Source organism: Bacteroides sp. D1, from assembly GCF_000157095.2.
GTDB classification, from domain to species: Bacteria; Bacteroidota; Bacteroidia; order Bacteroidales; family Bacteroidaceae; genus Bacteroides; species Bacteroides xylanisolvens.
Map to the genome: position 1 here is coordinate 184,967 of NZ_JH114343.1, position 192,064 is coordinate 377,030.

The following is a 192,064-nucleotide window of genomic DNA, read 5'->3' on the forward strand; positions in this document are numbered from 1 at the left end:
ATTAATGTCTGCTTACTTTAATATTGCGGTTTTTCCTTATATTCATAAGGATTGGCATGGATGTCTTTATTGGCAGCCTTTATGATTTATACCTATTGAAAACTGTTCGTTAAATCATTTACGTTCAATTTTGTATTTGGTAGCAAGTTCCAAGTTTGGGATAGTTTGGTCAGGCTTTAGGTAAAGAGTCTCTACATATTCTCCATTAAATTTGAAAGTATGCAATACCGGACATTGAGTCAGGTCAATACGTTCGACATAATCGCTACCTGGACGTTGTACTTTCATGTTGATTGCTTGGAGGTTGTCACTGATAAACACTAAATCTTCACAACCGGAACCGAAATATCTGGCGGATAATAAATCAAATGAAGTGATCGGATTATCTCCAAAATTGAATTCTTTTATATAAATAGTGGCAGTATTTGTAATTGTCAGTGACGTTACTTTATGCAACTTGGATATGTCTACTTTTTCTAAATCACTGCTACCTTTTATCTGTATGGTAGTCAGGTTGGGGAAATATTCCAATCCGTTGAGGTCATTTACCGTTTTTGTACAGGCAAATTCGGTTGCCTTCATTCCGTCTTCTGTAATGATGTATTCATTGCCGGCTAATCTCACCAGCCATCCGTTTGTTTCGGCATATTCTGCGATAACCCAGTTTGAAATAGATGCAACTGGTGTATTCGGATCTGCTTGGATGATACTGATTTCTGCATTTTTCAAACTGTTTTCCACACGGACAGAACCGACTCTTGCATTTGAAGCAGCCAAAAGTTTGTAGGATAATGTGCTGGTTGTTATACCTCTGTCATCTGTTTGCTGCTTGGAAATCGTTTGATTGGTAATCCATTCTGCGCCGCTTACAACTGAAGGCGTATACTCAAGATTGCTTTCTACCGTGAAGGAAATAGTTTGTTCCGATAAATCATATTTCTGCGATGTCTCTGACGGGGTGATTGTAAAGTAAGGTACACAGGCTTGTGTGATATTTACTACTATCGGTTCGTCAAGAAGCGGACTTTCCAAAGTAACGTCGGCTGAACGAATTTTGTATGTTTCGTTTTCGGCAACGGAGAACAATAGTGTTGTTTTACCGATAAATTCGCTTTGTTTTTCTAATGTCAGCCACTCCTTGCTGTCATCGCTGTAAGTAATGGTAAGATCGGAAACATTACTTTCAAACTTGATAGACACATCACTTTTCTTTCGGGGCAAATCGATTTTTTGTTCGGTTAGTAAGTCTACAGCATATACTGGGGAACATTCCACTTGTAGGGGGACTACTGTAGAACCAACGAAGAATTTGAAAGTTGCAGTGCGGATTTCATCCAACGAGTTGGGATCAATGGTGAATGTAACTTCGTCTCCACTTTTTCCTGATGTAGCTGATGGGTGTGCCCAGTCGTATGTGCCTGCTAATCTCCAGTCGTCCGAACTTGTGACGGTTACGGCAACTTCGCCTCCTAAACCGTTTATTTTTATTTCATTTGTTGATAATGAAAGCGAGTCATTCATTTCATTTACCGGTTCGTCGCTATCAGAGCAACCCCACAGAAAGAGGGTTGCTGACAATACTATCGATATTCTTTTTAATAGATTCATTTTATGTATTTTATTTAAGCGTTAAAAGAGTAATATATTAGCGTGCCGTACGAACAGTACTGTTTTTGGGATAATAATAACTTGGACGTATAAGGCTCTCATCATACAATCCTAAGCAAACATTTTCGCAATATTTTAGCTGGTCTTTTTTCTCTTCGTCCGAAATGTATTTAGGAGGAGTGGGAGAGAAAAACATATAGTAACCATATCCTTTATTCTTTTTGGAACGTGCAGTGCTGGTACTTGTATCTCCTCTATCCCGAAAGAGCTCAATAGACATACCTGCACATTGTTTCAATGTCATGCCTATGCCCGGATCTTCTGATCTTCCATAATCTGCTACGGAATAGTCGCAATATTGTCCGGGTTCTACTCCATCGATAATTTTTAGTTCATCGGCATATAAACTTCCCAAACTATATAATGATACAATCTTTTCCGGCATAGCTTTCTTACATTCATACATTAAGCGGGAACCAGCTTCTACAGACTGTTCCGCCAGCCAAGGATTGGAAAGCACCGGATCATTCGAATATTCATCGTCAAAAGCTACACCGTCCAAGTTATATCCACGACAATAAGCGGCTATTTCACGGGCAAACTCTTTGGCTCCCATTTCAGAAAGTTGGGCTACGCCTGCTTGATCATGATTTCCCAGGATGCTGATGATAACCCTCATGCCAGCTTTGCGGAGTGGTTGGAGATACTCATCATTGTGGTCGAGTAGGAATTGTACATTATCGTTGTTAGATATATATACTCGTTGTTTTTTTGCATCCCAGTTTATATTGGCTGCAAAAAGAACTACGTCATCAAAGAAATATTTGCCACTGGCTGTTTTGAATTCTAATGCATTAAGAGGATTTGCATCATTCACTTCAAAGTAAATTACAGTTTTTACAGCATCTTCTCCTTTGTCATGATTGGCTTTATGACGACAATCCTGTACTAACAATACCATATGTTTGGACATTTCGGAAAATGAGATACTTTTGGTCGGTGAAGTTGCAGACAATGGGACGATGTACGTTTTATCTTCTTCCATGCCTTCAAAAGCAGTAAGTGTTACTTTCAGACCGGGAATTGTCGTGTCATCCGGTGCGAGCAGATAAGCACCGTTGTTGGTGATTGTTACATTTTCTGCAGGAAACATTTCGAAATCCGTATTGTGAATGGCATTGTAGGTGGTTACATAGGATTCGTCTACGGTAATCGTTACATCTACTCCCGTTTTCGGTTGTTTAGAAAGACGGAATACAATATCAGTTGATTGTTCGTCATTGCGCAGTTCCACTATTGAGTTATTCTTGTTAGTGGCTGCATCAAGCAACATGCCGTTGATTTGTGTGGCAGAAAGATAAGCGCTTTCATCTGCTGTAAATTCAAGTTCTTCATCACAGGATGTAAAAAGCCCTGCGGTAAATACTGCCAATGGCAAAAAAGCATATTTAATGTGGTTTATCATATTCATATTCTGTTAAAAGATTATTTGTAAAGAGGTAACAGGTTATTTTTCGGGTAAGGTAACGAATTCCCATTTTGGAAGATTCTCGATGGTCAAGTTATACCCGCTTGCGCTGTGGTCTTTCACTGTTTGTCCTTCGCCTTCATCAAATTTCCAGTATGCTATCAAGCCTTCCGAGGCAGGATCTGCTGTATAGAAATGATTGACAGCTTGAATTTCTTCGGCTGTAAGAGCACGGTTCCAAATACGCACTTCGGCTACTGAACCGTTGAAGAAACGTTGTTCATTGTAAGAATATCCAATCCAGAAACAGCGTGCTTGTCCACCGCTTTCGTCCGAATGTTTGGTTCCTAAGCTGACTGTCTTCAATCTTGAGAAATTTTTTGAGGCTTTTTCTATTCCGTCAATATATATCTTTGCCTCTCCTTCCTTGAAGGTGACAGCCACGTGATACCATTTGTTGCCGTCAAACTGTAGGTCGGAATTGGTAAGATTGCCGTTAGAGGTAGCGAGTTGAAGCTGGTTGGAAGGTACGCCTGCATCGCCGATACGAAGTAGATACTTGCCTTCGATACCCATCAGTGTGCTTATCTCATTTTTGAGCTGAGAGGCTTTAAAGAGTAGCTCCAGTGTATTTTCTTTCATATTATTGAATCTTGCATCATTGTTGAAGTCCGGATAGGCACGATTTTCGTTTAGGTTGCACACTACGTTGATAAGTGAGGCTCCATGAAACACATAGTAATAATTCTTAGCGCTTTGCAGTACTTCGATTCCTTCGGCAGACTGGATGGTGACAGGCAATACATAAGTAAGGTCTGCGTCCAGTTCTCCTGTATTGATAAATTGAATAGGTAGTATGTTGCTGGAAACAGCACCGGCTTTAATGGTCACTTTGTTCTCTTCCATTACATAATGTGTTTCGGGAAGTAGTATGGCTGCGTCGTCGTAATATGCACTCCGGTAGGTATCCAGTAATTCCGGTGCCGGTGCCATTGTTACTTTGATATCATGTGCTTCCGGTTTGGCTATTTCCACCGAAAGTCCTTTTACTATATTGGTGTCTCCTGCCTTGAACAGGATTTCCTGAGTGAAGGCTGTTGTGGAAAGGAAAAGTTTATTGTCGTAATGCTGTTCGTCTTCATTACTCTGACATCCGGTCAAGGTGATGGAGAAAGCGATGAACATCATCATTATTAATTTATTCAGTTTCATAACTTGTTTTTTATTTAGCGGTTGGACTAAGGATATTAATTGCTTCTCTGACGTTGGGGTATATTTTTGCGGGATTGAAATAATCCTGCTCTACTCCATCCACAGAGATTCCGGCTTTTATATAATCGGGTACTTCTTGCAGCGTCCATTCGGCAGCGGCAACGATGGCAGATCTCCCATCCACCACACCATATTGGTCACCCATGTTGCTGAGATATGGAGTGGTTACTCCTATAATAAAGCGGTCGGTCGGTACGCCTTTGGCGGATGCCATCAGTACGAGATAAGACATTTCGTAGAAATTTTTGGCACTGTGGGCGTTGACAATGATATACTTGCTTTCTACCAATATCTCTTTACCGATGACGTTCTGCGGACTTCCTTTGAAGACAATCTCTTTTCCTGCATGGGCGGCTTTCCATTCTGTCAATAAGTTGAAGAATGCGCCTTGGCGTGCTGTTTCGGCAGCTGTCTTTTCTTCATCCTGTAACAGGGAGTTGAGGTCGAAGCCGGTGAAGTTAATCACTATACCGTCTGTTCCCAGTGCATTGATGGCATCCAATTGCCGGGCTGTTTCTTCTTTACAGTATTCGATGAAACGCCGTGCGTTGACAATAGCCGGATCTTCATCTGGTGTTTCATTTTCGCTCTCTAGTTCGTTTTCCTTCTCTGAAGTTTCTGTGTTGGAGGCATCTTCCGCCTCTTTTTCAAGAATGGCTTGCCATGCACTTTCAATGGCGTCAAAGTTGATCAGCCCTAATACTTTTGTTCCTTTTTTGCGGACTTCATCCATTTCGGTGATATGCATCTCGTTCACGTCGAAGATGTTGTTTAGGCAGATATAATCTATACTGTCAGGCAGTGCCGTGAGATGTTGGCTCTGATTAGCAGGAGCAGTGCTAAGATTATTCATGGAAACAATGACAATAGCATGCTCACTAGACTTGAAGTCGTTGAGTGACTTCAAGTATTGGGTATATAGTGCTGGATTCTGCTCTTGGATGGAAGGGTAACGAAGAGTGATACTTTCCGGTTCAGTCCAATCCGAACAGGCAGCCAGCATCATCAGGCATGCGATGAGTGCAGGAAGAGTATGTTTGAATATCTTTTTCATATAACTACGGTCATTACTGTCCCGTAAAAGTGGATAAATAGTTCTTTGAAATAATTGAAATATAGTCTATTAGATACTACTTTTTAGGCGCGACGATTTGAAATCATACCTTTGAGTTCAATTAAGGTGACCTCAAATGAACCAAGATAAATATGTTTTCGCTCAGTTAGTAGAATTCTTGAACAATGATAAGTTCAGAAGACTTGTAGACAAGTATGATGGCAATCGTTATGTGAAACATTTCACTTGCTGGAGTCAGTTACTTGCAATGATGTTCGGTCAACTCAGTAATCGTGAAAGTCTTCGTGACTTGATTGTAGCTTTGGAAGCACATCAAGGAAAGCGTTATCATTTGGGATTGGGTCGTGAGCCCATTGCCAAAACTACGCTTGCATCTGCCAATCAGAATCGGGATTACAGAATCTTCGAAGATTTTGCTTTCTATATGATGAAGGAAGCATGTGAAAAACGATCGACTCACATCTTGGATATTCCAGGAAGGAAGTATGCGTTTGATTCCACTACGATTCCTTTATGTTTGGCTACATTCCCTTGGGCGAAGTTCCGTAAGAAAAAAGGTGGAGTTAAGGCTCATGTCCTTTATGACATAGAAGCACAACTTCCAGCCTTTTATACAGTAACTACAGCATCCAGGCATGATTCAACAGAAATGTCCGCAATTAATTATGAGCCAAATGCTTATTATATATTTGATAGAGCGTATGACTCGTTTAAAGAACTTTATCGGATTCATCTTACAGGTTCTTTCTTTGTAGTCAGAGCGAAGTCTAATCTGAAATGCAAGTTCTGTAAATGGAAGCGTAGAATGCCGAAGAATATCCTTTCAGATGCGGAAGTGAAACTGATAGGGTACACTTCTGAAAAGAAGTATCCTGAATCATTCAGAGTCATCCGTTTCTATGATAAAGAGGATGATCGTGAATTCACATTCCTGACGAATGCCAAACACATATCTGCACTTGATATTGCCAATCTTTATAAGAAAAGATGGTTCGTGGAACTTTTCTTCAAATGGCTGAAACAACACCTTAAGATAAAAAGGTTCTGGGGTACTACCGAGAATGCGGTTCGAATACAGATTAGTGTTGCTATCATCACCTATTGTTTAGTAGCTATTGTACAATATGATATGCAACTGAATCGTTCAACTTATGAGGTCTTGCAGATTCTTAGCATCTCATTAACAGATAAAACGCCTTTACAAGAGCTGTTTAATAAGACTAATTTCAATGATGTCAAAGAACAATTTAATCCCCTTATTCCGGGATTATTTGATTAATTAATAACTCGTCCCGATTTTAACGGGACACTAGTGACTGTATTTTTTAATTTAATAATTAAGTATTATGAAAAACTAAATACAGTATTAAAACAGGTTATCTATTACTGGCTATTGGAAGCTACTGTTTAGTTTAGTTCATTAGAGCACCGGAATGAATCTATTTTTAAAGGTGGGGCTGCTCTGAACCGAATCTCTAGGATTTCAGGTTGGCCAAAAGAATCTGATGATTGAAAAAGAGAGAGTTCTGCTGGTTTATATCAAATAGGGACGAAGCGTATAGGCATAAAAAAAGGAGCAACGCCTTGCTCCAACCTTTGTTAACCTTAAATCTAATACTATGAAAAACACATTGCAAAGATACGGACTCTTGGGAAATTAGCAAATTATCCAAGAAAAATAGCATGTTTTATAACACGTTTTAATAGTTTTTCCCTACTTGTTAAGAAATCAGTCCTCCTTATTTCAAGGTATGTAACATTAATTTTGAAAATTGAATCGGAGCATACCGTTGATTCTCTGCCGAAAAACCGTTATCTTTGCAAGGATAATCACATTATGCACTCAATAAAGAAGAAAAGGAGACACCCGTGAACGAAGAAGAGATCGTCCTCACCCCGATGATGAAACAGTTTCTGGATTTGAAGGCAAAACATCCGGATGCAGTGATGCTGTTTCGTTGCGGTGACTTTTATGAAACATATTCTACGGATGCCATCGTTGCAGCCGAAATTTTAGGGATCACACTGACAAAACGTGCCAATGGGAAAGGAAAAACTATTGAGATGGCAGGTTTTCCTCATCATGCCCTTGATACCTATCTTCCGAAACTGGTTCGCGCTGGAAAACGTGTCGCTATCTGCGACCAGCTCGAAGACCCCAAAATGACGAAGAAGCTGGTGAAGCGTGGTATTACCGAATTGGTTACTCCCGGTGTTTCTATCAATGATAATGTTCTGAACTATAAAGAGAATAACTTCCTGGCTGCCGTTCATTTCGGAAAGGCTTCCTGTGGAGTTGCTTTTCTCGATATTTCTACCGGTGAATTCCTTACCGCAGAAGGACCTTTTGATTATATAGATAAGCTGTTGAATAACTTTGCCCCTAAAGAGATTCTTTTTGAACGTGGCAAACGCCTGATGTTTGAAGGTAATTTCGGTAACAAGTTCTTCACATTCGAGCTGGACGACTGGGTATTTACAGAAACGACTGCCCGTGAGAAACTGCTGAAACACTTTGAAACGAAGAATCTGAAAGGTTTCGGAGTGGAGCACTTGAAAAACGGTATCATTGCTTCCGGTGCTATCCTGCAGTATTTGACGATGACGCAGCATACGCAGATTGGTCACATCACTTCATTGGCACGTATTGAAGAAGATAAATACGTCCGTCTGGATAAGTTCACGGTGCGTAGCCTTGAGTTGATTGGTAATATGAATGATGGCGGAAGTAGCCTGCTCAATGTGATCGACAGAACGATCAGCCCAATGGGAGCTCGTCTGTTGAAACGCTGGATGGTTTTTCCCTTAAAGGATGAGAAACCGATCAATGAACGCTTGAATGTAGTGGAATATTTCTTCCGCCAACCTGATTTTAAGGAACTGATTGAAGAACAGTTGCATTTAATAGGAGATTTGGAACGTATTATTTCCAAAGTGGCTGTAGGACGTGTGTCGCCTCGTGAAGTCGTTCAGTTGAAAGTTGCCTTGCAAGCAATTGAGCCGATAAAACAGGCATGTATGGAAGCTGATAATGCGAGCTTGAATCGCATTGGCGAACAGTTGAATCTTTGTATTTCTATTCGTGACCGGATTGCCAAAGAGATTAAAAATGATCCTCCTTTACTGATAAATAAAGGTGGAGTGATTCAGGACGGTGTGAACGCAGACTTGGATGAATTGCGGCAAATCTCCTATTCAGGAAAAGATTATCTGCTAAAGATACAACAGCGGGAGAGCGAAGAGACGGGTATTCCGAGCTTGAAAGTAGCTTATAATAATGTATTCGGTTATTATATCGAAGTCCGTAATGTGCATAAGGATAAGGTTCCACCCGAATGGATTCGCAAACAGACGTTGGTCAACGCAGAGCGTTATATCACGCAGGAACTGAAAGAATACGAAGAGAAGATTTTGGGAGCGGAGGATAAGATTCTGGTTCTGGAAACGCAGCTATATACAGACTTAGTACAGGCATTGATGGAATTTATTCCACAGATACAGATTAATGCGAATCAGATTGCACGTTTGGACTGTCTGTTGTCATTTGCCAATGTGGCTCGTGAGAATCGTTATATCCGTCCGATTATTGAAGATAATGACGTATTGGATATTCGTCAGGGACGTCACCCAGTAATAGAAAAACAACTTCCGATAGGTGAGAAGTATATTGCCAATGATGTAATGCTGGACAGCGATACACAGCAGATTATTATTATTACAGGTCCGAACATGGCCGGTAAGTCGGCACTCTTGCGTCAGACGGCGTTGATTACGCTATTGGCTCAAATCGGCTCGTTTGTTCCTGCGGAAAGTGCGCATATCGGTTTAGTTGATAAGATATTTACCCGTGTAGGAGCGAGCGATAATATATCAGTCGGTGAATCTACATTTATGGTAGAGATGAATGAAGCGGCTGATATCCTGAATAATGTTTCTTCCCGGAGTCTGGTATTATTTGACGAATTGGGTCGTGGTACTTCTACTTATGATGGTATTTCCATTGCCTGGGCAATTGTAGAGTATATCCATGAACATCCGAAAGCAAAAGCACGTACATTATTTGCTACGCATTATCATGAATTGAATGAGATGGAGAAATCTTTCAAGCGCATCAAGAATTATAATGTATCGGTGAAAGAAGTTGATAATAAAGTAATCTTCCTTCGTAAACTGGAACGTGGCGGTAGTGAACACTCTTTCGGTATTCATGTGGCAAAGATGGCCGGTATGCCGAAAAGCATTGTGAAACGTGCAAATGAGATATTGAAACAGCTTGAATCTGATAATCGCCAACAGGGCATAGCAGGTAAACCGTTGGCAGAAGTGAGCGAGAATCGTGGAGGTATGCAGTTAAGCTTCTTCCAGTTGGACGATCCGATTCTCTGTCAGATTCGTGATGAGATATTGAATCTTGATGTGAATAATCTTACTCCTATTGAAGCGCTGAATAAACTGAATGATATAAAGAAGATAGTCAGGGGGAAATAAGCTGAAAATGTATATAATGTCTTAGGATATGTTTTCGATTGTTGTCCTGACATTAGGGAAATGGCATTTGTTTTATTGATAAAAAAGAGGGATTAGTGATGTTTGAACCGCTAATCCCTCTTTTTTTGATTTAGGCTATTTTATTTTTCTTCTTGTCATAGAAGAACATGAAATAGACGCCTATTATGATAAACGGAACGCTTAACCATTGTCCCATATTGAACATCATGCTGTTTTCAAAATCTTCCTGATTTTCTTTTAGGAATTCGATGAAAAAGCGGAAGGTGAAGATGTAAGTCAGGCAGAGCCCGAAGAAGAAGCCACGGTGCAGTTTCTTGCTGTAATTCTTATACAGGTAAATCATGATGAAGAACAGGATAAGATAAGCAATGGCTTCGTAGAGCTGTCCCGGATGACGGGGGAGCATATCTACACGTTCGAAAACGAATGCCCAGGGCACATCAGACGGTTTGCCGATGATTTCGGAGTTCATCAGGTTGGCAAGGCGGATGAAGCAGGCGGTGATTGGAGTAGCTACGGCAATCATATCCAGCACGTCCATATAATGGAGCTTCGTCTTGCGGCAATACAGCCAAAGGGCGATTATCAGTCCTAATGTACCGCCGTGGCTGGCAAGTCCTTCATATCCGGTAAATTTCCAGTTTCCGTCCGGCATGAACTTGATAGGAAGAATCATTTCCCAAAAATGAGACAGGTAGTATCCCGGGTCATAGAACAGGCAGTGTCCTAGGCGGGCACCGATTAGAATACCAAAGAAACAGTAAAAGAAAAGAGGGTCAAACTTCTTTTCCTCTATCTTTTTATCCCGGTACTGGTAGTGAACAACCACATAAGCAAAGAATATTCCTACTGCCCACAGTAATCCGTAATAACGGATAGAAATGCCGAACAGGTTGAATAGTTCGGGATTCGGGTTCCAGTTGATGGATAATAGCATGGTATTCATTCTATATTGGATTAATGTTAATGATTAGATTCTTTGAATTTCTCCGCAACCATCCGGTAGGTCGGTATATCTATTCCCTGTTCTTCGGCTGCTGCAATCATGTCGAAGAGCAATCCTTGTATTTCCGAGTCGTGTCCGCGTGCCAGGTCTTTTTGCATAGAAGCGGTACTTTCGGGATCGAGCTTGTCAATCACTTTCAGGTTGTAGCTGACTGGGTCTTCGGGAAATTCGACGCCCAGTTTCTTTCCTAAGGCAGCGCTTTCCGTAGAAAGTCCGATAAATGTATCCCGTATCTTTCCCGGTTTCTGCACTTCTCCCATCGGAACGTCGTAGTAAGCACCCGTCACAGCCATTGCGGAGATAAACGACCATTTGATAAACGTATCCCGGTTGATGTCCGGTGAGAGGTCTACCTTTATGCCTGCTTCCTGCAAGTCTTGTTGGATAGCTTCCAGTAATCCGGGTTTTACAACTGTGCCGCGATGAGCGCCGTATACCAACCGGAATATCTTTCCCATTTGGGTGATTTCTCCGGTGCCGGATACGAAGCCTACGATATAGATGCAGCCGTCGAGAACGGTGACTTCCGGAACTAACTTCTGTATGCGCGGCCCTGTGCCATATACATTCAGAATAGGGATGACAACCGTGTCTTTGTGTGCTGCTCTTTTTATCAGTTCTACGATAGAATCGACCGAATAACCTTTTACGCATACAAATATCACATCTGCTTTTCCATTGAATTCTTCAGCGGTAGTAGCCGGAATCCGGAGCGTATGTTCGCCCTTCAAATCCGATTTCAGTTTCAAACCGTTCGTTTGAATCGACTGCAAATGAGCTCCACGGGCAATACAGGTTACATCTTTGCCTGCCAGCGACAAGAATCCTGCGATACTGCCGCCTACACCTCCCGTTCCTGCAATGAGATATTTCATATTGTTAGCGAATTAGTAATTAATAAGTCGTCGGTGGTAACCGATAATCACACGTTGAAACGGAAATGCATGATGTCGCCATCCTGCACCACATATTCTTTTCCTTCCACACCCAGTTTTCCGGCTTCTTTCACAGCTGCTTCCGAGCCGTATTTGATATAATCATCGTATTTGATAACTTCGGCACGGATAAAGCCTTTTTCAAAATCGGTGTGGATCACTCCGGCACATTGAGGAGCTTTCCATCCTTTTTCGTATGTCCAGGCACGTACTTCTTGTACACCGGCAGTGAAATATGTTTCGAGATTCAGGAGTTTATAAGCAGATTTGATAAGACGTGCTACGCCCGATTCTTCCAAGCCTACTTCGGCAAGGAACATTTGACGGTCTTCGTACGTTTCCAGTTCGGCGATGTCCGCTTCTGTTTTGGCTGCGACAATCAGGATTTGAGCATTCTCGTCTTTTACGGCTTCGCGTACCATATCTACGTATTTATTTCCGTTTACTGCGCTTGCTTCATCAACATTGCAAACATACATTACCGGTTTGCTGGTCAATAAGAACAGTTCGTGAGCTATCTTTTGTTCGTCTTTTGTTTCAAAAGTCACTGTACGTGCAGATTTTCCCTGTTCCAGTGCGTCTTTATATTGAACGAGTACATCGTAAGCTAACTTTGCAGCTTTGTCTCCGCCCGTCTGTGCTTGTTTCTGTACTTTCTGGATACGGCTTTCGATGGTTTCCAGGTCTTTCAATTGAAGTTCGTAGTCAATGATTTCTTTGTCGCGGATGGGATTTACGCTTCCGTCTACGTGTGTCACATTGTCGTCATCGAAGCAACGGAGTACGTGGATAATTGCGTCTGTTTCACGGATATTGGCAAGGAACTTGTTTCCTAGTCCTTCACCTTTGCTTGCGCCTTTCACCAGTCCGGCGATATCTACGATTTCTACAGTTGTAGGAACAATTCGTTGGGGGTGCACCAATTCAGCGAGTGCGTTCAGACGTTCGTCAGGAACAGTGATTACACCTACATTGGGTTCAATTGTACAAAAAGGGAAATTTGCCGCCTGTGCTTTCGCATTCGACAAACAGTTGAAAAGTGTCGACTTACCCACGTTCGGTAGTCCTACAATACCACATTGCAATGCCATTTATCTATTTCGTTTTTATTTAGTTATCGATAATCTGACTGCAAAGATAGGCATTTTTAGATTATATACATTGGTTGGAAAACAAATACTTCTTTCTTATATCTATTTAATGAGTGAGGGATGCCGTTTTCAGGCATCCCTATAAATGTAAAGTAAACTTTAGAACGTCATAGGTACGCCTACCATGACACCAAGTGTCTTATCTTCTGCAGGAATTAGCGAGGACATCACATATTGGCTGGAATTGTTGTACAAAGCCGGCCAGCTTTTAATGAAGAATTTGTGTTTTTTAAAGTAACCATCTAAAATAGGTGACAGACATTTGTCGAACTCTTCGTGATTAGGATTGCTTGTATCGAACGGTGTATAATCTCCAAAAGTGATAGAACCATCTGAATTCTTCTGATAGTTGAATGTATAATAGAATCCGTAAGTATCGGCTCCTAATGAACCGTTTTGATATATTTTATAACCAATCTCCACTATACTTCCGTCTGTGTACATGTGTATGGCAACATACACAATATAGAATTGAGTTTGAGTGAATGCAAATAAATTCGAAACAGCAGCTTTATGTTTATCAAAATATTCGGATGACCATTGATTTTGTATATCGTTGTACACTACCATTGTCTGATGAATTGCTCCTGGAGGTGCATTGAATAGAGGAACAATTGGTGTAGTACCTCCTTTAATTTCAAGTATATCATTGCCTACTTGTGTAGTGTATCCGGTGGATGTCTTGTTGAACTGATAAATTTCGTAACCATTAAGGATTAACGGGTTCATCATTACGATATTTCCGTTCAGGTCTATTTTAGAACCTTCTATTTGTAGGGTCGGATTTCCATTGTTAGCGGATAAGAAACCTGTTTTTCTACCATTAGATACAAAATCATACGCTTGTCCTTTATAACTGAAAGTGAAGTATTTTTTTTGATAGATAGGAGCCTGATCCTGATTTTCCATTAAGGCGCCATTTTTGATGGCCTCTCTTTCCTCATTGGTAGCTTTAGTCAGTGTAGCTTCCATTTTGTTTTTTCTTCCTTTTAGGAGAAACTGATCGTTTTTGTAGGATATAATCTCGTATTCGTAGTCTGCTCCTAATCCGGTTCCTGCTTGTCCTGCACCATTCATCAGCTGGTTGGGATCTGCAAAGATAGATAAGAAAGAGTACGTATCAAATGATATAGTTGGTCCTTGTAGTGGCTTGAGTATATAGCTACTTTCAAACGGACTTGCTTTCAAGTCGCGGTAATATTCTACATAATCGAACATCATAGATACTCGATTGTCTGCAGTGAATTGCATCCATAAGGTGTGAATACCTCCTAATTGGGTATTTATTTCTGCAATCCATCCATCGGGAGCTCCTGTGAGTATATCAGTATATTCCTGCATTTTAGTTTGAATCCGTTTATCCGGGTTTTCCATATAAATGTCGGTTTCATTATTGCAAGATGAAAATATACTGCACAATGCTACACAGGTTAGAAGATAATATGTATAAACTATTTTCATAATTATTTATTCTGGAGTGTTTTCATTTACAATTTGATTAATAGCATCTTGTACTAAAGATACTAATCCTTTATTTCCCATTGCGTCGTCATAAAACTGTACGTTCCATACATTTTTAAAGTAATTGATCACAATTTCTTCTTTAGCCAGTAATCTGGTTAAAGCCGTTTGTGCCTGATTGGCAAGGGCTATACGCTGTGCTGTTTCTTCTGCTGTTTCTCCCTCTGAAGGAGGAGACGTTGTTAAACTTTTGAGCAAATTAATTCGATAGTCACGCCATTCTTTTCCATACACCATAATTAATGATGCCACTTCAACGAAATCTTCATCAACTCCCGACATTGCGTATGCGGAATAGAATCCGGCAAGTAATGCGCTTACTTCCGTTTCAGAAGTCCATCCTGTCGGATTATAATCTCCGGCGGATATATCTTTGAAACTGGAATCATACATTTTGGTTTGATGGAGAATATGAGCGAATTCGTGTTCAATGGTATGCATGATAGAACGTATCCAGTCTGCATCACTCGGATTGTAGCTATTACCATCAAATAGTGTAATTTTACGAGCGCCTTCAGCCTGTCCTAATACTTGACTGCCATCTGCATTATATTCCGGGCTACCTACCAAAATGATTTTCTTAGGTGTCATTTCTCTAAGAAATTTATCTCCTGCCAATTGTTTATAAGGCTCAAACCACACTCGTTGAATCATATCCATAGAAGGTTTTACGAAGCGTTCCATAATGGGGACTAGTTGGGCGGTAGTGTTCAGTTCATAACTGTTCCATTTATATTTCACTTCGATATTGTAAGCTTGGGTATAGTTTTCATATAACCATTTATCCAGTTCATTTTTTTGCTCGTCATTTCCACCCAATCCATAAATCTCTTGGTCAAGATTGAGTTTGTCCTCATTACAGGCAGTGAAAATAACAGTACTAATGCAGAATAGTAGCATGAAATATGCTTGTATCCATTTGGCAATGTGATTTGTTGTTTTCATTTTATTCCCATATATTATTTACGTTATTTCTTGGATTAAGTTTTATTCCCGAAATAGTTGCCATTTCCGGAATTTGTAGTACCCTTCGGTCGTCGTCCGGCATTAAGCTGGACTTGCTGCCGTTAGCCTGGGTATGGGTGACGGGGATATTCCAGCGTACAATATCATACCATCTAAGTCCTTCATTATAAAACTCTATACTTCTGAAATCAAGTATTGCAAGTAGGATACCTTTTTTCAAATCACTCCAAGAGTCTGTCTGATTGTACTTATTGATGAAGTGATCAGTATTATTAAGTTTGGTTTTATAGAAATTGAGTATCTTATCGCGTGTAATACATAATTCTTTAGAATCATAATATCTGCTTGATGCCGGGCTTCTTGCTATAACAAAACGTTGGCTGGCATATAAATTTAGATCAGCGATAGCTTTGTCATATTGGTTAAGCATTAGGTGGGCTTCTGCACGGTTTAATAACACTTCTTCCATTCTCAAAACAGGAATATTGGCATACGGCAAAAAGTTGGATGCGTCTAAAGATTCTTGTTTAGTAAATTGGGTAAATTTAGGTATGAAGTAGAAATTGGATGTACCGTAATAGGGAATAGCCCACATACCATTTGTAACATTATCTGCATTGATTGTCTTGCCAATGTCAGTAGAAGATAAACCATATCTTGAATAGAAGGGTAATTCTCCCCAGGCGATTGAAGACAATGCTTCTGTAATCAATAAATTGGCATTGGTGGAAGAACTGCAGAAATACGAACGCATTTCAATATATCCACTTGCATCCATGTAAGTTGTTGCAAAAGGATGAAAGTTGTTGCTTACAAACGAAAATGCAGGATCATCTTTTGAGATATATTGTTGCGGTGTACCATCTTGATTTTTAAGAGGTTCTCCTTTACTATCCGTCAATGTTTCAAATTGTGACGGTATGGAAATGAGTTGATTGGCATATTCAAGTACCTTATCATATTGTTTCATTAATAGATAAAGACGGGTACCAAAGGCGGCAGCTGATTTCTTATTGAAATGATATTTGGGAGCTGTATAAATGCTTCCATCCGTCATAAGAGGATAGCTGTCCTCAAAATCTTGTGTGATTTTTCTATAAGTGTCTGCCACTGTCTCCCGGTCATATTGTTCTACTGGCTGTGTTTCTGGTTTCTCTACATAAGGAATACCCGGATATAACGATGCAGTCGATTCGTCATATTGTTGGGCAAAGAGTGAAGCAAGACAAAAATGTGAGAAGGCTCTGGTCATGAGTGCTTCTCCCTTTTGATTGATTGTGCTTGAAGGTGTTCCTAACTCGTCGATAGAAACAAGCGCTTGGTTAGATACTGCAATAGCTGCATAGCATCCTGTCCAGAAGTTTTCGAAGGAATCATTTCCATTTTCTATCACGTCTTTCCATAAAAAATTTTCACCCATAAAGTTGAATAATGCTCCTGGTTGCGCACCAGAGTAAACACTTCCGAAGTCGGTTATGTAATCACAACGGGTATTGACAATAGCCGCATAAGAAACTTTAGGATACGCATTTACTAGTAATGCGGATACTTTATCCGGAGAATCTATTTGAGTACGTTCGTCGGGTACTTTGTCCAGAAAGTCAGAGCAACTGGTACAAAAGGACATGATTCCAATATATAAGTATATTTTAATTCTCTTCATTGTATAAGGATGATTTAGAAACTGACATCTAATGAAAAAATAACTTGTTTTTGTATCGGTTGGGCTACGCCACCGGTATTGACAAATTCAGGGTCTTGTCCATTCAATTTTTTATCAGAGTATAGTAACCATAAGTTTTTGCCGGTTACTCGTAAACGAATATCAGAGAACAACTTCCATGATTTAAAAAGCTTCTGTGGAATGGTATATCCTACAGATAATGATTTAAGACGGATGAAATCTCCTTTTGCTACCCGTATATCTGAATAATTGTATGCTGAATAAGGATAAGTACTGCTCAAATCTGATATCAGATCTTTATCAGCTATTGCAGGGATATTAGTATGTTTCTCATCTCCTCTGAATTCCCATCTGTTAAAGAACTCTTTGGGGGTTGCTTGAGAATCATTATAACTGCTGTTAAATACAGGATTCAACCGGATTACATTTCCGGCTTGGAAAGTGAAGAAAATATCTAATGAGATACCTTTCCAAGTAAAGGAATTGTTAAACCCTCCTGTATATTTGGGATCTGTCGGTCCTTCGTATTTTAAGTAATCTGTTGAAGTACTTTGGAAATTGATATCACTGGTGATAGTACCATTCTCATCATAGAACATCGGTACACCATTTTCCGGATTCAGACCGGCAAATGGTATAGAGAAAAGCCCGTTCACCGGATACCCGTTTTTATTTCCTCCTGTGATTCCTACCAACGTGTTGATTTGTGGTTGTTGCATTGAATTCTTGATTTCATTTTTGGAATATCCCATAGTGAAAGAACTTGACCACATGAAATCTTTTGTTACAATAGGTTTTCCTGACAATGTTATATCGAAACCGGAGGCGCTTAAGTCGGCACTGTTGGCCCATTTATATCTTTCTCCTCCAATTCCGGAGACTTTTATTACACTTAACAAGTCGAAACTGTTTCGGATAAAATAGTCAAAAGAAAAGTCGAGCCTTCCTTTAAGGAAAGTGGCATCAAAACCAAAATTAGATTGATAACTCTTTTCCCATGTCAAATCAGAATTACCTAATGTGTAAATTTCAATGCCTGATTCGATGTCCGTACTTGGTCGCGTAGTATTGGAATTTATAAAAATGGGTGTTGCATTTGATAATGGAGGCATACTGGCTGTTAATCCAACGCCGGCACGTAGCGCTAATGCATCCAGCCAGACAAAATCTTTCATAAACGCTTCATTACCTATATTCCATTTCCCACTGATATTCCAGGTAGGCAGCCAGCGGGCTGAACTGGAATTTGCCATTGTGTTGGAGCCGTCATACCGTACTGTTCCGGAAATGGAATATCGTCTGTCATAGGTGTAATCAACATTTGCATAAAAAGCGGCAAAACGATCGTATGTCAAAGCTCTTGAATAATAATCAAAATTTTGCTCGATCATTTGTTTCATTATAAGATAGTTCATACTAACAGTGCCTCCCATGTCATATTGGAATCCGTAGCCGGTGTTGCTGTTCGTTTGTCTATCGGAATATTTGATTTGTTGTCCTAATAATGCGTTGAACTCATGTTTCTCATTCCATATTTTGCTGAAACTAACAGAGTTTCTTATATCATAATTTAATAATAAGTTTTCGGCAGTATTATAGAATCCCCCTTTAGGGAGAACAACAATCGGTTCGGCTGACGGATCACTAGGGTCCTTGTAGAGGTAGGGATTGTTTTCTCGAATGGTAGAATTGCCAGCTGCACGATAAGCATTTGCCATATTAGAATTTTCGTGTATTTCATGCTCTTGCTTTGAACGTACATAGCGGATAGCTCCGGTAAAATTGTATTTCAATCCTTTAATAATTTGCCAGTTAAATTCGGCTTGAGCTTTTAAATCTATCACATTCAATTTAATATAGTTATTATCGAGTTCTTCTAAAATATTGAATGGGGCAAAGTTGAGTGTATAATATTCCCGTTCTCCATTTGGGTCGTATGCTCGTAATGCACGGCTTGTGTTTAATGCATAATTGAACGGATTTATATCAAAATTACGTGAGGAAATACCACTTACAACGTCACTGGAACGACTTAATGAACCGGGAGCGTTCTGCATTCTGACAGAACCTACCGTTTGAAAACTAAATCCGATTTTGTCATTTAGCTGGTAGTCATTTCGGAAGTTCATTGTGATTCGATTCACTTTGTCGGCAACAGTCCATCCCGGATCGTTCAAAAAGCCTAATGAAATGTAGGATTTCGACTTTTGTGAACCACTTGATACACTTAATGTATGTTCATTCATTATGGAATTGGTAAATAGCATATCAAACCAATCTGTATTAGCTGCTGCGTGTTCCATTAAAAAGTTGTGACGGGCTGCATATGTATTCTCTAAAAGGTATTGTTGCTTTGATTCATCCCATGTGTTGATTCTATTATACATGATTCCATAAATACCGGAAGACTGGTTATTTACAATGTCCGAAGTTAATAAGCCTTTTCGTTCCATTTCTGCATACACAGACATTTGATCGGCTGAATTCATAATATTGAATTCAGAATAACGTGGTTTGGTCCGTACTGTGTAGTTTCCGCTATAATGAATACGTGGTTTTCCTTCTTTTCCTCTTTTAGTCGTAATTACAACTACTCCATTCATAGCTCTGGCTCCATATAATGCTGTTGCGGCAGCATCTTTTAATACGTCAATTGTTTCGATATCGTTAGTATTGATACCTGCTACGGAGGAGCCTAACAGGGTGGTAGGGTCACCGCTTGCTAGTTGGTCGTTGGATACATTTACCACATCTTCTAATACGATTCCATCTACTACCCACAAAGGTTTGTTTTCTCCATTGATAGACGTGGCACCACGTACACGTATTTTGGGGGCACTACCAAAGGTACTCGATACATTCTGAATAGATACTCCGGCTGCTTTGCCTTCCAGCATACGGCTTATGTCTGTTTCACCGGGCAAATTAATATCATCAGCTTTGATTTTAACGGAAGAGCCGGTAAAGGTTGTTTTTTTAAGATTCTGAAACCCGGTGACTACTACCGCATCCAATAAAACAGAAGATTCTGATAATAATATCGTTACTTTCTTTTGTGTTCCAATGTTAACCTCTTTAGTCTCGTATCCCATAAAACTGACGATAAGGATATCGTTATTATTGACCTTCAAGGTAAAATTACCATTATTGTCCGTAGTTGTTCCGCTCTTGACGTTCTTTATAGTAACACTGGCAAATGGGATAGGTTCTTGGTTAGTAGCATCTAGCACCTTACCAGTAATACTATGTTGTGCACTGGCCCTTGTAAGGCCAATGCACAATATGATAAATAATAGAATAATGTGTTTATTCATGTACCTGTTTTCTTTGGTGATTTATTCTTTTACACAACGTACGCTATAACCTAAGTATCTGCCGTCTGCATTGTTAGGCATGATGGGATAGAATGGTCCGTCATATTCGTCTACTAATGCTGCAGAGAATATATGATAACTATAGGCATTATTAGGATTGTCCGGATAACTGCCCAGCCAACCATTTTGTGCAGTTTTGTATTCAAACAAACTTCCTCCCGGATATTGACCGGTAATGGCATTTAAATGTCCGCCAAACGGGTAAAATATTTTTATGGAGCTATTAGGGCAAAGATAAATACCATTGTCAACATCTTCTCCGTTTATTTCACCATAAGTGTTCATCTTATAAGGCACTCTCCAGCCTGCCGGACATGGATCGTATAGTGTTTTGGTTTTTTCATCACTCTTTTTGTACCATAGTTCAGTACTACCGCTGCCTTCAATTAACCAATCTTTATAAGTAAAATGGTCTGCATCTCCCAAGAAATAGGTATCCGGGTTTTTCACAGCTGTTTCTTTAGATACGGGACCTTTTGCTGTTTTGATATGAATGGAGTAAACGTCTCCCCCTAAAGAGCTGGTTCCTAACTTAGTGATTTGGCTCCAATCAGTCATTATCGGATCCTTTCGACCGCATTGATAATACATACCGATCGTTTTCGCACCGTCAGTTGGTGTTGCACTTAGTGCGCCTAAGTTGCGATCCATCATTGCCTGTGTGGATCCATCTTTCGTTTGATTGTTATCAATTCCCCCAAAACGGTAGATAGCTCCTCCTGTAACATCTGCTTTTCCTGGGTTTTGAGAAATTGCAGGAATTATTCCATTAATATCTCCTCCCGGATTATAATCTGTAATCCAAATGTGCCAGCTCCATAATGGTTTAGCGTCTTGAGCAGGTTCTCCTGCTGTTGCGTCGTAGATTCCTATTAATACATTACCTTCGTTTCCTGTAGGTTTGATTCCTATATAATCATTGGCGGAGCTTCCTTGTTGGGTGGTGAATCTCAGTAATTCCTTAGAACTATCTTTTGTTATGATACGGGCAACCCATTTAGTTACTTTTCCTTGGTTGTTTCCGTCATTCAACATATGATCTGTTTTGAAGCCGCCTTCTTCTGTTCCCCAAAATGCATTTACTCGTTTCACAGGAACCAGTAGCTCATGTTCTGAATTTGGATTCAGTATATAGCAGTTAGCTTCAGCTGCAATGCCTTCTAATGGAATCTTTTCAATAGTGATGCGTTTATCACTGGCATCTGCCAGATTAAGATTAATATTGTAATTATATGCATTATTTCTTGTTACATTGAAATCTTTTTCATTTTCTCCAATGAACATTTTGAAAGTTGCTATTTCTTTATTGCCTTCACTCATTCTTTCACCAACAATTTCAATGAAAGTCGCTAGTTTATCTGTTACCTTGTCTTTGTCTGTTGTGATACTAGAATTTGTTCCCATCAGGTTCTCAGCTATGTAATGGGTATAATTTTCTTCACCGATAGTACATGGGATTTCACTATAGTCTGCAATATTACTTTGAGATATTGTTCCCTTACTAAAGTAATACATTTTATATATATTCTTTAATGCTATGGAAGTTAACTGGAAATCAGAAGAGGTATTATTGATAGTGAATTTTACTTCAGCTGCAATTCGTTCTAATGTGATAGCATCTAATGTCTGATTTTCTTTGGTAATAGAAACTACTTGCTCTCCTACTAGCGGAATTGCGTTAGATGAATTGACTGGTAATGTATAAATAGTATTCTTTAGTGCTTCATAGGTTTGTTTTCCTAATTGGAAAACAATGCTTTTATCTACATTAGCAATTACTACCAGTTTCATATTAGCCCCTGCTACTAATTCTACTGTTTCTGCAGAGTTGATACTGAATCGTAGTTCTTTTATAACTGCAACATTTTTACCTTGTTGATCGAATTCTAATAACCAAAAGTTTTCAATAGAAGTTCTGTTATCATTTATATTGGTTTCCATTGCGTTGATAGGAGCAATATTTAATGATACATTTACATTTGTTTTTTCTCCTTCCGGAATAATAGAGGTGTTTTCGTCGTCTTTTGAACAAGAACTGAAAATTGCGCTTATGATAAGATATGCGCTAAGCCAAATTAGGTTCTTCATAATTCTAGTTTTAAATAATTAATATTGATTTTTTGCTATATCACATTTTATATTATATATTAATAGTTTAATCAAGATGTTATTATAGAATCTGATTTTGCTTACGTTTGATATTGCAAAGTTATGGAATATGATTTATGAATACAAAAAAAGCATTGGACAATAGATATTATATAAATCGCTAATAATTAATGTGTTAATGTAAATAGGTATAGATTACCATTGGACAAATGGCAATTAAATCCTTTTATTATGAATAGATGTTAATGTAAGAAGGAATATTTCAGAATCTTTGAATAAAATCATCTAAAGAGATGTTTTTATCTGTAATGTTTAGTTTTTCTTGTTTGATTCTAAGTTTTCTTTTGCTAATTGCAGCTTTACTTCTGCAGTAGATATTGGCAAGGGTATTTAAATCTAATTGTATTTTTATTAAACAGCAGAACTGAATTTCATTTTTGTCGAGTAGTGGATATTCTTTCTTTAGTCTTACTGTAAATTGATCAAAAGTAGCATTAATATCTTTTTCCAGATTAGCAAAATCCTCATTAGAAAGTTTGATAACGAGATCGTTTGCTTTATTATTTAGAGATGGAATGTTGATAGCCACTAATCTGCGTAAAAAGTCTGCTTGTAGTGAAGATAGTTTTTCTTCTTTTTGAAGATTTTCTATAGCTTGCTGTTGTAGTTTATCTTTGGCTTGAGATATTTCTCTTTCTTGTTTTCGTATACGTTCACTCTTCTTTTTGTAGGTTATGAAGTAGCATAATCCTGTAATTAGTAACGCGAAAGCTGCAATTGCACTTATTTTATATACAAGAGAACTAATTTCTTCCATCTTTTTAGATAGTTCTTTGTTGTTTTTCTGCAGTTTTTCGTTTTGAAATAGATTCTGCATTCTAATAATTGCCACGCTTTGGTTTTGATCTTCTATCGAATCTCTTAATAGTTCATAGGTTTTGATAAATTCTAACGCTTTAAGAATGTTCCCTTTTTTTTCATAAATTTCTCCCAGATAGCTATAACTGAGTGCTTTTGCATATATATATTGGTTTTTACTACTTAGGGTAAAATAATGGATAGCAGAATCATATTGTTGTATATCTTGAAAGATTACTCCTTTGATAATGTAATTGTTATATCGGTCAATTGAATCCTTTTCACATGCAATGGCCTCATTGCAGATTTTTAGTGCGGAAATATAATCTTTTTTATTTATATATGCATAACATATATCGTTTAAAGCAGAAGAGGTGGCTTTGGGATGTACTTTTTGAGCAATAGGGAATGCCTTTTCGAAAAAATAAAGTGCGCTATCGATTTGCTCTTTGGTAGAATAAGCATGTCCCAGATCTGCCAATGCATAATAAATAGACAGACTATCTTTAGAAATCTGTGCATAATTATATCCTCTCCATGCCTCTGTTAACTTATAATCAAATAATCCTTGTTTAGAGTAGATGTCGCACAAGTCATGGGAAATTTTGAATGCTAGATTGTAGTCATTTGCTTTTTCCGCAAAATCTCTTGCTTTTAATAAGTATTGAGCAGCTTCTTCTATGTTTCTTATTTCTTTACTGATAAGTGCAGTATAAAAATATGTTCTTGCTGTTAGTATCGGGTCAGATGTGTCTTTGGAAAAATAATCAAAAGCTTTAAAAACAAATGAGTCCGGAACTAAACTTTGAGCATTGTTATATTTTGCTTGAGCTACTAATAGGCACCATTTTGCATAATCCTTTGGGGACATATTTTCAGGATGCTGGATAGCTTTCAAATATGTCAGGGAACTATCAGGATAAAAATTTATTAGTTGGTCAGCCTTTGATAGATTGGGATGCGGATTGCAAGAAGTAAATATACTAATTACTCCCATAATAATTGTGATAAGTGTATCTTTCCTCATTCCCATTTATCAAGACTTAACAGACCTTACAAAAGTATGAGTAAAAATATAATTCTACAAGACTTTAAAGTGAATTTTATCTTGCAGCAGAAAGTAGGGCAGCTTTTACTAGTTATTTAGTATTTTGCCTGATATTTCTTATAAAAAATCAAGAATAAAGTAAATCCAATTAGAGCAAATGGTACACCCGCCAGAGCCGGATAACGGTATCCACCACTAACAGCCAGTCCGCCTGCATAAGCACCGATGGCATTTCCGAGATTGAATGCAACCTGCACGCAGGCTGCTCCCAGCATTTCTCCTCCCTTTGATACGCGGATAATTAATATCTGCTCCGGACTGGATACTGCGAACAGTCCTGCCGTACAAAGACACATCAACAGGGCTGCTGCCCATTTATAGGGAGAAAGGAAGAAAATGAGCAATAACATAATACAGATAAGTGCTTGTGCGGCAGTCCCTACTTTTCCGGGGGTGTAGCGGTCGGAGAGACGTCCGCTAATCAGGTTTCCCATCACCATACCGAAGCCGGCAAGGATCATTAAAGGCGTAATGCTTTCTGCGGAGAAGCCGGACACATTGGTAAGCATCGGATTGATGTAGCTATACCAGCAGAATACACCGCCATTACCTAGTGCCGTAGCACCGAGAATCAGCCACGGAGCCGGAGTTCTAAGAAAGCGGAATTGTCCTTTAAAGCCGGTATCCTTTAAGCCTTCTACATGCGGAACCCATCGCCAGATGTAATATAGGATAACAATTCCCCAGATACCGACCAGCAGGAAAGTGGCACGCCAGGAAAGCATGGTACTTAGGGAAGTGCCCAAAGGTACACCAAACAGGTTGGCAATGGTCATTCCTGCAATCATGATGGAGACGGCTTCCGAACCTTTACCCTTGTCGGCTAGTTTCTCTGCAACAATAGAGCCTACTCCGAAGTATGCACCATGAGGCAAGCCGGAGATAAAACGGGCAGCGAGCAACACCCAGTAATTGGGAGCCATAGCCGCACAGATATTACCTATCATAATTAAGGTAACTAATACTAACAGAATATGTTTTAGCGGATATTTGCGAGCCAGTGTCAATACAGGTGCACCGACACAGACGCCTAATGCATAAGCAGAAATGAAATGCCCTGCGGTAGGAATACTAATACCTAAATCTTTTGCCACATCGGGCAAAATTCCCATCATTACAAATTCGGCAATACCTAATCCCAGTGTGCCGAACGCCAATGCAATAAGACTCTTCTTCATACAAAACTTTACCTTAATACCTGTTACCTTTTTACCTTACTATTATTTGCCGCTTATTTGTTTTGGCTGCAAAGGTAAAACAAAATCTTTCAGGGTGAGTTCGATGAGATGGATTTTGATTTAAATCAAATTAGACAATGTTGGTGTAAGCTGATGACGGGAGATTTATGTAGTATATGTAAATTGTAGCCATTTACTTTCTTTCCAATTCTTGCAAATATTTGAAGAATTTGCAAGAATTAGCAAGAAAAGAATGTGATATTGAGAAATGTGTACTTGCTAAGTAATATCATTAATAGACTTATTGTTTCCTTATCCATTCAATGATATCTTTCAATACTTCCGGATTGATTGTTTCTTCCAACTGCCCGTATTCGGCCAATGTTCCTTTTTTGCAAGTCTGAAACAGATGATTTAAGTTCGGATAGGCTTTGACTGTTACATTTTTGTTTCCATTTCCGGTGATTCTTTCCTGAATGGCAGCAAGATTCATGGCGGCGTCCACTTGAATATCCTTTTCTCCGTTCAGAGCCAGAACCGGACATTTTAGTTTCTTCAAATCCTGGGCAGGGTCGTATCTCATAAAATGAAGATACCACGGAGAAGTCATCGAACTGATTTGTGCGGATAGTTGCTGGATGGTATTCAGGTCTTTCAATTGTTCGGGCGACATTGTTTTTGTAACGTCTGCATACAGTTCTTTCTGCAACTCCTCGGGAGTTTTGTCTGTTTGTTGCAGTATGGCATATCTGTTCCGTATAGAAGGCTTCATCCCTTGCCAGACGGCATCCGGCATTCCCTGGGATTTAGAGATTAACTCAACCTGCTTCAGCATCAGACTGTCACCTCTCACGCCGGCTCCTGCCAATGAAACGACAAATGCAATGGAGGGGTCTTTGGCAGCGACGATGAATGCAATGATTCCGCCTGCGCTATGTCCGATAATTCCGATCTTCTTTGCATTTATTTCTTTTCTGCTGCGCAGGTAATTCACCATTGCTTCCGTATCTGTGGCAAAATCCTCATTTGTAGCTGTTGCGTGAGTACCTTGTGAAGCGGCAGTACCCCTGTCATCACATCTAAGCACGGCAATTCCGTTTCGGGTCAGATAATCGGCGATGACAAAGAAAGGTTTGTGTCCCATGATTTCTTCATCCCGGTTCTGCGCACCGCTTCCCGTCACCATTACTACTGCCGGAAATTTAGTTCCTTTTTCGGGAAGGGTCAATGTTCCGGCAAGGTTAATTCCATCCCGTTCATTCCTCACGGTGACTTCTTCACTTCTGTAAGGGAAAGGCGGTTGAGGCTCCTGCGGACGTTTGGGGCGGCTGGCTTCTCCCTTTTTCAAATTCAACGGAAGGGGCATCCCTTGCGTAAATGTTCCGTTGATTGTGTTATCACTGTTCAGCTTTCCTTTGTACGAAGCATGAATCACAGGTATCTGGATAATTAAAGTAGAATCATTGAAAGAAGTAGTCTGTGTCTTGATACCGTTGGCTCCCTGGTCGGGACTGTCTAGTGTGGTCACATAAGCGCCTTGTTCCGTTTGACTGATGTGGAATACAATAGTCAGCGAACTGGTGGGAAGGGAAAGTTTTCCGTGCCAGGCTCCCGAAATATCTTGGGCGGATAAGGAAGAGGATAAAGCCAGTCCTGCCAGTAAGAAGACGAGAGCTCTCATTTTTGTTTTAAATACTGCTGTTTTCATTTTATAGTGATGATGATTGGGGAATTAGAGTTCAGTCTTTACATAATATTCGAAATACTTACATTCGTGTACGGCCTCCTTGAAGAACTGTGTGTCGCTATATGATTTTTTCAATTGGCGGAAATAGCTGTCCACTTTCTTCTCGTCATCCGACCTGCTGAAATCAGGATTAAGGATATTGTTCCAGTTACTCCACCAGTTTTGGGCATAAAGATCCATTGTACAGGAAGAGGCCATGAACAGTGCGCGTGCTTTATATTCGCGGTCGGTGAAGTAGGTGGCAGCTTGTTCATACAGAGCGAGGGCGTTCTCCATATTATCGACTATCATATATTCCTGGGTGAAGTCTCTGTAATTATACTCTTTGCTGTAATCAGGAATGGAGTTTGGGCCTGTTGTGCCGTATGAGACGTATGCAGACCAATAGTAGGAGTTGTCTGTGAAGTATGCAGGAATATTTCTGTAATAACCGGTAGGAGATATGTTATAATAATAGTTGGCCAGCATATAGGCAGCCCGTGCGCCTTTTTCCGTCATCATCTGGCTTTCCTTTTCCAGTTGCATCAAGGCGGCGGTCAATGTAGCCTTATTGTGTTCTTTGTTCAGATAGAGATACTGTTCGTACATTACGTCCGTTAGTTGCGAAGCGGCAGGAACGCTGAATAGTCTTTTGAATCCATTGCTGAATATCAACGGGGAGATTTCCGAATAGCCGTTGAAGTCATCCGAGGAGATACCCGTAGGGATATATTTCTCTGTTTCATAATCGTATTTATAGTGAGTGAGGCTATAGGATTCCGGAACTTTGGCAAACCATTTGGCTGCTTCTGCAAAGTTATTCATGCGTAGGTAATAAGTTCCTTTCAGTTCGTAAAGCTGGGTCAATAGCGTCTGGTCATTCTCTTTCCCGGCATTTGCCAGAAGCGAATTGATAATATCCGGGTCCGGATTCTGCCGCAGGTTCTCTATGCGGTTGTGGGTAAGGAATGCTTTGCCGTAGTCTTTCTGCATTTTATAAAGATGACCGACAATTTCGTTGATAAAGTCCTCATCGGCATGGCTTGTTTGCAGGTATTGTCGGATGGCTTGTTCTTCATCTTCACCGATAATTTTGAGTTGTGCCAGGTAAAGACTGAATTGGGTACGGCTTTTTTGTTTCAGCAATTCGGGCTTCGTGGTCTGGAGGGAGTCGATGAATGTGGCTGCCTGTCGGTAATCTTTGCAGAGGAAAGACATATGTGCATGGTAGAGAGCCCAAAAGTCTTTGTCGCCCACTTTGGGGTGATTCATTACCGCTTTGATTATCTGCTGTGCACGCTCATATTCTGCAAGTACTTTTCCGGAAGGTTGCATGAATGAACTTGTGTCGTCGGTGGCATCCGAATGACTGTAGCGCGTCAGAATATCCCTTTCCATCTTGTTGATATAGCGGATGGCGAGCAGCTTGATATAGGGTGATTCAGGATATATATTCAGGATATTTTCCACTTCTTCCAGTTCATTGGAGAACGTATTATAACCCCGGAGTGCATACATGGCTGCTTTCTCCCGATTGTCTTTACACCAGGACATTGCTTCGTTCCAGTCTATTTCGTTTTGTATTTTGAAGCTGGTATAGGCTGTTTTTTTCCTGTTATCCGAATGGTCGAACACACGGGAGTAGAGGTAGTTGGCATTTGCCAGTTTACCTATGTTATAGAGGGCACCGGCTGTCTGTTCGAGGGCGGCGTAGTAGATGTAATGTTCCTGTTTGAGAGGTTTCACGTATAGGTTGTACATTCGGATAGCTTCGTTGTTTTTATTTCGCATATAGTGTGCCAGGCGTACGAGTTGGTAGCCGTACCTTAATTTCAGTTCATCGTATGGGCAGTTCCGGTAGAGTTCCAGTCCTTTGTCTTTGTAGTGGGTGTATGTTTCTTCAGAGGGGGAGGAGGTGCGTTTCATTTCCCACCAGTCGCCGTTATTCGATAGTTGGGCGTATGGCTCCAGTTCTTTCGCATATTGCAGGTAGGTAAGGGTATGCTTTCCTGCATCTGTCTTGTTCAGGGCGGTGACGTATGGGGAAGAAGGTTGCTTCAACGACTGGTAGGAAGCGGTGTAAAGCAATGCTTTGAACTGCTCTTCATTCATGTCCTGAAGGGTTTTGTTCTTCTTGAAAAATGTCATCCATGCGTTTATATTTTCGTCGGGCTGCTGTTGTTTCCCGTCCGGGTTCATGTCTTCTCCGTAGAATGCATCATCCGTCGTCAGGAGGAAAGGTTGCAGGCCTTTGTTCTCGAGAAGAAGCTGGTCGAAAAGGTTATAGTAGTTCATATAATCGTAAAAATCGCCTCCGCATCCGTTGACGTAGGAGTGGAAGGAGAGTACGGTTATGGCAAGTGTGGCGATAAAGCGTTTCAGATGTTTCATGAGAAAGTGTTTATGATGTTGATTAATTGTTCGGTAGAATATTGCTTGATAATCTCTTTGTCCAGGTGGTAGAAAATGATTTCCCTGTTTTCCTTTCGTAGTTTTTTGCGCAGGAGTTTGGCCGCTTCGAGCAGTGTTTCCGGGCTGACTTCTTCTACTTTAAGTTCGTAGTCTTTATTCACCCATACTCCGTTTATATAGTGTGATTGGAGTATGCAGTAAATACCGTCTTTCGTTGGTTGGTAATAGTCGGGACGTGCGTCGATGGTAGCTTTGCGGACTCCGTTTATCAGTTTAATCTGTCCGAACGGATTTCTCACGATTCCCCAGCTGTAGAGCGGCAGTGCGATGTCCAGATGCAGCGGATAGGAACCGATCTTTTCGATGTATGAAGCAGCGTCTTTATTGTTTAATATGGTATTTTCATTCTCGAAATCCGTAGGTTCGGATGAAGCGTAGTACATCAGTGTTCCCTTATCGACGGGAGGTATTCCGGTTTTGTCTTTGAACTTGATCTGATGGAGGCGGATGGTGCAGCTTATCGGGACTCCTTTCCTTAGCTTGCGGATGTGGTTCAGGAAGTTGAAATAGTTTTCTTTTGTCTTTTCCGTCCAGTCGCAGTCGAACTGATATTCGGTCGGGAGCTTGTTGAAATGCAAACGGTATAAGGTGTCTATCCGGTCGGCACAGTTGCGGGCAAGCTTCTCTATATCAGCGGCAGTGCATTGCCGGATTGCCTTGTTGGTGATAAATATAACGGGGACTATCTTTTGCTGAAAGCCGGGATTATCCAAAGAAAACGAAGGCGAATAGTCTGCCGTAGGGAATGCCCCGTTTCCTTTGTTGTCTACATCAAACATCCGGGCGTATATTTTTGGGGCTCCGAGTGTATTCAGGTAGGCAGTATCCGCATCTTGTACGCTTAATTTGCTTTTCCATATATAAAATGCGGGAGTATTGGTATGTTCATTGGTGCATCCGGACAGGCAGATGAGTAAAATAGCCAGTTGTAGTAGTCGAGTCTGCATATATTATCGGGTATCTTGGCTCATTAAATTGTATTCCGCAAGAGAGGTAACCAAGATATTGCGAACAAAGTTATGAAAAAAAATGCTTTTGCAATCGAAATATGGAAGTAATTTGTCTACTGTTTGTAAACTCACATAAGGCTCTTGATTGATATATATGCTACATCCGATTCATAAGAATAGTTGCAGGATGGACATTTCTCCCCATTATTAAACATTTGTTCTACATAAATAAATAAGTGGTGGCTAAATTTGCATCGTTATTAACTACATAATATTATGAAAAAGATAATCTATCTAGTTCCTACGTTGTCTTTAGTAGGTTGTACCTCACAGCACGTAGAAGAAAAGCCGAATGTGATTGTGATTCTTGCCGATGATCTGGGATTTGGTGATGTCAGCGCTTACGGCTCTACTACGATTCATACTCCGAATATCGACAGTCTGGCTCATGGCGGAGTTTGTTTCATGAACGGATATGCCACTTCGGCAACTTCCACTCCCAGCCGTTACGCTTTGATGACTGGAATGTATCCGTGGAAAAATAAAGATGCAAAAATCCTGCCGGGAGATGCTCCTCTTATCATTAATGAAAATCAGTTTACCTTGCCGAAGATGATGCAGCAATGCGGTTATGTGACCGGAGCTATCGGAAAGTGGCACTTGGGGATGGGAGAGGGCAATGTCAACTGGAACGAAACCGTCAAACCGGGTGCCAAAGAAATTGGTTTCGACTATTCTTGCCTGATTGCAGCAACCAACGACCGTGTCCCGACGGTTTACGTGGAAAACGGCGATGTAGTAGGACTCGATCCGGCCGATCCCATCGAAGTGAGTTACGAGCATAATTTTGAAGGCGAACCGACTGCCATTTCTCATCCGGAGATGTTGAAAATGCAGTGGGCACACGGACACAATAACTCTATAGTAAACGGAATTCCCCGTATCGGATATATGAAAGGCGGTCAGAAAGCCCGTTGGAAAGACGAGGATATGGCCGACTATTTTGTAGATAAGGTAAAGAACTTTGTGACTGAACACAAAAATACTCCTTTCTTCTTGTATTATGGCTTGCACGAACCTCACGTACCTCGTGCTCCCCACCAGCGCTTTGTGGGCAAAACAACGATGGGGCCTCGTGGCGATGCCATCGTTGAGGCAGACTGGTGTGTCGGCGAACTGCTTGCCCACTTGAAGAAAGAAGGATTGTTGGAAAAGACACTGATTATCTTCTCCAGTGATAACGGGCCGGTTCTGAATGACGGTTACAAAGACGGAGCTCCCGAATTGGCAGGCGATCACCTTCCTGCAGGAGGTCTGCGCGGAGGTAAATATAGTTTGTTCGACGGTGGTACGCATATTCCTTTGTTTGTTTATTGGAAAGGAAAGATTCAGCCGGTTGTGTCCGATGCACTGGTTTGCCAGGTAGATATTCTTGCTTCTCTGGGGTCGATGATACATGCCGATTTGCCGGAAGGTTTGGATAGTCGGAACTATCTGGATGCTTTCTTCGGAAAAGAGCAGACTGCCCGCAAGGATGTAGTGTTGGAAGCGCAGGGACGTATGGCTTATCGTTCAGGCGACTGGATTATGATGCCTCCTTATAAAGGTTCCGAACGAAACCTGACCGGAAATGAATTAGGCAACTTGGGTGAATACGGTTTATTCAATGTAAAAGCCGACCGAACTCAATACCAGAATATGGCGGCACAACAGCCCGAACTTCTGGACTCCCTGAAGCAGAATTTCTTTGCTGAAGTGGACGGTTATTATCGTAGTGAAGTAGAAGAAGAGCCATTAAAATAAGGTCAAATGTTTATTCTGAACATAAATCCCGTTGATAAAACAATCGTTCTATTCTACCGGAGTTTATTTCTCTACTTTTGTTCTGTTCGATGTCGGACAATTAACCTTGAAGTATGTATATGAAAATGAAAGCTTTTTTAATGTTTGTATTGCTGTTCTTATGTTCGATGGGAACAAAGGCGCAGGATTTGGGGGCGAACTATAATGAAAATATAGATTACCCGATTACGGAAATAGAGATGTTGAAGCAGTCGAAAGTGACTTGGGTGAGAGGATTTGTCAATATCCCCAATCTGTTTCTTCAGAATGAAAACGGGAAGATTGTTGGTGTGAAAGAAAATGCCATCAGGACACATATTCCTACATTGAAATTTATTCAGGCCAAGAAAGCCTTGGGCGACCGTGTGAAATTTATATTGAGCCTGAAAATACCTTTTGAATTATATACCGACACGGTTCCCAAAGTAGGAACTAAGGAGATGGAGTACATATTTCAGGCAACTGAAGTATTACTGAAAACCTATGATATGGCGAAGAATATTGAAATACTTGTCATGGGTAACGAACCGGAATGGGAGAATGCATTGGATACCGATCTCTGTCATGCGGACGGTGAGGATTATCGGGCATTTCTGAATGAGTTTGCCAATCGGCTGACTGCCTGGAAACAGGCTAATGGATGGACATTTGATATTTATGCCGGAGCATTGAACCGTGTATCCGAATTGCCGAAGAGCGAAACGGTACCTGCGGTAGTCTCTGTGGTTAATAACAATCCTAATGTTGTAGGGCTCGACTTACACGTTCACGCATTGAAAATCAACCAGGCGGAAGATGATTTCCGTATTATCCGCGATAAATATGGTGTAACAAAGAAACTGATTTGCACGGAATTCTCTATGGTACGTGCTTTAAATCCTCATGTAGCCGACGCACTGGGAGAATGGGGAACCAAGCATGGTTATACGGCCGGGATGAAAATTTACGAATACCTTAATCTGATAGCTGAAAAAGCTAATGCCGGTACACCGGTCAGTGCAACCGAGTTCAAGAGCCTTTTTGAGAGTTATTCCTGGTATCCGAAGAATTGGTATAAAACTTTTTATGAGGTGTTCAAGAAATATGATACGTATGCCATTACCGGACGTTTTAGTGTGGTTCCCGGTGGAGCGAGAGCTGTTTACGATGCGAAGACTGAAATGTGGGAACTTGGAGGAATTTATTTTTCCCGTTATTTAGGACTGGATGCAGACGGATTCTACAATCCCAATCCATTGCTGTATCCCGATTTCATCGCTGCCCGGGATGGATTGGCAGTTTCCAGCCTTGTCGGAGGGCAACGGGAATTGTTCATTCGTTGGGGGAATGGAGCCGATAAAACAGGTATATTGTCAGTAACAGATGAAAATGGAACAGAGGTAGTACGTCGGTCGCTTGATTCGGAGAATGACTATACATTGGTTGAAAATCTTGTTCCCGGAACTGCCTACCATGTAGCATTGCTGAAATCGGATGATGCCGTGTTGTGGAAGGATGATGTTAAGACCAAGTCTGTAACAGGAAAGTTTCCTTTGTTGAAATATCAACAAGTGGATGAATATATGTTAGTACAACTATTAAATTTGCCGGCTGATGTCTCATCTTATAAAGTAAAGCTGGATGGACAGGAAATCAATATAGTGAATAAGAACCTGAACGGACAAATACTTACCGCCGAAGTGACTTATAAGGATGGATCGGTAGAAATATTGTCGACAACTGTTAGAAAGTAATTATCTTAAATTTATTCGCTTATGAAAGTAATATATGTAGTGTTGGTATGTTTGTTGGCTTTCACCTCTTGTGCGGAGACGGAATATGCCGAAAACGGGGTTGATAAGAAGAATATAACAGGATATACCGAAGTTGGGTTTTATAGTTTGGATGGAATTTGTACTTTTACAGAGCAGGAACAACTTCAGGCTGCAATTAATCCTAAACGGTTGACTTATCGCCTGCAAAATTCGGATCAAAGCAAATACATTCATGTGAAGTTTGACGGGAAGCCCACGGCTGTCGGTCAAAAGATAAAGGCTGAATTCTCATTCCAAGGAGTTTCTTTCCTCAAAGAAGGGATGGAGATGGAGGTAGTTCGTATAGACGGAGATAAAGTTTGGTTGTCAGGAGATAACGTCGGTATGGTAATCCCTGTTTTTAATAATTAAAAGAAAGATATTATGAAAAGATACATTCCTGTTGTAGCGTCATTAATGGCGTTTTCGTTGATAGCATGTGGTGAAGTCATGGATCTGACACAGCCGGAAAAGGCTGAAGTTACCTATTCCAATATTACCTTGTCGCTTTATCAGACAGGCAAATATGATTTATATCTGGATGAGCCGGAATACCAATATAACATTATGGTGGAGAAAAGCCATTGCGAAAAAGAAGCAAAGGCGGAATTGGCTGTTGTCGATGCCAAAGAGTTTGGTGAAGAATATCACCTCTTACCTGTGGAATATTATGATCTGGATGGAAGTAATTTTAATTTTAAGGGGGACGATGTCCTGCGTATGGTAAATTTGCGCTTCCATGATTTAGGTACGCTTGACGGATCAAAGAAATACGTTCTCGGTTTGAAACTGGTTTCCGACGATCTTGCAGTCAATCAAGAGAAAAGTACAATGACTTTCTTCCTGCAACAGAAACAGGGAGAAATCGACAACCCTTATACCGTGGCGACAACGAGCGACTTGATAACTCTCGGAGAGAAACTCAAAGATGGTAAGACGATCTATGCCAAGATAGAGAATGATATTGATTTGCAAGGTGTAGACTGGCAACCGATAGAGACTTCGGTTTCCAAACAACTTGTATTGGATGGAGGCGGACATACGATTCGTAATCTGAAAGTAAATACTTCCTCTTCTGTTAATCAGGGATTCTTTGGATTGTTGGTTGGTAAGTGTTCCAATATAAACTTTGAAAATGCGCAGATTACAGCCAATACAAAGATGGCAGGCATCCTTGCCGGACAGGTGGGAGCTGCTACTTCTCCGGGTATCGTGGAGAATGTTCGGGTATCCGGTACGATTTCTTTAACTTCGGGAACGGGAGCGGCTGCCTGGGATAACGGTCAGGCTGGTGGTATCTGTGCAAGACTTCATGGTGCAGATAGTAAAATTCATCAGTGTACATCGGCAACGGATATTACTGCCGTATGGTGCGCCGGCGGTATTTGTGGGGAAACGAGAGGCGGAGCAACGATCTCTCAATGCTCTTCCACTGGGGATATTGTGACTGAATCATGTGTAGGAGGCATCGTTGGACGTATGTTATATTCTATCGTTACGCAGTGTTATTCTTCAGGTCTCGCACAAGCTTTCCCGATGAAAGTGGCGAATCCTGCGGGTGGTATTGCCGGATTTGTAGATCCTAGTCCGACAGCTGTGATCTCTTATTGTTATTCCGATTGCGAGGTTTCCGCTCAAAACCAGGTAGGCGGTATTATGGGATTTGCTAACAAGGCGACAGGAATCACCGTAACACATTGTGTGGCTTGGAACCAGAAATTATTCTCTAACGGTGCACCCAAGTCGGGAAGAATTTGCGGACGCTTTAACAAGAATGAGGCTAATAATTGCTATGCGAATCCGAATATGGAATGTCGTTTTTCTGCCAATACGCCTGCTATCGTAGATGAACAAATACCCAACTACGCAGCACAAAACTTTGGTGCCGACCGTTACAATGGTCTTTCTACGATGAGCACCCCGATAGATGCTGCCAAGGCTCTTTCCTGGGATAAATCAATATGGAATCTCACAGGGGATAAACCCGGTTTGGTTTGGATGATAGATTGAAATTTTGTAGATGAGATAAAGATCAGATATAGAATAAAATAGGTATGAAGAAACATAAAATGACAAAAAGACTTATTCTCGCATTAGGAATCATTTGTTTGTCTGTCACCGGGGTGCGGGCTGATTCGGTTAATGAGAAGGAGATCACTTATGCCGATCCTACAATTTATGTGGAAAACGGCAAGTATTACCTCACCGGCACACGCAATCAGGAACCGCAGGGCTTTGCTATCCTCGAATCGACCGATCTGGAGCATTGGACAGTGCCTGATGGCAGTTCCCTGCAACTGATTCTGCGGAAAGGAGATCGAACGTATGGTGAAAAAGGCTTCTGGGCACCTCAATACTTTAAGGATAAAAGAACTTATTATTTCACTTATACCGCTAATGAGCAAACAGTAATTGCTTCCTCAAAATCGGTATTCGGCCCTTTTCGTCAGAAGGAAGTCAAGCCGATAGACGCTTCTGCTAAGAATATAGACTCTTTCCTATTTAAGGATGATGATGGGAAATACTACCTATATCATGTCCGCTTTAATAAAGGAAATTACCTTTGGGTAGCCGAGTTTGACATAAAGAAAGGAAGTATCAAACCGGAAACATTGAAACAATGTATGGACTGTACGGAGCCTTGGGAAAAGACTCCGAACTATAAGTCTGCACCGGTGATGGAAGGACCGACTGTTATGAAGTGGGACGGGGTATATTACCTCTTCTATTCTGCCAATCATTTTATGAATATCGACTATTCGGTAGGTTATGCCACTGCTTCTTCCCCTTTCGGTCCGTGGAAAAAGCATCCGAACAGTCCGATCATTCATCGCAGCCTCGTAGGAGAAAACGGATCAGGACATGGAGATGTATTTAAAGGTCTGGATGGAAAATATTACTATGTTTACCACGTTCATCGTTCGGATTCCACCGTGTCCCCTCGTAAAACACGTATTGTTCCGCTCATCCTGAAGAAAGGAAACGATGGCATATACAACATCACCGTAGACAAAGAGCACGTCATAAAGCCAATGTGGAAATGATTTGTTCAGAAATGTAGTAGAGAAATCTATTTTGCACATTTGTACGGGTTTTGAGGATAATCTTCCTTTTCATTTGAAGATTTTCCCGCTTAATTTGTGTCTTGAGATAAAGAATTTGTTAACAGTTAAAAATAATGTTTATGAAAAGGAACAGACTTTATTTTTCTTTCTTCTATCTTTGTTGCTTTTTGCTTTGTGCGCTGGACGTGCAGGCACAACAAATCTATTGGAAGGGACAAGTGAAGGATGCAGTATCCGGTGAACCGATGATTGGAGTCAGTGTTCGCGTGAAAGGTACGGGAAGCGGTACGATTACTGATTTTGACGGTAATTTTACTGTGAAGGCATCGAAAGGAGACATACTTGTCATTTCTTATGTGGGTTATAAAACTCTGGAACTGGATTTAAAGAATAAAACGACTTTAGGCGTAATCTCTTTGGGAGAAGATACGGAGACACTGGAGGAAGTGGTAGTGGTTGGATACGGCGTACAGAAAAAGGTATCCAGTGTCGGTTCCATTGCCACGGCAAAAGGAGATGATTTATTAAAGATAGGTAGTGTGAACTCCGTTTCCGAAGCTTTGCAAGGGCAGATGCCGGGCGTGGTTGCCATCAATTCCACCTCAAAGCCGGGAGCTGATAAGGCTTCTTTATTGATTCGTGGTAAGTCTACCTGGGGAGAAGCGGATCCACTGGTATTGGTGGACGGTATCGAACGTGACTTCAACGATGTAGATGTGAATGAAATCGAATCTATTTCCGTACTGAAAGATGCTTCGGCAACTGCGGTTTACGGTGTGAAAGGTGCGAATGGGGTGATCCTGCTGACTACCAAACGCGGACTCGAACAGAAACCGGAAATATCATTCACAGCTAACTTTGGTTTTAAACAACCTTCTGCCGCTCCTGAATGGTCTGACTATGTGACCTCTATGAAACAGTATAACAGAGCACAGGCCAATGATGGTAATTGGGGAGCAATGGTTCCCGAATCTACCATTGCCGCATGGGAGAATGCGTATGCTACCGGAAATTACGGCCCGTATAATGATGTCTTTCCTGAAGTGGACTGGTGGAAAGAACTGGTAAAGAATGTAGGTTATGAACAGGCTTATAATCTTAATGTACGCGGTGGTACGAAGAAAATGAGTTATTTCGTTTCTTTGGGTTATTTGCATGACGGAGATATTTTTAATACCACCAAACAAGAGGATTTCGATCCTTCTTTCTCCTACCGTCGTTATAACTGGCGTAGTAATTTCGACTTCAATATAACAAGTACCACCAAACTGTCGTTCAATGTGGCCGGTAAGATGGGGTATCAGAACCAACCGTCTTATTATGAGAATGTTGATTCTCCGGATGAGCGCTTTTTTAAAACGTTTTTCACGGCTCCAAGTAATGAATTTCCGATTAAATATAGCAATGGAATATGGGGGGACGGGTTAAGTTCCGATCAGAATATAGCCTGTCTGATGAACGAAGGAGGTAGTCGTAATATCAAACAGCATCAAGGTTTCTACGATGTAATCTTGAATCAGAAACTAGACTTTATTACAAAGGGGCTATCATTGAAAGCATCGTTGTCTTATACTACTTCTTCATCATGGACTACCCAGATCATGCCGGGTAAGGTTTTGGGTAAAGACGATTTGGTTGCCCAGCGTACGCATATTCGTATTAATCGTGTGTATGATTACACGAATCCTATTTATAATGCTGACGGAACAATTACTTATAATTATACCGAGAAACGCTATCCGGATGAAAATGCTCCCGGAGATTTACCTGTTGGTGGTGTTTATGACGGATTCAAGGCTTACGGACGTAAACTTTATTACGAATTAGCATTGAATTATAGTCGTCAATTTGGCGATCACGATGTAAGTGCCTTATTTGTGTTTAACCGTAAGATGAACGAATCGACCAATACTACTAATTCGGGTGTGATGAACTTCCCGGCTTACGAAGAAGACTGGGTAGGCCGTGTCACTTACAACTTCAAAGAGCGTTATCTTGCTGAATTTAACGGTGCCTACACTGGTTCGGAAAAATTTGCTCCGGGACGCCGTTTCGGTTTCTTCCCGTCCGCTTCTATCGGTTGGCGTATCAGTGAAGAACCATGGGTGAAGAAATTGACCAAAGGTGTACTGACCAACCTGAAAGTGCGTTATTCGTATGGAGTAGTTGGTAATGATAAAGGTGCTACACGTTTTAACTATATTCAGAAGTTTGAGCAACTATCTGCCAATGCACAGTTTGGTAAATATCAGACCAGTAACTGGGGACCTTTGTACAAAGAAGGAAAACTGGCCGACCCCGACGCTACTTGGGAAGAATCTATCAAGCAGAATATCGGTATCGAAATAGGTTTGTGGGGTAAACTAAACTTTACTGTGGATTTGTTCGACGAAAAGCGTAATAACATTCTGATGACACGTAATACGATTCCGTCATGGGCTGATAGTGGTATTGCTTTCCCGCAGGTAAATCTGGGTAAGACTAAAAATCACGGTCTTGAACTGGATATTGCTTGGAACGACCGTATCGGAAAGTTTAATTATTACGCGAAGTTTAATTTTGCAACCAGTGAGAATCGTATTGTCTTTATTGATGATCCGAAAAATCAGAGCGAATATCTGAAACAAGCCGGAAAATCAATCGGATACGTGAATAAATATCTGGCAACGGGAAACTTCCAGTCGTTGGATGATATTTATAACTCGGCACAGTCCACTATTGCCAATGGTGCACACAACACATTGATTCCGGGAGACTTGTACTACATCGATTATAATGGAGACGGTATGATTGATGCTAAGGATATGGTTCCGATGAAAAACCTGAACTATCCGACCACTACCCTCGGATTTACATTGGGAGGTTCTTACAAAGGAATCGGATTCAATATGTTGTGGTACAGTGCTATGGATGTTTATAAAGAAGCAATACCATCTTACTTATGGGATTTCCCGGAAGGTAATATCAAGGCTCAACCGAATACATTGAATACATGGACAGCCGATGCTCCGATTCAAAGCGGTCCGGTTCGCCCCAGTATTCATGTTCAGAGAAGTTATAATTCGGTGGCCAGTACATACACATATACCAACCATGCTTATCTTCGTTTGAAGAACCTGGAAGTGAATTATCAGATTCCGAAACGTTGGTTGCAGCCTTTACGTCTGACAAAACTGCAAGTATATGTCAACGGCAGCAATCTGCTGACGTTCTCGAAAGGTGATTCCCGCCGTGACCCCGAACATTCGGGACAGAATGTTTATCCGATGGTGAGACGTTATAACATTGGTTTTAGATTAGGATTATGAGACACTTTAAATTTACTGATATGAGAAGACATAAGTTGAATTGGATATGGATCATTCTATTGGGGCTGTTTATAGGAAGCTGTGAGGACTATCTGGACCGCTCTCCCGATGACGGACTTTCCGAAGATGATGTTTATAAAGATTATAGCAGTTTGTTAGGGTTCATGGACCGCATCTTTCAAAATGATGATATATTAATCTTTACACATGGTATCAACTCTTATTCGAATGCATACGTAACAGTAGGTAATTTATCGGACGAATATGCATCTGTTCGCGATAATGATCCGTCGAAGTTTGTCAATGCAGGTAACTGGCTGGAGAATGCCGGTACACGTTTCGAAATAGGAAGTAAAAGTGATGGGAAGAATTTCAAAAGTGCTATTTCTCGTGCTTATACCGGACTTCGTATCGTGAACCGTGTAATTAGCGGAGTAGATCAAGTGAAATCCATCACAGACGACCAAAGGAGAAAACTGTTGGGACAGGCTCATTTCCTGCGTGCCTACTTCTATTTTGAGATTATCAAACGATATGGCGGAATGCCCATCTTTGACCAGCTTTGGGGAGCATCGGACGACTTTGACTTTCCTCGTAAAACTTATCAGGAATCCAATGCTTGGATGCAGACTGACTTGGATAAAGCCATTGAATATTTACCTATAAGCTGGCCTGACGAGGAACATGGACGGCCTGACAGAGTAAGCGCCATGGCATTAAAAGCGATGACACAGCTGTATGCTGCCAGCCCTTTGATGCAGAATGACCTGAATTCTATTGAAAACAAAGGATATGGAAAAGAGATGGCTGCCGAAGCTGCCCGTAGTGCGCAAAAGGCGATCAATGCTATTGAAAGTCACGAATATTATCGCCTGATGAATCATGACGAATATCGTAGTATTCAATTAATGCCTAATTCCAATCAATTCGCACAACCGGAATATTTATGGTTCCTGCGTTGGCATCATGGCAACTGGTCTGCTTTCGTCAGAGCGCAGTGGCTGACACAACCATACGATAATAAAACCGGTGCCGAAGGTACTCCTTATAATGCTCCGACACAAAATGCGGTAGATATGTACGAACGTAAGGGAGCCGACGGCAACTACTATCCGATCACTGATCCGCGTTCCGGTTATGATGCGGTAAAGACTACCAATCCTTACTCGGATAGAGACCCTCGCTTCACTAATAATATCCTCGTGCCCGGTGAGCAATGGGGAAAGAATTTACAGGGTGTTCCTTATTATCTGACTACTTATTCGGGCGGTTACTCCGAGAACTTCATTTCTACCAATCAGTTTACGAGAGGCTCTCAACAGACCGGATATATGTGTAAGAAGTTCATTTGGCCGGAAGCAAGTGTGCCTTTGTTTGGCGAAGCTGGTTTCCAATTATATCGTTTGGTGGCTGTGTACATTCGTGTTTCGCAAGTTTATCTGGATATGGCAGAGGCTTCATACGAGGCGACAGGTGATCCGGATGCAGTCGTTACGGGTTGTACGATGTCGGCCCGTCAGGCTTTGAATAAAATCCGTGTAAGAGCCGGAATCGGCGAACTACCGGATGGAGTGGATTTTAGAGAAGCTTATCGTCGGGAACGTGGTGTGGAATTGATGTTCGAAGGACACCGCTGGTATGATATCCGCCGTTGGATGATTGCTGAAGACCTGTTTAAGGGTGAATATCCGATCATGGGTGTCAAAGCAACCCCGATCAATCATTCTTATACGGCCGACCAGTTGAAAGTGGAAAAAGCCTGCACTTATAAGTTGACCGACTTTACTTACGAGTATGTTCCGGTGAGGACAGCCGTGCGGACGTTTAACAAGCGTAATTATTGGTATCCGCTACCGATGGATGAAGTGGCGGCTTTGGATAATCTTCAACAGAACCCCGGATGGTGATACCTAAAATAAAGAAAAGTATATGAGAAACAAGATTAGATATATAAGACTGATAGGGCTCATATTTGTCCTTATCGTTGGCTCTAGCCTGACTTTCGCACAGAATAAATCAAAGAGAAAGTCGGCGAAGAAGCCTTTGGTGGAAGTAGTTTCTATTGTTACCGACGAGAAAGGTAGCCCGTTGAAGAATGTTTCTATCATTTGTGGAGAAGGCGCAGTCGTTCTATATACAGATGCAAAGGGACGTTTTCAGACGAAGGTCGAGAATGACGCAACCGTCATGGTGGAGGCTTTGGGATATGAAGATAAAGTGTATAAGCTGACAGGCAGCAATATCGTTCCTGAAAAGATTGTCCTGAAGAAAGAGCCTCTGTTCCTGACCGAAGAATCGTTGGTGAATAGAGCCGATGGTGGCAAGACGTATAAAGGGAATGAAGTAGGCGCAACGAGCGTACTGGAGAACGGACAGTTCGGAACGTTCCCTGATTTGACGCTGACTAATATGCTGCAAGGTAAAATGTTAGGTCTGCAAGTTCGCTCCACAGTCAGCGGATTGGGTAATAATACGCCTGATTTATTTATCCGTGGCCAGCATGGCATGTCGGAGAATACAGCTATTGTTATCATCGATGGTGTGGAACGTCCGGCAGCGGATTTGATTCCTGAAGAAATCGAACGTATCGAGTTGCTGAAAGATGCCACTGCCAAGATTCTTTATGGGGCGCGTGCTGCGAATGGCGTACTTTGGGTGACTACCCGCAGAGGAAAGGCCAACCGCCGCATTTATAACGCAACCGCCGAAGCAGGTGTGGTACAGATGACGCGTACTCCTGATTTTCTGAATTCTTATCAGTATGCTAATCTGTACAATGAAGCGCGTGCAAATGACGGATTGACTCCTTACTATAATCAGAAACAACTGGAAGGATATAAAAACTCCAAAGGAGCCAATGACCTATTGTATCCGAACGTCGATTTGTACGATCAGTTATTGAACAAAAATGCCAACTATCGGAAAGTATCGTTCGATATGACGGGAGGTACCGACAGAGTGCGTTATGCCCTGATTGCCGGATATGTAGGAGGTAGCGGATTTGAAGACGTTACCTATACTCCGCAACTGCACCGTCTGACTCTTCGCGGAAACCTCGACTTCAATGTAACGGATTTCCTGACTATATCCGCAGACGTTGCCGGACGTATGGAAATGCGTAAATGGGGGCAATTGGACTGTGGTCAGGTATTTACGGCCCTGTCTACGCATCGTCCGAATGAATACCCGCTGACTATGTCACCGGAAGAAACCGGACTAGCCAGCTCGGACGGAATTCCTTTGTTTGGCGCAAGTCTGCTGCGTCCGATGAATGCATACGCGGAAACAATGTACGGAGGATATACGGATGAGCGTTATACACGCAGCCAGACCAATATCGGTTTGAAATTCGATCTTGATATGCTGACAAAAGGGTTGAAAGCCGGTGCTTTCCTTTCTTTCGACAACTATGATTACCTGCAACTCTCTTTGAGCAAAGTCTATCCGACGTATGCCATCAAAACATATCGTAACTTTGCCGGTGAGGAACAGATCATGTACACCCAGATGAAGAAAACAGATGTAGCCACTTCACAGAGTCGGAAGTCGACTACCTTGCAACAGACATTGGGTTGGAATGCTTTTGCCGGTTATGAGAATACATTCAACCAAAAACACGATGTATCAGCACGCCTGACTTATATGTACTCGAAAACAACGAATCAGGGAGTGACCCAGGACATCATCAATGCAAACTACGCATTGCGTCTGAACTATATGTATGACCGCCGTTATGCTGTGGAAGCGGATATGGCATTGATGGGAAGCAACCGTTTCAAACCGGGAAATAAATACTTCTTCTCGACTGCGGGTGGCCTTGCCTGGATTCTAAGCAATGAAGATTTCCTGAAAGACAATGAATACGTGAACTTCCTGAAACTGAAAACCAGCGCCGGTATCCTGGGATATGACAGAAGCACTGAACATTTATTGTATGAACGTGCCTGGTCGCAAGACGGCAGTTTCCGGTTCGGAACAACGAACAACGGTGCTACGGCTTACTATTCCACTTTTGTCCGTGCGGGCAATCCGAACCTGAAATGGGAAAAGGCAGCAGAATGGAACATCGGTGTGGAAGGCCTGTTCCTGAATAATCGCTTATATACCGAAATAAACTATTTCCGTGAGAAACATACGGACATCATTGGTTCTGTTGATGCCTCTTACGGGGATTATACTGGCAACTTTACCTACCAGGATAACATGGGCTCCGTCTTGAATCATGGTATAGAAGGAATGTTCACCTGGAGCGACCGTATCAACGACTGGTCTTATTCGGTAGGAGCTAATTTCGTATGGTCTAAGAATAAAGTATTGAAATGGAACCAAGTGAAACATGGTGAAGAATACCGTTATACAGTGGGGCGTTCTACCGATGCTATGATGGGACTGGTTGCCGAAGGATTATTTGGCAAAGATGTAGCCATCAACGGACATGCCCCCCAGACGTTTGCCGATTATCAGGAAGGCGACATCGCCTACAAAGACCTGAACGGCGATAAGATCATTGACGGTCGTGACGTAAAGGAACTCGGAAACTCATTCCCACGTACTACATTGGGCATCGATTTCAATGTAAGTTACAAAGGCTGGGGATTGTATCTTCAGGGATATTCCGAACTGGGCGTTCACACTTGGGCAACAAATGCTTATTATTGGAACAATGGAGAAGGTAAATACTCTAAACTGGCATTAGATCGTTATCATCCAGCAAATAATCCGACCGGAAGTTATCCGCGCCTGACAACCACTGCCGGTGAGAACAATTTCCGCAATTCTTCTTTCTGGTTGAAGAATACAAGCTTCTTCCGTATGAAGAATGTTGAATTGAGCTACACGTTCAATCAGTTCTCCCCAAGTTCGGTAGTGAAGAAGATGAAGGTTTTCGCTCGTGGTGCAAACTTGTTTGTTCTTTCTTCCGTGAAAGATTTGGATCCTGAATTGCTGAATGCCGGTGTGACAAACTACCCGGTGACACGTACTTTTACAGGCGGAGTCTCTTTTGTATTTTAATTTTGAACAATTAATAGATGGCAATATGAAACATATATTAGGAAGTTGCGTTTTAGCAGGTCTGTTTTTCTTTTGTGCTTGTGACGACACATTGGATACAAAGGTGACGTGGCAGATCGGAGACTCTGATACCTGGAGAGTGCCGGAACTTGCTCAAGGCGTACTATATAAAGCTTATAATGGCATAGCCAACCGTCCGGATTGTTTTGAAGATAACTTTCTGGATTGTGCTACCGATAATGCAGTGACTAATCTGCGCAACTCTTCTGTCTATAAATTAAATATGGGTGGGATGACAGCGTTTAACAACCCGATCGGAAACTGGAGTAATGCGTACAACATGTTGAACTATGTAAACTCTTTCCTCGAAAACGGCTTGACCGACCAGGTGCAGTACAACCGTACCGACCCGGAAGTGGACAAGCAAATCAAGCTGCGTCTGGAAGGTGAATCGTATTTCCTGCGTGCATGGTGGCATTTTGAGCTATTGAAGATGTACGGCGGAAAGGCGAGGAATGGAAAAGCGTTGGGTATTCCGTTGGCAGATCATTTTATTTCGCAGGATGAGGCCGCGCAAAATGGTGAATTTCTTCGTCCTACTTATCAGGCAACAGTCGATTTTATCGTCAACGATTTGAATAATGCCATCGAGTTATTGCCGAACGTGTATCAGGGAGATGACTTGGAGTTTGGTAATACACAAATCGGTCGTGCCACGAAAGCGGCGGCAGCTGTTCTGAAAAGTCGTGCGCTTTTATATAGCGCAAGCCCTGCCATGCAGGATGATGACGTGACGAAGATCACCGGCATGGGACAATTCGAAATACTGAACCCTACGGTTTACCAGGCAAAATGGGAAGCGGTAGCCAAAGAGATCAATAAGATTTTGGGCATGGAAGGTTTCGGAACTTATGTTCCTGTTACGGCTTCTTCCATTGCCGATGTTCAGACGGAAAGTTCCGATTATGCTTTCCGCAGATATTTTAATAATAACCTGTTGGAAGGTTTCCATTTCCCGCCGTTCTACTACGGAAGTGCCCGTGCCACTCCTTCTCATAATCTGGTAAAGGCTTTTTATGCGAAGAATGGCTATCCGGCAACCGATGTCCGTTCCGGTGTCGATCTGTCTGATCCTGATTTCGATCTGACGCAGCTTTATGCCGTGCTGGACAATCGCTTTGCACTGAATGTCTACTATCATAGTGCTACATTTGGCGATTCCGGTCAGCCGTTGGATATGTCCGAGGGTGGAAAAGATTCTCCTTCGTTTAGTGAGAATGCTACACGTACGGGTTATTATCTGGCTAAATTCGTTTCCAAGAAATCGGCTATGCTGAATCCGATTCAGACCTTAAACTCGGTTCATTACAATCCTTTGTTACGAAAATCGGAAGTTCTTCTTAACTTTGCCGAAGCAGCCAATGAGGCTTGGGGCAACCCGACGGTGAAAGCCGAAGGATGCCTGTATTCTGCATACGAAATATTGAAAACAATCCGTTCGCAAGCCGGGGGTATCAACTTTGATCTTTATCTGGATGAAATGGCTCAAAGTAAAGACTCGTTCAGAAAGCTGATTCAGAACGAACGTCGCTTGGAATTTACTTTCGAGAATCATCGTTATTTTGATATGCGTCGTTGGGTATTACCGTTGAACGAAGAGGTGGAGGGTGTTGCCGTTACCCGCAATGAAGATGGCACATTCAGCTTCAAAGTACAGAAAGTGGAACAACGGAAATATGAAGTGAAAAACTATTTCATGCCATTACCGTATGCAGAGCTGGAAAAGAATAAGAATCTAATGAATAATCAGGGTTGGGAATAACGTGCTGTTGATATAAATACTTATTTACAATGAAAAGACTAAATATATTATGGATAGGGCTGATAAGCGTTCTGATGACTGCTTGTTATGACGATTATGAAAAGGACTACGATAAGAGTTCTGTGTACTTTGCTTCGCAAAAACCTTTGCGGACACTGGTAGCCGACACAGATATGTCGATAAAGGTAGGAGTGGCCATTGGCGGCAAAAGAGAAGTGCATACCGATGATTGGGCTACATTCGAGATCGATCCGTCTTTACTGGAGGGTACGGGCTTGACACTGATGCCGGAAAACTATTATCAGTTGGCTAATCCGAACAAGATGACAATTAGCAATCCGAATCTGGCAATAGCAGATGTGAAAGTGACTTTCTCCGATGCTTTCTATAATGACGATGCCGCTTTGGATAAGCATTATGCCATCCCTTTCCGGCTGGTCGATCATAATCAGGATGAAGTAAGTACCGACGTGAACGGTCAGTTGAAGGATTACAGCATTGTAGTTGTCAAGTTCGTCAGCCAGTATCATGGGACATACTTTGTGAAAGGGAAAGTTACTAACTTATCCACCCAGCAGGTGACTGAATACAATAACAAGGATTTGAGTCAGAATATGACCCGCGACTTTGTTTCGTTAGGTAGAAACAAATTACGCAGACCGGGTTTCGGAAACACATTGGAAAATAATGAGTCGGTAAATCTGACAGTCAATCCGGACGGAAGCGTTACTATCGAAGCCGGAGGAAGTGTTGCTATCATAGATGCGTCCGCCTCATTAGATCCTGCAGCCGAATCGTTGGAATTTGTAGGAAAGCAGCCAAAGTTTACGCTTTCTTATAAGTACACGAAAGGTGGCGTCACTTATCAGGTTGACGAGGAACTGATTCGTCGTCAGAATCCGGAAGCTGATTTACGCTTCCAGGAATGGTAGAATAGGTATTAGTCGATTATAGGTGTCTATCTGTCGCCGGTAATTAGCTGAATCAACGATGTTGCAGGCTGATTACCGGTGATGTTTTTTAGACATTCTGTTAGGTTTATATCGCTTAAATTAGCTTACGATCTACTTTAGAATAGATTTTCCTTTTTCTGTTATCATCCAATAACCTATCTTTTTCGAGCCTTTTCGAATAATGCAGCCATTCACTTTTAAGTTGCGAAATGCTCTCTTGATCGTAGCACTGGAAACAGATAAAGATATGGCTAGATTATCATATGTTGACTGATTATCTTTTACTATCAATTTTAATATGTCTTTTTCTAATGATGATAGTTTTAAAGGGTCATTTAAAGGGTCATTTAAAGGGTCATCATTCTTGGATTTCAATACTTCTATCACGCGATCGGTCATCTGAATGATATTTCCATCCACTACATCTTGAAACATCAGGTCGGCTTCATCACGACCAAACCTCCCAATACGAAATTGCACACTGGTGAAAAACTTTGCAGGATTTTTGCCGAATAGAAGTAAAGCAGCATTGCGCAACTTACCTTCCCCACCGATAAGATTCAGATTAGAGAGTACTTTTTCCGTAGTTTCATTCAATGAATCTACAGGCATACGTCCGGCATCGACGGCTTTACGCAAAAAGAAATCAATAGCTTGGCGGTCGATGTCATCCAATGTAGCTCTTTCGTTTTCAATATCATCCCACGAATGCCCCATTTTGCGAAGCAAAAACTGTTGCAAGGCTGCACCTTTCAACTCCTGTTTGGTAGAACCGCTACGATAATGATATATACCGTGATAAGCGATAGGCAAATTACACGGTTGCACGGCAATCTCGATGTAGTCTTTATCCTCTTTATGCAAAAGATTTACATCAGCTACAATGTCCAGGTAGTTAACAATCTTATTAGGAATGTCTTCCATCAGTCGTTTGGTGTCTGCTACACCAACCACTTGTTGGTTATCGTCTATACCGATATAGATACGTCCACCTTGTGCATTTGCAAAACCACAAATCCACTTTAGATATTCGTCTCTCCACGATTCCTTATATTCAATATTCTGACTTTCACTCATAATTACTACAAAGTTACGTATTCTTTTTCAAACTTTGTAGAGTATAAGGAGATTTACAAGTGCCAGTTCCGGCGAATTACTTCAATTGCTTGAGAAACTCTGTCGGAGTGATATTAAATTCCTTTTTGAAACATTTTGTAAAGTAATTCGGGTCTGATATACCGACAGCGAATGAGGCTTCGGAAACATTCATGCCGTTCAGTAAATGGGTTTTGGCTTCCTTCATCTTGATGGTCCGTATAAACTGTGTGATGGAGCATCCCGTGAGTGATTTCAGTTTCATGTGCAGCAGACTACGGCTGATGCGGAGATGGGCTGTGATTTCAGTTACTCCAAAATCTTCCTTGGTGAGGTTCGCCATAATCAGTTCTACCAGTTCTTTCATAAATACCTCATCCCGTGGATTGTTGGTGATTTGCTTGATGTTCAGTTCTTCCGCCTGTTTGAAGTGCTCGATATTCTGTTTCCGGCTCTTTTGGATATTCTGTACCAGCAACTCCAGGTTCTTGGCGTTGAAAGGTTTAGTGATATAGGCGTCCGCTCCCCGCAGATAGCCTTCTGTATGGTCGTTCTCATCTGTTTTGGCAGTCAGGAGGATAACGGGGATATGGCTGGTCGTTACATCTTGCTTGACGCGTTCCGTGAATTCCAGTCCGTCCATCACCGGCATCATTAAGTCCGATATAATCAGATTCGGCAGTTGTCTGGCTATCTTCTTGCAGGCTTCCGCTCCGTTGTAGGCACGTATGATGTCATATTTCTCACCGAATATACTGGCGAGGTAATCATTCATCTCTTTATTATCCTCCACAATCATGATAGATTCTCTGCCGGAGTCTTTCTCTTTGTTGGTCAGCTTTTCGGGGATGAGTTCGATTGTCTCTTTGATTCGCTGGTTGTATTTTTGTATTTCTTCTGTCGTGATGTTTTCGGAAGAGCGTTCGTCGGGTGCGTAGGCATCCTCCGATACGTTCAGGGTGACGATAAAGTCCGAACCTTTGTTGACCTCGCTCTCTACCCGTATTTCTCCTTTATGCATGTGGATGAGCGAACGGGTGAGCGAAAGTCCCAAGCCGAATCCCTCGCGGTGGTCGCGTTTTTCGACCTGGTAGTAGCTCTCGAATATTTGTTCCTGAACGTCTTTGGGAATTCCTCTGCCGCTGTCCTTGACGGAGATTTGAACCATGGTTTCTTTCTCCTCTTTAATCAGTTTGGCACTCAATCTGACGTATCCGCCGGGTTGTGTGTATTTAAATGCGTTCGAGAGCAAATTATAAAGAATCCGTTCCAGTTTGGAAGGCGAGAACCAGACTTCCTCTTTGGTATCTTCCAGACTGACGATAAAGTCGATTTCCCGTTCTCCGGCTACGATGTCGAAGATATGGGAGAGTTCCTCCAGAAAGTGCATGATATCTCCTTTACGGACGCTGATATGCATCTGTTTCATTTCGATTTTACTGAATGTCAATAGTTCGTTAATCAGATAATTCATCCGGTTGGCGTTGCGGTAGATAACTTCCAGTTTCTCCTTGTCGTTGTTACTAATCTGCGGCTGCTGGATCAATCGTTGTAGAGGTGATAAAATCAGGGTTAATGGTGTTTTCAGATCATGGGAGATGTATGTGAAGAAATTTATTTTCTGTTGATTCATGTTCTCCATGTTGACACGCTGTTCATGTTCCGTTTTCAGTCGCATGAGCAGGATAATACGCGTTTTGGTATATCGGTAGGCGGCGTAGATGATTAATAAGGAGAGCAATGCATATACAAAATACGCTCCCGGCGATAGCCACCAGGGTGGGAGGATTCTGATGGCAAGGTCCTTTTGTCCCGTTTCGTCCCAGTGAATACCGTCTTTGCTGGCTTTGATCTTTAAAATATACCTTCCTGAAGGCAGGTTTGAAAAGCGTACCTGATGCTGGTTGCCCACAAACTGCCAGTCCTTGTCGATACCTTCCATTTTCATGGCATATTGAGTGTTGTAGGTATATTGATAATTCAGTCCGGAATATTCGAGACGCAGGGATTGGGCCTGGTCGTGTGTCAGGGTAATCTCTGTCAGTTCGGAGATGGAGGAAGGAATGGACGCTTTCTCGTTGTTGGGCGACATATATTCGCTGTTGCTCCATATAGCAGTCAGGGCAATGTTGAAATGAGGATTGACGGAGCGTACCTGTTCCGGATAAAAAGAAATCATGCCGTTGATGGTTCCGAAATACAGCTCTCCGTCGGGCTTCTTACAGGCGGAGGAGTAGTTGAACTGGTTAATCGGCAGTCCGTCGGCTGTGGTATAACGGTCGATATTTTCCATCTGTGGATTGATGCAGCAGAGCCCGCTTCCGGTTCCTACCCAGATGTTGTTCATTTCATCTTCTATGATGCCTTTAATGGCATTCGAGCCCAGCTGCTCTTTGCTGTAAGAAGCGATGATGCTTCCGTTGCGGTCTGATACATAAAGCCCGTTGTTGTCTGTCCCTATCCATATCCGTTGGTGTGAATCGGGGTAGATATAGGTTACATAGAGATCGGTGTGCGGCAAGATAGGGAGTGAGGTAACTTTCAGCGTACGGGTATTTATCTGGAACATACTGCCTTTCCGGGTTCCTGCCCAAAGTATGCTGTCATTGAATTGTACCAGGTTGAAAATACGGAGCGGTGAAATCTTTTCCGGACGGGCATTGGCTTTTTTCTTGTCGATCAGGAATAAGCCTGAAGGCCCTCCGTACCAAACGTGGTCGTTCTTGTCTTCGATGATGCAGAAGCCGGACGAAACCTCTTCCGACAATAGATTATAGTCTACCGTACGGTTTAAATGCGGTATATAGTGAAGAGCTCCTTTCAGGAACAGTCCGAGCCATAGGCTGTTATCTTTGTCGAGCCATAGAGAGTGTATGTTCTTGGCGTAGATTTGCATCTGTTTGTGAAGCCGTTCGGCGCGGGTAATCTCTTTTTTACTGTTCAGGTAATTCAATCCGCCATCCTCCGTAGCGATGTACAATCCGTTGTCCGGCGCATTGATAATCTGGCGGACTGCTTTTCCGCTCAAATGATTGAAACTGCCTCCGTATGGATATATCCGGAACTGGTCGGAGCCGAATATATAATAGTTGACCCCTCCGAAATAGGTTCCCACCCACATGTTGTGGGCCTTATCCTGATAAAGACTGTAAATGGGCGAATCGTTCAGGGCACTTAAATCCCGTTCGGATTGTTCGTAGTGTGCAATCGGTTGGTAGAGTTTGTTGAACACGAAGATGCCATACTCCGTTCCTACCCATATATTCCCGGTATGGTCGGTTGACGCACACCGGAAATCTTTTACTTCCAGATCTTTGGAGAGATTGCACAGAGTATTGCTTTGTATGTGGTAAACGAAGAAATCATTATTGGTATTGAATAAAAGCTGGTTGGACGAGATCAACACGGCATTGTTACATTGCTGTGCAAAAGGCTGGATTAGGGTAGGGAGCGAAACGAACTGTTTCTTCTCCAGACTGTATCGCATCAGTCCTTTGTTGGTGTCAATCCATAGGGTTTTATCTCCGTCTTCTGCAAAATATCTCACATGCGGTTTCTCTTCATTGAGAAGGAAAGGAACGAACAGGCTGTCCTGTTCATTGTAGTGGTAGAGTCCGTTACTACAGGCCGCCAAGAGCATCCCGTCACTGGTGTTCAGGAAACAAACATCATCTTTGGTATTTCCTTTAATCCGGTAACGGGTAAAATCTTCCGTCCGGTAGTCGTAGCTGCAGATACCCTGATCGGTGGAGATCCATAGAACGTTGCGGAGTGAATCGTTATACAGACGGGTGATAAAGTCGTGGCAGAGCGAGGTGCTGTCGGCCTCATTGTGTGCAAACAGGTTAATATTATAACCGTCGAAGCGGCACAAGCCGTTGCGTGTGCCGAACCAGATGAATCCGTGATTGTCTTGGGTAATCGCATTGATAGTATTATGCGGGAGTCCTTCGGCTATGCTTAGTTGTTTGAAGCGTATATTATTATATTGTATCTGTCCTGTCGACAGGCTGGCGTTTAAGAGCACGAGACTAAAGGAGAGGACGATTTTAAGGGCAGTGGTTCTCATGGCTTTACGGATTTAATTTCATGACCAAAGATTACGTTTTTTTTTGTTTGGAACAGTCGTAGAATTGTTCAAACGGACAGCACTCATGTTCAGTTTGCTGTCCGGCAGCTGATTTTTATACATGATTGCAGGTATTAAGCATTATTTTTCTGTTTTTCTTGGATAGAAAAGACCACATTTGCAATGTGAAACTCTAAAAACACAATGCTATGAATCATCCGACATTAAAATCCCTTACGTTGGGTATCGGTCTGTTCTTCACATTACCTCTGGTATATGCGAATAGTTCTTTTCCGTCTTCATCCGATGGAACATTGTACATCAATAAATCGAAAACCCGCAAAGTGGCTCCCGTAAAGTACGGTTTCCATTATGAGGAAATAGGAATGATGGGTGAGGGCGCCCTGCACGCCGAACTGATACGTAACCGTTCGTTTGAAGAAGCAACACCGCCTGCCGGATTATCAGTAAAGAACGGGTTGTATGAAAATGTTCCGGCTCCCCGTGTTAAAGAGAAGAAAGTGTTTCAGGCCGATCCGTTGATTGGATGGACGACTTATCCGTTATCTTATGCACCTGTGTTTGTCAGTCGTACGGAAACAGATCCGATGAGTGAGGAAAACAAGTATTCGATGCTGGTGAATGTTACGGAAGATATTGCGAATCACCCGGATGCTCTGATTCTCAACCGTGGATATTATGGAATGAATCTGAAAACAGATACGTCTTATCGCCTTTCCCTGTTTCTGAAAAGCAGGAATTATTCCGCCCCGTTGCGTGTATTTCTAGTTGACGAACTGGGACAGCAGGTGAGCAATGTGATCGAAGTGAATATAGAGAATCGGGACTGGACAAAATATACGGGCGAACTGAAACCGGAAAAGAACGTCCAGCGCGGAATGCTTGCTATTCAGCCTATGTCGAAAGGACAATTTCAGATAGATGTCGTTTCCCTGTTTCCCTCTGATACCTGGAATGAGGGGAAATCCGTATTCCGTAAAGATATTGTTCAAAATCTGAAAGAGTTTGCTCCCAGTTTCATTCGTTTTCCGGGCGGATGCATCGTACACGGAGTCAATGAAGAAACGATGTATCACTGGAAGAAGACGCTCGGACCGATCGAAAACCGTCCGGGACAGTGGAGTAAATGGGCGCCTTATTACCGTACGGACGGAATCGGTTATCATGAGTTTTATGAATTGTGCGAATATGTGGGGGCCGATGCGATGTATGTCATGCCTACGGGCATGATTTGCAGCGGTTGGGTAAAGCAAAGTCCGCAATGGAACTTCAGGCATATTGACGTCGATTTGGATGCGTATATTCAGGATGCGTTGGATGCCATAGAGTATGCTATTGGCGATACGACTACGAAGTGGGGAGCCGAACGTGCAAAGAACGGTCATCCCGCCCCTTTCCCATTAAAATATATCGAGATTGGAAATGAAGATTTCGGACCTGTATATTGGGAACGTTATGAAAAGATCTATCAGGCATTGTCCACTAAATATCCCGATTTGATTTATATCGCTAATAGCGTTATCCGGGTAGTGGGGAGGGAGAATGACGACAAACGGAAAGATATTCCCAATTTTGTCAACCCGAAGAATGTCAAAGTGTTCGATGAACATTATTATAACTCGATTGAATGGGCTTGCGAACAGCATTATCGCTTTGATAATTACAAACGGGGTGTTGCCGATTTATTTATCGGCGAATTGGGAATCAGCGGAAAATATCCTTATAACTTGCTGGCTACCGGGGCAATCCGTATGTCAATAGAGCGTAACGGCGATTTGAATCCTCTGTTTGCCGAACGTCCGGTGATGAGGCATTGGGATTTCCTGGAACACCGTATTTTCCTGCCGATGTTGATTAACGGAGTGGACAGTAGCGTAAAGACTTCTTTCTTCTATCTGGCGAAGATGTTCAGGGATCACACGTTTGATGTGTGCCTGGATGCAGCGATTAAAGATATGGAAGGTATGCAGAATATCTTTGTAACAATGGGATATGATACGGGCAGTAAGCAATATATCCTGAAACTGATAAACCTGCAGGATAAGAAAGTCACTTTGCAGCCGGAAGTCTCCGGTTTCAAACGTCCGGTCAAGGCTCATAAGACAAGCCTGGTACTGGTTCCGGGAAAAGAAAACACACCGGCTACTCCGAATGAAGTCAAACCAGTGGAGACTGAAGTCGGACTAGACCTGAACAAACCGCTCGAACTGGAGGCCGCTTCTATGACTGTGTACCGTTTTAAATAGGAGAACCATAAGATTCAATAAGCAGATATGAGAGATTTAAACAAAAGAATATGAGGTTTACATAAATAGGAAATTAAAAGAAGCAAAAATGAAAAATACACTCTTTTGTATTACAGGACTTGCCATACAGGGGTTGGCTATGTCAGCCGCGGCACAAACCGACAAACCGAATATTGTGGTCATTATGACCGACCAGCAACGTGCCGACTTGTGCGGCAGGGAGGGTTTTCCTTTGGAAGTGACTCCTTATGTAGACCAACTAGCGCAGGAGAATGTATGGTTCAACAAGGCATATACTGTGATGCCGGCCAGTTCTCCGGCCCGTTGTTCCATGTTCACCGGACGTTTCCCTTCTGCCACTCACGTACGTACGAACCACAATATTCCCGACATCTTCTATCAACAGGATTTGGTAGGAGTATTGAAAGAAAACGGATATCAGACAGCATTGGTGGGCAAGAATCATGCTTACCTGAAACCTGCCGACTTGGACTTTTGGTCTGAATACGGACACTGGGGAAAGAACAAAAAGGCGACTCCCGCCGAGAAAGAAACTGCCCGTTTCCTGAATCAGCAAGCCAGAGGCCAATGGCTGGAACCCTCTCCAATCTTCCTGGAAGAGCAGCATCCCACCAAAATCGTGAACGAAGCACTGGCATGGATTGAGAAACAGAAAGAAAATCCTTTCTTCGTATGGGTATCCTTTCCGGAACCCCACAACCCTTATCAGGTATGCGAACCCTATTACTCCATGTTCTCGCCCGACAAACTTCCCGTATTGAAGACATCACGCAAGGACTTGGCAAAGAAAGGAGAGAAATACCGTATTCTGGCAGAACTGGAAGATGCATCCTGCCCCAACTTGGAACAGGACCTGCCCCGAATCCGTGCCAACTATATCGGAATGATCCGGTTGATAGACGATCAGATCAAAAGATTGATCGAATCATTGAAAGCCAGCGGACAATATGAAAATACCATCTTTGTTGTACTCTCCGACCACGGTGATTATTGGGGAGAATACGGATTAATCCGTAAAGGAGCCGGACTTTCCGAAAGCCTGGCACGTATTCCGATGGTATGGGCGGGCTATCAGATCAAGAATCAGCCTGCACCTATGGATGGCCACGTGTCGATAGCCGACCTTTTCCCTACATTCTGCTCTGCCATCGGTGCCGAAATACCGGCAGGCGTTCAGGGACGTAGCTTGTGGCCGATGTTGACCGGGAAGGCTTATCCCAAAGAAGAATTCTCCAGCATGGTGGTTCAACAAGGCTTCGGTGGAGCTGACGTCGGACTGGACGCTTCCCTGACTTTCGAACAGGAAGGAGCATTGACTCCCGGCAAAATAGCCCACTTTGACGAACTGAACACCTGGACACAAAGTGGCACTTCACGCATGATAAGAAAGGATGACTGGAAACTGGTAATGAATCATTATGGAAACGGTGAACTTTATAACTTGAAGAAAGACCCTTCGGAAGTTCATAATCTGTTTGGTGAGAAGAAATATAGCGAAATTCAAACGGAACTTCTGACCCGGTTGCTGGCATGGGAATTACGTTTGCAGGACCCACTACCTCTTCCGCAAAGACGCTATCATTTTAAACAGAATCCATTTAACTATCTTAAATAGGAAGAATACGTAAACATAAAACAGGAATATATGAAATTGATTGGACGATTAGGATTGATCTTGCTTACAGGATTTATTTCCATCTGTACAGCATCAGCGCAGTTATATGGAACGGCAAATACAAACGCTCCGGAGCTACGTGTTCCGAAATTCGTAAAGCCGGCATTTGATTATTGGATGAGGGACACTTGGGCTACGCTGGGTCCCGACGGTTATTATTATATCACAGGAACGACCTCTACCCCCGACCGTTACTTTCCGGGACAGAGACATTGCTGGGACTGGAACGACGGTTTGTACCTGTGGCGTTCCAAAGATATGAAGTCTTGGGAAGCCAGAGGACAAATATGGTCGATGGAAAAAGACGGAACCTGGCAAAAGAAGCCGAAAGTATATAAAGCAGGAGAGAAATATCAGAAGAAATCTATCAACGGTGATCCGATGGACAACCGCTTTCATGCAGTGTGGGCTCCGGAAATGCATTATATCAAAAGCGCGAAGAACTGGTTTATTGTTGCCTGCATGAATGAGTCGGCAGGTGGGAGAGGTTCTTTCATTTTGCGGAGCAAGACCGGAAAGCCGGAAGGCCCGTACGAGAATATCGAAGGAAATAAAGACAAAGCCATCTTCCCGAACATCGACGGAAGCTTGTTCGAAGATACGGACGGCACTGTCTACTTTGTCGGGCACAACCATTATATCGCCCGTATGAAACCGGATATGAGCGGATTTGCCGAGGAACTGAAAACATTGAAAGAGAAAAAATATAATCCGGAACCATATATTGAAGGAGCGTTTATCTTCAAATATGATAACAAATATCACCTCGTACAGGCTATATGGTCGCACCGTACGTCGGAGGGAGATACCTATATTGAGAAAAAGGGAGTAACCTCACCGAAGACACGTTATAGTTACGACTGCATCATCTCGACAGCCGATAATGTGTATGGTCCCTATAGCGAACGCTACAATGCCATCACGGGAGGAGGACACAACAATCTTTTCCAGGATAAGGATGGAAACTGGTGGGCTACCATGTTCTTCAATCCGCGTGGGGCACAGGCGGCGGAGTATAAAGTGACGTGCCGTCCCGGATTAATTCCGATGATCTATGAGAATGGTAAATTCAAACCCAACTTTAATTATAATACCAAATGAAAACTTCTTTATTGATAGCAGGCAGCCTGGCTCTGGTCCCGATGACGTATGCACAGGACAAACCGAATATTATTATCATACTGGCAGACGATTTGGGCTTCTCCGATCTCGGCTGCTTCGGTGGTGAGATTCATACACCGGTACTGGATAAACTGGCAAAGAATGGCATCCGTATGACGCAGATGTATAACAGTGCACGCAGTTGTCCGTCGCGTGCCAACCTGTTGACGGGACTTTATCCGCATCAGACGGGATTGGGACACATGGACGGCAGTCATCCTGCCTGGCCGAAAGGATATTCCGGTTTCCGTTCCAATTCGGACAACGTCACGATTGCAGAAGTCCTGAAAGATGCCGGATATTTTACGGCTATGTCAGGAAAGTGGCATCTGGGGAATAAGTCGAATCCTATTCTTCGTGGGTTTCAAGAGTATTACGGTTTATTGGGCGGATTCAATTCTTTCTGGAATCCGGAAGTATATACCCGTTTGCCGAAAGACCGTACCCCCAGACACTATGAAGAAGGAACTTTCTATGCAACGAATGTGATAACGGATTATGCGATTGACTTTATCGACCAGGCACATCAGGAAAAGAAACCGCTGTTCCTGTATCTGGCTTATAATGCTCCCCATTTTCCTTTGCACGCACCGAAAGAAGTGACCGATAAATATATGTCTCTCTATATGCAGGGATGGGACAAGATTCGTGACGCACGTTGGAAACGGATTGTTGACCTGAAACTGATGCAAGGCAAACCGGAACTTAGCCCGCGCGGCGTGGTTCCCGAAAGTCTGTTTGAAGATGAAACGCATCCGTTACCGGCATGGGACTCATTGACGAAAGATCAGCAGACCGACTTGGCACGTCGTATGTCCATTTTTGCAGCGATGGTGGATGTGATGGACGCGAATATCGGCCGGGTAGTGGATGAGTTGAAAAAGAACGGTGAGTTGGACAATACATTTATCATGTTTATGTCCGATAACGGAGCTTGTGCCGAATGGCACGAATTTGGTTTTGACAAACAGACCGGAGTCGAATATCATACGCATACGGGAGCCGAACTCGACCAGATGGGCTTACCCGGAACTTATCATCATTACGGCACAGGCTGGGCGAATGTTTGTTGCACACCGTTCACGCTGTATAAACATTATGCTCACGAAGGAGGTATCTCAACCCCATGTATCATTTCCTGGGGGAATCAGGTGAAGAACAAAGGCGGACTGGATCATCAGCCTGCACAATTCTCCGATATCATGTCTACCTGTGTGGAACTGGCAGGAGCCACTTATCCGAAAGAATATCAGGGAAGAGCGATTCTGCCTACGGCAGGTAAATCCATCTTCCCGATTGTGAAAGGGAAGAAGATGCCCGAAAGGTATATTTATGCAGAGCATGAAGGCAATCGCATGGTGCGTAAAGGTGACTGGAAGCTGGTTTCCGCCAACTTCAAAGGAGATGAATGGGAATTGTACAACATCAAGGAAGACCGTACCGAACAGCACAACCTGATCGGTAAATATCCTGAAATGGCAAAAGAATTGGAAACAGCCTATTTCGAATGGGCGGACAAGAGTGATGTTTTGTATTTCCAGAAAATGTGGAATACCTACAATAAGAATCGACGGAAAGATTTTAAAGAATATAAAACCCGCTAATGCTTATGGATAAGAGAATCTTACTAACTCTGGCTTTAGGAGCCATGTCGCAGGTGTTTACCCATGCATGGGAGCCTAAAGGAGATAAAATTAAAACAGTATGGGCTGAACAGGTGACGCCGGAAAATGTGTGGCAAAGTTATCCTAGACCACAGTTGCAACGGGCAGAATGGATCAATCTGAACGGATTGTGGAAGTATGCCGTAACGGATCAGAACACGCCTCGGAAGAATGTTTCCTTTGAAGGGGAAATCTTGGTCCCGTTTGCGATTGAATCATCTCTGTCCGGAGTGCAGAAAACATTTCTTCCTACGGATAAATTATGGTATCAACGTGAGTTCACCTTAGATCCTTCCTGGAAGAACAAATCTACTATCCTGCATTTCGGAGCAGTGGATTATGAATGTCAAGTATGGGTGAATAACCGGTTGGTCGGTACGCATAAAGGAGGAAATAACCCGTTCTCGTTTGATATTACTAAATACCTGAAGAAGAGTGGTCCTCAAAGCATTGAAGTAGCCGTCACCGACCCGACGGACACGGAGTCTATCTCCCGAGGAAAACAGCAACTTAACCAGGAAGGTATCTGGTACACGCCTGTATCGGGCATTTGGCAAACTGTGTGGCTGGAAGCGGTGAATAAAACCTATATTCGTCAGGTACTTCCTTCCACTGATATTGAGAGAAAATCCGTGAAGCTGGCTTTCGATATAATCGGAGCCAAAGGCAATGAAGAAGTGAAAATAGAAGTGTTGGATGATGGCAAAGTAATCAAGACGGTGGAACAGAAGTTGACTAATGCGATAGAAATAGACGTTCCGAACGCTGTCTTATGGTCTCCCGAATCTCCGAAACTGTATCATTTGAATATTGTCTTATCCAATGGAGGACGTGTTTTAGACCGGGTAAAGAGTTACTTTGCCTTGAGAAAAGTAGATGTCCGTAAAGATGAGTGCGGATATAACCGTATTTGCCTGAATAACCAACCCATCTTCCAATACGGTCCGCTCGATCAAGGCTGGTGGCCCGATGGATTGTTGACTCCTCCTTCCGAGGAAGCGATGTTGTGGGACATGGTGCAGTTGAAGAAGATGGGATTCAATATGATCCGTAAACATATCAAAGTAGAACCGGAGCAATATTATTATTACGCTGATTCTCTGGGATTGATGATGTGGCAAGACATGGTTTCCGGTTTTGCTACGTCAAGGAAGAAGGAGGAACACGTCAATCCGTTGGCTACTACTGATTGGAACGCTCCCGAAGAACACACCCGCCAATGGCAAAAAGAAATGTTCGAGATGATTGACCGTCTCCGTTTCTATCCCTGTATCACTACCTGGGTGGTTTTCAATGAAGGATGGGGACAGCATAACACGGTGGAAATCGTAAATAAAGTGATAAAATACGACGATACACGCCTGATAAACGGAGTGACCGGCTGGACGGACAGAGGCGTAGGCGATATGTACGACGTACATAATTATCCTGTCACTTCCATGATCCTGCCGGAGAACAACGGCAACCGCATTTCCGTACTGGGAGAATTTGGTGGCTATGGCTGGGCGATCAAAGAGCATATCTGGAATCCGAATATGAGGAACTGGGGGTATAAGAATATAGACGGAGCAATGGCTCTGATTGATAGTTACGGCCGTCTGGTATATGATTTGGAAACGCTGATTGCCCAAGGGTTGAGTGCGGCTGTTTATACACAAACCACAGATGTGGAGGGAGAAGTAAACGGCCTGATTACTTACGACCGGAAAGTAACTAAAATACCGGAAGGCTTGTTACACCTGATGCACAACCGTTTGTATGAAATCACCCCTGCGAAAGCTGTTACTTTGATTGCAGACAGTCAGAACGGAAGCAAGAATACCCGCCTTGTCAGTCTGAACGGTCAGGAGCTGAAAATGACTTCTTTGCCTTTCGACTGTCCCCCTCGTTCTACGGTAGTATCAGAAGCTACTTTTAAGGTGGATAAGGATTTCAGTCATCTGTCTTTATGGCTGAATGTTGCCGGAGAAGCAAAAGTATGGCTGAATGGAGTGGAAGTCTTTGCGCAGGAGGCAAAGCAGACCAGGCAATATAATCAATACAATATCAGCGATTACAGCCGTTACTTGCGAAAAGGAAGTAATTTGTTGAAAATTGAAGTGAAAGATAGCAAGAAGATGAGATTCGATTATGGGTTGAGGGCTTATTAATCAGATTCATATTCTACTTTGTGAGTTTCTTGCTATAAAGTTGAAAGGCAAGTGAATATCTGCAATATCAAGTTAATGTATGAGCCCCATAGCGATGTCACTATAGGGCTCATTAACTATCATTTTTCCGGCTCACTCGTATGGGCACATTTTTTTATAACAAACTTTCTTATTGAAATTTCTTATTTTCTTCGAGGAGCTCTTGGCTACATTGCTCCGGTGCCAGAGGGGTAAAGAGTTCTATCAGGTTTTCTTCGGGATCGCGCAGGTATAGGGTACGCATCCCCCAATCGGGCATATCCGTAGGTTCGGTGATAAACGTCACGCCTTTTGCTTTTAGATCGGCAAAAGTTTCGTCGAGGTTATCTACACTGAATGAAACCATTAATTTCTCACGCATCGCAACGGGCTGTTGCTTATCTGCATTGCCTACCGCAGGTGCCATCCAGTCGGATACAAAAAGGGTGAAGCCTTCTATCCCGTCAGCTACTTTAAAATTGGCATATCCGCTATTTTCATCTCCCCAGGATGGCTCTAATCCGAGTTGTTCGGTGTAGAACTTGAAGCATTTGGCGAAGTCTTTCACTAATAATCTTACGTTGCTGAATCTCATGGTTTACTGATTAATAGTTTGTAATTTGTTTCTTATATCAAAATGCAAATATAATCATTCTATTGGATAGCGTTTCAAAAAACTGTATTTACCTCATTAGTGCATAGAAACGAGTTAAACGGTGCGCTAATGAATGGGTCCAGGGTGAGGGGTGGTGAGGGTAGATTTATAACCTTTTATTTTATTATTTTCTATACTATCTCCTTTTTTATCCTCAAAAAAAAATACGAAAGTTATAAATCTACCCTCACCACCCCTCACCCTGGACCCATATCTTATAATAAAAAGATAACGGGGAATCTTAAAAACTCAATCATCTTTTTCAGATTTACCACAACGTTTCCAGAATACTCCATTATTTTATTCAAAACCGTACAGAGAATGAGCCAAACCCGTACGTAAATGAACTATTTCACCACAGAGGACAGTTAGAAGATCCATACTGAACAGATGAGATTATCTGAAATCCAGAATAAAGAATTACAGGATAAAATTGCTGTGATAAATAAGAATTCTGAAGAATAGATCAAAGCAATGCAGAAACAATATGAGACTACTAACAGGTAGCTGAAGATTTTCATATCGGCTCAAAAGAGTCCTATACACTGTAATTATTGGCTCATTTTGAGCCGATATATTAATAATATTATGTATTTTTGAGCCGATATAATCAATTAAATAGCAATGGAAGAAGAAATTCAACAATATCTTCGTTTTCATCCTCTATCTTCTAGGTCAGAATTAATGGAGGGAGTGAATACTAAAGTAAGTGTCGCCACATTCAAGCGTTTATTAGCTGCCATGATTTCCGCTGGAAGTATTGAAGTCATAGGGCAAGGACCTGCCACCTGTTATAAACTAACACCACAAACGTTTGTTACAAGTTATTTCGACTTAGAATCATACTTTCGGAAAGAAGTTGATGAGCGTGAAATTCAACAAGCTTTCAATTTCAGCCTTATTCCTGATATATTGCCTAATGTTGACCCTTTCACGATGGATGAACGGAAACATTTAACGGCTCTTCAAGAAACGTTTAGAAGAAATGTATTAGAAATGACAGACGGAGAGTACCGGAAAGAAATGGAAAGGTTAGGTGTGGATCTTAGTTGGAAGTCTTCTCAAATTGAAGGGAACACATATAATCTTCTTGAAACGGAAAGACTTTTGCTGGAAAAAGAAGAAGCAAAAGGTAAAACTAAAGAAGAAGCCATTATGCTACTAAATCACAAGGAAGCTCTTGATTTTATTTTAGATAATCCTGATTATCTTCAGTATTTATCAATAAGAAAGATTGAAGACATTCATAGTATCCTTATTAAAGAACTGGGAGTTGAGCGTCATATTCGTTCTCGGCGTGTTGGTATTACGGGTACGAATTATCGTCCACTTGATAATGAATATCAAATAAGAGAAGCTATGGAAGACACTTGTCAATTAATCAATAATAAGGAGAGTATCTTTGATAAAGCTTTCCTAGCTTTAGTTCTGTTATCTTACATTCAGCCATTTGCTGATGGTAATAAACGTACTGCCCGTATAACAAGTAATGCAATACTTATAGCCAACGGTTATTGTCCTTTATCATTTCGTTCAGTTGATTCTATCGACTATAAGAAAGCTATGTTAGTTTTCTATGAACAAAATAATATATATCCATTTAAGAAAATATTTATAGAACAGTTTGAATTTGCTGTGAATACATACTTTTGAATTTATCTGTATATTGATGGTTGTTCCAACGATGACATTATTATAAATATAATAATTATGTTCATAATAAATTTGTAATGCTTCCTGTTTTAATAAACATTGGTTTTCCGTCTGCAATAATTTTCTCCTGAAAGCCGGAAGTTTCTGAAAGACTTTTATCTTTGCAACTATAATACATACGGCACTATGAAAAAAGTGATTCTGATTTTTGTGACAATCGTCCTTTCCGGTCTGCTTTATGCAAAAGATAATAAGAGTACCGATGCGTTACTTCGTGAGATTGATGGTATCATTAAAAACCGTCAGACCTATGGAGCGGAAAAGGAGGCGCGTATCGCTGACCTGAAGAAATTGTTGGCGGAGGCTACTTCCGATGAACAACGATATGGTTTTTGCGGACGTCTTTTCGATGAATACCGGGCTTATAATCTGGATTCGTCTTTTGTCTATGCTCAACGGAAAGAGGAACTGGCGCATCGCATGGATAAACTGGATTATCTGGATGATGCTGCCATGAATATGGCGGAAGTGATGGGAACTACCGGAATGTATAAAGAAGCGTTGGAACTATTGGGGCAGATTGATAAGAAAACGTTGCCCGATTATCTCTATGGTTACTATTATCATCTGTATCGCACTATTTACGGATTGATGGGAGATTATGCCGTTACGGAGAAAGTCAAGAAAGAGTATTATCGAATGACGGATCTGTATCGTGACTCTCTGCTGCAGGTCAACGCTTCCGACTCTTTGGGGCACGTATTGGTGATGGCGGATAAGTGTATCGTACATGCTCAATACGATGAAGCCATCCGTATGCTGATGGAATATTACAACAAACCTTCTTTGGATGACCATTCAAAAGCAATGCTTACTTATACTCTCTCCGAAGGTTACCGGTTGAAAGGCGACAAACAAGGGCAAAAACATTACCTGGCCCTTTCGGCTATTGCCGACCTGAAATCGGCAGTAAAGGAATATGTATCTTTGCGCAAACTCGCTTCCCTTGTCTACGATGAAGGGGATATTGACCGTGCCTACAATTACCTGAAATGCTCCTTAGAGGATGCCACTCTTTGTAATGCCCGCCTTCGTACGTTAGAAATCTCGCAAGTCTTTCCTATCATTGACCAGGCTTACCAATTGAAAACCAAACGGCAGCAGCAGGAGATGAAAGTATCATTGATTTGTATCAGTTTGCTTTCCGTATTTTTGTTGGTTGCCATTTTCTTCGTTTACAAGCAGATGAAAAAGGTTGCTGCCGCACGTCGCGAAGTGGTCGATACCAATACGTTGTTGCAAGAACTGAACGAAGAACTTCACGACTCTAATTCGCAACTGAAAGAGATGAACCATACGCTTTCGGAAGCCAACTATATCAAGGAGGAATATATCGGCCGATATATGGACCAATGCTCCACTTATCTCGACAAGATGGATTTATACCGTCGTTCCCTGAATAAAATTGCCGCTGCCGGAAGAGTGGAAGAACTATATAAAGCCATTAAATCTTCTCAATTCCTTGACGAAGAACTGAAAGAGTTTTATGCAAACTTCGACATGACTTTCCTGCAACTCTTCCCCAATTTTGTGGAGGAATTTAATGCGCTGCTCACAGAACCCATGCAACCCAAACCGGGAGAACTGTTGAACACCGAACTCCGTATCTTTGCCCTTATCCGGCTGGGGATTACGGACAGTACCAAGATAGCGCAATTCCTCCGTTATTCCGTGACTACCATTTATAATTACCGGACCCGTGTCCGTAACAAAGCTTTGGGAGAAAGAGATGAATTTGAGACTAAAGTAATGCAAATAGGGAAGGTGGAAGAATAAGAAAACCACTACTTTTTTAGTCTGACTTCTATTTTATAACGTTCTTATATTTAGTGGTTTATGCTGTGAGACACTGTATAAATCACTATATTTTTGCTATCTGCTTTAAGAAGCAGTATGAAATGTGGATACTTTTGTTTCACGGTCATTTCAGCAATGACACAGAGAACGAAAACAAAAGTAACCCTAATATTAACTTTAAATTAATGTACATGAAACAGAGTATGAAGTCGAAAGGCTTTGAACGCCGCCTCTTATTAATAATGTGGGGCTTGTTCCTATCTCTTAGTGCATTCGCACAACAGATTTCAATAAAAGGACATGTAGTAGATGCCACGGGTGAACCGGTGATCGGTGCCAGTGTGGTGGAAGGACGTACAACGAATGGTACGATAACCGATGTAGACGGTAATTTCTCATTAAGCGTTCCGGCTAACAGCACGCTGACTATCTCTTTTGTCGGCTATAAAACGCAGACTGTTCCGGTGAACGGGAAAAACTCGTTGAAAGTAACCTTGCAGGAAGATACGGAAGTATTGGACGAAGTTGTTGTAGTAGGTTACGGAACGATGAAAAAGAGCGATTTGACTGGTGCCGTATCTTCTGTCGGAGTGAAGGACATCAAAGACTCTCCGGTAGCTAATATCGGTCAGGCAATGCAGGGAAAAGTATCCGGCGTGCAGATAATCGATGCCGGTAAGCCGGGTGATAATGTCACCATTAAAATCCGTGGTTTGGGTACGATCAATAACAGTAACCCGCTGATTGTCATTGACGGAATTCCTACCGACTTGGGATTGTCTTCCTTGAATATGGCTGATGTGGAACGGGTAGACGTATTGAAAGATGCTTCGGCAACAGCTATCTATGGTTCGCGTGGTGCCAACGGTGTGGTGATGATTACCAGCAAACGTGGTGCCGAAGGTGCCGGAAAAGTAACGGTAAACGCAAACTGGGCTATTCAGAACGCTACTAAAGTGCCCGATATGCTGAATGCTGCGCAATATGCCGCTTTGAGCAATGATATGCTGTCTAATAATGATGATAATACAAACCCTTATTGGGCAGACCCTTCTTTATTGGGAACAGGAACGAACTGGCTGGATGAGATGCTACGTACGGGAGTGAAACAAAGCTATTCGGTTAGCTATTCCGGTGGTACGGAAAAGGCACATTACTATGTATCCGGCGGTTTCCTCGACCAGTCCGGTATCGTGGAAAGCGTTAATTACCGTCGTTTCAACTTTCAGGCAAATAGTGATGCCCAGGTCAATAAATGGTTGAAGTTCACTACTAACCTGACATTCAGTACGGACGTGAAAGAAGGAGGAAGCTATAGCATCGGAGATGCGATGAAAGCACTTCCCATCCAGCCGGTGAAGAATGAAGACGGTAGCTGGAGCGGTCCCGGACAGGAAGCGCAATGGTATGGAAGTGTCCGCAATCCGATCGGTACGTTGTACATGATGACGAACGAGACGAAAGGATATAACTTTCTGGCAAATATCACCGGAGAGATTGCCTTTACCAAATGGTTGAAGTTGAAAAGCACCTTCGGTTATGACGCCAAATTCTGGTTTGTAGACAACTTTACTCCGGCTTACGACTGGAAACCGAATCCGGTAGAAGAATCTTCCCGCTATAAGAGTGACAACAAATCATTTACCTACCTGTGGGATAATTATTTTGTATTCGACCATACTTTCGCCCAAAAACATCGTGTAGGGGTGATGGCAGGTTCTTCCGCCCAGTGGAACAACTATGATTACCTGAATGCTCAAAAGAATATCTTCATGTTTGATAATATCCATGAGATGGACAACGGCGAGAAGATGTACAGCATCGGTGGCAGCCAGAGCGACTGGGCACTGCTCTCTCTGATGGCACGTCTCAACTATTCTTACGAAGATAAATACCTGCTTACAGCCACTGTGCGCCGTGACGGTTCCTCCCGCTTCGGTAAGAACAACCGTTGGGGAACATTCCCTTCCGTTTCTCTGGCATGGCGTATTTCGCAGGAAGAATGGTTCCCGAAAGACAACTCTCCGGTGAATGACCTCAAACTGCGTATCGGATACGGTGTGACCGGTAATCAGGAAATTGGTAACTACGGCTTTGTGGCTTCCTATAATACGGGAGTCTATCCTTTCGGCAACAACAACTCCACCGCTTTGGTATCTACCACCCTTTCCAATCCGAATATTCATTGGGAAGAGGTACGCCAAACCAACTTCGGTGTGGATATGAGCCTGTTCAATTCACGTGTCAACCTTTCGCTGGATGCCTACATCAAGAAGACGGCAGACATGTTGGTGAAAGCTTCCATCCCTATCACCTCCGGTTTTGAAGATACTACTGAAACCTTTACCAATGCCGGCAAGATGCGCAACAAAGGGGTGGAAATGACCCTGCGCACCATCAACCTGAAAGGTCTTTTCTCTTGGGAATCTGCTTTAACGGCTACCTATAACAAGAATGAAATTCTGGATCTGAACAGCGAAACTCCGATGTTTATCAATCAGATGGGTAACTCATACGTGACTATGCTTAGAGCCGGTTATCCGATCAATGTATTCTACGGATACGTGACCGACGGACTTTTCCAAAACTGGGAGGAAGTAAACCGCCACGCCACCCAACCGGGAGCAGCTCCGGGGGATATCCGTTTCCGGGATTTGAATAACGATGGAGTCATCAACGATGAAGACCGTACCGTTATCGGTAACCCGAATCCGAACTGGTTCTTCTCTTTAAGCAATAATTTCTCTTATAAGGGATGGGAACTCTCCGTTTTCCTGCAAGGCGTATCGGGAAACAAGATTTATAACGCCAACAATGTTGACAACGAAGGAATGGCAGCCGCTTACAACCAAACCACAGCCGTATTGAACCGCTGGACGGGTGAAGGTACCAGCAACTCTATGCCCCGCGCCATTTGGGGAGACCCGAACCAGAACTGCCGTGTATCCGACAGGTTTGTGGAAAACGGTTCCTATCTCCGTCTGAAGAACATCACGCTTTCGTATACACTGCCTAAAAAGTGGATGCAAAAGATTCAACTGGAAAATGCCCGCATCTCTTTCTCTTGCGAGAATGTGGCAACTATCACCGGATATTCCGGCTTCGACCCGGAAGTGGATATTAATGGCATCGACAGCAGCCGTTACCCGATTTCACGTACTTTCAGTATGGGCTTGAACTTTAACTTTTAAATCAGGAGAAAGAATATGAAAAAGATAATAACTTTGGTATTTATGTCTGCCGTGCTGGCATTGACATCGTGCAACGATTTCTTGGATAAATATCCCAAATATGGCGTCGATCCCGAATCGGAAGTGACGAATGAGATTGCTGTGGCACTGACTACTGCCTGCTACAAGACTCTTCAGTCATCTAATATGTATAACCAGCGTATTTGGAGCCTCGACATCATCGCAGGCAACAGTGAAGTAGGAGCCGGAGGAGGTACTGACGGTTTGGAGACTGTTCAGGCTTCCAATTTCATTGCCCAGAGCGATAACGGCTTTGCCTTGTATGTATGGCGTTCTCCGTGGGTTGGGATCGGACGTTGCAACATCGTGCTTTCCAATTTGCCTTCAGCATCTGTCTCCGATGAGATAAAGACCCGTTGCATGGGTGAGGCTTATTTCCTGCGTGCACATTATTATTATATTCTGGTTCGTTTGTACGGAGGGGTGCCTTTGCGCTTGGAGCCGTTTGAACCGGGAGAATCTGCGGATATTGCCCGTAATACGGTAGATGAGGTATATGCTCAAATTCTTTCCGACTGCAAAAATGCAGTGAATATGCTTCCTCCGAAAAGCAGTTATGGAGATGCTGACAGGGGACGTGCCTGCAAAGAGGCTGCAATGGCGATGCTGGCGGATATTTACCTGACACTGGCTCCCAACCATCGCGACTATTATAATGAAGTAGTGACCTTGTGCAATAACATTGCTGCAATGGGATATGATCTGACTCAATGCAATTATGCCGATAACTTTAATGCGACGATCAATAATGGTGCGGAATCTCTCTTCGAAGTGCAATACTCCGGTAGTACGGAATATGACTTTTGGGGCGGCGATAATCAAGCATCCTGGTTGTCTACTTTCATGGGACCACGTAATTCGGGTATGGTAGCCGGTGCTTATGGATGGAATCTGCCTACGGAAGAGTTTGTCAAGCAATACGAAGACGGTGATTTGCGGAAAGATATCACTGTGTTGTATCAGGGTTGTCCTGCTTTTGATGGTATGGAATACAAACGTTCCTGGTCCAATACGGGTTATAACGTACGTAAGTTCCTTGTGTCGAAAACCGTCTCTCCGGAGTATAATACCAACCCCAACAACTTTGTAGTATACCGTTATGCGGATGTCTTACTGAAGAAAGCGGAAGCTTTGAATGAGCAGGGACATCCGGATCAGGCTGCCGAACCATTGAATATCGTTCGTAAGCGTGCCGGACTGACAGAGCTGCCGACTACTCTGACGCAGACCGAAATGAGAGAAAAGATTATTCACGAACGTCGGATGGAACTTGCTTTTGAGGGACATCGCTGGTTCGATATGATCCGGGTTGATAATGGAAATTATGCATTGACATTCCTGAAATCTATCGGTAAGAATAATGTGACCAAAGAACGTCTCCTGTTGCCTATTCCGCAGACGGAGATGGACTCCAATCACCTGATGACTCAAAATCCCGGTTATTAATCCGTTTTATAATCATTCATTTAGACAAATAATATGATGAAGAAATATATATATCAGTTGTTATGCTCTCTTTTCATCGGTGGAACGATGGTTGCTTGTACCGAGGATTATATGGAGACAGATAAAGGACATGATACCCTCACCCTTTCGGTGAATCAGCAGGAGTTGGTGTTGAACGAAAAGAACCATAGTCAGGAGGCGCTGGCGCTTTCATGGACTACCGGAACGAATTATGGAAGCGGTAACCGTATCTCTTATACGCTGGAACTGGCGAAAGCCGGAACGGACTTTGCGAATCCTTATTCGGTAGATTTGGGTACGGGAACGTATCAATGGACTAAGAAAGTGGAAGAACTTAACCAATTTCTGCATACGCAGTTCGGTATCGGTTATGCCGTGAAAGCGGAGTTGGAAGCACGTATCACAGCGGTTGTTGCCGGAATGGAAGATCAGAAACAGATTGCGACGGCTGCCTTTACGGTGACTACTTACCAGCCGGTTACTACGACGCTTTACCTGATTGGTGATGCTACTCCGAACGGATGGAGCGCCGATAACGCAACGGCAATGGAACGTACGGATAACGGACAATTTACATGGACAGGAAAGCTGAATACCGGATCGTTTAAATTTATAACGACCTTAGGAGAATTCCTGCCGTCGTACAACCGTGATGCTACTGCCGAAGAAGGATTCAAACTGACCTACCGTACATCGGGTGACCAACCGGACGAACAGTTCACAATCAGTAAAGAAGCAACTTATATCGTAAAAGCAAACCTGCTCGACCTGACATTGACACTTACCGAAACGGAAGATATTGGCTGGAGATATGAGGAGTTTTTCATTGTCGGTTCGTTTACGGGTAACAATGGTTGGGGATTTGAAGCACTGTCTAAAGATGCTGTCCAAATGGATCTGTTCCATTATGGAGCCGTGATTCCCTGGAAGGCGGACGGAGAATTTAAATTCGCTTCTGTGACAGATTTCGGTCAGGCGGATGCTTTCTTCCATCCTACCATGGCTAATGCTCCGTACACTTCGACATCCGTAGTGCTTGGAGGTGACGATAATAAATGGCAGATGAAGGAAGCCGAATGTGGCAAGCCTTATAAAGTATGGTTCTATACAGGTAAAGGAAAAGAAAAGATGCTGATGCGTCCGTTCACTCCTTACGAAGGGCTGTATCTGGTGGGTGAGGCAACTCCGAACGGATGGGATTTAGGCAATGCTACTCCGATGACTAAGAGTGCCGACAGTCCTTATATCTTTACCTGGAGCGGCACGCTGAAGGCAGGTGAGATGAAGATATCCTGCGATAAGCAGTCAGACTGGAACGGGGATTGGTTTATGGCGGATAAGAGCAACAAGGCTCCGACGGGGGAAGTAGAGACGGCATTGTTCGTTGCTAAGTCGGATGCGGAGTTGAACAGTATGTATCCGGATACAGATTTGGGTAGTTTGGATTATAAATGGAATATTCAGGAAGCCGGTTCTTATCGGATTACGATTGACCAGTTGAAAGAGACGATTTCGATTGTGAAACAATAAAACAAGAATTCAAGATGAAGAAAATAATATATTTGGTGGCTGCTTTCCTGTGTATGGCTTGCAGTGACGATCATGGGTCGAACCAAGAGAATGGAGGAGCTTCGGGCAGTGTCACCGAAGTGACTCCGGTAACATCGGATTTAAGTGTGGACCTGTCTACGGATAAGGCTTTCTATAAACCGGGGGAGAAAGTGGTATTTACAGCAGAAGATGCGTTGCCTGCCGGAACTAAAGTTCGTTATCGTCTTTTAGGGGAGGTTGTCGGAGAAGAGTCGGTAAATGGTACCAGTTGGACATGGCAACCGCCTACTACTGATTTCAAAGGATATATGGCGGAACTGTACCGTCAGGAGAATGGTACAGATGTGATTCTCGGTACGATTGCGGTAGATGTATCCAGTGATCCGGCACGTTTTCCCCGTTATGGTTTTGTCGCTGATTTCAGTCGGGAGAAGACGGCTGAAAAGACGCAGGAAGAGATGGCGTATCTGAATCGTCATCACATCAATTGGGTACAGTTTCAGGACTGGCATAATAAACATCACTGGCCGTTGGGCGGTACACGTACGCAGTTGGACGAAGTATATATGGACATCGCTAACCGGGAGGTTTATACAAGTTCTGTGAAGAATTACATTGAAGCGCAGCATCGTTTCGGTATGAAGTCTATGTTTTACAATCTTTGTTTTGGGGCGTTGAAGGATGCCGCTGCGGACGGGGTGAAGGAGGAATGGTATTTGTTTAAGGATGCTTCTCACACTATTAAAGATAGTCATGATCTGCCGGGCGGATGGAAAAGTAATATTTATCTGGTAGATCCTTCTAATAAGGAATGGCAGAAATATTTGAACGAGAGGAATGATGATGTATATGCGAACTTTGCCTTCGACGGCTATCAGATAGACCAGTTGGGACGACGCAGCACGCTTTACAATTACAACGGTATTCCGGTCAATCTGCGTGAGGGATATGCTTCTTTTATTGAAGCGACGAAGCAGGCTCATCCGGACAAGAGTTTGGTGATGAATGCGGTCAGCCGTTACGGTGCCCGTCAGATAGGGGAGACAGGTAAAGTTGATTTCTTCTATAATGAGGTGTGGGCAGATGAGGCTGATTTTACCAATCTGAAAGCCATTCTTTATGAAAATGGAGTATATGGCAATTATCAGTTGAATACGGTTTTTGCAGCTTATATGAATTATAATAAAGCGGATAACCGGGGAGAATTTAATACGCCGGGTATCTTATTGACAGATGCTGTCATGTTTGCTTTGGGTGGTTCGCACCTTGAGTTGGGAGGCGATCACATGTTGTGCAAAGAGTACTTTCCGAATGAGAACCTGACAATGAGCGAAGAACTGAAAACAGCGATGGTTCGTTATTATGATTTCCTGACTTCTTATCAGAATCTGCTTCGTGACGGTGGTACGGAAAATAGTGTTTCCATGAATTGTACCAATGGCGAAATGAGATTGAATAGTTGGCCTCCTCAACAGGGATCGGTTACTACTTATGCCAAGCAGGTAGGTGGCAAGCAAGTGATACATCTTCTTAATTTCTCGCAAGCGAACAGTCTTAGTTGGAGAGATGTGGACGGTACGATGCCGGAACCGGCTTTGATTACAAAAGCGGCTTTGCAAATGAATCTGTCGGCAAAGGTGAATAAGCTGTGGGTAGCGTCGCCGGATGTACACGGAGGAGCTTTGCAGGAATTGGCCTTTACACAGGAGAACGGAGTTGTCTCTTTCACATTGCCTTCCCTGAAATATTGGACGATGATTGTGACTGAATAAAGCGGCTGCTACAGAATAACTAAAATGATAGGTATGATGATTAGATATAGATTATGGGTGTGGGTGTTGTGTCTGATGTTTCCAACATGGGTTTGGGCGGAAAATGAGATACGTACATGCACTTCTTTTACACAGCAGGGACGTCAGGTGACTTTTCACTTGGCGGACAGTGCCGCCTTGCAATTGCAACTTTGCAGCTCTTCCGTCGTGAAAATCTGGTTCTCACCCGATGGGCAATTGCAACGAAGAAATGCTTCGTTTGCAGTGATTAATGAAGAACTGGAAGAGGTAGGAACTATTCATGTGGATGAACAGGCGGCCTGTTACGAGATATTTACTCCGAAGTTGCGTATCCGGGTGAATAAATCTCCGATGAGTCTTCAGATATTCGATAAATATCAGAAACTTCTGTTTAGTGATTATGCCGATAAAGGCCATGTCAGTGAAGGAACGAAGAAGGTGGAATATAAAGTGCTTCGTCGTGACGAGCACTTCTTCGGACTTGGTGAGAAAGCGGGAAAGATGGATCGTCGTGGCGAGTCTTATAAGATGTGGAATAGTGACAAACCTTGTTATAGTGTGGTAGAAGATCCTCTTTACAAGAGTATTCCTTTCTTTATGAGCAATTATCGGTATGGTATTTTTCTTGATAACACCTATAAGACAGAATTCAAATTCGGAACGGAAAGCCGTGATTATTACAGTTTTGAAGCGCCGAACGGGGAAATGGTATATTACTTTATCTTCGGTAAAGACTATAAAGAAATCATCAGCCAATATGTCGGACTGACCGGAAAACCTATCATGCCGCCGAAATGGGCGTTGGGTTTTGCCCAATGCCGCGGTCTGTTGACAAGTGAAAAGTTAAGCCGTGAAATAGCCGAAGGCTACCGGAAACGGGGAATCCCTTGTGATATTATCTATCAGGATATCGGCTGGACAGAATACTTGCAGGATTTCGAATGGCGCAAAGGAAACTATGAAAACCCCAAAAAGATGCTTTCGGATTTGAAGGAGATGGGTTTTAAGGTAGTCGTATCTCAAGACCCGGTAATTGCACAAGCCAATAAAAAACAATGGGAAGAAGCTGACCGCTTAGGCTATTTTGTAAAGGACAATACGAACGGCAAAAGCTACGATATGCCCTGGCCGTGGGGTGGGAACTGCGGAGTGGTGGACTTCACCCTGCCTGCCGTAGCCGACTGGTGGGGGGCTTATCAGCAGAAACCTATTGATGATGGTATCTCCGGCTTCTGGACAGATATGGGCGAACCTGCCTGGAGTAACGAAGAGCAGACGGAACGCCTGGTGATGAAGCACCATTTGGGTATGCACGATGAAATCCATAACGTCTATGGCCTGACCTGGGACAAAGTGGTGAAGGAGCAATTTGAAAAGAGGAATCCGGACCGTCGTGTTTTTCAAATGACTCGTGCTGCTTATGCCGGATTGCAACGTTATACGTTCGGCTGGACGGGTGATAGCGGAAACGGAGACGACGTATTGCAAGGTTGGGGACAATTAGCCAATCAGATTCCTGTAATGCTTTCCGCAGGTTTGGGATTAATCCCATTTTCTTCCTGTGATATTACCGGTTACTGTGGGGATATTGAGGATTATCCGGCTATGGCGGAACTCTATACCCGTTGGATTCAATTCGGTGCATTCAATCCTTTGAGCCGTATTCATCATGAGGGAGATAATCCGGTGGAACCATGGCTTTTCGGACCGGAAGCGGAAAAGAACGCGAAAGCAGCTATCGAACTGAAATATCGTTTGTTACCGTATATCTACACTTACGCCCGCGAAGCGTATGATACAGGATTGCCTATCATGCGGCCTCTATTTCTGGAATATCCAATGGATATGGAAACTTTTTCTACGGATGCCCAATTCATGTTCGGCCGTGAATTACTGGTAGCCCCTGTGGTGAAGAAAGGTGCCCGCACAAAGAACGTGTATCTTCCCGAAGGTACATGGATAGACTACAACAACAAGCAGACAGTCTACACCGGAGAGCAATGGACTACCGTTGACGCTCCCTTGTCCTCTGTTCCTATATTTGTGAAGCAAGGTTCCATCATCCCCACCATGCCGGTGATGAACTACACCCATGAGAAACCGGTATATCCACTTACTTTTGAAATCTTCCCCGCACAGGAAGGTGCACAGGCTGCCTTTACTCTCTACGAAGATGAAGGAGAAGACTTAGGGTACCAGCGTGATGAATTTGTCAAAACACCGATTATTTGCAGCACTCTGGCAAATGGATATAAACTGACCGTCTCTGCCCGTGAAGGAAAAGGATACACTGTCCCCGGTCCGAGAAATCTGTTGTTCCGTATTTATTCTGCGAAAGCCCCGAAAGAGGTAACTGTCAAAGGAAAGAAGATAAAGAAAACTAAACCGGAACGTTTGGAAGAAAATCTGGAGAATGACACGGAATCTGTGGTGTGGAGTTGGGATAAAGAAACAGGTGTCTGTAGTGTGAGAATACCTGATAAAGGTGTTGATGAACAGTTGATGATTACTTTTAAATAAACAGGGAGCTGTTGGCAAGCTAATATTCAGAGTTTTTCTTTCGTTTTATATGGATAATGTGTAGATTCGCACGAAACTCATATCAGAAATGTGTAAGTTATCACATTTCTGATATCAAAAGTGTGATTCATTATGAGAAGCTTTTCCAACCCGCTTACCTGATTCGCTATTCAATGCTGAATTTGAAACAAGATGGTAATTTGATTAATATCCCCCTGTTTTTGGCGGATAAGACAAAAGAACTATTGAAGGATAAAAGTTGAAAGAGCCTTCTGAAGGAATCAATAACCTTCTTAAAAAAGGAATATTTAATCATTGGAAGAAGGACGTGAATTGCAGTTTGGTAAAGAAAAGCAGGAAAATGTCCTGCATTTGTAATTACACGATTCTCTATTTCTGCTGTTTCGAAAATATGCCAATCAAGCTGCGATAGATTTTTGATTATTTTTGTTATTTGGAGAACAGATGCCCGAATAACTAATCATTTTATTGTTTTTTCCTGTCCGATATATTATGGTAAACTAGAGAAAAAAATGTTTCTTAATAGTCCATTTTTATCTTCTTCACCGGGGAACGATAGCTTCCTCGGTGAGGAACAAGTCGATGCACACCGAGGAACACTTCGTTGGTTTTAAAGCAATGAGCGGTTTCTGAATAGAGAAAGATGCATATCCTGTTTGCTTTTATGCAATATTAGGCATCTTTTTGTATGCTCATGCATTTATTTATGCAGTTTATTTTCCGGTTCGTTATTTTCTAATTGGCCATTTCCTTGTATAATATTAAAAATAGAACATTGAAAGTATATATTATCAAGTCGATAAGCAGTTGTTTATTTAAATAAAATAAATTCCTATTACCCTTTTCAAGAAAGTATAATGATTAAGTAATATAGTATTAAAATATTGATTGACAATTGCCTATGTTTGCAACGTTATTTTAAATGGAAATCTAATACACAATAAAGTTGTTATGAGAAAATCAACAAGGATAATTTATTTAAAGATGGTTGCACTAGCTATGGTCACTACATTTTCCACTCTGAATGGTAACATATCTGCCAATACACTTCAGAAAGAACTCCATTCGGGATGGAGGTTTAAACAAGCTCGTCTTTCTAACTGGTATCCTGCTACAGTCCCGGGAGTAGTACACACTGACTTGATTGATAATAAAATCATTGAAGATCCTTTTTATCGCTTAAATGAAAGAGGTGTACAGTGGGTTGATAAGGAAGACTGGATTTATGAAACAACCTTCGATGTAGCACCCGAATTGATGGATAAAAACAATATACGGCTTTATTTTAAAGGGCTTGATACTTATGCGGATGTCTATTTGAATGGAGAAAAGATATTGGAGGCAGACAATATGTTTCGTGAATGGAAACTTCCCGTAAAAGATAAACTGAAAGCAAAGGATAATAAATTAAGGATATATTTCCATTCTCCTATTAAACGGGATATGCCTAAATGGGATGCGCTGCCTTTTCACTATGAGGCAATCAACGACCAGTCGGAGAATGGAGGAGTATTCAATAGAAAGGTTAGTGTTTTTGCCCGTAAGGCAGGCTATCATTATGGTTGGGACTGGGGACCTCGCCTGGTAACTTCTGGTATCTGGAGACCTGTTTTATTAGAAGCATGGGATGATTTGCGGATAGAAAATGTGTTTATCCGGCAAAAAGAGGTTTCTTATAAACATGCCGACATTAGTAATATTGTAGAAATACTAGCCGATAAAGATATTGAGAAGGCTGAAGTTACGGTCAGAGACAATAAGACTGGAAAGATTTATGGTGCTACTGCTACCTGCCTGACAAAAGGATTGAATAAGATTGCTGTAAACTTCTTTATAAAGAATCCTAATTTGTGGTGGAGCAATGGACTTGGAAAAGCCAATCTATATGAATTCCGGACCGAAGTAAAAACAAACGAGCAAAATAAGGACTGTCTTATAACTTCTACAGGAATACGTTCATTAAAAGTTATACGTAAGGAGGATAAAGAGGGAAGATCATTCTATTTTCAACTTAATGGAATACCTGTATTTTCCAAAGGGGCTAATTATATCCCTTGTGATAATTTTCTGCCTCGTGTGACGAAGGAACTGTATGAGAAAACGATCCTGGATGCTGTCAATGCTAATATGAATACTTTGCGTGTGTGGGGTGGAGGGACTTATGAAGATGATTATTTCTACGAATTATGCGATAAATATGGTATTCTTGTGTGGCAGGATTTTATGTTTGCCTGCAGCGTATATCCCTCCGAAGGTGAATTGCTGGAAAATATTCGTCAGGAAGCGATTGATAATGTTCGCCGTTTGCGCAATCACCCTTCTCTTGCTTTATGGTGTGGTAATAATGAATGCCTGGAAGCTTGGTTTGGTTGGAATTGGAAAGAAAACTATGCGAAGCAGAATCCGGAGTATGCCCGGATTATCTGGCAGCAGTATGAAGATCTGTTTCATAAAATGCTACCGGAAGTGGTGACAGAAAATAGCCCTGAAACATTTTATTGGCCTTCGTCGCCCTTCAGTCGTTATGACGGAGTTTCCGAGAATAATAAAGGGGATACGCATTATTGGGCTGTATGGCATGCAAAAAAGCCGATCTCCGAATATAATAAGGTGCGTAGTCGTTTCTTTAGTGAATATGGTTTTCAATCTTTTCCCGAATTTGAGTCGGTCAAAATGTATGCTCCGTACCCTGAAGACTGGGAAATAACTTCCGAGGTAATGATGTCTCATCAACGGGGAGGTGAGTTCGCGAACAAACTGATTGAAGACTATTTGCTGAACGAATATCGCAAACCTAAAGATTTCGAATCATTTCTGTATATGAACCTTGTACTGCAAGGGGATGCTATTAAGACGGCTATTGAAGCACATCGCAGGGATATGCCTTACTGTATGGGGACATTATTTTGGCAACATAATGATTGCTGGCCGGTTGCTTCGTGGTCGAGCCGTGATTACTACGGACGTTGGAAAGCGCAACATTATTTTGCCAAGGCAGCTTTTCGGGACGTGCTTGTATCTCCCATAGTTAATAATGACAGGCTTGATGTATATATTGTATCTGATAGATTAAGGAAAACGAGCGCTATACTGGAACTGGAAGTCTGTGACATGGAAGGAAAGCTTGTTAATTCAATCAGAAGATCGGTAACTATTCCTGCTAATGAAAGTAAAGTCGTTATGTCCCACAGATTGAATTCATTTATAAAATCACAACCGGAAAATCAGCTTGTTATCTCCGCAACCCTTACCGATCAACAAGGAACGATTTACACAAATAATTATTTCTTGACGAAGCAAAAGGAGATGTTATATCCGCAAGTGAATATATCATATCAATTAAAGTCACTGCCTGACGGATATGAATTGACTTTAAAAGCAGACCGTTTTGCAAGAGCTGTATACTTGTCTCTTGATGGAATTGATAATTTCTTTGAAGATAATTATTTCGATTTGATGCCGGGAAAAGATAAGATAGTGAAAGTTCGTACCGATATTTCATATACGGACTTTTCCCGACAGCTAAAAATCAAATCGTTGGTCGATGGATATTAAATAAATGCACTTAATATTTAATCAACATCTGTTGCAGGATTGTACGGTATTCGCTAGGTGTGTTTCCTTTCTTCTTTTTGAATATCCGAATAAAGTTCGATAGATTATTAAATCCGCACGAGTAGCAGATTTCTGCTACCGTGTGTGATGTTTCAGTCAGCATCTGGCAAGCACGGGCCACACGGAGGTTGTTGATATAGTCAATAAAGGTGCAATTTGTTTTCTTTCTGAAGAAATGGCTGAAAGCGGATTCTGACATATTTACCAGAGCTGCTACATCTCCCAGTTTGATAGGTTCTTCAAAATTCTTCTCTATATAGTCGCAGACTTTTGCAATGCGTCTACTTTTTGAGGTACGTATCGTGTCTTTTGTGTCATAGAGATTACTGACTAAAATATGTCTGTCGGCAGTGGAGAGATCATACAAGATAGAGAGAAACTCTAAAACGGTGTGGAAGCCTTGCATCCGGGTAAGCTGGAGAATTTTCTCTTTCATTGCCAGCATGGTGTTTTCAGAAAAGCTAATTCCTTTCTGTGAGTCGAGTAACAGTTGTTTAATCGGGCTGAATAGTCGTTTCTCCAATATTGGAAAATTGAGCAATTTGTCCGAGAACTGAATTGTCACCACATGATTGCCTTCTACAATCTCCCCTTTCCAGGCATGCGGAAGATTGGGGCCAGTCATTACCAAATCCAGATTGTCAAACTTTTCGACTGAATCGCCTACAATTCTTTCTCCATACGTATTCATCACAAGATTAATTTCATAGTCGGAGTGATAATGTACCGGATAATCAAATTTTGCATTGGGATGATTTAAAACGATGAATAAATCATCAGAAGAAATGGGAGTAATTTCCTTTTGAATGTCTTTCATAAGAACTGTATTTAACTTGATACAAATGTACGAATAATAATAATACAAAAACAGGCTATTCAAAAAAGTATAATTATTAAGCAATATAATATCAAAAAACTATCATTATATGCCTTACATTTGCAAAGTGAATCATACTTAATAACTAATTGAATGCTATGGAATCATTTTCTATCGGAACTATTGATATTATAATCGTAGTCGTATATTTGCTATTTATTATATGGTGGGGTGTAAAGAACGGAAAGAGTTCGGATGCTCAATCGTATTTTCTTGCCGGACGTTCCATGCCCTGGTGGGTTGTAGGGTTGTCTCTGTTTGCCGCCAGTATATCCAGTACTACGCTTATCGGGCAATCGGGTGATGCTTATGATACGGGGCTTGCCGTTTTCAATTATAACCTGACCGGTATTGTAGTTATGGTGTTTTTTGCTGTTTTCCTTCTACCTTTATATATAAGGTCGAAGGTTTTTACGATTCCGGAGTTTCTGGAGAAGAGATTTGATAAACGTTCCCGTTACTACTTTTCCGCTATTTGTATTATCGGAAATATTTTTCTGGATGCTGCCGGTGCGCTTTATGCAGCCGCATTAATTATCAAACTGGTATTACCTGAAGCTGATCTTCAGATGATTATTATAGTCTTTGCTATTATTGCAGCTTCATATACAATTCCGGGAGGACTTTCTTCTGCCATTAACGCGGAACTGATACAGGCGGTAGTTTTGATTTTGGGTTCGGTTTTGCTTACCTATTTCTGTTTTCAGCAGGGAGGAAGTTATTTCTATCATTTGTTTGAAAACGATGATATATTGGTGAAGCTGATTCGCCCGTTGTCCGATAATGCCACTCCTTGGTTGGGGCTGATCGTGGGGATGCCCATATTGGGTATTTACTTCTGGGCTAATAATCAGACTTTAGTACAACGTGTTTTGAGTGCCAGAACTATTGATGAAGGTCGGAGAGGTGTTATATTCACAGGTTTTCTCACGATGAGCACATTGTTTATTATCGCTATTCCCGGATTGATTGCCCGTGATTTATTTCCAGGTTTGGATAAACCCGATATGGTATATCCTAATATGGTGATGCAATTAATGCCTATGGGTTTGCTGGGTATTATGCTGGCTGCTCTGTTGTCTGCATTGACTTCTACGATTAGTGCTATCTTGAATTCTACTTCTACTTTGTTTACGATGGACTTTTATGCGAAGTTTAATAAACATGCTGATACAAAAAAGCTGGTATTGGTTGGTAAAATCGCTTCTTGTGTGATTATTCTGTTAGCTGCATTATGGGCGCCTCAAATTGGTAAATTCGGATCTCTTCTAAAATATTATCAGGAAATGCTTTCTTATATTTCTCCTCCTATCGTAGCGGCTTTCCTTCTTGGAATTTTTAATAAGAGAGTGAATGGTGGCGGAGCTTTTATGGGATTGATTCTCGGTCTGGTAGTAGCGGTTCTTTTACTTTTCTTTAAAAATACGGTTTTTGGTGATTTGCACTTTTTGTTGATGGTTCCTTTCTTATTGATATTCAGTATAATGGTGATTTATGTAAGCAGTTTCTTTTATGCGGCTCCGGGTAAAGATAAGCTTACTGACACCACCTTTTCTTTTAGCGATCTGAAAGAAGAATATGTAACCTTGAAAACAGTAGTCTGGTATAAGAACTATCAGGTATGGGCAGGGGTGTTACTTGCGTTAAGCGTATTGATTTGGATTATTTTTCAATAAAATAAATAGAATATATGAAATTAAAGAAATTTGAAGGAAACCCGATTCTTTCTCCGTCGGAAAAGAATGATTGGGAATCTTTGGTGACTTGTAATCCTGGCGTGTTCTATGATAACGGCATGTTTTATATGTTATATCGTGCTGCAGGTAATGATAGAGAACATGTTATCCGCTTGGGATTGGCTACGAGCAGGGATGGGTTTTATTTTGAAAGACACTCGGATCGGCCGGCTTTTTCTCCGAGTGTCGATGGGCCTGATTCCGGATGTGTGGAAGATCCTCGTATTGTGAAGTTTGATGGTGAGTATTATATTACTTATGCCTATCGGCCGGTACCACCCGGGCAGTATTGGAAGTTTGGGCATGATGAAGTTTTACTTCCTGAATGTGGTAAGTATGCTCCTGCAGCTATTGCTAAGAATTTAGGTAATACTGGGCTGGCTGTTACTACAGATTTTTGCCATTTTCGCCGTTTGGGACGTCTGACTTCGCCGGTGCTTGATGATCGCGATGTGATTCTTTTTCCCGAGAAGGTAAACGGACAATTTGTTATGTTACATCGCCCCAAGCAGTATATTGGCGAAAAATTTGGTGTAGAATACCCTTCTATCTGGATAAAGTTTTCGGATGATTTATTAGATTGGGAGGGTAAGGAAAGCCATCTTCTTCTGACAGGACGTGAAAATACTTGGGAGGAAAAGATTGGTGGAAGTACTCCTCCCTTGAAAACGGACAAGGGTTGGTTGATGCTCTATCATGGTGTGGAGCATGGCGGAAAAGGGTATTATAGGGTGGGGGCTTTATTGCTCGACTTGGATAACCCTCTGAAAATACTAGCCAAAACGCATGAATCAATTCTCGAACCGGAAGAGGACTTCGAGATAAACGGGTATTATAACGGTTGTGTATTCCCTACGGGAAATGTGATTGTGGATGATACGCTCTTTGTGTATTATGGTAGTGCGGATAAGTATGTCTGCGTGGCTACCTGCTCTGTAAATGAACTGCTCTCTTACTTGTTGACCGACTGCAAGGTGTAATTAACTGAATCTCCTTTATCTTTTAGTCTTTTAATGTGATGTGTATACACTGTTTATGTGTACATTGGGGAGGTTGCTATGCGAAAAATAGATAATCATAGATTAAATCGTTCAAAAAAGTATAATAATAGAGTAAATAGTGCGAATGAAAATGAAAGGTTATAGTCTATATTTGTATTATCAAATTATCAGTAAAGAATTCAACGCTTAAATTTTATATTATGATGAATAAACAGAAAAAACGGCTTGGTAGCATGTCACTCTGCAAAGTTGTGTTGATATGCCTTTTTTTGTCCGTATTTTCTACCGCATGGGCTGCGGTAGAGCAAACATCTTCCAAGATTACTGTGACTGGAGTGGTTAAAGATGTACAAGGTGAGCCTCTGATAGGAGCTACTATTAAAATTAAAGGTTCGGCTGTAGGAACAGTCAGTGATTTTGATGGGAATTACTCTCTGGCCAATGTGCCGGTGAATGGGGTTTTAGAGTTTTCTTATGTAGGTATGAATAGTATAGAAATATCGGTTTCCGGAAAAAAGGTGGTAAATGCGGTACTTAGTGATGCTACTCAATTACTTGATCAGGTGGTGGTCATTGGGTACGGGTCGGTGAAAAAGAGTGATTTGACGGGATCGGTTGCGACGGTAAAGCCGGAGGCATTAAGTGATATACCGGCTAATTCTGTTGAAGGATTGTTGCAGGGGCGTGCGGCTGGTGTACAAGTAATCAATTCGTCACAGGATCCGGGAGCCGGATCAACGGTTCGTATTCGTGGTAATAGTTCGCTGCGCGGATCCAATTCACCTTTGATTGTGGTAGATGGTTTTCCATTGGGAGATGCCGGTGATTTGAAACAGATTAATACCGATGATATTGTTTCAATGGAAGTATTAAAAGATGCTTCTGCTTCTGCAATTTATGGTTCCAGAGGTGCTAATGGAGTTATAATTGTAACCACTCGAAGGGCGAAAGAAGGAACTACGACGGTATCTGTCAAACAGCAGCTCACTTTCTCCGAATTTTCTTCCAAACTGGATTTGTGGAGAGACCCGGTGATGATGGCAATGTTGAACAATGAGGGACGTGTGAATGGTGGATTACAGCCGCTCTATATCGGTGCAAATAATTCTGCCGGTGTTTATTACCCGTCTATTGAGGAGCTTCAGACTACTTGGACAACCAATACCCGTTGGGATGAATTAGTGTTTAGAGATGCGCCTGTGTCTAATAATACAACAGTTTCTGTCTCCAGTGCTAACGAGAAGACGAGTTTTAACTTGAGTGCTAATTATTATACGGACCAGGGAATGTATATTGATGATGATTATAGTAAAGGGGGGTATAATCTGAATGTCAGTCATAAGATATATAAGAACTTTACGATTCGTGCATCCAATATTCTATATCTTGGCAACCGTAATAACAATGGCGGAATGGCGTATTGGAGAAATCCGATTTATCCTGTGTATAATGAAGACGGAACTTATTATCAGACTACTGCTCAAGATTATAGTCATCCTATCGCTATTCGCGAGCATAAAAAGGATAAAACCAAAATGCTGGATGTTATCTCATCCGGGGCTTTTGAATGGCAAGTGATACCGCAACTTCGTCTCACAAGCCAGTTGAATTATAAATATGGAAAATCTACCAACGACCAGTATCTGCCACAGAAATACACCCAAGTCGGTACGGAGAATCGTGGTAGGGGAGTCATTGGTAACACAGAGAATCAAAATTTTGTTTCCGAAACATTTGCCAATTACTTTCAAATGTTCGGCAAACATGAAGTGGGCGCCATGGTAGGTCATTCTTACGAGTGGTATCAATATCGTGATTCGTATCTGACTGCTAATGGTTTTGTGAATGAAGCATTGGGAAATGAGAATATGGGAGCCGGAGAGAAAGCGAACAATATTATTTCCAACGGGTTCTCGAAAAGTAAACTGGTTTCCGGAATGGCCCGTCTGAATTACACTTATGATAATAAGTATTTGCTTACTGCCACTTTTCGTGCCGACGGTTCTTCTAAATTCGGTAAGAATAACAAGTGGGGGTATTTCCCTTCCGGAGCTATCAGCTGGAAAGCTCACGAAGAGAAGTTTATAAAGAAACTAAATACATTTGATGAATTGAAGTTTCGTTTAAGTTACGGTATTTCGGGAAATCAGGGAATCAGTCCTTATCAGACTCTTAGCCGTTATGGAACGACTAAATATTACCATCAGGGACAATGGCTGACTGCTATCGGTCCCGGGTATGAGTCAGGGCAGTCCGGGCAAGACGGAATCTGGAAAATTTGGAGTGGAATTCCTAATCCGGATCTGAAATGGGAGACAACTGCGCAATGGGACTTTGGTATTGATATGGCTTTCTTTAACAGAAGACTTCGCGTCACTTTGGATATTTACAATAAAGAGACGTCTGATCTGTTGAGAGAAAGAAACCTAGCCCTTTCTTCCGGTTATGACCGCATGTGGGTGAATGATGGTAAGATTCGCAACCGGGGATTTGAAGTAACGATTGACGGAGTTATGGTAGATAAAAAAGATTGGAGCTTGAATGGAACTTTTATATTCTCTATGAACCGTAACAAGGTGCTTGATTTGGGAAGTAGTGTCGAATCAGGTTTATTGAAAGATGCCCGTACGGGAATGGAATATGAAGTTGTCGGTAACTTGAGTGAACAGTATCGCTCTTATACTAATATACTTGCTATTGGCCAACCGATCAATGTCTTTTATGGATATAAATGTGATGGAATTATTCAGACTTTGCCGGAAGGACTTAACGCAGGATTGTCGGGAGAAGATGCTATGCCGGGAGAATTCAAATATGTCAATACGTATGATGGGGACGGGACACAAGGTGTTGTGAATGAAAACGATAAATGTATTATCGGTGATCCTAATCCTGATTTTACGGCAAGTCTGAATCTTTCTTTCCGTTGGAAGAAACTGGATGCGAGTATTTTCCTGAATGGTGTGTTTGGGAATGATGTGTTGAACACCAAGACTTTTGGTGATCCGCATAATGCCGCACTCCGTTGGACACCTGACAACCCGACTAACAAATATCCCAGTCTGCGTGACGGACGTCAGACTCGCTTTTCTGACTATTGGATAGAAGACGGCTCTTTTGTGAGAATTCAGAATCTGACAGTAGGGTATACCTTTGATTTGCCTAAACAGAAAGTGTTTGCCTCGAAAATACGCCTATATATGAATGCTTCCAATTTATATACATTTACCAAGTTCGACGGGTATGATCCGGAAGTCGGGCAAAACGGAATTTATTCCGGTGGGTATCCTCGCTTGAGGAAATGGACAGTAGGTCTTGATATAACATTCTAAATTAAATGATATGAAAAAGAATATATACACTTTCATTTTAATAAGCTGTATCCTGGGCTTTTCCGGTTGCAGTCTTGATGAAGAGCCTTACGGATTCTATTCCGAAGATAACTTCTATAAAACAGAGGGGGATGCAATGGCAGCTATTCATTACGCTTATGCTACTCTTACCTATATCGAGTATTCACGTGCTCTTTATTTCATCGGTGATATGCCTACTGAAATTATGACTACTAAAGGAGATGCCTCCGTTGATAATCGTGCCTTGAATCTGTGGAGAATTGATAACTTTGATACCAATGCTACTTTGGTCAATTTCTTTAAATACTCATTCATCGCTATTAATCGGGCGAATGCTGTCATTAAGAAGATGCCGGGTACGGATATTGATTCCAAGCTAAAGGATCAGTATTTGGGTGAAGCTTATTTTTTACGTGCATACAATTACTTCTGTCTTTCACGTAACTTCGGTTTGGTACCGATGCATTATGGAGTAGTGGAGACACTGTCGCAAACGGGTACTCCTTTGGCAAATAATATGGATGAGATTTATGATTTGATGATTGACGATTGTAAAAAAGCGGAAGAATTGTTGCCTGTATACGCTGCCCCCATAATGGGACGTATCGATAGAGTCGGTGCACAGGCTTTGTTAGCTAAAATCTATTTATATGCAGCTTCTGCCAAAGCAAATAATGTGCCTTTATACAAGGAAATGGCGAAAGATGTCAATTCTCTCTATCAAGATGCTATGACTTATGCCGGAAGAGCATTAGGATTGGATCCGGATTATCCGCAGAATACGTATGGTTTTGAAAGTGATTTGCTCAAGATTTATGATGTAGAGAACTTTGCCGGTAAAGAAAATATTTTCTTGATGTCTATGGATAGAACGGGAGAGGCAGAAGGACAATATTCTAAGATATCCAAAATGTTCCTTCCTTATATTGAGGGTGCTACTATCTGGATCAAGCAAGGAGACAAGGATGAATATATAAAATCTCATGACGGTTGGGGAGAATATCGTACGGAAATGAATTTCTATAATGAGTTTGATGGAAACGATTTGCGTAAGAAAGATCTCATTGTGGACAAGGTGTATAATGAAGATGGAACGGTAAAAGCGGAATGGAAACCGGATGGCGGTGATTTTGAGTACCCCTTCTGCCGAAAATACATCGATCCCAAATTTGATGGGGATAAGACTAGTACACGCCCCTTTCTCATTCGTTTTACTGACATTGCTATGGTGTATGCCGAAGCTGCCGGCCCGACTACCAAAGCTTATGAACTGATAAACTTTATCAGACATAGGGCAGGATTGGGGGATTTGACTCCAGGATTGCCGATAGATGAATTCCGGGAGAAAGTATATGAAGAACGTAAGTTTGAAATGGCTTTTGAAGGAGATCGTATGTACGATATTCGTCGTTGGGGCAGGATTGGAGAAATCAAAGAAGTGAAGGATGCCGGACTAAATGAAAGTCAATATTCTTTCTATCCGTTGCCGCAAACCGAGATTAATCTTAATCCAAGTTTAAGAGAATAATAAAAAATCGTGAGCTATGAATAAACTATTAAAATACACACTGTTTATCCTTTGTATGGGGGTAATGCAATCTTGTGTGAAAGACATGCAGGATGATTTGAATGATGGAGGATGGAATAACGAGAGGTCTGTAACGAGTCTTAAATTCAAGAACCAGGTGGGACAGGCTGAAATTGAACGCATTGATGATACAACCGGGGAAGTTACCGTAACCCTTAATGTGGGGGCTATTCCTGATTTGTCGAAAGTTGAAATAGAATCTATCGAATTGTCGTATCAAGCCACAGCTTCTGCAGGTAAAGGCAGTACATTGGATTTTAGTAATCCGGAGCGAAAATCGGTTCTTACTGTAACTTCCGCAACTGGAAAAACACGTGAATATATGATCTATGTGAATGAATTCCGTGAAAGTCTGGAAGGTACATGGTCGATTAATAATTTGATTATTTATGGTGGTACAGGTCCGGAATGGGGTGGCGGAAGAGTTTATCCGTTTATGGACAAATCATGGTGCTGGTATGATGAATATTCCCCGGAAAAAGAGTATGACAATACACTGACCTTTATTATGGAGAATATCACAGATGATGGAAACACATCCGGGAAATGTATAAATGCTGCCGGGCCTGACGGGAAATATGCAGATTTTATATTTAAAGGTTCTTCTAATCCGGCAGATAAGACGGATATTGATCTGAAGAAGTATTATCGGAAAATCCCAGTAGGAGAGAGCCGTTGGATTCGTAATTACAGTTTAGGTACCATTACTTTTATTGATTCGGACGGAAATGAATCGACTGCCGTACTCGAAAATCCGGGAACTTATACATTATTCCAGGGGGGAGGTTATACCAATACGGTAACTTTGCCGAATAATGCTTTCTCTTTCCAAATCAATGGTGTGGATGAGTGGACTTATATTTATACTGATTATGATGTGTTTGCTAAACAGGCACGTAAGTTCTTTGTACTCGTGACAAAAAATGAGGATTAACTAATGGATGATAAAATATGAAGAAATACTTCTTTATTTTTATAGTTGCCTTTTTTGCATCCTGTTCTCCGGTAGAACAGGATGTAATAATCACCATAGATACGGAAACGGTGCTAAATGATTGCTATATAGGTAATGGGGCGCAATGGGATCCTTATCAACTGGATTATGGCAAAGGTAAACTAACTATTTCGGAAGCCGATTGGGAGAAACTGTATGACAGACTTGATTTTATGCGTCCGCAGTTTATTCGTATCATGATTAATACTTCTTCGTTTGTTGACCAGGGGAGATTGGTGCCGGAACGGGGGATGGAAGTATTATCCAAAATGTTAGACTACTGCCAGAGTCGTAATGTGACTGTCATGTTCGGAGATTGGGGATGGAGTGTCATTCGTGCCCGCGAAGCAGAGATTGACAGTCAAAGTCTTCGTCACGCAGCTGCCTTGGTTGATTATCTGGTTCATAATAAAGGATATTCTTGTATCCGCTATTACAATCTGGTGAATGAGCCGAATGGTTATTGGGCTGCCACTAATAAGAGTTTTCCTCTTTGGGCATCATCTGTCCGGCAGTTTTATCAATATATGAAAGAATTTGACCTGATCGGAGAAGTTGGTATCGTCGGTCCGGATATTGCCATCTGGGATAAAGCGGAGACAGGATGGATGGATAGCTGTGCAGTGCAGTTGAACGAACAAATAGAACTTTACGATATCCATACTTATCCGTCTAAAGTCACCGTTAATTCTGGAGAATATGCAGATATTATTGCTGCCTATAAAGAGAAGATTCCTGAAGGAAAGAAAATCGTGATGGGAGAAATTGGTTTTAAATTTGTGGAAAAGGCTGATTCTTTGTATCAGAAGGAGAATATTCGTAGAGCAGGGAGTAAAGTTAACGCCTCGTTGGAAGATTCGCAGATGTTTGTTTATGATTATATGTATGGAACAGATATGGCAGATGCTCTTATTCAAACTGTCAATACTGGTTTTTCAGGTTCCATTGCCTGGATGCTGGATGATGCCATGCACTCTAATGAAGCACCTGACAAACTGAAGATTTGGGGATTCTGGAATATATTCGGTGAAGAATGTTTCGGAGCAGAAGAGGAAAACGTCCGTCCGTGGTATTATGCCTGGTCGTTACTGACCAGGTATATGCCTGCCGGAACTGCGGTTTATAGAACAGACACCACCGGAGAGCCTTTCGTAAAGGCTGCCGTATCAGGAAAAGATGGGAAATATATGATTGCTTTGGTGAATGTTTCTGATAGTCCGAAAACGGTAAAACTAAAAAGTAATGTTCTTTCTTCTCTGTCAGGTTGTAAAAAGTTCATCTATTCGGACGGTACGTTGAAACAGAAAGGAGATTGTCTCCTTTTGCCGAATGATGAGAACTTGATTCTTCACCTTGAGAAAGGAGAAACAGTGACTATGCCGGCAGAATCACTGATAGTGTATACTAATTACGATTATTAAAAACAGAATGATGAATTTAAAAACAATAATAGGAACTTTTGTGGTGGGGATGTTGCTTGTTTCATGTACGCACTCTGACAACCGGCTGACAGTGAATGTATCTCAAGAGGTTGTTACTTCCGGTTACATAGGAAATGGTGTGGAGTGGGATCCTTACGATGAAGCCGAGTCATGGGGAGCCTCCGTTTCTGACGAAGACTGGCAGAAACTGTTTAAACGCCTTGACTTTATGCGTATGGGCTATGTGCGTTGTATGATTAACAGTCCTTTTCGTTATTATGATCCGCAGACGGGAAAGTATGATAAAACACGTAATATAGCGTCACTTTCCCGCTTGTTGCAGTATTGTACGGATCATAATATTGTGGTGATGTATGGTGAATATAATCCCCCTACTTGGGCTATGAAGGATGAACAATGTTGGGTGGATATGTCTGTCGATTACCTGAATTATCTGGTCAATGATCTTGGCTTTTCCTGTATCAAATATTTTGTGATCTTTAATGAACCTGATGGGAATTGGGCTTCAACTGACGGTGACTACGACCTGTGGAAATCCATGTTACTCCGTTTTGCGGATAAGATGAAAGAATATCCCGGACTAGACGGCAAAGTGAAGTTTGCCGGCCCTGATGCAGTCGTTGATTACAAGAATCCGTCTTCTCCATTTGACGCGGCAGGCTGGGTGAAACAGGCGGCCACCGACTTGGATTCGCACATCGGTATTTACGATATTCATGCCTATCCCGGACAACATGAAGTACGTTCTGGGCAATATGCGGAGATTCTGGCTCGCTATAAGGAATTTATTCCTGCTGGTAAAAAGATTGTGTTGGGAGAGGCCGGTTACAAATATTGGCGTGAAGCAGATTCGTTGTTAATGAAAGAGTATAACCGGCGTGTCGAAGGTCATCCGTTTACTAAAGGTACAGATTCTAATATGTTGGTATACGACTATTTTTATGGTCTTGATATGCCATTGCTCTGTATGGAGGTAATGAATGGAGGATATTCGGGAATAGCTGCCTGGATGTTGGATGACGCAATGCACAGTAGCGGTGATTCTGGTAAGACGGAAGATATTAAGTTGTGGGGAATGTGGAATATCTTAGGAGAAGAAGTCTTCGATGACCCTTCGCAGGAAGAAATCCGTCCGTGGTATTACACTTGGTCATTGATGTGCCGTTATTTTCCGACTGGTTCTAATATCCTTAAAACAACGCTTGATCGCACGAAAGGTGTTTATGCGGCTGCTGGAGAATATCAAGGAAAATATGTTTTTGCTGCCGTTAATATAGGAGACGAGGATCGATCTTTGGATATTTCTTTGCCTGCTGCTCTCGAGAATGTTTCTTTATATGTATATGAAGAAGGGAATAGGCAAACTAACAATGAAGGACACCCCGTTCCTGTCCAGACAGGATTAACTGTTGATGGAACTTATCAGACTATCCTCAAGGCTCAAAGTTTTATTTTATTAACGAATATAGATTAAAAGACAGATAATTATGAAAAAGCAAATCAATATACTTTTGGTCGGATTAGCATCCGTCTTTATGAGTTGTAGCGATGTGGAAGAGGTATCGGCGCTTTATCCGGAATATGAAGAAGTGAAAGAACTCTCCATTGTAGATAAAAATGCGACTTCCGAGACTAAAGCCTTGTATTCGAATCTTTGGGCTATTCAGTCAAAAGGTTTCATGTTCGGACATCATGATGATCTTTGGTATGGTCGTAAATGGTATAATGAGGAAGGACGCTCCGACACTCATGATGTTTGTGGTGACTATCCGGCAGTTTTCAGTTTTGATGTTGCTGAAATAATGGATGATCGTTATCAGAACCCGGAAAATGAAATCCGTAAAAGAGTCGCTTTAGAGGCTTATGAGCGTGGCGAGGTACTTATTGCATGTGCACATCTGAATAATCCGTTGACCGGAGGTGATTCATGGGATAATTCCAGTAATGAGGTTGTGAAGGAGATTCTTAAAGAGGGAAGTCCTACACATCTTAAATTTAAAACTTGGCTGGATCGTTTGGCGAATTTTGCACTGAATTTGAAAGGTAAGAATGGTGAATTGGTTCCGGTCATTTTCCGCCCTTATCATGAGCATACCCAAACATGGTCGTGGTGGGGGAGTTCATGTACGACTAGTGATGAATTTACTTCCTTTTGGAAATTTACAGTCAATTATTTGCGGGACACAAAAAATGTGCATAACCTTATTTATGCGATTTCCCCGCAAATAGATTCTGTGCAGGGACGTGAGAACTTTCTATTTAGATGGCCCGGTAATGACTATGTAGATTTTTTAGGAATGGATTCTTATCATGGTTTGAGTCCGGTTGTGCTGACTACCAATATGAATACCTTGTCTCGTCTGTCAAAAGAACTGAAAAAACCGTGTGGGGTTACAGAAACCGGAGTAGAGGGTATTCAACGTGATGGTGTTCCGGAGAAAAACTATTGGACACAGCAAATCCTTACCCCTGTTACAGGACAGTTTGTCAGCATGATTGTGATGTGGAGAAACAAATATGATCCTAGTGAAAGTGAGTCGCATTTCTACTCTGTTTTTAAAGGGCATGCCTCTGAAAAGAGTTTTATAAAGATGTATGAAAGTCCGGTTTCGCTTTTCTCTGCCGATTTGCCGGATATGTATACAATGGCTGAAGGAATGAATGTGAAATGATAAACGCGGGTGTTATCGCTTTTTATATAAGAATTAGTCTTATGTATACAGAAGACTAGTTTTCTAGCTGAATAACTTTATTCGTCTGACAACTGTATACTTTTTGTCTGACAGTTGTTAGACGAAAGTTCAACAGTCGTCAGACGAATAATTTTTTGCATGAACAGAATTAGCTGTATGTAGAAGGACTATTTCTTATTAGAATTTCGTAATATTGCATTTTATAAGAAACATGGATGCCATTTGGTTGTATGCTGCTTATTGGGAAAGAATACTAAAAAATACTGAAATAAATAAGATCATGAAAAAGATTTGCCTTCTTCTCTTTTTGCTTTGTGCTTGCATTGCTCAAGCACAAAATGCTTATCGCACAGACAAAGATATATCTTATGTCTCTGGTTCCGAAACAGACACCTATCGTCGGGAACGTTGTAAACTGGATATTTATTATCCTGAAAACAAGAAGGATTTCTCAACTATCGTCTGGTTTCATGGAGGTGGTATGGAAGGTGGAAATAAATTTATTCCCAAAGAATTGAGAGAACAAGGGTTTGCAGTAGTGGCGGTGAATTACCGTTTGAGTCCGAAAGCAAAGAATCCGGCTTACATCGAAGATGCGGCTGAAGCTGTGGCATGGGTTTTCAAGAATATTGAAAAGTATGGTGGTCGTAGGGATCATATTTTTGTTTCCGGTCATTCTGCGGGAGGTTATCTTTCGTTGATTCTGGCAATGGATAAGAAATACATGGCAGCATACGGAGCAGATGCCGATAGTGTAGCTGCTTATCTTCCGGTGAGTGGTCAGACGGTGACACATTTCACTATTCGTAAGGAACGCGGTTTACCTGACGGTATTCCGGTGGTTGATGAGTATGCTCCGGTAAATAAGGCCCGCAAGGAAACTGCTCCTCTCGTGTTGATTACGGGGGACAAGCATCTGGAGATGGCGGCAAGGTATGAAGAAAATGCGTTGTTGGAAGCTGTCTTGAAAAGTATAGGTAACAAGAAGGTGACTTTGTATGAAATGCAAGGATTCGATCATGGTCAGGTGCTCGGCCCGGCATGTTATCTGATTGCAGATTATGTGAAGAGATTCAAATAATATAGTTATAAATAAGAATAGATTGGAAGATGAAAACACGCAGTGATGCTTTTCAGTTTGAGAAAGAATTGGATTGGGAGAAACCGGCTCCGGGAATCCGCCGCCAGATAATGGGGTATGACGGGCAACTGATGATGGTGAAAGTGGAATTTGAGAAAGGTGCCGTCGGTTCTATGCATCAACATTATCATAGCCAGGCTACTTATGTTGCAAGCGGCAAGTTTGAATTGACTATTGGCGATCGGAAAGAAATTCTTTCTACAGGTGACGGTTATTATGTGGAACCTGACCAGCCTCATGGATGTGTTTGTCTGGAAGCAGGTGTATTGATTGATACATTCAGCCCTATGAGAGCTGATTTCTTAATATAATATCTGGCAGGAAGTCAGATATATGTGGTATGAATTTACCACATATATGGTATTTACCCTGAACAGAATCCGCACTATCTTTGTCATATATTAAAACAAGAGGAATTTAAAACAGATATATATGGAAAAGATAGCAAGAAAATTGACGGATTTGGTAGGTAATACTCCGTTATTGGAACTTAGTAACTATAATACAAGTAACGACCTGAAAGCTCGTCTGATTGTAAAGATTGAATCTTTCAATCCGGCAGGAAGCGTGAAGGACCGCATAGCATTGGCTATGATTGAGGATGCAGAAACGAAAGGAATTTTGCATCCCGGAGCAACTATCATTGAACCGACCAGCGGGAATACCGGTGTGGGATTGGCTTTTGTTTCGGCAGCTAAAGGCTATAAACTGATTCTGACGATGCCCGATACCATGAGTATCGAACGGCGTAATCTTCTGAAAGCTTTAGGGGCGGAATTAGTATTGACTCCTGGTGCGGATGGTATGAAGGGAGCCATTGCCAAAGCTGAAGAACTGAAGGCGGTCACTCCGGGAGCTGTCATCTTGCAACAATTTGAGAATCCTGCTAACCCCGCCATGCATTTACGAACTACTGGTCTGGAAATATGGAGAGATACCGAGGGGAAAGTCGATATCTTTGTGGCCGGAGTAGGTACTGGCGGGACGGTTAGCGGTGTAGGTGAAGCGCTGAAGATGCGTGATCCGAGTATAAAGATCGTGGCAGTAGAACCTTCTGATTCTCCGGTACTATCGGGAGGAAAACCAGGTCCGCATAAGATTCAGGGAATCGGTGCAGGGTTTGTTCCTAAAACGTACAAGGCTTCTATCGTAGATGAGATTATTCAGGTGCAGAATGACGATGCCATTCGTACGAGTCGTGAATTAGCCAAACAGGAAGGTTTGTTGGTAGGCATATCTTCAGGAGCGGCTGTATATGCTGCTACGGAACTGGCGAAGCGACCGGAAAATGCCGGGAAAATGATTGTTGCATTATTACCCGATACAGGCGAACGTTATTTATCTACCATTTTGTATGCTTTTGAGGAATATCCTTTGTAATAATGCCGCTTTCCTCCAGATAAAAACAACCGCTCCTTTGGACTCAAACGATTGTCTTTTTGTTGTAGACATACGGTCGTTTGGAGCAAGAGGAGCGGTTGTTTAAGTTTGGTTGAACAGCCGTTTGAGGCTGTTCAGCCGGTTAGATGATAATTTGAGTTCACCACAAAGTAACGCAGTGTCTCATAGAGTTATTGTCGGGAGTGTATGCATTAATAATGCGCATTTATTTATAAATACCTACTTATAAATGCCTACTTATAAGTAATAGTCAATACTTGATTTCCGCATTGCATACGGAAATCTCCTTGTTCCAGTACCCATTGCCCGTCGGAATTGACAAAAGCCAAGTCGCTGCCTTTGATGGATAGAGTGACAGTTTGGGTTTCGCCCGGTTGCAGTTCCACCTTTTTGAAGGCTCGTAACCGGCGGTTTTCGGGAGTAAGCGAAGCCACAAGATCACTGCTGAATAGCATGACAACTTCTTTTCCGGTATATTTACCGGTATTGGTTACATCTATGGAAAAGTGCAAATCATCTCCTGTGGTAAACGAAGATTTGTCCGTTTGGAAGTTGCTGTATTCGAAAGTGGTGTAGCTCAATCCGTATCCGAAAGGCCATTGAACGGAGACTACTGCATTGTAGTCGTAAGCTCCTTCCATTTTGTCCATCTCTTCACTCACCCGATAATCGTAGGTAGTCAGTGCTGCTTCGTGTCGCGGATATGTGTAAGGCATCTTGGCACTGGGGTTCACGTCTCCTGCCAGAATGTTCGCTAATGCATCACCACCATAGTTTCCGGGTAATAGAATGTCAATAACAGCATCAGCTAATGGCTCCAGGTCGTTGATAATGCGGGGACGACCCTCATTAAGTATCAGGATGATCGGTTTTCCCGTAGCGGCAAGTGCCTTTACCAGTTTGCTTTGGTTGGCAGAGATGGCAAGCTCGGAAAGATTACCGGGTGTTTCGCAATATGAATTTTCACCGATGCAGGCGATAATAATATCCACGTTGCGGGCAGCGGCCACAGCTTTCTCAATTTCCGGTTCATTTTCTTCCATGTAAGCACCTTCGGGTTTGTAGGTTACGCCCTGTTCCAGACGGACATGATCGGCTCCGAATTTGTTGCAGATTGCTTCGTAAATGGTGTTATATTTGTCGGCAAATCTATCGGTCAGATGTCCTTGCCATGAATAGCTCCAACCACCGTTCAAGCAACGCATAGAGTTGGCGTTCGGACCGGTTACCAGTAGCTTTTTCCCTTGAGGAAGCGGAAGAATATTATCTTTATTTTTTAGCAATACTTCCGATTCTTCGGCTGCATGAAGTGCGATAAGCGCATGCTCCTTGCTGCCGAAGAGAGGATAATCTTTCAATAAAGTGTTCGGATGATCGAACAGACCCAAACGGAATTTAAGTCTAAGCACCCGGCGGACGGCATCGTCAATACGGCTCATGGGTATTTTCTTCTCTTGCACTAACTCTTTTAGTAGTGTACAATAATTGAGATCATACGGTTCCATAGCCATGTCTATACCTGCATTGATTGCCATTTCGATGGCTTCTTTTTTGTCCGCCGCCACATGTTCGCGGGTATAAAGATTGTTGATGTCCGCCCAGTCGGTGATTAACATTCCGTCCCATCCCAAGTCTTCTTTCAGCCATTGTGTAAGGAGTTCGCGGTCGGCGTGTACAGGCTTTCCGTTGATGGAACCACTGTTGACCATTATAGTCAGTGCACCAGCTTCCACACAAGCCTTGAACGGTGCAAAACATTTCTCACGTAGTTCGGAAACCGATATATAAGCCGGTGTGCGGTCTTTACCGGTACGTGGCATGCTGTATCCCATGTAATGTTTCACGGAGGTGGCGATTCGGTCGGCGGGAATATGGTTAGGATCATCTCCTTGGAAGCCTCGGACAGCAGTGCTGCCCATAATGGCATTGACTAAACAGTCTTCTCCATAATTTTCCCATACACGCGGCCAACGGGGATCACGTGCCATATCGACGGTGGGAGAGTATGTCCAGGGACAATTGCTAGCCCTTGTCTCATAAGCTGTTACACGTGCCGCTTCGTATGTCAAATCCGGATTGAAGGCAGCACCCATATTGATATTTTGAGGAAAGAGCGTGCCGCCCAATGTATAGGTAGTACCATGATTCTGATCCAGGCCGTAGATACATGGAATACCAATCTCCGTCATCGACAGTTCTTGTATTCGACCGATAATCTCGTTCCACTTTTCAGGGTTTTGTGCTACCGGGCCGGGAGCATTGAGAAACGAACCTACCTTGTATTCAGCAATCGCTTTGTGGAGTTTTGCCTCGTCCAATTGGAATTCTCCATTTATCGTCTCTCCTAATACATCAATAGCAAGCTCGGTCATTTGCCCTATCTTGGCGTCAAGATCCATTTTTGATAGAAGCTCTTCCACTTGTTGTTCTATTTTTGCGTCTTCAGGAATGGCAGTGGGAACTGCCTGTTTGGAACAGGCAGTCATTGCGATAGATGCGGTCATTAATATAATATTTCTTAGTTTCATTATGATTTGTTTTTAAGTAGCATCGTTTATGTAATCTGTCATTCAGATGGATTTAACCCGAAGAATGACAGATACTTATGGTATGAATGATTTTTAAACTTACTTAGGAACATTATTTCACGGTTACCAAATCTACATAATAGCCATGTCCTACACAGATGAATCCGTTTTCAGCTTGAATCATATTCAGCATGTCTTGGGTCAGTGTCAGTGCGTATTCACCGTTTTCCGAGAAGTTTATCGGGTCTGTGAAGTACGACCAATTGCCGGTAGCAAGTCGCATCTGATGATATTCGGCAGTAGGTTCTATGGAGTAGACAACTTTTAGTGTCGATCCGGCTGTAATACCGGTAAACGCATCCATCGGAATCAAATTAAAAGTTCTGTTGGGATCACCTTCCGGCATATCCCATGAAACGTAATGATGTCCTGACCAAAGCGTTATTTCAGTAGATATAATAACAGTCTGCTCGGTAGTCGTAGCATTATCGTTTAAGAACTGCACAGCCTCTCCGCTACGGGTTTTGCCTGTCAGCGTATAGCTTCCATCAGACAAATCCGGACAAGTCAGCGTAACTTCCGTAGAAGATTGATTGCTGAATTGAGACACCGTCTGTCCGCCGATAGTTAGAGAAGCGATGTTTTCAAGATTGATACCGGAAATGGTCCAGTCCACGTTGGCAGTAGCCCGGTTAGCCCCCGAAATGACAAGAGAAGCATTGGTCACTTTCACCATGTCGGCTCCATATTCATTGCCGGCGGCATCTTGCAGAACGATACGGTAATCGCCTTCGCTTACGCCTGTCGGAACGATGTATTCCAGATAGTTCTCGTCTTCCGATTCAACATAAGTAGGATCGGTGATTGTGTTTCCTCCCAAGAGGATGGCTGTTACGTTCTGTAAATTACTGCCATATAAACGGGCAGTCTTACCGGGAGATACAATTCTCTCAAAGGCTACTTCTTTAGATTGAGGGTCATCAGCCAACGGATTGACCACCACTAATCCTTCACGGGAAGTCTTCTTCCCTTTCACAGTTTCTACTTCTATTTTCAAATTATACGTACCGGCTTTCAGACTACGGTTGATTTCTTTGTCGGAGTCGGTACCCGATTCCACTTCCTGCCCATCAATGAACCAGGTTACTGTGGTGTAATCTTTCGGAGTCACGGTCAGCGCGATGGATAAGTTCGCATCCCGGCTGATGTTGGCGAATGTAGCCAATTGGCCGTTCGTTCTGTCAGGGAATACCGGGGCAAGGATATGCGGATCATCATTTTCCGTCACCGTAGCGAACGGCTCTTCCTCGGTGCATGCAGTAAATGTGGAGCCTACAGCGAGTAGGGCAAATAGTGCAATATATATCTTTTTCATAATGGATGATTGTTTAATAGTTAGTTTTCAGTATCCCACCACAGAAGGCTGTGCCAATTATCTGTTCCTCCCATGCGCTCGATGGCTTCATTGTAGCTTTTCTTATTATAGGAAGATTCCAATACAGGATAGCAGAGACGTACCGGAATTTCCGTTCCACCGGTGAGATATTGTCCGAACCCATATTCTGCCGGTGATTTCAACTTCGGATAACCGGAACGACGCACGTTTGCCCAACATTCGGCAGGATTGGTGAAGTGAAGAATCCAGGCCTGTGTATTGATAGCTTCAAGTTTCTGATTGTCCGTATGTCCGAACGTCCCTCTACCTTGAATGAATGCATCAAACTCTGCATCAGTAGTAGCCGTGCAACCGTAGTTGTCTGTCAGGAAATCCATAGCTGCACGCACTCCTTGCTTGTAAAGATCTTCTGCCGACACACTGCCGACATTCCATTTTTTCACAGTAGCTTCTGCCATCAGGAACTTCACTTCTGCAGAGGTCATCACTACGCCCGGATTGTCGCTTTTTAGGAAATTATTGGCAAGTTTGGGTTCCACTTCACGAGCCATGGTTGCTGTAACAGAAGGGTTGTTAACGGCTAATTCCTTACAAATATCGCTGTCGTATCCTGTAGGCCATGGCTCCCACGAGTAGGCACCCGGGTTGCGCGGACTGAAATCAATCCCTTTTTCAATCATCTCCTGGGTGATGTCGACACGATTGTCGGGACTGGTGGCACTCATCAGCCCGTCATAATAACAACGGGAAATTTTGAATGTACGAGGGTCACCGGATTGGCGTAGCTGATTAAAGAAAGTGGAGCAGAGGTAACTTGGATTATTAGCGGGGTCGTTGCCGAACAATAACTGTGACAATGAATTTCCGCGATAATCAGAGTAAGCTTCTTGTCCGAAACTAAATGCGATTGTCATGTATTTGATGAGCGCATCGCTTGAGGCGTCCGTTATCACACCCCCATTGGCAGCTAAAGCATTTTCAAATTCCGTTTGTGCCTTTGTAGGATTGACATTGGAGATTCGCATGGCAAAACGTAGGCGAAGCGAGTTTGCCAGTTGTTGCCATTTAGTTACATCACCGGCATAGATGAGGTCACCTGTCACTTTATCTTTGGTCGGATCGATTTTATTGACGGCATCTTCCAGCTCCAGAAAGAAAGCGTTGTAAATATCTTCCTGTTTGTCATACTTCGGATTGAACTTTCCTTCGAGGAATCCCAGGCCGGCTTCACTGAAAGGAGCGTCTCCGTAAGTGTCGGTGATGATAGACATAAGATAAACCCGATAAATGCGGAGCACAGAGTTGATGTTCACTTTCTCTGCATCTTCGGCTGTGCGATATTGAGCATCAATGATATTCTTCAGGGATTGAGTGTAGAACGATGTCCAGATACGGCTCATTTCATTATTGTCTAGCGTATGGCGTCCGCCGTAGTTGGTGGTGTTCCAACATCCCATCAGTTGTTGGGTGAATGCATAATGGTAGTTACGGTAGATTTCCATCATACTAAGGTCTCCGTACGTTTGCAGTTGGGCAGTGGTGAGCTGCGCATTCGGGTCGATGGTAGCGGCCTTGGAAGGGTCGGTATTCATGTTTTCCATGTATTCATCGCTGCAAGAAGCGAAAAACAGGGCACATGCCATCGTGATGATTGTGATGTATTTAGATTGTCTCATGATATATCTTTTTAGAATTTCACATTTACATTAAAACCATAGCTTCTGCGTGAAGGCAACGAACCGTATTCAAGTCCCATACCGGTGGTATTGTTGTAGTTGGAATCCGGGTCGATATTCGGGATATTCTTCCATACGATGAACGGATTGCGGGCAACGAACGAAACGGTCAGTCCGCTTATTACATTCTTCAGCCAGGATTTGGGTACATTGTAACTCAACGTTAGCTCACGGCATTTCACGTATGAGTTGTCGTAAATAAACATAGAAGGTGCATTACGGCAAACGCTCATCCAGTAGTCTTCCGGATTGATGTAGATGTCGTTGGGGCGATACGTTCCATCACCGTTGTCGATGACACCCGGAGCAACGAATCCGCCTGTCGGCTTCCAGTTATCGGCTCCTTTCGCAATGCCGGCTGCCAATCTTTCTTCTTCCGAGCGATACCAGGCGTCGCGTCCTGCCAATGTCTCCGGACTTTTACCCGATTCATAAGCAGCACGGGCAGACATCGAATAGAGGTCGGCACCTACTTTCACATCGAATACCGCTACCAGCGAAAGATTCTTGTAGGTAAAGTTGGTGAGTAATCCACCTGTCCAGTCCCAAGAGGCATTACCCAATACGTGGTTGCTCTTGTCATATTGCGGCAGACCGGTTTGCGGGTCAATCAGAATATCTCCCTTTTCGTTCCGTTGGAAGTCCGGGCCTACAATAGAACCAAAGTTCTCGCCTACCTTAGCGGCCACCTGAACGTCGAGCCAAGATGCTTTTTCCAGTTCAAACATATCCGATTCGCCATCCAGTTCTTTTACTTTGTTGCTGTTCTTGGAGAAGTTCAGATTAATGTCCCAGGAAAAATCGCGTGTTTGAATCGGTCGTGTGCTAAGGGCAATCTCAATACCTTTGTTTTCTATCTTGCCGGCATTAATCAAGCGATAGTTATAACCGGTTGTCCAGGAACTTGCCATTCCCATAATCTGGTTTTTACTGATTTGAGAATAGTAGGTGAAATCCAGTCCGATACGGTTCTTCAGGAATTTCAATTCCAATCCCATTTCCACGGAGTTTGTTTTGGTTGGTTTCAAGTCTTTGTTGGGGATGGTTCCGTTATCGATATATCCGATGGTATATCCGGGATAAGCATATTTGGATTTCGTATAGACGAGTCCCAATTGATAAGGATCGGTATCGCTACCTACTTGGGCCCATGACATACGCACCTTTCCGTAAGGCAGGAGGTCGCCCAGTTTTGTCAGCTCGGAGAATACAAAGCTACCGGAGAAAGAAGGATACACATACATGTTGTTGCCAGTGGGAAGGGTAGACGATTGGTCGCCACGCAACGTAGCATCGAGGTAAAGCATGTGTTTCCATCCCACGTTCACTGCTCCGTAAACCGAATTAATCTGCTTGCGGTAACTGCCGGGCACTACACTGATCTCGTTGAAGCTCGTCAATGAAGGGACATCGCGTATCTTCATGTCTTGAGCGGTGGTAACGGTGGTCTGGTTGTTTACCTTATATACATTGCCGCCTAACGTAGCGTTGAAATCGAAATCACCCCAATGGTTGTTGTAGAGAGCCAACACTTCAAAGTTGTACATGCGGTTGCGGAAAGCACTGTTTTGAAGTCTTCCGGCTTCGAATCCGGGAGTGGTAGGTGCTTTGTAATCATCGAACGTGAACCAGTTGAGTTCGGCACCCAGCGTTGCTTGAAGTTTCAGATGTGGGTCGATGTTCCATACGGCCTTGCCGTTCATGCGGAACAAGTCTTTCTTGGATTTATTGAAGTTCTTATAGATATCCCAGTACGGATTCACGTTGTAGGGATCCATGCCGTTCCAGTTGGAATATTCGCCGTCGGCAGTCTGATAGGTTTGCAACCATTCCTGGTCGTAGGTGGTGGCAAGGGTCATCAGGTTTTTACCGATATTGGACTTGCTGTCGCCCAATGCCGGACGGTTCTTCACGTCTTCCCGTGTATAGTTGACGCTGAAATCCAAGTCTACCTTTCCTGCAGACGTATTGGCGCGCAGGTTGAAAATGTCACGGCTCATGTGTGTCTGGGGAACAATGTCTTTATTGCGCATATCCGTATAGGTAAAGCGAATTCCGGTTTTTCCGCTGTTCACACCTATGATGGCGGAGTTGGTGGCGGTGATACCCGTGCGGAAGAAGTTGGACGTATTGTCGGGGACAATGAGGAAAGGGCGTTCCACGCCGTCGAAATACTTCAGCATGTTTGAACCGTCCGCTTTTGGGCCCCAACTTTTGTTTGTGTTGGATATGGCATCATAGCTATAAGTACCATTGCTTCCCATACCGTATATCTGTTGAACTTCGTCCCATTTGGCAAGTTGGGTATCGAAAGTCAGTGTTCCGTTATATTCCACGCTGATTTTATCCTTGTTGGCTCGCTTGGTTGTAATCAAGATAACACCGTGGCTGGCACGGCTACCATAAAGTGCGGATGCCGCAGGGCCTTTCAATACCGACATGTTTTCTACGTCATCGGCATTGATGCTCGAAATACCGTCGCCCAAGTCGAAGCCTCCGTTTGTGCCGGCACTGCCGAAATTAGTGTTGTCCAAAGGTACACCGTCCACTACATAAAGAGGCTGGTTATTGCCGGTCATTTCGGTACTGCCTCGCAGAATAACGCGCGTAGAACCGGAAGGACCACCGGCGGTCTGGCTGACTACCAAGCCCGGCACACGTCCTGCCATGGAGTTGATAAGATTCGTCTCTTTCGCTTTGGTCAAGGCTTCACCTTTCACTTCATCAATGCCGTAGCCCAACGCTTTGCGCTCTCTCTTGATGCCAAGGGCGGTGACTACCACTTCATCCAATGCTTTGGCATCCTCTTTCAAGGTGATGTTCAAAGGACCTCTTCCCGCTTTTACTTCTTCGGATTTATAACCCACGTAGCTGACAACGAGCGTAGCTCCCGCTTTTACATTCAAACTGAAATTTCCATCCAGATCGGTAATCGTTCCGTTGGCAGTTCCTTTCTCCACTACGGAAGCCCCAATGATAGGACCTGTGGCATCGCTCACTTTTCCGGTTACCTTGTTGCTTTGTTGTTGAATAGCCTGGGAACTTGGTTCCGTTGCTGCATACACTTGCTGGAAACTTCCCGCCATCCAAAGGGCGAGTGTTCCGCAAAACAGTAGATACTTACATTTTTCCATATTCATAGCATGTATATTTAAGATTCCTATAATATTTTCACCCAGTCGATGTACATATTCACTTTCTGACCGTCTTTCAGGCCCGTCAGTTTATTAATATCGGTAATTCCTGTAAACGCACCTCCCACGGCGAGGTTGAACAGGATGTAGAAGTTGTCATGAAAGTATGTGTTCGAGCTAATGTCGAATGTATGAAACTTGACGTTGTCGACGGATATTGTCAGGTTGTTTTCATCCCAATCCAGAGAGTAGGTGTGATAATTGCCGTCTTGCAGGCTGTTGGCCACATTGGCTTTGTAGTATTGCTGTTCGTGAGCCGCTGCGCTGGGGCCATAGTGAATGGCGGTGTTCACTTGTTTTTCCGAATCGCCCGCAGCCATTCCGCTCTGTTCTCCCATTTCCATAATATCAATCTCCCCGCATGCCGGCCACTGTTTGTCGTTGTCTCCCATCATCCAGAAAGCAGGCCATAGTCCGCCGTTAGTCTTGGGAAGCTTGATACTTGCTTCTATCTTGCGATACTTGAAACTCTTTTTCCCTTTTGAATTGATCCTGCCTGAATAGATTTTATTCCCTTTGCGTTCGGCGGTAAGAATCAGAACCGATTTATCCCCGTCTTTTCCTACCGATACATGAGCGGCATCGTATGCCTGTAGCTCTTGATTGGTCCAACCGGGTTCATGAGTTTCTTTCGTCCATACTTTTTCGTCGAAAAAGTTGAAATCGTCTTTAAAAAGAATGTCTTGTGGATTTTCTTCCGGTTCCGTTCCAACAGAATCCGATGAACAGGATTGTTGCGCGAAGCAAACGGATAAAAATAGGAATAGTGCTACTTTTTTCATCGTTTTAGCATTTTAAAGGTTAAACGTAATATGTGCTTTATACTTGTAGAGCTTGGTGCAAAGATGCTAATATCCGGCTAAAACGATGGTCAGATTGCTGACATATTAGGTTTGATTGCTGACAAATCTGCTGATTTTTATCGAACGGATGTTATCTTACCCATTCTTTTTCGAAGATTGTTGCTGTACAAGAATGAGGTAAATGATAATTTTGCGGAGTGCCCTGAAAGGGCTTAATTATATAGCGTAGGGCAACGCCCTACGTAAAAACGACAATCTGAATTTGCGCCCTGAAAGGGCATAATTGTATACGGTTCCGCCCTTTCAGGGCTTGTGGCTGGTGTGTTTTTTTCGTAGGGCGTTGCCCTACGCTATATAATTAAGCCCTTTCAGGGCACCCCAATAAATATATAATTGTAAGGCTTTCAGCCTAACCGATAAATTCTCATTTAACCGATAAATTCCCATTTAACTGCTAAATTCCCATTTAACCGCAAAATTCCCATTTAACCGATAAATTCTCATTTAACCGATAATTTCTCATTTAACTGCAAAATTCCCATTTAATTAAGAACGGTACGGAAATGAGGTAAACTCATACAATTATAATTCAAAAAGACTTCCGTAAACATTCTCAAGTATACTTATCACTATGAGAAAAAATACTCATAGGTATGAGAAGAAATACTCATTACAATGAGAACTTTTTCTCATTGCAGTGAGAATATACCCTTGTCAGAATAGGCTGAAACAGTTCATTACTGTACCGGAAACGAGCTAATTCTAATTCAAAACCGAACATGAATGCTTGTCTACTTCCCACTATATTTACTTGGCTGCATCCCGAATTGTTTCTTGAACAATGAACTGAAATACTTCGTGTTGACAAATCCGGTTTCGGCGGCGACATCGGTTACGCTTTTACCTTCTTTCAGCAGTTCGGCAGCTTTTTGTAGCCGGATGATACGGATAAACTCTTGCGGCCCTTTTCCCGTCAGTGATTTAAGGCGACTGTAGAATAGTGTCCGGCTCATTGCCATTTCATGGCACAAGAGATTGATGTTGAAATCGGGTTCATCCAAATGTTCAAGAACAAACCGGGTAGCTTGCATGATAAACCGACGGTCGCCCTCGGCCATTGTTTCGCTTGCTGTCGTTACGTTTTTGTTGTCGATACTTTCATTGTTTTCATTGCTTTCATTGTCGTCACGTTTGCCGCCCGCCTCTACTTGAGCGATGGCTTGCCGCATGAAAAACTGCCGTTGCCTGTTTCGATTGTCAATCAATCCTTGTACTTTCAATTTCAGTATCTCTGTACTGAATGGTTTGGGGATATAATCATCCGCGCCTTTCTTCAATCCTTCCACTATTGCTTCGTGGTTAGCCTTTGCCGTCAGCAGAACGACGGGAATACCTGATGTGTCAGGATTTTCCTTGACCATTCTGCAAAGCTCGTCACCCCGTATGCCGGGCATCATGACGTCGGAGAGGATGATGTCCGGATATTCATTGGCGAGACAGGCGATAGCTTCGTGTCCGTCGGCAACATCAATCACCCGATAGAGGTGTTCAAAGGTCTGGCGGAGGTAGTGACGGAGAGTTTCGTGGTCTTCTACAATGAGCAATGTATTCCGGTCGTCCGGATCTTTCATTTTATCCGTTTCGTGGCTATTATTATTCGATGTGCCGGCAAGGTGTTCGAGGGATGATTCGTGCGACACGGGTTCGGCTACGGTGGTGGTTCGTGGCAATGTTACGATGAAAGTAGTTCCCTTGCCCTCTTCGGAACAGAAAGTGATTTTTCCATGCAGCATCTTTACAATGCGTTGCACCTGCAACAGTCCGAATCCGGTTCCTTCTTCCTGTGACTGCCGGGCATTCTCGGCTCTGTAAATATCGGAGAAGATATGCTTCTTCGCTTTCTTCGGTATGCCTATTCCGTTATCTTTCAACGAAAGGATGGCTTTGCGTTTCGTGGCTTTCAAATCCAGACTGATTTCTCCCTGGGGCATGGTGTATTTGCAGGCATTGGAAAGAAGATTGTCGAGTAACATCTCTATCAGGTGTTTGTCTGCCGAAACGAAAACTGATTCGTCGGGTTGGGTCAGATTCAGTGTCAACTGCTTCTTCTCGCAAAAAGACCGGAAGACGGAGACTTCTTTCAGCAAAACTTCATTCAGACAAAGCGGAACCGATGAAGAGGAGGGCTTGTGGGCGTCTACCTTTTCAAATTCGAGCAACTGTGTGATGAGCGAATGGAGTTTCCGGGTACTTTCATGGGCCAGATTCAGGTAATAACGGGCTTTGTCCGAGAGATCTTGTTCTCGGTTCAAATCCTCCAGAGGTGCCATGATAAGCGTTACCGGCGTGCGAATGTCGTGTGCCGTGTCGATGAAGAAACGTATTTTGTCTTCGTCGTATTTCTTTTGGAGCTGGTTGCTCTTATAGCGCAGGATGAAATAGAAAACGAAGCTTATTATAAATAGGTAAATAGTCCAAGCCCACCACGAGTTCCACCATGGCTGGCTCACTTTCACTTCTAAGGTGCTTTCGGAGATAGTCTTTCCGTCGCTGCGTCGCAGGCTGCGCACCTTAAAAAGATAAGTGCCCGGCGATACCTTGGTGTAGGATGCCTTCCCCTCGGCAGACGGTTTGCTCCAATCATTGTCATACCCCTCTAAAATATGCTGATAGACAATATCGCGCTGGAAACGATAGTTGATAGATTCAAAAGAAACGGTAAACGAGTTGTATTTATAGCCGAGCCGTACCGCACGGTCGGCAAGCATATCATGGATGGCGGGTCTCAACGATTCTTCTTCTTGGACGTTTTGATAATCAACCGTCAGCCCTGTGAAACGCAGGAGCGTCCAGTAGTCTACGGTTGAGATGTCGAGTGGCATGATAAAGACAGCGCCATCCGTGCTGCCATACACAAACTCGCCGTTCATCAACCGGGCAAATGAGGATTTGTTATATTCCTTGTCTATATTGCCCGCATAGTTGAGGTTCGACACGCGCAGGCTGTCTATCAAGGCAATTCCTTTTCCGGTGCTGACCCACAAGCGTTTCTTGTCGTCTCGCTGCAAACTATATATATCGTTGGACGGCAATCCCTCTTGAACGGTGAAAGTCTTTACCGTCCGGTTTTTCATGTCATATAGATTCAATCCTCCCCCTTCGGTTCCCAGCCACACGGTTCCGTCGTCATTGAACAGCATAGAGATGATATAAGCACTGACATTCTGATTGTGAAATTCCTGGGAATTGGCATAGTGCTGTATATTCCCTGTATGTTTGTCCACCAGGAAAAAACCGTTGACGGTAGCCACCGCTACCCGGTTTCGGTCGATAGGTTCAATGGATTGTACCCAATTCACGTCGAAAGACTGTTTGCTGCCTTTTTCTTTTTCAAACATGATCAGGCATCCGTCCAGACCTCCTATCCATAAGTCTCCCTCCATGTCTTGTCTGACGGAGAAAATATAATTGGTGGTCAATTGCCCTTGTTGCTTGGTGAGATGGCGTAATACGCGTCCGTTGTTATCCAATAGATACACTCCGTCTCCGTACGTTCCTACCCATACGTTCCCATTTCCGGATGTGCAAAGAGAAATGGTTACGATTTCTTTCAGCACGTGTTTCCAAGTGCCTGACAGGGTGTTTCGGATGCTGATTCCATCATCGGTAGCGAACCATTGGTTGCCATCCGGGTTTTCTTCGATATCATTCACGTTGTTGCTGATGAGAGAATGGGTATTTCCCTTTTCGTGTGCTAATATCGAAATGGGATGTTTCAGCAGGATAGCCACGGATACGCCTCCCGTATAACTACCTATCCAGATGTTGCCCTGGTCGTCTCTGGTTACGGCATATACGCCGTTTCCGCGCAGGTAAGTATCTGTGTCATCTTTGGTATTCATCAGTAAATGGGCTTTCTTGGTGTCTTTGTCTATCGCATACACACCGCCACCGTCCACGCCTATGAGTATGGTATGCACATCATAGTCTGTAATTGCCCGTATCGGATGAAGGAACGTGCTTCCTTGTCCCTCCAGCGCAAGCACTTTGGAAGTGTCGAGGTTCATCACAGACAAACCGCTGCCAAATGTGCCTATCCAGAGTTCTTTTTTCGGTTTGTCGCAGAACAATGTTTGTACATTCCACCCTTCCAGCAGCTGGCGTTTCTTATCCGGCAGGGCGTGTGACAGTTGCCAGACTCCGTTAGAAGTGCCCACAAAAAGCGACTCGCCGGCAAATGCAATGTCGTTGACATATTGTCCTTTCAACACGGCAACTATACGATGGTCCGCTTCTTGCTTGTATAGTCCTTTATCCGCTCCCATCCACCAGGTTCCGTCACTATCCAAACAGAGTTTGTTCAAGATGACTTCTTCCTGAATCAATTGTCCCAGGTGGAGGACTTGTTCAAAATGATCCAGGATGGTGGAATATCGGTAAATTCGTCCGGTATGGTCGTAGGCAAACAGTCCTTGTTGTGCGTCGTACAATAAGTAAAGCCTGCGTCCGGCAAGATCACCATAATAGAAACTGCCCGGTAAATCATAGTTCTTTACCGTATGACCGTTGTATCTGTCTATTCCGGTTTTTGTAGCAATCCACATAGCACCGTCTCCATCCTCGACAATCGAAAAAACACGTTGACTACTAAGGCCTTCTGCATAGCCTACATGCCTGACATCGAACATCCGGTTGGTCAGTTCGGCTTTGACAGCCATATTTATCATTAGTAGTAAGGTGATAACAAGATTAAAACGAACCATATTCTTTTAATTGTTGACATTACAAAGATAAAGTTTCTTTAGAAAATCCCAACAGAATAGGGGTGTGAAATTAGAAGGAATATTCAGTAAATGTTCCTATGTAAAGTCAATTAGAAAATCAACAAGATTAATATTTCCGGGAATGGCAAGTTTCTTTCTTATTCGGTAACGGGCTGTTTCTACCCCACGAATAGTGAGATTGGTGAACTGCGCAATGTCTTTAGCTGACATCCTCCCCTTTTTACAGTGAACCGCCGAATACGCTCTGTATAAATAGGGCTATTGATAAGTTTCATCTTTTTATAGTTATAGTTGATATACAAAACAGATATGTCAGTTTTATTAAGCATAACTTATAAAGATGCCGGTTTTATTTGTTTTATTAAGTATAACTTATAACTCTATCCTAGTTGACGAAAGAGAAATAAAAAGAATGTGAGGTGGCCTAAATAATAAGAGGCTGCCTCACATTGCTTTTAGTGACTGTCTTGGATTTATTTATTGCACTTCAAAACTCCCCTTCAACCGTATGTCCTGTGAAGAAGCTCCCACCATCACCGAGAAACTTCCCGGCTCTACCGTAAACTGATTATTCTTGTCCCATAATCCCAAGTCTTGAGGCGTAAGGGTAAAGTTGACCGTTTGTTCTTCTCCCGGTTGTAAGTGAATACGTTCAAAACCACGCAATACTTTATCGTAGGTGGTAACGCTGCTGAAATCATCCCGGATATAAAGCTGGACTACTTCATCTCCTGCTTTCTTTCCTGTATTCTTCACAGTGCATGAAAGAGTGATATTTTCCTGCGGACCGATCACCGGTTTAGATATTTTCAAGTCTGAATATCCGAAGGTCGTATAGCTTAAACCATATCCGAAAGGATAAAGTACACCGTCTACACGGACTTTCCCTTTAGAGTCAGAACCCGGTTTGAATGGGAAAGCAAAAGGAATCTGTCCCACAGATTTCGGGAAAGTGACAGCCAGACGTCCTCCCGGATTATAGTCTCCGAAAAGAACTTTAGCGATGGCATCTCCCATAAATTCTCCGGGGAACCAGGCATGAATAATGGCAGGAACGTATTTGTTTGCCCAGTTGATGGTTGCTGCCCTTCCGTCCACCATCACTAGAACGACAGGTTTACCTGTTGCATAAACCGCTTCCAATAATTGTTGTTGCCGTCCGCAGAGGTCAAGATTGGTACGTGAAAACTCTTCCCGAACCGTTTTCTCATTTCCACCCAGTACAAGAATAGCGATATCCGAAGCTTTTGCTAATTCTACCGCTTCATGAATCATCGCCTGCTCTTGTGTATCTAATGGAACATTGTACAGTTCGCTCTCCGGGAAATATTTATCAATAATGTCACAGCCTTTTGCATAGCGAACTTCCGAGTTAGGCAGATATTCTTTGATTCCCTGATATACAGTCTTAATAGACGCATTGGCAGGACCATATCTGCAAGTCAGCTCCTTCACTTCTTCCGCATTCGGACCAATCACAGCTATTTTTTTGAAGTTCTTGGATAACGGAAGCATCTGATTCTTATTCTTCAAAAGAACGACAGACTCCAAAGCGGCTTTCATAGATACTGCTTTATGAGCGTCATTGTGTACGACTGTCTCCGGACGACGGTCATCACCGGGATACGGATTATCAAAAAGCCCCATCATAAACTTGACACGCAGAATCTCACTGACGCGTTGATCGAGCGTATGCAAAGAGACTTTACCTTCGTTGATAGCATGACGCAACGGGAGGATGAAATCTTGCGGGGGAGTAAAGTTGGTACGGATATTCAATCCTGCATTGACCACTTGTGCCGCCATCTCTTCTTCAGTCGGGGTGATACGATGTTTGGTGTGCAGAAACTCTACCGCCTCACTATCCGATACTACATATCCTTTGAATCCCCATTGCTGACGCAGAATCTCCGTGAGGAAATGATAGCTTCCGGAAACTGGCTCCCCGTCATAATCATTATACGAACTCATCACTCCTAGAGCACCCGCTTCCTGAATACCTTTGCGGAAAGGTTCCAGATAAAGAGTCTTCATCTCACGCGGGGCCACGTGCGGATCCGTACGCGTACCTCCGTCGCGTCCACCGACCGGGATGCTATACACGGCGAAATGCTTGGGAGTAGCAACGATACCTTCGCTTTGCAGACCGAGGATCATCTGTTTTCCCAATTCGCCCGCCAGATACGGATCTTCTCCGTAACTTTCTACCACACGTCCCCAGCGAGGATCTTGTGCAATATCCAGAATAGGAGAATAAATATTGGTATATCCCAATGCTTTTGCCTCATTTGCAGTGACTTTCGCAATTTCCCGGATCAGTTTTTTGTTCCACGTGGCACCTTGCCCGCATTGAGCGGGAAACATGGTAGCCCGGTCATGACATAATCCGCGTATTCCTTCATTGGTGAGGTCCACCGGAATACCCAGTCGTGTCTGTTCTACAAACCAGCGTTGAATGGTGTGTCGGTTCTTTACGCTGTTGGCATATGGATAGGAGATTTCAGAACCGAATTTGCCCAGTCCGTTCGCCTGCTCATCAATATTTCCGATGCCGTCCTTCCAAATTTCTGCTGACCATCCGGCAGTAGGCCACGCATCTTTCAATACCCGTCCCGAACCGTAGAGAGTAGCCATCTGACAGGTTTTCTCTTCCAGTGTCATTTGCGAAAGCAAATCCGCGATGCGGGCTTCGATAGGAGCGGAGGGATCTTCGTATACATCCTTTATACCGTTTTTATTGAAGTCGATCCAGGTCTTTTTGTATATGTCCTTTGAGTTGTTGCCGGATTTGTTATCAGTAGGTTTGTTGTTTGCCGAGATACTTCCGGAGTAGATACTTCCGGCAGATACTAACAGGGCGAGACATAGCAGTTTCTTCATAATCTATTTTTTTTGCAAGAGTACTTATCTATTTTATTTATGTTGCAAGTATACAAAAAGAATTTGATATGAGAGGATAGAATAGTCTTTATAATCATGTTATAAACGGCTGTCTTGGCACTGGTGTATAGGGAGAATGGATATTATGAAGCAGGGAAGAATACCTTATCTCCCCTTTATTATTGTATTAAGTTACCGCTCTTCTTGCATCAGACTACCGATATAGTTAGCTTCCCACGGCCGTGACGACTTCTCTTCACGGCCGTGAAGAGAAGTTACCACGGCTGTGGGAAGATCTCACCACGGCTGTGGTGAATTAACTATATCGGTGGTTTAACGGATGGATAATGAAGGGATAATAGATATATACCGGTTGCACTTCCTACGTAATACAAGGAAGTAGGACAACATTTAGAATGAAACAGGGTGAGGGTAACTGCCTACCCTCACTTACTATCACCTTTACCCTCACACCTGTAATGCCGATGGATAAAGAGATACAAGCAGAGGATGAGGGTGTGAGGGTAAAAGTGTTCTAAACTTTTGTTTAGAGAAATTTGCTTGGAGATACTCCGTCATGCTTCTTGAATGCTGAATTCGTTTCTTAAACGGGTGTGGCACATGAAGTTAAATTCATTAGCCGAAAGCCGGAAACTGTTTTATGGCTTTTCGTTGGCTCGCAGACCGAAGACTTTTCCTGTCATCTGCCGGACAGCTACTTTCCACACTTTTACGTTACGTACGGCAGGATCGGAATAGCTGAATGCGTTGTCTGTATAATGACGCATGATAATATCCAGTGCACGACGTTTATCGTCTATCTCTTCGATGAATTCTACTTGCCCCCGACACATCGCACTTTCGGAACGCATACTGTAACTGCAGGCTACCTTTTCGTGTTGGTAGACAAGTTTATGTCCAAGGCTGAAAGTGATGCATACATTATTATTATGTTCCAACATCTCTAACTTGCTGCCTTCGGGACCTGAATGCAGATATATGATACCATTTTCATAACCGAAGTTCATGGGAACTACATAGGGATTACCTTCTAAATCTGTAATGCCCACAAAACAGGCATCGCAATGCAGAATAATGGACTCGATTCGTTGTTTGTCTTCGATAATGACAGTCTTCATGGATATATGAATGTTATAATAGTAAGAATAATCAAAATGATACGCTAAAGTACAGACTTACGACTGATTACACAAATCTATGCGAACTTTTTTCTCGTTACTTTCACAGATTTATCTAATCAATCGTATTTCTGTACTAATGTTATCAGGGGTTGAATGAGCTTTTCTGTTTGTTTGAATATTCAAACTTTTACTTTTCTATTAATTCAAAATCCAATTGTTTCTTTTCCAGATTGGCACGAGCTACCCGAACAGTAATAGCGTCTCCCAAACTGTATATTTTGTTTTTGCGGCGTCCGCGAAGACAATAGTTCTTCTCGTCGAATTCGTAGTAGTCATCATCCAGATCACGAACAGGGACCAGACCTTCACATTTGTTTTCGTTCAGTTCTACATAAAGTCCCCACTCGGTTACGCCGGAGATTACACCGTCGTAAATCTGCCCCAGACGTTCGCTCATAAATTCCACCTGTTTATATTTGATGGAAGCACGCTCGGCATTGGCTGCAATTTGTTCCATGTTCGAGCTGTGGTCGCAGAGGTCTTCGTACTTAGCTTCGGATACGCTGCGTCCTCCGTCCATATATTTCGTCACCAAACGGTGTACCATCATGTCCGGGAAACGGCGGATGGGAGAAGTAAAGTGAGTGTAATATTCGAAAGCTAGTCCGTAGTGACCGATGTTATGGGTTGAGTAACGTGCTTTCTGCATGGCGCGGATGGATACGGTTTCTATCAGGTTCTCTTCTTTCTTTCCGTGTATGTCGTCCAATAAATGATTGATGGATTTTGAAATATCAGTCTTCGTTCCGCTTGTACGCACTTTGTAGCCGAAGCGGGCGATGAACTGTGACAAGTTCTCCAACTTCTCCGGATCGGGCAGGTCGTGGATACGGTAAGGAAGCACTTTGGCTTTCTTGTTCTTTGGCACACATCCTATCTTTTCTGCTACGGTCTTGTTAGCGAGCAACATGAATTCTTCCACCAGTTTATTGGCATCTTTTGACTCCTTGAAGTAAACGCTGATTGGTTTTCCTTTTTCGTCAATCTCGAACTTCACTTCGTAGCGGTCGAAGTTGATGGCTCCTGCAGAGAAACGTTTTTCGCGCAGTGCTTTGGCAATGGTATCTAATGTGAGCACTTCTTCTTTGAAGTCTCCTTCTTTTGTTTCTATGATTTGTTGTGCCTCTTCATAGGTGAAGCGACGGTCGGAGTTGATAACCGTATGTACGATGCGTGAGTCTTTAATTTCTCCTTTTTCCGTAATATCGAAGATAACGGAGAAAGCTAGTTTTTCTTCGTTCGGGCGGAGTGAACAAATGAAGTTACACAGCCGTTCGGGAAGCATCGGAATGGTACGGTCTACCAGGTAAACGGAGGTTGCTCGTTTTTCTGCTTCCTTGTCGATGATTCCTCCTTCTTTTACGTAATGTGTCACGTCGGCAATGTGTACACCCACTTCCCATAATCCGTCTTTCAGTTTGCGGATGGAAAGTGCGTCGTCAAAGTCTTTGGCATCTTTCGGGTCGATGGTGAAAGTTGTTACCTTACGGAAATCTTCGCGTTTGGCAATCTCTTCTGCTGAAATCTCGGCAGGAATCTTGTCTGCTGCTGTTTCTACTGCTTTCGGATATACATACGGCAGACCGAATTCCGCAAGAATAGCGTGCATCTCTGTGGTATTGTCACCAGCCTGACCTAATATATCTATTATTTGTCCGATAGGATTCTTAGCCTTGTCCGGCCATTCGGTTACTTTCACAATGGCTTTATCTCCGGTTTTACCGCCTTTCAGCTTATCTTTCGGAATGAAAATATCATTGGCAAGTGTACGGTTCTCTGTCACCAGGAATGCGTATGACTTGGCTACTTCCAGTGTGCCGACGAAAGTATCGTTTGCACGTTCCAGTATTTCTATTACTTCTCCTTCTGCTTCTCTGTTCTTCCGTTTGGCATAAAAAGCAATTTTTACTTTGTCATTGTTCATGGCATGTGCCGAATTGCGTTCGGCCACAAATATCGGTTCGCCTCCTCCTTCAGGAATAAATGAATTCTTACCATTGCTTTTCCGTTGGAAAGTGCCTGTCATCTCCGTTCCATGATTGTTGAGACGGAATTTTCCTTTTTCTATTTCGGAAATATAATCGTCAGCTAAAAGGTCATGTAATATATCGACGCATAGCATTTTCTGCGGATGGGTGGTGAGACGCAGTTCTGAAAATATATATTTCATACTCAAGGTCTCGCTGGATTTGGCATGGAAAAAGTCTATTAATAATGCTGCCAGCTCTTTCTTACTCATTCTTTTGCCGGCCTTTTTCTCTTTCTTTTCTTTCTTTTTTGCCATATTATATGGAATTTATTAGTAGTTCAATCTACAAAGTAAACAAATTTTTGGACTTGATAGTTCTGAATGAGGACAAAACTTTTTGTGTTACTTGATATTTCATAGATTTTGAAACAGAAAGCCTCCTTTTCTGAATCAATTCGGAAAAGGAGGCTGGTCGGGTTTATAAAGAGAGAGAGAATAAAATTAGAATACCTTCGTTATGGTCATAATTACATATTGCATTTTCACTATTTCCTGTGTAGAGAGGCACATAAAAAGGGAAGTATATCTCTTGACACGCTTCCCTTATCTTTAAGAGAGAATTTATTAATTCTGTAATGAACTAATTGATGAATACTTGTTTATAACTAATTTTTTACGCAACGTACCGAAAGACCGCGTTTTTCTTGTATTCCTCCTTTATCAGAAGAATAACCTAATCCATAGCTCATATTACTGAAATATACAGTTCCTGCTCCATAAGTAGCTTGGTCTGTACTCCAAAAATCTGTTCTACTCTTTGACTTAGGTGTTTCAAAACCTCCACTATGATAGCATTGTCCAGCAGGTATAACATTAAAGCCATAGGTATCACGCGGGCCATTAGCAAGGTCAGGATTTTCATCTATCATGCCAGATTCTCCCCAACCGTCAGTATCAAGTTTTCCTGTTAATGCTGACCAGACGTTTTTACAATCTTTATCAGAGTACTTATTTCCATCCTCATCTGTCCATACGTTACCTTCAACTGGTGCTAATTCACTAACAACAAAACTTTCTAGCTTTTTCCATTCTGCTTTACTTGGCAGGTGCCATCCGCTAGGACAGATTCCTTGGATACCACTTGGTATGGCTTCTGCATCTCCACCTGTTGCATTCTTTTGGTTCATAGCGGCATACCAATTATACAAGACTCCGTATGTTTTATATTCTTTCGTGGCTTTAGCTGCATTTACATCTTCGCCATCATAGTTGAAAACAAAATAGAGTGGATCTCCATCACTAGTAGCGGCAGCTTCCGGTTTGCTAACTGATGGTAAATAGGCCAAGTTCTCTGCCATCCATATTTGTTCACCAATCGTAACAATTTTGTATTCATGATTGTCTCGTGGGTCAATCATTTTTCCTTCTTCCGGTTCAGGAGTTGGTTTTGTTTTTTGTAATGTGACATTAACTTCACTTGTTGCCGTAGTGCCTTGATCACCTTTGACGGTTAATTCAATTTTTAATGCTCCTTCGGCTTGGTTAGCTTCAAATGTATAATCATAGCTAAAAGGCACAGCAGTAACTTCTGATATAGCTTTGTCTCCTACTTTTAATGTGACGTTTGAGATTTCACCAAAGTCAATCGTTGCTTCTCCTTTGATTGTCATTTTTTCTGCAATGTTTACCGTAGCTCCTTCAGCAGGTGCAGATATGGAGCATGTTACATGTTGCTCGGGAGTAGGGTCGTTGTTGTCGTCACCACAAGCAATTAGTCCTAAGACTGCGAATAAAAAGAATCCAAATTTTTTCATAAATGTATTTATATTTAGTGAGTAATAATATAATCGTTAGTCTTTGATACAACGGACAGGAAGACCTACTCCCGGATTGAATTCTGCATTGGTTACAAATGTGTGGAGGTCTGACCATAAACGTACGGTGATACCGAATTCAGGTCCCATTTGTACTCCGGCTGTCGAACTCCACCAGCCGGCACTGTAGCAGGTATGCATCCAATCTTCGTCACCTGCACATGCACGGAATCCGATGGGTAAACCGTTGAACAAGGTTGCATTATTCTTTTCCATTTCTACGCCAACCCAAGTTGGTTGAGGTTCTATTTCTGTATATTCTGGCAGCATCCACATTGTTGTTGAAGCTAAAGCTTTTGCTATGGCTGTTTCGTCTACTTGACCATCACTCATGATAGCGGCCATGCCGGAGTCTAAAACATATTTAGATAATGTCTGCCATTCTTTTTGCGACGGAATATGCCATCCGTCAGGACAAACACCTTTTATATTTCGTGTTTCATCTTCTCCTAATGCTGTTTCACCTTGAAGTGCTGCAGGTAAGTTATAGTAGGCTCCATAAGCTTTTAAATAAGCTTTTCCCAAGTCTGTTTTGATATCACTGTCGAACATGACATAATATTTGGGCGCTGTTGAAGATATATCAAAATTCTGTTCCGGTAAATAGCGTAAATTTTCTGCCATCCATAACTGGTCTGCAAGTTGTACCGTCTTGTATACATTTCCATCACGTGTATCTGTGAGGTCTTCTCCGATTTGAGGTGGTGCAGGTCTGTCACCGAGTTCTGTTGTGACAGTAATAGTTGCCAAAGCACTGCCTTCATGATCTCCTTTGACTGCTAATTCAATTTTCAACTCTCCTGGTTCAGCTTCCTTGGGGAAAGTGTATTCATAGTAGAATGGAACCGAACTTATGTCGGTAATAACTTCTCCTCCTACTTTAAGTTCAGCGGAGATAATTTTACCATAGTTAGTCGTTCCTTCTCCTCTGATAATCAGTTTGTCTGATATTATAACGGTTTCTCCGTTAGTCGGCATAAATATCTCACAGCTTACCTGTTGGTCCGGAAGTATTTCTCCTCCTCCGCTTGCGGTGCTGTTGTCATCTTTACAGCTTGCACCAAGTAATCCTAATGCCACGATAAAGCTAGTTAATAGTATCTTTTTCATATGTTATTGGATTATGTCTTCTTTAAATAGAATACAATTAATAAAAATGGACAGATTGTCTATAACTTTCTGTAGTTTTGCATCTTCATATACCCGGAAAACAAAACCGAAAGGATCACTTTCTTTTATTCCGGAAAAAGCGAAAACGAATGTTCCGTCTGTTAACATTACGGGGCCTAATGAGATTGTTACAGAAGGATCTTTTACATAATATAGGTCAGAGCTAAGAATTTCGAATGAGAGATATAAATTGTCCTCGAAGACTCCTAGGTTTTGACCGGCCCCAAAAGCCAGGCAATTGTCTATGGCTTTTGCTTTCAGTTTGTAAGGCAATCCGGTTAGAATGTTTGAAAGCAGGTATGTTCCGTCTTCCTGTTTCTCAATGGTGACATCTTTCAAACCGTAATTCATTTGCCCGTCTGAAAACATACCTTGCCATGTTCCGGTAAGCTCGTCAACATCATATTGTATTACCTGATAAGAAGCCGATCTGTCTTTTGCTGCCACATTGACAATAGCTCCTCTCATTTTTCCGGAGGTATTTTCTTTTACCTTGAAATTTATTCCCTTCGCATTCTGTTCAAATGACAACCATTCTTGAGCTTCTGCGGGTATGTCTATTGTATAATCGAAAGAACTTTGTAGTTTTATTGGCAGAGTAGCTGCTTTATTGTCGGTACGGAGCATCCATTCGTCTTTGCCGAAGATGAAAACAGCTCCGGATTGATTGATGTTGAATGCTTCTGTCTCTACTCCGTTACTGATTGTCAATAAAGCATTTCTACCGGAGTACCCGGTATTTTCTTTTACTTCGAATACCACTTCATTAGGATTTACTTCTTTCAGCACACACCAATCGACGTCAACATCTGCTGTTATATTTCCTGTTGACTGAAGTTGTATGTATCCTTTTCCGCCGGTAGCTTGGAAATTAGTATTTACAGCTTTGATTTCTAACTTGGATTCGCTGCTTTCCGTATCATTGCATCCCGCTATTGCTACGCTGCAAAGTACAAATAAGAATATATTAAAAAGCTTTCTCATAATCGTATTAATTACTTTCGTTTTCTTTTACCATTAAGATTGAGTTATACCAGCTCCAGTAACCCATTAGTCCGGAGGTTGAATATTCATCAGATGAATAAGCCCAGATTATCAATGATGTAATTTCCTGGCTTGCTTTATCCGCAAAGTAAAAAGTGAAAGGGTTGCTGTTTGTCGTCACATTTACCAATCCGTTGCGTAGGCGTGATGGCAGACTTAATTCTGTGTGGGCATAGCCTTCCACACCTGCCGCGCACGCAAAGTAATAAGACGATGAAGAAGTCGAACTTATACTTTGTGAATCTAAAACTAGTTTTCCGCTGGCTTTGTCATACTGGAGGGTGAAGTTGAATCCGCCAATACTTTTCAGTGTATAACTTTCTCCTCTGACTTTAGGAGAGATGGTTACAGATTGCGAAGTTGGCCCTTCGTCATAATCGTCAATCGTTGCAGTGTAGGTACCGATATAGTCTTCATATTGTAGATAGTTTTCGGGATAATATTCTTTAAGTACGATGTCAGTTGCTCCTGCGTCGGTACAAACAAATAGTCTGGACTTTCTATCCCATTTGAAGTTTTGGACTTCAAGTCCGTTGACATTGTACGGGGATTGTAACTTTAATCCTTTTTCTGTGTAGATATAGGGTAAACTTCTTGCACTACTATAATCGGCGCTGTAAGCGGAGAATGTAGCCATTGTGCCATTGTTGCGTATAAAGTAATTCAGTACTTGTCCGCCTTTCTCCATGCGGTATGTATTTAGAAAAGCATCTTTCTCAATGTTAATGATATCTTCAATCTGAATACGCCATGGTATATCTTTGGGCATAGGCGTCATCTCCATTATGTTTTTGTATTTTTTTCCTTGCAGAATTACTTTGTCGGGAGTTGCGCTCATTATAATAAACTCGTAATCCCCTCCTAGGTTCATGTTCAGGCCTAAAGGACCTGAAAACATATGGATCAGTGGGTTGTATGAATCGAAAGTGAGCATTGTGCTTTGTTCCGATTTTACTTGATACAGAGAGGTTATTATAGTTCCCGGTTTATAGCTTTCTGCGCCTGTTTCCGAAGCCATTTCTACCTGCTTCCCGTCAAATTTCATTAGTAAAGTGACTGCACCTGCAGAATAGTTGCTTCCTATGTAATATTCCAGTTTCCAGCCGTTCGGCACATCTTTAAGAATCTCCTGGCATTTGATTACATCGGCTGTGGCTCTATTGGCAGATGATTCGTCGAATATTTCTTCTTCGGAGAAAAGACAAGATTGCAAAACAATGCAGGCCAATGCCAGAAGTGTGTATATGGATAGATATTTCTTCATAATTTTCATATTTTATTCAATAATACTTAAGTCTACATAGCCGTTTGCTATGTCATCCTGGCGTCGTAGAACAATCTCGCGTAATTCGTCCAGATTGATTCCCCAGGTTTGTTCCATATAACTATAGACTATTTCGAATTTCTGCTTTATGAGTGCACGGCCGTTTTCACCGGCATTTTGCAGCATGTTATTCCAGTAGTCTTTGGTATTTGTGACATACACTGCGATGTTCTCCACAAAATCTTCACGTGATTCACTCATTGCATAAGGAGTGACAAATCCTTGTTGCCATGCATTGCGGTCGGCTCCCACCATATACCAGTCGCTACCGATGTAGGCATTTTCCGTAATACGGTCAAAGGCCGGATCGTAGTTTTTAGTTTGATGCAGAATATGTGCGAACTCATGGTGCATTGTCTGGAAATAGTAGTCGTTTAACAGGTTAATATCTATTTGGTCGGGATTGATGTCATTTACATTGTATAATGTAATTTTCATGCCGCCTTCAGCTGTTCCTAATACCATAGTTCCATTGTCTTCATAGGCGGGGGAACCGATAAAGTGGATTGTCTTAGGAATATATTGGCGTAAGAAGTTCGGATTACCTGTTGCTTCATCGTATGCTTCCAGCCACACATGTTTGATAATTTTAGCCAGTACCACAGACTTTTTGTATTCGGCAGGTGCTAATATGTGTGTCATGTCGCTCTCGTTATCTTCCATGCGATATTTTAATGCAATGTTGTATGGATGGGTATAATTGCCTAATATCCATTTGTCGAATGGGTTACGATCTACTTCTTCTGTGGAGAAAATGCTGTTTGCTTTGTCTACGTCTTCGTCATTGTTGCAAGCACCCAGTCCACAGGTCAATGTCATGATTAAACTGTATATGATATATTTCTTCATATTTTTTTCCTCCTAAAGTTATTTAGTCATTTCTTGGATTTGGTTGCATACCTGCTGTAATGACACTGGCCGGTAGCTGAATTGCACGTCTGGGGTCATTCGTGTCCATCTTGTCGGTGATATTCACCAAGGTATAACCTTCATAATAGCGGCGGTAGATTATAATGCCATAGCGTTTTATATCTTGCCATCTAAGCCCCTCTTCTAAGGTTAGCAGACGTCTTGCATGTAGAATACAATGTATTAGATTCTCCTGCATTCCTTTTTCTACTACAAAATCCGGATGCAATTCCTTTTTTACTGTCGGAGCTTCCGGTGTGTAATATTTTAGTCGGGCATAAAAATCATTGATTGTCTCCTTGGTCAAAGTTTGGGTGTTTTTTGTAAAGGCTTTCTGCCAGGCATCTATATCAGCGGCAGCTTCGTCATAACGTTTTAGTAACGTGTAGGCTTCAGCCCGGCAAAGCAATGCTTCGTCGGTGGTAAAAGCAGGATACAGCATATAGCCGATCCAACTGTTGCCCGACGTGAATTGCTGATAGATAACTAAGCGGCGGAATCCGTTCTTTATAGAGCCACCGGGTGAAAATGGGATCTGATGATAACTTGACTGATCTCCCCATGGACCTTCGGATTTACAACTTTCCGAAGCAGTAATATTGTTCATGCAATACCTTTCGCAGTTGGCATAACCCGGATCGGAAACCAATGGCCAATATGAAGCTGCTGATATTACCATTAGATTGGCACGGTTATCTGCATCTACATAAGCGTTCGGCTGTATATTCTTGTTGGGAGATAAAGCTCCTAATGCAGCCCAGTCACGTAAATATTGGGACGCATTATTACCGAGTACTATATTGGCATAATTGATAACTTTCTGACAGTTGGAAAAATCCGGTTGTGTATAATATAGATAAAAGCGGGCTGCAAATGCATAAGCGGCCTTCTTATTAAAATGATATTTTACCCGTGAGTAAATATTGTCATCAATTAAAGGCAGTCCTTCTTCTAAATCGGCTGCAATATTTTCGTATACTTCAGCAACTGTTCCGCGTGAGTATTGTGGATTTACAGATGTTTCCGGTTCTTTTATGTAAGGTATACCCAAGTCTTTGTCTCCATTTGTACCATACGCTTTGCAGAATGTGGTAGCTAATACAAAATGATTGTATGCACGGCATATCAAAGCTTCGCCTTTTTGGGCTGATAATGATTGAGGATTTCCCATCTGCTCAATAGCCGCCAAGGCTTGGTTGGCTGATGCAATCGAGTTATAACAGTCATTCCATAAAGCATGAGGAGAGTCCTGATTTTCTTCAGTCGTTTGTTGCCAACGGTACAAATGTTCGTTTAATCGGAAAAGGTAGCTGTATGCTCTGCTATTTTCATCGATATTGTCACTGTAAAATTCTCCTATGTGGCAGTTGGTAGTCATAGGATATGCAGATACCAGAACTTTAGTAATACTTTCTTCAGTAGTCAATTCGGTTCGGTTATCCGGCATTTCATCTAAAAAGTCACTACAGGAAGTTGTTCCCAAGCATAGAGCTGAAATGAGTGTTGTATATAAGACGTTTCTGTATTTCATCATTTTTATAATTATCTGAATGGTTAAAATCCTAATCTAAGAGTCAATGTAAACTGACGAGGTACAGGGGAAGCTACTCCACCGGTATTGAAGAATTCCGGGTCCTGTCCGTTGAGTTTTTTATCTGCATAAATCAGGAATAAATTGGTAGCCTGAAGTTTCAAAGATAAATTAGATATCTTTGCTGGTGCAATCCATGATTGGGGGAAGTCATAGGACAAGGATATTTCCTTCATACGGATAAAGTCTCCCTTGGCAATTCGTTCTGTAGAATAATTGTAGGCATTATATGCATACATTAAATCTTTATTATCTTCATATTGGCGTTTCGAGATAATAGCGGGGATATTCGTGCGTTTCTCATCACCCGGCACTGTCCAGCGATTCTTGAATTCGCGTGGCATAGAAGATAAGTCACTGTATTGATAGCTGAAACATGGATTCAAACGTACTACATTACCAAATGAATAGGTGATGAATACATTCAGTTTGAATGCTTTATAAGTGAAAATATTACCAAAACTTCCTGTTATGGTAGGATCAGTAGGACCTTCATATTTTAGGTAGTCTATGTTGTCACGTGTCTGAAAATCAATATCGGTACTGGTTATTTTTCCATTGATATTATACATCGGGATACCATTTGAATTTAGGCCGACAAATGGAATGGAAAACAAACCACGTACCGGGTAACCCTGACGGGCAAAACCGTAACCTGAAACTAAATCCATTACGCTGGAACGGGCATTCAGTTCTGTAACTTCATTTTTTGCTTTGGAAAAGATGAAGTCTGTATGCCATGAAAAGTTTTTCGACTGGATATTCTTACTTGAGATGGTGAACTCGATACCATGTGATTTCATGGAAGCTATATTGGCATATTTGTAGATAGAACCGCCTACTCCTTGTGTCGGGGTAATACCAATCAGGTCATAGTTGTTGCGTTTATACCAGTCGATCGAAAAATTGATCCGGTTGTCTAAGAATCCCATGTCGGCACCGATGTTCAACTCATGCTTTTTTTCGTAGGTTAATTCACTGTTTTCAGGATCAGATACATAAAGTCCTGTTTCCTGTCCGCTGGTGAAAGGACGAAATGGTGAATAACTAGTGATTATGGCATGTGAGTTGGTCACATATTCCGGTCCTCTATCGGCTGTTAAAGAGTAGGATGCTTTGAATGTTAAGTGTGACAGTACAGAGCTGAATGTCTTGAAGAAATTTTCTTCATGTACATTCCATGCTCCTGACATATTCCATGTAGGAAGCCAGCGGGAAGAACGGCTTTTTCCCATGCGATTGGTGCCTTCATAGCGGAATGTTCCGTTTACTGTATAACGTCCATCATAAGAATAAGTTGCGTTGGCAAAGCCTGCTACACTTCTTGTTGTTGTATGGTTTAATCCATAATAGCTTTCACCGGATTCAATGCCCTTCTTGAAGAATTCATATACATACGATGGTATTTCACCCATTGTATATTGCATTCCCCATCCTTGAAAATAATTTTGCATACGTTTCAAATCATTTACTTCCATACCGGCGAAAAGATTGGTTATATGCTTTTCTGCAAATAAATGATTCCAGGATGCTGTGGCACGGAAGTCTACCCCCAACATACGATAGTCCTTACGCTGGTAAATACCTCCTTCCGGTAGTATACTGATAGGCAAAGCATACGGATTATCCGGATTGGTATACAATAAGTTGTTTTCGTCACGAATGGTAGCGTCGTCCATTCCTGTGCGATAAGCGGTTGCCTGATTCGAGTGATCTTTGATGTTGTGTTCTTGTGAAGAAGCCTGATATCTGACTGCTCCTAATGCACTTAGCTCTAATTCCGGAAGGGCTTTCCATTTTATTTCTCCTTGAAATTTAACATCAGCTACATTCAAGTCCATATAATTGTTATCCAATTCATGGAGGATATTGAACGGTGCATAGTTGGCTGTATAGTCAACTGTTGGATCTAGTGCGCGTGATGTATTTAGTGCATACGAATAGGGATTGATGTCAAACTGACGGGTAACTTCTCCACTTGCTGCATTAACCTCTGAACTTAGTGTCCCGGGGGCTTTCTGTTTACGGTAGGAAGCACTGGAGATCAGGTTTATAGATAAATTCTTATATATATTATATGTTGTATTTAAATTAGCAGTATAACGTTTTACTTCACTTTGTTTATACCATCCCGGATCTGACATCGCACTTAATGAAGCATAGAATGAAGACTTTTCAGTTCCGGAAGTGATGCTGACCGAATGGTTTTGTGTAACGTTGTTGGAAAATAAGGTATTGAACCAGTCGGTATTTCTCATTTCCGCTTCGCGCAGGTAAGCATTACGTGCTTCCGGCGTGTTGGCAAGTCCGAATTGTCCTGTAACCGGGTTATATTGATTGATTAATTGATACATACGTCCATATACACCACTATCTTTGGCACGGTAAGTATCGCTGTTATTAAGCCATCCTTTCTGCTCCATCTCTTTGTAGATTCCCATTTGTTCCTGCGAATTCATAATGTTGAATTCTTTATAACTGGGAATCATACGGGTTGTAAATTCACCGGTATAGCTCATTTTGCTAACGCCGGCTTTTCCCTTCTTGGTTGTTACTACAATAACCCCTGCCATGGCTCGTGCGCCATAGATAGAGGTTGCTGATCCGTCTTTCAATATTTGAAAGCTCTCGATATCATCTGAATTCAACCCGGCAATGGCTGAACTGATTAGCGTCTCTGCATCACCGGAAGATAAGTCATCCGGACCTACGTCAATAGCATCCTCCATGATGACTCCATCTACTACCCATAATGGCTTTGAACTACCGAAAATAGATGTGGCACCGCGTACCCGAATTTTCGGGGCAGTACCAAACGTGCCGGAAACATTTTGTACAGATACGCCTGCGGCGCGTCCTTCAAGTCCACGGCTGATATCAGGCAAACCATCTAGTTTCACTTCATCTGCGGACAATTGTTTGGTTGCTCCTGTAAACAGGCGTTTATCCATTTTTTGCATACCTGTTACTACTACTTCTGATAAAGTTTGTACATCAGGCATTAATGTAACATTCATAGTTGGGGTAGGAGTCAGATCTTGTGGCTTCATTCCTATATAAGAAAATTGTAACAGGGATTTATTGGATACATTTTCTATCGAAAACTTTCCGTCTATGTCTGTTAATACACCGGACTTGCTTCCCTTGATGACAACAGTTGCACCGATGAGAGGCTGTCCGTCATCACCGGAAATTACCACTCCTTTTACATTGAATACTTTCGCTTGTTTGGAAGGACCTTTGGAAGTAATTGTGATAAATTGATCTTCAATATGGTATTCTAGTGGCTTATTGGCTAAGATAATATCGAGAGTCTGCTCTATACTCTTATCTTTGACAGAGCCGGAAACGGTGAATTTCTTGACATCGTCATACGTAAATAGGATTTTGTAGCCGGAGAGTTTTTCCAGACGTTTAAGTACGGACGGCAATCGTTCGTTGCTAATCTCAATCGTGATTTTCTTTTGTGATTGCGTTTGAGCATTAACTTGGTAAGGCTGGAAGCACAATACGCATAGAAAACACACAATAAATAAGTTCCAATTATTTCTCATACGTTTGTTTTTAATAACACTATTTGGATATGTTTATATAACTAATGCGTACGAGAAAAGAAAATGGATACCCCTTTTGCGATTTATTTTTTAATAAAAGTGATATTTTGTTGTTTCTTGCATAGATTTGTTATACTTATGCAATAAAAACCTAGTCTATGGTAAGCGTATTGCCTTGCAAGGTGACAGTGACTTTTTTCATTCTGTTAAGCAATGAGATTGTGTGCTCTAAATCTTTAGTGCGATCGGATATGAAGTGCATTTTATATGTCATTGCTTCTTTGTTTCTGAATTCTATGTTTACATTGTACCAGCGTCCTAAGTTTTGCATAATATCTTTCAATGTAATATTGTCAAAATAGAAATAGCCGTCTTTCCAATAGACGTAAGAGTCTAAGTCTACTTCTGTTAGAACGAAATTTCCATCAGATTGCAGGTGTGCGTCTTCTCCCGGATATAGTCGGGTATATGATCCTCCTTTTGTGTTACTTACTTCTACTTTCCCGTTAATAAGTACTACATGAGTATCTTCGGGAGTATAGCTACGTATATTGAATTCCGTGCCGAGAACGCGGGTTTGGACTGTCTTGGTTTTTACAATAAAGGGATGCTTGGCGTCTTTGGCCACCTTGAAATAAGCTTCGCCTTCTAAAGTAACGATACGCTCGTTGCCAATAAAGGCTGTAGGGTAAACAAAATTACTATTAGCATTCAGCCAGACTTCTGTGCCGTCACATAATACCACTTTGAAACTTTCACCTCGTGGCACGGTAAGTACGTGTGTCTGTGTAGTTGTTGAGATGACTTGCCTATAATCCAGCTCTTTCTTTTCAGACTTTGCGATGGCGGTTTTAGGCAGGACTTGATTGTTTGACTGCGGTTCGTCTAACACAATTTTTTCTCCGTCATCTTTTTGCAAAACAATATGTTGGGGAGTAGTATCAGCAGTGAATACAGTGATTGGTTCGAGTGCAGGGGTTGTCAGGCTATTAATTAAATAGTAACTCCCGAATAGAACGGTAATCATGGCGGCTATTCCGATAGTTATCTTCCAGAGATTGGAACGCATTCGTGTTGAATGTTGTTTTTTCTTAAATCGCTCCAATTCCATTTCTACATTAGGAAGTTCTATTCCTCCTTTTTGTTGCAGAAAAAGGCTACTATCCATGATGTCGCGACAAGCCTGCAGGGTTTCTTCATTTTTAAGCATTTCCTGCAGTTGTTCGACGTTTATTTCTGAAGAGCTCTCCATAATGTCGAGCGCCTTCTCTACAGATTCATCTGTATTATTTATATTGTCAATATCTTTATTCATCACTGTTTGACTGTATCATACTTATTTATATTACGTTTAATCATAAAATAAAGATACCTGATTTATGATTTTTTTGCACATTCTTCACGTATCACCTGTAATGCTTTCACAATATGCTTCCTGACTGCACTGACACTGATATTTAATTCTTCTGCCACTTCCTGATATTTCTTGCGTTGAATATAACATTCTTCTAAAATATGCCTGGTATGTGGAGTCAGTTTTTCCATTGCCTTGCTGATATGCATCATTCTTTCATCCTGCTCCAGATATTCCGTTTCAACATAACTTTTGGTCAGTTCGGAATAGATTTGTACATACTGTTCATGTATATTCTGATGTCGCAGGAAGTCAATGCTTTTGTTGCGAACGTAAATGTATAGATAAGATTTAGCCGTGGCTTTATCTATTTTTGCATAATTGGCCCAAATAAATTCGAAGGCGTCGCTTACGATATCCTTGCTAGCCTCCATATTATTAATCAGGTGAAATGCATAATAATAAAGTTGAGGATAGTACTCTTTAAAAAGAAAATCAAAATCGGCCTTATCTTCCACGTGCTTTAAAAGTGTTGAATAGTAAATAAATCGCGTTGCAAATAAACAAATAATAATTGAGAAAAGCAAAATGGCTTTTATTTTATATTTATCGTATCTTTGTGGCATCATATTTTTTCAATTAATATTCATGTAGGACCTGAAAAGTAATAATGGAGAGTATTTTAATTACAGGCGCGAGTGGTTTTATCGGCAGTTTCATCGTGGAGGAAGCGTTGAAGCGAAAGTTTGGTGTGTGGGCCGGGATTCGTTCTACGAGTAGCAAGCGGTATTTGAAAAACCGGAAAATCCACTTTCTGGAACTGGATTTTGCGCACCCTAATGAACTTCGTGCCCAACTCTCCGGGCATAAAGGCACTTACAACAAATTTGATTATATCATTCATTGTGCCGGTGTTACAAAGTGCCCCGACAAGCACTCTTTTGACTATGTAAATTATCTTCAGACCAAATATTTTATCGATACGTTGAAGGAGCTGAATATGGTTCCGAAACAGTTTATCTATATAAGTACATTGAGTGTGTTCGGACCTATACGTGAGAAGGACTATACTCCGATAAAAGCGGACGACCCTGCGGTACCCAATACTGCTTATGGATTGAGCAAGCTGAAAGCGGAGTTGTATATTCAGAGTATGCCCGGTTTCCCTTATGTCATTTATCGTCCTACAGGAGTCTATGGACCTCGTGAAGCTGATTACTATCTGATGGCAAAGTCTATCCGGAAACACGTTGATTTCTCGGTAGGTTTCCGTCGTCAGGACTTGACTTTTGTGTATGTGAAAGACATTGTGCAGGCTATTTTCCTGGGAATAGAGAAAAAAGTAGTTCGTAAGGCGTATTTCTTGACAGACGGGAAAGTTTATAAAAGCCGTGCCTTTTCGGATCTGATACAAAAAGAATTGGGTAATCCGTTTGTTCTTCACTTGAAATGTCCATTAATTGTGCTAAAAGTTATATCTTTGTTCGCTGAATTCATTGCTACACGTTCCGGGAGGAGCAGTACCCTGAATTCGGATAAATATAAGATAATGAAACAACGCAACTGGCAATGCGATATAACCCCGGTAATGGATGAACTGGGGTATGTGCCCGAATATGATTTGGAAAAGGGAGTTCGGGAAACCATTGCCTGGTATAAAAATGAAGGATGGCTTTAGACTTATTTAAGCGCATAGAAACCCGGAAAGGGTTGTTTGCTGTGGAAAAGATTACATTGATTTATAATCTGTTGACTTCCATATTGATTCTGTTCCTGTTTCAGCGGATGGATCATCCATGGCACATGTTGCTGGATAGGGCGATGATCGCGGCAATGACTTTTTTATTGATGTATCTTTATCGTCTTGCTCCCTGTAAATTTTCGGCGTTTGTGCGTATTGTTATTCAGATGAGTCTGCTGTCTTACTGGTATCCGGATACTTTCGAGTTCAATCGTTTCTTTCCGAATTTAGATCATGTATTTGCAACTGCCGAACAGTTTATTTTCAATGGTCAGCCTGCTATTTGGTTCTGCCATACGTTTCCACATCTTATAGTCAGCGAGGCATTCAATATGGGATATTTCTTTTATTATCCGATGATGCTGATTGTGGCTCTATTCTATTTCATTTATAAATTTGAGTGGTTCGAGAAGATGTCTTTTGTGCTTGTCACTTCTTTCTTTATTTACTATCTGATTTATATATTCGTTCCTGTTGCAGGCCCTCAATTCTATTTTCCTGCCATTGGTATTGATAATGTATCTAAAGGTATTTTTCCTGCTATCGGTGATTATTTCAATCATAATCAGGAGTTACTTCCCGGACCGGGCTATCAGCACGGATTTTTTTATAGTTTGGTGGAAGGCTCGCAGCAAGTGGGTGAACGTCCTACGGCGGCATTCCCCAGTTCGCATGTAGGCATTTCTACTATTCTGATGATTATGGCTTGGCGTGGCAGCAAGAAGTTGTTTGCCTGTCTTATACCTTTCTATATGTTGCTCTGTGGGGCTACCGTATATATTCAGGCGCATTATGTGATTGATGCCATTGTTGGTTTCTTCTCTGCATTCCTATTGTATGTAGTCGTAACCTGGATGTTCAAAAAGTGGTTTGCGCAGCCGATGTTTAAATAGAAACCAAAGACCTTGACGTTTTAATTAGATCATGTTATTCTTCAGGAACAAGTACAAGTTCCTGAAGAATAGATATAATAGGTGCTGATTTAAATTTCCGGATTTTCTTTGCGTTGGGAAGTGATTTCATCAAATATCCGGAAAAGCTCTTCTTTTGTTTCTGCCCGTAACATCGCAATACGTGTGTTGCGGAAGTTAGGGATTCCCTTGAATAGAGGGCTTGCGGCCAGATGACGGCGTACATGCAAAATACCTCTACGCTCATCGAGCAGATTAACGCTGTCTACCACTTCCTGACGAAGTACTTCCATACACCATTCAAAACTAAGTGGAGGTAATTCTTCACCTGTCTCTAAATAGTGTTTTACTTCCTTGAATATCCATGGACGACCGAAGCTGGCGCGACCGATCATCACAGCATCTACTCCATAACGGTCAAAACACTCCTTACAGCGTTGAGGACTGGTCACGTCTCCATTGCCGATAATGGGAATATGCATTCTCGGATTATTCTTCACTTCGCCTATCAGTGTCCAATCCGCCTCTCCGGTATACATTTGTGCGCGGGTACGGCCATGTATAGTCAATGCGGCTATGCCACAATCTTGCAATTGTTCCGCTAATTCTACAATTACTTTATTGTTTGCATCCCATCCCAAACGAGTCTTCACTGTTACGGGTATTTTCACCGCATCTACGACAGCACGGGTGATCTCCAGCATCTTGGGGATATTTTGTAGCATACCTGCTCCTGCACCTTTTCCGGCGACTCTTTTCACCGGACATCCGAAGTTTATATCCAGAATGTCAGGTTGTGCCTGCTCTACAATCTTGGCAGCTTCCACCATTGTCTCTGTATCTTTCCCGTATATCTGGATGGCGACAGGACGTTCTGCGTCACTGATACTTAGTTTCTGTGCAGTCTTGCTGACAGCACGTATCAGTGCATCACTCGATACAAACTCGGTGTACACCATGTCTGCTCCGAATTTCTTGCACATCAGGCGGAAAGCCGGATCGGTTACATCCTCCATCGGGGCAAGTAAGATGGGGTGTTTTCCTAAATCTATATGGGCTATTTTCATATATAATATTACTGCTTATTAAAGTTTTTATTGGTTGCTTTATATTTCTGTTTCGGATGGTTGGGAATTCCGGGGTATAGTCTCTCTATTGTACCGTTTTGAAACATTCTGGGGATAATAAAATTGATAAGATATTTAGGTGTTTTATGAACTTTTGTTGCTATTTCTTCAATACTAATATAGTCTTGTGATAGCGAAATGATGAGTGCTTGCAATTCTTCAAAAGTCATTCTTTGTTTATTTTGCTTTGAACTCTCCATGTTACTCTTCAGACTCTCCATATTACTTTCCGAGCTTTCCATATTACTTTCCGAGCTTTCCATATTACTTTCCGAGCTTTCCATATTATTCTCTGAACTTTCAACCTTATCTTCCAAAGTTTCAAACTTTCCCTCAGATTCATTAATATGGTATTTCGTTCCTCTGCCATTTCCTTCTGCAATCAAAAATCCTTCATTACAGAGTTTTTTTAGCATCTTTGTGATATCTGAACGATGTTGAGGAACAACGTATTGTAGTTGAGTGTTATTAATCTCATTTTCACTATAACAAGTAACCAAAGCCGTTAACTCATCTTGGGTTAGTTTTTCAATCTTTCCATCAAATAGTTCTTTTAGTTTGATTACAGCATCATCCGGTAATAAACTTATCATAGGTAAAGTTAGTTCCACCTTGTCCGGACGGTTCAATTCTTCAACATACGGTTTTTGCCAGTTAGCTTCTCTCCAACCTTTTATAATCTTATTTACACCGCTACCAGCTTTCTCCGAGAAACCGATTAGCATGAACATTTTTTGTAATGCTTTATTACGGCATATGCTGTCTCCCCCTGAATAATATTGTGTTTTGCTGACCAACATTGTTCCGGGATTCTTGAAGCGGTATTTATCTACCCACTGTTCAACAACAATGTTTCCTTCTTCCGAGAAATCACAATGAATAAGTGTGTTGATAAATGCTTCACGTATTGCAATATGTGTGGGAGTCTCATCAATTCGTATACCATTTCTTATTTGGAAAGGTTTAGGGAGTATGACAGTCAGTTTAGGGTATACTTTGCGATAAAATTGGAAGAGATTTGCTTCCCAAGTTCCGTCCGGGCAGATACGATCTGACCATCTGATAGAATCGTCTGCTCCTAAATGTTCCCTATAATCTGGAAAATAATTAGGAGCGCATTCAGGATCTGTGATACTTTCTGTTTTGCCGAACATAAGTATTCCGGCTAAAGTGAAACCTTCCTCTTTAGTATGCCGGTCTTTACGATACGCTTCCAATTTTGTCAGAAATTCCAGGTCATTCAGGCTAAGCCATGGATGAGATGGTTTCAGATTGGCAAATAGTTGCCTGTATTGTGTCAGGGTTTCCTTATCAATATCTTCTATGGAATAATTGCACAGGATTCTGGAATCACGTGGGTGGTTTTCGTCCGAATCTGCAATCAAGCGTTTCACTTCAGCATCTGTACATTTATAATCGCCTTCATGGTTACGTTTAAATGTATGTCCGCCAAAAGGATTTCTTGTTCTGTAGATAGGACGTTGTATACGGGTTGCACGAGGAACATAAATGAGGAGCAGATTTTTTCCTTTATAACAACCTTCATACAGGTCGTTATCAGAAAGCAGATTCTCATTTACACAATCCGGATTATTAATCTGATTCCAAAAGTCTTTTTTGTACTGGCTGATTTGTTCTTTTGTCAGTCCTTCAATAATGAATTGCTGTTTATACTCTTTCACACCAAGTATAATAACTCCTCCATCTGTATTGGCAAAAGAAGAATAAGTGTCCCATAAACTGTTGGGAAGACCATCTTTGGCAATCTTGAATTCCAAATCTACAGCTTCCTCTTTTTGTATCAACGAGTCTATATAGTCGGTGAAATCCCACTCTTCCAGATTGTTGAGTACGATTGGTTTCTTATTTTCCATTTCTTCTTTCTGCTTTATTCTCTGCAAAAATACGGATAAATTCGTACCTTTGCACACTTCTATCATATTAATGATTATTGGACAGTAAAATGAATATAAAAGATTTTGAAATAATGGCTCCTGTGGGTTCGCGCGAATCTCTTGCTGCGGCCATTCAGGCAGGTGCCGATTCTATCTATTTCGGTATAGAAAACCTGAATATGCGTGCCCGTTCGGCTAATACATTCACAATTGATGATTTGCGGGAAATAGCCCGTACGTGTGATGAGCACGGGATGAAGAGCTACCTGACGGTCAATACGATTATCTATGATAAAGATATCCCTCTGATGCATACCATTGTCGATGCGGCCAAGGAAGCAGGAATTTCTGCGGTAATTGCAGCTGATGTGGCAGTGATGAATTATGCCCGTCAGATAGGGCAGGAGGTGCATCTTTCCACCCAGTTGAATATCTCCAATGCGGAGGCTTTGAAATTCTACGCGCAATTTGCAGATGTGGTAGTATTGGCCCGTGAGTTGAATCTGGAACAGGTGGCCGAGATTTATCGTCAGATACAGGAAGAACATATTTGTGGTCCGAGCGGCGAACAACTTCGTATCGAAATGTTCTGCCACGGCGCGCTTTGTATGGCAGTATCGGGTAAATGCTATCTCTCTTTACATGAGATGAATCATTCGGCCAATCGCGGTGCTTGTATGCAGGTATGTCGTCGTTCTTACACGGTTCGTGATAAGGAAACGGATGTGGAACTGGATATTGATAACGAATATATCATGTCTCCCAAAGACTTGAAGACCATCCATTTTATGAATAAAATGTTGGATGCCGGTGTACGTGTATTCAAGATTGAAGGCCGTGCCCGTGGACCTGAATATGTACGTACGGTGGTTGAATGTTACAAAGAAGCTATCAAGGCTTATTTGGATGGAACATTCACCGATGAAAAGATTGCGGCTTGGGATGAACGCCTGAAAACCGTATTCAACCGTGGCTTCTGGGATGGATATTACTTGGGACAGCGTTTGGGCGAATGGACCAGGAATTATGGTTCGGCAGCTACGGAACGTAAGATTTATGTAGGTAAAGGTATCAAATACTTCTCCAATATCGGAGTTTCCGAATTCTTGGTAGAAGCTGCTGAAGTAAGTGTAGGCGATAAGCTTCTCATTACAGGGCCGACTACCGGTGCCCTATTTATGACTTTGGAAGAAGCCCGTGTTGACTTGGAATCTGTGCAAACAGTGAAAAAGGGACAGCATTTCTCCATGAAATCGGATAAGATACGTCCTAGTGACAAGCTGTATAAACTGGTATCGACCGAAGAATTGAAGAAGTTCAAAGGACTTGATATTGAGCAAAAAAGAGGCTAACTGTTATTTCTCAACTTTTAATTCTCAATTCTCAATTTAAATGAACTATATCTATGAATTGGACATGAAGGTTCGCGATTACGAATGTGACCTTCAAGGTATTGTCAATAATGCCAATTATCAGCACTATCTGGAACATACCCGTCACGAGTTTCTGACTTCGGTGGGTGTCAGTTTTGCTGCACTTCATGAGCAAGGAGTCGATCCGGTAGTGGCACGTATTAGTATGGCATTCAAGACTCCATTGAAAAGCGGAGATGAGTTTGTCTCGAAACTATATATGAAAAAGGAAGGTATCAAATATGTGTTTTATCAGGATATCTTCCGTAAGAATGATAATAAAGTAGTAGTGAAATCCACTGTTGAGACGGTATGTGTGGTAAACGGACGTTTAAGTGACAGCGAATTGTTCGATAATGTCTTTGCGCCCTACCTGAAATGAACAGCTCGGAAGAAGAACAAATTTATAGTATTGCTCTGACAATGGTGCCCGGTATCGGGCACATAGGAGCAAAACATTTGATAGATGGAATGGGTAATGCCGTTGATGTCTTCCGTCTGCGCAAAGAAATACCGGAACGTATTCCAGAAGTAAGTCAACGGGTGATAGAGGCATTGGATTGTCCGCAAGCTGTGCTCCGCGCCGAACAAGAATATGAATTTATCCGGAAGAATCGGATCTCTTGTCTGTCTTTTCATGATGAGGCTTATCCTTCCCGTTTGCGGGAATGTGAAGATGCCCCTGTCGTTCTTTTCTTTAAAGGAAATGCCGATCTAAATTCCCTTCATATCCTGAATATGGTAGGAACCCGTAATGCTACTGATTATGGGACACAAATCTGCGCCTCTTTTCTGCGGGATCTGAAAGCACTTTGTCCTGAAGTGCTTGTAGTCAGCGGTCTTGCTTATGGAATCGATATTCATGCGCATCGTGAAGCTTTGGCCAATGAATTACCTACAGTAGGTGTTTTAGCTCATGGGCTGGATCGTATTTATCCTCATGTCCACCGGAAAACAGCTGTTGACATGCTTGAAAAAGGGGGATTACTGACCGAATTTCTGTCCGGCACCAATCCCGACCGGCATAACTTTGTCAGCCGTAACCGTATTGTCGCCGGTGTGTGTGATGCTACAATTGTCATTGAATCAGCAGAGAAAGGCGGTTCACTGATTACAGCCGAACTTGCCGAAGGTTATCATCGCGACTGTTTCGCTTTCCCCGGTCGCGTGAATGATGAATATTCAAAAGGATGCAACCTGTTAATCAGAGAAAACAGAGCTTCTTTGTTATTATCAGCCGAAGATTTTGTGAAGGCTATGGGCTGGGAGGTTAGTGCTCATTCGGCAAAAGTGGCAAATGTGCAGCGTAGTCTTTTTCTTGATTTGTCTGAAGAGGAGCAAAAGGTTATTGAAATTCTTGAGAAACGAGGCGATTTACAGATTAATACATTAGTAGTTGAAGCGGATATTCCCGTGCAGAAAATGAATACGATTCTTTTCGAGCTTGAAATGAAAGGTGTAGTTCGTGTGTTGGTAGGGGGAATGTACCAGTTATTATAGTAATTTCCTGATAATTTGTATACTTTATATTGTGGAGAAACAGAAACCTTTTCGTATTTTTGGCAAAATTTCGAAGGTACAATGAGCATGGCAAAAAAGACAAAAGCAGATAAAAAGACGAAAAGCACAGTGAATAAAGTTTCTTATCATTATCGACCGGACAATATGACTTTGCAAGACTGGCAGATTGCTTTGCGGAGGCAGGCGGCAATGAAAGAGAAGTTTGTAATATTTGAGAGAGACAAAAAAGAATATCCCGGTTATTATACGGTGATAAATCCTACATCCGGCAATGAATATAATGTGGTATATAGAGGACATCAGAGTCCTTGGAATTATTGTTCGTGTATGGATTTTAAGGCAAGCCAATTGGGTACTTGCAAACATTTGGAAGGAGTCAAACTATGGATTAGAGAGAAAAGACGTAAAGTTTGCCGTGTCACGCCACCGTATTCTTCCGTATACCTGTCTTATCAGGGAGAGCGTAAAGTTTGCTTGCGAATCGGTACGGACAATGAGGAGGAGTTCCGCAAACTGGCAAGTCCTTATTTTACTCCCGACGGAGTGATGCGCCCTGCCGCCATTGACTCGATAACTGAATTCTTGAGGGCTGCTACCCGCCTGAATAACACATTCCGTTGGTATCCCGACGCACTGGGATTTATACTTGAACAGCGTGATTTGCGGCGGCGGTCGCAATTGCTACCGGACTATGCTTCGGACACAGCATTGGACACATTGCTGAAAACAAAACTTTACCCTTATCAGAAAGAAGGAATCCGTTTTGCTTTTCGTGCCGGAAAATCTATCATCGCGGATGAAATGGGACTGGGCAAAACTATCCAGGCTATTGGAACGGCTGAACTGATGAGGAAGCATCAGTTTATATCTTCCGCTCTGATTATATGCCCTACATCATTGAAATATCAATGGAAAAAGGAAATAGAGCGTTTTACCGATGCCAAGGCTATTGTGGTAGAAGGAAATCACCTGACCAGGAAAGTGCTATATGGAGCGGAAGAATTTTATAAGATAGTGTCTTACAACAGTGTGTGCAATGATATTAAAATCTTGAAGTCTCTTCATACTGATTTCCTTATCATGGATGAAGTGCAGCGTCTGAAGAACTGGAATACTCAAATATCCAAAGCAGCCCGTCATATTGAGTCGGATTATTCGGTTATTTTATCCGGTACTCCATTGGAGAATAAGTTGGAGGAACTTTATTCCATCATGCAGTTTGTCGACCAGTTTTGTTTGGGACCTTATTATCAGTTTCTTGACCAGACTGTTGTCCGGTCGGATACGGGTAAGGTGGTTTCTTACAAGAATCTGAATGCCATTGGCGAGCAGATGAAGAACGTACTGATTCGCCGCCGGAAAAAAGATGTAGCTCTCCAGTTGCCCGGGCGGATGGATAAAGTTCTGTTTGTGCCGATGACTGAGCAACAGAGGAATATGCATGATGAATATCAGTCTATCGTGTCGCAACTAGTATTCAAATGGACGAAAACCCGTTTCCTGAGTGAGAAAGACCGGAAGCGGCTATTGTTGATGCTTAGCCAGATGCGTATGCTTTGCGACAGCACTTATATTCTTGACCAGAAAACCCGTTATGATACGAAGGTGGAGGAAACGCTGAATATTCTCAGGAATGTCTTTGAGAGTGGAGATGAGAAGGTGGTTATTTTCAGCCAATGGGAGAGGATGACTCGTCTGATAGCGAAAGAACTGGACGTTTTAGGTGTCCGGTATGAGTATCTTCATGGGGGGATTCCTTCCGAAGCCCGTAAAAATCTGACGGATAACTTTACCGAACTGCCGGAAAGCCGCGTCTTTCTGTCAACTGATGCCGGAAGTACAGGGCTGAATCTGCAAGTTGCGTCTATACTTATCAATCTCGATTTGCCTTGGAATCCGGCCGTTCTCGAGCAGCGTATTGCCCGTATTTATCGTATCGGTCAGAAAAAGAATATCCAGGTTATCAATCTTGTTGCCAGCCAGACTATTGAAGAGAGGATGTTGTCTACCCTCAACTTCAAAACTTCTCTTTTTGAGGGTATCCTTGATAATGGTGAAGATACCATCTTCTTGGAAAACAGCAAGTTCGACAAGATGATGGATAGTCTCAAGGTGGTGGCCGAACCGTCTGAAGAAGTGGACGGAGCGCATAATCGTATGGCGGGCTGCAGTATTGATTTGAATGATAATGAAGAGAAAGTTGTGGAGGAAACGGCTGTTTTGCAAACGACGGACACGGATTCATTGGCATTGCTTGAGGAAGAAACACCTGAAGAAGGAGTAACAGAGGTGAGTACGGAAAAGAAGTCTTCTGTATCTGCGGCAGATAATAATCCGGAGCAATTGCTTCAGCAGGGATTTTCTTTCCTTAGCGGACTGGCACGTACGCTTAGTTCGCCAGAAGCTACTCAGAGATTGGTTGATTCTATTGTAGAGGAAGATAAGGAGACAGGTCGGACTAGTATTCGGATACCTGTATCTGATAAAGAGAGTGTAGTGGGGATTCTGAATTTGTTCGGGAAACTGTTGGCGGCAGGGAATAAGACATAAAAAAAGGAGCAACGCCTTGCTCCAACCTTTGTTAACCTTAAATCTAATACTATGAAAAAAATCACATGACAAATATAAGCCTTCTTCTTGCCCTTTCCAAATAATTTTGTTGTATTTGTTTCTCTTTTGAATTCTTTTACGGATTTTCACTGTTAACGGGCACAATATGCTTCCATTCCCAGTGATGTTCGAGATTCTGTATAGCTTTATTGCTGAGTTTGCTTTAAATTTCTTCACATACCGGCATATCCATTCCCTTATACACCACCACAATCTTATGAAGTTGTGTGGCATCGACCGCATTCTTCACCGTCTCGGTTTCTGCATAGCGGTTAGCTTGTGTAATCCCTTCCAGACGCAGTTCTTCCACACGGCTTTCGGGGTCTTTATATTTGGCGTATTTCAGTTCTACAATGTAGCTGTGCTTCATGCCAGAATAGATATCCAGTAGCGGACAGAGGAAAATATCGACATATCCTGCCTGTGTATCCTGTTCGGAAATGGGACGGTAGAAGCGGTTCTGTGCCGTCATGGCAAGCGTAAAGCCGTGGACAAAAAGTTCACCTTTCTGTTTGTCGCGTTGGGAAGTGTAACGTTTCAGGCAGTCGGCAATATAACCGAAATAGGCTTTCCAGTTAGCGTGGTAGGCAAGGGTGCTGGCAGTTCGTTCTTCTCGTAACCGCTGAAACTGAGATCGGCTTCGTCATAAGTACTCAGCAGATAGGTGTAGATTTGTTCGCGGACTACCTGATTGGGGATGGTAAGTTTAGTCTTTCCTTCATACATACCACTGATAGTAAGCATGCCGAAATAATAGAGCAGGCTCACAAAGTTGTCGGGGTTGGTGATCCCTGGGTGCTTTGCCTCGTTGAATATAATTCTTGACGAAGTAGAGCACCATATTTGAGTTGTGCATGGTGGTTTCGCCATAACATTCTTCCGTAAAGCAGTAGTTGTCATACCAGGGTTTTATTATTTCTATCAATTCGTCCACCGTATCTTGTGGCAGATAGTCGGCATATATTTTGCAGAAGTTCTCAAAGGTGGTGCCACAATGCGCATCCAGCCTCTTTCGGTAGTTGTGCAGTTCACCGACTATTCCGGAGAAGTTGAGATACAGCACCAAATACCTGTTCCGGTCAGGGGGTAGGGTGTTTTCCGATGTAAAGGTCGTCAAACAGGGCATCGAACTTATTCTTGGCAAGTATATCATAATAATGTTGCAACATATTTACTGTAAGACTTTTGCCGAAACGGCACGGGCGAATAAAGAAGAAAAACTTGTCTGCCTCTTCTATCATGGGGATAAACCGGATTTTGTCCACATAGTAACAGTCGTCGCGGCGGATTACTGCGAAGTTCATCATGCCGTATGGGATACGTTTTCTGCGCGGTATTATATATTCTTCCATAATTTAGTTAGTTTTGTCTTAAAAGTGTCTTTAGAGTAGTAGTGATGCACAGAGAATCGATTTATGATCGGCAATCTGTGCATCTTTTATTGTATATATGTCAGTAAAGCATTTCTTTTTTAAACCATACTCCAAATACTGGATCTGCAAGAACTATCTCTTTTCCATTTGTCTCTATGAGCTCCTTTTGTAGTAATGCATTTTTTAAGCGGACAATATTGGCCGATGTTCCTAAATTGTATTTTGAAATGACTTCTTTGCTGCTGAATTTAGTGTGTATTCCATCAACAATTGCTTTTAGAAAATTCATTTGATAGGCAGAAAGGTTTTCTGTTTCACTTTGGAATAGAATATTGTTTTGGTCGAGTAGGTCTTCCAATGCATAAGAAAGTTGTTCTGTGGTTGCCGTATTAATGGTACGTATCCAAAGTAGCCAGGAAAGTTGCTGTACATAAGACGAATGGTTGTCTACAAGGCGGCAGATTTCTTCTGCAAGTTCGGGAGAAATGTGTTTTCCTGTATTTTCAAATCGTTTGCATATATATTCAATCCAGTATTTTGTTTCTATTTTTGCGAGATAGATAGCATCTCCAAATTTATAGAATGGTAAATTCTTCTTTTCAAAGAGTTCGTTCATTAAATGCTTTTTACTTCCGAAAAGACAATATGAGACATGTTGTTGTAATTGCCATACGCTACGTAGCTTTTTCTGAAACGTTTTGGAATCTTCGAAATCCGAAATTTGTTGGAACTCATCAATGCAAATGACTATCTGTATTCCTTTCTCTATTGCAATTTTTTCGGGTAACTGTAAGATGTCATTCTCCGTATTATTTTGCATGTTGTACTCGAATGATATAGAGAAATCGTTCATCGGATCTGCTCCGATAGAGATTTTGGGATTGATGTGTGAGAGGAATTGTTTAGTATTCTCTATCCATTCCTCCCATTTGGAAGAAGTTTGTTTTAAGATAGAAGTGGCAAAGAGACGATAAAACTCATTTTCGGTGCGACAGGAAAAAATGTCTATGTAGACCACTTTTCTCTTGCTATCTTGTGATAGCTGGGCTACTTTCTTAACTAGTGATGTTTTTCCCCATCTTCTAGGAGAAATAAGCACTGTATTTACACCATGTGCAAAGTTTAGGAGTAAACGTTGAGTCTCTTTTTCGCGATCTGTAAAGTTATCTCCGGAAGTGGCTACACCAAAAACAAACGGCTTTTCCATAACTATTCTTTATTATTCTTATTGGGCAAATATAGTGATTCTTTGAAATACTAACAAGTTTGTTACTAACAATGTTGTTACTAATAGACTTGTTAGTATTCTTAAAAGAATAAATGCGAACATAAAACAATTTGATTTGTTATTTATAGTAAATGGATCTATGTGGAGGTGGTTTTCTTGCATTATGATATTAAACATCTCTTTATATCTATTTTTTAAGGTGATTGTTTGACTATATGTCAGTTTAAACCTTTATATTTGTATATGTGAAGTTAACCGAAGAAAAAATCACTTATTATTGGCTATGATGAAAAAGGAAATTAAATTCAGTCTTGTTTATCGGGACATGTGGCAATCTTCCGGTAAATATCAACCTCGGGTTGATCAGCTTGTTCGTATCGCTCCTTTGATTATTGAGATGGGCTGTTTTGCCAGAGTTGAAACGAATGGCGGTGCTTTTGAGCAAGTGAATCTGTTGTACGGCGAAAATCCTAATAAGGCTGTCCGTGCTTTTACCGCACCTTTTAAAGAAGCGGGTATTCAAACGCATATGCTCGATCGCGGATTGAATGCGTTGCGCATGTATCCGGTTCCGGCAGATGTGCGTAAATTGATGTATAAAGTCAAGCATGCGCAAGGAGTGGACATCACACGCATTTTCTGTGGACTGAACGAAACAAGAAATATCATTCCTTCTATTAAATATGCTTTGGAAGCAGGTATGATTCCGCAGGCAACTCTTTGTATCACCTATTCTCCCGTACACACTGTTGAGTATTATGCCCGAATTGCCGATCAACTGATTGAGGCCGGTGCACCTGAAATATGCTTGAAGGATATGGCGGGTATCGGTCGTCCGGGTATGTTAGGAGAATTGGTCAGGACTATCAAGGAGAAACATCCGGATATATTGATTCAATATCATGGTCATAGCGGACCGGGATTGTCTATGGCTTCTATTCTTGAGGTTTGCGAAAATGGTGCGGACATCATTGATGTGGCTATGGAACCGATGTCTTGGGGCAAAGTGCATCCGGACGTAATCTCTGTGCAGGCTATGTTGAAAGATTTAGGCTTCCAGGTTCCCGACATAAATATGAAAGCATATATGAAAGCTCGCGCTATGACGCAAGAATTCATTGATGATTTTCTGGGTTATTTTATGGATCCTACCAATAAATACATGTCTTCACTTCTACTGAAGTGTGGTTTGCCGGGTGGTATGATGGGTTCCATGATGGCAGACTTGAAAGGAGTACATTCTGGTATCAATATGATATTAAGGAGTAAGAATGAGCCGGAACTTAGTCTGGATGATTTGCTTGTGATGCTTTTTGATGAAGTGGAATATGTATGGCCTAAGCTGGGGTATCCTCCTTTGGTGACTCCTTTCAGCCAGTATGTGAAGAATGTTGCATTAATGAATCTTATGCAGCAGGTAAAAGGGGAAGATCGCTGGACAATGATAGATAACCATACTTGGGATATGATTCTGGGTAAAAGTGGACGTCTTCCGGGTAAGCTCGCTCCGGAGATTATAGAGTTGGCGAAATCTAAAGGATATGAATTTGTTGATACCGACCCGCAGTTGAATTATCCGGATGCTTTGGATGAATATCGAAAGGAAATGGATGAAAATGGCTGGGAATATGGAGAGGATGACGAGGAGCTTTTCGAACTGGCCATGCACGATCGTCAGTACCGTGATTATAAGTCCGGGGTTGCCAAAAAGCGTTTTGAGGAAGAGTTACAACATGCTAAAGATGCGGCAATGGCAAAGAACGGATATTCGGAAGAGGAAATTAAGAAATTGAAGCGCGCCAAGGCAGACCCGGTCATTGCTCCTGATAACGGGCAGGTACTTTGGGAAGTTTCCGTAGAGGGACCATCCATTGCTCCATTCATCGGACGTAAATATCAGCATGACGAAGTTTTTTGTTATCTTTCTACCCCGTGGGGAGAATATGAAAAGATTCTGACCGGATTTACCGGAAGGGTTGTGGAGATATGTGCACAGCAAGGTGCCAATGTACATAAAGGAGATGTAATAGGTTATATTTTACGGAGTGATATTTTTGCGTAGACTCTTATAAGAGTTAGGGTATAGGTAACTCAATAAAGAATTTTAGGGACTGTCTAACAAGTCTTTTTTTAACGATTTCACCCTTGTCAGAGTTTGAACTCTAACAGGGGTGATTTCTAATTTTAGGGATTTGTTAGACAGCCCCTTTCTTTTGCATATAAATTCTGTAAAGACGATCATGGAAATTCTTATTTGTTGTAACTGAATGGATATTTATCGGTAGTAGAATGGAATGTTTAATATGGAATGAGCGTATTTTGTAAAAAATGCGATGATCAGAGCAAAAAAAACGGACTTATTTTGTTCTTTCTATAATTAAGTACAATTGCTTGAATTTCACGATTGGACGGCCAAGGTAGCTGGAGGTGCTGTAACCGTTCGCTTTTGCCCAATCTACGACTTTGTTACGCTGCTTTTCCGGATAGTAGATTGTAAGTAGTTTTTTCTCTATTTGCTCTCGCCATGATTCTGGTAAACTTATGTTGTTAAGGTGGCTAATTGAGGCAATGCCAAGAGCGAGAGCAACGACACTATGGGTGAAGTCTCCACTTTCGGGTGTGGGCTCTATCTGTAAATTTTGTTTCACTCCATCCACGAGGCTCTTGATAGCAAGAATATCTTGGGTGAGGTTGAGTTCTGAGATGAAATCAACCTCTACTTTTGCTAATTGATGAAATAGATCTCCTTTCTCTGCGCCAAGTAGTTTTAAACCCCAATCAATTTGGAAACACAGAGATTCTACAGCTCTCTTTATACTGAGAGCATCTTTTTTCTTTGGATTTTTTTTGTATGCCATGACGAATAGAATGTTAAAATGAGTGTGCAAAAATAATGGTGAAGTATGCAGAAACATTGCACACATAAAAAAAATTGCTATAAATTAATATATTTAGGTGGTATGCAGTATTTTTGCATACAAAAAAGTTAACTTTGTACTAAATAAGATTATGAATTCTACCCTATAAAACATGCTATCAAGATATCTAAAGTAGGAAAAACAATTAGATGAGATATACAAAAAGGGTTTAAGCAATTGAATAATAGAAAATAGTAATAATATTTTGAAAATCACGGAAGTTTAGAAAATGATAAGTAAAACCTTCAACCGCTATATCTGGTTGCTCAACACGCTGCTTCAGCATCGCAGATTAACTTTTGAGGAGATAAGCTGTCGATGGAAAGATAGTTGTCTCGGTGATGGTAGACCGCTTGCATTACGTACATTCCACATGCATAGAGAAGCTATTGCAGAACTTTTTGGTGTAGAGGTCGAATGTGATACATCCAGCTATGAGTATTATATTTCTTCTTCTAGTCAACTGAAAAATGACAAGACTCGTCAGTGGTTGCTTAACTCCTTCACTGTGTCTAACATGATAGAAGCAGGGCGCAACATGAAAGATCGAATTTTGTTTGAGGAAATTCCTGAAGGAACTGAATATCTCCAAACAGTCATAGATGCAATGCAACGAAAAAAGGAATTGAAGATTGATTATAAACCTTTCAATGGTCATCAGTCAATATTTCACTTGCAGCCATACGCTATGAAGGTTTACCATCAGCGTTGGTATGTAGTCGGCTATCTCAAAGAGCAGGAGGGAATAAGGAATATTGCCCTTGATCGTATTTTGGAAATGGAATTGACAGATGACTCATTTATACTTCCCAATGATTTTGATGCAGAAGAATATTATGCTCATACAGTTGGCATATTTGTCAATGGCAAATTGAAGCCACAGAAAGTAGTTGTTCGGGTATTCGGTGTTCATGTAGAGTATATGCGTTCTCTGCCACTGCATTTCTCTCAACAAGAGATAAAAACAGAACACAAAGAGTACAGCGACTTTGAATACCAACTTTGCTTAACTCCAGAGCTAACAAGTCAGCTACTTGCTATGGGTGAAAAGATCGAAGTTATGGAACCAATAGGGCTGCGTGAAGAAATTAGAAAACGACTTTTTGCTGCCATAAATAGATATAAATAGGAAAATAATGGCGTGCAGAGTCTTAGCAGAGATCAATAATACATAGTTATAAACTCTAAATGAAGAAATTGAAAATGGTTAATAATTACACAATAAAAACAACCTATTACGATAGGAAAATGGATGAAAAGTTGCTAACCCAAATAAACGAGCGGTTTCCTTGGATCATCAGTTATGTTAAATCACATAATTGTTTAGATTTCCAGACTGGAAATGATCCTAAAACTAATCGTTCTTGGTTTTCTATATATAGAGGTACTGGACGTATACTAACCTTTCGTAGTCATTCGGGTAAAGTTAATGAAATATGTGATGTAGCCGAGGCTTACAAAGAATTAATGCAACCAGATTTTTTTAGAAATCCAACACCGGATCAGTTTGACACATATTTAGCGAAAATCGCTTCCACGGAAAAGTTCAAAAGATACTATGAAGATACAAAAGAAGTTCGCAATGAAGGATATTATCAGACATTAATAGGACGTCGTTATACGTTCGAAGTTAAAGATTCTGATGATTTTATTCTTTTTGACAAGGAACTAGTTATCGGTTTTAAAACAAAAGACATAAAAGATGAATGGAATAAGGAAATCGTAGACCAACAAACATTGAAAATTGAACAATTAAGAAAGACGTACAATGGAACACTCCCTGAAGAAATAAAACCTGAGTATGGTGAATTTGACTTCCTTGGTCTAAATACTAATGGAGATATATTGATAATGGAACTTAAACAAAATGATCCTACTAAGACTGCATTGTCGCCCATTCAAACTTCATATTACTATCTACAGTTTCAAAAATTAGCTAGAGAAGATGATAAGTTGTACCAACGAATAAAAGCAATGATCGAGCAAAAAATAGATTATGGACTTATCGGTTCCAGTTACAAAAATAAAATACCATTAAAGCTTTCCGGAAGAATAATACCGTGTGTAATTGTGGGAGAAGACAGTAATTTGTCTAAAACAATCTGCGAAAGATATAGATTTATTCGTGATTTATTTTTGCCGGAAATGAAAGCATACACATACATACGCGAGGAGGGTACTCTCGTTACATCAGAAAAATTAGAAACAGAATGAATCTTATTATTCATCGTGGGGCTGACCAGATAGGTGGTTGTATTACAGAAATATCGACTGAGAATTGTAAAATTCTTATAGACTTCGGTAGCAATCTTCCTGGTTGCAAAAAAGAAGAACTGACAGAAGAACAAGTAAAATCAATCATAGGAAATGCTGATGCCGTATTCTATACACATTATCATAGTGATCATGTTGGTTTGCACCATCTGATACCAACAAATGTCCTTCAATATATAGGAGTAGGAGCAAAAGAAGTTATGCTCTGCAAATATGACGCTTTGAGGGTTCACGGAGATTACTCCAAACAGATTGAAGCAATAGAGCGTATGGAAACCTATTGTGCGGCAAAACGTATTGATGTCAGTAAGAAAGGGAAGATTTTCGTTACTCCGTATTTTGTTAGTCATTCTGCTTTTGATGCATATATGTTCTTAATAGAATGTGAGGGAAAGAAGATATTGCACACAGGAGATTTTCGCAGACATGGCTATATTGGCAAAGGTCTTTTTCCTACTTTGAAGAAGAATGTGGGAGAAGTTGACATACTTATAACAGAAGGAACAATGTTAGGAAGAAGTCAAGAATGTGTGATTTCAGAGAGCGAAATACAGAAGAATATTATAAAGGCATTGCGTGAACACAAGTATGTCTTTGCCTTGTGTTCGTCAACTGACCTTGACCGGCTTGCAACATTCCATGCGGCGTGTAAAAAGACTGGACGTATATTCTTAGTTGATGAGTATCAAAATAGGGTTCTTAATGTATTCACGAAATATGCAGGATGCAAATCTGATTTATTCCAGTTTAATGCTTTCAAGCTAATCAATTATAGAACTGTCAATGTTAGAAACAAGCTACAGAAGGAAGGGTTTTTAATGCCAATTCGAATGAGCAGTGGCTATTTGCTTAAGGGAATGCTCGATATATATAATGATGAAAAACCGTGGTTGATATATTCTATGTGGGGTGGCTATACAAAAGAGGGTAAAGACTACACAAATAGCGATGTTATAAATATCCGTAATCTGTTTGGCGATAGAATATTAGATGGAACAATGGATGGTGTTCACACAAGTGGACACGCTGATGTTGAAACATTAAAAGAAGTCTGTCAAACTGTTCATCCTCGTATTGGAGTCATACCTATACATAAAGATGAGAACTCACGATATGATAGCATTAGTGGAATTTCTTCATACTTTATATTCGACGAAGGTGATGTTGACATACATGACATTCATATTTCTATAAAATGAAAATACTTCAAATTTCTGATACACATAATCAGCATCGGCAGTTGACCGATCTTCCAGCTGCTGATGTCATTGTACACTGTGGCGATTTTACGGACAATGGTACAGAGGAAGAAGTGCTTAACTTTCTCAACTGGTTCATCGAATTACCCTATTCTCACAAAATCTTCATAACTGGTAATCATGACCTTTGCCTTTGGGAGGCTGAAGGCATTGAAGATTTGCCTAACAATGTATACTTCCTTCAAGATTGTGAATGTGAGATTGATGGTATTAAGTTCTTTGGTTTGGCATATAACCATCCTGAGACTTTGATACCAAATGATGTTGATGTGCTCATTACTCATGAACCTCCTATCATGATACTTGATGAATCAGCAGGAATTCACTGGGGAAATGCATTACTTCGAAACAAGGTTTATGAGGTAAAGCCACATTATCATTTGTTCGGTCACGCTCACGAAGGATATGGTACATTCAAGGATGAGCACATCATTTTCTCAAATGGGGCAATACTTGATGACCACTACAACTCTTGCCATAAACCTAAACTGATTATCTATAAATAGGCCAAATTATAGTTCTCCTGATGGTTATAAACAACAAAAAGTGTATATGCTAAGGTTAACTGGAAAGATGAAGTCGGATTATATTTTGATCGTATTGGCATTGACATATATTCTATTTGTATTTTATTGATAGTTAACTATATCTATTCCTGTTCTGGTATCATTCCTAAAATGATATGCCTTTCCTCTCCTGATTCTGGAAGACGGAAGGATAGGCGATACATCGTCTTAGGGATTTCTCTAGGCGTATAATCACTATAAGAGCACTTTATTTTCTAAAAGCTCTATACGTTTATATAACATGTCAAGGAGCCGACTGTTTGCTTTTATTAGCTCACGAAGATCATCTGCCGCTTCGATATGCACGCTACTACAGTCTTTAGCGACTCCAATATTAGTTCCGATAGTACCGGAATTATTGACATACACATTCCCGTCTATTTTATTAAATAGTTCTAATGCAGACATATTCAGTACTTCTGCTATTTTATTTAGCCTGGTTAACGTGAGGTCAGTTTCACCATATTCAATCTTACAATAGGCACTTGTTGATAAGTTCAACTTTTCTCCCATTTGTTCTTGTGTAAGATTCTTTTCCATACGAAGCATTTGCAGCCGATGTCCTACTATCTTCTTTAAATCTGTTTCCATGTATCTTGTTATTGGGAAGCAATTTATTATTGGACAAATGTAACAATTTTAGTGGATATAACAAATGCTATTTTATACTTATTCGAGAGAACTGTGGAAAATGCGATGGCGCAAATAGCTTGGAGATGGGAAAACGACCTCGTTTTATTGAACATACCACTCTTTTCCCTTTTCTCATTGATATTTGGAGATAACTATTCGTTTAACGGATGGTTGTAGTAAATATTGTGTATACAATGCACCTTAATGTGTGCTTAACTTTGCAGTCAGAGAAAACACAATCATTCATAACAGTAAATCATTATTGAAAAAAGAACATTCTATATTGTATTAAAAGAGCGAAATATTGCACTAAAAAACAAACATAGCATTAATAATAAATAATAAACAGACATGAAGAAGATTTTACTATTGTTCTCTATTTGCCTAATTCCAATGTTAGGCTATGCACAAACCGATGAAAACGGTAAAGAAAGAGTCTATATTGATTATTTCTCGCGTCCCGGTACTATCAGTAATATTTTGGCGGAAGCATTGCGTAATAAAGTAATAGAAGGTATCCAGAAGATGGATCGTGTAGAACTTATTGATGTTGATTCTAATGAAGCATTGAAGACTGAAGCGAAAAGACGCCAAGAGGCTTCTGCTATGGGAGATGCCGTTTGCAGAAGCGAGGTCATGACAACGTTAGGCGCCCAATATCTTATTCAGGGAAATATTACCAGTATGCAGGGAGTTAAAAAAACAGATAGTAAAGGGAAGACCTATTATCAGGGGAGTGTTTCTTACACGTTGAAAATAGTAGACCCTTCTAACGGTACACTCAAAGGAACCCAGACATTCACTCACGAGGGGCTGACCGGGAATATTGGCGATACTCCTGATGAAGCTATCATTAAGACTTTGGATTATGTAGTAATAAGCATGGACGATTTTGTTGACGAGTATTTCAAAATGAAAGGAACGATTGTACAGATTGAGAGTACCAAAAAAGATAAAGCACAAACTGTATATATCGATCTTGGAACCAAGAGAGGGGTACAAAAAGGCCAGAAATTTATCGTTTACATAGAGATGGATATTGCCGGAGAACTGTCATTGAAAGAAGTCGGACGCTTGAATGTGAAAGAAGTATTGAGCGGAACGCGTTCTTTATGTACCGTGAGCAAAGGCGGTGAGGAGATAATGAAAGCATCGAAAGAAGAAAAGAAATTGATTATTCTTTCTCGAAAAAATACCTTTTTAGGCGGACTTGGACTATGATGAAGTTACGAATACTGCTTTTGAACCTGCTAGTTGTATACACTATTCATTTCATGGCACAGGAGTCATATTCCAATGACGTAACTTGTGTGAAGGCAGATGATAACATAGCCGTTATCACCGCTTCCGGAACAGCCGAAAAAAAGAAGGATGTATATAATATGGCATTGAAGTCGATCTTTAATGCTATATTCCTCAACGGCATTGACGGAGTGGAAAACGGACAGCCGCTCGTCGGGAAAGAAGATTCTTACTATATGAATCAGTTTTTCAGTTCACGTTATATGCTCTTTGTGAAGAACTATGAAACGGTAGGAGACCCGGTACGGCAATCTTCCAATCTATACAAAGGTACAGTAACGGCTCAAATCTTATTAGGTGCGCTTAAAAAAGACTTGATACGGAATAAATTGATGACGAGACCCCAGGAAGAAATGTCGATGGAGGAAACTCGGCAACAAATGGCTTTGCCGACAATCATGGTAGTCCCCTATAAAAGCAATGACCGAAGCTCATACGCCGATATTCTGAAAAATGATTTTGATCTTCGTATAGCCGTAAGTACGGTAAAGGAGGGATTTGTTAAGCTTGGCGTGAAGACGGTGGCTGCCGAGGGAAAACAGTCAGGAACTTTGCGCGCTTCCGAATGGGAAAGTAAGAATGCTGATTCCAATGATAAGCAGTTGTTGATGAATTCGGGAGCGGACGTCTATGTGATTGTTGATTTACAAAAAGACATATCTGCAGCTTCGGGAAGTAGAGTCTCATTGATTATGACTGCTCGTGAAACGGCTACCGGAGTAGATTTGGCTAGCCGGAAAAGCTGGACGAACCGCTTTAGGACGACGGACGTGGATAAGTTATGCGCATACGCGGCACAAGATGTTCTGGATGGTTTTCTGAAAGATATCTCGAAAGAGTTTGCCCGGAAAGTTCAACAGGGGAATACGGTTGTTCTTCGGGTTAGTCTCGCAGATAATGCTATCAATACGATGAATAGCCGGATAAACGGTAGTACTACTCTTTCGGCGCATATACGCAATTGGGTACGAAAAAATGCCCAGGGAGGACGCTACCATATTCAAGGTGTTGTGGACGATAGTCTGATATTTGATTCGATACAGATTCCTGCAAAGGACAGCGACGGCTTGCCGATGGATTGCATCACGTTTGCGGATAATCTGGTTAATTATCTGAATGATTCCGGAATAGATAGTGAACATAGAGTGGATGGAAGTACCATCTATTTGACTATTCAATAAATCAAGGACGTATGAAACATTGGCTTTTATTTATTCTTGTGATTTCATGGTTTTGCTTTCCGCTTTCCGGTCAACAAACGAACCGTCCTGACTGGGTGAAACAGCATCCTGTTAGTGGTTTAAGTTACATCGGAATAGGAATGGCTGAAATATCGGAAGGAGATTATCAGCAAAAGGCAAAGCAAAACGCTTTGTCTGATCTTGTATCTGAAATTCAAGTGGTGATTGCCGCCAATTCTTTGTTGAATACGTTGGAGGACGATGGTAATGTGAAACAAACCTTCGCAGAAAGTATTCGTACAGAAGCCCGGGCGGAAATAGAGAACTTTCGTCTGGTGGATTCCTGGCGAAGTGACAATGAGTATTGGGTTTATTATGAACTGAATAAGGATGATTATGCGGCTTTGGTGGCAGCACGTCGTCAGAAGGCAATCCGTAACGGCTTCGATTTCTGGTATAAGGGACACATTACCTTACAACAGGGAGATTTAATGACTGCCATTGAATTATTCTCGAATGGAATGGAGGCTATACGCCCGGTACTTAATCAGGAATTGTTCTGCTCTTACGAAGGAAAGACAATTAATCTGGCGACTGAACTATATGCGGCTTTGGCTGGAGTATTTGATGGAATAACGATTGTTCTGAATCCGGTAACCGTTTCAGTCACGCCGTTTCAAGGTATAAGGGAGCCTATTGCTATAGGTGTTTACCGTAATGGAAATCCGTTAAGGAATATCCGGTTGAAAGCCGAGTTTGTTTCCGGGGCGGGAGATTTGTCTTCCATGTCTCCCACCAACGAATCGGGAGTTGCCGCTCTTTATGTGCGCAATATTACTTCTAAACAGGCACAGCAGGAAATTGGAATTTCATTAATTGATGATGTGTTCAGCTTGTTCCGGAAGGGAAGTTATGCAGCTTTATTCAAGCAAATGCTTTCTTCTCTTCCCGGAGCAACGTTGACTGTCAACACGGTGCAGACACAGACTTCAGCTTATGTTAGAAGTGCGCAGAGCGATATAGAGGCGGTGGAACGAACTGTGAAGAGTTTGCTGAACAATCATTTCTTTAACGTAGTTGCATCTCCTTCTGAAGCCGACATTATCGTTACATTGGATAATAAGTGTCGTAAAGGCAATACCGTTCCGGGTGAACTGTACAACTTCATCGAATTCTTTTCTACGTTGGGGATTAAAATAGAAAATAACCGGACGGGGCAAATCCTATTGAATTATTCTATTAATGATGAACGGACATTAGTACCTGAAAATAAGTCCGCTTCTCAAGGCAAGAATATGGCGGCGCGTGAATTGATAAAACGGTTGAACCGGGAGTTTGCACGTGAATTGAAGAAAATAACATTCGACAGAACCGGAAAGATTCCGGAAAGACAGAAGATGTTGCCGGATGTTCCTGTTCCGATAGTCGGTGCTTCCGTACCGGAAAAAGAAGCTGATCCGGTTATATCTGTCCCTGTTGTGGTGCCGGAAGTTATTCCTGCTCCTTTGGTTCCGGTTAAGTCCGCCAAACCAGAGAATCAAAAGGCAATTCGGGTTGAATGGTTGGATGGTGTCTTTGTTGAATTTGACAAACTTGCAACTTTAGGAGACAAATCGAGGATACATCTTAAGATTGTGAATACAAATGCTGACGATTGCGAAGTGGACTTATATAGTGGAAATCTGACGGTTATAAACGAAAAAGGTGAAGAATCTCCGATTGTCAGTGTCAAACTGGGTTCTAAGTTCAATGACCGCAGAGTCACTGCGCTCATTGTGCCTGATCTGCCTACGGAGATGGTTATTGAGGTAAGTAAGTTGCAATCTGTGGCACTGCTGCAATTGAAGGATTTCAAAAATAATATAGTGAAGTTGAGAGGCTTGAAATGAATCATATATTAACATTAAAAAAGACTTGAAATGAAAAGAATTAATTTATTGGGAACAGCATTGCTAACCATTGCTGTTATGACAAGTTGCGGTAGTTCAAAACCTGTAACACAAACAGTGCAGCAACCGGCAGTGCAACAGGACGTAGAAATTAATGTTCCTTGTTCGGGACCGGAATTTCAAACGAACAAAGAGTATTTTAGAGCTAGTTCGATGGGACTTTCTACGGATATGTCTATTGCAAAGAAAAAAGCGATGACGGAGGCCCGGGCTGAAATTGCTACTGCTATCAATGCAAAAGTGAAATCGGTAACCGATAGTTATGTTTCCTCTTATCAGCAAGGTGAAAATGATGAAAGCAAAAGTCGTTATCAATCATTGACCCGTACGGTAGTGGAACAGGAATTGAGCGGTACGCGTGTAATTTGTGAAAAAACCATGAAGACTCCTGATGGTAAATACAAAGTATATGTCTCTCTTGAACTGGCAGGAGAGGAAATCATGAATGCTATGGCAAATCGTATTAAGAATGATGACAAATTGCGCATTGACTTTGAATATGAAAAGTTCAAAAAGGTATTTGAAGAAGAAATGAGTAAAAACGCCCAATAATCAGCTTGTTTAGAACACAGAGGATAGTAATGATCTCTTTAATAACTACCCAACTATTTGAAGATTGAATGATGAAACTTAATTTGTCGGATATAAGATATAATTGGGTAGTTATTTTTATTATCCAGTTGCTTTTGTCTCCCGGTATTGATGTGTTTTCACAGGCAATGCCTGTTGATACAGTTTATAACCAATCTTATGACTGGAGACCGGGACAGCGGGAGACTTTGCCGGAATGGGTGTTTGCTTCTCAACGGAAAGGCCGGGTAGTTGGTATATCTGATCCTTGTATGAAATCCGAAGCTGCAAGGATGCTTGCTTTGCAAAGAGCGGCTTATCTGTATTCATTGCAGCAAGGGGTACAATTGAGACTTCTCTCGGACGTTTTTTCCACCATGGAGACTGCCAGTAATACATACGAAGACCAAAGAGACAAAATGCTTGTATTGGGAGTGATCGAACATCCCGTTCAACATGTTTCCTACCGGATTGAGCATGAATATACTTCTATATTTGGAGAGAAATTTCTGGAGGTATCTTTTACTCCATCGAATGATAGTTGCGATTTTTCTTATCATTCCATTAGTGAGTTGATGCTTTTGTTTACGAAAGAAAGGGTTGAGGAAGAAGAGGTGAAATTCAATTTATTGTTGGAATCGGATAGTTGTAGGGAGCAATCAGACCAGTCATGGTTTCAGCTTAAGGGAACACAGTCGTCTCCTCAAATAATTTCATATATGAACGGAGTTGAAATTTGTTCTTCACAAGAAGACTGTTGGTATGAAGATGTCGGTTTCGGAGGTCAGGGCGGACTGGAGAAGATGGATATGAGGAATGCCTTTTGGAATGCCTATATGTCTTCTTTAGTGAAGGCGTTGTTGTTATATCCGTTTTCTGATGTAAATGTCAAGCAGGTGGACGATCGTTTCAATGGCGGCACTGATTCCGGTTGTGGTTTGTATCGGGAGAAGGTTGTCGCTGTCTTGTCTATTTCCCCCTTTATCAAAGATATACGGAATAATAAGCTGTATGTGGATTGGCAGATAACAGAACAACAAAATATAATAAGGAAATGAGGAAAAATAGGATACGAATACTATCTATGGTAGTTTTTTCATTGTGTTTGCCGTTTAGTCTTTTTGCGCAAATAGATAAAGACATGAAGGAGTTTGACGATTTTGTGAAGCAGCAGCAAAAAGAGTTTGATGATTTTGTGAGCGAACAGAATAAGGAATTTGCCGAATTTCTGAAAGAAACCTGGAAAGAGTATGACTTGCAGAAGCCGGTGGCACGTCCTCAAAGGCCGGAGCCTGTAAAACCGGTCAGCTTTGACCATAAGAAGCCGGCAACAAAACCGCAAGAGGTTAAAGTAGGGGAGGTGACACGACTCCCCATTCCGACAGTGACTCCAAGTGCGACATTTTCTCCTTCAAAGGGGAAAACACAGGTTCCGGTTGTACCGGGAGGTAAAGATGTGGCTGTAGAACCGGAAAAGGATTTTGCGGTGCTCCCTGAAATAAAACCGGAAGTGAAGCCTGAAGAAACCGTTCCGGCCAAACGCTCACTTTCCGGTGTAGAGTTTTCGTTCTACAGTAAAGATTGTGTTGTCAATGCTTCATTGAAGAACCGGCTCACTTTAAAAGGGATTGCAGAGAAAGATATTTCTGCCGGATGGGAGACGTTATCGCGTAGCAACTATCAGCCTTTGATAGACGACTGTTTGGCTTTTAAAAAGGATAATGCCCTGAATGACTATGGTTATCTGCTGTTGACGAGGAAAGTGGCTACTGAACTATGTGGAAGTACTCATTCCGATGAAATAGCTCTTATGCAAATGTTTCTCCTTTCTCAATCGGGATATAGGGTTAAGGTGGCGCGTATGGATAACCGCCTTACTTTATTCTATGCTTCGGGTAACATGATTTATGCTACCTGTTTTATTACTTTGAATGGAGTAAACTATTACAGGTTTGATACTACCCCGAATAAAACTAATTCTATTTACACTTACAACCGTGATTTCGCCAATGCGAAGAACCCGGTAAATATGAATATCACTACTCCCCAACCCTTTTCAGGAACTTACGTGGAGAAAACGTTGCAAGCGAAAGCTTATCCATCCGTCAAAGTCTGCTCGAAAGTAAATTCGGGACTTATTTCTTTCTATAAGGATTATCCGCAATGTGACTTTTCTGTCTATGTGGGAGCTCCTGTCAGTCAGGAAGTACAACAGACGGTGCTTCCATCATTGCAAGCTGCCATACAAGGGAAAAAACAATCGGAAGCCGCTAATATACTGATTAATTTCGTGCAGACAGCTTTTGATTATAAGACAGATGGTGACCAGTTTGGTTATGAAAAGCCTTTCTTTGTGGATGAGCTGTTCTACTATCCTTATTCCGATTGCGAAGACCGTGCTGTGTTATACTCTTATTTGGTACGTACTCTTATGGGGCTTGATGTTGTATTGTTGGAATATCCCAATCACATGGCAACAGCGGTCTGTTTTGATGAAAACATTGACGGAGATTATATAACTGTAAGCGGAAAGAAGTACATTATTTGTGATCCTACTTATATCGGAGCTTCTATCGGGCTTGCCATGTCGCAATTTAAGAACGTGGCAGCCAAGGTGTTGAAATATTAATTTTATTATATTATGAAGAATATTAAAAAGTATTTGTGTGCCATTGTAATGATGGTTATTTCGATGACTGCATTTGCGCAGGAAGATGTTTTTAACGGTGACTGGCTAGGAGCAAATAAAGAAGGCGATTTAAAGGTTGCGTTCACATTGAATTGTGATGGTAATTGGCAATTGAATCCTTATAATGAGAATGCCAGATGCAATGGATTTATGGAAGTGAATATGCTGGAACCCGGTGGAAGGGAATCTTTGATGGCAACTTATGAGTTTTACGTCGAGAGTATGAACGGGAATGAACTGACTCTTTCTTTTGTAGGCGGACGTCCGGAGGTTGATGCCGGGATTTCCGGTCAATGCAAAGTCGTTTATAAGGATGATAAGTTGTCGTTTACCGGACTTGATAAAGGCGGAAAAGATGCTGCCTTTAATGGATTGACACTTGTAAAAAGCGGTAGTGGAGCTGATGCAATAGCTGATGCTGCGGCGGATGACGGAGTTCCTTTGGGAGTAAAGATATTGGCTGTTCTCCAACTGATTTTGTATATTGCCGTTGTTTTATTTATTGTGGGGCATATGTTTTTTGTATGGTATAAGGGCGCACGTTATAAAGAGGTTTTTACGGTAGAAGGAATGTTGAATAAACGCCTTGCAGCCGGAATGCCGGAGAAAATGACGGATGAAGAGATAACGGAGGCGTGGAAACTGATGGATGAGGCATTCGCTACTTGGACGGTGATTGAAAAAACAGATGATGATGAATTCAGAAAGCCGACAAAGATGAAGCAAATTAAGAAATCTGTTCTTTTGATTGATCAGGTTATCGGTATGTGTCCTACTGACGCTGATGTCATAGAACGCTTAAACTCATTGACTGATGTGATTAATAGTGGTGAAGAACGTCATTTTGATGGTTCCAGGAAATTAATCTGGTTAGGTGTCATTGTGGGTATCTTGATGTATTGGATGATGGGAGTCGGTATGATGTTTTCTACTTTAATAGCTACCGGTTTGTATGTGGTAGCGAGCAGGACGCCTCAATTCTTAATTGATAAGCGGGCACTTCGTGGCGGTGGAAACATTCATAATGGTATTTTTGCCGGAGTGTTCGGGTTATTGGCAGGAGCGCAGACAGTGCGGACAATATACAAGTTTAATGATGGTCATAAAGAATATTCTGATGATCATTCACAACATTGGATTGCTTTGGCAATCGGACTTGTCGTTTTGTTTGTATTGGCAATGATGATGGCGTTCTGGGCACTTCTGAACTATTTACGTAATTATGTTCTGTACTTTTGATGGATAAAACTAACATGATTGTTAATAATGGATTCGGCAGCATAATTAGGCTATTTATGTTTTGAAGTAGAATTTAGAGTAGTAGGTGTACAGGGGATCGATGAAAATTTGATGACCTGTGCATCTTTTTTTAATTAGTGATACCACAAAATATGATTAAGAATTTGCTAATTCCAATATTAATTTTAATATTTGCATTATAACAATAGTGTCAGTTGAAAACAAAAGATGAAATAATCGCTATTCTCCGGAATTTTAAGGAAGAATTTGGGGAGAGATATGGAATTGAAAAGTTAGGACTTTTTGGTTCTGTGGCTCGTGGTGAGCAGAAAGAGGATAGTGATATTGATATTTGTGTAAAGCTTCAAGATCCGGATTATTTTACTCGAATGGAAATAAAAGAGTCATTAGAAGAGCGTTTTAATGCAAAAGTGGATGTCGTGTCTTTAACCGCAATTATGCGTAGTTTATTTCGCAATCATATAGAGAAAGATGCAATCTATATCTAATGCTGACATATTGGATATGCTTCTTTTTGTAGAAGAGCGTATTAATACAACTATAGAAAGATGTGGTAGTGTCATTTCTGTAAATGATTTCTTAGCTTCTCCTGATAAGATGGATATTTTTGATGCAACTTGTATGCGTTTGCAAACCATAGGTGAGACTGTTAAGAATATAGATAATCTGACTAATCATGAATTATTGATAAATTATGCCGGTACTCCATGGAGGAGCATCATTGGACTGCGCAATATTATTTCTCATGAATATTTATCTATTGACCCCGAAGAAATTTTTAAAATAGTAAAAGTGCATCTGCCTGGATTGCTTCTTGCAATTCAGCAGATCAGGAATGATATTGCTGCTAGTATATGAGACCTTTGTAGCTTTCCTATTTTTTTATTATGCAAACGGTAGTCTTTAGGTGCCACTCCTATCCGCTTTGTAAACTTCTTATAGAAATGTGATCTATTCATAAACCCACTTTGATACATGATTTCTTCAATGGTGAGTGAAGTGGTCACAAGAAGTCTTGATGCAAAATTGATCCGTTGTTCTTTAATGAAGTTTTTGGGTGGGGATAAAATATCTCGTAGAAAATTCTTGGCGACTCCCGATCATAGCTATTTCCCGATTTGTATGGAGGCGATGAAGCTTGGCATCCATGTGTATGTGGAAAAGCCGCTTGTCAGAACTTCCTATGAATGTGAACTGCTGATGCAGGCGGAACAGAAGTACGGTGTTATCACGCAGATGAGTTACCAAGGACATTCTTTCTGTTTATTATTGACCTTAAACTCTCAAAACTTGCAAAATCGTTTCAATCGTTTCACAGAATCTTTCATGTCTTGATTTTTGTTTTAAAAGTATGATTCGGTTTGTTTTCTAACTTCTATATTTGTCAGCAGAAACGAACGACAATGAAACATGGTATCTATATATTGGCTATTCTTATGGTTTTATTAGGCCTTCCAGAAAGTGGGTATGCTTCGATTCCATTTTTCGCTGTTGCGAATGATACAATCCGGCGGGTAATGATATATTTTGATGCGAATGATGCGGGAGTGAATTCATGTTATAAAAGTAATAATCAGGCAATTGCAACTTTGGATTCTTTGCTTTCCGGGAATTTGGGTACGAAATATGTAACTGCGCTTAATGTGAAAACTTTTGTTTCTCCTGATGGTAATGAATCTTATAATAGAAGTTTGGCTGCTCGGAGAAATGATTCGATAAAGGAATTCTTACAACGGTATAATTCGGATGTTAGTGTTGATAAGATTCATTTTTCTTCAGAGGGAGAGGATTGGTCGGAGTTTCGTAAGTTGGTGGCATCCGACTCCAACTTGCCAGACCGGGAAGAAGTGCTGATATTGATTGATTATCATAAGAATGATGTCAATAAACGAAAGCAACTGTTGCGAAAATTGAATCGGGGAATTGCTTACCGATACATTGTTCACAATATCTTTCCAGAGCTGCGGCGATCGGTCATTACGATTGTTGGAGAAACTTCGAAATTAGGTAAAGAGGCTTTTGAACCGGTATCTTCTGTCTTCGGGTTGTTTGTTCCAAATCAGGAAGAGGCGCTTCCGAAAGATCAACCTGATAAGTCTGTGGGAGAAAGTGAAGAAAAACAGGCCTGTGAGGTCGATATATCGGAGACAGAAGGGCCGGTGAAAAGCCAAACTGTACTTGCAGTGAAGAATAATCTGTTATATGATTTGGCATTGGCACCGAATATAGAAGTAGAAATTCCGATAGGTAAGAGGTGGTCTTTGAATACTGAATATAAATGTCCGTGGTGGCTGAATAGTAAACACGATTTCTGCTATCAGCTCCTTTCTGGAGGGATGGAAGGACGTTGTTGGCTGGGAAACCGGCAGAAACGCAACCGACTGACCGGACATTTTATAGGACTTTATGCTGAAGGTGGAATATACGATTTCCAGTTACGTGGAGATGGGTATCAGGGTAAGTACTATGGAGCTGCCGGAGTGACTTATGGATATGCACGGCAATTGGCACGGCATTTTTCTCTAGAGTTCAGTCTTGGCATAGGGTATTTGACAACAGAATATAAGAAATATACTCCTTATGAGGGAGATATTATATGGACAAACAGTGGGCGTTATAACTTTATTGGCCCTACCAAGGCGAAAGTTTCTTTGGTATGGTTGATAACAACAAAGAGATAGGAGGGCGCAATGCGAAATACAAGATACAGGTTTCTTGTGCTTTTGTCCTCGCTGCTGATGCTGACCGGGTGTAGCCGTCGCGATATATTGGATGATTATCCCGTAAGTGGGGTAGATATAAAGCTGGATTGGGATGGAATGACAGATCAACTGCCGGAGGGAGTTCGGGTGATTTTTTATCCGAAGAACGGAGAAGGCAGGAAAGTAGATAAATACCTTTCGGTACGAGGTGGAGAAATGAAAGTTCCTCCGGGACGGTATTCGGTAGTAACTATGGGTTATAACTTTAACTCGGATCGTATACGAATTAGAGGAGAAGAGTCCTATGAATCTATAGAAGCTTATACAGAATATTGCAATGATTTGGGGATTGCAGGAATGGAAAAGATGGTTTGGTCACCCGATTCGTTGTATGTATTGAATATAGATGAGCTGAAAATAGAGAAGAGTGAAGAAGTGCTTCATTTAGACTGGAAGATGGAATCTGTAGTGAAGAAATATTTTTTTGCAGTAGAGGCTAAAGGTTTGGAGTATGTTGCAACAGTGGTAGGGAGCATTGATGGATTATCCGATTGTTACTGTATAGGCAAAGGTCGTGGAGTGTGTAGCTCACAACCTATCTACTTTGAGGTAAAGAAGGGAGACAATAAGGTAACGGCATCTTTCACCGCTTTCAAACAAGTAAAGGAAATGACAATGCCGACGCGAATGTCAATATCAGAGAGGGAAACTTCTAGTGAGAAAGATGCTATAATATTAATATTGAAATTTATCAAAACAGATAATACAGTTCAGGAAGCAACAATTGATGTTACTGAAATAATAGGTACACTTGAAAATGCTGGAACAGGGGAAGATGGAAAACCAACCCCACCACCGGAGATTGAGTTACCGCCTGATGATAAGATTGAAGTTGATAAGCCGGAAACACCACCGAATCCTGATGGAGGTGGAGGAATGGGTGGCAATGTTGATGGATGGGGACCCGAAGATAATGTTGAGTTACCCGTGAAATGAAATAGATGCTATAAACAAAATATAACAATATTATAAACTTAAAAAAATACAGTTATGAAGAAGATTTTATTGGCAGTAACAGCTGCTTTGGCAATTACGGGTTGCTCACAGAATGAAGAGTTTGAAGCCCCTTCACAGAAGGCCGAAATTAATTTTAATACGGCGGTAACTAGAGCTACTGAACTGGATATAGACGGTTTAAAGAGTTCTGGCTTTCAGGTTTACGCGTATAATACGAAGGCAGAGGAGATGAGTGCTACGGTGACTCTTTCGACACCATGGATAAATGGTTCTGCTACTTATTCGGATTCTAAATGGACGGTATCTGGAGGTCCATATTATTGGCCTCTTGCAGAAAATCTGCAATTCTTTGCATACTCTCCAAAAGACGGAGTTACATATACAGCTCCGAATGGTACTACTGATAAAGGATATCCTAAGTTTACTTATACAGTGGGAAATACAGCTGCCCTTCAAAAGGATTTAGTGATTGCATCTGTGGCAAATGCTCAAAAGAAGACAAATGAAGCAGCAACAGATGTTTCTTTAACTTTTAAACATGCATTGACTCAAGTAAATATCGAGGTGACAAAAGAGGCTGGTTATACCTATACTATATCTAAAGTGGAATTGACTGGAATTAAGGGAAGTGGAACATTTACATATGCAGGTGTTAACGCAGGGACTTGGACTGCAGGTACAGAGACAAGTGTCTCTTATGCATATGAACTTGGGGCTTTTTCAGATGATAAGACAGCTGTAAAAGCAGGTAATGCGTTGATGTTAATACCGCAAGCTCTTACTGATGCAAAAATATCTATAGAATATACCGTAGAGAAAGATGGAAGTAAGATTGCTGAAAATAGTAAGGAAGTATCTTTGACAAGTACTGCTGCATGGGCGTTTGGAAAGAAAATACTATATAAACTAACATTGCCTATTGGTGCTCAAGAAGTTGGTATCACTGCAACTGTTACTGGTTGGGATGCTGAAGATCCTGTAACTCCAACTGTTGACTAACACAAGATTAAATCTATGGAACCGATGTAATTTGTATGTTACATCGGTTCTTCTTGTGTTTTGGAATTATGATAGAAAATATAGCCTAGTTTCTCCAGAAAAAGACTGAGAATTTTAATTCTATATGTTACTTACATTTTTGTAGTGGATACCTTTTTTCTCTTACCTAACCTCTTTTTCACTTTTCTCTCTTTTTTTATGGCAATATGAAAGATTTCATATATTTTTGCTGGCAGCATAAACAAAAACAAACACAGTCAGCGTATGCCATCTATTTGTCAAGGAACCTGGGATTGTCAGATATGTCCAAAAGCGGTGAGTAATGCCATTACTCGTGTGATTTATCAGCGTGGTTTTCATAAACCGGCTCAAAAGTGTGAAGAAAATCTTATCCTTTTTTTGATGAAGGGAGAAATACTGGTCAATAGTAAGGAATATGCAGGGACCATGCTTAAGGGAGGTGAATTTATCCTTCAAGCCATTGGTTCTATGTTTGAGATGCTTGCTATGACTGAATGTGAGTGCATTTATTATCGTTTTATTCAGCCCGAACTGTTTTGTGATTTCCGTTTCAATCATATCATGAAGGAAGTATCTCCTCCACTTATTTATACTCCATTAAAAATAATTCCAGAACTGCAATATTTCCTCAATGGGTCTATTACTTATTTGAAAGGAGATAAAGTCTGTCGGGATTTGCTATCTCTGAAACGAAAAGAATTGGCGTTTGTATTGGGATACTATTATTCCGATTATGATCTTTCGAGCTTGGTGCATCCACTCTCTAAATATGTAAATAGTTTCCAATACTTCGTTATTCAAAACTATAAGAAAGTAAAGACAGTGGAAGAACTGGCACAATTGGGTGGATATACCCTTAGTACATTCCGTCGTATCTTCAATAACGTCTTTCATGAACCTGTTTATGAATGGATGCTGGCGAGACGTAAAGAGGGCATTCTGGACGACTTGAACAACTCTAAATGTAGCATCTCGGAGATATGCTATAAATATGGTTTTGAATCTTTACCCCATTTTTCTAATTTCTGCAAGAAATCTTTTGGTGCCTCTCCACGTAATTTACGTAGGCAAGACATTTCATAAATGCAACTATGTAAGATAATTGCGGTTCACCGGTTTCACCCAATTCTCTAAATGCCGATGAATAAGGTAACAGCGGGTGAAAGCAAGGGAGAAATTCAGGCGAAACTGAACCTTCCCGGTTTCACCTATTGAGTTTATTCATACCGACTGTTGGACATATAGCTCCAAGGTGTTGGATATATAGCTCCAAGATGCTGGATATATAGATGCAACAACTCAAGTATTAACACATGAGAACTAAGGTGTTAAGACCTGGTGGCCAAAGTATTACATCCGCACAGTTCACTCATTAATACCTGAAAGCGGATTTGCTATAAGCATATCCGGATTAGCTATAATGATAATTGTTTTAGCTCAAGGGATATTTTAATAAGACAGGTGAAAGTGGTAACGAATGATTTTACCTTATTTCAATCCTCGCTTTCACCCGTAATTCTCTCATTCATAACAGTTCTGGCTATAAGGTGAAATCGGTGAAACTTATGAATTAAAAGTTCATGTTACTGATCCGTATTAATAATAATTGTGATCTACTCATACATAAAGAAATCCCCTGTCGGACTAGCCGGCAGGGGATTCTGTCATTAATCAAATTAAGCTCTCGCTATTGAAATCTAGCAATTTCTAGTCTTTTAATTTTGCGATGATGAAGTCGCGGTTCAAGCGAGCGATGTTGCTGATAGAAATATTCTTCGGACATTCAGCTTCACAAGCACGAGTGTTTGTACAGTTACCGAATCCCAGTTCGTCCATCTTTGACAACATAGCTTTTGCACGACGCAAAGCCTCCGGTTTACCTTGCGGCAGCAAGTTCAACTGGCTAACTTTTGCAGAAACGAACAACATAGCAGAACCATTCTTACATGCAGCTACACAAGCACCGCAACCGATACAAGAAGCAGCATCCATAGCTTCGTCAGCGATAGGTTTCGCGATCAGGATAGCGTTAGCATCCTGCGGAGCACCTGTGCGTACGCTTACATAACCACCAGCTTGCATAATCTTGTCGTATGCAGTACGGTCTACCATCAAGTCTTTGATGACAGGGAAACCAGCCGAACGCCAAGGTTCAACAGTGATGGTATCACCGTCGTTGAAACGACGCATATAGATTTGGCAAGTAGTAGCACCTGTTGCAGGACCGTGCGGGTGTCCGTTGATGTAAAGAGAACACATACCGCAGATACCTTCGCGGCAGTCATGATCGAATACTACCGGTTCTTTTCTTTCGCTGATGAGCTGTTCGTTCAGAATATCCAGCATTTCGAGGAAGGAAGTATCACCGGGGATATCTTTCATTTGGTAGGTTTCAAAAGCACCTTTAGCTTTCGGACCAGCTTGGCGCCATACCTTCAGTGTAAATGATATATTTTTATCCATTTTCTTCTAATTCTTTTAAATGTTTAACTTCACCGATTAGCTCTTGTAGTTACGAGTCTGAACCTTGATAGCTTCGTATACCAGCGGTTCTTTGTGCAATACCGGAGCCTTTTCATCATCACCTTGATATTCCCAGCATGCTACATAGAAGAAGTTTTCGTCATCACGTTTTGCTTCTCCTTCTTCAGTCTGGTATTCTTCACGGAAGTGACCACCACAACTTTCGTTACGGTTCAATGCATCGTAAGCAACAAGCTCACCCATAGTGATGAAGTCGTACAGACGGATTGCTTTGTCAAGCTCTACGTTCATACCTTCCTTAGAACCGGGGATAAACAAGTTCGTTTCGAATTCCTTGCGGATTTCTTTCAGTTCGGCGATACCTTTCTTCAGGCCTTCTGCCGTACGTCCCATACCTACATATTCCCACATGACATGACCCAGTTTCTTGTGGATAGAATCAACAGATTCTTTACCCTGGATGCTCATGAACTTGTCGATCTTAGCTTGAACAGCTTTTTCAGCTTCAGCGAATTCAGGAAGATCGGTAGAGAAACGAGGAACAGTGATCTGGTCTGCCAGATAGTTCTGGATAGTGTAAGGCAATACGAAGTAACCGTCAGCCAAACCTTGCATCAATGCAGAAGCACCGAGGCGGTTTGCACCATGGTCGGAGAAGTTACATTCACCGATAGCGAACAGACCCTTGATAGTGGTTTGCAGTTCGTAGTCTACCCAGATACCACCCATTGTATAGTGGATAGCCGGATAAATCATCATCGGGTTATAATATTTCACACCACTGATTTCTTTAGCCAGTTCGCCCGGATTAACGTCAGTGATTTCTTCGTACATATCAAAGAGGTTACCATAACGTTGAAGAACAACGTCGATACCCAAACGGTTGATAGCTTCAGAGAAGTCGAGGAATACGGCCAAACCTGTGTTGTTTACACCGAAACCAGCGTCGCAACGTTCTTTAGCGGCACGGCTGGCAACGTCACGCGGAACTAGGTTACCGAATGCCGGATAGCGGCGTTCCAAGTAATAGTCGCGGTCTTCTTCCGGAATATCACTTCCTTTGATTTCGCCTTTCTGGAGTTTTACAGCATCTTCTTTCTTCTTCGGAACCCAGATACGACCGTCGTTACGGAGAGATTCAGACATCAAAGTCAGCTTAGACTGCTTGTCGCCATGTACCGGAATACAAGTCGGGTGAATCTGAACGTATGCAGGATTTGCGAATACAGCACCCTTGCGGTAGCAAGAGATAGCAGCTGTACAGTTACAACCCATAGCGTTAGTAGACAGGAAGTAAGCGTTACCATAACCACCGGTAGCGATTACTACAGCGTGAGCGGCGAAACGTTCCAATTCGCCTGTTACAAGATTTTTTGCGATGATACCGCGGGCACGTCCGTCAACGATGACAACATCCTGCATTTCGTAGCGGGTATACAGTTTAACAGTACCTACGTTTACCTGACGGCTCAATGCAGAGTAAGCACCCAGCAGCAACTGCTGACCAGTCTGGCCTTTAGCGTAGAAAGTACGGGATACCTGTGCGCCACCGAAAGAACGGTTATCCAGTGTACCGCCATATTCGCGAGCGAAAGGAACACCTTGCGCTACACATTGGTCGATGATAGCGTTAGACACTTCAGCCAAACGATATACGTTTGCTTCACGGGCACGATAGTCGCCACCTTTTACAGTATCGTAGAACAGACGGTAAACCGAGTCACCATCATTTTGATAATTCTTTGCAGCATTGATACCACCCTGTGCAGCGATAGAGTGTGCACGACGGGGAGAATCCTGAATACAGAAATTGAATACTCTGAAACCCATTTCACCAAGTGAAGCAGCGGCAGAAGCACCTGCCAGACCCGTACCCACAACGATGATGTCCAAACGACGTTTATTAGCGGGGTTCACCAATTTCTGGTGAGCTTTATAGTTGGTCCATTTCTCAGCCACCGGGCCTTCTGGAATTTTTGAATCTATCTTGATCATAATATTATTTACAATTTAATCATTTACAATTTACTATTTAGCAAGCACCGCCACAAATCAGTGTTTTCACGAAGAATACCACTACTACCAGTGCGAAACCGAGTACAACAATCGTAGAATAGATGTTAGAAATACATTTCCAACGATTGATCCATACTTTGTTGTTCCATCCCAGTGATTGCATAGAGCTCCAGAAACCGTGAGTCAGGTGGAACCACAAAGCAAACAGCCAAACGAGGTAAAGAACTACGTAAACCGGGCTAGAGAAAGTCTGCTGGATGTGATAAGCACCGTTAGCGGCATAAGCCAGCGTCAGTGTATCAGCGTGCATGCCCATGTTGTGCATCAGTTCCGGCAACTGCATTTTTGCCCAGAAGTTGAAGAGGTGCAAACCAAGACCTACGATAACGATCAGACCCAGCACCAACATGTTTTGAGATGCCCATTCTACAGTTTTTGGTTTGTCAACCACTGCATAGCGTTCGCTACCACGCGCTTTGCGATTCTGCATTGTCAGCCAGAATGCGTAGATGATGTGAATCACAAAAAGAGCGGCTAGTCCTGCGGTAGCCACTAACGCATACCAGTTTGCTCCCAGGAACTCACAAATCATGTTGTAACCATCAGCCGAGATGATTGCAACCAAGTTCATCGCCATGTGAAATGTTAGAAACAGGACAAGGGCGATACCGGTAACGCTCATCACCACTTTCCTTCCTACAGATGAATTACTTAACCACATAAATGATTGAATTTAAATTATTTAATTGTTAGAACTAAAATTTCGACGTTTTACACCTCTTACGGACTGCAAAAATAGGGGAAATAGATTGATTGAGCAAGGAATTAAAGAAATAATTCTTTAATAATAGATCAATGCGCCAATGTGTCAATATGCCAGCCAGTATGCGCGCATGGTGCAACTGATTGGCACATTAGTAGGATGGGACTGTTTATTGTACCTTTCCGATTTTCTCACCACCGGCTGCTTTTTTGCGTAAAGCGCGTGGGGTATCGCCAAAAGAGTCTTTACAGAAGTGTGCGAAATGCGACAGGGAGTCGAATCCGTATCTGTTACAGATTTCAGTGATTCGCATTTTGGTGTGCTGCAGGTCTTCCAGGATTCCTTCCCGTTTCTTTTCCAGTATCCATTCGTATACGGGCACACCATAGAGGTTTTTGAAAAGGCGGCGGAAAGTAGTGGTCGTATATCCTCCCAGATGCGCAAATTCTTCCACGTTCTTCACGTTGCTGTAATTCTGCATGACGAAATAGTGGAAACTTTCCGTATAAGTGCTGATCGGATAGAAGAATGAACCCAGTTGGGGCAGCGGATAGAAGTTGGTAATCAAGAAAACCAGTTCTTTGCATTTTAAGTCGATATACTTGCTGCAAGGGTTTTCTTCAGCGAGGAATTCGGGCATACTGGTGACAAGGTGGTAAAGCCTTTCGCTCATAATCAGTGGAGTGTAGGTCAAAGGAGCTTCCGCCTGTTCCATCATTTCCTTATATCGGTCTTCGCAAAGCAAAGGCAGTTCGTTGAACCAGTAGACAACATATTCAACATCTGTCAGTGCCAGTATTTCGACCTTGGAGCCAATAGCTTGCAAAACAATTTGTTTCTCGCGTAACGTTATTCCGGGATGCTCTTCGCTATTGATAAGTAATTCGCCCTTTATCATAAAAAGCATACAATTCTGCGTACACTTATCCTTGGGGATATGCTCTCCTTTAGGTAAGTTTCTATATACAAGGATATTCTCAACATTTTTTGGACATCCCGTACAGTTGGTATATTGTATGCAAAATGAATCTCCTGGCATGAGTTTTATGCGTGATTTATTATCTTAACGGAACAAAGATAGGCTTTTTTTGCGGAAAATGGAACTCTTTCTTTTATTTATGTTTTAGTAGAAACCTGCAAATATTATTCTTATCCCTTTGGATGATGTTAGAGAATTCAATATTTATCTGTTGTAAATTTCTGAATAGAAAACTTTATGTTGATTTTTGGAAGTATTATAGTTGTTTTTGAACATCTGTTTCCCTTTGATATGCGTATTTTTGCAATCTAAACGTTTTAATTATCAATCATTATGCTAATGCTAAGAAAAATTGTATTCTTCTTTTTTTTGTTTGTTGGATTATCATTGTTTGCACAGCAAGACTATATGGTCAGTTCTTATGTGCGGGGTAATTTTTACAACCGTGGTCGTATCTCTACAGAAAGCTTGCGGGCAAGTGACGACCTTATTTTCTTGAATGTTCATCCTAATAAAGACGGATCATTGTCTTTTGAGAATCCACGTGTATTTCAGGGAAAAGGGGTGACCACTTGGGAAGGTTTGATTAAATCGGTTCGTGCAAAAGTAAAAGGTACAAAAGTGAAAATACGTTTGGGAGCTTCCAGTGGCGAATGGAAAGCGATGGTGGCCGATGAGGCCGCTCGTACGACGTTTGCAAAGAACATAAAGACTGTACTGGAAAAGAATAAACTGGATGGCATTGATCTTGATTTTGAGTGGGCGGAAAATGAGAAAGAATATAAAGATTATAGTTTGGCTATCCTGAAGATGCGGGAAGTGTTGGGAGACAAGTATCTTTTCAGTGTATCTCTGCATCCTGTTTGTTATAAGATTAGTAAGGAAGCTATTGAAGCTGTTGATTTTATTTCACTTCAGTGCTATGGTCCTTCACCGGTTCGTTTTCCGATAGAGAAATATTGTTCGGATATACAGATGGTATTGGAGTATGGCATTCCGAGGGAAAAACTGGTAGCAGGAGTTCCTTTTTATGGGGTGACCAAAGATAATTCAAAGAAGACAGAGGCTTATTTCAATTTTGTACAGAATGGATTGGTTACGAGTCCTGCACAGAATGAAGTGATCTATCAGGGAGATACTTATGTGTTTGACGGTCAGGATAACATTCGTATCAAAACCCGTTATGCAAAGGAACAGAAGCTGAAAGGTATGATGAGTTGGGATTTAGCTACGGATTTGCCGTTAAGTGACAGCAGGTCATTACTAAAAACAATGACTGAAGAATTGAGGGAATGACTTAGTTCGCACGACTGCTGCTTGTAAATCCTTTTTATAGATGCTGCCTAACAGGCTCTGTTTTAATAGGTTCCTCCCCTCCTTTATTATAAATCAGATTTATAAAGAATGTGTTAAAACGTTTTTCTTTAGAGAAATACCCCTGCCGCAATATCTTCATTTGCAGGAATTTGTTCAGGAAATATGCCTCTACCAACAAGCATATCTCTGACTGCGACATTATTGTCAACATGTTCATTTTCAATGGCAGTTTGTCCGTATAGGTCTTTTTGCTGAACATTCACAGAGGTCATTTCTGCGGCAAAGTCTTTGGCTTTTATGCTGATGGTCGGAAGAAAATCAGCCAATGGTCGGCTATCAGGTACGCCAAGTTTACGTTTTAGCATTTTGGTGTCCATGTGAAACAGTGCTTTATCTCCTTTGGAACGTATAATGGCGAATCCTTGATTGTCAACTCCTCTTTCATATAAAACACCCGAGAGAAGTTTCTCTGTCTCGGCTAGTTTGGTACGTGCTTGGACACGTTCATATTCTATTAAACGTTGCTCTACTAATTCTGCACGGCGCGTTTGTATTGCAAAGTAGTTTTGAGCAAAGGCAATTTCTTGCTTTCGAGAATCTCCATTTTGTGCTACCAGATAGCAGGCATAACGGGTCAGAAAGATGTTATCTACTTCTCTTTCAGCGCCTGAACCTAATATAACCATTTTGCTGACGTCAGCAAAATGGTATGCAATATTTTCTCCGGCATTTTTACATGCATCTTTTACTTTCTCTATGATAGACAGGAAGTTACGCCATTGAGAATATCCTAACAATGGATAAAGTTCTCTCGCACTCCAACATTCCACTTTGTTGTATTCGCAAACAATGCTCTCAAACTGCTTAAATAGCTCTTTTATTTCTTCTGATTTCATTTTATTTCTGTATTATGTTTGTTCCTTTTATTCATCTGTCTTCATCTCCGCCTTGCCATAATATCCTGGCATCGGCACATAAATCGGATTATAATAAGTATTGATATTCTTCAACTTCTTCTCCTCCTCTTTCAGCCGTTTGATTTGCCGTGCGGCAGTGGTAGGGGTAAAGCCGCACAATCCTTGAAAGTCGCGACGGGTTAATACAGGGTTGCTCTTGAAGTAGTTTGTCAGCAATTTGTCTATCTCGTCATTTGAAAGGACAGCCGAATGGGGTTTCAGTTTACTTCGCTCCACATGAACAACACTGACAGACTTTTTCAGTTTGACGTCCGCTTTAAAGCTGATGTTGGCTTTGAGTTTTATCTGATTCGCTTTTAGTTTGGGCGAAGTGATAGGTTCTTGACTATTCAGCTTTATCTGGAAATAACCGATGCCATCCAGATGGACGCTTTGTCCTTCCCGAAGACGATCCCCCATAAAATGACTTAGGGATTCGAGAACTGACTTTACATCCCCTTCAGTTAGAGAAGTTGCTATCTGGATTTCTTTTGCCAAATAGTCTGTGTCAATGTGTTGGAAGTTGACTACACGTGCGTGATACACTTCTTTGTCTTCCTCATCCTTGGGACGGGGAGTCTTGTACAATTCAAATTGTATTGCCATTATTTATTTGTTTTTTGCCTTATACATTACTACGTACCTTTAATTTACCGTTGCAAGCCTATAAGGACATTGTTTTCTGTTGTTGCAAAGCTAATCGATCATCTTCGGACTTAGGGGGAGGGTGTTATATAGCTGTTGTTTGTTTGCTATCAAGCGGCTTTTATAAGTTATCCTGCCTTTATTCTTGGACTAAGGCATAGGGATAGTTGTCTTCCGGTGCCTTTATCATTAGTTTCCCACGGCCGTGGAGAGATCTCTTCATGGCTGTGGTAGTATCTTTCCACGGCCGTGGTAGGAATCCGCCACGGCCATGAAGAATGAACTATATCGGTAACAAAGATAAACTATATCAGGGAGAAAAGCAAACTATCTCTGCTTGTTTGAGGTATTTATACGCCTTGTTCTATCTGATAGATATAGGGCAGGGGAGAATTAAACTATTCAACAAAAACAAGCTATCTTATGCATATAGGGCCTTTATTCGGCTATTTTGTAGATGATAGATAACCTGTTTTTGCTGGTAAAAGTATGATAGATACCTTTTTTAAAAGCTATCTATCATACTTATTTCTTTGATAATGAGAAGAGTATCAAAATGAATGATACTTATGATAGATATTTTTTCACTATAGTGAGTATATATGTCCACCGAACTGAAAAATGATGTCTTATGATTGTTTACTGAATACCCTGTTTCAGCTTCTTCTGATACTCATCCGAATTCAGTATCTCCAGCGCCTTTTGTATACTCTCATTGGTGGTATTCATTACCTGGAAATATTCGTTCATATCCCAAAGGTCACGGGCTATCAGTGCTTTAAGCTGCGTCTTGATAAGGGGAAGCGACTTCTGATATTGTTCTTCATTGAATTTCACTCCTTCTTTCTCTCCTATTTCTTTTAAAGTAGCGAGCATATCATCATCGACTACGAACTTTTCATCAAACGATTCGAATTTTTTATATTTGTTTTTCAACTCTTTCCGGTGTCCTTCGATAAACTGCATGGTGAATTTAATCACGGCTCCTTTAGCTACCAGATTACGGTGATAATCCGTATAAAGAGTAGTATCGATAGGTACGAAATAGTCCGGCATGATACCCCCTCCGCCATAAACAGTGCGTCCTAGCTTCTTGGTTTGTGCTTTCAGTGAATCAGGGAAGTGAATACTGTCAGCATTCATCAGTTCACCGTGGTTGAAACGTTCTATCAGATCCTTGTTGTAATCGACAGTACTGTCGTACGGTTTCTGGATGGAACGTCCCGATGGAGTATAATAGCGCGCAATAGTCAAACGAATCATGGAGCCGTCCGGCAGGTCGATAGGGCGTTGCACCAATCCTTTGCCGAAAGAACGGCGTCCTACGATAATTCCTCTATCCCAATCCTGCACTGCACCGCTGACAATTTCGCTGGCGGAAGCCGTATATTCATCTACCAGGATGATAAGACGTCCATTACGGAAATCTCCGTTTCCTTTGGCGTAGAAATCACTGCGTTTGGCAGTCCGTCCTTCCGTGTAGACAATCAATTCTTTTTGCCCCAGGAATTCGTTGGCAAGGTCGATGGCTGCATTCAGGTAACCTCCTCCGTTTCCTTGCAGGTCGAGAATCAGGTCCTTCATACCTTGTTTCTGAAGGCTTGTCATTGCTTTCTTGAATTCTTCGGCAGTGGTTGCTCCGAAGCGGTTGATGCGGATATAACCTGTTTTAGGCTGAATCATGTAAGAAGCATCGAGGCTAAGGATAGGTATTTTATCTCTTTTCACAGTGAACAATAAAGGATCTTGCACGCCACGACGAACGATAGTCAGGTTGACTTTAGAGCCTTTCGGACCACGAAGACGCTTCATAATATCTTCCGTACTCATTTTCACTCCGGCAATGGCGCTGTCATTGACCGCAACAATACGGTCACCGGCAAGGATGCCGACTTTTTCGGAGGGTCCGTTGCTGACGGGTTGCACTACTAACAGGGTATCTTCAATCATCTGAAACTGAACTCCAATACCTTCGAAGTTACCTTGAAGAGGTTCGTTCATTTTCTTCACTTCTTCTGCGTCCGAGTAGGTAGAGTGCGGGTCGAGTTGTGCCAGCATCTTGATGATGGCTTCTTCCACCAACTTGTCTTCATCTACTTTGTCTACATAGAAATGGGAGATTGCGAACTCTGCCATTTGTAGCTTGCGCATGGCTTCAGAACCGAAATTTTGGGCCTGTAAGGCTGATACTGCCCACAGGCAAGCCAAAAGGACGTATATTTTAATCTTATTCATAATCTTACTTTATATTAATAGCCGAGTATTAACAACCGGGCACAGATACGCCTGCATCCTTCTCAACTCTCAACTTATCCTCATTCCTTTGGGAATAAACTGGCTGATATCTTTATTATAAGTCAATAATTCGCGTACAATCGTCGAGCTGACGCAAGTCAGTTCCGGTTCTGTGAAGAGCAGGATGGTTTCAATGCCTGCCAGTTTGCGGTTGATGTCCGCAATCGTTTCTTCATACTCGAAATCTTTCACTGTACGGATACCGCGGACAATAAACCTGGCTCCTACTTCCTGCGCAAAATCAATGGTCAGACAGTCGTAGGACATCACTTTTATACGAGGCTCATCCTTGTAAAGTTCCCGAATCATTTCCTCTCTTTTCTCAATGGGAAAGTATGTATTCTTGTTCTCATTGATACCGATTCCTATCACGATTTCGTCCATAAAGGTGAGTGCACGTTCCACTACCGAATAATGTCCGATGGTGAAGGGGTCAAAAGTACCCGGGAATATTGCTTTTCTCATGATGCCAAATCTTCTTCTATAACCAGATTATCTATAATAAAGTTCTGTCGTTCCATGGTATTTTTACCCATGTAGAATTCAAGTAGTTCTTTCACTGCATCCGTCTTTCGCAAAGAAACTTGCTCCAGACGCATGTCTTTACCGATGAAATGCTTGAACTCGTCCGGTGAAATCTCTCCTAAACCTTTAAATCGCGTGATCTCCGGATTCGGGCTTAGTTCGTTAATTGCATTGACACGCTCTTCTTCACTATAACAATAGATTGTTTTTTTCTTATTGCGTACACGGAACAAAGGCGTTTGCAGAATATATACGTGGCCTTTTTTTATAAGGTCAGGGAAGAATTGCAGGAAGAAAGTAATTAATAGCAGGCGGATATGCATACCGTCCACATCGGCATCGGTTGCTACGATGACTTTGTTGTAGCGTAGTCCGTCCAAGCCATCTTCTATATTCAGGGCTGCCTGAAGCAGATTAAATTCTTCGTTCTCGTAGACCACTTTCTTAGTTAACCCGAAAGAATTCAGCGGTTTACCACGTAGACTGAACACTGCTTGCGTGTTCACATCACGGCTTTTGGTGATGGAACCACTTGCAGAGTCCCCCTCGGTGATAAAGATGCAGGAGTCTTCTTCCAGTCCTTTTCCTTTCGGGTCGTTGAGGTGAATACGGCAGTCACGTAATTTGCGGTTGTGCAGGTTCGCTTTCTTTGCACGCTCACGGGCAAGTTTGGTTACACCTGCAATGGCTTTACGCTCTTTCTCGGATTCTTGGATCTTTTGTTGTATCGCTTCGGCTACATCCGCATTCTTGTGCAAGAAGTTGTCCACTTCCTGTTTGATAAAGTCGCCTACATATTTATTGACTGTCACTCCGCCGGGAACCATATTGGTAGAACCCAGCTTCGTTTTCGTCTGACTCTCAAAGATAGGCTCTTCCACATTGACGGCAATGGCAGCAACCAGTCCGTTACGAATGTCGGTATAGTCCATGTTCTTGTTGAAGAACTCTTTGATGGTGCGGGCGATGTGTTCCTTGAAAGCACTCTGATGCGTACCTCCTTGGGTAGTATGCTGACCGTTGACGAAGGAGTAATATTCTTCTCCGTATTGTCCGGTATGCGTGAAGGCGATTTCGATGTCTTCCCCTTTCAGGTGGATGATCGGGTAAAGTCCGGTTGCCGTCATATTGTCGTTCAAAAGGTCTACCAGGCCGTTGCGCGACAAGATACGGTGTCCGTTATAGATAATGGCAAGCCCGGTATTGAGGTACGTGTAATTACGTAGCATTGTCTCAATAAATTCAGGCTTGAAACAGTAATTCAGGAATAATGTATTATCCGGTTCGAAGAAGATGTAAGTTCCGTTTTCTTCTTCGGTATTCTGCGTCTCGTCGGTCAGCAGGTTTCCTTTTGAGAAAGTGGCGATACGTACTTTGCCATCGCGGTAACTGCGTACCTCAAAACGGGAGCTCAAGGCATTGACGGCTTTCACACCGACACCGTTTAGTCCGACACTTTTCTTAAACGCTTTGCTGTCGTACTTACCACCAGTGTTCAGCATGCTGACGGCTTCGATGAGTTTTCCCTGCGGGATGCCTCGTCCGTAGTCACGTACGCTGACACGGAGGTTTTCTTCAACGGTAATCTCGATTTTCTTACCGGCTTGCATTTTGAACTCGTCAATACTGTTGTCAATTACTTCTTTCAGGAGGACATAGATTCCGTCTTCGGCATGTGCACCGTCGCCCAGCCTTCCGATATACATACCGGGGCGTGTGCGTACATGTTCCATGTCACTTAGGTGACGGATGTTGTCGTCAGTGTACTCTACTGCATTGTTGTTGTCTACAGGTATCAATTCGTTCTCTTCCATAGCTGTTTTTTATTTTATCTCTTTGATGAACGCACGGCGGCGCTTATGTTGTTGAGTCTCAAAGTAATCCCATTGTGCCTGAACTTTTCCGTTCAGTTCCAGTTCGGGGTTGCTTTCCGCAAAGATAAAACCTAATTTTTGATAAACTGGAATTAAATCGGAAAATAACAAAGCGTTAACACCTTTGTTTTGATATTCCGGTTTCACTGCAACGAGTAGCAGATCAAGCATTTTGGCACGGCGTTTCATAAATAGTGCCTTTAACAGATAGAACCATCCGAGTGGCAACAGACGCCCGTGTGATTTCTGTAAAGCTTCGGCGAGAGATGGCATGGAGATACCTACACAGACCAGTTCGTCATTGGCATCAGTAATCAGTGTAACCATCCGTAAGTCAAGGATCGGCAGATACATTTTCACGTATTGGTCGATTTGCCGCTGTGTCAACGGAGAATAGCCATAAAGAGGACTGTATGCTTCATTCATCAGCTCGAAAATCTTCTGTCCGTAGTCTTTGGCTATTTTTCTTCCGGAAGTATATTTCTTTATCTTGAGGTTATATTTTCGTTGGATCAGTTCGGAGATACGTTTATGCTTGTCGGGAATGGCATCCGGTATGTAGATTTTGTATTCCACCCAGTCGGCGTCTTTCTCGAAGCCTAACTTTTCCATGTGTACAGGATAGTATGGGTAGTTGTAGATAGTAGCCATGGTGCTAAGTTGGTCGAATCCTTCAACTAACATTCCTTCCGCATCGAAATCAGTAAATCCGAGAGGACCGGCAATATGAGTCATACCCCGTTCTTTTCCCCATTCTTCCACTGTTTTGATAAGTGCGGATGATACTTCGGGATCGTCGATGAAGTCTATCCATCCGAAACGAACGTTTTTACATTCCCACTTCTCGTTCGCCTGATTGTTGATGATTGCAGCTACACGTCCTACTATTTTATCGTCCCGGTATGCGAGGAAATAATCTGCTTCACAGAATTCGAATGCTGCGTTTTTCTTCTTGTTGAAGGTGTTAAGCATGTCGTCATAGAGGTCAGGCACAGAGTAAGGGTTACCCTTGTACATTCTGTAATTGAAACGGATAAATTTCTTAAGTTCTCTCTTTGTGGAGACTTTTTTGATTGTAATAGCCATATCTCGTATTTATGATTTGAGCAGGCAAAGATACGTGATAATCTTTAAATTACAACGCGCCGGAAAGAGAAAATATCGTCTCTGGACGATTAGGGAGTGGACTGTAAATATGAAAAATACCGGAAATGATGATCATACATTCATTGCCGGTATTCTTTTTCTGTTTTTGTAGGCCGTTTATTGGCTGATGTGTCCTTCGAAAGGCGAGGCAGGTAAACCGGCTGCGTTGTATAAGTTAGCATCATCGGGATTATCTCCCCAAGCATATCGTACAGAGACCGGTTGCTGTATTTCCTTATTCCATACTATTACTTTATTGTTTTCGATTTTAGCCTGTGCCCATTGGTATTTTCCATCTGCGCCGGCAATGGCGAATCCTGATAAATAGCCATATTTATTACGAGCTACTAGTTGCTCGTCACAAGCGTTAAAGGTGATCTCCAGTGCATCTCCGATTCTTTTTACCGACTGGAATATCGGGCCGGTGCAAACAATAGAGTTATATCCGTAATCATTGTGGAGAGCATGCAAAGCAAGTCGTTTACCTACATCTTGTTTGTTGCGGGGATGTATGTCATTTTCTTCACCGATGTCTATAATGACGGCCTGTCCTGTATGTGGTAAGGCCAGTGTCTTCGACTGTGTATCCCGCAGGTTTGCCCAATGACTTTCGGAAGGCTGCTTGGCCGGAGACATGAAGTTTGCTAATTGAACCCAATAAAATGGGAATTCGTTATTCCATCTGCTTCTCCAGTCTTTAATTAAAGCCGGAAATAAATCAATGTATTCGTTGGCGCGGGCGGCATTGTTTTCTCCCTGATACCAGATTACCCCTTTCATCCCCAAACCTACCAGCGGATGAATCATTGCGTTGAACAGCAAAGAAGGAAAAGCGTTAGGACCATATTCTACATAATCATATTGTGCACTCGATACTGCAACTTTATACTTCCAATTATCACACAAAGGGAAAATTCGGTTGTTGATTTTCAGGTATACTTCATCTTTAGGACCATATAGACCACCTCCTCCACGATAGTCGGATATTTTAATAGTGATGGTATTCTGTTCCTTTAATACTTCTGCCGGGATCTTGTATAAACGTTTCAGGTCATATCCTACCGTTCGTCCTACTTCATGTCCGTTAACCCAGGTAATGTCATCGTCATCGATAGTACCGAGACTCAATTCTGCATCCTGTCCTAAACAGTTGGCCGGTATGGAAAACTGATAAGTAAACCATACAACTCCATCTATACCGGATAACTCTTCATTTGACCATAATGACGGAACAATATGTTCCTTCCAGTTTTCTGTAGGGGTGTTTTCTAAATACCATTTCTCTTTTTCTCCCGGTTCGTTTATGATGGCTTGTTCGAATTCTTTTTTGACTTTGTCACTGTGCTTGATGTATTCTTCGAATTCAGAAGAGCGCATACGGGCTAATGATTTTTCATATTTCGGGAAATGCTCTATCACTTCCATGCTCATCCAGGTTTCGATGTCCGTACCACCCCATGAGGAGTTGATGAATCCGATAGGAATATTGAGTTTTTGGTATAATTCACGCGCAAAGAAATAGCCGACAGCTGAAAAATCAGAAGCGGAGGCGGGTGAACATACTTCCCATTTACCTTTTAAGTCGGTTTTAGGAGTGTGCCCCATTTCTTGAATTACGTTGAATGAACGGATTTGAGGGTAATTGGCAGCTGCGACTTCTTCGGTAGCATGATTAGCGCTACGCAGACGAAACTCCATATTTGACTGTCCGCTACAAATCCATACTTCACCGATTAAAATATCTGTAAATGATAAAGTCTGCTTGAGGCTTTTTACATTTAGAGTATACGGTCCACCGGCTTGCATAGGGGGCAGGCTGACTGACCATTTTCCATTTTTATCGGTTCGGGTACTCTTTTGAGCATTTCCTAATGTTACGCTAATTCGCTCACCGGCACTGGCAGTTCCCCATATATTGATTGGCTTCTCACGTTGCAGCACCATGTGGTCTGAAAAGAAAGAAGGTACGGAAAGCTGTGCCATTATTTGTGATAGGACAAATAACAAGCAAACTGTTAATGATAGAAGTTTTTTCATCCGATGAGTATTTGGTGATTATTCATTAATATATTCTTTGGGAAGCAATATCTTACGAAGCGTATCGGCAAAGATTGCAGCCATGCGCTGTTGAATAAATGAATGTTCTCCATGTGGCGGATGCCATCCAAATACTTCTCCATGAGTCTCTTGTGAATCCCCAGTGTAAATTAGGCTATATTGTTTTCCTGTAACCGGATGTTTCTGGTTTTTGGAGAATCCGATGTATCTGTCGAATTCAACTACTGGGAATCCCCATTTTTCTGCCAGTTTTCGGACCGAAGTGTTGAATATCGGACGACTGTCATGCCAATGAGTACATAAGACAATAGAAGCAGGTTTCCCATAAGGAGTGTTATAATATCTGGATTTTGGATTAAATTTCTGGTTATAACAGTCTGATATGTAGCGCTTGATGACATAATCATAGCAAACGGCATAGTCGGAAGCATCAAAAGGAGTTTTATAATCCTTGTAGTTCTCTTTTAAGTTTGCTTCGTTATATACGTCTTTTTCATGTACTTGCATCAAGACAAATACATCAATGTTATCGAACTCTTCCGGGGTATAGAGAGTGCCGTCCAGCATTTTATTTGCAGTGTGAGCAATAGATTCTGCACTTACAGCCCGATTGATGGGGATGGCGTGAAGGGCACGACATCCCATTTCAAACCACTTATTGTTAGGTTCGGCAAAAGATGCTCCGGATAATAAAATGGTATAAGTGTCTTTATTTTGGGCTATTCCTGCTAAAGCGAGCAGGCAAATGAATGTGAATAAGGTGATTCTTTTGTACATAGTTATCGTTGATTGATTAATTGGTGAATAAAATCAAGTTCAAGTGAATGTTTTCCGGCTTGTAAAGTTATCGATTTTTGGGGTTCTGGCATTGTAAAAGGAACAAATGTTGCAGAAGTGCCTGCCGGAATATCGATTGTATAACGGATGCAGTCATTAGTTTGACGAACCCAGTTGATATTTAACCAGCCATAGGGAGTATTATAGCGTATGGTAAGTTCATTCATGTCTGCCGGAAAGAAAGGTTTTAGCAAAATATGCTTGAATCCGGGATGTTTTTCATCTATCTGAATTCCTCCCAGTCCTTTGTATAGCCATGCTCCTATTTCTCCGAACATAATATGGTTATATGAGTTGTCGATAACGACATCTGTCCGCCAATTTTCATGTAGAGTTGTAGCACCTTGTTTGATCCAGTACCCCCAGGAAGGATAGGTGTCTTGTGATGCGACTTTGTAAGCTGTTTCCGCATATCCGTTATCTGACAGGGCGGAAAGTAGGGCCTTGCTTCCTAATAAACCGACGTCCAGATGATAATCGTCTTTTTCTACCAATTCATGTAGTCTGGCAGCAACTTTCTTTTTATCTTCTTCCGGAACGATTCCCCAGTATAATGGCATGGCAAGTTCTGTCTGTGTTCCCTCTGCATATATTCCTGTTTCCTTATTGAGAAAACTGGTGTTGATAGCCTCTTTTATTTTTTGTGCCAGCGTGTTATAATAGGAGGCATCTTCGGCATATCCGAAAAGTCTGGCTGCTTTGGCCAGAATACAGACGTCCGTATAATAATAGATAGAGGAAGTCAAGGTTATATTGCTTTTTGAGCGTACAGGTACCCAGTCGCCCAGTCCCCAGTCTGTAAGATGATTGGTTGATATGGATTCTATATAGGAGACATATTTTTTGATTGGTCCGTACATGCGGCGGAGTAATGTGGTATCTCCGTAAAATCGATAAATTTCCCAGGGGATAATGGCGACAGCACTCGTCCAGTCGACCCCGTTGGCCCAATCATAGCCCCATACAGAAGTTGGGATGATACATGGGAGGACTCCGTTGTCTTTTTGTTCATCACAAAAGTCGTTCATCCATTTCTCATATATAGAGATACCATCGAAATTGTATAATCCTGTTTCTATGGCAATATGTGCATCTCCTGTCCAGCCATTCTTTTCCCGTTGAGGGCAGTCAGTCGGGTAACCGAACAAGTTGGCTAAATAGGAACTGTTAGTGGCTTTCCATATTTTGTTTAGCAGATCGGATGACGAAGACCAGTAGCCGATGATCGGAACATCACTGTGCATTTCTACTGCAATAAGATTTTCGTCGGATAATTGAATGGGGGCAGATGATGAGACTTCTACAAACTGAAAACCTTTGTAGTTGAATTTGGGCATGAATCTATCTTGCTTTCCGCTAAGTATGACGATGTCTGTTTGAAAAGGATCGCTGTCGTCTGTCGGCCGGTAGTGATAATCTATATTTGCCATGTTTACCATACCGTTTTTGTCTAAAAGTTCCCCATGTTTCAGGCGCAGTTTTGTTCCTTTTTTTCCTTTCACTTTTAGCTCGGTGACACCTGCAATGTTTTGGGGGAAATGATAGACGTAGCAGCTGTCATTTATTTTTTTACATTGAGTTGCTGTATAGCGGGCCGTTTCACGAATCGGATGCATAACTTGTGATTTGATCGTTTCCGTAGGCGATTCGGTTTCTTGTGCATGATACCATCCGGTAGCGTTGAATCCGGGGGAGTCCCAGCCTGCTAATTCTTTCTGTGCATCATAATGCTCGGCTGTATAGATGCTGTTGAAAATAACCGGGCTGTCAGTTGTTTGCCAGGTTGAGTCAGTACCCAGATATTCTGTTGTTCCATCTGTGTAACGCAGATGGAGTTGTGCTGTGAATTTAGGGCGGTTTCTCCATGAAGCCTTGTCGAAAAACCATACTGCTGTGGATTGATGATTATACCAGCCGTTCCCCAGTTGTACTCCTATTACATTTTCACCCAGAGATAGTAATGACGTAACATCATGAGTGACTGATAGTATACGTTTGTCGAAATGTGTATACATAGGGTCAAGGAAATGATTTCCTGCCCGTTGCCCGTTGATAGAGAGCTCATGCAGGCCTGCCGATGCAATAGTGAGTAAGGCTTGCTCGATTGTTTTGTCTAATTGGAAGCTCTTTCTATAATAGGGTGCCGGACGGTATGTGATGTCATGTTTGTCAGTAATCCATTTCCCTTTCCAGTTGTCGGGTGATAAACATCCTGTTGTGAAGGAGGATATTGGAGAAAATGTAGTTTTCTGTTTGGAAGAGGTTTGATAGCCTATTTTCCAATAATATGTTGTATATGAATCTAATGGTTGTCCATCATAGGAGACTCTTATGGGAGCTCCTATGATGGATTTGTTCCAATAACCGGACTGTCTGCCTGATAATTGAGTACTGTCTGTTGATAGCCATATTTCAACTCTGTTGATACTATCTTCCTCTAGTAGCGGAAGTTTCCAGGAGAGTCTGGGAGTTTGAGTATCTACTCCTACAGGAACGGGTATATTCTCACATTTTAATTCAAATGGCGGTTTTAGCTCTTGAGGTACACATGAGAATAGGGTTGTGCCCAATAGTAAATATAAATAGGACCGAATTGGAATATGAGCCATATTGGTTAGTTGGTTAGTGATGAATTTACTTTTTTCTTCTCTCTTCGAGTTCTGTTGATATTTCATATAATCTTTTTTCATTTAACGGATAACGTGAAATGAAGAATGCTGATAGCATGGTGGCAATTGCCGGGAAGATACTCATCATCATACAAATGCCGGTTTGAGCAAAGTCGGATTGGATTACATTTGCTTTGAAACCGAAATAGGCCAGTAGCCATCCGGTCAAAGCACCTCCGATTGTCCAACCGAACTTTTGAGACATGGACGAAGAAGAGAATATCAGGCCGGTTGCCCGTCTTCCGGTTTTCCATTCGGAATAGTCTGATATATCTGCATACATAGACCATAATAAAGGAGAAATAATACCCGCACAGATACTTATTAAGACCTGTAAACAAAGAATTCCCCAGATAAAATCTTTAGGAAGGAAGTAGAATAAAACACTTAGAATGGTAGCGCCAACCATTGCTACAAAATAAGTTTTCTTTTTACCGATTCTTTTGGTGAGTGATGGCACAAACATGATTCCGAGGATATTGGCGGCTTGTCCTAATACCAAGTAGATCGTGATTAGAGTAATGGCACTATTCATGAATGAGAAAGAGAATGTATCGGAGCTGTCTACATAATATTTGAAATAGAATACAGCAGAACCGTCACGAAGAGAATTGAACACTAATGCCATGATTCCTGCGCATAAAAGAATCCACCAGGGTTTGTTTCTGCCCAGATCTTTCAGATCTTCTTTCAGTGATCCTTTTTCTTCCTTTATGGGCTGCACTCTTTCTTTTGTCCATAGAAAAGTTAATAAGAACATTCCACTAGCCATAATCGCAAATACGACTGCAGCCATCTGCCAGCCGAAAGCGATGTCAGGTATATTTTCCGTTATCTTCATTTTACTGAATATATCAACCAGTGGCTCAATGAGGAATAGTACCAGAATACTTCCTCCAAAAGCAAATGTCATGCGGTAGGAGGAGAACTCTGTGCGTACTTGTGGATTGGCAGACATTACTCCTAATAGAGATGCGTACGGAACATTGATTAATGAATATACCATCATCATAAGGGTATATGTGGCATAGGCAAATATTATTTTGGTAGTCATGTTATCTCCAAAAGATGAGAAGGTCAGTATACCACAGATGCCGAATGGTATGGCTATCCATAGTAGGTAGGGGCGGAATTTACCCCAGCGTGAGTTTGTCCGGTCGCCTAATATTCCGACAAACGGATCGAGGAAAGTGTCCCAAATGCGTGTGATAAGGAACATTGTTCCTACCACTGCCGAAGAGATACCTACCACGTCTGTGTAGAAGAATAGCAGATACATTGTGAATAACTTCCAAAACATGGAAGAAGCAGCATCTCCTAATCCATACCCGATTTTTTCTCTTAGTTTTATGTTTTCCATGGTGATGTATTTATTGTTTCAGGTATTGTTTATTGTGGTTTACCATAGTAATGATCCGCTTCACAGATTCTATAGAACGGAAACCGTCGGTTGGTGTGTGCAGACAATAATCTACAAGCTGGCTTACTGTTGATTCGGCTACATGAAGACGGGTGTCCGAAGACGCATAATAGATATAAATTTTTCCGTTATCATCTTCAATCCATCCGTTTGAGAATAATACATTCGATACATCACCGATTCTTTCTTCTCCTATAGGGGCCATGAAATAACCTGCAGGTTCAGCTATAATTTCTGTCGGATCTTCTAAAGAAGTCATGTATAAGTATAATACATAGCGTAATCCGGCTGCGCATCCTCTTACACCATGTGCTAAATGTAACCATCCTTGTGGAGTTTTAATGGGGTGTGGCCCTTCTCCATTTTTTACCTCCTTGATCGTATGATAAAACCGTTTATTGATGATTTTTTCCTCTTTTATTTCGGCATGACAGATGTCATCTATGAGTGCCCATCCGATACCTCCTCCATTGCCGGCGTCAATAAAACCATCTTGAGGGCGGGTATACAGGGCATACTTCCCATTCACAAATTCCGGATGAAGCACTACGTTACGTTGCTGGCTCGGAGATTTCAGATCCGGCAAGCGTTGCCATGTTTTTAGGTCTTTTGTTCGTGCAATACCTGCAACGGCTACTGCGGAAGATAAATCACCGGCTGGAGCGTTTGTATCTTTGCGTTCCGCACAAAAAATGCCATAAATCCATCCATCTTCATGTGCGGTCAGGCGCATATCGTACATATTGGTATCAGGAATGTCTGTCTCCGGCATTTCTATCGGATAATCCCAAAAACGAAATCCGTCTACGGGACTATTACTTTCTGCTACTGCAAAGAATGATTTTCGGTCTGCTCCTTCCACACGCGCCACAAGATAGTATTTATGATTGATCTTGATGGCTCCCGTATTCATTACAGCGTTGATACCAATTCTTTCTTCCATGAATGGGTTTTGTTTTTCATCAAAATCATACTTCCAGATGAGTGGTGCATGTTCTGCTGTTAATACAGGGTGGTAGTAACGTTTATATATACCGTTGCTATTGTTACATATCTCATTTTTTCGGTTGATAAGAGCTTCATAATTTTGTGTTAGCTCTTCTAATCTATTACTTTTCATATTCTATAGTTATTTTTCTCGGTTAATTATTCTATAATTAAAACCCAGTCATTTCCTTTTCCCTTTGTGGGAGAGGATACGGGAATGGTATCTGCTGTTGTATTTTGATGGAATGTGATTCTTCCATTGCGAGGATTCATCCACTTTAAAGACCGTTTGGATGCCTTCATTGAAGGCAAATAAATCGTTCTCTCTCCACCTTGTGGAAAATATACTAATAAGTAGTCTTTGTTGCCGAATGCTACGGGATAGTTTTTATTTTCTAAAGGTATATTGCCAAAGATGGTTTGTTGGTTTTTTCCTTGAGTAAAGTCAAATTTTTCCCATAATCTGCGAAAGTGAATTAAGTCCCATGCTCCTTGTTTATCCATTGATTGGTACCATGGAGTGTCGGCGTCACATTTAGGCTCACGTCCGGTATCAAACATCTGCCATATATCATTACAGCCGTATGTATATCCACAAGCTCCGCTGAACATACTTTGGTAAAGTGTATGGCGGATATCATCATCTCCAAATCTTCCATTTTCTTTTTTGAAATTGATCGGAATATTTTCATATCGGGGTTCTCCGTCCATGCATGGCTTGTGTGGTTCCTTTTTTAAATCGGGCAAAAGCAGACGTTGATAGATTGCGAAATCTTGTTGTGCGTGTCCGGATTGACACATATTAAAATCCAGCCACGAAGCATTGTGAAACCAGAACGAGGATGAGTGCTCTCCATGAGGATGATAGGTCATCAAATGGTTTTTGTCTACACTTTTAATACCGGTTGCTAATGCATTCCAAATGGCAAAGTTTTTTCCGTCTCCACTTCGATCACCTCCTATTATCCATATCAGATTGGGTGCGTTCATATAACGTTCTCCTAACCATTTGCCGTATCTATATGCATTTTCCGGTGTAAAAATCTCCGGTCCTTTTCCCCATTGTTTGTCTACCTTATCTCCCCAGGTTGGTAATAGAGCTATGTATAAACCTTTGGCTGCTGCCAGAGAAATAACTTTGTCTACATGAGTGAAATAGCCGGGAGCGGGCTTGTCAATATTGCCGTCAATTAACTTAGGTTCTCCGTTAGATGAAACATCCATATCATCTAATTCATCCAGGATTACCGTTTGTATGACGGTAAATCCTTTTTCTCTGCGATTCTCCAAATATAGTTCAGTCTCTTTGTCATTTAAGCGGCTGATGAGTTCCCATGCTGTATCTCCCATGTAGAGAAAAGGAGTTCCGTCACTGTATTCTAGGTAACGTCCTGAAGAATTTACTCTTAAGTTTCCTTTGGATAGATTCGTGGCGTTTCCTGTCCACCGGTCTTCTTGGGCGGAAGTTCCAGTTATACAAAACATGAATAAAATATAGCAGATGGAGAATCGTTTGAACATAATTCTATTTTTTTAAGGTACTTGTATATTTCTCAATGATAGGCATTTGCGGTCTGTCTTTTCCGTCTTTGGGGGTGATTGCCATGAAATAGGTATCCCACCACGGACCCGCAGCCCAATATGTACCATTGATTCCATTTTCTTGTAAATATCCCAAGAATAAGTCGAGGGTTTCATTCCAACGGGGATCATTGTCGGGGATTCCATATTCTCCGATAAAACCATGGAATTTATTCTGTTTAATCCATTCTACAAATGGTTTTACCCGGTCGATTCCTTTCTCCGGATAACATTCTTCCTCTTCGTATGAATATTTGTACGTACCGGATGCATCCTTGTCAAAATATACATGAGCTTCAAAAGCAAGGTTATTAGCTGGGTCTTTTAAGAATTTGAGTGTATCACTCTGCTCGATCCAACGCTCTGCTGATGACCAGTCGTTGCCGCCTACCATAATAAGCGTATTTGTGTCGACTTCTCGTATGGCATTGATGGACGCTTGCGCCATGTCGAACCACTTGGTTTCCGGGGCCAGATCATGTGGCTCGTTCATTAGCCCGTAACCATATATGTTTTTAAAAGTGGAGAATTCTTTAGCGATAGCTTGCCAGAAAGAAGCCAGGTCTTCGATTGTTAATTCATTGTTTCCAATGAGGGTATGTTCGTTGTTCATGAAGCGGCGACAGTAATTATGTAAGTCAAGAATAACCACCATATCGCGTTTCTCTGCTGCTCTGACCAATTCTTTCATTTTATTGAGGTCATGCTGGTTTAGCGGTCCTTTTAAGTCAAGTTGTAGCCGTTCCCATTTGAATGGTAACCGGATAAGTTTCAGCCCTTTCTTTTGCCAATATTCGAGGTCTTGATCTGTCGGGTAGGTATAGTCTTTATTATACTCACCGGGGAAAGATGAACCGAAGTCCGCGCATGCCAAGTTTACTCCGTAGGGTTCACCTGTCTCTTTTGCCGGAGGTTGATTACTTTTACATCCATTTAGAGTAAGAAGGCTAAGTAGTAGAAAAGCCGAAATAAAAACTTTTTTCATAATGTTCTGTTTAATAGGGTGATTGAAGATTCCAGCCTTTTACAATAACTGGAGATTCCAAATTTATTTTTAATATTTTTGATTCCTGTGGGTTAAGCCATATATAGTTCTCCGAAACGATAAGTTGGTCCATTTTTTCTGGTACTTCTACGTGTACTCCGATAGCAGGGTGCTTTCCTGTATTTGTTAAAGTCACCATATTACCTGTGCGTTCCATTTTAATTTCTGTTTGGGGCATTGATACGATGGAGCCCGGACGTACTTCGTAATTGGTAAAGTAATAATTCCGATATATGTTTTTGTTATGTAGGCTAAGCACCCAACGCCTTTCCATATTACTATGGTAGGTTTTCAAATGCTCGCCCCCGAACCGGACGTACACATTTCGGCGTATCCGGCTCTCCATTAATTCTATCAGTCTTTCCATCCACCGTCAACTTTTTTATGACAACTTCGGCAAAGTGCTATTGTCTTGCGTTTTCGTGCAATCATGTGGCGTTCCCAATCTTCTTTTTCTTGTAGATTTTTGAGTTTGCGTACATGGTGCATGTCAAGTTTGACG

Annotated in this window: 127 protein-coding genes and 2 pseudogenes; 63 read left to right on the plus strand and 66 right to left on the minus strand. The window is 41.8% G+C overall.

All coding sequences use genetic code 11. From position 1 onward, the window contains the following. Window positions 1-114: 114 nt before the first annotated feature. From BSAG_RS10115 to BSAG_RS10100, 4 genes are read right to left on the minus strand one after another with little or no spacing between them, the layout of a single operon-like run. Complete coding sequence (locus BSAG_RS10115) at window positions 115-1,608, minus strand: BACON domain-containing protein (protein WP_004314592.1); 1,494 nt, start codon at window positions 1,606-1,608, stop codon at window positions 115-117. 37 nt (window positions 1,609-1,645) lie between these two features. After that, window positions 1,646-3,073 carry a BT_3987 domain-containing protein gene (locus BSAG_RS10110; RefSeq protein WP_004314591.1) on the minus strand — a complete coding sequence of 476 codons (1,428 nt, stop codon included), beginning with the start codon at window positions 3,071-3,073 and terminating at the stop codon, window positions 1,646-1,648. 42 nt (window positions 3,074-3,115) lie between these two features. Continuing rightward, window positions 3,116-4,288: a DUF1735 and LamG domain-containing protein gene (locus tag BSAG_RS10105; RefSeq protein ID WP_004314590.1), complete on the minus strand. Its 1,173-nt coding sequence runs from the start codon at window positions 4,286-4,288 to the stop codon at window positions 3,116-3,118. Window positions 4,289-4,298: 10 nt separating this feature from the next. Beyond that, window positions 4,299-5,402: a glycoside hydrolase family 18 gene (locus tag BSAG_RS10100; RefSeq protein ID WP_004314589.1), complete on the minus strand. Its 1,104-nt coding sequence runs from the start codon at window positions 5,400-5,402 to the stop codon at window positions 4,299-4,301. Between the two features lie 136 nt (window positions 5,403-5,538). Between BSAG_RS10100 and BSAG_RS10095 the strand changes: the two genes are divergently transcribed. Further along, window positions 5,539-6,702, plus strand: coding sequence for an IS4 family transposase (locus tag BSAG_RS10095; RefSeq protein ID WP_004313273.1), 1,164 nt, complete (start codon window positions 5,539-5,541; stop codon window positions 6,700-6,702). A 620-nt stretch (window positions 6,703-7,322) separates the two neighbouring features. After that, window positions 7,323-9,911: a DNA mismatch repair protein MutS gene (gene mutS, locus BSAG_RS10085; protein WP_032811180.1), complete on the plus strand. Its 2,589-nt coding sequence runs from the start codon at window positions 7,323-7,325 to the stop codon at window positions 9,909-9,911. A 130-nt stretch (window positions 9,912-10,041) separates the two neighbouring features. Here the strand turns inward: mutS and lgt are convergent, their stop codons facing one another. From lgt to BSAG_RS10020, 13 genes are all read right to left on the minus strand, one after another. Next, complete coding sequence (gene lgt / locus BSAG_RS10080; RefSeq protein ID WP_004317337.1) at window positions 10,042-10,878, minus strand: prolipoprotein diacylglyceryl transferase; 837 nt, start codon at window positions 10,876-10,878, stop codon at window positions 10,042-10,044. A 17-nt stretch (window positions 10,879-10,895) separates the two neighbouring features. Beyond that, complete coding sequence (locus BSAG_RS10075) at window positions 10,896-11,813, minus strand: ketopantoate reductase family protein (protein ID WP_004317339.1); 918 nt, start codon at window positions 11,811-11,813, stop codon at window positions 10,896-10,898. Between the two features lie 47 nt (window positions 11,814-11,860). Next, window positions 11,861-12,964: a redox-regulated ATPase YchF gene (gene ychF, locus BSAG_RS10070; protein WP_004317341.1), complete on the minus strand. Its 1,104-nt coding sequence runs from the start codon at window positions 12,962-12,964 to the stop codon at window positions 11,861-11,863. Window positions 12,965-13,123: 159 nt separating this feature from the next. Then, entirely contained in the window at window positions 13,124-14,485 is a 1,362-nt protein-coding gene (locus BSAG_RS10065) for a DUF4302 domain-containing protein (RefSeq protein ID WP_004317344.1), read from the minus strand. 6 nt (window positions 14,486-14,491) lie between these two features. Continuing rightward, window positions 14,492-15,490 carry a putative zinc-binding metallopeptidase gene (locus BSAG_RS10060; protein WP_004317346.1) on the minus strand — a complete coding sequence of 333 codons (999 nt, stop codon included), beginning with the start codon at window positions 15,488-15,490 and terminating at the stop codon, window positions 14,492-14,494. 1 nt (window position 15,491) lies between these two features. After that, a complete protein-coding gene (locus BSAG_RS10055; protein ID WP_004317348.1) occupies window positions 15,492-17,174 on the minus strand; it encodes a RagB/SusD family nutrient uptake outer membrane protein in 1,683 nt (560 codons plus the stop codon). A gap of 14 nt (window positions 17,175-17,188) precedes the next feature. Beyond that, window positions 17,189-20,509 (minus strand): SusC/RagA family TonB-linked outer membrane protein, encoded by a 3,321-nt coding sequence (locus tag BSAG_RS10050; RefSeq protein ID WP_004317350.1) that lies wholly within the window; start codon window positions 20,507-20,509, stop codon window positions 17,189-17,191. A gap of 21 nt (window positions 20,510-20,530) precedes the next feature. After that, a complete protein-coding gene (locus tag BSAG_RS10045; RefSeq protein ID WP_004317352.1) occupies window positions 20,531-22,657 on the minus strand; it encodes a DUF4906 domain-containing protein in 2,127 nt (708 codons plus the stop codon). A gap of 283 nt (window positions 22,658-22,940) precedes the next feature. Beyond that, complete coding sequence (locus tag BSAG_RS10040) at window positions 22,941-24,563, minus strand: hypothetical protein (protein WP_008997579.1); 1,623 nt, start codon at window positions 24,561-24,563, stop codon at window positions 22,941-22,943. 116 nt (window positions 24,564-24,679) lie between these two features. Continuing rightward, window positions 24,680-25,822, minus strand: coding sequence for an MFS transporter AraJ (gene araJ, locus BSAG_RS10035; RefSeq protein ID WP_004298658.1), 1,143 nt, complete (start codon window positions 25,820-25,822; stop codon window positions 24,680-24,682). 301 nt (window positions 25,823-26,123) lie between these two features. Beyond that, the gene (locus tag BSAG_RS10030; RefSeq protein ID WP_004317361.1) at window positions 26,124-27,530 is read right to left on the minus strand and encodes an alpha/beta hydrolase family protein; all 1,407 of its coding nucleotides are present in this window, start codon (window positions 27,528-27,530) and stop codon (window positions 26,124-26,126) included. A 24-nt stretch (window positions 27,531-27,554) separates the two neighbouring features. Continuing rightward, entirely contained in the window at window positions 27,555-29,939 is a 2,385-nt protein-coding gene (locus tag BSAG_RS10025) for a hypothetical protein (protein ID WP_004317363.1), read from the minus strand. Next, the gene (locus tag BSAG_RS10020) at window positions 29,936-30,967 is read right to left on the minus strand and encodes a hypothetical protein (protein WP_008997581.1); all 1,032 of its coding nucleotides are present in this window, start codon (window positions 30,965-30,967) and stop codon (window positions 29,936-29,938) included. The genes BSAG_RS10025 and BSAG_RS10020 overlap by 4 nt, the downstream gene beginning before the upstream one ends. Before the next feature lie 279 nt (window positions 30,968-31,246). Here BSAG_RS10020 and BSAG_RS10015 point away from each other — a divergent pair, with 279 nt between their 5' ends. The 10 genes from BSAG_RS10015 (at window position 31,247) to BSAG_RS09970 (ending at window position 48,745) form a co-directional block, all read left to right on the plus strand. Further along, entirely contained in the window at window positions 31,247-32,773 is a 1,527-nt protein-coding gene (locus BSAG_RS10015; RefSeq protein WP_004317367.1) for a sulfatase-like hydrolase/transferase, read from the plus strand. Between the two features lie 113 nt (window positions 32,774-32,886). Then, window positions 32,887-34,545, plus strand: a complete 1,659-nt coding sequence (locus BSAG_RS10010) for a hypothetical protein (protein ID WP_008020043.1) — start codon at window positions 32,887-32,889, stop codon at window positions 34,543-34,545. A gap of 21 nt (window positions 34,546-34,566) precedes the next feature. Next, complete coding sequence (locus tag BSAG_RS10005) at window positions 34,567-34,977, plus strand: hypothetical protein (RefSeq protein WP_004317373.1); 411 nt, start codon at window positions 34,567-34,569, stop codon at window positions 34,975-34,977. Between the two features lie 12 nt (window positions 34,978-34,989). Then, entirely contained in the window at window positions 34,990-36,615 is a 1,626-nt protein-coding gene (locus tag BSAG_RS10000; RefSeq protein WP_004317375.1) for a DUF1735 domain-containing protein, read from the plus strand. Window positions 36,616-36,659: 44 nt separating this feature from the next. Further along, complete coding sequence (locus BSAG_RS09995) at window positions 36,660-37,649, plus strand: glycoside hydrolase family 43 protein (protein ID WP_004317377.1); 990 nt, start codon at window positions 36,660-36,662, stop codon at window positions 37,647-37,649. 140 nt (window positions 37,650-37,789) lie between these two features. Then, the gene (locus BSAG_RS09990; protein WP_004317378.1) at window positions 37,790-40,978 is read left to right on the plus strand and encodes a SusC/RagA family TonB-linked outer membrane protein; all 3,189 of its coding nucleotides are present in this window, start codon (window positions 37,790-37,792) and stop codon (window positions 40,976-40,978) included. A gap of 20 nt (window positions 40,979-40,998) precedes the next feature. Next, window positions 40,999-42,885, plus strand: a complete 1,887-nt coding sequence (locus tag BSAG_RS09985) for a RagB/SusD family nutrient uptake outer membrane protein (RefSeq protein ID WP_008997583.1) — start codon at window positions 40,999-41,001, stop codon at window positions 42,883-42,885. Window positions 42,886-42,907: 22 nt separating this feature from the next. Further along, a complete protein-coding gene (locus BSAG_RS09980; protein WP_004317382.1) occupies window positions 42,908-45,991 on the plus strand; it encodes a SusC/RagA family TonB-linked outer membrane protein in 3,084 nt (1,027 codons plus the stop codon). 25 nt (window positions 45,992-46,016) lie between these two features. Next, window positions 46,017-47,813, plus strand: coding sequence for a RagB/SusD family nutrient uptake outer membrane protein (locus tag BSAG_RS09975; protein ID WP_004317385.1), 1,797 nt, complete (start codon window positions 46,017-46,019; stop codon window positions 47,811-47,813). A gap of 29 nt (window positions 47,814-47,842) precedes the next feature. Next, a complete protein-coding gene (locus tag BSAG_RS09970; protein WP_004317387.1) occupies window positions 47,843-48,745 on the plus strand; it encodes a BT_3987 domain-containing protein in 903 nt (300 codons plus the stop codon). A gap of 132 nt (window positions 48,746-48,877) precedes the next feature. Here the strand turns inward: BSAG_RS09970 and BSAG_RS09965 are convergent, their stop codons facing one another. Beyond that, complete coding sequence (locus BSAG_RS09965) at window positions 48,878-49,843, minus strand: helix-turn-helix domain-containing protein (RefSeq protein WP_004317389.1); 966 nt, start codon at window positions 49,841-49,843, stop codon at window positions 48,878-48,880. Window positions 49,844-49,919: 76 nt separating this feature from the next. Then, the gene (locus BSAG_RS09960; protein WP_008770510.1) at window positions 49,920-53,930 is read right to left on the minus strand and encodes a two-component regulator propeller domain-containing protein; all 4,011 of its coding nucleotides are present in this window, start codon (window positions 53,928-53,930) and stop codon (window positions 49,920-49,922) included. 209 nt (window positions 53,931-54,139) lie between these two features. Between BSAG_RS09960 and BSAG_RS09955 the strand changes: the two genes are divergently transcribed. The 5 genes from BSAG_RS09955 to BSAG_RS09935 all read left to right on the plus strand — a co-directional run bounded on the left by BSAG_RS09955 (window position 54,140) and on the right by BSAG_RS09935 (window position 62,868). Beyond that, window positions 54,140-56,197: an alpha-L-arabinofuranosidase C-terminal domain-containing protein gene (locus tag BSAG_RS09955; protein ID WP_004317395.1), complete on the plus strand. Its 2,058-nt coding sequence runs from the start codon at window positions 54,140-54,142 to the stop codon at window positions 56,195-56,197. An 88-nt stretch (window positions 56,198-56,285) separates the two neighbouring features. Continuing rightward, window positions 56,286-57,833 carry a sulfatase gene (locus BSAG_RS09950; protein ID WP_004317397.1) on the plus strand — a complete coding sequence of 516 codons (1,548 nt, stop codon included), beginning with the start codon at window positions 56,286-56,288 and terminating at the stop codon, window positions 57,831-57,833. Window positions 57,834-57,863: 30 nt separating this feature from the next. Continuing rightward, on the plus strand, window positions 57,864-58,994 hold the full coding sequence (locus BSAG_RS09945) for a family 43 glycosylhydrolase (RefSeq protein ID WP_004317399.1): 1,131 nt from the start codon (window positions 57,864-57,866) through the stop codon (window positions 58,992-58,994). Continuing rightward, window positions 58,991-60,658 (plus strand): arylsulfatase, encoded by a 1,668-nt coding sequence (locus BSAG_RS09940; protein WP_004317401.1) that lies wholly within the window; start codon window positions 58,991-58,993, stop codon window positions 60,656-60,658. The genes BSAG_RS09945 and BSAG_RS09940 overlap by 4 nt, the downstream gene beginning before the upstream one ends. Before the next feature lie 5 nt (window positions 60,659-60,663). Next, window positions 60,664-62,868, plus strand: coding sequence for a glycoside hydrolase family 2 protein (locus BSAG_RS09935; protein ID WP_008997585.1), 2,205 nt, complete (start codon window positions 60,664-60,666; stop codon window positions 62,866-62,868). Window positions 62,869-63,037: 169 nt separating this feature from the next. On the opposite strand, the gene BSAG_RS09930 is transcribed toward BSAG_RS09935, so the two are convergent. After that, window positions 63,038-63,481: a VOC family protein gene (locus BSAG_RS09930; RefSeq protein ID WP_004317405.1), complete on the minus strand. Its 444-nt coding sequence runs from the start codon at window positions 63,479-63,481 to the stop codon at window positions 63,038-63,040. 684 nt (window positions 63,482-64,165) lie between these two features. Here BSAG_RS09930 and BSAG_RS09925 point away from each other — a divergent pair. The 8 genes from BSAG_RS09925 to BSAG_RS09890 all read left to right on the plus strand — a co-directional run bounded on the left by BSAG_RS09925 (window position 64,166) and on the right by BSAG_RS09890 (window position 81,209). Continuing rightward, window positions 64,166-65,194, plus strand: a complete 1,029-nt coding sequence (locus tag BSAG_RS09925; RefSeq protein WP_004317407.1) for a Fic family protein — start codon at window positions 64,166-64,168, stop codon at window positions 65,192-65,194. Window positions 65,195-65,380: 186 nt separating this feature from the next. Then, the gene (locus tag BSAG_RS09920) at window positions 65,381-67,030 is read left to right on the plus strand and encodes a DUF6377 domain-containing protein (protein ID WP_004298604.1); all 1,650 of its coding nucleotides are present in this window, start codon (window positions 65,381-65,383) and stop codon (window positions 67,028-67,030) included. A 212-nt stretch (window positions 67,031-67,242) separates the two neighbouring features. After that, the gene (locus BSAG_RS09915; protein WP_008770512.1) at window positions 67,243-70,242 is read left to right on the plus strand and encodes a SusC/RagA family TonB-linked outer membrane protein; all 3,000 of its coding nucleotides are present in this window, start codon (window positions 67,243-67,245) and stop codon (window positions 70,240-70,242) included. Between the two features lie 42 nt (window positions 70,243-70,284). Then, window positions 70,285-71,748, plus strand: a complete 1,464-nt coding sequence (locus BSAG_RS09910; RefSeq protein WP_008997587.1) for a RagB/SusD family nutrient uptake outer membrane protein — start codon at window positions 70,285-70,287, stop codon at window positions 71,746-71,748. 36 nt (window positions 71,749-71,784) lie between these two features. After that, on the plus strand, window positions 71,785-73,299 hold the full coding sequence (locus BSAG_RS09905) for a SusF/SusE family outer membrane protein (RefSeq protein ID WP_004317414.1): 1,515 nt from the start codon (window positions 71,785-71,787) through the stop codon (window positions 73,297-73,299). A gap of 14 nt (window positions 73,300-73,313) precedes the next feature. Continuing rightward, window positions 73,314-75,092: a glycoside hydrolase family 66 protein gene (locus BSAG_RS09900; protein ID WP_004317415.1), complete on the plus strand. Its 1,779-nt coding sequence runs from the start codon at window positions 73,314-73,316 to the stop codon at window positions 75,090-75,092. Window positions 75,093-75,128: 36 nt separating this feature from the next. Beyond that, on the plus strand, window positions 75,129-77,633 hold the full coding sequence (locus BSAG_RS09895; RefSeq protein WP_008997588.1) for a glycoside hydrolase family 31 protein: 2,505 nt from the start codon (window positions 75,129-75,131) through the stop codon (window positions 77,631-77,633). Window positions 77,634-78,638: 1,005 nt separating this feature from the next. After that, window positions 78,639-81,209, plus strand: coding sequence for a beta-mannosidase (locus BSAG_RS09890; protein ID WP_008997589.1), 2,571 nt, complete (start codon window positions 78,639-78,641; stop codon window positions 81,207-81,209). A 10-nt stretch (window positions 81,210-81,219) separates the two neighbouring features. Here the strand turns inward: BSAG_RS09890 and BSAG_RS09885 are convergent, their stop codons facing one another. Continuing rightward, window positions 81,220-82,086: an AraC family transcriptional regulator gene (locus BSAG_RS09885; protein WP_004317421.1), complete on the minus strand. Its 867-nt coding sequence runs from the start codon at window positions 82,084-82,086 to the stop codon at window positions 81,220-81,222. A 158-nt stretch (window positions 82,087-82,244) separates the two neighbouring features. Here BSAG_RS09885 and BSAG_RS09880 point away from each other — a divergent pair, with 158 nt between their 5' ends. The 11 genes from BSAG_RS09880 to cysK all read left to right on the plus strand — a co-directional run bounded on the left by BSAG_RS09880 (window position 82,245) and on the right by cysK (window position 97,474). Continuing rightward, complete coding sequence (locus BSAG_RS09880; protein ID WP_004317423.1) at window positions 82,245-83,822, plus strand: sodium:solute symporter; 1,578 nt, start codon at window positions 82,245-82,247, stop codon at window positions 83,820-83,822. Window positions 83,823-83,836: 14 nt separating this feature from the next. Then, the gene (locus BSAG_RS09875) at window positions 83,837-84,862 is read left to right on the plus strand and encodes a glycosidase (protein ID WP_008018960.1); all 1,026 of its coding nucleotides are present in this window, start codon (window positions 83,837-83,839) and stop codon (window positions 84,860-84,862) included. A gap of 224 nt (window positions 84,863-85,086) precedes the next feature. Next, a complete protein-coding gene (locus BSAG_RS09870) occupies window positions 85,087-88,215 on the plus strand; it encodes a SusC/RagA family TonB-linked outer membrane protein (protein WP_008770515.1) in 3,129 nt (1,042 codons plus the stop codon). Window positions 88,216-88,225: 10 nt separating this feature from the next. Next, on the plus strand, window positions 88,226-89,764 hold the full coding sequence (locus BSAG_RS09865) for a RagB/SusD family nutrient uptake outer membrane protein (RefSeq protein ID WP_004317432.1): 1,539 nt from the start codon (window positions 88,226-88,228) through the stop codon (window positions 89,762-89,764). Between the two features lie 16 nt (window positions 89,765-89,780). Then, a complete protein-coding gene (locus BSAG_RS09860) occupies window positions 89,781-90,758 on the plus strand; it encodes a hypothetical protein (RefSeq protein ID WP_004317434.1) in 978 nt (325 codons plus the stop codon). 17 nt (window positions 90,759-90,775) lie between these two features. After that, a complete protein-coding gene (locus tag BSAG_RS09855) occupies window positions 90,776-92,239 on the plus strand; it encodes a hypothetical protein (protein ID WP_004317436.1) in 1,464 nt (487 codons plus the stop codon). Window positions 92,240-92,249: 10 nt separating this feature from the next. After that, complete coding sequence (locus BSAG_RS09850; RefSeq protein WP_008019539.1) at window positions 92,250-93,734, plus strand: hypothetical protein; 1,485 nt, start codon at window positions 92,250-92,252, stop codon at window positions 93,732-93,734. Between the two features lie 13 nt (window positions 93,735-93,747). After that, on the plus strand, window positions 93,748-94,932 hold the full coding sequence (locus BSAG_RS09845; RefSeq protein WP_004317441.1) for a glycoside hydrolase family 26 protein: 1,185 nt from the start codon (window positions 93,748-93,750) through the stop codon (window positions 94,930-94,932). 301 nt (window positions 94,933-95,233) lie between these two features. Continuing rightward, entirely contained in the window at window positions 95,234-96,034 is an 801-nt protein-coding gene (locus BSAG_RS09840; protein WP_008770519.1) for an alpha/beta hydrolase, read from the plus strand. Window positions 96,035-96,063: 29 nt separating this feature from the next. Then, on the plus strand, window positions 96,064-96,405 hold the full coding sequence (locus BSAG_RS09835; protein WP_004298587.1) for a cupin domain-containing protein: 342 nt from the start codon (window positions 96,064-96,066) through the stop codon (window positions 96,403-96,405). A 121-nt stretch (window positions 96,406-96,526) separates the two neighbouring features. After that, window positions 96,527-97,474, plus strand: coding sequence for a cysteine synthase A (cysK, locus tag BSAG_RS09830; RefSeq protein WP_004317446.1), 948 nt, complete (start codon window positions 96,527-96,529; stop codon window positions 97,472-97,474). A gap of 254 nt (window positions 97,475-97,728) precedes the next feature. Here cysK and BSAG_RS09825 read toward each other — a convergent pair whose 3' ends face one another. The 8 genes and pseudogenes from BSAG_RS09825 to BSAG_RS09795 all read right to left on the minus strand — a co-directional run bounded on the left by BSAG_RS09825 (window position 97,729) and on the right by BSAG_RS09795 (window position 114,816). Continuing rightward, window positions 97,729-100,023, minus strand: coding sequence for a glycoside hydrolase family 3 N-terminal domain-containing protein (locus BSAG_RS09825; protein ID WP_004317449.1), 2,295 nt, complete (start codon window positions 100,021-100,023; stop codon window positions 97,729-97,731). A gap of 112 nt (window positions 100,024-100,135) precedes the next feature. Continuing rightward, a complete protein-coding gene (locus tag BSAG_RS09820; protein ID WP_004317451.1) occupies window positions 100,136-101,398 on the minus strand; it encodes a hypothetical protein in 1,263 nt (420 codons plus the stop codon). Between the two features lie 20 nt (window positions 101,399-101,418). Further along, window positions 101,419-103,095, minus strand: coding sequence for a SusD/RagB family nutrient-binding outer membrane lipoprotein (locus BSAG_RS09815; RefSeq protein WP_004317453.1), 1,677 nt, complete (start codon window positions 103,093-103,095; stop codon window positions 101,419-101,421). 11 nt (window positions 103,096-103,106) lie between these two features. Further along, window positions 103,107-106,295 carry a SusC/RagA family TonB-linked outer membrane protein gene (locus BSAG_RS09810; protein WP_004317456.1) on the minus strand — a complete coding sequence of 1,063 codons (3,189 nt, stop codon included), beginning with the start codon at window positions 106,293-106,295 and terminating at the stop codon, window positions 103,107-103,109. A 20-nt stretch (window positions 106,296-106,315) separates the two neighbouring features. Further along, on the minus strand, window positions 106,316-107,131 hold the full coding sequence (locus BSAG_RS09805) for a family 16 glycosylhydrolase (protein WP_004317457.1): 816 nt from the start codon (window positions 107,129-107,131) through the stop codon (window positions 106,316-106,318). Window positions 107,132-107,943: 812 nt separating this feature from the next. Next, the gene (locus tag BSAG_RS09800; protein ID WP_004317007.1) at window positions 107,944-111,915 is read right to left on the minus strand and encodes a hybrid sensor histidine kinase/response regulator transcription factor; all 3,972 of its coding nucleotides are present in this window, start codon (window positions 111,913-111,915) and stop codon (window positions 107,944-107,946) included. Between the two features lie 96 nt (window positions 111,916-112,011). Next, a pseudogene (locus tag BSAG_RS25675) lies at window positions 112,012-112,146 on the minus strand (helix-turn-helix transcriptional regulator); the annotation flags it as partial. Window positions 112,147-112,413: 267 nt separating this feature from the next. After that, complete coding sequence (locus BSAG_RS09795; RefSeq protein WP_004317009.1) at window positions 112,414-114,816, minus strand: glycoside hydrolase family 3 N-terminal domain-containing protein; 2,403 nt, start codon at window positions 114,814-114,816, stop codon at window positions 112,414-112,416. Window positions 114,817-115,232: 416 nt separating this feature from the next. Here BSAG_RS09795 and BSAG_RS25950 point away from each other — a divergent pair, with 416 nt between their 5' ends. Next, on the plus strand, window positions 115,233-115,355 hold the full coding sequence (locus BSAG_RS25950) for a hypothetical protein (protein ID WP_255299338.1): 123 nt from the start codon (window positions 115,233-115,235) through the stop codon (window positions 115,353-115,355). 120 nt (window positions 115,356-115,475) lie between these two features. Here BSAG_RS25950 and BSAG_RS09790 read toward each other — a convergent pair whose 3' ends face one another. The 11 genes from BSAG_RS09790 to BSAG_RS09740 form a co-directional block, all read right to left on the minus strand. Beyond that, complete coding sequence (locus tag BSAG_RS09790; RefSeq protein WP_004317010.1) at window positions 115,476-115,955, minus strand: pyridoxamine 5'-phosphate oxidase family protein; 480 nt, start codon at window positions 115,953-115,955, stop codon at window positions 115,476-115,478. Between the two features lie 190 nt (window positions 115,956-116,145). Then, a complete protein-coding gene (rnr, locus tag BSAG_RS09785; protein WP_004317011.1) occupies window positions 116,146-118,302 on the minus strand; it encodes a ribonuclease R in 2,157 nt (718 codons plus the stop codon). A 350-nt stretch (window positions 118,303-118,652) separates the two neighbouring features. Next, window positions 118,653-119,801 (minus strand): FISUMP domain-containing protein, encoded by a 1,149-nt coding sequence (locus BSAG_RS09780; RefSeq protein WP_004317012.1) that lies wholly within the window; start codon window positions 119,799-119,801, stop codon window positions 118,653-118,655. A gap of 36 nt (window positions 119,802-119,837) precedes the next feature. After that, window positions 119,838-120,971, minus strand: coding sequence for a fibrobacter succinogenes major paralogous domain-containing protein (locus tag BSAG_RS09775; protein WP_008770520.1), 1,134 nt, complete (start codon window positions 120,969-120,971; stop codon window positions 119,838-119,840). A gap of 3 nt (window positions 120,972-120,974) precedes the next feature. Continuing rightward, on the minus strand, window positions 120,975-122,015 hold the full coding sequence (locus tag BSAG_RS09770) for a BACON domain-containing protein (protein ID WP_004317014.1): 1,041 nt from the start codon (window positions 122,013-122,015) through the stop codon (window positions 120,975-120,977). A 7-nt stretch (window positions 122,016-122,022) separates the two neighbouring features. Beyond that, entirely contained in the window at window positions 122,023-123,339 is a 1,317-nt protein-coding gene (locus tag BSAG_RS09765; RefSeq protein ID WP_004317015.1) for a DUF4302 domain-containing protein, read from the minus strand. 12 nt (window positions 123,340-123,351) lie between these two features. Continuing rightward, window positions 123,352-124,248 (minus strand): putative zinc-binding metallopeptidase, encoded by an 897-nt coding sequence (locus tag BSAG_RS09760; RefSeq protein ID WP_004317016.1) that lies wholly within the window; start codon window positions 124,246-124,248, stop codon window positions 123,352-123,354. A 22-nt stretch (window positions 124,249-124,270) separates the two neighbouring features. Further along, on the minus strand, window positions 124,271-125,839 hold the full coding sequence (locus BSAG_RS09755; protein WP_004317017.1) for a RagB/SusD family nutrient uptake outer membrane protein: 1,569 nt from the start codon (window positions 125,837-125,839) through the stop codon (window positions 124,271-124,273). Window positions 125,840-125,862: 23 nt separating this feature from the next. Beyond that, window positions 125,863-129,453: a SusC/RagA family TonB-linked outer membrane protein gene (locus BSAG_RS09750; RefSeq protein WP_004317018.1), complete on the minus strand. Its 3,591-nt coding sequence runs from the start codon at window positions 129,451-129,453 to the stop codon at window positions 125,863-125,865. 151 nt (window positions 129,454-129,604) lie between these two features. Further along, complete coding sequence (locus BSAG_RS09745) at window positions 129,605-130,768, minus strand: FecR family protein (protein WP_004317020.1); 1,164 nt, start codon at window positions 130,766-130,768, stop codon at window positions 129,605-129,607. Between the two features lie 62 nt (window positions 130,769-130,830). After that, window positions 130,831-131,433: an RNA polymerase sigma-70 factor gene (locus tag BSAG_RS09740; protein ID WP_004317021.1), complete on the minus strand. Its 603-nt coding sequence runs from the start codon at window positions 131,431-131,433 to the stop codon at window positions 130,831-130,833. Window positions 131,434-131,477: 44 nt separating this feature from the next. Between BSAG_RS09740 and BSAG_RS09735 the strand changes: the two genes are divergently transcribed. Together BSAG_RS09735 and BSAG_RS09730 are read left to right on the plus strand one after the other, a co-directional pair. Further along, window positions 131,478-132,485 (plus strand): NAD-dependent epimerase/dehydratase family protein, encoded by a 1,008-nt coding sequence (locus tag BSAG_RS09735; RefSeq protein ID WP_004317022.1) that lies wholly within the window; start codon window positions 131,478-131,480, stop codon window positions 132,483-132,485. Further along, window positions 132,476-133,441 (plus strand): phosphatase PAP2 family protein, encoded by a 966-nt coding sequence (locus BSAG_RS09730; protein WP_004298541.1) that lies wholly within the window; start codon window positions 132,476-132,478, stop codon window positions 133,439-133,441. The genes BSAG_RS09735 and BSAG_RS09730 overlap by 10 nt, the downstream gene beginning before the upstream one ends. A gap of 89 nt (window positions 133,442-133,530) precedes the next feature. On the opposite strand, the gene dusB is transcribed toward BSAG_RS09730, so the two are convergent. Beyond that, window positions 133,531-134,526, minus strand: coding sequence for a tRNA dihydrouridine synthase DusB (dusB, locus tag BSAG_RS09725; protein WP_004317023.1), 996 nt, complete (start codon window positions 134,524-134,526; stop codon window positions 133,531-133,533). Between the two features lie 8 nt (window positions 134,527-134,534). Further along, a complete protein-coding gene (locus tag BSAG_RS09720) occupies window positions 134,535-136,526 on the minus strand; it encodes an RNA-binding domain-containing protein (protein ID WP_004317024.1) in 1,992 nt (663 codons plus the stop codon). 23 nt (window positions 136,527-136,549) lie between these two features. On the opposite strand from BSAG_RS09720, the gene BSAG_RS09715 reads away from it, so the two are divergent. The 4 genes from BSAG_RS09715 (at window position 136,550) to BSAG_RS09700 (ending at window position 141,964) form a co-directional block, all read left to right on the plus strand. Continuing rightward, window positions 136,550-137,833: a peptidase U32 family protein gene (locus BSAG_RS09715; protein ID WP_007757583.1), complete on the plus strand. Its 1,284-nt coding sequence runs from the start codon at window positions 136,550-136,552 to the stop codon at window positions 137,831-137,833. 40 nt (window positions 137,834-137,873) lie between these two features. Then, complete coding sequence (locus BSAG_RS09710) at window positions 137,874-138,275, plus strand: acyl-CoA thioesterase (RefSeq protein WP_004317026.1); 402 nt, start codon at window positions 137,874-137,876, stop codon at window positions 138,273-138,275. Beyond that, entirely contained in the window at window positions 138,272-139,393 is a 1,122-nt protein-coding gene (gene dprA, locus BSAG_RS09705; protein WP_004317027.1) for a DNA-processing protein DprA, read from the plus strand. The genes BSAG_RS09710 and dprA overlap by 4 nt, the downstream gene beginning before the upstream one ends. 87 nt (window positions 139,394-139,480) lie before the next feature. Next, window positions 139,481-141,964: a DEAD/DEAH box helicase gene (locus BSAG_RS09700; RefSeq protein WP_008016071.1), complete on the plus strand. Its 2,484-nt coding sequence runs from the start codon at window positions 139,481-139,483 to the stop codon at window positions 141,962-141,964. Between the two features lie 223 nt (window positions 141,965-142,187). Here BSAG_RS09700 and BSAG_RS24380 read toward each other — a convergent pair. Together BSAG_RS24380 and BSAG_RS09695 are read right to left on the minus strand one after the other, a co-directional pair. Then, window positions 142,188-143,331 (minus strand): annotated as a pseudogene (locus tag BSAG_RS24380) (AAA family ATPase). 145 nt (window positions 143,332-143,476) lie between these two features. Beyond that, on the minus strand, window positions 143,477-144,604 hold the full coding sequence (locus tag BSAG_RS09695) for an AAA family ATPase (RefSeq protein WP_004317037.1): 1,128 nt from the start codon (window positions 144,602-144,604) through the stop codon (window positions 143,477-143,479). A 307-nt stretch (window positions 144,605-144,911) separates the two neighbouring features. Here BSAG_RS09695 and BSAG_RS09690 point away from each other — a divergent pair, with 307 nt between their 5' ends. Beyond that, window positions 144,912-146,687, plus strand: coding sequence for an oxaloacetate decarboxylase (locus BSAG_RS09690; RefSeq protein WP_032840150.1), 1,776 nt, complete (start codon window positions 144,912-144,914; stop codon window positions 146,685-146,687). Between the two features lie 295 nt (window positions 146,688-146,982). Here the strand turns inward: BSAG_RS09690 and BSAG_RS09685 are convergent, their stop codons facing one another. Continuing rightward, window positions 146,983-147,483: a hypothetical protein gene (locus BSAG_RS09685; RefSeq protein ID WP_008997593.1), complete on the minus strand. Its 501-nt coding sequence runs from the start codon at window positions 147,481-147,483 to the stop codon at window positions 146,983-146,985. Between the two features lie 289 nt (window positions 147,484-147,772). Here BSAG_RS09685 and BSAG_RS09680 point away from each other — a divergent pair, with 289 nt between their 5' ends. The 4 genes from BSAG_RS09680 to BSAG_RS09665 are packed head-to-tail and all read left to right on the plus strand — an operon-like array spanning window position 147,773 to window position 151,582. Next, on the plus strand, window positions 147,773-148,672 hold the full coding sequence (locus BSAG_RS09680) for a helix-turn-helix transcriptional regulator (protein WP_008770528.1): 900 nt from the start codon (window positions 147,773-147,775) through the stop codon (window positions 148,670-148,672). Window positions 148,673-148,731: 59 nt separating this feature from the next. Further along, a complete protein-coding gene (locus BSAG_RS09675; protein WP_008016076.1) occupies window positions 148,732-149,757 on the plus strand; it encodes a hypothetical protein in 1,026 nt (341 codons plus the stop codon). Then, window positions 149,754-151,016 carry an MBL fold metallo-hydrolase gene (locus BSAG_RS09670; RefSeq protein WP_004317047.1) on the plus strand — a complete coding sequence of 421 codons (1,263 nt, stop codon included), beginning with the start codon at window positions 149,754-149,756 and terminating at the stop codon, window positions 151,014-151,016. Before BSAG_RS09675 ends, BSAG_RS09670 begins: the two co-directional genes overlap by 4 nt. Next, complete coding sequence (locus BSAG_RS09665) at window positions 151,013-151,582, plus strand: metallophosphatase domain-containing protein (RefSeq protein ID WP_004317049.1); 570 nt, start codon at window positions 151,013-151,015, stop codon at window positions 151,580-151,582. The genes BSAG_RS09670 and BSAG_RS09665 overlap by 4 nt, the downstream gene beginning before the upstream one ends. A gap of 255 nt (window positions 151,583-151,837) precedes the next feature. Here BSAG_RS09665 and BSAG_RS09660 read toward each other — a convergent pair whose 3' ends face one another. Beyond that, entirely contained in the window at window positions 151,838-152,233 is a 396-nt protein-coding gene (locus BSAG_RS09660; protein WP_004298505.1) for a helix-turn-helix domain-containing protein, read from the minus strand. A gap of 393 nt (window positions 152,234-152,626) precedes the next feature. Here BSAG_RS09660 and BSAG_RS09655 point away from each other — a divergent pair, with 393 nt between their 5' ends. From BSAG_RS09655 to BSAG_RS09615, 9 genes are all read left to right on the plus strand, one after another. Next, window positions 152,627-153,496, plus strand: a complete 870-nt coding sequence (locus tag BSAG_RS09655) for a hypothetical protein (protein ID WP_004298503.1) — start codon at window positions 152,627-152,629, stop codon at window positions 153,494-153,496. After that, on the plus strand, window positions 153,493-154,758 hold the full coding sequence (locus tag BSAG_RS09650) for a DUF6175 family protein (protein WP_008770530.1): 1,266 nt from the start codon (window positions 153,493-153,495) through the stop codon (window positions 154,756-154,758). The genes BSAG_RS09655 and BSAG_RS09650 overlap by 4 nt, the downstream gene beginning before the upstream one ends. An 11-nt stretch (window positions 154,759-154,769) precedes the next feature. Beyond that, window positions 154,770-156,647, plus strand: a complete 1,878-nt coding sequence (locus BSAG_RS09645; protein ID WP_004317055.1) for an LPP20 family lipoprotein — start codon at window positions 154,770-154,772, stop codon at window positions 156,645-156,647. A 30-nt stretch (window positions 156,648-156,677) separates the two neighbouring features. Then, window positions 156,678-157,259: an LPP20 family lipoprotein gene (locus tag BSAG_RS09640; protein WP_004317057.1), complete on the plus strand. Its 582-nt coding sequence runs from the start codon at window positions 156,678-156,680 to the stop codon at window positions 157,257-157,259. Window positions 157,260-157,327: 68 nt separating this feature from the next. Beyond that, the gene (locus BSAG_RS09635; RefSeq protein WP_004317059.1) at window positions 157,328-158,335 is read left to right on the plus strand and encodes a hypothetical protein; all 1,008 of its coding nucleotides are present in this window, start codon (window positions 157,328-157,330) and stop codon (window positions 158,333-158,335) included. Beyond that, the gene (locus tag BSAG_RS09630) at window positions 158,332-159,906 is read left to right on the plus strand and encodes a hypothetical protein (RefSeq protein WP_008770532.1); all 1,575 of its coding nucleotides are present in this window, start codon (window positions 158,332-158,334) and stop codon (window positions 159,904-159,906) included. Before BSAG_RS09635 ends, BSAG_RS09630 begins: the two co-directional genes overlap by 4 nt. 12 nt (window positions 159,907-159,918) lie before the next feature. Next, the gene (locus BSAG_RS09625) at window positions 159,919-161,205 is read left to right on the plus strand and encodes a hypothetical protein (RefSeq protein ID WP_004317061.1); all 1,287 of its coding nucleotides are present in this window, start codon (window positions 159,919-159,921) and stop codon (window positions 161,203-161,205) included. A gap of 215 nt (window positions 161,206-161,420) precedes the next feature. Next, window positions 161,421-161,714, plus strand: coding sequence for a nucleotidyltransferase family protein (locus tag BSAG_RS09620; RefSeq protein ID WP_004298496.1), 294 nt, complete (start codon window positions 161,421-161,423; stop codon window positions 161,712-161,714). Then, window positions 161,698-162,084 carry a DUF86 domain-containing protein gene (locus tag BSAG_RS09615; protein WP_004317062.1) on the plus strand — a complete coding sequence of 129 codons (387 nt, stop codon included), beginning with the start codon at window positions 161,698-161,700 and terminating at the stop codon, window positions 162,082-162,084. The genes BSAG_RS09620 and BSAG_RS09615 overlap by 17 nt, the downstream gene beginning before the upstream one ends. Here BSAG_RS09615 and BSAG_RS24985 read toward each other — a convergent pair. Beyond that, window positions 162,048-162,296 carry a helix-turn-helix domain-containing protein gene (locus BSAG_RS24985; protein ID WP_118160982.1) on the minus strand — a complete coding sequence of 83 codons (249 nt, stop codon included), beginning with the start codon at window positions 162,294-162,296 and terminating at the stop codon, window positions 162,048-162,050. The two genes, BSAG_RS09615 and BSAG_RS24985, sit on opposite strands and share 37 nt — an antisense overlap. On the opposite strand from BSAG_RS24985, the gene BSAG_RS09610 reads away from it, so the two are divergent. The 5 genes from BSAG_RS09610 to BSAG_RS09590 all read left to right on the plus strand — a co-directional run bounded on the left by BSAG_RS09610 (window position 162,202) and on the right by BSAG_RS09590 (window position 167,048). Then, complete coding sequence (locus BSAG_RS09610) at window positions 162,202-162,561, plus strand: Gfo/Idh/MocA family oxidoreductase (RefSeq protein WP_004312271.1); 360 nt, start codon at window positions 162,202-162,204, stop codon at window positions 162,559-162,561. The two genes, BSAG_RS24985 and BSAG_RS09610, sit on opposite strands and share 95 nt — an antisense overlap. Before the next feature lie 68 nt (window positions 162,562-162,629). Next, window positions 162,630-163,907: a DUF3575 domain-containing protein gene (locus BSAG_RS09605; protein ID WP_004317064.1), complete on the plus strand. Its 1,278-nt coding sequence runs from the start codon at window positions 162,630-162,632 to the stop codon at window positions 163,905-163,907. A gap of 9 nt (window positions 163,908-163,916) precedes the next feature. Then, window positions 163,917-164,924, plus strand: a complete 1,008-nt coding sequence (locus BSAG_RS09600) for a DUF5119 domain-containing protein (protein ID WP_008775268.1) — start codon at window positions 163,917-163,919, stop codon at window positions 164,922-164,924. Window positions 164,925-164,978: 54 nt separating this feature from the next. Continuing rightward, window positions 164,979-165,944 carry a fimbrillin family protein gene (locus tag BSAG_RS09595; RefSeq protein WP_004312274.1) on the plus strand — a complete coding sequence of 322 codons (966 nt, stop codon included), beginning with the start codon at window positions 164,979-164,981 and terminating at the stop codon, window positions 165,942-165,944. A gap of 264 nt (window positions 165,945-166,208) precedes the next feature. After that, a complete protein-coding gene (locus BSAG_RS09590) occupies window positions 166,209-167,048 on the plus strand; it encodes a helix-turn-helix domain-containing protein (protein ID WP_008770534.1) in 840 nt (279 codons plus the stop codon). Between the two features lie 624 nt (window positions 167,049-167,672). Here BSAG_RS09590 and BSAG_RS09585 read toward each other — a convergent pair. The 4 genes from BSAG_RS09585 to BSAG_RS09570 form a co-directional block, all read right to left on the minus strand. Then, complete coding sequence (locus tag BSAG_RS09585; protein WP_004298485.1) at window positions 167,673-168,428, minus strand: succinate dehydrogenase/fumarate reductase iron-sulfur subunit; 756 nt, start codon at window positions 168,426-168,428, stop codon at window positions 167,673-167,675. Window positions 168,429-168,464: 36 nt separating this feature from the next. Beyond that, window positions 168,465-170,444 (minus strand): fumarate reductase/succinate dehydrogenase flavoprotein subunit, encoded by a 1,980-nt coding sequence (locus tag BSAG_RS09580; protein WP_004298483.1) that lies wholly within the window; start codon window positions 170,442-170,444, stop codon window positions 168,465-168,467. Window positions 170,445-170,481: 37 nt separating this feature from the next. Then, complete coding sequence (locus BSAG_RS09575) at window positions 170,482-171,186, minus strand: succinate dehydrogenase/fumarate reductase cytochrome b subunit (protein ID WP_004298481.1); 705 nt, start codon at window positions 171,184-171,186, stop codon at window positions 170,482-170,484. Between the two features lie 211 nt (window positions 171,187-171,397). Next, window positions 171,398-172,267 (minus strand): helix-turn-helix domain-containing protein, encoded by an 870-nt coding sequence (locus tag BSAG_RS09570; protein WP_004317067.1) that lies wholly within the window; start codon window positions 172,265-172,267, stop codon window positions 171,398-171,400. Between the two features lie 273 nt (window positions 172,268-172,540). Here BSAG_RS09570 and BSAG_RS09565 point away from each other — a divergent pair, with 273 nt between their 5' ends. Further along, window positions 172,541-173,503, plus strand: coding sequence for a glycoside hydrolase family 18 protein (locus BSAG_RS09565; protein ID WP_008770536.1), 963 nt, complete (start codon window positions 172,541-172,543; stop codon window positions 173,501-173,503). Window positions 173,504-173,631: 128 nt separating this feature from the next. Here the strand turns inward: BSAG_RS09565 and dinD are convergent, their stop codons facing one another. The 15 genes from dinD to BSAG_RS26185 form a co-directional block, all read right to left on the minus strand. After that, entirely contained in the window at window positions 173,632-174,420 is a 789-nt protein-coding gene (gene dinD / locus BSAG_RS09560) for a DNA damage-inducible protein D (protein WP_004317069.1), read from the minus strand. 27 nt (window positions 174,421-174,447) lie between these two features. Continuing rightward, entirely contained in the window at window positions 174,448-175,086 is a 639-nt protein-coding gene (locus tag BSAG_RS09555; protein WP_004317070.1) for an HU family DNA-binding protein, read from the minus strand. 678 nt (window positions 175,087-175,764) lie between these two features. After that, window positions 175,765-177,360, minus strand: coding sequence for a S41 family peptidase (locus BSAG_RS09550; protein WP_004317071.1), 1,596 nt, complete (start codon window positions 177,358-177,360; stop codon window positions 175,765-175,767). Window positions 177,361-177,429: 69 nt separating this feature from the next. Beyond that, window positions 177,430-177,885, minus strand: coding sequence for a pantetheine-phosphate adenylyltransferase (gene coaD, locus BSAG_RS09545; protein WP_004311084.1), 456 nt, complete (start codon window positions 177,883-177,885; stop codon window positions 177,430-177,432). Then, on the minus strand, window positions 177,882-179,759 hold the full coding sequence (locus BSAG_RS09540) for a DNA topoisomerase IV subunit B (RefSeq protein WP_004317072.1): 1,878 nt from the start codon (window positions 179,757-179,759) through the stop codon (window positions 177,882-177,884). The genes coaD and BSAG_RS09540 overlap by 4 nt, the downstream gene beginning before the upstream one ends. Before the next feature lie 9 nt (window positions 179,760-179,768). After that, window positions 179,769-180,905 (minus strand): GNAT family N-acetyltransferase, encoded by a 1,137-nt coding sequence (locus BSAG_RS09535; protein WP_004311086.1) that lies wholly within the window; start codon window positions 180,903-180,905, stop codon window positions 179,769-179,771. Window positions 180,906-181,082: 177 nt separating this feature from the next. Then, window positions 181,083-183,002, minus strand: coding sequence for a sialate O-acetylesterase (locus BSAG_RS09530; protein ID WP_004317073.1), 1,920 nt, complete (start codon window positions 183,000-183,002; stop codon window positions 181,083-181,085). An 18-nt stretch (window positions 183,003-183,020) separates the two neighbouring features. Continuing rightward, complete coding sequence (locus tag BSAG_RS09525; protein WP_004317074.1) at window positions 183,021-183,800, minus strand: DUF5040 domain-containing protein; 780 nt, start codon at window positions 183,798-183,800, stop codon at window positions 183,021-183,023. 2 nt (window positions 183,801-183,802) lie between these two features. Continuing rightward, window positions 183,803-186,535: an alpha-L-rhamnosidase gene (locus BSAG_RS09520; protein WP_008016098.1), complete on the minus strand. Its 2,733-nt coding sequence runs from the start codon at window positions 186,533-186,535 to the stop codon at window positions 183,803-183,805. Further along, the gene (locus BSAG_RS09515) at window positions 186,495-187,889 is read right to left on the minus strand and encodes an MFS transporter (RefSeq protein ID WP_004298410.1); all 1,395 of its coding nucleotides are present in this window, start codon (window positions 187,887-187,889) and stop codon (window positions 186,495-186,497) included. Before BSAG_RS09515 ends, BSAG_RS09520 begins: the two co-directional genes overlap by 41 nt. A gap of 10 nt (window positions 187,890-187,899) precedes the next feature. Continuing rightward, on the minus strand, window positions 187,900-189,069 hold the full coding sequence (locus BSAG_RS09510; protein ID WP_004298408.1) for a glycosidase: 1,170 nt from the start codon (window positions 189,067-189,069) through the stop codon (window positions 187,900-187,902). 26 nt (window positions 189,070-189,095) lie between these two features. Next, window positions 189,096-190,457 carry a DUF4038 domain-containing protein gene (locus BSAG_RS09505; protein WP_004317077.1) on the minus strand — a complete coding sequence of 454 codons (1,362 nt, stop codon included), beginning with the start codon at window positions 190,455-190,457 and terminating at the stop codon, window positions 189,096-189,098. 4 nt (window positions 190,458-190,461) lie between these two features. Further along, window positions 190,462-191,502: a glycoside hydrolase family 5 protein gene (locus BSAG_RS09500; protein ID WP_004317078.1), complete on the minus strand. Its 1,041-nt coding sequence runs from the start codon at window positions 191,500-191,502 to the stop codon at window positions 190,462-190,464. Window positions 191,503-191,512: 10 nt separating this feature from the next. After that, the gene (locus BSAG_RS24990; RefSeq protein ID WP_050541647.1) at window positions 191,513-191,929 is read right to left on the minus strand and encodes a glycoside hydrolase family 2 protein; all 417 of its coding nucleotides are present in this window, start codon (window positions 191,927-191,929) and stop codon (window positions 191,513-191,515) included. Next, window positions 191,917-192,064, minus strand: a 148-nt coding sequence (locus BSAG_RS26185) for a hypothetical protein (protein WP_008997597.1), incomplete at its 5' end; no start/stop codon positions are given. The genes BSAG_RS26185 and BSAG_RS24990, both read right to left, overlap by 13 nt.

What these genes read in the sequence shown, in the direction of transcription:
- BSAG_RS10115 (WP_004314592.1), bottom strand. Translation starts at nt 1,608, where the DNA reads ATGAATCTATTAAAAAGAATATCGATAGTATTGTCAGCAACCCTCTTT.
- BSAG_RS10110 (WP_004314591.1), bottom strand. Translation starts at nt 3,073, where the DNA reads ATGATAAACCACATTAAATATGCTTTTTTGCCATTGGCAGTATTTACC.
- BSAG_RS10105 (WP_004314590.1), bottom strand. Translation starts at nt 4,288, where the DNA reads ATGAAACTGAATAAATTAATAATGATGATGTTCATCGCTTTCTCCATC.
- BSAG_RS10100 (WP_004314589.1), bottom strand. Translation starts at nt 5,402, where the DNA reads ATGAAAAAGATATTCAAACATACTCTTCCTGCACTCATCGCATGCCTG.
- BSAG_RS10095 (WP_004313273.1), top strand. Translation starts at nt 5,539, where the DNA reads ATGAACCAAGATAAATATGTTTTCGCTCAGTTAGTAGAATTCTTGAAC.
- mutS (WP_032811180.1), top strand. Translation starts at nt 7,323, where the DNA reads ATGATGAAACAGTTTCTGGATTTGAAGGCAAAACATCCGGATGCAGTG.
- lgt (WP_004317337.1), bottom strand. Translation starts at nt 10,878, where the DNA reads ATGAATACCATGCTATTATCCATCAACTGGAACCCGAATCCCGAACTA.
- BSAG_RS10075 (WP_004317339.1), bottom strand. Translation starts at nt 11,813, where the DNA reads ATGAAATATCTCATTGCAGGAACGGGAGGTGTAGGCGGCAGTATCGCA.
- ychF (WP_004317341.1), bottom strand. Translation starts at nt 12,964, where the DNA reads ATGGCATTGCAATGTGGTATTGTAGGACTACCGAACGTGGGTAAGTCG.
- BSAG_RS10065 (WP_004317344.1), bottom strand. Translation starts at nt 14,485, where the DNA reads ATGAAAATAGTTTATACATATTATCTTCTAACCTGTGTAGCATTGTGC.
- BSAG_RS10060 (WP_004317346.1), bottom strand. Translation starts at nt 15,490, where the DNA reads ATGAAAACAACAAATCACATTGCCAAATGGATACAAGCATATTTCATG.
- BSAG_RS10055 (WP_004317348.1), bottom strand. Translation starts at nt 17,174, where the DNA reads ATGAAGAGAATTAAAATATACTTATATATTGGAATCATGTCCTTTTGT.
- BSAG_RS10050 (WP_004317350.1), bottom strand. Translation starts at nt 20,509, where the DNA reads ATGAATAAACACATTATTCTATTATTTATCATATTGTGCATTGGCCTT.
- BSAG_RS10045 (WP_004317352.1), bottom strand. Translation starts at nt 22,657, where the DNA reads ATGAAGAACCTAATTTGGCTTAGCGCATATCTTATCATAAGCGCAATT.
- BSAG_RS10040 (WP_008997579.1), bottom strand. Translation starts at nt 24,563, where the DNA reads ATGAGGAAAGATACACTTATCACAATTATTATGGGAGTAATTAGTATA.
- araJ (WP_004298658.1), bottom strand. Translation starts at nt 25,822, where the DNA reads ATGAAGAAGAGTCTTATTGCATTGGCGTTCGGCACACTGGGATTAGGT.
- BSAG_RS10030 (WP_004317361.1), bottom strand. Translation starts at nt 27,530, where the DNA reads ATGAAAACAGCAGTATTTAAAACAAAAATGAGAGCTCTCGTCTTCTTA.
- BSAG_RS10025 (WP_004317363.1), bottom strand. Translation starts at nt 29,939, where the DNA reads ATGAAACATCTGAAACGCTTTATCGCCACACTTGCCATAACCGTACTC.
- BSAG_RS10020 (WP_008997581.1), bottom strand. Translation starts at nt 30,967, where the DNA reads ATGCAGACTCGACTACTACAACTGGCTATTTTACTCATCTGCCTGTCC.
- BSAG_RS10015 (WP_004317367.1), top strand. Translation starts at nt 31,247, where the DNA reads ATGAAAAAGATAATCTATCTAGTTCCTACGTTGTCTTTAGTAGGTTGT.
- BSAG_RS10010 (WP_008020043.1), top strand. Translation starts at nt 32,887, where the DNA reads ATGTATATGAAAATGAAAGCTTTTTTAATGTTTGTATTGCTGTTCTTA.
- BSAG_RS10005 (WP_004317373.1), top strand. Translation starts at nt 34,567, where the DNA reads ATGAAAGTAATATATGTAGTGTTGGTATGTTTGTTGGCTTTCACCTCT.
- BSAG_RS10000 (WP_004317375.1), top strand. Translation starts at nt 34,990, where the DNA reads ATGAAAAGATACATTCCTGTTGTAGCGTCATTAATGGCGTTTTCGTTG.
- BSAG_RS09995 (WP_004317377.1), top strand. Translation starts at nt 36,660, where the DNA reads ATGAAGAAACATAAAATGACAAAAAGACTTATTCTCGCATTAGGAATC.
- BSAG_RS09990 (WP_004317378.1), top strand. Translation starts at nt 37,790, where the DNA reads ATGAAAAGGAACAGACTTTATTTTTCTTTCTTCTATCTTTGTTGCTTT.
- BSAG_RS09985 (WP_008997583.1), top strand. Translation starts at nt 40,999, where the DNA reads ATGAGAAGACATAAGTTGAATTGGATATGGATCATTCTATTGGGGCTG.
- BSAG_RS09980 (WP_004317382.1), top strand. Translation starts at nt 42,908, where the DNA reads ATGAGAAACAAGATTAGATATATAAGACTGATAGGGCTCATATTTGTC.
- BSAG_RS09975 (WP_004317385.1), top strand. Translation starts at nt 46,017, where the DNA reads ATGAAACATATATTAGGAAGTTGCGTTTTAGCAGGTCTGTTTTTCTTT.
- BSAG_RS09970 (WP_004317387.1), top strand. Translation starts at nt 47,843, where the DNA reads ATGAAAAGACTAAATATATTATGGATAGGGCTGATAAGCGTTCTGATG.
- BSAG_RS09965 (WP_004317389.1), bottom strand. Translation starts at nt 49,843, where the DNA reads ATGAGTGAAAGTCAGAATATTGAATATAAGGAATCGTGGAGAGACGAA.
- BSAG_RS09960 (WP_008770510.1), bottom strand. Translation starts at nt 53,930, where the DNA reads ATGAGAACCACTGCCCTTAAAATCGTCCTCTCCTTTAGTCTCGTGCTC.
- BSAG_RS09955 (WP_004317395.1), top strand. Translation starts at nt 54,140, where the DNA reads ATGAATCATCCGACATTAAAATCCCTTACGTTGGGTATCGGTCTGTTC.
- BSAG_RS09950 (WP_004317397.1), top strand. Translation starts at nt 56,286, where the DNA reads ATGAAAAATACACTCTTTTGTATTACAGGACTTGCCATACAGGGGTTG.
- BSAG_RS09945 (WP_004317399.1), top strand. Translation starts at nt 57,864, where the DNA reads ATGAAATTGATTGGACGATTAGGATTGATCTTGCTTACAGGATTTATT.
- BSAG_RS09940 (WP_004317401.1), top strand. Translation starts at nt 58,991, where the DNA reads ATGAAAACTTCTTTATTGATAGCAGGCAGCCTGGCTCTGGTCCCGATG.
- BSAG_RS09935 (WP_008997585.1), top strand. Translation starts at nt 60,664, where the DNA reads ATGGATAAGAGAATCTTACTAACTCTGGCTTTAGGAGCCATGTCGCAG.
- BSAG_RS09930 (WP_004317405.1), bottom strand. Translation starts at nt 63,481, where the DNA reads ATGAGATTCAGCAACGTAAGATTATTAGTGAAAGACTTCGCCAAATGC.
- BSAG_RS09925 (WP_004317407.1), top strand. Translation starts at nt 64,166, where the DNA reads ATGGAAGAAGAAATTCAACAATATCTTCGTTTTCATCCTCTATCTTCT.
- BSAG_RS09920 (WP_004298604.1), top strand. Translation starts at nt 65,381, where the DNA reads ATGAAAAAAGTGATTCTGATTTTTGTGACAATCGTCCTTTCCGGTCTG.
- BSAG_RS09915 (WP_008770512.1), top strand. Translation starts at nt 67,243, where the DNA reads ATGAAACAGAGTATGAAGTCGAAAGGCTTTGAACGCCGCCTCTTATTA.
- BSAG_RS09910 (WP_008997587.1), top strand. Translation starts at nt 70,285, where the DNA reads ATGTCTGCCGTGCTGGCATTGACATCGTGCAACGATTTCTTGGATAAA.
- BSAG_RS09905 (WP_004317414.1), top strand. Translation starts at nt 71,785, where the DNA reads ATGAAGAAATATATATATCAGTTGTTATGCTCTCTTTTCATCGGTGGA.
- BSAG_RS09900 (WP_004317415.1), top strand. Translation starts at nt 73,314, where the DNA reads ATGAAGAAAATAATATATTTGGTGGCTGCTTTCCTGTGTATGGCTTGC.
- BSAG_RS09895 (WP_008997588.1), top strand. Translation starts at nt 75,129, where the DNA reads ATGATTAGATATAGATTATGGGTGTGGGTGTTGTGTCTGATGTTTCCA.
- BSAG_RS09890 (WP_008997589.1), top strand. Translation starts at nt 78,639, where the DNA reads ATGGTTGCACTAGCTATGGTCACTACATTTTCCACTCTGAATGGTAAC.
- BSAG_RS09885 (WP_004317421.1), bottom strand. Translation starts at nt 82,086, where the DNA reads ATGAAAGACATTCAAAAGGAAATTACTCCCATTTCTTCTGATGATTTA.
- BSAG_RS09880 (WP_004317423.1), top strand. Translation starts at nt 82,245, where the DNA reads ATGGAATCATTTTCTATCGGAACTATTGATATTATAATCGTAGTCGTA.
- BSAG_RS09875 (WP_008018960.1), top strand. Translation starts at nt 83,837, where the DNA reads ATGAAATTAAAGAAATTTGAAGGAAACCCGATTCTTTCTCCGTCGGAA.
- BSAG_RS09870 (WP_008770515.1), top strand. Translation starts at nt 85,087, where the DNA reads ATGAATAAACAGAAAAAACGGCTTGGTAGCATGTCACTCTGCAAAGTT.
- BSAG_RS09865 (WP_004317432.1), top strand. Translation starts at nt 88,226, where the DNA reads ATGAAAAAGAATATATACACTTTCATTTTAATAAGCTGTATCCTGGGC.
- BSAG_RS09860 (WP_004317434.1), top strand. Translation starts at nt 89,781, where the DNA reads ATGAATAAACTATTAAAATACACACTGTTTATCCTTTGTATGGGGGTA.
- BSAG_RS09855 (WP_004317436.1), top strand. Translation starts at nt 90,776, where the DNA reads ATGAAGAAATACTTCTTTATTTTTATAGTTGCCTTTTTTGCATCCTGT.
- BSAG_RS09850 (WP_008019539.1), top strand. Translation starts at nt 92,250, where the DNA reads ATGAATTTAAAAACAATAATAGGAACTTTTGTGGTGGGGATGTTGCTT.
- BSAG_RS09845 (WP_004317441.1), top strand. Translation starts at nt 93,748, where the DNA reads ATGAAAAAGCAAATCAATATACTTTTGGTCGGATTAGCATCCGTCTTT.
- BSAG_RS09840 (WP_008770519.1), top strand. Translation starts at nt 95,234, where the DNA reads ATGAAAAAGATTTGCCTTCTTCTCTTTTTGCTTTGTGCTTGCATTGCT.
- BSAG_RS09835 (WP_004298587.1), top strand. Translation starts at nt 96,064, where the DNA reads ATGAAAACACGCAGTGATGCTTTTCAGTTTGAGAAAGAATTGGATTGG.
- cysK (WP_004317446.1), top strand. Translation starts at nt 96,527, where the DNA reads ATGGAAAAGATAGCAAGAAAATTGACGGATTTGGTAGGTAATACTCCG.
- BSAG_RS09825 (WP_004317449.1), bottom strand. Translation starts at nt 100,023, where the DNA reads ATGAAACTAAGAAATATTATATTAATGACCGCATCTATCGCAATGACT.
- BSAG_RS09820 (WP_004317451.1), bottom strand. Translation starts at nt 101,398, where the DNA reads ATGAAAAAGATATATATTGCACTATTTGCCCTACTCGCTGTAGGCTCC.
- BSAG_RS09815 (WP_004317453.1), bottom strand. Translation starts at nt 103,095, where the DNA reads ATGAGACAATCTAAATACATCACAATCATCACGATGGCATGTGCCCTG.
- BSAG_RS09810 (WP_004317456.1), bottom strand. Translation starts at nt 106,295, where the DNA reads ATGAATATGGAAAAATGTAAGTATCTACTGTTTTGCGGAACACTCGCC.
- BSAG_RS09805 (WP_004317457.1), bottom strand. Translation starts at nt 107,131, where the DNA reads ATGAAAAAAGTAGCACTATTCCTATTTTTATCCGTTTGCTTCGCGCAA.
- BSAG_RS09800 (WP_004317007.1), bottom strand. Translation starts at nt 111,915, where the DNA reads ATGGTTCGTTTTAATCTTGTTATCACCTTACTACTAATGATAAATATG.
- BSAG_RS09795 (WP_004317009.1), bottom strand. Translation starts at nt 114,816, where the DNA reads ATGAAGAAACTGCTATGTCTCGCCCTGTTAGTATCTGCCGGAAGTATC.
- BSAG_RS25950 (WP_255299338.1), top strand. Translation starts at nt 115,233, where the DNA reads ATGAAACAGGGTGAGGGTAACTGCCTACCCTCACTTACTATCACCTTT.
- BSAG_RS09790 (WP_004317010.1), bottom strand. Translation starts at nt 115,955, where the DNA reads ATGAAGACTGTCATTATCGAAGACAAACAACGAATCGAGTCCATTATT.
- rnr (WP_004317011.1), bottom strand. Translation starts at nt 118,302, where the DNA reads ATGGCAAAAAAGAAAGAAAAGAAAGAGAAAAAGGCCGGCAAAAGAATG.
- BSAG_RS09780 (WP_004317012.1), bottom strand. Translation starts at nt 119,801, where the DNA reads ATGAAAAAATTTGGATTCTTTTTATTCGCAGTCTTAGGACTAATTGCT.
- BSAG_RS09775 (WP_008770520.1), bottom strand. Translation starts at nt 120,971, where the DNA reads ATGAAAAAGATACTATTAACTAGCTTTATCGTGGCATTAGGATTACTT.
- BSAG_RS09770 (WP_004317014.1), bottom strand. Translation starts at nt 122,015, where the DNA reads ATGAGAAAGCTTTTTAATATATTCTTATTTGTACTTTGCAGCGTAGCA.
- BSAG_RS09765 (WP_004317015.1), bottom strand. Translation starts at nt 123,339, where the DNA reads ATGAAGAAATATCTATCCATATACACACTTCTGGCATTGGCCTGCATT.
- BSAG_RS09760 (WP_004317016.1), bottom strand. Translation starts at nt 124,248, where the DNA reads ATGAAGAAATATATCATATACAGTTTAATCATGACATTGACCTGTGGA.
- BSAG_RS09755 (WP_004317017.1), bottom strand. Translation starts at nt 125,839, where the DNA reads ATGAAATACAGAAACGTCTTATATACAACACTCATTTCAGCTCTATGC.
- BSAG_RS09750 (WP_004317018.1), bottom strand. Translation starts at nt 129,453, where the DNA reads ATGAGAAATAATTGGAACTTATTTATTGTGTGTTTTCTATGCGTATTG.
- BSAG_RS09745 (WP_004317020.1), bottom strand. Translation starts at nt 130,768, where the DNA reads ATGAATAAAGATATTGACAATATAAATAATACAGATGAATCTGTAGAG.
- BSAG_RS09740 (WP_004317021.1), bottom strand. Translation starts at nt 131,433, where the DNA reads ATGCCACAAAGATACGATAAATATAAAATAAAAGCCATTTTGCTTTTC.
- BSAG_RS09735 (WP_004317022.1), top strand. Translation starts at nt 131,478, where the DNA reads ATGGAGAGTATTTTAATTACAGGCGCGAGTGGTTTTATCGGCAGTTTC.
- BSAG_RS09730 (WP_004298541.1), top strand. Translation starts at nt 132,476, where the DNA reads ATGGCTTTAGACTTATTTAAGCGCATAGAAACCCGGAAAGGGTTGTTT.
- dusB (WP_004317023.1), bottom strand. Translation starts at nt 134,526, where the DNA reads ATGAAAATAGCCCATATAGATTTAGGAAAACACCCCATCTTACTTGCC.
- BSAG_RS09720 (WP_004317024.1), bottom strand. Translation starts at nt 136,526, where the DNA reads ATGATAGAAGTGTGCAAAGGTACGAATTTATCCGTATTTTTGCAGAGA.
- BSAG_RS09715 (WP_007757583.1), top strand. Translation starts at nt 136,550, where the DNA reads ATGAATATAAAAGATTTTGAAATAATGGCTCCTGTGGGTTCGCGCGAA.
- BSAG_RS09710 (WP_004317026.1), top strand. Translation starts at nt 137,874, where the DNA reads ATGAACTATATCTATGAATTGGACATGAAGGTTCGCGATTACGAATGT.
- dprA (WP_004317027.1), top strand. Translation starts at nt 138,272, where the DNA reads ATGAACAGCTCGGAAGAAGAACAAATTTATAGTATTGCTCTGACAATG.
- BSAG_RS09700 (WP_008016071.1), top strand. Translation starts at nt 139,481, where the DNA reads ATGGCAAAAAAGACAAAAGCAGATAAAAAGACGAAAAGCACAGTGAAT.
- BSAG_RS09695 (WP_004317037.1), bottom strand. Translation starts at nt 144,604, where the DNA reads ATGGAAAAGCCGTTTGTTTTTGGTGTAGCCACTTCCGGAGATAACTTT.
- BSAG_RS09690 (WP_032840150.1), top strand. Translation starts at nt 144,912, where the DNA reads ATGAAAAAGGAAATTAAATTCAGTCTTGTTTATCGGGACATGTGGCAA.
- BSAG_RS09685 (WP_008997593.1), bottom strand. Translation starts at nt 147,483, where the DNA reads ATGGCATACAAAAAAAATCCAAAGAAAAAAGATGCTCTCAGTATAAAG.
- BSAG_RS09680 (WP_008770528.1), top strand. Translation starts at nt 147,773, where the DNA reads ATGATAAGTAAAACCTTCAACCGCTATATCTGGTTGCTCAACACGCTG.
- BSAG_RS09675 (WP_008016076.1), top strand. Translation starts at nt 148,732, where the DNA reads ATGAAGAAATTGAAAATGGTTAATAATTACACAATAAAAACAACCTAT.
- BSAG_RS09670 (WP_004317047.1), top strand. Translation starts at nt 149,754, where the DNA reads ATGAATCTTATTATTCATCGTGGGGCTGACCAGATAGGTGGTTGTATT.
- BSAG_RS09665 (WP_004317049.1), top strand. Translation starts at nt 151,013, where the DNA reads ATGAAAATACTTCAAATTTCTGATACACATAATCAGCATCGGCAGTTG.
- BSAG_RS09660 (WP_004298505.1), bottom strand. Translation starts at nt 152,233, where the DNA reads ATGGAAACAGATTTAAAGAAGATAGTAGGACATCGGCTGCAAATGCTT.
- BSAG_RS09655 (WP_004298503.1), top strand. Translation starts at nt 152,627, where the DNA reads ATGAAGAAGATTTTACTATTGTTCTCTATTTGCCTAATTCCAATGTTA.
- BSAG_RS09650 (WP_008770530.1), top strand. Translation starts at nt 153,493, where the DNA reads ATGATGAAGTTACGAATACTGCTTTTGAACCTGCTAGTTGTATACACT.
- BSAG_RS09645 (WP_004317055.1), top strand. Translation starts at nt 154,770, where the DNA reads ATGAAACATTGGCTTTTATTTATTCTTGTGATTTCATGGTTTTGCTTT.
- BSAG_RS09640 (WP_004317057.1), top strand. Translation starts at nt 156,678, where the DNA reads ATGAAAAGAATTAATTTATTGGGAACAGCATTGCTAACCATTGCTGTT.
- BSAG_RS09635 (WP_004317059.1), top strand. Translation starts at nt 157,328, where the DNA reads ATGATGAAACTTAATTTGTCGGATATAAGATATAATTGGGTAGTTATT.
- BSAG_RS09630 (WP_008770532.1), top strand. Translation starts at nt 158,332, where the DNA reads ATGAGGAAAAATAGGATACGAATACTATCTATGGTAGTTTTTTCATTG.
- BSAG_RS09625 (WP_004317061.1), top strand. Translation starts at nt 159,919, where the DNA reads ATGAAGAATATTAAAAAGTATTTGTGTGCCATTGTAATGATGGTTATT.
- BSAG_RS09615 (WP_004317062.1), top strand. Translation starts at nt 161,698, where the DNA reads ATGCAATCTATATCTAATGCTGACATATTGGATATGCTTCTTTTTGTA.
- BSAG_RS09610 (WP_004312271.1), top strand. Translation starts at nt 162,202, where the DNA reads ATGATTTCTTCAATGGTGAGTGAAGTGGTCACAAGAAGTCTTGATGCA.
- BSAG_RS09605 (WP_004317064.1), top strand. Translation starts at nt 162,630, where the DNA reads ATGAAACATGGTATCTATATATTGGCTATTCTTATGGTTTTATTAGGC.
- BSAG_RS09600 (WP_008775268.1), top strand. Translation starts at nt 163,917, where the DNA reads ATGCGAAATACAAGATACAGGTTTCTTGTGCTTTTGTCCTCGCTGCTG.
- BSAG_RS09595 (WP_004312274.1), top strand. Translation starts at nt 164,979, where the DNA reads ATGAAGAAGATTTTATTGGCAGTAACAGCTGCTTTGGCAATTACGGGT.
- BSAG_RS09590 (WP_008770534.1), top strand. Translation starts at nt 166,209, where the DNA reads ATGCCATCTATTTGTCAAGGAACCTGGGATTGTCAGATATGTCCAAAA.
- BSAG_RS09585 (WP_004298485.1), bottom strand. Translation starts at nt 168,428, where the DNA reads ATGGATAAAAATATATCATTTACACTGAAGGTATGGCGCCAAGCTGGT.
- BSAG_RS09580 (WP_004298483.1), bottom strand. Translation starts at nt 170,444, where the DNA reads ATGATCAAGATAGATTCAAAAATTCCAGAAGGCCCGGTGGCTGAGAAA.
- BSAG_RS09575 (WP_004298481.1), bottom strand. Translation starts at nt 171,186, where the DNA reads ATGTGGTTAAGTAATTCATCTGTAGGAAGGAAAGTGGTGATGAGCGTT.
- BSAG_RS09570 (WP_004317067.1), bottom strand. Translation starts at nt 172,267, where the DNA reads ATGCCAGGAGATTCATTTTGCATACAATATACCAACTGTACGGGATGT.
- BSAG_RS09565 (WP_008770536.1), top strand. Translation starts at nt 172,541, where the DNA reads ATGCTAATGCTAAGAAAAATTGTATTCTTCTTTTTTTTGTTTGTTGGA.
- dinD (WP_004317069.1), bottom strand. Translation starts at nt 174,420, where the DNA reads ATGAAATCAGAAGAAATAAAAGAGCTATTTAAGCAGTTTGAGAGCATT.
- BSAG_RS09555 (WP_004317070.1), bottom strand. Translation starts at nt 175,086, where the DNA reads ATGGCAATACAATTTGAATTGTACAAGACTCCCCGTCCCAAGGATGAG.
- BSAG_RS09550 (WP_004317071.1), bottom strand. Translation starts at nt 177,360, where the DNA reads ATGAATAAGATTAAAATATACGTCCTTTTGGCTTGCCTGTGGGCAGTA.
- coaD (WP_004311084.1), bottom strand. Translation starts at nt 177,885, where the DNA reads ATGAGAAAAGCAATATTCCCGGGTACTTTTGACCCCTTCACCATCGGA.
- BSAG_RS09540 (WP_004317072.1), bottom strand. Translation starts at nt 179,759, where the DNA reads ATGGAAGAGAACGAATTGATACCTGTAGACAACAACAATGCAGTAGAG.
- BSAG_RS09535 (WP_004311086.1), bottom strand. Translation starts at nt 180,905, where the DNA reads ATGGCTATTACAATCAAAAAAGTCTCCACAAAGAGAGAACTTAAGAAA.
- BSAG_RS09530 (WP_004317073.1), bottom strand. Translation starts at nt 183,002, where the DNA reads ATGAAAAAACTTCTATCATTAACAGTTTGCTTGTTATTTGTCCTATCA.
- BSAG_RS09525 (WP_004317074.1), bottom strand. Translation starts at nt 183,800, where the DNA reads ATGTACAAAAGAATCACCTTATTCACATTCATTTGCCTGCTCGCTTTA.
- BSAG_RS09520 (WP_008016098.1), bottom strand. Translation starts at nt 186,535, where the DNA reads ATGAAATATCAACAGAACTCGAAGAGAGAAGAAAAAAGTAAATTCATC.
- BSAG_RS09515 (WP_004298410.1), bottom strand. Translation starts at nt 187,889, where the DNA reads ATGGAAAACATAAAACTAAGAGAAAAAATCGGGTATGGATTAGGAGAT.
- BSAG_RS09510 (WP_004298408.1), bottom strand. Translation starts at nt 189,069, where the DNA reads ATGAAAAGTAATAGATTAGAAGAGCTAACACAAAATTATGAAGCTCTT.
- BSAG_RS09505 (WP_004317077.1), bottom strand. Translation starts at nt 190,457, where the DNA reads ATGTTCAAACGATTCTCCATCTGCTATATTTTATTCATGTTTTGTATA.
- BSAG_RS09500 (WP_004317078.1), bottom strand. Translation starts at nt 191,502, where the DNA reads ATGAAAAAAGTTTTTATTTCGGCTTTTCTACTACTTAGCCTTCTTACT.
- BSAG_RS24990 (WP_050541647.1), bottom strand. Translation starts at nt 191,929, where the DNA reads ATGGAAAGACTGATAGAATTAATGGAGAGCCGGATACGCCGAAATGTG.